General features: G+C 44.9%; 179 protein-coding genes, 2 riboswitches and 1 other annotated feature (2 of these 182 cut by a window edge). Of the genes, 26 read left to right on the top strand and 153 right to left on the bottom strand.

Annotated elements, in window-relative coordinates; genetic code table 11:
- The 4 genes from C161_RS14405 to C161_RS14390 form a co-directional block, all read right to left on the bottom strand.
- Positions 1-1,545: the 5' portion of a serine hydrolase domain-containing protein gene (locus C161_RS14405; RefSeq protein ID WP_036670840.1), read on the bottom strand. Its footprint begins 507 nt before the window's first position; only the first 1,545 of its 2,052 coding nucleotides appear in the window; its start codon is at positions 1,543-1,545; its stop codon lies off the left edge, out of view.
- A gap of 110 nt (positions 1,546-1,655) precedes the next feature.
- Positions 1,656-2,954 carry a GHKL domain-containing protein gene (locus C161_RS14400; protein WP_036670839.1) on the bottom strand — a complete coding sequence of 433 codons (1,299 nt, stop codon included), beginning with the start codon at positions 2,952-2,954 and terminating at the stop codon, positions 1,656-1,658.
- Position 2,955: 1 nt separating this feature from the next.
- Entirely contained in the window at positions 2,956-3,696 is a 741-nt protein-coding gene (locus C161_RS14395) for a LytR/AlgR family response regulator transcription factor (RefSeq protein WP_036670838.1), read from the bottom strand.
- A 197-nt stretch (positions 3,697-3,893) separates the two neighbouring features.
- The gene (locus C161_RS14390) at positions 3,894-4,658 is read right to left on the bottom strand and encodes a YheC/YheD family protein (RefSeq protein WP_036608114.1); all 765 of its coding nucleotides are present in this window, start codon (positions 4,656-4,658) and stop codon (positions 3,894-3,896) included.
- Between the two features lie 202 nt (positions 4,659-4,860).
- Between C161_RS14390 and C161_RS14385 the strand changes: the two genes are divergently transcribed.
- A complete protein-coding gene (locus C161_RS14385; RefSeq protein WP_036608117.1) occupies positions 4,861-5,670 on the top strand; it encodes a DUF6492 family protein in 810 nt (269 codons plus the stop codon).
- 17 nt (positions 5,671-5,687) lie between these two features.
- On the top strand, positions 5,688-7,061 hold the full coding sequence (locus tag C161_RS14380; protein WP_036608120.1) for a sugar phosphate nucleotidyltransferase: 1,374 nt from the start codon (positions 5,688-5,690) through the stop codon (positions 7,059-7,061).
- A gap of 106 nt (positions 7,062-7,167) precedes the next feature.
- Here C161_RS14380 and C161_RS14375 read toward each other — a convergent pair whose 3' ends face one another.
- The 5 genes from C161_RS14375 to C161_RS14355 form a co-directional block, all read right to left on the bottom strand.
- Complete coding sequence (locus C161_RS14375) at positions 7,168-9,978, bottom strand: glycoside hydrolase family 2 TIM barrel-domain containing protein (RefSeq protein WP_036670837.1); 2,811 nt, start codon at positions 9,976-9,978, stop codon at positions 7,168-7,170.
- A 190-nt stretch (positions 9,979-10,168) separates the two neighbouring features.
- Positions 10,169-10,963, bottom strand: coding sequence for an SDR family NAD(P)-dependent oxidoreductase (locus tag C161_RS14370; protein ID WP_036670836.1), 795 nt, complete (start codon positions 10,961-10,963; stop codon positions 10,169-10,171).
- Positions 10,964-11,092: 129 nt separating this feature from the next.
- Positions 11,093-12,091, bottom strand: coding sequence for a helix-turn-helix transcriptional regulator (locus C161_RS14365; protein ID WP_036670835.1), 999 nt, complete (start codon positions 12,089-12,091; stop codon positions 11,093-11,095).
- Positions 12,092-12,283: 192 nt separating this feature from the next.
- On the bottom strand, positions 12,284-12,856 hold the full coding sequence (locus C161_RS14360; RefSeq protein WP_051449755.1) for an esterase/lipase family protein: 573 nt from the start codon (positions 12,854-12,856) through the stop codon (positions 12,284-12,286).
- A 185-nt stretch (positions 12,857-13,041) separates the two neighbouring features.
- On the bottom strand, positions 13,042-13,350 hold the full coding sequence (locus tag C161_RS14355; RefSeq protein WP_036670832.1) for a hypothetical protein: 309 nt from the start codon (positions 13,348-13,350) through the stop codon (positions 13,042-13,044).
- Positions 13,351-13,513: 163 nt separating this feature from the next.
- Here C161_RS14355 and C161_RS14350 point away from each other — a divergent pair, with 163 nt between their 5' ends.
- Together C161_RS14350 and C161_RS14345 are read left to right on the top strand one after the other, a co-directional pair.
- Positions 13,514-14,746, top strand: a complete 1,233-nt coding sequence (locus tag C161_RS14350; RefSeq protein ID WP_036670831.1) for a GAF domain-containing sensor histidine kinase — start codon at positions 13,514-13,516, stop codon at positions 14,744-14,746.
- A 45-nt stretch (positions 14,747-14,791) separates the two neighbouring features.
- Positions 14,792-15,217, top strand: coding sequence for a hypothetical protein (locus C161_RS14345; RefSeq protein WP_036670830.1), 426 nt, complete (start codon positions 14,792-14,794; stop codon positions 15,215-15,217).
- 97 nt (positions 15,218-15,314) lie between these two features.
- Here C161_RS14345 and C161_RS14340 read toward each other — a convergent pair whose 3' ends face one another.
- The gene (locus C161_RS14340) at positions 15,315-15,737 is read right to left on the bottom strand and encodes a hypothetical protein (RefSeq protein WP_017688591.1); all 423 of its coding nucleotides are present in this window, start codon (positions 15,735-15,737) and stop codon (positions 15,315-15,317) included.
- A 266-nt stretch (positions 15,738-16,003) separates the two neighbouring features.
- On the opposite strand from C161_RS14340, the gene C161_RS14335 reads away from it, so the two are divergent.
- Complete coding sequence (locus C161_RS14335) at positions 16,004-17,278, top strand: stalk domain-containing protein (RefSeq protein ID WP_036670829.1); 1,275 nt, start codon at positions 16,004-16,006, stop codon at positions 17,276-17,278.
- Positions 17,279-17,361: 83 nt separating this feature from the next.
- Here C161_RS14335 and C161_RS14330 read toward each other — a convergent pair whose 3' ends face one another.
- The 9 genes from C161_RS14330 to C161_RS14290 form a co-directional block, all read right to left on the bottom strand.
- Entirely contained in the window at positions 17,362-17,580 is a 219-nt protein-coding gene (locus C161_RS14330; protein WP_036608149.1) for a hypothetical protein, read from the bottom strand.
- Positions 17,581-17,622: 42 nt separating this feature from the next.
- Positions 17,623-18,798 carry a Ger(x)C family spore germination protein gene (locus C161_RS14325; protein ID WP_036608152.1) on the bottom strand — a complete coding sequence of 392 codons (1,176 nt, stop codon included), beginning with the start codon at positions 18,796-18,798 and terminating at the stop codon, positions 17,623-17,625.
- 19 nt (positions 18,799-18,817) lie between these two features.
- Positions 18,818-19,936: a GerAB/ArcD/ProY family transporter gene (locus C161_RS14320; protein WP_036670828.1), complete on the bottom strand. Its 1,119-nt coding sequence runs from the start codon at positions 19,934-19,936 to the stop codon at positions 18,818-18,820.
- Between the two features lie 40 nt (positions 19,937-19,976).
- On the bottom strand, positions 19,977-21,386 hold the full coding sequence (locus C161_RS14315) for a spore germination protein (protein ID WP_036670826.1): 1,410 nt from the start codon (positions 21,384-21,386) through the stop codon (positions 19,977-19,979).
- 148 nt (positions 21,387-21,534) lie between these two features.
- On the bottom strand, positions 21,535-22,416 hold the full coding sequence (locus C161_RS14310; RefSeq protein WP_081745887.1) for a carbohydrate ABC transporter permease: 882 nt from the start codon (positions 22,414-22,416) through the stop codon (positions 21,535-21,537).
- Between the two features lie 14 nt (positions 22,417-22,430).
- Positions 22,431-23,321, bottom strand: coding sequence for a carbohydrate ABC transporter permease (locus C161_RS14305; protein ID WP_036608160.1), 891 nt, complete (start codon positions 23,319-23,321; stop codon positions 22,431-22,433).
- A gap of 216 nt (positions 23,322-23,537) precedes the next feature.
- The gene (locus C161_RS14300; RefSeq protein WP_036670825.1) at positions 23,538-24,803 is read right to left on the bottom strand and encodes an ABC transporter substrate-binding protein; all 1,266 of its coding nucleotides are present in this window, start codon (positions 24,801-24,803) and stop codon (positions 23,538-23,540) included.
- Between the two features lie 85 nt (positions 24,804-24,888).
- Positions 24,889-25,773: an AraC family transcriptional regulator gene (locus C161_RS14295; protein ID WP_017688600.1), complete on the bottom strand. Its 885-nt coding sequence runs from the start codon at positions 25,771-25,773 to the stop codon at positions 24,889-24,891.
- 118 nt (positions 25,774-25,891) lie between these two features.
- Positions 25,892-26,890 carry a LacI family DNA-binding transcriptional regulator gene (locus C161_RS14290; RefSeq protein WP_321163448.1) on the bottom strand — a complete coding sequence of 333 codons (999 nt, stop codon included), beginning with the start codon at positions 26,888-26,890 and terminating at the stop codon, positions 25,892-25,894.
- 160 nt (positions 26,891-27,050) lie between these two features.
- On the opposite strand from C161_RS14290, the gene C161_RS14285 reads away from it, so the two are divergent.
- Positions 27,051-27,476, top strand: a complete 426-nt coding sequence (locus C161_RS14285; RefSeq protein WP_036670824.1) for a MaoC family dehydratase — start codon at positions 27,051-27,053, stop codon at positions 27,474-27,476.
- Between the two features lie 68 nt (positions 27,477-27,544).
- On the opposite strand, the gene C161_RS14280 is transcribed toward C161_RS14285, so the two are convergent.
- The 12 genes from C161_RS14280 to C161_RS14225 all read right to left on the bottom strand — a co-directional run bounded on the left by C161_RS14280 (position 27,545) and on the right by C161_RS14225 (position 38,361).
- Complete coding sequence (locus C161_RS14280) at positions 27,545-28,735, bottom strand: aminotransferase-like domain-containing protein (RefSeq protein WP_036670823.1); 1,191 nt, start codon at positions 28,733-28,735, stop codon at positions 27,545-27,547.
- Between the two features lie 178 nt (positions 28,736-28,913).
- Complete coding sequence (locus C161_RS14275) at positions 28,914-30,062, bottom strand: NAD(P)/FAD-dependent oxidoreductase (RefSeq protein ID WP_036670822.1); 1,149 nt, start codon at positions 30,060-30,062, stop codon at positions 28,914-28,916.
- A 6-nt stretch (positions 30,063-30,068) separates the two neighbouring features.
- The gene (locus C161_RS14270; RefSeq protein WP_036670821.1) at positions 30,069-30,788 is read right to left on the bottom strand and encodes a methyltransferase domain-containing protein; all 720 of its coding nucleotides are present in this window, start codon (positions 30,786-30,788) and stop codon (positions 30,069-30,071) included.
- Positions 30,775-31,932 carry a type III polyketide synthase gene (locus C161_RS14265; RefSeq protein WP_036670820.1) on the bottom strand — a complete coding sequence of 386 codons (1,158 nt, stop codon included), beginning with the start codon at positions 31,930-31,932 and terminating at the stop codon, positions 30,775-30,777. Before C161_RS14265 ends, C161_RS14270 begins: the two co-directional genes overlap by 14 nt.
- Before the next feature lie 231 nt (positions 31,933-32,163).
- Positions 32,164-33,048 (bottom strand): alpha/beta hydrolase, encoded by an 885-nt coding sequence (locus C161_RS14260; RefSeq protein WP_036670819.1) that lies wholly within the window; start codon positions 33,046-33,048, stop codon positions 32,164-32,166.
- A 164-nt stretch (positions 33,049-33,212) separates the two neighbouring features.
- A complete protein-coding gene (locus C161_RS14255) occupies positions 33,213-33,905 on the bottom strand; it encodes a hypothetical protein (RefSeq protein WP_036670818.1) in 693 nt (230 codons plus the stop codon).
- Positions 33,906-34,010: 105 nt separating this feature from the next.
- On the bottom strand, positions 34,011-34,364 hold the full coding sequence (locus tag C161_RS14250; protein ID WP_036670816.1) for an MmcQ/YjbR family DNA-binding protein: 354 nt from the start codon (positions 34,362-34,364) through the stop codon (positions 34,011-34,013).
- Between the two features lie 142 nt (positions 34,365-34,506).
- The gene (locus tag C161_RS14245; RefSeq protein ID WP_036670815.1) at positions 34,507-35,913 is read right to left on the bottom strand and encodes a DEAD/DEAH box helicase; all 1,407 of its coding nucleotides are present in this window, start codon (positions 35,911-35,913) and stop codon (positions 34,507-34,509) included.
- Between the two features lie 117 nt (positions 35,914-36,030).
- On the bottom strand, positions 36,031-36,345 hold the full coding sequence (locus tag C161_RS14240; RefSeq protein ID WP_036670814.1) for a DMT family transporter: 315 nt from the start codon (positions 36,343-36,345) through the stop codon (positions 36,031-36,033).
- Positions 36,345-36,683: a DMT family transporter gene (locus C161_RS14235; RefSeq protein ID WP_036608190.1), complete on the bottom strand. Its 339-nt coding sequence runs from the start codon at positions 36,681-36,683 to the stop codon at positions 36,345-36,347. Before C161_RS14235 ends, C161_RS14240 begins: the two co-directional genes overlap by 1 nt.
- A 101-nt stretch (positions 36,684-36,784) precedes the next feature.
- A riboswitch (guanidine-I (ykkC/yxkD leader) is annotated at positions 36,785-36,885 on the bottom strand.
- A 70-nt stretch (positions 36,886-36,955) separates the two neighbouring features.
- Positions 36,956-37,585 (bottom strand): pentapeptide repeat-containing protein, encoded by a 630-nt coding sequence (locus tag C161_RS14230; protein WP_036670813.1) that lies wholly within the window; start codon positions 37,583-37,585, stop codon positions 36,956-36,958.
- Between the two features lie 11 nt (positions 37,586-37,596).
- Positions 37,597-38,361: a methyltransferase domain-containing protein gene (locus C161_RS14225; protein WP_036670812.1), complete on the bottom strand. Its 765-nt coding sequence runs from the start codon at positions 38,359-38,361 to the stop codon at positions 37,597-37,599.
- A gap of 453 nt (positions 38,362-38,814) precedes the next feature.
- Between C161_RS14225 and C161_RS14220 the strand changes: the two genes are divergently transcribed.
- Complete coding sequence (locus tag C161_RS14220; protein ID WP_405159272.1) at positions 38,815-39,534, top strand: AraC family transcriptional regulator; 720 nt, start codon at positions 38,815-38,817, stop codon at positions 39,532-39,534.
- 177 nt (positions 39,535-39,711) lie between these two features.
- On the opposite strand, the gene C161_RS14215 is transcribed toward C161_RS14220, so the two are convergent.
- The 16 genes from C161_RS14215 to C161_RS14140 form a co-directional block, all read right to left on the bottom strand.
- Positions 39,712-40,791, bottom strand: a complete 1,080-nt coding sequence (locus tag C161_RS14215) for a threonine aldolase family protein (RefSeq protein WP_036670810.1) — start codon at positions 40,789-40,791, stop codon at positions 39,712-39,714.
- On the bottom strand, positions 40,788-41,210 hold the full coding sequence (locus C161_RS14210; RefSeq protein ID WP_036670809.1) for a MarR family winged helix-turn-helix transcriptional regulator: 423 nt from the start codon (positions 41,208-41,210) through the stop codon (positions 40,788-40,790). Before C161_RS14210 ends, C161_RS14215 begins: the two co-directional genes overlap by 4 nt.
- Positions 41,211-41,448: 238 nt before the next feature.
- Complete coding sequence (locus C161_RS14205; RefSeq protein ID WP_036670808.1) at positions 41,449-43,167, bottom strand: ABC transporter ATP-binding protein; 1,719 nt, start codon at positions 43,165-43,167, stop codon at positions 41,449-41,451.
- 2 nt (positions 43,168-43,169) lie between these two features.
- Complete coding sequence (locus tag C161_RS14200) at positions 43,170-43,544, bottom strand: hypothetical protein (protein WP_051449727.1); 375 nt, start codon at positions 43,542-43,544, stop codon at positions 43,170-43,172.
- A gap of 176 nt (positions 43,545-43,720) precedes the next feature.
- On the bottom strand, positions 43,721-44,662 hold the full coding sequence (locus C161_RS14195; protein WP_051449726.1) for an alpha/beta hydrolase: 942 nt from the start codon (positions 44,660-44,662) through the stop codon (positions 43,721-43,723).
- 57 nt (positions 44,663-44,719) lie between these two features.
- Positions 44,720-46,846: a serine hydrolase domain-containing protein gene (locus C161_RS14190; protein ID WP_036671086.1), complete on the bottom strand. Its 2,127-nt coding sequence runs from the start codon at positions 46,844-46,846 to the stop codon at positions 44,720-44,722.
- Positions 46,847-47,040: 194 nt separating this feature from the next.
- Complete coding sequence (locus C161_RS14185) at positions 47,041-48,402, bottom strand: sensor histidine kinase (protein ID WP_036670806.1); 1,362 nt, start codon at positions 48,400-48,402, stop codon at positions 47,041-47,043.
- Entirely contained in the window at positions 48,399-49,073 is a 675-nt protein-coding gene (locus tag C161_RS14180; protein ID WP_036608200.1) for a response regulator transcription factor, read from the bottom strand. The genes C161_RS14185 and C161_RS14180 overlap by 4 nt, the downstream gene beginning before the upstream one ends.
- 162 nt (positions 49,074-49,235) lie before the next feature.
- On the bottom strand, positions 49,236-51,323 hold the full coding sequence (locus tag C161_RS14175; RefSeq protein ID WP_036608202.1) for a serine hydrolase domain-containing protein: 2,088 nt from the start codon (positions 51,321-51,323) through the stop codon (positions 49,236-49,238).
- 32 nt (positions 51,324-51,355) lie between these two features.
- Positions 51,356-52,813, bottom strand: a complete 1,458-nt coding sequence (locus tag C161_RS14170) for an alpha/beta hydrolase family protein (protein ID WP_036608204.1) — start codon at positions 52,811-52,813, stop codon at positions 51,356-51,358.
- A gap of 39 nt (positions 52,814-52,852) precedes the next feature.
- Entirely contained in the window at positions 52,853-53,773 is a 921-nt protein-coding gene (locus C161_RS14165; RefSeq protein ID WP_051447070.1) for an alpha/beta fold hydrolase, read from the bottom strand.
- Between the two features lie 232 nt (positions 53,774-54,005).
- On the bottom strand, positions 54,006-54,995 hold the full coding sequence (locus C161_RS14160; protein ID WP_051447071.1) for an alpha/beta hydrolase: 990 nt from the start codon (positions 54,993-54,995) through the stop codon (positions 54,006-54,008).
- A gap of 216 nt (positions 54,996-55,211) precedes the next feature.
- On the bottom strand, positions 55,212-56,582 hold the full coding sequence (locus C161_RS14155) for a sensor histidine kinase (RefSeq protein WP_036670805.1): 1,371 nt from the start codon (positions 56,580-56,582) through the stop codon (positions 55,212-55,214).
- On the bottom strand, positions 56,579-57,253 hold the full coding sequence (locus tag C161_RS14150) for a response regulator transcription factor (protein WP_017688634.1): 675 nt from the start codon (positions 57,251-57,253) through the stop codon (positions 56,579-56,581). Before C161_RS14150 ends, C161_RS14155 begins: the two co-directional genes overlap by 4 nt.
- Positions 57,254-57,326: 73 nt before the next feature.
- Complete coding sequence (locus C161_RS14145; protein ID WP_036608210.1) at positions 57,327-57,860, bottom strand: GNAT family N-acetyltransferase; 534 nt, start codon at positions 57,858-57,860, stop codon at positions 57,327-57,329.
- A 45-nt stretch (positions 57,861-57,905) separates the two neighbouring features.
- Positions 57,906-58,511, bottom strand: coding sequence for a TetR/AcrR family transcriptional regulator (locus tag C161_RS14140; RefSeq protein WP_017688636.1), 606 nt, complete (start codon positions 58,509-58,511; stop codon positions 57,906-57,908).
- A 282-nt stretch (positions 58,512-58,793) separates the two neighbouring features.
- Here C161_RS14140 and C161_RS14135 point away from each other — a divergent pair, with 282 nt between their 5' ends.
- Positions 58,794-60,233, top strand: a complete 1,440-nt coding sequence (locus C161_RS14135; protein ID WP_051449754.1) for a DHA2 family efflux MFS transporter permease subunit — start codon at positions 58,794-58,796, stop codon at positions 60,231-60,233.
- Positions 60,234-60,331: 98 nt separating this feature from the next.
- On the opposite strand, the gene C161_RS14130 is transcribed toward C161_RS14135, so the two are convergent.
- The 3 genes from C161_RS14130 to C161_RS14120 all read right to left on the bottom strand — a co-directional run bounded on the left by C161_RS14130 (position 60,332) and on the right by C161_RS14120 (position 63,208).
- Positions 60,332-61,567 (bottom strand): cytochrome P450, encoded by a 1,236-nt coding sequence (locus C161_RS14130; protein ID WP_036608214.1) that lies wholly within the window; start codon positions 61,565-61,567, stop codon positions 60,332-60,334.
- Between the two features lie 214 nt (positions 61,568-61,781).
- Entirely contained in the window at positions 61,782-62,069 is a 288-nt protein-coding gene (locus tag C161_RS14125; RefSeq protein WP_036608216.1) for a hypothetical protein, read from the bottom strand.
- The gene (locus tag C161_RS14120) at positions 62,066-63,208 is read right to left on the bottom strand and encodes an NAD(P)/FAD-dependent oxidoreductase (RefSeq protein WP_036608220.1); all 1,143 of its coding nucleotides are present in this window, start codon (positions 63,206-63,208) and stop codon (positions 62,066-62,068) included. Before C161_RS14120 ends, C161_RS14125 begins: the two co-directional genes overlap by 4 nt.
- A 295-nt stretch (positions 63,209-63,503) precedes the next feature.
- Between C161_RS14120 and C161_RS31550 the strand changes: the two genes are divergently transcribed.
- Entirely contained in the window at positions 63,504-64,319 is an 816-nt protein-coding gene (locus tag C161_RS31550; protein WP_051447072.1) for an AraC family transcriptional regulator, read from the top strand.
- Here the strand turns inward: C161_RS31550 and C161_RS14110 are convergent.
- The 35 genes from C161_RS14110 to C161_RS13940 all read right to left on the bottom strand — a co-directional run bounded on the left by C161_RS14110 (position 64,316) and on the right by C161_RS13940 (position 109,916).
- Positions 64,316-64,957, bottom strand: coding sequence for an HAD family hydrolase (locus C161_RS14110; protein ID WP_036670803.1), 642 nt, complete (start codon positions 64,955-64,957; stop codon positions 64,316-64,318). The genes C161_RS31550 and C161_RS14110 overlap by 4 nt on opposite strands.
- 39 nt (positions 64,958-64,996) lie before the next feature.
- Complete coding sequence (locus C161_RS14105; RefSeq protein WP_051449725.1) at positions 64,997-65,590, bottom strand: DUF1349 domain-containing protein; 594 nt, start codon at positions 65,588-65,590, stop codon at positions 64,997-64,999.
- Between the two features lie 267 nt (positions 65,591-65,857).
- Complete coding sequence (locus C161_RS14100) at positions 65,858-67,102, bottom strand: MFS transporter (protein ID WP_051449724.1); 1,245 nt, start codon at positions 67,100-67,102, stop codon at positions 65,858-65,860.
- Between the two features lie 92 nt (positions 67,103-67,194).
- Entirely contained in the window at positions 67,195-68,226 is a 1,032-nt protein-coding gene (locus C161_RS14095; RefSeq protein ID WP_036608226.1) for a zinc-dependent alcohol dehydrogenase, read from the bottom strand.
- Between the two features lie 42 nt (positions 68,227-68,268).
- Positions 68,269-69,576: an aminotransferase class III-fold pyridoxal phosphate-dependent enzyme gene (locus C161_RS14090; protein ID WP_036670800.1), complete on the bottom strand. Its 1,308-nt coding sequence runs from the start codon at positions 69,574-69,576 to the stop codon at positions 68,269-68,271.
- Between the two features lie 37 nt (positions 69,577-69,613).
- Complete coding sequence (locus C161_RS14085; protein WP_017688647.1) at positions 69,614-70,768, bottom strand: glycosyltransferase family 2 protein; 1,155 nt, start codon at positions 70,766-70,768, stop codon at positions 69,614-69,616.
- A gap of 345 nt (positions 70,769-71,113) precedes the next feature.
- On the bottom strand, positions 71,114-72,727 hold the full coding sequence (locus tag C161_RS14080) for a hypothetical protein (protein WP_036670799.1): 1,614 nt from the start codon (positions 72,725-72,727) through the stop codon (positions 71,114-71,116).
- Positions 72,711-73,229, bottom strand: a complete 519-nt coding sequence (locus C161_RS14075) for an RNA polymerase sigma factor (RefSeq protein ID WP_036670797.1) — start codon at positions 73,227-73,229, stop codon at positions 72,711-72,713. Before C161_RS14075 ends, C161_RS14080 begins: the two co-directional genes overlap by 17 nt.
- Positions 73,230-73,472: 243 nt before the next feature.
- Positions 73,473-74,039 carry a TetR/AcrR family transcriptional regulator gene (locus tag C161_RS14070; RefSeq protein ID WP_036608234.1) on the bottom strand — a complete coding sequence of 189 codons (567 nt, stop codon included), beginning with the start codon at positions 74,037-74,039 and terminating at the stop codon, positions 73,473-73,475.
- A 151-nt stretch (positions 74,040-74,190) separates the two neighbouring features.
- Complete coding sequence (abc-f, locus tag C161_RS14065; protein ID WP_036670796.1) at positions 74,191-75,669, bottom strand: ribosomal protection-like ABC-F family protein; 1,479 nt, start codon at positions 75,667-75,669, stop codon at positions 74,191-74,193.
- Positions 75,670-76,044: 375 nt separating this feature from the next.
- Positions 76,045-76,359 carry a GNAT family N-acetyltransferase gene (locus C161_RS32985; RefSeq protein ID WP_235193808.1) on the bottom strand — a complete coding sequence of 105 codons (315 nt, stop codon included), beginning with the start codon at positions 76,357-76,359 and terminating at the stop codon, positions 76,045-76,047.
- Positions 76,360-76,631: 272 nt separating this feature from the next.
- Positions 76,632-77,015 (bottom strand): hypothetical protein, encoded by a 384-nt coding sequence (locus C161_RS14055; RefSeq protein ID WP_036608246.1) that lies wholly within the window; start codon positions 77,013-77,015, stop codon positions 76,632-76,634.
- A 143-nt stretch (positions 77,016-77,158) separates the two neighbouring features.
- Positions 77,159-77,764, bottom strand: coding sequence for a pentapeptide repeat-containing protein (locus C161_RS14050; RefSeq protein ID WP_036670794.1), 606 nt, complete (start codon positions 77,762-77,764; stop codon positions 77,159-77,161).
- 248 nt (positions 77,765-78,012) lie between these two features.
- The gene (locus C161_RS14045; RefSeq protein WP_036670793.1) at positions 78,013-78,621 is read right to left on the bottom strand and encodes a GNAT family N-acetyltransferase; all 609 of its coding nucleotides are present in this window, start codon (positions 78,619-78,621) and stop codon (positions 78,013-78,015) included.
- 32 nt (positions 78,622-78,653) lie between these two features.
- Positions 78,654-79,016, bottom strand: a complete 363-nt coding sequence (locus tag C161_RS14040) for an Asp23/Gls24 family envelope stress response protein (protein WP_036670792.1) — start codon at positions 79,014-79,016, stop codon at positions 78,654-78,656.
- A 163-nt stretch (positions 79,017-79,179) separates the two neighbouring features.
- Positions 79,180-79,656 carry a hypothetical protein gene (locus C161_RS14035; protein WP_036670790.1) on the bottom strand — a complete coding sequence of 159 codons (477 nt, stop codon included), beginning with the start codon at positions 79,654-79,656 and terminating at the stop codon, positions 79,180-79,182.
- A complete protein-coding gene (locus C161_RS14030) occupies positions 79,653-81,671 on the bottom strand; it encodes a S9 family peptidase (RefSeq protein WP_036670789.1) in 2,019 nt (672 codons plus the stop codon). The genes C161_RS14035 and C161_RS14030 overlap by 4 nt, the downstream gene beginning before the upstream one ends.
- A gap of 21 nt (positions 81,672-81,692) precedes the next feature.
- The gene (locus C161_RS14025; RefSeq protein WP_036670788.1) at positions 81,693-82,622 is read right to left on the bottom strand and encodes an ABC transporter permease; all 930 of its coding nucleotides are present in this window, start codon (positions 82,620-82,622) and stop codon (positions 81,693-81,695) included.
- Between the two features lie 16 nt (positions 82,623-82,638).
- Positions 82,639-83,556: an ABC transporter permease gene (locus C161_RS14020; RefSeq protein ID WP_017688654.1), complete on the bottom strand. Its 918-nt coding sequence runs from the start codon at positions 83,554-83,556 to the stop codon at positions 82,639-82,641.
- Positions 83,557-83,658: 102 nt separating this feature from the next.
- The gene (locus C161_RS14015; protein WP_036670787.1) at positions 83,659-85,224 is read right to left on the bottom strand and encodes an ABC transporter substrate-binding protein; all 1,566 of its coding nucleotides are present in this window, start codon (positions 85,222-85,224) and stop codon (positions 83,659-83,661) included.
- Positions 85,221-86,432: a M20 metallopeptidase family protein gene (locus C161_RS14010; protein WP_036670785.1), complete on the bottom strand. Its 1,212-nt coding sequence runs from the start codon at positions 86,430-86,432 to the stop codon at positions 85,221-85,223. The genes C161_RS14015 and C161_RS14010 overlap by 4 nt, the downstream gene beginning before the upstream one ends.
- Positions 86,429-87,181 (bottom strand): FadR/GntR family transcriptional regulator, encoded by a 753-nt coding sequence (locus C161_RS14005; protein ID WP_036670784.1) that lies wholly within the window; start codon positions 87,179-87,181, stop codon positions 86,429-86,431. Before C161_RS14005 ends, C161_RS14010 begins: the two co-directional genes overlap by 4 nt.
- A gap of 214 nt (positions 87,182-87,395) precedes the next feature.
- Entirely contained in the window at positions 87,396-88,109 is a 714-nt protein-coding gene (locus tag C161_RS14000) for a glycosyltransferase (protein ID WP_036670783.1), read from the bottom strand.
- Positions 88,110-88,421: 312 nt separating this feature from the next.
- Positions 88,422-89,519 carry a Gfo/Idh/MocA family protein gene (locus C161_RS13995; RefSeq protein ID WP_036670781.1) on the bottom strand — a complete coding sequence of 366 codons (1,098 nt, stop codon included), beginning with the start codon at positions 89,517-89,519 and terminating at the stop codon, positions 88,422-88,424.
- Positions 89,520-89,533: 14 nt separating this feature from the next.
- Complete coding sequence (locus C161_RS13990; RefSeq protein ID WP_235193807.1) at positions 89,534-90,457, bottom strand: helix-turn-helix domain-containing protein; 924 nt, start codon at positions 90,455-90,457, stop codon at positions 89,534-89,536.
- Between the two features lie 24 nt (positions 90,458-90,481).
- A complete protein-coding gene (locus C161_RS13985; RefSeq protein WP_036670778.1) occupies positions 90,482-91,486 on the bottom strand; it encodes a Gfo/Idh/MocA family protein in 1,005 nt (334 codons plus the stop codon).
- Positions 91,487-91,729: 243 nt separating this feature from the next.
- Positions 91,730-94,531 (bottom strand): alpha-mannosidase, encoded by a 2,802-nt coding sequence (locus C161_RS13980; RefSeq protein WP_036670777.1) that lies wholly within the window; start codon positions 94,529-94,531, stop codon positions 91,730-91,732.
- An 18-nt stretch (positions 94,532-94,549) separates the two neighbouring features.
- Positions 94,550-95,374 (bottom strand): carbohydrate ABC transporter permease, encoded by an 825-nt coding sequence (locus C161_RS13975; protein ID WP_036608291.1) that lies wholly within the window; start codon positions 95,372-95,374, stop codon positions 94,550-94,552.
- Between the two features lie 22 nt (positions 95,375-95,396).
- Complete coding sequence (locus C161_RS13970) at positions 95,397-96,263, bottom strand: carbohydrate ABC transporter permease (RefSeq protein WP_036608294.1); 867 nt, start codon at positions 96,261-96,263, stop codon at positions 95,397-95,399.
- Positions 96,264-96,330: 67 nt separating this feature from the next.
- The gene (locus tag C161_RS13965; protein ID WP_036670776.1) at positions 96,331-97,710 is read right to left on the bottom strand and encodes an extracellular solute-binding protein; all 1,380 of its coding nucleotides are present in this window, start codon (positions 97,708-97,710) and stop codon (positions 96,331-96,333) included.
- Positions 97,711-97,788: 78 nt separating this feature from the next.
- Positions 97,789-99,090, bottom strand: a complete 1,302-nt coding sequence (locus C161_RS13960) for a glycoside hydrolase family 125 protein (protein ID WP_036670775.1) — start codon at positions 99,088-99,090, stop codon at positions 97,789-97,791.
- Positions 99,091-99,313: 223 nt separating this feature from the next.
- Positions 99,314-100,486 carry a GntR family transcriptional regulator gene (locus tag C161_RS13955; RefSeq protein WP_327196792.1) on the bottom strand — a complete coding sequence of 391 codons (1,173 nt, stop codon included), beginning with the start codon at positions 100,484-100,486 and terminating at the stop codon, positions 99,314-99,316.
- Positions 100,487-100,741: 255 nt separating this feature from the next.
- A complete protein-coding gene (locus tag C161_RS13950; protein WP_036670772.1) occupies positions 100,742-105,994 on the bottom strand; it encodes a S8 family peptidase in 5,253 nt (1,750 codons plus the stop codon).
- A 688-nt stretch (positions 105,995-106,682) separates the two neighbouring features.
- The gene (locus tag C161_RS13945; protein ID WP_036670771.1) at positions 106,683-108,173 is read right to left on the bottom strand and encodes an exosporium glycoprotein BclB-related protein; all 1,491 of its coding nucleotides are present in this window, start codon (positions 108,171-108,173) and stop codon (positions 106,683-106,685) included.
- A gap of 282 nt (positions 108,174-108,455) precedes the next feature.
- The gene (locus C161_RS13940) at positions 108,456-109,916 is read right to left on the bottom strand and encodes an alpha-L-fucosidase (protein WP_036670770.1); all 1,461 of its coding nucleotides are present in this window, start codon (positions 109,914-109,916) and stop codon (positions 108,456-108,458) included.
- Between the two features lie 122 nt (positions 109,917-110,038).
- On the opposite strand from C161_RS13940, the gene C161_RS13935 reads away from it, so the two are divergent.
- A complete protein-coding gene (locus C161_RS13935) occupies positions 110,039-110,884 on the top strand; it encodes an AraC family transcriptional regulator (protein WP_036670768.1) in 846 nt (281 codons plus the stop codon).
- Positions 110,885-110,911: 27 nt separating this feature from the next.
- On the opposite strand, the gene C161_RS13930 is transcribed toward C161_RS13935, so the two are convergent.
- Both C161_RS13930 and C161_RS13925 read right to left on the bottom strand, forming a co-directional pair.
- A complete protein-coding gene (locus tag C161_RS13930) occupies positions 110,912-111,997 on the bottom strand; it encodes a glycosyltransferase WbsX family protein (protein ID WP_051449723.1) in 1,086 nt (361 codons plus the stop codon).
- 61 nt (positions 111,998-112,058) lie between these two features.
- Positions 112,059-113,150, bottom strand: a complete 1,092-nt coding sequence (locus C161_RS13925) for a hypothetical protein (RefSeq protein ID WP_036670766.1) — start codon at positions 113,148-113,150, stop codon at positions 112,059-112,061.
- 188 nt (positions 113,151-113,338) lie between these two features.
- Here C161_RS13925 and C161_RS13920 point away from each other — a divergent pair, with 188 nt between their 5' ends.
- Positions 113,339-113,746, top strand: a complete 408-nt coding sequence (locus C161_RS13920) for a hypothetical protein (protein ID WP_235193806.1) — start codon at positions 113,339-113,341, stop codon at positions 113,744-113,746.
- Positions 113,747-113,863: 117 nt separating this feature from the next.
- Here C161_RS13920 and C161_RS13915 read toward each other — a convergent pair whose 3' ends face one another.
- The 6 genes from C161_RS13915 to C161_RS13890 all read right to left on the bottom strand — a co-directional run bounded on the left by C161_RS13915 (position 113,864) and on the right by C161_RS13890 (position 120,473).
- Entirely contained in the window at positions 113,864-115,210 is a 1,347-nt protein-coding gene (locus C161_RS13915) for a glycoside hydrolase family 30 protein (protein ID WP_036670764.1), read from the bottom strand.
- 22 nt (positions 115,211-115,232) lie between these two features.
- Entirely contained in the window at positions 115,233-116,876 is a 1,644-nt protein-coding gene (locus C161_RS13910) for a sugar ABC transporter substrate-binding protein (protein WP_036670763.1), read from the bottom strand.
- A gap of 37 nt (positions 116,877-116,913) precedes the next feature.
- Positions 116,914-117,801 (bottom strand): carbohydrate ABC transporter permease, encoded by an 888-nt coding sequence (locus tag C161_RS13905; RefSeq protein ID WP_017688674.1) that lies wholly within the window; start codon positions 117,799-117,801, stop codon positions 116,914-116,916.
- Positions 117,802-117,816: 15 nt separating this feature from the next.
- Positions 117,817-118,806: an ABC transporter permease gene (locus C161_RS13900; RefSeq protein ID WP_200868492.1), complete on the bottom strand. Its 990-nt coding sequence runs from the start codon at positions 118,804-118,806 to the stop codon at positions 117,817-117,819.
- A 119-nt stretch (positions 118,807-118,925) separates the two neighbouring features.
- Positions 118,926-119,948: a LacI family DNA-binding transcriptional regulator gene (locus C161_RS13895; protein ID WP_017688676.1), complete on the bottom strand. Its 1,023-nt coding sequence runs from the start codon at positions 119,946-119,948 to the stop codon at positions 118,926-118,928.
- 180 nt (positions 119,949-120,128) lie between these two features.
- Complete coding sequence (locus tag C161_RS13890; protein WP_036670761.1) at positions 120,129-120,473, bottom strand: thioredoxin family protein; 345 nt, start codon at positions 120,471-120,473, stop codon at positions 120,129-120,131.
- A 118-nt stretch (positions 120,474-120,591) separates the two neighbouring features.
- On the opposite strand from C161_RS13890, the gene C161_RS32355 reads away from it, so the two are divergent.
- Positions 120,592-120,729, top strand: coding sequence for a hypothetical protein (locus C161_RS32355; protein WP_017688678.1), 138 nt, complete (start codon positions 120,592-120,594; stop codon positions 120,727-120,729).
- Between the two features lie 79 nt (positions 120,730-120,808).
- Here the strand turns inward: C161_RS32355 and C161_RS13885 are convergent, their stop codons facing one another.
- Positions 120,809-121,111, bottom strand: coding sequence for a DUF3817 domain-containing protein (locus tag C161_RS13885; protein WP_306068467.1), 303 nt, complete (start codon positions 121,109-121,111; stop codon positions 120,809-120,811).
- A 195-nt stretch (positions 121,112-121,306) separates the two neighbouring features.
- Positions 121,307-122,275, bottom strand: coding sequence for a LacI family DNA-binding transcriptional regulator (locus C161_RS13880; RefSeq protein WP_036670760.1), 969 nt, complete (start codon positions 122,273-122,275; stop codon positions 121,307-121,309).
- A 381-nt stretch (positions 122,276-122,656) separates the two neighbouring features.
- On the opposite strand from C161_RS13880, the gene C161_RS13875 reads away from it, so the two are divergent.
- Positions 122,657-124,081, top strand: coding sequence for a glycoside hydrolase family 1 protein (locus tag C161_RS13875; RefSeq protein ID WP_036670759.1), 1,425 nt, complete (start codon positions 122,657-122,659; stop codon positions 124,079-124,081).
- A gap of 195 nt (positions 124,082-124,276) precedes the next feature.
- On the opposite strand, the gene C161_RS13870 is transcribed toward C161_RS13875, so the two are convergent.
- The 5 genes from C161_RS13870 to C161_RS13850 all read right to left on the bottom strand — a co-directional run bounded on the left by C161_RS13870 (position 124,277) and on the right by C161_RS13850 (position 129,870).
- Positions 124,277-124,879: a sugar O-acetyltransferase gene (locus C161_RS13870; RefSeq protein WP_143781417.1), complete on the bottom strand. Its 603-nt coding sequence runs from the start codon at positions 124,877-124,879 to the stop codon at positions 124,277-124,279.
- Between the two features lie 38 nt (positions 124,880-124,917).
- Positions 124,918-125,484, bottom strand: a complete 567-nt coding sequence (locus C161_RS13865) for a sugar O-acetyltransferase (RefSeq protein ID WP_036670756.1) — start codon at positions 125,482-125,484, stop codon at positions 124,918-124,920.
- 218 nt (positions 125,485-125,702) lie between these two features.
- A complete protein-coding gene (locus C161_RS13860; protein ID WP_036670755.1) occupies positions 125,703-126,866 on the bottom strand; it encodes an MFS transporter in 1,164 nt (387 codons plus the stop codon).
- Positions 126,867-126,993: 127 nt separating this feature from the next.
- On the bottom strand, positions 126,994-127,746 hold the full coding sequence (locus tag C161_RS13855) for a TrmB family transcriptional regulator (protein ID WP_036670754.1): 753 nt from the start codon (positions 127,744-127,746) through the stop codon (positions 126,994-126,996).
- Between the two features lie 87 nt (positions 127,747-127,833).
- Positions 127,834-129,870, bottom strand: a complete 2,037-nt coding sequence (locus C161_RS13850) for a catalase (protein WP_425435238.1) — start codon at positions 129,868-129,870, stop codon at positions 127,834-127,836.
- Positions 129,871-130,076: 206 nt separating this feature from the next.
- Here C161_RS13850 and C161_RS13845 point away from each other — a divergent pair, with 206 nt between their 5' ends.
- On the top strand, positions 130,077-130,337 hold the full coding sequence (locus tag C161_RS13845; protein ID WP_036608353.1) for a hypothetical protein: 261 nt from the start codon (positions 130,077-130,079) through the stop codon (positions 130,335-130,337).
- Between the two features lie 125 nt (positions 130,338-130,462).
- Here C161_RS13845 and C161_RS13840 read toward each other — a convergent pair whose 3' ends face one another.
- Positions 130,463-134,203: an alpha-L-arabinofuranosidase C-terminal domain-containing protein gene (locus C161_RS13840; protein WP_036608355.1), complete on the bottom strand. Its 3,741-nt coding sequence runs from the start codon at positions 134,201-134,203 to the stop codon at positions 130,463-130,465.
- A 385-nt stretch (positions 134,204-134,588) separates the two neighbouring features.
- Here C161_RS13840 and C161_RS13835 point away from each other — a divergent pair, with 385 nt between their 5' ends.
- Positions 134,589-137,006: a family 43 glycosylhydrolase gene (locus C161_RS13835; protein WP_036670753.1), complete on the top strand. Its 2,418-nt coding sequence runs from the start codon at positions 134,589-134,591 to the stop codon at positions 137,004-137,006.
- Between the two features lie 202 nt (positions 137,007-137,208).
- On the opposite strand, the gene C161_RS13830 is transcribed toward C161_RS13835, so the two are convergent.
- Complete coding sequence (locus C161_RS13830; RefSeq protein ID WP_036608360.1) at positions 137,209-137,763, bottom strand: helix-turn-helix domain-containing protein; 555 nt, start codon at positions 137,761-137,763, stop codon at positions 137,209-137,211.
- Positions 137,764-137,893: 130 nt separating this feature from the next.
- On the opposite strand from C161_RS13830, the gene C161_RS13825 reads away from it, so the two are divergent.
- The gene (locus C161_RS13825; protein WP_036670752.1) at positions 137,894-138,475 is read left to right on the top strand and encodes a LysE family transporter; all 582 of its coding nucleotides are present in this window, start codon (positions 137,894-137,896) and stop codon (positions 138,473-138,475) included.
- A gap of 54 nt (positions 138,476-138,529) precedes the next feature.
- Here C161_RS13825 and C161_RS13820 read toward each other — a convergent pair whose 3' ends face one another.
- Entirely contained in the window at positions 138,530-139,507 is a 978-nt protein-coding gene (locus C161_RS13820) for an MBL fold metallo-hydrolase (protein WP_036670751.1), read from the bottom strand.
- 426 nt (positions 139,508-139,933) lie between these two features.
- Between C161_RS13820 and C161_RS13815 the strand changes: the two genes are divergently transcribed.
- Complete coding sequence (locus C161_RS13815) at positions 139,934-140,911, top strand: alpha/beta fold hydrolase (protein WP_036670750.1); 978 nt, start codon at positions 139,934-139,936, stop codon at positions 140,909-140,911.
- An 87-nt stretch (positions 140,912-140,998) separates the two neighbouring features.
- Here C161_RS13815 and C161_RS13810 read toward each other — a convergent pair whose 3' ends face one another.
- From C161_RS13810 to C161_RS13790, 5 genes are all read right to left on the bottom strand, one after another.
- On the bottom strand, positions 140,999-141,646 hold the full coding sequence (locus tag C161_RS13810; RefSeq protein WP_036670749.1) for a hypothetical protein: 648 nt from the start codon (positions 141,644-141,646) through the stop codon (positions 140,999-141,001).
- A gap of 310 nt (positions 141,647-141,956) precedes the next feature.
- The gene (locus C161_RS13805) at positions 141,957-143,438 is read right to left on the bottom strand and encodes a DHA2 family efflux MFS transporter permease subunit (protein ID WP_047844296.1); all 1,482 of its coding nucleotides are present in this window, start codon (positions 143,436-143,438) and stop codon (positions 141,957-141,959) included.
- Between the two features lie 68 nt (positions 143,439-143,506).
- Entirely contained in the window at positions 143,507-144,094 is a 588-nt protein-coding gene (locus C161_RS13800) for a TetR/AcrR family transcriptional regulator (RefSeq protein WP_036670748.1), read from the bottom strand.
- A 262-nt stretch (positions 144,095-144,356) separates the two neighbouring features.
- Positions 144,357-147,611 carry a bifunctional cytochrome P450/NADPH--P450 reductase gene (locus tag C161_RS13795; RefSeq protein ID WP_051449722.1) on the bottom strand — a complete coding sequence of 1,085 codons (3,255 nt, stop codon included), beginning with the start codon at positions 147,609-147,611 and terminating at the stop codon, positions 144,357-144,359.
- Between the two features lie 297 nt (positions 147,612-147,908).
- Positions 147,909-148,829 (bottom strand): NAD(P)/FAD-dependent oxidoreductase, encoded by a 921-nt coding sequence (locus C161_RS13790; protein WP_036671076.1) that lies wholly within the window; start codon positions 148,827-148,829, stop codon positions 147,909-147,911.
- 462 nt (positions 148,830-149,291) lie between these two features.
- On the opposite strand from C161_RS13790, the gene cyoE reads away from it, so the two are divergent.
- Positions 149,292-150,221 carry a heme o synthase gene (gene cyoE / locus C161_RS13785; protein ID WP_036608378.1) on the top strand — a complete coding sequence of 310 codons (930 nt, stop codon included), beginning with the start codon at positions 149,292-149,294 and terminating at the stop codon, positions 150,219-150,221.
- Positions 150,222-150,336: 115 nt separating this feature from the next.
- Here cyoE and C161_RS13780 read toward each other — a convergent pair whose 3' ends face one another.
- From C161_RS13780 to C161_RS13770, 3 genes are all read right to left on the bottom strand, one after another.
- Entirely contained in the window at positions 150,337-152,106 is a 1,770-nt protein-coding gene (locus C161_RS13780) for an ABC transporter ATP-binding protein (protein ID WP_036670747.1), read from the bottom strand.
- Positions 152,103-153,848 carry an ABC transporter ATP-binding protein gene (locus tag C161_RS13775; protein ID WP_036670746.1) on the bottom strand — a complete coding sequence of 582 codons (1,746 nt, stop codon included), beginning with the start codon at positions 153,846-153,848 and terminating at the stop codon, positions 152,103-152,105. The genes C161_RS13780 and C161_RS13775 overlap by 4 nt, the downstream gene beginning before the upstream one ends.
- A 601-nt stretch (positions 153,849-154,449) precedes the next feature.
- Positions 154,450-155,685, bottom strand: coding sequence for an MDR family MFS transporter (locus C161_RS13770; protein ID WP_036670745.1), 1,236 nt, complete (start codon positions 155,683-155,685; stop codon positions 154,450-154,452).
- Positions 155,686-156,014: 329 nt separating this feature from the next.
- Between C161_RS13770 and C161_RS13765 the strand changes: the two genes are divergently transcribed.
- Entirely contained in the window at positions 156,015-157,781 is a 1,767-nt protein-coding gene (locus tag C161_RS13765; protein WP_036670744.1) for an ABC transporter substrate-binding protein, read from the top strand.
- 81 nt (positions 157,782-157,862) lie between these two features.
- Here C161_RS13765 and C161_RS13760 read toward each other — a convergent pair whose 3' ends face one another.
- From C161_RS13760 to C161_RS13740, 5 genes are all read right to left on the bottom strand, one after another.
- On the bottom strand, positions 157,863-160,490 hold the full coding sequence (locus C161_RS13760; protein WP_036670743.1) for a PAS domain S-box protein: 2,628 nt from the start codon (positions 160,488-160,490) through the stop codon (positions 157,863-157,865).
- A 268-nt stretch (positions 160,491-160,758) separates the two neighbouring features.
- A complete protein-coding gene (locus C161_RS13755; protein ID WP_036670742.1) occupies positions 160,759-163,140 on the bottom strand; it encodes a polyprenyl synthetase family protein in 2,382 nt (793 codons plus the stop codon).
- Between the two features lie 187 nt (positions 163,141-163,327).
- On the bottom strand, positions 163,328-164,125 hold the full coding sequence (locus C161_RS13750; RefSeq protein WP_036670741.1) for a sulfite exporter TauE/SafE family protein: 798 nt from the start codon (positions 164,123-164,125) through the stop codon (positions 163,328-163,330).
- A gap of 488 nt (positions 164,126-164,613) precedes the next feature.
- On the bottom strand, positions 164,614-165,369 hold the full coding sequence (locus C161_RS13745) for an SDR family NAD(P)-dependent oxidoreductase (protein ID WP_036670740.1): 756 nt from the start codon (positions 165,367-165,369) through the stop codon (positions 164,614-164,616).
- A gap of 324 nt (positions 165,370-165,693) precedes the next feature.
- Complete coding sequence (locus C161_RS13740) at positions 165,694-166,164, bottom strand: DUF6376 family protein (RefSeq protein WP_156946112.1); 471 nt, start codon at positions 166,162-166,164, stop codon at positions 165,694-165,696.
- Between the two features lie 141 nt (positions 166,165-166,305).
- On the opposite strand from C161_RS13740, the gene C161_RS13735 reads away from it, so the two are divergent.
- Positions 166,306-167,274, top strand: a complete 969-nt coding sequence (locus C161_RS13735; protein ID WP_036670738.1) for a bile acid:sodium symporter family protein — start codon at positions 166,306-166,308, stop codon at positions 167,272-167,274.
- A 120-nt stretch (positions 167,275-167,394) separates the two neighbouring features.
- Here C161_RS13735 and C161_RS13730 read toward each other — a convergent pair whose 3' ends face one another.
- Positions 167,395-168,246, bottom strand: coding sequence for an aldo/keto reductase (locus C161_RS13730; protein WP_017688714.1), 852 nt, complete (start codon positions 168,244-168,246; stop codon positions 167,395-167,397).
- Between the two features lie 172 nt (positions 168,247-168,418).
- On the opposite strand from C161_RS13730, the gene C161_RS13725 reads away from it, so the two are divergent.
- A complete protein-coding gene (locus tag C161_RS13725) occupies positions 168,419-168,916 on the top strand; it encodes a MerR family transcriptional regulator (RefSeq protein ID WP_036670737.1) in 498 nt (165 codons plus the stop codon).
- A gap of 278 nt (positions 168,917-169,194) precedes the next feature.
- Here the strand turns inward: C161_RS13725 and asd are convergent, their stop codons facing one another.
- The 6 genes from asd to C161_RS13695 all read right to left on the bottom strand — a co-directional run bounded on the left by asd (position 169,195) and on the right by C161_RS13695 (position 176,651).
- Positions 169,195-170,280 (bottom strand): aspartate-semialdehyde dehydrogenase, encoded by a 1,086-nt coding sequence (gene asd, locus C161_RS13720; protein WP_017688716.1) that lies wholly within the window; start codon positions 170,278-170,280, stop codon positions 169,195-169,197.
- Positions 170,281-170,452: 172 nt separating this feature from the next.
- Positions 170,453-170,730 (bottom strand) — a binding site (T-box leader).
- A 190-nt stretch (positions 170,731-170,920) separates the two neighbouring features.
- Positions 170,921-171,766, bottom strand: coding sequence for a class I SAM-dependent methyltransferase (locus C161_RS13715; protein WP_036670735.1), 846 nt, complete (start codon positions 171,764-171,766; stop codon positions 170,921-170,923).
- Positions 171,767-171,915: 149 nt separating this feature from the next.
- Complete coding sequence (galU, locus tag C161_RS13710) at positions 171,916-172,788, bottom strand: UTP--glucose-1-phosphate uridylyltransferase GalU (RefSeq protein ID WP_036670734.1); 873 nt, start codon at positions 172,786-172,788, stop codon at positions 171,916-171,918.
- Between the two features lie 57 nt (positions 172,789-172,845).
- Positions 172,846-173,238: a GtrA family protein gene (locus C161_RS13705; RefSeq protein WP_036670733.1), complete on the bottom strand. Its 393-nt coding sequence runs from the start codon at positions 173,236-173,238 to the stop codon at positions 172,846-172,848.
- Positions 173,231-174,217, bottom strand: coding sequence for a glycosyltransferase family 2 protein (locus C161_RS13700; RefSeq protein ID WP_036670731.1), 987 nt, complete (start codon positions 174,215-174,217; stop codon positions 173,231-173,233). Before C161_RS13700 ends, C161_RS13705 begins: the two co-directional genes overlap by 8 nt.
- 241 nt (positions 174,218-174,458) lie before the next feature.
- Complete coding sequence (locus C161_RS13695) at positions 174,459-176,651, bottom strand: ArnT family glycosyltransferase (protein ID WP_084650164.1); 2,193 nt, start codon at positions 176,649-176,651, stop codon at positions 174,459-174,461.
- A gap of 204 nt (positions 176,652-176,855) precedes the next feature.
- Between C161_RS13695 and C161_RS13690 the strand changes: the two genes are divergently transcribed.
- Positions 176,856-177,539 carry a response regulator transcription factor gene (locus tag C161_RS13690; protein WP_036670730.1) on the top strand — a complete coding sequence of 228 codons (684 nt, stop codon included), beginning with the start codon at positions 176,856-176,858 and terminating at the stop codon, positions 177,537-177,539.
- Complete coding sequence (locus C161_RS13685; protein ID WP_051449721.1) at positions 177,539-179,056, top strand: sensor histidine kinase; 1,518 nt, start codon at positions 177,539-177,541, stop codon at positions 179,054-179,056. The genes C161_RS13690 and C161_RS13685 overlap by 1 nt, the downstream gene beginning before the upstream one ends.
- A gap of 288 nt (positions 179,057-179,344) precedes the next feature.
- Here the strand turns inward: C161_RS13685 and C161_RS13680 are convergent, their stop codons facing one another.
- The gene (locus tag C161_RS13680) at positions 179,345-179,815 is read right to left on the bottom strand and encodes a GNAT family N-acetyltransferase (protein ID WP_036670729.1); all 471 of its coding nucleotides are present in this window, start codon (positions 179,813-179,815) and stop codon (positions 179,345-179,347) included.
- A 258-nt stretch (positions 179,816-180,073) separates the two neighbouring features.
- On the bottom strand, positions 180,074-180,784 hold the full coding sequence (locus C161_RS13675; RefSeq protein ID WP_036670728.1) for an SDR family NAD(P)-dependent oxidoreductase: 711 nt from the start codon (positions 180,782-180,784) through the stop codon (positions 180,074-180,076).
- Positions 180,785-180,886: 102 nt separating this feature from the next.
- Here C161_RS13675 and C161_RS13670 point away from each other — a divergent pair, with 102 nt between their 5' ends.
- Complete coding sequence (locus C161_RS13670; protein ID WP_036670727.1) at positions 180,887-181,246, top strand: MerR family transcriptional regulator; 360 nt, start codon at positions 180,887-180,889, stop codon at positions 181,244-181,246.
- Between the two features lie 117 nt (positions 181,247-181,363).
- On the opposite strand, the gene C161_RS13665 is transcribed toward C161_RS13670, so the two are convergent.
- From C161_RS13665 to C161_RS13645, 5 genes are all read right to left on the bottom strand, one after another.
- Complete coding sequence (locus tag C161_RS13665) at positions 181,364-181,945, bottom strand: GNAT family N-acetyltransferase (RefSeq protein ID WP_036670726.1); 582 nt, start codon at positions 181,943-181,945, stop codon at positions 181,364-181,366.
- 44 nt (positions 181,946-181,989) lie between these two features.
- Positions 181,990-182,565, bottom strand: coding sequence for a GNAT family N-acetyltransferase (locus tag C161_RS13660; protein ID WP_036670724.1), 576 nt, complete (start codon positions 182,563-182,565; stop codon positions 181,990-181,992).
- 166 nt (positions 182,566-182,731) lie between these two features.
- The gene (locus C161_RS13655) at positions 182,732-183,031 is read right to left on the bottom strand and encodes a hypothetical protein (RefSeq protein ID WP_036670723.1); all 300 of its coding nucleotides are present in this window, start codon (positions 183,029-183,031) and stop codon (positions 182,732-182,734) included.
- A gap of 159 nt (positions 183,032-183,190) precedes the next feature.
- Complete coding sequence (locus C161_RS31545; protein WP_051449720.1) at positions 183,191-184,954, bottom strand: ATP-binding cassette domain-containing protein; 1,764 nt, start codon at positions 184,952-184,954, stop codon at positions 183,191-183,193.
- Positions 184,939-185,793, bottom strand: a complete 855-nt coding sequence (locus tag C161_RS13645; RefSeq protein ID WP_036670722.1) for an energy-coupling factor ABC transporter ATP-binding protein — start codon at positions 185,791-185,793, stop codon at positions 184,939-184,941. The genes C161_RS31545 and C161_RS13645 overlap by 16 nt, the downstream gene beginning before the upstream one ends.
- 112 nt (positions 185,794-185,905) lie before the next feature.
- Here C161_RS13645 and C161_RS13640 point away from each other — a divergent pair, with 112 nt between their 5' ends.
- Positions 185,906-186,496 carry a biotin transporter BioY gene (locus C161_RS13640; protein ID WP_036670721.1) on the top strand — a complete coding sequence of 197 codons (591 nt, stop codon included), beginning with the start codon at positions 185,906-185,908 and terminating at the stop codon, positions 186,494-186,496.
- A 142-nt stretch (positions 186,497-186,638) separates the two neighbouring features.
- Here C161_RS13640 and C161_RS13635 read toward each other — a convergent pair whose 3' ends face one another.
- The 5 genes from C161_RS13635 to C161_RS13615 all read right to left on the bottom strand — a co-directional run bounded on the left by C161_RS13635 (position 186,639) and on the right by C161_RS13615 (position 194,463).
- Positions 186,639-188,108 (bottom strand): Msr family ABC-F type ribosomal protection protein, encoded by a 1,470-nt coding sequence (locus C161_RS13635; RefSeq protein ID WP_036670720.1) that lies wholly within the window; start codon positions 188,106-188,108, stop codon positions 186,639-186,641.
- A gap of 486 nt (positions 188,109-188,594) precedes the next feature.
- Positions 188,595-190,484 (bottom strand): beta-glucoside-specific PTS transporter subunit IIABC, encoded by a 1,890-nt coding sequence (locus tag C161_RS13630; protein WP_036670719.1) that lies wholly within the window; start codon positions 190,482-190,484, stop codon positions 188,595-188,597.
- A 211-nt stretch (positions 190,485-190,695) separates the two neighbouring features.
- Positions 190,696-191,526, bottom strand: a complete 831-nt coding sequence (gene licT, locus C161_RS13625; RefSeq protein WP_036670718.1) for a BglG family transcription antiterminator LicT — start codon at positions 191,524-191,526, stop codon at positions 190,696-190,698.
- Positions 191,527-191,950: 424 nt separating this feature from the next.
- Positions 191,951-193,393, bottom strand: coding sequence for a 6-phospho-beta-glucosidase (locus C161_RS13620; RefSeq protein ID WP_036670717.1), 1,443 nt, complete (start codon positions 193,391-193,393; stop codon positions 191,951-191,953).
- Positions 193,394-193,632: 239 nt separating this feature from the next.
- Positions 193,633-194,463 (bottom strand): amidohydrolase family protein, encoded by an 831-nt coding sequence (locus tag C161_RS13615; RefSeq protein WP_036670716.1) that lies wholly within the window; start codon positions 194,461-194,463, stop codon positions 193,633-193,635.
- Between the two features lie 322 nt (positions 194,464-194,785).
- Between C161_RS13615 and C161_RS13610 the strand changes: the two genes are divergently transcribed.
- A complete protein-coding gene (locus C161_RS13610) occupies positions 194,786-196,510 on the top strand; it encodes a cellulase family glycosylhydrolase (protein ID WP_036670714.1) in 1,725 nt (574 codons plus the stop codon).
- A gap of 131 nt (positions 196,511-196,641) precedes the next feature.
- Here C161_RS13610 and C161_RS13605 read toward each other — a convergent pair whose 3' ends face one another.
- The 18 genes from C161_RS13605 to C161_RS13520 form a co-directional block, all read right to left on the bottom strand.
- Positions 196,642-197,037 carry a hypothetical protein gene (locus C161_RS13605; protein WP_036608458.1) on the bottom strand — a complete coding sequence of 132 codons (396 nt, stop codon included), beginning with the start codon at positions 197,035-197,037 and terminating at the stop codon, positions 196,642-196,644.
- Between the two features lie 421 nt (positions 197,038-197,458).
- The gene (locus C161_RS13600) at positions 197,459-199,441 is read right to left on the bottom strand and encodes a sucrose-specific PTS transporter subunit IIBC (protein ID WP_036670713.1); all 1,983 of its coding nucleotides are present in this window, start codon (positions 199,439-199,441) and stop codon (positions 197,459-197,461) included.
- A gap of 26 nt (positions 199,442-199,467) precedes the next feature.
- The gene (locus C161_RS13595; RefSeq protein ID WP_036670712.1) at positions 199,468-200,943 is read right to left on the bottom strand and encodes a glycoside hydrolase family 32 protein; all 1,476 of its coding nucleotides are present in this window, start codon (positions 200,941-200,943) and stop codon (positions 199,468-199,470) included.
- A 345-nt stretch (positions 200,944-201,288) separates the two neighbouring features.
- Entirely contained in the window at positions 201,289-202,272 is a 984-nt protein-coding gene (locus C161_RS13590) for a LacI family DNA-binding transcriptional regulator (RefSeq protein WP_036670711.1), read from the bottom strand.
- Between the two features lie 241 nt (positions 202,273-202,513).
- On the bottom strand, positions 202,514-204,187 hold the full coding sequence (locus C161_RS13585; protein ID WP_036670710.1) for a ribonuclease J: 1,674 nt from the start codon (positions 204,185-204,187) through the stop codon (positions 202,514-202,516).
- Between the two features lie 158 nt (positions 204,188-204,345).
- On the bottom strand, positions 204,346-205,617 hold the full coding sequence (gene rhaA, locus C161_RS13580) for an L-rhamnose isomerase (RefSeq protein ID WP_036670709.1): 1,272 nt from the start codon (positions 205,615-205,617) through the stop codon (positions 204,346-204,348).
- A gap of 19 nt (positions 205,618-205,636) precedes the next feature.
- Positions 205,637-207,706 carry a bifunctional rhamnulose-1-phosphate aldolase/short-chain dehydrogenase gene (locus C161_RS13575; RefSeq protein ID WP_036670708.1) on the bottom strand — a complete coding sequence of 690 codons (2,070 nt, stop codon included), beginning with the start codon at positions 207,704-207,706 and terminating at the stop codon, positions 205,637-205,639.
- 179 nt (positions 207,707-207,885) lie between these two features.
- The gene (locus C161_RS13570) at positions 207,886-208,818 is read right to left on the bottom strand and encodes a glycoside hydrolase family 5 protein (RefSeq protein ID WP_370739085.1); all 933 of its coding nucleotides are present in this window, start codon (positions 208,816-208,818) and stop codon (positions 207,886-207,888) included.
- A gap of 410 nt (positions 208,819-209,228) precedes the next feature.
- Positions 209,229-211,568, bottom strand: a complete 2,340-nt coding sequence (locus tag C161_RS13565) for a beta-galactosidase (protein ID WP_036670706.1) — start codon at positions 211,566-211,568, stop codon at positions 209,229-209,231.
- Positions 211,569-211,619: 51 nt separating this feature from the next.
- Positions 211,620-214,958, bottom strand: a complete 3,339-nt coding sequence (locus C161_RS13560; protein WP_036670705.1) for a DUF5107 domain-containing protein — start codon at positions 214,956-214,958, stop codon at positions 211,620-211,622.
- 173 nt (positions 214,959-215,131) lie between these two features.
- Positions 215,132-215,842, bottom strand: coding sequence for a trehalose operon repressor (gene treR, locus C161_RS13555; protein WP_036670703.1), 711 nt, complete (start codon positions 215,840-215,842; stop codon positions 215,132-215,134).
- 127 nt (positions 215,843-215,969) lie between these two features.
- Complete coding sequence (locus C161_RS13550; protein WP_036670701.1) at positions 215,970-223,472, bottom strand: fibronectin type III domain-containing protein; 7,503 nt, start codon at positions 223,470-223,472, stop codon at positions 215,970-215,972.
- A 156-nt stretch (positions 223,473-223,628) separates the two neighbouring features.
- Positions 223,629-224,651 carry an SDR family oxidoreductase gene (locus C161_RS13545; RefSeq protein ID WP_036670700.1) on the bottom strand — a complete coding sequence of 341 codons (1,023 nt, stop codon included), beginning with the start codon at positions 224,649-224,651 and terminating at the stop codon, positions 223,629-223,631.
- A gap of 96 nt (positions 224,652-224,747) precedes the next feature.
- Complete coding sequence (locus tag C161_RS13540; RefSeq protein WP_017688751.1) at positions 224,748-225,173, bottom strand: cupredoxin domain-containing protein; 426 nt, start codon at positions 225,171-225,173, stop codon at positions 224,748-224,750.
- A 205-nt stretch (positions 225,174-225,378) separates the two neighbouring features.
- Entirely contained in the window at positions 225,379-226,332 is a 954-nt protein-coding gene (locus tag C161_RS13535; RefSeq protein ID WP_017688752.1) for an EamA family transporter, read from the bottom strand.
- Positions 226,333-226,438: 106 nt separating this feature from the next.
- Positions 226,439-226,549, bottom strand: a riboswitch (purine riboswitch).
- Between the two features lie 147 nt (positions 226,550-226,696).
- The gene (locus C161_RS13530; RefSeq protein WP_036670699.1) at positions 226,697-228,916 is read right to left on the bottom strand and encodes a DEAD/DEAH box helicase; all 2,220 of its coding nucleotides are present in this window, start codon (positions 228,914-228,916) and stop codon (positions 226,697-226,699) included.
- Positions 228,913-230,256: an ATP-binding protein gene (locus C161_RS13525; protein ID WP_036670698.1), complete on the bottom strand. Its 1,344-nt coding sequence runs from the start codon at positions 230,254-230,256 to the stop codon at positions 228,913-228,915. Before C161_RS13525 ends, C161_RS13530 begins: the two co-directional genes overlap by 4 nt.
- 6 nt (positions 230,257-230,262) lie before the next feature.
- On the bottom strand, positions 230,263-230,686 hold the 3' end of the coding sequence (locus C161_RS13520) for a TerB N-terminal domain-containing protein (protein ID WP_036670696.1). It continues 1,154 nt past the right edge of the window; the window shows 424 of its 1,578 coding nt (coding positions 1,155-1,578); its start codon lies off the right edge, out of view — the gene reads right to left on this strand; its stop codon occupies positions 230,263-230,265.

The following is a 230,686-nucleotide window of genomic DNA, read 5'->3' as shown; positions in this document are numbered from 1 at the left end:
CGCGTAATATTTCGAGCCGTCACGAGCTGTCCATTTCTCTTTCGTTGCTACGTCAAGCGCATTATGATCCAGTTTTTGATAATCATACGTGTTCATTACCGTTTGACCTATGCCGGGTAACGATATCATGCCTTGAACTTTAACATACACCTTGTCATTACGTTCCTTCACAAAACTAGCTTTTACACTGCCATCCGCACTTGTAAAATGTTCGTCGCCTGTGTACACATATTTCTGCTCTGGAATAATTCCACCCAGCAAAGCAGGCAGTTGCATCTCACCATCCTTAATCGTTATATCCAATGTCTCTCCTACCGTACCATAGAGACCGGAGTACGCGCTTAATTCTGTTGGCATCTTCACTTTGTCGGGTGACGAGAAGGTCTGATCGGGTTTAACCTTGTCAATGATGCCTTGATCCGCCAGAACTTCCAGCAGCACTTTGCTGGCAAACATCTGATTGTAGATGGAAGATCCGCCAGATGATAGAACCGCCATTGAAATATCATGTTCAGGTATAGTGATTAACACGGCATGGTACAACATGGTATCCCCGCCTTTGGCAAGCGCGGTAACCCCATAATCGCTGAAAGGTGCAAGGTCAACCGAATCCCATCCCAAGCCATAATTGATCGTATTTTGCTCATCAGATACCCATATGCCCTTACGATATTCATGAGATTGCATGGCCTTCACAGCAGAATCGGACAGAATATCCGGTCTGTTCCCCATTAAAACCTCTCCGAATTGACTCAATTCTTCTGCGGTAGAGTACACTCCGCCTGTGCCGATAATGTTTGCATTTTCGGTAGGCATCTTCATCTCAAGTGTAGGCCAATAGGTTTCGGATAATTGCGCTCTGTCAAAGGAATCTAGTGGTGTCTTCGTTGATTCCAACTTCAACGGCTCGCTGATGAACTTGGCGATATATTCGCTGTAGCTTAATCCACTCACCCGTTCAACCAGGATTTCAAGCAATTGAAAACCGTCATTGGCGTAGACGGAGTATGCGCCAGGTTTGGATTTCAGTTTTTCGGACTGAAGTTTGAGCAATAACTCATCATGATTGCGGGTGTCATTATCTTCAAACAACATGCTGTTTCCATAATGTGTACCGTAAAGACCGGATGAATGATTCATCAACATGCGCGGTGTGATTTGAGTATAGCGCGCATCTGCCATTTTAAAGTCTTTGATATACGAAGTAAGCGGCTCATCCAGATCTATTTTACCGGAATCAACCAGCTTCATGGCGGCTGCCGTAACAACCATTTTGCTAACCGAGCCTATGCCATACATGCTATCCTTGTCTATTGGCTTCTGTGATGCCTTATCGTGCAATCCGACACTATCTGATAAAATATATTCCCCTTCATCCATGATCGCATATTGCACACTGGTGACACCGTAGTTTTGCACCATCTCCTTGGCGATCTGCTCCGCCCGTGCCTCAATCGTACCGCTGTTATTCGCCTCTGCTCTGACATCTGCCAGCGGTGTAATTACAAGCACCGCTGTACATAAAAGACTAATTAGTTTCTTCATCCTATGTCCTCCCTCAAATGTTCTTATGAATGAATTCATCATATCCGGGAAGAGACTGATCAAACGCAAACGGACCCTGAATGGAAAAAAACAACCCCTGAACGGCAGGTTCAGGGGTTGTCGGTGTGGAACGGAAGCACGACCATGTTGTTAAATTTCCGATGCTGATGCTCAATACTCATATGTCCACCATATTTCTCGCACATTCGCGATATATTGGTTAGACCGATCCCATGGTACTCCGGATTGGGCTTGTCACTTTTCAAGTCAACGATCGGTTGCTCCACATGATTCATAATTTGGATGACCAGTGTAGATGATGTGGAGTGAATGGCAATGAGGATGTATCGATCCTCGGCCTGTCTAACTTTCTTGGAGGCCTCAATTGCGTTATCGAGCATGTTACCCAGCACCACACACAGATCGTACCGATCGATCTGGATATGTTGCGAGTGGAGCTGGATTTTGGTGTCGATTTTGATCCCGTTTGCCTGCCCCATAGCCAAGGTATTTGTAACGAGTGCATCAATGACCAGATTGCCAGAGTTCACCCGCTGATACGCACCTTCAATGGTATTTAATGTAGACTTAATATGGTCACCTGCCGCTGCCAGTTCGTTACGTTGGATACATTCATCAATATACAGAAACTGCTGATTGATATCATGGATGATGGATTTAATGTTTTTAAAACTGTGAACAGTCTTCTCATAGTTGGCATCCTGGTAGTCCATCTGACGCTGTAACTGGGTATTTTCATGCGCAAGCTGTACCTTTTCCACCATGTTATCGAATACATATACAATGAACACGTTGAGAAATAGCGAGCCTAGTACAGAAAAGACGTAGAATATGTTTTTTTCACTATATATGGAGGCCACATTGATCTGATAGATCGTAATAATGGGTACGATAAGAAACAGCAAATAATAACGATAATGCACGGCAAAACTTCTACGTTTAGCCACTAAACGTACAATTTGAATAACAATAAACATGATACTGCAACCAACCAGCATTACCTTGGAAAGAATCCAGTGGTTTTCTCCGTTGAACTGTTCCCATGAGATGAATTCTGTGGATTCCAAAACTCCGAGAATATATACAGCTATCGTATTTGCCATTGTAATCAGAACCGCATACAGGATGGTAAAAACAAGCTTGATTTTAAACTCCACTTCATAGGACTGTGCCAGACTGAAGATTAACAGCAGAGCAACAGCAGTAGAAATGATATCTGAGAAGGAAGAGACCAAATAAAAATAACCCAACATGAGAAATACCATGAAATAGATCGCTCTGCGCGGCTTTCGTCTGGACTTGCCCAACACAGAATCAAAATAAAAATTCGCCTGAAATGCCATAAGTAAGGTCACAAAGATGATGGAAAAGATCATATAGGTACCCATATCACTGGATCCTCATGATCATATATTTGGTGTAGGCATCCTTGATTTCTTTGACCTTGGATCGGCCTATGGGCAGTTCCGTTCCATTCAACATAACGACCTGGGTACCGGAAAACTTCTGAACATGCATCAGGTTGATGATAATCGAGCGATGAATCTGCAAGAAACCATGGTCTTTCAAACCGGTAGCATAACTGGATAAAATGCCTTTGGTCTCATGTACATTTTCCTGTGTCACAAAATTCAACTTGTTCTTGATCGTTAAACTTTTGACGACCTCAATCCAGAGAATATCATCATATTTCAGCAGCAGTTCATCATACTCTGATTTGATTAGTACATACTTTTTGTCCAATGCCTGAAAATATTGACACAGCTTAATCATCTTTTCCTCGAAAACTTGCGGCTGGATTGGCTTGATCAGATATTGAAAGGTGATGACATCAAAGCTCTCCACCATATATTCCGGGTAACTGGTCAGAAACATAATCTGTACATCCAGAAACTTCATGTTCCTGATCTCTTTAGCGGTCTGAATCCCGTTCATTCCGCCCATCTCCACATCCAAGATAAGAATATTGAATGTGTCCCCAACCTCTCTGTAGTGCGAGAGCAGTTGTTCACCAGATGTGAATAGGCTAATTTGAAAATCAAAATTGGTTTTTAGAGATAAGGAGACCAGCATCGTTTTCACACGTTCTCGTTGCTGCTCCTCATCATCACAGATTGCAATATTGAACATGGGGGAACATCCGCCTTTCATCGACATCGACTCTGAATTTCACTCTCGAATATACTATTTTAGCATAGGTTTCGGAGTCGAATGGGGATGAAATGCATTATTCCGACCCTAAAACGCAGATCAACAAAAAAAGTCGCCACATTGGCGACTCTTGAGCTTGTAACCTTCTCCAGCATTCCTATGAAAAGTCCAGTCTGTTATTTTGTTTTTTTGGGGAAAGCATGGCGGTAATATCGTATTACCTTGCGATACATCGTCTTGTCCTTTAATTGATTGAATATATATGGGTCAGGTTTGACATTTACTTCAATAATCCAGGGTTTCAGACTGTGGTCAAGGCCGATATCCACACCAATTTGCTTAAGATGCGGGTACTTTTTTTTCATATGACGAGCTATGCGCAGGCTAAGCTCATTCATCTCTTGAATCAGTTCATTTCTGCGTTTGGTGGATGCATGTGATTTTAGCAGCTTGTGAATATCCATCGGTGTACCACCACTATGATAATTGGTTACGATTTTCTTTGGATGACCCAGTCGCCCGATGATTCCGGTAGCTTCCCAATGTTTGGTCGGGCTTAGCTGTATCATGACACGGATGTCAAAACGTCTGTTATTGTGCTTAAGCAGATGGATTCCTCTCTGAATCAGATAACTTCTTTTATTCACCAGACGAGTCAGACTGTTATAAAACGATTCAAAACTGTCAAACGTCAGGCGTTTTTGCTCGATCTGATAGACAAAATGTTGCTGACTTTCCCTCTCTGCCTTAATAACACCCATCCCGAAAGTACCTCTCTCGGGTTTGACATAGACCATTCCATATTTGCTGATCATGGATTTCAGATTCGTCTTGTTATATTTCTGTGTGTCGGGGATGAACGGTTTAATTAATTCATTATTAATGATCAATTTTGTTTTTAACCACTTGCTTCTTAACGGCTGCAACTTATCAACTCCCATGTCGTAAACTCTCCCTTCAGCAACCGCATCAAAACCTGCTGTTTGATCAAGATCCTGCAAGCATTATATGTAATACCGATAAAGGAACCCTCAACAAAAGCCCCTATTCGTAAAAATGTATATTTGCACATGCCCTGACCAAAACACTTTTGCACACATACCATATAATGAGTCATCACGATTTGTGCAAGGAGTTGAGAAGATGTCTGTCCAGCCTGGAATCCGGTTGAACAATGCGCCTAAGATTGATGTTCTTATACCAGCGATCGAGAAAGATTTGGCTACCCTACCCCTCGTCATCGATAACATTCGCCGTTATGTAAAACATCCCATTGGAAGCATATATATTGTTTCTCCGGTCAGCACCAAGATCAGAAAACTCTGTTCCCTTAAAAACTGCATTTTTGTTAATGAGCGATCCGTCCTGCCTATAACCAAAAACGACATACACTACCAGTCCTCCCGATGGAATCGATCAGGCTGGTTATATCAGCAGCTGCTCAAAATGAACGGAGATTCCATTGTGAAGGCAAAGTACTTTCTAGTCATGGATGCAGATACCGTACTGATTAAACCTCATTCATTTCTTGTAGAAGGCAAAACAGTCTTTTACTGCCGTGACTGGAGCCAGCCGGAATATTTCAATACCTACCGCAAGTTGTTAGGCATGAAAGCTCCGCGTCCCCGCTCTTTTGTCACCCATTATATGCTGTTCGACAAATCAAAACTCGTTGCCTTAAAACAGAAAATTGAAGCGGTTCATAAACTGCCATGGTACAAAGCCATCATCTCCAATATCAATAAGAAAAAGCAGTTTGGTTTCTCCGAGTATGAAACATATGCCAATTTTATGTATACGAAAAACCCAGGCAGCATGGTCCTTAGAAGTTCCAAGAATAAAAGTCTGAATGTGAACGCTTCTTCGTTAAAAGAGCAACAAATCCGCAATCTGGCTCTTAAATATCGTTCTCTTTCCTTTCATAAACGGAAAATCTATAGTAAAGCTCCCTGAGCTTAAGGAGGAAGCCCATGCATATCGTAATGCTGTGCGGCGGCTCTGGCAAAAGGCTCTGGCCGTTATCCAATGAGCTTCGCTCCAAGCTGTTCATAGATATACTTCCATCACCCGCTGGAGGTAGGGAATCCATGATCAGCAGAGTATGCCGCCAGCTTGATAGTTCATCCCTAACGGATTCAACACTCATTATTTCACATCAAGATCAGGCTAATATTACGGCACGACATACTCAAGGCAAAATACCAGTCATTGGGGAACCTTATAAACGAGGCACTTTTACTGCGGCGGCCTTAGCGACGTTATATCTGCAATCCTTCCGAATGGCCAAAGATGACGATGTGATCTGTATCGCACCAGCTGATGTGTTCGCAGGTGAAGATTTTTTCAGCAACTTCCAATTACTGCCGGATATACTGAAACACTCTCAAGCCGATATCGCTTTAATTGGGACAAGGCCTACACATGCTTCAGAACAGTATGGATACATCCTGCCAGGTGGGGAAGAACGTAATGCTTATGCGCCCATAACACAATTTATAGAAAAACCCGAAGCCTCCATTGCTGAAACGCTGCTACAACGTGGGGCACTATGGAACTGCGGTGTGTACGCGTTCACCGTCGCGTTTATGATATCCCATATTAAAAAAATGGGGCTTCCGGTTCATTATGATCAATTGTCGTCCTTGTATGAAGCGTTGCCTGAACGCAGTTTTGACAAGCATGTTGCAGAAAAGGCACAGCGGGCCGTAGTCCTGCCTTATAAGGGAGTATGGCAGGATATCGGAAGCTGGGATACGCTGTGCGCACAGTTAGATACCCATGTAATCGGACACGGTGGAATCTCGGGTTCTTCCTCCGATTCCTATATTATTAACGAGCTTCCCTACCCCATCCAAGTCATTGGCGTGCCAGGTATTATCGCTGCCGCAAGTCCGGATGGCATTCTCATTGCCAACAAAAATAATTCAAATGAAATTAAAGCTCAATTGGGTAACTTGCCATTAAAACCGATGTATGGTGAAGCAACCTGGGGCAGTTATCGTGTCATTGAGAGTTCGTTAGACAATGAGAATACAACTGTAACCACATTAAACATAACGGTTCTACCGGGCAACCATATCGGGTTGAACTGGCATAGAACTGGGTGTAGAGCATGGACCGTGCTTGCAGGCAGTGGGCAAATACTTGTCAACGGAAAGGTCATGCAAGTGAGTATGGGCAATCAGTTTGCGATTACCAAGGAGAGTCTCTTTTCTATTCTGGCTGAAACCAGAATGGTGATCCTTGAGGTCCGAATCGGAGTAACAGAGGATAAAGACAACATACTTTTTGAAGAAGAAGATTGGAATGTAATCCTAAAAAGTGCAGGTTCATCTAACGCTTAATGGGAGAATGAACCGGTTCAATCTGCGTGTCTTATAGCCCCTTCCATTCGCGGAAGGGGCTCATTGGCATAATTAAGGGAAACCTGACACTTCTTCTCCCTATATCTTAGTTAAACAACTTGCGAAGTTCCTCTACTTCCAGACGTGCAACTGGCTGGTAAGCGGAACTTTGTACATAACGCTGGAAGCTGTATAACAACTGTCTGCCCTCCAATGTAGTCATCAGACGCTCCAGATTCAGCGCTCCCATCAGCACTCTCCCCTTCCGAACCCGACACTCCATCAACAGGCCGAGCTTGTGGTTTCGCTCAAAATTGTCAATGGTCTGCACGATCGGATTCAAGTCTTTATCCAACTCATCCAAGATGATCGATGACGACTCGGACACGATGCTCCACCACGGATAAGTTGAGTGCTCCTCTGTGACAAAATGTTCGAAGGCCGGATGATCCTGTTGAATTAACAAGCCCATTGTGCCCACAGGAACTTCTCTTTTCATATTCTCCGAGATGGATCGGAACATAGGGTAAGACCAGAAATCGGTGCTATAGAAACCTTGGATCGCGTGTTGAAGCTCATTGGGATTCGGGAAAAGTAAAATATCCTCGCCCTGCTCAAGCAGCGCCAACGCTTGTTCCGAGAGTTCGGTAAATAGATTCAAACCGCTCAGGTCCACTTCCTCCTGTCTCGGGTAGATCCACAGGTCGTAAGACTTACGGATATCCGTGCCCGGAATGGACAGTCTAAGCTCCACTTTGGTCATATTGGAGACTTCAGGAATGCGAATGCTGAGATCCGCGACATTCACATAATGTTCTCCATGGGTCGCTGGCAGGTCTGCTTTCCCTTCTGTAAGGGTGCAATCCTCACCATGTAGCTCCCACTTCAGATGACGTCCGTCCAATGCCTGTCTGCGGAAGTAACTTAGTTCAATGCGTGCTTCGAACAATTCACCCGCTTGATAATTATATTTGGGGAATCTCGCCAACAACACAGCGTCGGAACAAAACGTTCTCCACTCCTCAGGTGTAATCATGCCTTTGGAATCCATGAATGCGTCCAGTACACCCACCAGCGCCGTTCCCTGACCACTGAAATCCTGAAGATCCAGCAGCTGGAACCCGGCTAGTTGCTTCGAACGAAAAGCAGCTTCCAGTTCTTCCTTGTAACATGCGACCGCGAGTTTACCAGAGGCTCTGAAGTATGCTTCCGCCAGATGTCCCAGCCCGTTGGCATTCAGACGCTCTCGAAACACTTCGAAATTCTTGGCTTTGAGAGAACCCGTATACTTGTTGATCTCCTCGAAATTAGGAAACGTGGCGTACTGTCCAATTTCATGCGAGATGATTGGTACGTGTGAGACAAGTTGGTCACTTCCAGCTTCGGCCTGCACTGTTTTGGAACCTGTCCCATACTGAATCTGAATCTCTTTGTCCCCAGTCTGACCAGAAGGGTCAGCATCGCTGCCTTGCTCAGGTACAATGTTTGAATCGTAATCTTTCAATGTATTTGGCAGGTCGGTCTGCACGTGACCGAGCGGAGCATCACACATCGCATATGAACCTCTGAACAGGCGCTCTTTGGAGAAACGAACCCCGCAGAAGAATTCACTTTCCTCCAGAATGTCCGGCACAAACTGAAAGTTATTCGAACCTTCGGTGTATAGATGACGATGATCATATGCTTTGTATGCCTTCAGGATCGAATTCAATCTGTCCTTGCTTCCCCATAGTTCATTCCCCATGGACATCATGACAAACGAAGGATGATTACCAAAAGCACGCAGCATCGCAAATCCTTCGCTAATCAAGTAATCCTGCTCGGCTTGATTATGCCCATCCGAAGATTCATCCGTAATCGTTCCCCAGAACGGAAGCTCAGGCTCCATGTAGATGCCGAGCAGATCCGCTGCAATAAAAGCAGCCTCCGGAGGACAACAGGTATGGAAACGGTAGTGATTGATACCGTAGGACTTGGAGATAGCGAGAATACGAACCCATTCATCCACATCTGTTGGAGCGTATCCCGTGAGCGGAAAGATCAGCCCGTCATGTTTGCCTCGAAGAAACGTTTTGCGACCATTAATGGTGAATTTGTCTCCGGTAGCCCGGAATTCCCGTAATCCCGTCCATACTTCGGTGGAATCCAGCACTTCCCCGTCCTGATCTTGCAGATGAATATGAAGTTGGTACAGGTTAGGTTCATCATCACTCCATAACATCGCATCTTCACCAATCTTGTACGTCAGCTGGATTTCCTGCGAATCCGGGGCGAAAATCTGTTCCTCGGTCGTATACACCGGATCTGCACTGACTGCAACAGCTGAAACCACGATTCGTACTTCTTGCAGGTCACCAACAAGTGCTGCCTTGATCTCGAAAGATCGAGTCGCAAGATCGGGATAGACCTGAACATTATCCAGGAAAACACGCTCGAAAAATTGAAGTTCCAATTTCCCGGTGATGCCGTTCCAATTCGTCTGCGTGTCTTCGGATGTAAGGTGACCACCTTTGGTTGGATAATTGGTATTGTCCACTCGAATGGTAATTGTATGAGTCCCAGCGGTTAACCCTGCCTCAATCTCGTAAAGGTGAGGTGTGTTCAGACTGTTTTGCGTTCCCCATTCCACCCCATCAATCCAGACTGTGGTAACTCTTGTTCGTTCCAGATGCAAGAAGCAATGTTTTCCAGCCAAGTGTTCGGGAATTTCAATCTCTCGTGAAAACCAGGCATAACCCTCAAATAAGTACTCATCCGTCAGCGCACCGATTAACACATTCTCGTTTTTCTTGCCCTTGGCCGCATGAGATGTAGTATTTGGCAATGTAATAACGTCTGAGAAATTCAGACCACGTTCCACCTTATGTTCATCAAGTTGGATTTTCCATAGGCCTTCCAGATTTATTGCTTCTATCATGATATTGTCCCCTTTTAGATTCATATAATCGATACAAGTAATCGCTTCCAAGTAACAGAAAGCGTTTTCGGATAAAATCATACCTGTATTATAAACTTGATTGACGCCCCTCGCATAGATCATTTACAAATAAAAAAGTCGCCAATGCTGGCGACATCTTATGGATAGATATCCTGTATCCTGAACAATTTTAAAATATGGTGGGAACCATGCCCCCGTCCATCCGGATGGGAGAGCCTCTGAAGGCTGAAGCATATGGGCTGCATACAAATGCAGCGAGTCTGCCTATTTCACTTGGCTTGATGAATCGCTGTAATTCGGACTGTGGCAGATTACTCTTCATAAAGTCTTTCTCTTTTTCCTCAAAAGTCAGTGCCTCATCAGGGTATATGCCCTCAATGATTTCTTGTACGTTTTCGGACAGTGTTGGACCTGGCAGGATCGTATTGATCGTAACCTCGGTTCCTGCTGTCAGTTTGGACAAACTTTTGGATAATGACAGCAGCATTGACTTGGTCATGCAATACTGAGGCATCTGGCCTGAAGGCATAAGGGCTTCTTCACTTGCAATGAAAATAATACGTCCGTCATTGTTCTTCACCATTTTAGGTAAATAAAATTGGGACAAGCCATTGGCAGCAAGTACATTAGTACGGAAATATTTCTCCCACACTTCATCATTTATGTCTTCATAACTCATGATTTCATATATCCCCATGTTATTGATTAATATATCAACTTCAGGAAATTTCTCGAATAAAGCTTGGCGTTGCGCCAGATCCACAAGATCAGCCGTAGCCTTTTGCGGAGAGGTCTCCGGAAAAGTGGACTTGATTTCACGAACGGTTCGTTCCACCTCTTCATCATTACGTCCATTAATCAGAACATGAACACCTTCTCGAGCGAGCTCAAAAGCTATTGCTTTACCGATTCCTTTTGTTGATCCTGTAACTAAGGCTGTTTTCTCTTTTAGTCCCATATCCATCCTGCATTTCTCCTTCATGATTAAAACTATCCGGCAGCTGCTTCTGGACATTGCCAATAGCTTCATGCACCGGATAGGTATAATATTACGCAGTCTGAAGGGCCTAGTAACTAGCACTTTGCGCCAGAGTTATTGCCTTACACGCCAATTTGAAGGTGTATCCCCTTCCCAGGTCTTGAAAGCACGATAGAACGAATTCTGGTCTTCATATCCAACCAGAAATGCCACTTCTTTGATATCGAGCGAAGGATCTGCAAGGTACGCTCGGGCCTGCTCACGTCTGGCCTCGGTTAATAATTGCTTGAAGTTTGTGTTCTCCTCCGTCAGTCGCCGCTGCAAGGTACGATCACTCATGCGAAGCTCTTTGGCGACCGTCTGGATGTCAGGGCGCTTTCCTGTGAGGCTGCGTTTCATAATCCATTTGACCACTTCAGTAATGGAACGATTGCTCTCTTGTTCGTCCAGCGACCGATCCAGAGCCGGGGTCAGAATCTCCAGTAACTCCTCGTTATACGATAGAAATGGAAGGCTCAGATCTTTCCGTTCCAGCGTCAGCCGATTATGGTTAGAATTCGTATCAACTCGGCAGCCGAAGTAAGCCTCAAGGGTGGCTACGTCACCCATCGGTTGGGAGAACTCAGCCCGTTTTGCAATCAAAGGCTGTCCTGTGCCCCTCCGTCCAAGTTCGATCAGAAATGCCAGCGTAATACCGACCAGTAATGGCGGACCTGGTTGCTCCTTATGTAACCATCCTAGTTCAATGATACATTCCTCCCCTGCTTCGGTAATCTGCAAACTCTCGGGAGGACACATTTGCTTGTAACGCTCCATGCGATTCAACGCATCTCGATAATCACGAGCATGGTACATTGCCAGTACAGGCGGAGGATACTTCGATATTTCATATCCGGTTGCAAGTTTGATGATGCCCTCGGCGGTGTCCCCATTGAGATCAGAGTAGGCCTGCCAGATTGCGAAGTATTGAGATTGGGTCACTAGAGGTTTATTTATTGTCTCAAGAGATAGTTGTGCTGTGCGAGCGATGTCGTCAGTACCAATCCCTAATTGATGTAATCCAGCCCAAAAGCCTGGATGAACTTTAATCCGATCATTCGGTTGAGGTTGCATGTATACAGACTCCTTTAACTTGTTCCATTTTTATTCTGATTTCTAATTATAGAATGGATGTACCTATTTTTGAAACTTACCTTAGCGAGCCATTTCCGGGTAATACGAAAACACGACTGCCCATAAATGGCCAGTCGTGTTCAAGTCAATCATTCAGTATATTATGAAAGAATGCACATTTTGTATGTTCAGCTACTCATTCAACGCAGTTTTGATCAGGGCATTCACCCGCGAGTTAAACAGCAGACCGATATGGGATACGAGGGAAACCGAAACGTTGTTCGCCCCGTTCAACCGGGAAAGTACCGGGGACACAATCGTGTCACTGGTGGAATAGATCGAGGTCACCTTTATTCCACTCGGAGCTGTCGTTGTGGTCAATCGATTAGCCCCGCCAAGGGTAATCAACTTATCCACTTTCGAAGCGCCTCCACGGTTAAGTATGTAATAGAGACTATTAGCTCCACCCATGCTATGAGCTATAATATTGACTTTTGTATGACCCGTTTGGCGTAGAACATCATCTACGAATCGACTAATTGCTGCGGAGTTCAACAGCTGGTTTCCTTGTTTGCTAGGAAGGTCAATCGCGAATAATTCGTCTCTTGTCCACCCTTGACTACGTAAATAACTCTCAATTGCTGTAAAATTGCTATCTGAACCGGTCAATCCATGTACCAATACAATGGGTGTACGTGCCGTAGCTGCAGAAGCCTTTGAACTCGATCCTATTCCAGTTATTGATAAGGCAAGGATCATACTCATGAATACAACAAGTATTAATTTGGTCTTTTTCACTTCATTACCCTCCTGTAAAATGTTTTATATTCCATATATTACAATCTAACATATGGAATATAAATGAATCTTTAGTCTCATTTTTACAGGGATGTCTAAAGTATACTACAAATAACATCATTACATTTTATTAAACTCTAGTTCTCTACTTCTTATCCTTCAACGATATCTGCACGTAGATCTGTTGCAATCTCAATCATTTTGGGTACAATAGCTTCGTTAGAAATAGCTACATACAGATCCCCCATGTACAAACGAAAAGCAATCTGTGCACCCTCAAGGTCCCACATAAAAAAGTCCCCCTCGATGGTCATGGTGCTCTCAGCTCCTACAATGTTAAGAACCGCTGAATAGGTAAAATCGGGTTGGGATTCGAAGTAGAGTTTGCACTCTTCCAGCGAGATGGATTGTTCCGCATTGCTTTCCTGCATGGATCGGGTAATTCGAAAACGCTGATTCATTGATTTGCCTCCAAAACTTTATTAATATATACATGTTGCACAGCATTATATTTTCTCATTTCCGTCTTCCACTGTCAAAACCATACATGATCGATTCTTCAAATTCATATATACTGAATACAGTGCACAACGAATTTCTACAATCAGGAGGAGTCAAATCAATATGTTAAAAACAGAATTCATTGATGTACTATCCCTTGTCTCACATAAATTATATGATTCGGCTGCTAATGTCATGGACACGGCAAGCAGGTTAATTCCTGCAAACACGTTTTGTATTGCCCAGTTGGATCATCTATCCACCAAGGTTCTGAACGTATATAATCGTGAAAAACTTATTCTGGGTGAGGGGCTGGTCGTTGATAACGCCGAGTCATACTGTGCACTTGTGACTGAACATTCCCAAGGCCCGTTAGTAATCAATAATAATCTAACACATCCATTAACCAGACATATGGACGCAACCGAATTCGTAGGTGGGTGTTCATTTGTTGGTGTGCCTATACATAATGAGAACGGAGAAATCTACGGCTCCCTTTGCTCATTTGATCAGGATTTCTATTCCTATCAACAAAAGGACGTGGATCTGCTTCTCTCCTTGTCTTCCTTTTTCACGAGTCTTCTTGAGATGGAAACAACTCTGCAACAATTAAAACAGGCGGAAGAGACCGCTGCAAAAGTGCTTGAAGAAAAGAAAAATTTGCTGGCCGTTCTCAGCCATGAAATCCGGACGCCAATGAATGGTGTTCTTGCAATGGCCAATCTGTTGCAATCGACCAGGCTGAGTGAGGATCAATCGTTATATGTTAATGTCATTGAGTCAAGTGGCGCCAGCCTTCTGTCGATGATGGATCAGATTCTGGACTACTCCAAAGCAGAAGCTGGTGCGATCTCTCTGGAGATCAAGCCCTATAGTGTCTCTGACACAGTTGAACATGTATTACAATTATTCTCTTCTGAAGCACAGAAAAAAGGAATTAGGTTGTACGCAGAATATAATATTAATGATCATCTGATGCTTATGGGCGATCAGCACAAAGTTCGTCAGATTTTAATCAATCTCGTTGGGAATGCGCTAAAATTTACGGAGACAGGTGAAGTATGCATCTCTACTGAGGTATCTGCTGATACAAAAGGTACTCTCCATGCATCCTACGAAATAAAGGATACGGGCATCGGCATCCCACAGGATCGTCAGGATCTGTTGTTCAAATCCTATTCCCAGATTCATGGTAATTCAGGAAAGTATGTCGGTGCAGGGCTGGGCCTGTCCATCTGTAAACAACTCGCCGAATTAATGGGTGGCATTGTATGGCTCAAAGAGTCCAGTCCTATGGGCAGTCGGTTTGTCTTTAATATTTCCAGCGCTGCACCCTCCGTCCATGCGAAAATCTGAATGATGAATATATTATTCTATCTGAAAAGATAGGAGGTATATACATTGACACAATTTCTGGATGCAAGATCATCGCAAAATGCTGCGTTGTTTAATTCAATCTCCATACCGATTCCAGTGATTTTTACGCCACAATTATTCGGCCAGATTGGTCTCATCACCGCTGGAGCCGGAACCAATCTAAGAGTTTCATTAAAAGGAACCATCACGGTGCAATTGCCGCGTGCACTTTTTATAGTGAGGATTACTGTGGTAAGAGGAACAATCGCAACCGATCCAATTGTATACTCGGGAAACCACACATATGGTCTGAATGGTCTGCTTAACCCTGAAGTGATTGTCTTCACTTCCACTGACTATAACCCACCACTTATGCCTCAATTAACCTATACCGCATTTATCAGTACAAACCTGCTCGGTACTACTCGGGTGGGACCCGAGAGTTTCGACGGATTTGTCGTTTCAGATTGAACAAACATGTACAACCCCGTACCTCTAATCGGTTTCCCGTAGATTAGTGGTATGGGGTTGTTTTTACGATTAACATAACTTTTTTTAGAGAGAGCTATTAATCAGAGACCACAAATCCATCAAAATTCTCGGGACCAACACGGATTGTTCCCAGCAAGTTGGAGCTTACAAAAGCAGTGTAAGTTAATTGTGGTAAAATCGGTGGATTAAAATCATTTCCAGAGAATGTAATTACTTGTGGTGCCAATACGCTTAAACCAAATGTGGACGTTGCGGAATATATAACCGGGTCCGTTGACAAGGTACCTCTTACAACGGTAATCGTTATGCCCACAAGAGCTAAAGGTAATTGTACAGAAACCGTCCCTTTAAATTGAACTCTGGGATTGGCTCCTGCTCCGGCAGTTTGCAGACCAATTTGACCAAAGAGCTGTGGGGTGTTCAGGAATAATATTGGAATAGCTATTGAGTTGGCCAAACTGGCATTTTGTGATGTTCTTGCATCCAGAAATGTGCTCATCAATCTACCTCCTAATGTTGGGATAGGATAGTATATTCGTAGCGTACTATTGTGTTTGGACTTCTAGCCAACAACTCACCAAAGCTATCATTTAATTTCACTATGGTCGGAAGAATCTATTAAACAGCGATATGATATATACGACTAAATTCCGGACTCTTATATTGGAACGATATGAAAATTTTGTTATGCTACATATGTTAGATTACTAGATTCTGTTCAAAATACGATTCTACTATTATGTACGGAGTTGGAGGACACAAACGATGCTTATTAAACGTGTAGGGAAAATCGCCGCGGTTACTGTAATTGCTCTCTCTATTCTTGGAAGTACCCCCAATATCGGTGGAGCCTATGCTGCCCCGGCCATTTCAGTGCACTTGGATGATGTTCCCCTGAAATTTGATGCAGCTCCACGTATTGATAAAGGTGTCACTTATGTTCCGTTTCGGACAGTCGGTGAAGCCCTAGGTATCGATATTACCTGGAACAGCAAATCACAGACTGTAAAAGCGACAAACACTGTGAAAGGACAAACTACCGAGGTACTATTACAAGTTGGCAGCACCACAGCGACCGTAAATGGAAAAAAAGTTACACTCGCAGCTGCACCCGTTCAGCGGGAGGGCCGCGTACTTATTCCACTAAGTTCGTTCAGTAACCAATTCGGTGTACAAGTAAGCTGGAATCAAGCAACCAAGACGGTCTCCCTTGTCTCCCCACAACGCGAGATGCACCTGAGAGCCTTCTATGCATTGCAATCCTTTCAAGAAAAGGACCTTATTTCTTCCATGAATTCCGTAGCCTTTGGCTGGAGCCGCATTGATCGTGAAGGTCAGTTTACGCTCCAAGGAGAAGAGTACCGCCTCCCTGCTGCTGCGGGTGATATTACACCGCAGTCCATCGTTGCTGATGCAGCAGATCAACAGATCCAACCACAGCTCATGGTGTATGCCTTGGATGGAAACGGAGAACTGACCAAAGTTCTGAGCGACAAGAGCCTGCGGCAGAAATCGATTGAAGGTATAACTGCTGCTGTCACAGAGCATGGTTTTGACGGAGTTGTTCTGGATTTTGAAGGACTGGGCTTTAAACTGGATGTAGTAGAACAACAGAAGCTGCTCAATGCTTACGTGAAACAACTAAAGAGTTCCTTGCCCCAGGACACAGCTTTATCTCTGGCGGTACCACCGCTAAATAGTGCTTATAAAGGTTATGATTACAAAACACTTGCCTCTATTGCAGATGATCTTATTATTATGGCCTATCAGTATAATCCGGTTGGCACCAAATCTCAGGTACCTGAGCCAAATAGTCTTGTGGATCAAGCGATTCAATTAGCCATACAGGCTGGTGTACCAAAGAGCAAGCTTCTGCTTGGTATCAGTCTAAGCAGTGAAACGCCCTCCTCTGTTGATGATAAGCTGGGTCTCGCCAAACGTTATGACCTCAAAGGAGCCGCGTTCTGGCGTCTGGGTCTGTTCCGTTCTTACAATACGAAAATGGAAGATGCCGTAAATGCTTCTGTGATCAAAGAGTAAACTTTCTAACTGGCTACAACTTAAATAAAAGAAGGACCAAGCCTCTGGTACGCAGAGACTTGGTCCTTCTTTTTCCCATCATCTTATTTTATAAATTTATCCACACTTCCAAATATAAGCTTCACAAACTGGGTAGGACCAGGCAAACGGGGCTGAAAGAGAAGAATGATCCCAATTACTGCCGCCACAGCAGTAAATCCCGCGCTCACTATTCTGGCTCGCTTCTCTTTGCTGCTCTTCCACTCTCCATACACTATCGCAGTCGCCAGCATCAATATTCCAAGGATTGAGCCTAGTTTCATGCAATCACCTCTCTTCCAGGCTTGTACAGGAGCCGATTCTGTTCAACTTTCGTCCTCATTAGGTATCCCCTGTGGTCCTGTTGATTTTCCGGTGCGTACTACATGTGCATCTACGTTGACTTGCACGTCCATATCAGGATAGATGGTTTCCCAGTTCTTCTCCTGCGCCTTCCATTGATGCGGGTAATATCTGCGGAATTCAACTGCGAATTTGAAGAAATCGGAGCGCAGCTCTTTCTGGGACATGTCTAAAGCATCATGAGCCAAAGATGTGAGTTTAGCCGACCATTCCTTTTCCAGTTTAGTTAATACAGCGGGATCCGTCAGATTGGCATCCGTCGTATTTAACACCACTTCTCCCCTGGTTTGGATGTCGACCTTCATACTCCACTGTTTGTTTACAATTCGCGGCTTCAAGGAGGTTTTATTTTCAATGAGTCTTATCGAAAAAGAACCCTTTAACGGCTCAAACTCAACGGGCATGATAATGCTGTTCAGTTCTTTTGCAAGTAGTAATACACCTACGCTTAGTGGTTCTTTGACCGTCTTGACATAACGATCCTTCTTATACATACTCAGACCTTTCACATATGGCGTTGTCGTCAGTTTATCCTGATCGGGCTCCGGGGGTAAGATTAACATGCGAGACAAAATGGCTGAACTGCTCGGACCTTCAATAGATTTAGCCAATTCAAGCGCAGTAACACGTGTACCTAACTTCAAATTGGCCATCTCACGCAACGATTCAGCAGAACTTCGCTCCAGTGGATCAAGTAACGCAAGAATATCTTTCGCAGCCTTATCGCTGGAAAAGACATATGCATGCTCCCTGAACTGAGGGTAACGCAGGAAGAAATCGATATACTCGCGGATACCGCGTTTGCCGGCTTGCTCACTAATGATTATGACTTCGCAGTGGCCCCAGAACATATTCCGGGGAACTTTACGTTGTAACCGATTCAATGCCTCGGCAATTGTACGTCCTTCCGCTGTTCGAATCATTGTTACCCCGCTTGGACTGCCTCCACTCCCACTGCTATCTCCTGCACTCGCCTTTCGCGGAATGAAAATCTGTGAAGTCAATTGTACTTCACCATCCTCATAATCTATCCCTGTAGCCAGCACGATAGCCAAATCGTTAATCTCGATACGATCCCAACATCCACTTAAAAGCACACAACACAATATTGGCATTAGTAGTACTCTAAATATTCGCAAGTGCTCCTCCCCCCATCAATCAGGTGTTCGCTCGATTCTTCTTCCGAAAATGTGCCCACCCTTTCTTCAGCCATGCAACACCGTAGATCATAGCCGGAAGGATTAATAAAATGCTGATCGTATACAAGTTGGCTGAAGCACTAACCAAACTGGAAACACCAGATCCACCGGACACAACCCAGTAAGCAAATACCATGCACAGAAACGAAAGTGGACCAACCACAGGTTTGTAGTCCCGCAAACCAAACCATTCCGCGGTTGATGTAGCAAAGATATATAGAAAAACGGAAATTTTAACGAAAATACCGAAAATCCAGATGGCAATAATAAGGGATTCGATATGTTGCAGAAAGTCCGCAATGGTTATGTATCTTGCTGCGATCATGACTGGAAATACAAATGTATCCGTCAAATCACCAATTAAAAACAGGCAAAACAGATTGGTAACTGTCATCGCAGTTGTTGTAAATACAAGGGAACCCAGCATGACCCGGGTTATTCGTTTTTTTTCATTCACATAAGGTAGCAGAAAAGCCAACACGATATATTCACTAAACCATGCAGCAGGTGCAGCAGCCCCCGTAATAATGGGAATTGGACCCTTCTCCATAAAAGGAAACAGCTCGGCAGGATTCAGTTCACCAATCAACAATATAAAGATCAAAGCCAGCAGAACGATCAGCAGGGTAACAAACACCTGAGCGGTTCGTCCGACAACTTCAATCCCAAGTCTGACATTAATCGCACATACAACAACCATCGTACCCATCACAACAAACAAAGGTGTACGCGGAAGTGCATTATTGACAATGAATTCACCGTATTCCCGAATAATCAAGCCCGTCAGGTGGGGCAAAAAAGCGATATATATCAGACCGAATAACTTGCCTGGAATCCGACCAATAATCAATACACTGGATTGAATGAGCGTTTTTCCAGGGTACAGACGATCAAGTCCAACGGAAATACCAATAGCAGCCAATCCAACAATAGAACCTATAATTGGAGTCATCCACATGTCATGTCCTGCATAGTGCATTGTAATTCCCGGAACAGATAAGATAGCCGTCGCGAGAATGGCGGGAAAGACCATAAATGCCAATTGAGTCACCGATATTTTCCCTTTGTCCGTCAACATATGTAATCCCGCTCCCTTGTTTGCTCGAATGTAGATTGTTCTAGTGTGGTTTGTTCCTTGGGGATGGACGCCACCATACATCCTTAAGTTCCTTAGCCATCGTAGGTGCTACCGGTGAGAGATAAGGTGTTCCAAATGAACGAAGACTGCTTAGATGAATGACAACCAAGATGACTCCCAACATGACACCCGTGAGTCCCAGCGTTCCCGCCAGAAACATCATGGGAAACCGTAGTAGACGAGTCGCGATGCTGGCAGCATAGCGAGGGATCATGAAAGAAGCGATACCAGTAATCGCGACAATGATAATCATGGGGGCTGAGACAATTCCGGCACTCGTCGCCGCTTGCCCAATAATTAAGGCGCCCACGATACTGACCGCTGATCCGACCTGCTTGGGCAATCGGACGCCAGCCTCACGCAATGCTTCAAAGGCAATTTCCATAATGAGTGCTTCCACCAGGGCAGGAAAAGGGATCTCTTCTCTCGCCCGAGCAATACTGAGAAGTAATACGGTAGGAATCATCTCCTGATGAAACGTCGTAATCGCTACATAAGCCGATGGAAGCAGCATGGATAAAACAAAAAAAATGTATCGCAGCCAGCGTACAAAAACACTCATGAACACATTTTGATAATAATCTTCGGGAGATTGTAACATGGAAAAAATGGTTACTGGCGCGATAAGGGTAAACGGCGTTCCGTCAACGAGAATAGCAAACCGACCTTCCAGCAAGTTGGAAACAACAACATCCGGGCGCTCCGTCGCAATCATCTGTGGAAATGGTGAATAGCGCTGGTCAACAATGCCTTCTTCAATGTATTGACTCTCCAGTACGTCTTGGAGTTTTAAATCGGCAAGTCGTGTCTGCACTTCCTTAACAAGTTTGGGGTCAATAATCCCCTCCATGTATACAAGTGAAATACTGGTGTTTGTACGTTCTCCCATGTTACGTGTATGAATCTTCAATGCAGGTGTCTTGAGACGTTTGCGCAGTAAAGACATATTCATGGTCAACGACTCTGTGAACCCATCCCGTGCACCTCGCACGGTCGATTCAGCTAACGGTTCCTCCGTTGAACGATTTGCAGCTTGGTATAGTGGGTATGTTGTTCCGCCTATTGAACCATCCAGTAGTAACAGAGCTTCTCCTTCAAATATGGCCTGTACTGCCTGAGTAGTCGTTTCAACTTGCTTAACAGAAGCTAGCGGAACTTGCGCAGCTTCGATCCCCATTTCCTGAAGGGGGGTTAGTACCTGTCTCTCCAGCCGCTCCGTATCGCATACACCAACACAATATACGCATAATGCTGAAGTAAGACACGCGGTTTGGAATGTATGAAATACAACGTCCGAGCAACCCGCAAAAACGGAGCGTAACATTTCTTGATCAATAACAAGTTTTCCGGTTAATGGCAGGTCCTGTTGTGTTATCGCTGATGTGTCCATGACGCCTCCCCTTTCCGTAAACGCTCCGTCCAGATATTCTCAGTTAAAGGTATCCTTTACTTATCAGATGGGATATATACGCAAAATATAGAATGCCAAAAAAGCCGCCCTCATGAGCGACTCTGATGATATAGAACGCTATTTATCCCTATCCTTTCACAGCACCCAAAGCAACACTCCCAATAATCTGTTTGGAAAATATAGAGAATACAATGATAATAGGCAGGATTGAGATCGCTACACCCAAATACAAGAGTCCATAATCCATCCCATAGTACCCCTGCACTAGCGCAACCAATACCGGAAGTGGATATTTATCCAGGGAGAAAAATAGCACCAGCGGTGTTAGGAAATTATTCCATGATCCGATAAACGTGAATATGCCAAGGGCGGCGATTGCCGGCCCCAGAATAGGCAGTACAATCTGATTGAACGTCCGGAACTCACCGGCACTGTCCACCCGCGCAGATTCAATAATCTCATCCGGGATGCTGCTCTCCATGAACTGTTTGATAAAAAATACATTAAACGCGTTAGCCGCAGCAGGCAAAATAATTGCGGCATAACTATCCAGAAGTCCCATCATGCTGAATAGTCGATATACGCCAATCAGAGCCAGTTGACCCGGTACCATCATGGTTGCTAACAGAAACAGGAACAACCCGTTTCGTCCTTTGAATTTAAATTTGGCAAATCCATACGCAGTTAAGGCCCCAATATACAGAGATAATACGGTCGATGTTCCGGCAATAAATATGCTGTTGGCAAACCCACGCCATATGTTGATTTTGGATACCATGTTCAGATAGTTATCAATCAAGAATGATCCGGGAAGAAATGTGAACGTTGAAGCAATCGTTGCATTGTTATGTGTGGAATAGATAAGCATCAGATAAAATGGAATAATGCAGAGCACGGCAAGACCTGTCAGCAACAGATAGATGATGATTTTGCCTGCCGTCAGGCCCCTTGTATTGGCATATTGCTGAATCGCCGCATTTGGTTGTTCAACTGATTTTGCAGTTTGCATAAGAACTCCCCTCCCTATGAACGGCTCTTCCGCTTGGTCATGATGAAGGATGCAACGGACAACAATATGATGATAATAAACAGGCAAAATGCTATGGCAGCGCCGTAACCAAATCGTGTGCTCTGAAATGCTACATTATAGAGATACATAATGCTCGTCATGGCTGCTCGGTCAGGACCGCCATTGCCGTTGGTTAGTGTAAATGGCTGATCGAAAATCTGGATGCCACCAATAATGGATGTAATCATCTGAAACAGAATTATTGGACGGAGCATCGGCACGATAATATGGATGAAAATATGTTTCTTTTTCGCGCCATCCATCTGTGCAGCTTCCAGCAATGAAGGATCAATGCCCTGAAGACCTGCAAGGTAGATGACCATGGAATAGCCGAAGTATTGAAAAAACAAAATGGATGATACAATCAGACGCATAAACCAGGGGTCATTTTTCCAGTTAATTGGATCTTGTATTATGCCGGTCTGCACCAAAAAATGATTCAGTCCGCCAGACTGCCAGTCAAAAATCAAGCTGACAAGCAATCCAAGTGATGCCGCCGTAACGATGTTGGGAAAAAAGTATACGGCTCTGAAAAAGTCCCGTCCTTTGAGCAGCTTATCATTCAGGATAAAAGCCAACACAAGTGAGATTGTGAGCTGTGGAACTACAGATACGCCCCAGATGAATAACGTATTAAACAAGGTTTTGTAGAACAACGGGTCTTGTAATACGGCAACGTAGTTACCGATCCCTACAAAGTCTGGTGTCGTGATCCCATCAAAGTTGGTGAAACTGATGTAGAGGGAATATAAAATGGGATACAGCCCAAAAGTGGTGAAAATAATAAAAAACGGAGCAATGAAATAGTAGCCGTAATGGTCCTTGCGAATCGTTTTGGCAAACATGTTCTATCCCCCCAGTTATCATCGGATGTGTATATTCAATTCATTACTCCTAGTGCGTGTCTGAGAACTCCGAAGGAAGCAGATTTTGCCGAATTTTCGTTCCAAGCAAGAAAGTTTTCCGCAGGCGTGCCGGGGCACGTCAAGGGAAAGTGACGCAGCAGGGGGCGAAAAGGCGGTAAAAGATGCACTTCAGTGAGTTTTGAGACACGCCCTAAGCTAATCCACTTCCAGCTCCGGAAATCTCAAGGTGACATCACGTTTGATTCGCTTTACGACTTCTTCCTTGGTCTGTATGTCCTTATTGAGATATAACTGGAGTACAATCTTGTAGATATCATTGTTAATCGTGGCATCATATTTGGTGCGTTCATATACAGGTACTCGTTTTGCAGCCTCCGAGAAAAACTCGAAATGCTTTTGTCCTCCCAAATAAGATGATGAGAGAGACGGGGCAAGTTCATCATTCACAACCATGTTACTGGTGAAATAATCCTGTTCTTTCGCTAACTCGGATAGAAAATCGTGGTCAAAATTATAGAACTCAATAAACTTCCAGGCCAAATCCTTTTTCTCACTTTTACTGTACATCGCGATATAGGTTCCACCTGAACTAAAGGCTGACGGTCCCTGTGCCAAGCCCCACATGCCTTCGGTATCCGGCGCGTTGGCCTTGAACGTATATTGCAAACCCCAGGTTGCCCCGGGATAGAACATGACCTCTCCTTTTTGCATGGATGCAGCGTAACCGGCACTTCCATCTTCATACTCGGCAAGTACATTCCGCTCACGTGCTTCACGTACAAGATCGAGCACTTCCAAGTACGTTGGATCGATGACAAGTTTGCCGTCCTTCACCCAAGGTATGCCATCATATGAATTCGATATAGCATTCCAATTCGCCAATGCATGTACTTTATTCCCGCTAAGTTGCTGTACCTTCTCTCCAATCTCGAAGATCTTCTCCCATGTATCGATCTGTGAACCCACCTTCTCAGGATCATCGGTGCCCAGATATTTCTTCGCCAGATCCCGACGATAGTAGATGCCCCCTGGTGTTCCCTGATAACCTATCGCTCTGACATTTCCCTCACTGTCCTGTTCATTGGCCTGAACAAAAGCATATTGTTCCTGGATAAGTTCATTGGCGTTATACGGTGAAGCTGATAGATTCTCCAGATATGGAACGTCAATCAACTCTCGAATATTCGCATTTTCAATCATAAATACATCTGGAGCCTTCGAGGTTGTCTGTAGCGCAGATTTCAGCTTGGTGATATAGAAATTACCAGGGATGTTGACAAAGTTCACTTTGATGTCAGGATATTTCTGTTCGAATTTCTCGATGGCGTACCCTGCTTCATCCGTAAAACTCCACACGGTAATCTCCTGTTGCTTGGTTTGATTCGATGGACTGAACTGACAACCAGCTAACAACATCGCTGCACATACAAATACAATAGTTGGCTTAAACCACTTCTTCATAGGCCCCCTCCTTCAAAAAGGAAACGCTTACAATTTATTAGAGTATATTGATTTTGGAGAGGGCTTTCTCCACAAATATTGTGCATTACCCTCCATATTTTGTGATATTCGTACGATGTTTCTTACGAAATTCGGAGGGTGTACAGTCATTATATTTTTTGAAAAGACGATTATAGGAGTTAACATTGTTAAATCCATGTCCGATCGCAATCTCCAGAATCGTATCCTGACGGAACAATAAAGCCCACTCGGACTTGATAATTCGAAAATGATTCAAGTATTCCATCAGTGTTACTCCCTTGATCTCTTTGAACAGCTTGCAGACATGGAACTTGCTGAATTTAATATGTTCTGCCACCTGTTCCAGCTTAATGGGCTCAGCATAGTGCTCCTCCAGGTATTCACAGACCGATTCAAGGAATTCAAATTTTTTGGAGGAAGTACATGCCCATCCTGAAGATGAAGATTCGTCGGTGGTAACCGGTACTTTGGTACGTAATAAAAGTATGATGAGATCATACAACCTGGATACCATTAACCATCGGTATCCCGGCTTCTGATTTTTCTTCTCGGTAATGATGTCATCTATATATTGAGTCAGATTGCTCTGACTTCCCGTATTCGAGGGAATAACTGTTGTTTTGTTGAAAAGTTGTCCGAGATCCTGAATTTCGGCTTCGGTCGTGAAACTCCCGGTTAACAATTCGAGTCGGAACAAGATGATGGTCAAATGTTCGGTCCCCGGCAAAAAGCAGTGCACATCCCCTGGTTTGATCAGCAGCACATCCCCCTTTTCCAACTCACACACGTGGTCGTTCACGCCAATTCTGGCGCTCTTACCATTGACGAGAACCAGTTCAACCTCATCATGCCAGTGTGCAGCATAATTGAACTGATTTCCTGTATGAATTACCCGAATGGGAAAACCTTCTTGCATATGGCCTGTCTCCAAAAAAGTGGGTACGCCCATCGTATCAACCTCCATTTATTTCCAATGCAAAATACTCCTCATCTTTATATTATGCATTAATGGCTACTCTCCTTTCTTTTTAAGAATTTAAAATTCTATAGAATGCAAAAAAAACTCCTCAACTCAGGTTGAGGAGCCGAACAGAATCACGTTCCACGCATTGGATGTCCAGTGTATATAACGTCTCTACGATCTCTCCATTCAGCAGTTGGAAGAGAACATGACCTGCAAGCTGGCCTGCATCCCTCTTCGGCTGACGAAATGTGGTTAGAGGTGGATTCATGTACTGAGATGCAGGTATATTGTCAAAGCCAATTACGGATAACTGCTCAGGTATTGAGATATCATGCTCCCTGAAGGCTTCCAAGCCGCCGATCGCCATCTCATCATTTGCAAAAAATACAGCGGATGGCAGCTCTCCTTCAAGCAGTTTCTTGGCTGCATCGTACCCATCTTGCTTCATGTATTGTCCGCCAATTTTCCATTCGGGGTTCTCTTCGATGCCTGCCTCCTTCAAGGCTTTCAAATAACCTTGATAACGATGGAGATTACATTCCGATTGTGACGGGCCACTAATATAAGCTATAGTCCGATGCCCTTTATCTATCAGATAACGGGTAGCCAAGTAACCGCCTTGCGTATCACTCATCAAAACCTTTACAATATGTTGAGCATCCAGATCCCGATCCATGACAACAATCGGAAACCCTGCTTCAGATGCTTCAATCAGCAACTGATCTTGAATATTCTGAGCAATAACAATAGCTCCGTCAATTCTTCGTTCACGAATGTAACGATGGGCTGTCGACTTCTCTCCACCCAACGAACTACATACGATCATATCGTATCCATGACTCATGACGACGGTTTCTATTCCGTTCACCAAATCGGAAAAATACGGGCTGGACATGTCATGGACAATAATACCAATGGTTTGTGTACTATTTCGTTTTAATTCCGATGCAGGACCATGCCTAACGTAATTGAGTTGACTCGCTGCCTCAAGCACTCGAAGTCTTGTCGGCTCACTTACATTCCCTTTATCGTTGAGTACGCAAGATACGGTCGAACTGGCTACACCAGCCATCTTGGCTACATCTTTAATCGTTGTCATCATATATACTCCTCAAGACAGTTTCATCTGTTTAGTTCATTATGGCAGTAACACAGCAATACACACGGGATAGTTCACTAGCATTTTAACACGTCAGTCCAGTCATGTCTCTTAGCAAAACATCAACTACGAAAAAACATATTAAAGAAACCGAGGTGCCTTCATGAGATTTAGTGAATATGTAATAGGTCAGCGCTACGAAACCACATCCTTGGCATTATCCAAGAGTGATATTATTGAGTTTGCCACAATCTATGATCCACAGTACATGCATTTGGATGAGGAAAAGGCCATACAAGGCCGATTCGGCAGTTTAATTGCTTCTGGCATGCAAACGATGAATATCTCCTTTAAATTATGGATTGAGGTTGGGGTCTATGGAGAGCATGTCGTGGCGGGCACCGGAATGAATAACATTCAATTCCTGAAACCGGTCTTTCCGGATGATGAACTTCATGTCATTGCAGAAGTCATTGGACTGTCTCCCAGACGAAAAGGTAATGGGATTGTTACGGTGCTGCTGAGTACTTTCAATCAGAAGAATCAAAAGGTATTTCAGGCAGAATTAAGTGCTTTAATTGATAATTAAGGACGAGAAAAAGCCCAAAAAAGCCGCCAATTGGCGGCTTTTCGTAGATATATCACATTGAATCATTTTTAAGCGTTATACCCTTTCAATACCTGCCCTAAAATCTCTACGCCATTGACAATCTGTTCGTCTGACGGGGTTGAGAAATTAAGTCTGATGGCATTACAAGGGTCTTGCTCGTTCACCAGGAATGCATTTCCCGGTACAACCGCAACCCCTTGAGCTGCCGCTGTCTTGGCATAATCAAGCATTGGCACATGTGCTGGCAGATCACACCAGAGGAACAGTCCACCATCCGGTTGGGTATAGGTAATGGACTCACCCATATGCTCTTGCAGCTTGTCCATCATCAATGTTGCTTTTCTCCGATAGACCTCACGAATACTGTTAATGTGCCCCGCGTAATCATACTCTGTCATGAATTTATATGCCAGAATCTGTGGAAGCATGGCCGTATGTACGTCTTCTCCCTGTTTGGCAACAACCATCTTCTCCACGACTTCATGGGGCGCTTGTACAAAACCAACGCGCAGTCCCGCCGATAGAATTTTGGAGAATGATCCAACATAGATGACCAGACCCTCATCATCCATAGACTTGATGGTTGGCACATCATCTCCATTGAATCGAAGTTCTCCGTACGGGTTATCTTCCAAAATCATAACGCCATACTTCTTAGCCAGCTCGTATATGGCCTTACGTTTTGCAAGACTCGTTGTTACACCGGTAGGATTCTGGAAACTTGGGATCACGTAGATCAGTTTTACATTAGGCTCCGTTTGCAGCGCCTGTTCCAGCTTCTCAATATCCATACCGTCCATCTCCATCGGAACACCTGCAAGCTTTGCACCGGATGCCCGGAAGGAGTTCAGGGAACCGATAAAGCTCGGGCTCTCACAGATAATCGTGTCCCCTTCATTACAGAACACTTTACAGGCCAGTTCAATCCCCTGTTGTGCTCCAGATACGATGAACAATTGATCGGATGGTTTACCGGTATCAAAACCTGTCTTCAAATGTTGAGTCAATGCTTCCCTGAGGGGAACATATCCTTCCGTAATCCCATATTGCAGAGCTGTGACCGGGTCATGCTCCAGAATGGATTGAGTGAATGTACGAATCGCCTCAATAGGAAAGGTTTCCGGAGCAGGATTTCCCGCAGAGAATGGAATCACATTTTGCCCCGAAGAAGCCTTCAGAATCTCACGAATAATGGATGGTTGCAGTGCTGCGATACGATTGGAAAATGAATAGTTCATCTTAAATAGTGCCTCCCGACATTTCATCTGAATTAACTCTCTATCATTACATTAGATTCTATTATACGAGCATTTCCCGAATTTCCAAACTGTCTCCACAAAATTAATGCTTGTACGCCAAAAAAGAGGCCGCCGTCAGCAACCTCTTTGCATAAGTATTGATCAAACTTTCAGCCTGTTAGCGCGCTGCGTTCATCTCGGATAGCCGTGTGGCCTTCACAACATAAGCGGCTAGACCAGGGATCATCCGGGCCAGACCAGGATAGAATTTATTGGTCTTGGCAAAAGCCAGCTTTTGAATTCTTCTTGCGCGTCTGAGCAATTGGGTGAATTCACGACTTGCTTCCAGCGTGTAATTACTCTGCCAATCGGCATGTTCAATGTCGCCTTGCAGGTACTTATCAGTCCATCTTGCACACAGGAGTGAGGAGCGAAGGGCAATGGACATTCCGTCTCCACATAAGGGTGGTATCATCAGCATGGCATCCCCAATATGCGGATATTGAGACCACGGCTCAGGAACGTTGGACAGATGCAGCGGCGCAATTGACACTTGCGTTCCATCTACAGGTTTGCCTTCGGCTAAACGGGCTGCCAAGCTCACGTTTGTCAGGGATGCCGCCTGTAAAATATCGTTTACAGACTTGCCACTTCCCTGGACGGTATCCAGTGTCAACAATGCGGCGACATTCACAATACCATCCTCAATCGGAGAAATGCCCACGTAACCACCCTCGCAAAAATATAACTCTACCCGTGCGGGAATCTCTATCCCGCTGAAGTGGGACTTAACGCCAACGTATACGGTTTGGTCCCGCAGATCAGGTGCGGAAGCCATCCCGCGCGGCTTTTTGGTCCCATGTGCCCCGATAACGGCTTTGGCTCTGTAACTGATCCGCTCATCTCCCTGTTTCACCTGAACCTCATAACTGGCATCCTCAAGCTGCTCGATGCTCGTTATGGTCGCTTTGGTCACAATCTGGGCTCCGGCCTCCAGAGCCTTCTGATGCAAAATCTGGTCCAGCTCATATCGACTTATGCCATATGCGAATCCCGGCAGCGGTGCTTCGATCACTCCGCCTTGTGGCATAACGATTTTGGCATGATCCATCGTGCTAGGTTTCTTCGACTGGTCCAGAAGGTGAATGTCCAGAACTTCTAACATCTCCTTGGTTTCGGGTGACATGAACTCACCGCAGGTTTTGTGCCGCGGGAACTCCTGGCGATCCAGCAGAAGGGTCCTATGTCCTTTCCCTGCCAGTTGCATTGCACATGTACTGCCGGCAATTCCGGCTCCGATGACAATCACATCTATCGATTTCGACACGTAAGATCACCTGCCTTTCGTGGGAATTACAACAGAATAACGGAATAATGGCTTCCATTCATAGGTCATCGTATCATGATTGAGACGTTGTTTAAGTTCCTTCCAATCCCTTCCTGTAAAACCTTTGGCTACGGAAAGAGGCCCATCATGACGAATATAACGATTGCGCGATATCATACGTGTAGTAATCCAGACCGCCTTATAGGATACGGGGTGGCGGTGAATATCATTAATAACGACACCGTATCTGGATGCTCTCAGCATATGAGAAACCATATCAACCAGCTGATCTCCGTCAAAATGATGCACAAACTGGGAACCTGTCACAATATCTGCTGAAGCATTCGGCAGTTGTGTAAGATCGGCACGTTGTACCCGAACTCGGGGTTCGTCACGGAATAGTTGTCTCGCTTCCTCACACGCTTCTTCCGTCAGATCAACCAGGGTAATTTCCAGCTGAACACCCTGACGATCCGCCCATTGCAGTAGTTTCTGGTTCACATCCCCTGAACCTGCCCCCACATCCAGCAGAGTCAGCTTATTCGGCTTACCGACTGAATTCCATAACTTCTCTACACCAGCCAGAGTTGGGCCAGGTGCTGCAAATATTTTGTTAAGACGTCTCAGATGTCTAAGCGCTTCACGCAGCTCCTCCCCTCCCAGAGAGAAGTCATCCATCAGTTCATCTTCCTTGGCGCGAATGGACAATGTTCTAAAAAAGGACATGATCATGCTCCTCCATCACTGAAGATAATGAGGGGACATAAGTGAATTTCATCAACTCTGCGGTGAGTCCCGGTCCAAATGCCATGGCTACACCATCCGTAGAGGATTGACCCTGTGCCTTCATGTCCTCACGCATCGCGTTCAGTACAAACAGAATGGTATTGGAAGATAAGTTACCATACGTTCTGAGGACATCCCTGCTATACTTCGTTTGCTCGTCTCGCAGCTTCATTACATTCTGCACAGAGTCCACAATCCCACGTCCTCCCGGATGAATGGCCCATAGTTCAGGAAGCTGTTCACTTTGCAATAAGAGACGCAGTTCCTCTTCCAGATGAACACCTAACAGCTTCGGAATGCGTGGGGATAAATACAGGTCATACCCCAGATTCCCCACCTCCCAGGTCATATCTTCAGTCGAATCCGGAAGAAGCACAGAATAACCCGTTCCCAGACTCAAAACATTCTTGTGCTGAGATTCTGGTGTGCCCACTACACAAGAAGAAGCAGCGTCTCCGAAGAATGAAGCTGCAAACAGCGCTTCCCGATCTTGTACGGGCTGAAAATGAATGGTGCACAACTCTACACAGACCACAAGGACCTGTGATCCGGGAGCTCCCTGCACCACATCTCGTGCCATCTGAATGGCTTTCAGCCCTGCGGCACAACCCTGAAAGATTAGCGGCAGTCGATTAACTCGGGCAGACAAACCCAAATGACGGATGAGCATAACATCAAGACCCGGCAGATATTGACCTGTGCAGCTGACCGTGATGATATGTGTGATGCTCTTTGGAGATACGCCTGAATCCTCCAGGGCTTTCTCTGCAGCCTCACCCCCGAGCGGAAGCGCCTCTCGCTTGTATGTATTCATTCGTTCTTCGGTTGTCGGGATGTCTGATCGCTCACCAGAGGGCAGATAACGGCATTCTTCCAGTGAACCCAGATAGCTCGGTTCCACGGTATATCGTGTTTCAACACCACAGGACTTGAATATTCGTCTGGAAAAACGGGCCAAATCTGGCCGATCCTGAAGAGAAGAAGCGATTAGTTCTGCAATATCTGTCTGTGCTACAGGGTGAGCAGGTAGAGCCGTTCCCATGCCAAGAATCGCGATATCGGATGGACTGTTATATTGGTTCATAATAAACCTCCTGTATTGGTCATTATTTCCTCTAATTTAACAACTCTTACCCTTAACGATATCGTTATAATCTCAATAAGGCTCCTAATCTAGTTTATTAACACATTCGCAAGCTCAGAAGCTTGGTTTCAACAAGCGATTGAAGCAATTACACCAATGAACGAAAAAAAGCCGCCATTAGGCGACTTCAAGGTAACTATATTCCTTCTAAGTGTCATTTTTTTATACACGTTATTTGGAAAATGCTTCTCTGATCTTGTCACTCATCAGGTACCAGGCATCCTCAGCCATCTGGAGATCCCCAGAATGCGTAAATCCATGAGCGGCTCCCTCGTACTCCTTAAGTGTCACCTTCACACCGCTTGCTTCCAGCCTTGCTGCATATGTTCTTGCTTCTTGGGCCAGTGAATCTTTCTCCGCGGTAATAATCAATGCTTCCGGAAGTCCCTCTACTGATGTTGCGAGCACAGGTGAAGCCAACGGGTCTTGCGCATCTTCTGGCGTATCAAGGTACATGGCATTGAACGTTCTGGCGATATCGGCTGGAATGGCTTCTGCAAAACTCGGTTTCTCGGCCGGATCTGTAGCCACATCCAACACGGCATAATCCATAATTTGCAGAACAATTGGCATCTCGCTACCTCGTTGCTGATTCAGTAAACACACTGCTGCAGCAAGATTACCACCAGCGCTATGTCCCCCAATAGCGAATAGAGACGGGTTAACCGAGAAGGATTGCGGGTTGGCGTGGACCCACTGTACAACGTCGTAACATTCATGGACCGCCGTTGGGAACTTGTGCTCTGGTGCAAGACTGTAATCGATATTAACGACCACACAATCAGATCGATCAGCAATCAAGCGACACCATGGATCATCCATCTCTGCTTGTCCCAAGATGAAACCACCCCCATGCATATTAAAGAAGACCGGCAGAGGCGCGGAATGCTCCCTATCCGGTGTATACACAAGTACACGTGTATCCCCTTTAGTTGTAGGAATCATGACTTCTTTTACTGTGACCGCATACGTGGAACTGGGTTGAAGAGCTGCACCTGTACCGACGACATTTTGACGCATACGTTGTACCATTGCCAATTGTTGTTGTTGATCCATAGATATCACTCCTTTAGTGGATTGCCAATACGCCTTCTTCCGTTGTCACTTTAAGTATAGATGACACTCGTCTATTCCGTCATGTGCAATTCATTTGATATGTATTGATCAACATGCTGAAACATCGACCAAAATTACCCTCCCCTGCTCTTAATGCTTCAATGTTAACATTCAGTGCCAGGAGATTGATTTGGATCCGTGCTTGTTTCCTTTTTTTTGTGGAACATCATCCAGACCCCCATCAAACAAAATAAAACGCTGCACCCCATGCCAAACAAGCTACTGGTTTTTAAAGCAAGAGGTGAGCCTTGCATGGTAAGTAATGTCGCTTGGGTCACCACGATGGATACCATCGCATCGGTGAAGTTAATCATTTTCAATGTAGATATGATCGGGTTATGGAGATGGCGGTTAGCCCAGGTACCATACACGGCAAAAACCATCTTGGTAAAAGCGACTGTTGCTACGATATACACGATGTTACCCTCATATATGAAGGCATCGCCGATTAGATACATTCGCAGGCAGACCATTGAATAGGACACGCCCAGTAAACACAGGAACAGACCTCCGCGTTTATATACCGTAAGCTCTAATCTATATCTTTCTTCGGGAGAGTCCATTCTCTTGGTAACTGTATATTTATGGAGCACTTGTCCTTTTGCCACACACAGAATCAGATAATATACTGCATTTGTAATGAACCATCCCGAAAGCAGATATATGCCCAGGATTAACTTGCCTATCCCTGTTACCGCATTGATAACAAGGGAAGCCACATTAAACAAGGCCGTTCGATCTTGTTTATTTCCAAGGTAATGGAACCAAATGGACTTCAAATATGTCTTCATTTTCATAGGATATTCATTCTGTTAGAGAAGCAGACCATTAGCCTTTTCACCTACCTCTTAAATGTCAATAACATGATGAATGAGGTGTAGAGAAAGTGGTATACGTTCTCCTCATTCGGCCAAAGATTCCCGAACGCTTTTTGGAAGGGATTTGACAACCATATCATACGAGTGATCGATCATGACACAGACATCTTCATCGGACAATGAACCATCCAGCGTTATGGTATTCCAGTGTTTTTTGTTCATATGATATCCCGGTTGAACTGCTTCATGCTGCTCTCTCAGGTTCTCTGCAATAATGGGATCACATTTTAAGTTTAAACGACAGTTCTTTTCTTTGTTTTCAAAAATAAGCGCGAACATCTTACCCGCAACTTTAATCGCGACTGGATCAGGTCCAAATGGATAATCCTTGGTCGCACCTTTCTTCTTCAAACTGTATTCAATCATCGTATCCTTCAAGTCAGTACCTCCCTTTCACCAGTGGACGATATAATGATACCGAATGTAAGTTCGTATGTAAATAAGCTCGTTGCACATAAAAGCACATAATAAAACCTCCTCCAAATGAATGGAGAAGGTTTTATCTGGATTTATTTAGATCTTAATTGGCTCTATCATTCCTAGTTTTGCTGCTGCGGCTGAATGAGCCATGGTTAGATTTACTGCTACTGCTGTTTGATCTACTGCTATTGGGTCTACCGTCGTTTGAACGACTACTGTTTGATTTACCACTCTTGGCAAACCATTCGGATTTGGGCTTGCGTGCCGGGTTAGCTTTGGACTTCGCCGGTTTGCCTGCAGCCGATTTGTTGAACGAAGGTTTACTGCCTGATGCTTTGCTGGTTTTTTCAAACACAGGTACACCTGTCATTGGATACGGATGACCTTTCACTTCAGGAATCGTCTTTTTGATTACTTTCTCGATATCCTTCAGGAATGGAAGTTCATCCTTCTCGCAGAACGATATGGCCATCCCGCTTTTGCCAGCTCGCCCTGTACGTCCAATACGGTGAACATACGTTTCCGGAATGTTAGGCAGGTTGAAGTTAATGACATGTGAAAGTTCCTCTACGTCAATTCCTCTTGCCGCGATGTCCGTCGCAACTAATACACGTGTTGCACCACTCTTGAAGTTGTTCAGTGCCCGTTGTCTCTCGTTCTGAGACTTGTTGCCATGAATAGCCTGTGCCGTAACATTCGCTTTGGCCAAATCACGTGTAACCCGGTCAGCGCCGCGCTTCGTGCGTGTGAACACCAATGCCGTGACGATGGATTTATCCTCCAAAATTTGGTTCAACATATGTTGCTTCTTGCCGTTCTCCAACAAATAAATAGACTGCTCAATGCGGTCTACCGTTGAAGAAACCGGTGTGATTTCTACTTTGACTGGATCAACCAGCAGGGTTTTAACCATTTTGGTGATTTCAGGAGGCATCGTAGCTGAGAAGAACAGCGTCTGCTTTTTGTTAGGCATTTTGGCAATGATTCTTTTCACATCATGAATGAAGCCCATGTCCAACATCCGGTCTGCTTCATCCAGAACGAGAATCTCAACCATCTTCAGATCAATACGTTTCTGGTTAATCAGATCGTTCAATCTGCCAGGCGTTGCGATAATAATATCTGCACCTTGATTCAACGCACGCTCTTGTACTTTTTGCGAAACGCCGCCAACGATTGCCGTACAACGAATGTCCGTATACCGGCTATATACCTTGATGTTATCCGCGATCTGAATAGCCAGTTCTCGTGTTGGTGTCAAAATTAATGAGCGAATATGTCGTGCGGACTTCGATCCTTGCCCTTTGGATCTTTCGCTTAATAATTGAATGATCGGCACTGAAAATGCTGCCGTCTTGCCTGTTCCTGTCTGTGCACATCCCAGCAGATCTCTGCCAGCTAATACAGCTGGTATGGCCTGTTCCTGTATAGGGGTAGGATTAGTATAGTTTGCTTTGCTTAACCCTTCCATAATAGAGGGGATAATATTTAAGTCCTTAAATGTCATGTTGTCTCCTTCATTTACGCACATCTATCAATATGACGCATCTTTTATTTCACACGTAACGTATAAGGATACCATTAAAAACGTAATTTGTACATTATCTTTTTAAAATCACTTTGTTTAACTCACCAATTTAAGACCAACTGCCGATCCGAGCACCATAGCGATAAACAGAATTCGAAGGGCATTTCGAGGTTCTCCATAAAACACCATGCCCAGAATGGCACCACCGGAGGCCCCGATTCCCGTCCAAACGGCATATGCTGTCCCCATCGGAAGAGTTTCCATTGCAATGGACAGGAACAGGAAGCTTAAACCAAACCCGCCTACCAATAGAACCAGTGAAATGAGATTACGGTCTTTGTGCAACTTGTTTATCATCAGCACTCCGATCATCTCAAATATACCTGCCAAGATAAGAAATACCCAGTTCATTATAGCTGCACCTCCTTATTCTTCTCTTTGCTCAGCATTTTAAGACCAATCACGCCAAGTAAAAGTACACCAATGAGTACCATTTTTCCGGTTTGAACAGTCGCATTAAACAGAACAATCTCTGCAAGTACCGTGCCAGCGGTACCCAGGCCAACAAATACGGCATATACGGTTCCCACAGGCAGTGTACGCGAAGCTGCAATCATCAAGGAGAAACTAATGATAATTGCAACCAACGTAAACCCCCATTCCAGCAGACCACTGGCATGTTTCAATCCAATGACCCAACCTACTTCAAACAACGCAGCAATCACAACCGACATCCACGTTTTATTCATTCTTGTAACACTCCTTCTCTACTACATTTTTTGTACAACCCGTAAGGTTCATTAGCGTAAAAACAAAAAAAGCCCGGGAAACAAACTGCATGTAGCAGTTCATCTCCCAGGCTTTTATCCCTCCGTGGCACAACCAACAGGTTGCGGGTTTTCTCTCGGACCAGACCGACACATACATCGCGGAACCCTAGAAAACCTGTTTTTATTCTAATGTGACTCCAATTATACACACTTCCACTATCTTGGCAACCCCGTAAATGTGATCATGCCCTTTATTTGATAATCAAACCCATTAATCCTACAAATGTGGCGGCTTGATGTGGTGAAATCACACAACCGTTGAGATCTTCCATCGTCAGCACCAAGGAGTCAAATTCGCAATCGCTAAGATCCAAATCCTTCATTTTGGTCCCCGTTAAGGATGCTTGGTCGATGTTACATTGACGGAACTCCATTTTTTGCAGTGCCAGATAGGCAAAGTCCGCACCAATCAAGGTACATTCCGAGAAGGAGACCTGTTTCAGATGGGCAAAACGGAAATTGCTGTAGTCGCCTAGACCATGAAGGAAACTGACATTTTGCAATCGGCTATTGGAAAAATCAGTTCCGACAAACTTGCAGTTATGCCATTCGATTCGATGCATGAAGGCACTAGAGAGATTGACATTGGAGAAGTCACAGTGTTCGAACCGGACATCGGTGAATTCAAATTGTTCCAAGGTAGACTCCGAGATTGTCACATGTCTAAATACAACATTTTCAAAGGAAACCTTACTCGCTTCCTGTTGATCCAATGTAATGTTCTCGATCAGTTTGTGTTTGTACTCCACTTTGGATTCCAGGAATGCAATCGTTTCCGGTTCGAGCAACTGCTCCTGAATCTTGGGTTTGTCCATTTTCATCCCGTATTCCCCTATTCCTTAATAGCTACAACTCGCAGTCGGCTTCTGTCCAGATACCACTGTCCATCCCGCATCAGTTGTGGCTGTACTTTTTTCTCAACAGCTTCCATAATAACATCCTGTTCCGCAGGTGTGATACCACTGAATAAATACTCCGCGAAGCTGGTCAACCACTTTCTGGCACCTGGCTTGAACGGGGTAAATTGATCCACATGCTGAGCCAGACTAACTCGAAATCCGTGTTGCTCCAGAAGATTAGCATATTCGCCAATGGTCGGGTGATACCACGGATTCCGTCCTTCCCATTTGTATCCACGGGCATCCAGTTCTTCCTGTACCGCTGTAATTAATATAGCCGTGTTACCATTTGCAGCAAACTCAGCCACGAATCGCCCGCCCCTCTTGAGCGCTAACTGTATTGATTGTACTACAGCTGGAGCATCCTTTATCCAATGCAGAACGGCATGAGAGAAGACCGCATCAAACGGTTCTTCTGTCCGATAATGACAAGCATTTGCTACTTGAATATTCATATCAGGGTATTTCTGTTTAGCTTGCCTAATCGTCTCTTCTGAAAAATCTATACCTGTTGGCAGCGCTCCTGCGGCTGCAATTTTGGCTGTCAGTTCGCCATTACCGCAACCTACATCAAGAATACGTTCACCTTGGGATGGCTGGAGCAATGATAAGATAGGTGTGCCCTGTAACGTAGCAAAAGGAGCGGAATGACCACTCGATGATTCGTTCACTTGACCGGATGAATGTCCGTTATTCATAGATTATAATCTCCTTCTCAATTAAGGATCTAATGTATCTATAATAACTTTAATATGAAGGAACTGTCAATTCACTTATCAGATCACTGTAAAAAAAGCCGCCGAATGGCGACTTTAACATTAAGAATTCGGATCGACTGAGATTTTGTTAGCCCACATATTCCATATTTCAAACTCTCCTTGAATTTGTTCTGTAAACTGATGTTGTCTCGACCTCTTCGGTAACTAGCTCTAACCAGCATGTGAAGTATATCTCTCGATGTACGGAATTTTCTTCATACTTAATTTGCGATTCGAGCCTGTCAATTAATATTTGCCTCACATGGTTTGATAACCACTTCATCACCTTGTTCACCCAACTTTTCAAATAAACTTTAATCGCTTGGCTCTGTTAACATACTCTTAGTATGCCGAGTCATGGGCTGCAAGCGGTATATCAATCGTCTTAATTGATTGCCTGATCCTCTCAGGCCCTCTTCCAATTACCTGATTGCTTCCATGAATCTTCCGGTCATCGGGCAGATTATCAAGGCATCCGCCGATGCACCCTACTTAAGTCTCAAGCTCGAATTCACACCGAACCAAATTCTCGAAGTACTTAACGAATGCAATATCAAGGTAACATTCAACGAAAACGCCAGACGAGCCATGTTTGTAGGTCAGATGGAATCGTCCATTCAGGATGCTGTACTCCGACTTGTTCGATTGCTGGATACGCCAGGAGAGATTCCGTTTCTGGCTCCGTTGTACGTTAAAGAAATCCTGTTCCGTCTCCTTCAAGGGCCTTACGGAGGAGAACTGGCGCAGATTGCGGTTGAAGGTAGTAGCACTTATCGGATCAGAGAAGCGATTGAGTACATCGTTCATCATTGGGAACAGCCATTTCGCATTGAAGATCTGGCTGAGACCGCCAGCATGAGCGTCTCTTCATTCCATCGTCACTTCAAAGAGATCACAGCTATGAGCCCATTACAATTCCAGAAACAATTAAGATTACAGGAAGCCCGGCGACTTCTGATGGCCGAATCTGCTGACGCGGCAGATGTAGCGTTCCGGGTTGGTTACGAGAGTGCTTCTCAATTTAGCCGCGAATATGCACGCATGTTCGGTGCGCCGCCAAGAGCCGATATCCGACGGCTGAAAGAGAAATATGACATGGCCTTGAGTGAGTAACCGAGTATTCACTCTCTATCTCACAACTATCACACAAAAGGCAAACCAAAAAAGGACAACCACAATGAGTTGTCCTTTTTTCAGTATCAAAATTCTGCGTAATATCTTTTGGAATTTTCAAAATACTCGTATTCATGAAAGGAAATCGGAGCTGTTCTCCTTAATTAATGAACAAGATTAGACCAATGCTTCGACCCGTTCTGGCACGTGGATCTCTTCGTGCAATAATTGAGTGATGTCACGAGTCAGTGCATCCACATTTTCCTGCTGCGTTGCCCAGCTGGTACAGAAGCGCACCGCACTATGTGTATCGTCAACCTTTTCCCAGAAGGTGAACGTATAACCGTTGCGTAATTTCTCAAGCAAACGATCAGGCAGAATCGGAAACTGCTGGTTGGTTGGTGAATCGTACAGGAAGCGTACCCCCTGCTGTTCGAGTGAGTCATGAATTCTCAAGGCCATATCTACGGCATGGCGAGAAATATCGAGGTACAGACCATCTTCGAACAACGTTTCGAATTGGATACCTAGCAATCTGCCTTTGGCAAGCAGGCCACCTTTTTGTTTGATCATATAACGAAAATCAGGTTTCAGTGCATCATTCAGGATAACAACCGCCTCTCCCATCAATGCGCCAATCTTGGTTCCCCCGATGTAAAATACATCACACAAACGTGCAAGGTCAGCAAGTGTCATATCGCAATCTCGGGAGGCAAGTGCATATCCAAGGCGTGCTCCATCCACGAAAAATGGAAGACCACATGCTCTGCTCACTGTATGCAATGCTTGCAGTTCTGCCTTGCTGTACATCGTTCCATTCTCCGTTGGTTGGGATATGTAGACCATTCCTGGTTGAACACAGTGTTCCGGCGACGACTCATTCATGTGCGCATCGTAGACTGCTCTAACCTGCTCAGGCGTGATCTTTCCGTCCTCGCTTGGAACTGTGAGTACCTTATGTCCCGTAGCTTCAATAGCTCCGGTTTCATGAACCGCAATGTGTCCCGAGGACGCAGCAATCACACCTTGATATGGACGCAAAATAGAGGCAATCACCGTTGTATTTGTCTGTGTACCACCAACCAGGAAATGAACATCAGCTTGCTCATTGTCACAAGCCTGACGAATAAGCATTCTCGCCCGTTCGCAGTGTCCATCCGTGCCATACCCGCTCGTCTGTTCCATATTGGTTTCCATCAGTCTTTGTAAAATGCGTTCATGCGCACCTTCGTTATAATCACATTCAAATCGTATCATCGTGTTGTCTCTCCTGCCTTCTTGTTCAACTTCTCTTGTATGTTCATCATGGAGGTGTATACCTCTTGAATCTCTTCTTCATTCAATTCTTGCATCAGCTTCAGGATCTGTTGATCGGATCGGTCATTCAATTGGGCATACAGTTCCTCACCCTTGGCTGTCAGACGAATCAGACTGACCCGGCTGTCGGCCGCAGAATCCACTTTCACCAGCAGTCCTTCCTTGGACAGCTTGTTCACAATTCGGCTCATGTAACTGCGATCAATGGTCAGTGTATCTACCAGATTATTCGCAATGCTCTCTCCCCGAATTCCAATCTCAATAATGACTCGTACTTCTGCAAACGAATACCCTGTTCCGAGAATATGCTTATCGAGTACACCGAGTATGTTGGTATAAAAACGGTTAAAACGTCGCATGTCAGCGAGTATATCTGGATTTATGTACTGAGAGTCGATGTCAAACCCTCCTTTTTAGTGGACATTGTCAACATTATAATAATCACGTTAGTGGACGTTGTCAACATTATATTTTACATAGCATTTTATAACTTCATTTTTAATATTCAATCAAAAAAAAAAGCCGCGCATATGCGCGGCAAGGTTGTTCTGTCATCGGAGTGACGAGTGTAATTATTTTTTGTTCAATTTACATGGATTAAGAGTGACTATATTGCACCTGATGAAGACGGCTGTATATCCCTCCAGCGGCGACCAACTCCTCGTGGTTACCCTGCTCCGCGATACCATCTGTGTTTACTACGATAATTCGATCTGCATTCTTGATAGTTGTCAGTCTGTGTGCAATCACAAGTGTAGTTCTACCCACCGACAACTCTGCGAGTGATTGCTGGATCAGTGCTTCCGTTTCCGTATCCAGCGCTGAGGTTGCCTCATCCAGAATAAGAATGGGTGGATTTTTCAAGAACATACGAGCAATAGATAACCGTTGCTTCTGTCCTCCGGATAGCTTGACTCCACGCTCGCCAATGACCGTATCCATGCCATCAGGCAACGTGAGAATCAGTTCCTCCAATGAGGCACGACGGGCGGCATCCCAGATTTGTTCATCCGTTGCACTCAGATCACCATAAGCAATATTCTCCTTAATGGTACCCGAGAACAAAAATACATCCTGTTGAACGATTCCGATATGCTTGCGCAAGGATTGAAGCTTAACGTTACGAATGTCGACGCCATCCACAGTGATACGTCCCTCTTCTACCTCATAGAATCGGGGCAACAGGCTACAGATTGTCGTTTTGCCTGCACCCGAAGGTCCAACAAAAGCAACGGTTTCCCCTGGTCGAACAGACAGACTGATATCACTTAGAATACGCCGACTGGATTCATAACCAAACGAGACGTTCTCAAAGCGAATATCACCCTTCACACTTTCGAATTCAACGGCGTTTTTGCTATCCGCAATCTCAGGTTCTGTATCAATGATCTCCAGATAACGCTTGAAACCAGCAATGCCCTTTGGATAACTTTCAATGACGGCATTGATTTTCTCGATCGGGCGGAAGAAGATATTGGACAGAAGCAGGAAGGCCATAAAGTCACCCATATTGATTCTGCCATCGATATAAAACCAAGCCCCACTGATCATGACAAACACCGTAACCAGTCGCATCATCATATAACTGACCGAGATACTTTTTGCCATCGTTTTGTAGGCAAGCAGTTTGGTTTTACGGAAATTCTGATTGTCCACTGCAAAAAGTTCTTTCTCATGTTCTTCGTTGGCGAACGATTGCACAACACGCATACCGCCGACGTTGTCTTCAATACGCGCATTGAAATTGCCGACATCTCCGAAAAGTCGCCGATACGTCTTTGTCATCCGACCACCAAATACGATAATCACCCAAGCCATAATTGGGATAATGATAAAGGTAAGCAGCGCAAGCTCCAGATTAATGTTAGCCATCAGCCAGAACGATCCGATTAATGTCATCACTGCGATGAATACATCTTCAGGTCCATGGTGAGCAACCTCGCCGATATCATTCAGATCATTCGTAAGATGACCAATTAAGTGGCCTGTTTTACGATTATCAAAGAACCGGAAGGACAGCTTCTGCAAGTGAGCGAACATCTTCTCACGCATGTTGGTCTCAATGTTAATGCCCAGCATATGTCCCCAATATGTAACTACATAGTTCAATACGGTATTAAGTGCATAGATGGATAACAGCACGACGCAGGCAAGCATAATGAGAGGCCAATCCTGACCTGGCAACAATTCATTAATGAATTTGCTGACGGCAAGGGGGAAAGCCAACTCCAGAAGACCTGCGAGTACAGCGCATCCAAAATCAATCAAAAACAGTTTTTTATAGGGACGATAATACGAAAAAAAACGACGAATCATACTTATTCACTCTCACTCTCCAGATCCTTATTGGGGTTTACATCTTCATTTTGCAGCTCGAAAAGATGGATATACTCGTCGATGACCTGATCAATGGCTTTCAACTCCCCACTGATTATCGGGCGAATATGTTCATACTCCTCCTGACCAAGTTGTCTGGCGAGCGTTGTTCTTCGATTCTGCATTTGTTCCAGAAATACAAGAATTCGGCCGCGACGGAATGTCTGCGCACCACGGCCCCGTTTTCCCTCATGTTCACCATGACCTCTTCCACGTCTGGAACGTTCACCACGTTGCTCATTGTCACTCATATCACGTCTTGGACGCTCAACTTGACGTACACTTCCATCCATCTCTTCGATAGGACGATCTCTCATATTTGCCACCCCCATAACGTGTATACATATGTATACAGCATATTCATGTATACGATTGTATACGCGATAAAAAGAAGTGTCAACCTAAATTTTCCAATAAAGTAACTACGCTTGTATATTCACCATCTTCTTAACAGAAAAAAGCCGCGATTTCGCGACTTTTTTTGTTGGCGACACTATTTTATCTCACTCATAAACTTTCTATATTCTTGAACCATTTCTTTGGATCGGGTGTGATGCAAATAATGTTCTCCCTCAAATGTCATCACTTTTCCATGCACAGAATCTTTGACTTGCTCTTCATGCAAGGGTATCCAGCCTTCTGTTTCCGTATCATTCGCTTGTAAGAAGAAAATCACAGGAAGATCTTTGGGGAAGGACAGGTTCTCAGCTGCTTTGAAATTAGGACCAAAGTTTTCACCTTCATTCAGGTTGTTCGGATTAAACGTATTTTTGAGTGAAAGTATTCTAATTTGTTCTCTGGTCTCATCATCAACATCGGGTGCAATCAGTTGATCAGGGGCCAGTTTCATTAACAATCGGTAGAATCCTGATTTTTTAAGCAGTTTGTACGTTTCGGTTGGAAATGGATCATCATTACCTCCCTGCGTTGGGACACTGCTCTCAATTCCGACAAATGAACTTACTTCGTTTGGATATTTATTCACATAATCCAGGCCGTATATCCCTGAAATCGAGTGAGCCATAAGCGTGTAATTATGAATACCAAGTTGCTGTAACGCTTCATGAATTTCACTAACCATATTTTCAGTGGTACGCTCTTTTTCAGTAATGTCACTTAATCCATAACCGAAAGGCTCAATGACAACAACTTTGTAAAATGGAGATAACTCATCGATAAGCGGTTTGAAATCAAGGGCTGGGGCAGGTGTTCCGTATCCAGGAAGCAATACCACCGTTTCTTTGCCTGTTCCTTGTATCAACACATTCATGTTTTTCCCGTCAACTGCTACAAACTGACCATAGGGATTTATTTTCCCTTCTTCCGATTTGTTGCTAAATACATTAACAATAAAAACAGTGGCAATAAATAATGCAAAAGCGATAACGATGGCTCCGAATATTTTGAGCAAAATGATTAATATTTTTTTCATCATGATGGTTCTCTCCTGTTGAGTTCGTTTGGTGTTCAGCCGTTTGGAAATCCATTCATTTTATTTTTTTAATGAAATTTCGAATTTGGAACCAACCTCACCTGCAAATACAATACGGCCGTTTTCTGGTAAAACAACATTATTCTTACGGCTGACCACGCTGTGATTAATACAAATTCCGGTCTGGTCATAGACAGCAAAGGCTCCATTTTCAGGCAACTTCACTGTCATGACTTTTCCTTTCGCAGTAGCTGGTACCGAAAACCATTTGGCATATCCATCTGCTTGAATGGTTGTTGCGGATCGTTTACCCGAATAGATTGGTTTCACCATTTCCTCACTAGCGTATACATAACCTGAAAATGTAAGATACTCTCCTCCGTTCTTTTTGGAGAAATGAATGTCCATCGTATCACGTCCGGCAGTACCCGGAATCTGCAATTGATTGGCTGCTTCGTTGGCTCCAATAATCTTATTATTGGACATATACCCCGGATTCTCTTTATTCAACTGAATAGGCAGGATCGATGTAGCATTAAGATAGAGCATTGATGTGTATTTCTCATTCACCAGATAATATTTTTTACCATCGCGCTTTGCCCATGCAGCGTTAATCTCCTTGGATAATTTATTGGCTTCAAGCTTCTCCCCATTATATTCTGAGAAAGCCAGCTGTCCGAGTCCTGGAACGGATATATAAGATCGTGACCACAAGTAGGTTTTCCCATTTTTCTCCACAACGAATTTCAACTTGTCTGTACCTTCGTTATTAACAAAAGTACCATCTGCTGTATAGGTGTATTCTTGAGCCGGATTACTCGGAGCTGTAAGTGAAGATACAGTCATTTTTCCAGCCGTATTTATTTTGATCTTCATAACCGAATTATTGCCGCCATATATACCTGCATACTTGGATATTCCTTTAGGCATATTTGCCTTCACAGGTACGCCAAATGATTTTTCTGGCTTCCGCTCTGTAATGATGTCCTTTTCCTCAAGTGCACTGAGTAATAATTCATTCGCAATGAAATTATTGGTTAAGCTTGACCCGCCTGAAGAGATAACGGCTGCAGCCATATTGTATTCCGGAAGTACCACTAATGAGGACTGATAAGATAACGTATCTCCACCTTTCATAACGGCCTTAATGCCGTACTCGTTGAATGGGAACAAGTTCACACTATCCCACCCCAACCCATAAGACATCAGCGTATCGCTATCCTCTGGCCACATACCTCTTCTATACTCTTCTTGCGCCATAGCTTCTACAGACTTACTGGAAAGAATACCATCAACTTCTCCCGTGAAGATTCTTGAAAATTTGACCAGATCTTCAGCGGTGGAATACAGACCTCCAGTACCGATGATATTATAATTCTCTTTGGGAAGTGGTCCCTCATAAAAAGGGGAATAGATTGCCGCCATGTCTGACGGATTAACCACATCCTGTGGTGATTTGGTATGTTTCATATCCAAAGGCTCCGTGAAATACTTGTGTATAAATGCGGTATAACCGATGCCGCTCACTCTTTCGACCAGAATCTCGGCTAACGTAAAGCCATCGTTGCTGTAGACTGAGTATTCGCCGGGATCTGCTTTCAGGTTTTGATTCGCCAATTGCTCCAGAAACGTATCATGTGTATACGTGTCATTATCTCCGTACAATGTGGCATTGCTGGTTGAGGTGCCCAGAAGACCGGAGGAATGATTCAGCAACATACGGGGTGTGATCTGTTTGTATCGGGTATCTTTCATTTTAAAGTCAGGCATATAGTTCACAACAGGCGCATCCAAATCAATCTTGCCTTCGTCAACCTGCTTCATTACAGCGGCTGTAAGCATCATTTTACTGGTTGAACCAATGCCATAGACGGTGTTCGAAGTAAGAGGTACCTTGTCGTTTATATCGTTCTTGCCCGTTTGACCGGACACCACAATCTCTCCACCATCGATGAGCGCATATTGCAGACTCGTCGTACCATATGTCTCGGTCAGCAATTTGGCTTTTTCGATCACGGCTTTCTTTGTTGTCTCATACGTAAGGTTGCTGTTGTTCATGGGAGCCGGTGCGGCCATTGCAGACATTGGGGCAAGTATCGTCAGCATGAGAGTCACAGCAGCTATAGTATTTCTCTTTTTTGCTGCCCTCACACTTATCTTCAGTTTTGTTACCTCTCTTGGTTTCATTCTTGCATCTACTCCTGTCTTCATCATTGTGTTAAGCCACCTTAACGTGGGCGCTAAAGACAATATAACAAACCAAGATGTCCCCCTAATGACTGCAGCATGAACGGAGGATGAACAGGCAAAAAAAGTTTGCATCATCATACGCAAGGAGGTTTATACAGGGCGTCATAGCTTTGAGAAGGCATGAAATCCAATCACTCTGTGGGTGTTGTGATTGGCAAGATGACTATGAAGGTCGTTCCTCGTCCATATTCGCTCTCCACCCGGATGTCCCCTTGATGAAGCGAGACGATCTGCTTTACAATAGTTAGTCCCATACCGCTTCCTTCATATTTCTGACTGTGGGAACGATCAGCTTTAAAGAAGCGGTCAAATATACGCTTTTGGTCTTCCGGGAGAATACCAATACCCGAATCCGATATGCGGATCGTCACGTTCTTGATATTCTGTTTGATCGTGACGTTAATTCGGGCACCATCTTCGGAAAATTTGATGGCATTGCCGAAGATATTGATCCACACCTGATTTAACTGGTCATGATCGGCCGTGATTTTGGTGGGCTGCAAATCAAGATCAAACTGAATGTTACGGGCCGACCATTGGGGTTGAATAGCGACGATTACTTGTCTGATCTGTTCATCCAGACTGAGCGTGGCGAGCCGCATTTGCAATGATTGAGATTCAAGCAAACTCAGCTTTAGCAGACTATCACTTATTTTGGACATTCGTGCAGTTTCAGTGATGATAATATCGAGATAATCGCTTCTTTCGTCATCCGGGAGGTCTACCTGCTTGAGCGCTATAGCAAAACCGGAAATGGAAGTGAGCGGAGACTGAACTTCATGGGACACGTTTGCTACGAATTCCCTGCGCATCTGCTCAAGCTGCTTTAGATCGTGCATCATTTCTTCGAAACTACGAGCCAGAGTACCTATCTCACCCTTTTGTTTAATATTAAGCTTGACATTGAAATCTCCGGCAGCTATAAGCCGGGTCGCTTCTGTCAGCTTTTTGATCGGTCTCACCAGAAACATAGCCGCAATTAGTATCAATAGGCTTCCTGCTATTAACGAACAAATCATAAAAGTTAAAACAAACTTGAGGAGAAATGAGGTGGAAGAGGAAGTGAGGGGCTCTACAAACATTGCTTTGCTTCCCATTTCAGTTTTTATCGGCAATCCCAAGAAGATCGTATCGATTCCATTGACTTGGACCCTTTCCCCATCCAGCACTTTCTTCACTTGTTCTGTCGTCACTAGGAAAGGATGTTGTCCTTTAAGTTCTCCATAGGATTGGAATTGATCCGTTGCTTTATAGATTCGAATGTGATAGGAATTGAGTTGTTTCATTTCACTTATAAACATTTCTGCTTCATGTAACGGCAATGTCTCGTAGATGCGGACGATATCCTGGCCAAAGTCAAGCAAGGAGCCTTGTAAGTTTTCGTTTAATTTATCTTGAAATATCCAGGTTGTAGCAAGAAAAGAAAGGATTATGCCCCCGATCACGGAGACCAGAAAGGTCAGGACTACGCGTGTATACAAGGAACCGATCACTCTTGCACCTCAAGCCGGTAGCCAAGCCCGCGCACCGTTTCGATGCGAAAATCGGAGATAGCTGCGAAACGTTCGCGTAGACGTTTAATATGCACGTCTATCGTTCGATCATCGCCAGTATAATTAATTCCCCAAACTTGATCGATTAATTGCTCCCGCGTATAGACTTGTCCCGGTAATCCAGCAAGTTTATACAATAATTCGAACTCTTTAAGCGGCAAGGTGAACGACTCTGTACCCCTCAGGACCTTATAAGTCTGCCGGTTCAGAATAACGTTTCCTAATTGGATGGTCTGCGTTAATCCTATACGGTATCGTTTCAACAGTGCCTTGACGCGAGCCATCAACTCAAGCGGATCGAATGGCTTCGTCATATAGTCATCTGTCCCAAGCTGAAATGCTTGTACTTTCTCCCAGGTCTCGTTTCTTGCCGTCAACATTAGTAACGGAAGATCCGGATTGGCTCTTCGAAGTTCCTCGCATAATGCCCAACCGTCCATGACTGGCATCATAATATCAAGAATAACCAAATCGACTGGCGTGGAGGTATAGATAGCCAGGGCTTCCTTTCCGTCTACGGCGTTGATGGTTGTAAATCCGTCGTTGCGCAAAAATAAACAGACGAGTTTGCGAATGTTCGCATCGTCGTCAGCAACTAATATCGTAGGCACCGTTTCCACTCTCCTAAAAAAGAATAATTCTTCAGTTGAGCAAGAGCGAAGAATTCTAACTGAAGTGACAAACTAATTATAGTTAAATTGAACAAAAGCAGCCGATTACTTTGATCGGCTGCTTTCTTAGTTTCTTTCATAAAACTAACTACGGTACAACATCTATTTTAATGAAATTTCAAATGTGGAATCCACGTCACCTGCAAATACAATGCGGCCGTTTTCTGGTAAAACAACCTCGTTCTCACCGCTGACTACGGTGTGATTAATACAAATACCCTTCTGATCATATACGGCAAAGGCGCCATTTGCAGGCATTTTAACCGTCATGACTTTTCCTTTCACCGTTGATGGTAACGAAAACCATCTGGCATATCCGTCTGCTTGAATCGTTGCTAGAGATTGTTTACCCGAATAGAGCGGTTGTACCATTTCCTCACTGGCGTATATGCTACCAACGGCTGTAATGTACTCTACTCCGTTCTTTTTAGCAAAATAAATCTCCTTTGTATCACGTCCAGCCAGGCCAGGGATTTGCAGCTCCGTGACTGCTTCGTTTGCTCCAACAATCTTAGTATTGGATACATACCCAGGGGTCTCTTTGTCCAAATGAATAGGGAGAATTGGTGCCGAATTGAGATAAACCGTTGATGTATATTTCTCATTCAGCAGGTAATATTTTTTACCTTCACGCTGCTCCCATGAGGCCGTAATATCCTGGGATAATTCATTGGCTTCCAGCTTCTCCATTTTATATTCGGAGAAAGCCAATTGTCCAAGTCCTGGTAAGGATATATAAGATCGATACCACAGATAAGTCCTTCCATTCTTCTCCTTAACAAATTTCAACTTTTCCGTGCCTTCATCGTTAACAAAAGTACCATCTGCTGTATAGGTGTATTTTTGAACCGGATCACTTGGAGCTGCGGGTGTGGATACAGTCATTTGTCCAGCAGTATTCATTACGATCTTCTTAACTGAATTATTGCCGCCATATATACCTGCATTCGTGGCTATTTCTTTAGGTATATCTGCCTTCACTGGAACACCAAACGATTTTTCCGGCTTCCGTTCTGTAATAATGCCCTTTTCCTCAAGTGCGCTGAGTAATAATTCACTCGCAATGAACTGATCTTTGGCACTTGTCCCACCTGATGAGGTAACGGCTGCAGCCAGATTATATTCCGGCAGTACGACTAATGATGAGTGATACGATATGGTATCTCCACCTTTTGTTACTGCCTTGATACCATATTCACTGAATGGGTACAGATTTACACTATCCCACCCTAATCCGTAAGATATAGACGTATCGCCACCCTCTGGCCACATGCCTTTTTTGTATTCTTCTTGCGCCATGGCTTCTACAGACTTATCGGTAAGAATGCCTTGGACCTCTCCCGTGAAGATTTGTGAAAACTTCGCAAGATCTTCAGCGGTGGAATAAATGCCTCCAGTAGCGATAACATTATAATTCTCTTGTGGAAGCTGACCCTCATACATAGGAGAATAGATTCCCGCCATTGCTGCCGTGTCAACCACATCCTGTGGTGTTTTGGTATGTTTCATGTCCAAAGGTTCCGTAAAATATTGGTGTATAAAAGCTGTAAAACTCATGCCGCTAACACGTTCAACCATAATCTCGGATAACGTAAACCCATCGTTACTATACACCGAGAACTCGCCGGGATCTGCCTTCAGGTTTTGACTTGCCAATTGGTCCAGAAACGTATCATGTGAGTACGTATCATTATCCCCGTACAATGTGGCATTACTGCCCGTGCCTCCCAGCAGACCGGAAGAATGATTCAACAGCATGCGTGGTGTGATTTGTTTGTAGCGATGATCTTTCATCTGAAAATCAGGTATATAGTTCACAACAGGCAGATCCAAATCCACCTTGCCTTCGTCAACTAACTTCATAACAGAAGCTGTGAGGAACATTTTACTCGTTGATCCTATGCCATAGATCGTATCCGGCGTAAGAGGCACCTTGTTGTTTTTATCGTTTTTGCCCGTCTGACCGGACACCACAATCTCGCCACCATCGATAAGGGCATATTGCAGGCTTGTGATTCCATGTTTCTCAGTGAGTAACTTGGCTTTCTCCATCACCGTTTTCTTGGTTGGTTCATACGTATGATCACTGCTACTTGTAGTAGGCGCAGCCATTGCAGACATTGGAGCTAACATGGTTAATGCCAGCGTTAACACGGCGATTGAAGTGCGTTTTCCCTTTTGTCGTCCCATTCACATCATCTCCTGAATTTTAAGTGTTTTGGTTATTTGATTTCTTCTGGGTCTACAAATTTCACCTCCGGATACAAGTCGTTTGGTCCCTGAATGAGATCTCCACCCGTTCCTTTCAGTTGCTTGTTAAAGAAATCGAGTACATATTGATTTACGATGTTTGATCCTCTTTTACCATTGATATCTCCTGTGATACCGGACAGTTTAACCAGCTCTGAATAGAACTGAAGGTCCGTGAAATTGAAGTGCTGGGTTCCTTCTACATAGATCACTTTTCCCCCATGATTCATAACATTTTTCATAATGTGCAGCTCATCTGAAAGAGATTTAGTTACTTCATCATCCGAATTTCTATCTATTTCAAAGTTGGCGAACCAGTCTTCAAAACTTCCCGATCGGATGAACATAAACGGCTTGTTTATATCATCTCTATTTTCCACTTCATATAGTGACCCATCCATATTAACCCCGGCCTTGATTCTCTGATCTAAATACGTTGCATTAAACGCGGTTGCACCCCCAAAAGAATGCCCCATCGCGCCGATGTGATCTAGATCGATTTTCCCTTTAAACTGACTTTCGATTGCACCTGAATTCAGCTTTTCGATTTGATCGATTACAAACTCCACATCTTTCGTCCATATACTCCCTGTTTTTGTACGTTCATCTAGTGTAGTCGTGCTTTTTTTATAATCCGTTACACGGCCATCTGGAAAAAGAGTAGCAAAGGTGCTATACGTATGATCGATGGTGACCACGATATACCCATGACTGGCCAGATTCTCGGCCTGTGATACATGTAGAACTCTACTGGTTCCCATACCATGAGATAGTAGTACCACGGGATAAGGACTTGTAGAAGGTAATATTTCTACATTTTCATAAGAGTTGGTTTGACTATACTTCAAGTAGTCGAGCAAAAATTCGGGCAGTTTTAAAGAATTAGAGAAGCTCTGAATATACTTTTTGAACATTTCTTTATCTTTTGGAAACAGCGTGTCACGCTTGTTATTATTGCTGTTTTCAGTTGGGTACCAAACTTGAACCATTAGTTCTCTCTTATCGTTTTGATCTTCAGTGAAGATTTCGTCTCTGTTCTGGTCTGTTAAATGAAATGTTTGAGTACCCACCTTCTCTGGACCATCAAGCTTCGGCAGATTAAAAACAGGTAAGTATACAGACAAGACGGTAGAACCAACAAGCAAAATAACGATTAAGGAAGATAAACTATATTTCAAGAACTTCCCTATTTTAAGATTCGCCATCTTATCGGAATGTCTGAATAAAACGATGATTATGAATAGAGCCGTCATGATATATACCAAAAGCAACTGCCATCTGTATCCCTCAACAAACAATTGCACTAATAATATAACGCTACTTCCTATACCCAAACCCAAACCTATTTTCTTTGCACTTCTTTTAATAAATAGTAGGTCTATGAGTAACGCGAAACAGGATAGAACTAACAGTATCTCAAATAATCTCAATTGAATTCCTCTCTCTCATCACGGACTTTTACAGAATTATTATTTCGCTTCGTTCATGAATGCTCTAACATCTTCAGCTATTTCTTTGAATAACGTATGGTGCAAGTAATGTTCGCCATCCATGGTGATTACTTTCCCATGTACTGAATCTTTGATCTGCCCTTCATGCAGCGGTATCCATCCTTCTACACCTTCATTATTCGCTTGTACAAAGAGAAGAAGTGGCAGGTCTTTAGGAAAGGTTAAACCTTGGGCTCCTTTAAAATTGGAAGCAATATGGTCCATCTCATTCAAAGTCGTGGAACTGTTCGAGTTTTTATTCGACAGCATGTTCATCTGCTCTACGGTATGTTCATCAAATGCGAGTCCAGCATAGGGGTCACTACTAAATTTGACCACCAATCTTTGGAGACCTGATTTTTTAAGAAATGCGAACGTTTTAGTAGGTAATTTGGCATCCATACCCGGTTGTGTTGAAACACTGCTATCAATTCCGACAAATGCCGTGACCTCATCCGGATATTTGTTCACATAATCAATGCCATAAATGCCTGCAATGGAGTGACCCATGAGCATGTACTGATGAATATCGAGTTGCTGCAGAGCTTCATGAACTTCACTTACGATATTCTCTGTGGTTCGTTCTTTTTCAGTAGCATCACTTAATCCATAACCGAATGGCTCAACCGCCACAACTTTGTAATATGGTGATAGTTCGTCAATGAGCAGCTTAAAATCAAGCGCTGGTGCTGCTGTTCCAAAACCAGGCAGAAGCACAATCGTTTCCTTGCCTTCGCCTTGAATGAGCACATTCATATTTTTCCCGTCTACAGATACATGCTGACCATAGGAATCTATTTTCTTGGCCTCTGAATTACTACTGATCACATTGGTGATATAAACAATACCTAGAAATAGAATAATGGCGATTACGATTGCTCCTACTATTTTCAGTATCATGTTTCTCACTTTTTTGGCCTTTGATCTATTCTTTGTTTTCTTTTCCGCAGGCTGCGTCGTCAGTGTTATCTTCTCCTGTCTTGAACTGATAGTTCGATTGTCTTTTTTACTACTAATGAAATCTTATCCAATGAAAATGTACTGCCCGTGACGTCAATATGAACTGAATATGAACAAGTAAAGAAATGTTATGACGTGACGAAACAGGCGCTTATTCTAATGGATAGTGGAGTTATTGAATTCCTCCCATAAACCCCCTGAATTTTTCAGCGATTTCTTTGGCATGGGAACGGTATAAATAATGATTTGCTTCCAGCAGCACCATTTCACCATGTATAGAGTTCTCTATTAACTTCTCGTGTTCGGGAACCCAATTGTCCACTGCCGGATGATTCTTTTGAACAAAGAAAAGAACCGGGAGATCGACTGGGAACGTTAACTGTTCAGCTGCTTTAAAATTGGAATACATGCTTACAATCTCGTTTAATTGAGTTGAATTAAACATGTTCTTTTGTATCAAAATGTTCAATTGTTCTTTGGTTTGTTCATCATACGGTAGCCCAGCATATGGATCATCACTCATTTTCAATTGCAAACGTGGGAAACCCAAGTTACGGTACCATGTAATCGGTACGATTTCTGATGCTTCAACCTTCTGTTCACTAATCGCTGGAACACTGGTGTCCAGCCCGACATATGTACTTACTTCATCTGCATATTTGTTCACATAATCCAGACTATAGATCCCCGAAATGGAATGACCCATTAAGATATACCGATCAATATGTAGACGCTGTAACGCTTCATGAATTTCACTGACGATATTTGCTGTGCTGCGTTCCTTTTTGGTCTGATCACTCAATCCGTAACCAAAGGGCTCAACAACGACAACTTTATAATATGGAGATAACTCGGAGATGAGAGGCTTAAAATCAAGCGCTGGTGCCGCTGTTCCAAAACCAGGCAGAAGCACAATCGTTTCCTCGCCTTCGCCTTGAATGAACACATTCATATTTTTTCCGTCTACGGATACATGTTGACCATACGACTCCATTCTTTTTTGCTCCGAATAACTGCTGATTTTATTGACGGTATATACGATAGCTACAAAAAGTAAGATTGCTATAATGATTGCGCAAAGTACTTTAAACAAAATGTTTAACACTTTCTTGGTTTTGCTCTTACTCTGGACTTCTCTGTCTGCTTGTTGATTCACATTCATCTGCTCCTATCCTCATCTGTATATTGGCCTGGCAGGCTCTTAAGAAATCCTAATCAAGAAAGATGTACTCCCCATGACCGGAATATGAACGGAGTATGAACAAGCAAAAAAAAATGTCCTATGTAACATACAAGGAAGCTTGCATGTTACATAGGACATGAACATTCGGTTTAGATAATCCGATGGATATTCTATTCACTGGCCTAACCTGTGAGCCTAACTATCCGTTGGTGGATGGATGGGCAACGTAATCATAAAGGTCGTGCCTTGACCAGGTTCGCTTTCCACTTGGATGTCACCCTGATGAAGGGAGACGATCTGTTTAACGATAGCAAGTCCCATACCACTCCCGTCATATTTGCGGCTGTGGGAACGATCTGCCTTGAAAAAACGGTCGAATATACGCTTCTGATCTTCCAGGGGAATTCCAATGCCCGTGTCGGATATTCGAACAGTCACATTTTTGAAGTCCTCTTCGATACTGACTTTAATCATACCGCCATCCTTGGAAAACTTGATGCTATTTCCGATGATGTTTGTCCATACCTGATTTAACTGATCGTGATCAGCCGTTACCTTCACGTTCTCCAAATCAAGCTCGAAATGAATGTTGCGCCCAGACCATTGCGGCTGAAGCGCCACGATGACCCGCCTGATCTGTTCATCAAGGCTTAAGGTGGTGAGCCGTAGTTGCTGTGACTGCGATTCAAGCAAACTCAGCTTCAGCAGGCTATCGCTCATTTTGGACATTCTTTTTGCTTCTGAGATGATAATATCCAGGTAACGGTTTCGTTCTTGTTCTGAGAGATTTACTTGCTTCAGTGCCGAAGCGTAACCGGATATCGAGGTGAGCGGAGACTGAACCTCATGCGAAACATTGGTAACGAATTCCCTGCGCATCTGCTCCAACTGCTGAAGATCATGCATCATTTCTTCAAAGCTGCGGGCCAATGTACCAATCTCCGTCGTTTGTTTAATGTTCAGCTTGACGTTGAAGTCTCCAGCTGCAATCCGTTTGGTCGCTTTGGTCAGTTTTTTGATCGGTCTAACCAGATATACAGAAGCAACCACAATCAACAAACTTCCTACAATCAAGGAACAGCTTGCAAAAATCAACCCAAACTGGACCACAAAAGAGGCTGAGGGCGGTGAGAGTGTTTCTAGAAACATCGCTCTTGTACCCGTTTCCGTCTTGATCGGTAGCCCCAAAAGAACGGTAGCGATACCTTTAGGTGTGTCCTGCACAACCCCTCCGTTTAACACCTTCTTGAGTTGATCCGTCGATACGGGGGATGATTTATGTTCGTTAAGCTTCCCATAAGACTGGAACTTGCCCGTTGCATCATAAATTCGAATATGATACGAATCAAGTTGCTTCATTCTACTAACGAATGATTCTGCTTCATCAGCAGGCAGCGTCTTATAAATCTGCACAACGTCCTGGCCAAAATTGCGTATGTTAATTTGAGCATTTTCATTCAATTGATCTTCGAACATCCAGGTTGACATAAAAAATGAAATAATCGTGCCTGTGATGACTGACACCAGAAAGGTCAGAACAACACGAATATATAAAGAGCTGATCATTCATAGACCTCAAGTCTGTACCCTAGCCCACGCACCGTTTCAATCCGAAAATCAGGTGTTGTCGCGAATCGTTCGCGCAGGCGTTTAATATGTACGTCTATTGTTCGATCATCTCCCGCGTAATCAATACCCCATATCTGATCGATTAATTGCTCACGTGTATAGACTTGTCCTGGTGTTCCAGCAAGCTTATACAGCAATTCGAACTCCTTAAGTGGTAACGTAAGCGACTCCGTGCCTCTCATCACCTTATACGTCTGACGGTCCAGAATGACGTTGCCAAACTGGATTGTATGTGTGGAGCCGATTTTGTATCGTTTCAGTAATGCTCGGACACGAGCGGTCAGCTCTAATGGATCAAATGGTTTGGTCAAATAATCATCCGTACCCAGTTCGAATCCTTTCACCTTCTCCCAAGTCTCTCCTCTCGCCGTCAGCATGAGTAACGGGAGGTCGGGATTGGCTCTTCGAAGTTCTTTGCACAGTGCCCAACCGTCCATGACAGGCATCATAATATCAAGGACAACCAGATCCACTGGGGTTTCGCCATATATAGTGAGAGCTTCCTTACCGTCCGCAGCTTCCACTGTTGTGAATCCATCGTTTTTGAGAAATAGACAGACGAGTTCACGAATGTTCGCATCGTCGTCTGCAACGAGTATAGTAGCCATATGTTTTTTCTGTCCTCTCCGTTACGTTTAAATATATAGTCCAACTTGTATAGTAAATATTAAAACATCTTGCTTATAGTATATCCACAGCAAACATCGTATGTTCTTTCAACGTTCCCTGGATTGGCACAGGCTGTGACCCATTCTCCTTGAAACCTGCTTTTTGAAGGACACGGATGGAACCTGTATTATCGGGCACAGCGCCAGCTTCGATTCGAGTAATTTCAGTTTCGTGTTTGGCAAATTCCAGTACACATTGTAGGGCTTCGCTCATATATCCTTTTCCTTGATACAGAGTATCGGTCACATAACCAACGATCCATTTTGGGGTAGAATCCAGTATGATCTCGAACAAAGAAATTTCACCGACGAGTTCATCCGTTGTATGTAGAAAAATACCAAAAGAATAGCGATTTCCTTCTTCTCTCTTCTTGTTCCAGCTCTCAATGAGTGACCTTTGCCCTTCCAAGCTGTAGAAAGACTCGTCCCGATCACTTGCTGATATGTTCTCTATTTCCCCACGGTTGCGAACCTGTAGATCCAGAAGCAATGCGGCATCATCCACATTCCAAAATCTCACATAGATACGTTCTGCACTATATTTCATTACATTATTCCTCCTCTATTAACGTTAGGTGCAATTGTAGCATGATTATATCAAGTCATTATAAGAGTACGAGCGAATCAACGAGAATTGTTTCGCCAGGAAATGAGGTGAATATGGCATATCATTACGCAACCAGGCAACGATGGTTCCAATCAGAGCCGAAGAACCGTACCATATTGCGATTTCTTTGTGAATGCCGGATTCTTCGAGTTCATCTTCCATCTCTACCCGATCAATTTTGGCTTTGACCAGCGTACTTAACAATTTGAGCAGTCGTTCGGTAAAAATCGGTGTGCGCTTTGTAGCAAGAACCACCTGATAGAACGAGGCGTTCTCTGCAAAATGCTCCAGTAACTTGACTAGAACAGGCCAAGCCTCTTCCGTTCTTTGCTTCTCAAAATGAGGGGCATATTCATCCACGATCCGTTCAATATTCTCAATCATCTCATCCGCCATCTTCTCCATCATATCCGTAATATCACGATAGTGCAGGTAGAAGGTTACCCGATTGATCGTCGCTCGTTCGGCAATTTTGTTCACTGACAACTTTTCAATATCCATTTCCTGCAGTAACTCAACAAATGCACTTCGAATTAACTGACGTGTTCGCAATATTCTTGGGTCCACGGCTGATTTCTTCTCGTCTTTCACGTGTATCCCTCCTATCAAATTTTAAACATTACAATTTTAAACAATCAGTCGTTTATTTTTGGTTTACACAACAAATTCATTTTATTTGTAAAATAAACGACGAAAACACGTCATAACGTAAATTGTAATCTGTCCGAATATGTATATAATTCAATAAATACAATGTAAACTATACAACACGTTGTAAATTTAGTCACGTGTGGATTGAAAGGATGAAAAGGATTGAGTCAGGCTAGAGTACCAGAAGAATTATCCGTAAAGAAAGGCCCCATCCTGTTTATCATGATTTTGGGAGCCTTCCTTGCAACGTTGAATCAAACGATCATGAGTGTTGCTACACCGGAACTGATGGGTGATTTTAACATCTCCGCCGCAACAGCACAATGGTTAACGACAGGTTACATGCTGGTGAACGGGGTGCTTATCCCGATCACGGCCTACTTCATGCAACGCTTTTCAACCAAGCAATTATTCCAAGCTTCCATGTTTATTTTCCTGATTGGTACCATCGTATCTGCTCTTGCAGATAACTTTGGCACATTGCTGACAGGACGTATGATTCAAGCAGCGGGTGCCGGCATTATCATGCCGCTCTTGATGCACGTTATTTTGACCTTGTTTGCTCCTGAAAAACGAGGATCTGCAATGGGTATGGTTGGTTTTGCCATCATTTTTGCCCCTGCAATCGGGCCTACCCTTGCCGGTTATATCCTCGAGAACTACTCTTGGCAAACGATGTTCTATGGCATGATTCCATTAACTCTTATTGTCATTGCTTTTGCGTTTGTATACCTGAAGAATGTATCCGAACGGGTCAACACAAAGTTCGACACAATCAGTGTGGTGCTCTCCACGATCGGATTTGGCGCATTGCTCTATGGTTTCAGCAGAGCAGGAAGTCTGGGATGGTCAAGTGCAGAAGTTCTTATCTGCATTGCGGCTGGAATCGTTTCGCTTGCCCTGTTTACATGGCGTCAGCTCGTGTCTGAAACTCCGCTGCTTGATCTGCGGGCATTCAAATACAACATGTTCTCCTTGACCACGGTCATTAGTATCGCGATTACAATGATCATGTATGCTGACATGATGTTGCTTCCCTTGTATCTCCAGAACGCACGTGGTTACACTGCACTGGAGTCCGGATTATTACTCCTTCCGGGTGCTCTTGTCATGGGCTTCCTGATGCCAGTAGCCGGAAAATTGTTTGACCGATTTGGAGCGAAATGGCTCGCTGTTATCGGGATGGTGATCACCATCGTGACAACAATTGGTTTCATCGACTTAACGGATTCAACCAGTTATGGTTACCTGGTATTAATGTCTACCGGCCGCCGAATTGGTATGGCTCTGCTCATGATGCCGATTCAGACTGCGGGACTTAACCAACTGCCACCAAGACTTGGTGCACACGGTACAGCTATCTCCAACACCGTCAGACAAGTGGCTGGTGCTGTAGGTACTTCATTACTCGTAAGTGTCATGACCTCCCGTACAACAGCGCACGTACAGGATATGATGGCGACTGGTGCAGCCAATGGTCTCAGTCAAAAACAGCTTGCTACAGAATCCATGATCCAGGGTATCAATGATGCTTATGTTGTTATCATCGGTATCGCTGTTGTGGGATTGGTCCTTTCCTTCTTTATCAAACGCACCAAACAAGCCAAAGGGGAAGAAATCAAACAGGTGGTAAGACAAAAAGTTTCTATGAATTCAAATTAAGGTGTCCAGCCTCATACTTGCTTGCATAACAAAGCGGCAGATCAAGACGTTTACGTCTGATCTGCCGCTTTTTAGGTTGTGTCCCGTATGATTCCTTCTCACTCCGCAACGATCTTCACTGGCAGATGGGTCAACGACTGTCCCGGAGCTGAAGTGGCCAGATTATTCTCCAGATCAAAGGACTCCACCGGTTCAATCCGAGCAATCTTCTCCACAAATGCTGTCAAGGCAATGCTTAGTTCCATTCTTGCCAGCGGGGCCCCTAGACAAAAGTGTGGGCCATTACCAAAGGTAAGATGTCTTTTGTTATTACGACGATGAATATTCAGCTCAAAGGGGTCTTCAAACATCTGCTCATCCATATTGGCTGCACTCATCCAGGAGATGACAACATCTCCTTTTTTCAAATCCACTCCGAGCAGTTGATTATCCTGCTTTACTGTCCGATGCCGCTTGGCATTATGGAACCTATAACGAAGCATTTCTTCCACTGCGAGCGGAACCCATTCGGGGTTCTGCCTGAGTTGGCCATACAAGCTCGGGTCATCGTAGAGGAAGGAATAGAACGTATTTGAAACCATATGACTCGTTGTCTCTATACCGGCTCCAAGCAGAAGCATGGTCGTGCGAACAACCTCATCCTCCGTGAACTTCTCACCTTCAACATCAACATTTAACAGATCCGTAATGATATCCTCACCAGGATGAGTCCGTTTATGAACCACAATAGGATACAGGAATTGATAATACTCTTGCGCGGCAGTTTGTTTTTTCAGTTCACTCTCTTCAGTCGTCTTTGGATTGATGGGTTGAAACAAAATATCTACCCAGTTCTTGAAGCGATGGCTGTCTGTAAGAGGGATGCCGAGCAGATCGGCCATAACCATCGAAGGTAGTGGAGCGGCCAACGCTTGAACAATATCAATCGTCGTATTTGGCTCAATATCGGCTACCAGCTGCTCTGCAATGTTGCGAATTCGTGGCTCCCAGTTTTTCAGACTACGAGGTGTAAAAGCAGCCGATAACAACGAACGACTTTTTTGATGACGGGGAGGATCGATACTTGATATGTTTAATTTGTCTGGAGGTGTGCCTTCATTGTTCTTTGCTCCAACGGCAATCGTTGTCCGGGTTCCTTCGGCTGAAAAATACTCATGATTACTGAGGACCTGCTTCACATCATCGTATCTGAACACATTCCAGGTGTCTGTATCTTCGTGATAGTACACAGGATGCTCGGACAGCATTTTTCGAAACCAGTGAAGTGGGAAAAACTCTTCAGATCTCGACTGAAACCCCGTGATGTCCTCAACACGTATCACTTCTTTATACATTTGGAATCCACCTCTCAGCATAGTTTCGTGATTGGTTACATGGGTACCTGAATTGACAGTTCAGCACCTGATTCCATTTTATACCATACGTTCATTTATTGATATAAACCATTTGAACTAAATCAGAAAAACCCCTTAATATAAGGGGTTTTCGTTTTATACGTATCGTATATTATTTCTGTTGATGTCTCAAAGAGATAAGCCATAGAGCCGATCAATCGCCTAGTTTCGCTAATGCTTCCTGTAGTTGCTCCAGTTGTTCAGACAGGGTTTCAATCAAGTTCTTCGTTTGGCTTGCCTTCTCCATTAAGACTTGCTCTTCAGAATTGTCTTCGGATGCATTCCTGATTGGTGATGACTTCAATTCCGACAATTCGCTTTTGTATGTTTCTTGTTTCTCCAAAGCTATGCGCAGTTTTTCTTTTGTCGTACCGATCTGATGCTCCAGATATACGATATCGGACGAGTTCGCTCCATCGGATACACGTTGTGAATATGTCATGACTCACCTCTTTCAATTTCATCCATTGCTTTGCCAACAGTGTAGGGCTCAATATCGATATCCAGCTCCATGCCGAGAGCTAGTTTCGCCAGTTGACTCCCGATAAAAGGACCCATGGTCAATCCAGAGGCTCCAAGTCCATTCGCGGTAATCAGACCTTGCCAGCCTGGGACAGCCCCCATTACTGGCAGAAAGCCAGGTGTGAACGGACGGAACCCAACTCTTACCTCCTGGAATGTGCTATTGGCTAGCCCCGGCGCCAGTTCCAGACCTTTATTCAAAACTTCCTGCATGCCCCCTGCAGTGACTCTTTTATCATAACCCTCCACATCATTTTCATGAGTGGCACCAATCACGATCTTCTGTTGATCAAAGGCCAGCAGATATTGATCAGAAGGTGGCATGATCACAGGCCAGCGGCCTGTATCCTCCCCATCCGTGACATGTAGATGCATAATTTGTGCCTTTTGATAATGCACTTTAAAGTGTATGCCGAGTGGCTTCAGCAGTTCGTTGGCCCATGCACCTGCACAGACAACGACTTCATCTGCCAGGAAACTCTGATCATTAACACTCACACCAATGACCCGATCCGCTTCGAATTGAAGCGTGGCGTCTCCATGGATCACTTCCGCTCCATTTCGCTGTGCAGACCGGATCAATGCATCGCGCAGCGCTCTTCCATCTATACGTGCAGCACCACTGATATGTACCGATTGATAACGTTCATCCAGCAATGGAAAACGTTCACGGGTTTCTTTGTCGTCAAGAGGTGTAATGTCGCCAATCTCCGGCGCATCTGTTTTGCGAAGATGGGCCCGCTCTTCCATCTTATTGATTTTGTCCACATCCGTATGAATACTAAGCGCGCCCACTTGAGCATAACCCGTTTCCGTTTCTCCTTCGGCTTTAAGCTCCGCTATGATGCCCGGATAGAAGCGCGCACCAGCCTTGGCGAGCTGATACCAGTCCTGATTACGTCGCTGTGACAGCCATGGACAGATGATACCCGCAGCTGCATCCGTAGCCTGTCCTATATCTTTTCGATCTACGATGATGACCTCTGCGCCCCGCTTGGCTAATTGATAGGCTGTTGATGCCCCCAGAATACCCGATCCGACTACGATGACTTTCTTCATGTTTGCATCCCTTTCCTTAATCACTCATTCGTTATAGCGTATACCGTTTCGCATTCTGTTGGCAAGGCGGGCGTACTTTTAGATCCATAAATAGAGGCTAATCAGACTACAGTTCATACTCATTCATCCAATTAATAATCGTTGAAGCATTTATATGAAAACGTTTTATATATTGCCCGTCATTCAATTAAAATTATTCCATTTATGTAATATAATTCTTTCTAGGTTTCTTTTAACGCTGTAACCACGCCACTTACGCACATGATCCTTTAACGAAAAGAGGAATAACACGACGATGCCGAAACCTAGTATGGGGAATCCGCTGGATACCGATATGCCGCTCATGATTACAGGGCAAAACCAGTTGACCGTTGATGAATTGATGAATTGGAGCGACCATTCACGGGATTACAGCATTGTACAGTGCATCGGAGGAACAGGGCGAATCGCAGCAAAGAATCATGAATTTTCGATCAAAAAAGGGACCGCTCTCATTTTGTTCCCGGAGGTAACCTATCGTTACCACAATCTGAGTGATTCATTACGATTTGATTGTCTGTCTTTCAATGGCTATTTGTTGCCACGGTTCTTGCATACCTTGCAGATCGGGGAGCTGCGCGCCTTCAAGCCGGATGGAATGCTTCATATCCTGTTGCGTGAAATTACGTTGGCGCTGCAGTCCCGGCACAAGGATCAGATCTGGCACGTATCCGCATTACTGTACATGCTTTTGGTCAGATTAACCATTGAAGGTGAACGCTATAGTGCTTACGAACGTTCTGATGCCCGATTAAGATTGGATGAACTCATTACTTTTATCAAACAAAATTATCATCAGGATATTTCTCTCCCCTTGTTGGCTGAGCAGATGGACGTTACCGAGCAGCACCTCAATCGGATATTCAAAAAAGAATTTCAAATGACTCCATTGGAATATCTGATGCGATATCGGTTGTTGAAAGCCAAGGAAATGCTCATCGAAAATAACGCTACGACCGCTCATGAAATAGCCAAAGCCGTTGGTTTCAACAGTGCCAGTTACTTTGGATCAGTGTTCAAAAAATACGAAGGGATCTCCCCTATCGAGCTACGCAAGCAGTATCTGGATTAGAGCGCCTCCACATCAATCTCGGCCAGCGAGGATAACCGCAGTTCATGCATGGCGAATTCCAGACCACGCGTTACCTCGTTAGGTACGATGATACACCGAATACCTGCTGCATTGGCCGCCTTCAAGCCATTAGGTGAGTCTTCGAACACAATCGCTTCGGAAGCCTCGATCCCAAGACTCTGGAGAGCAAGAAGGTACAGTTCAGGGTCCGGTTTCACTCGCTTCACATCCTCGGATGTATGAACGACTGTGAAATAATCGAAAATGCCTAATTTCTGCAAGTAACCATGCACCCAGTCCCGTGTGGAGCTGGAAGCAACCGCAAGCTGAATCCCCTTTTCCCTCGCAGACCGAAGCAATTCATACACCCCTGGAAGAATGGCAGCCTGTCCCAAATAGACTTCGTATTTCTGTTCAGAGAGCAGTTTGATATGATCATGATCTATCTTTTTTTGGAGCGCTTGCTCCAGATACAGAAATGGATGAAATTCCTCAAAGGATGTCCCCACATTTTTCGACCATAGCTCCAGACCAAGTTCCACTCCGTGCTCTTCATAAATATCGCGAAACGCATAATACCAAGGTGTCTCTGTATCGACAATGAGTCCATCAAAATCAAATATAAATGCTTTTACCATGAGCCTGTTCTCCCTCCAATGATCGGCCAGGGGAGCGGATTAGAAACGTGCGGTCAAGTCCGGATGAGTAACGTTCACCGATAAAAAGTGACACGTACAGCCCGTTCCAGTTGGCGACTGAACAACTAATCCAGCTCGAAGTTCCCCTTGTATCGGCATGCCGAAATAACGAATTAGTTTCCACTCATCCCCATCAGGTGAATAAAAGAATGATATGCAGCCCTCTACTTTGCGTATACGCAGATAGGGATTAGGTACGGAGACTTCAAACGAATTGCAATCATCGGATGAACCATCACGTGTCACTACCGACACGATGGTAGGCACTTTGCCATCATACTCAAAACAAATTTTGCACCAGTTAAGATCATCCGCCATCACCATCAGACATCCGGAATCATATTGATTTTTCATATCAACGGTTAATTGGGTTGTGATTTCGAAATCGCCAGGCACAGGCATGGACAGAAATGGTGCGGTTGCACGAATGTGCTTGCCCGCTGGATCTTGGAAAAAGTCGGTGTCCGCCTTCGCTTCCACCAGCACACCTCCCTGATCCGTATAGGACCAGATATCGGGCTCGTTCATCCAGCTCCATTGCTTCCGCGCTTCTGTTGTCATTACGTTAGTCATTTTTAGCAGCCTCCCAAGTTAAAATATGTTCTAGAGGTAGTTCAAAAAGTCCGCTTTTGATTACGAAGGATGCCTAGTGGCATCATCAGCATCGAATATGGCATTCAGCCGAAATGTCCGTTGCTCACGTAGCTCTATCTACGCTCCGCTACTCCATTTCTAGCTTCATCCCATCTTCTCGGTACTGAAAACCGCTCTTTTTGAACATGCATTTACTAGTTTTTTTCTGTACTACATATTCGCTCCAGATACAGTAAACCCCTTTTTCTACATATTTTTGTATGGTTCCAGCACTTGGGAGTGCTTTTGCGGATCTGGCAGGAAAAACATGATGACCATGAGTACAACATATAGACCAAGAATGACGCTGAATAACAGTGTTGGATTGTGATGGTAGAGCAGGCCCGTCAGGTAACCGGATGGAATGGCTGTAAGCGTCATGACGGTCTGCACGGCCGAGAACATATCGGCTTTCTCATGCGTACCCAATCGGTTCATCAGCAGGGAATCCCGGTACGTCTGCAAAATGAAGTTACCCGCAGCGAGCACGATTAGCGTGAGAAACAACATCCCTATATTCCCCACAGGGATCAACAGAAACAGAATGGCTCCGGCCGTGCTAAGCACGATAGAAAAACCAACATACTTTTCCTCCGAACGCCGTTTCAATCGCGGAATGATGACCAAATAGAGCAGCATGACGGTCACCGCAGTCACTACTGGGATAAACGAAATGACACGGTCATCAAACTTCAACTGTTCCTTGAAGAAAATGACCTGGAAGAAATTCAGCTGCAAGATCAGATTGGACAACACCGTGATCAGAATAATCGGAAAAAGTCTCCGTTTGTAGAACGATTTTCCAAACAGGCGCAGACTGGAACCCAAGCTCTGAAGCACGCGGGTTTTACTATGCAATCCCATAAGTTCCTTGCCGACCTCGGTCTCATCCGTGTATCGGTTACGAATGAAAAACATGGCGGTCATGAGGATGCCTCCGACAAAGTAAATGCTGGCGAGTGTAGGTACAATACCATAATCAGCAATGACCACCCCGGCAATTGGCGTGAGTACACCAGCCCCTGTAATAATCATGTTGAGAATGGCAAACACCTTCGATCGTTTGTGTTCCTCCACATCCTCAATGATCAGACAGTTAAAGGCGACCGTTACAAACTTGGATGTTGCATTCAGTAAATAAGCGATCAGGAACAGCCAGAAGTTCTGGGAGAAGGCCCAGATGAACATGGGAACACTCCAGGCAAGCAGATCAAAGATCAGCGTTGTTCGTTTCCGACCCAGCTTATTCGTAATGGAACCTGCAAACAATTGAAAGATAAAGGCAAAATAAAGATTCACCGAATTGATTAAACCGATTTCTATGTCCGAAAGTCCGGCTTCCTTCATATATAAAGGAGCGTAAAAGAGAACGATCGTGCCCGGAATGGCCCATACCGGTTCGAGTAAAATGGAGTAGCGTGGATTCTTCGGCAAATCTTGAAGCAATTTCAATCGATATCCCTTCCTTCTGCGGTTTTCACCGCTGCGAATTCAAACTTCTCGCAGCGGCAAATCCGCTAATGTCTACATGCTTATCGTACCTCTTATAGGATAAGAGCTGTTTTGACCGAATTCATCGGCAACTTCTCTCCAGTATGCATGTCATAACCAATCGTTCCATTAAAGGCCTGTTCATAATCACTCAGCAGTTCCTTGGCTGTCACCATCTGTTCCAGTTCCGGGATGCTTTGGGCAAATTTCAGTGCCGTACTGATCATCGAGTGATTAGCCACTGCGCCAATGATACTAATGCCATCATTAATCACGGCTGTTGATTTGAACGTCACCTCATAGCTGTCGTCATATCCCATAGGAATAATTTTTCCGCCTTTGGCAATCAGCTCAAACCCTACATGAAGCTGGTTACCAACCGCGTCCACTACAATATCAAACTTTTTGTTATTATTGATCTCGTATACTTTATCCAGAGTCAGATCCTGAGGATAGAACACATGATCCGCGATCCCTGAAGCGAACTCTTTGCGGTATGGATCAACTTCCGTGCCTACGGTAAGCCTTGCCAATCGTTTGCTAACTAGCTGACACAGGGAACCGATTGCTCCAGAACCGAGGACCAGTACAGAGTCACTTGGCTTAGTCCCTGCTTTCATGAACGTCTGAAGTACACATCCCAGTGGTTCGATCATCATGGCCGTTTCCCAACTCATGGAATCCGGAATGGCATAGATATACTTTTCGTCCCCAACAAAATATTCAGCAAAGGTTCCGTGCGTCGTCATCCCTACTTGATAGTCATCAAAATTCTCGCAGTAGATGAACAGACCCTCACGGCAGTATGAGCAGGTACCGCAAGATTGCGTGGGATCAACCAATACTCGATCACCGATCTTGAAACCACGAACGTCGTCGCCCACCTCAACCACTGTGCCTACACCTTCATGACCAATGATCGTTCCTTTATTTGCTGGCACTTTGCCTTTGACAATATTCAGATCTGTCCCGCAGATGCCGGAACCATAGATTTTAATTTTTACCTGGTTTGGCTTTTGAATGGTTGGCTCCTCAATCTCCTGGTAAGTCACCTGTTTGAGATCCTGATATACGAGTGCTTTCATTGAATAATTCCTCCTAGTCGATTGTCGATTATGATCTATGGATTAAGCTTCAAACGTTTTCGAAAGTTGCATCGCATGAAGATGTTCCTGCTTCTGAATCTCTTTCCAGTCTGACAGGATCTGTAACAGCGCTTCCTCGACCCACAGCAATTCTTCCCGTGTATGGGCATCAGAGAAAATAAAGTAACCCTTGGTGAAAATGCCGAAGTGAGCCATTCTCTTCACCATGAACTCGCGGAAAGGGTCTGTCTGGAAGTTATCTTCAGCCAGGGATTGAATGCAGAAGCTTGCATACGTCCCTCTCACTTCCAATTGATCCGTCAATCCGAGTAATACAAGTTCAGATTCCAGACGATCCATGATCCGGGTTGCCGGATCACGCCAAGTCGGCCATACTTTCGCATTTTTCATTAATCGTTCACAGGCAATGGCTGCTGCGAGCGCTGTCGTTTCACTGGAATGGGCATTACTGAATCTGACCTGTCCTGACAAAGACATCAAGTGCTCAGGCCCCATAACCGCTGCGAGCGGTAAACCGTTGGCCATACCTTTAGAGATACAGAGCAGATCAGGCCAGATGTCATATTCTCCTGCTGTAGCCTGCTTGCCCATTCGAATACCGGAAGTTACCTCATCGAATATGATAATGATGTCCAGAGACCGACATAGGTTTACGGCTTGCTCCAGCGCGTCCTTTTTCCACTCGTTGGGGCATAGAACAATACATGCGATATCCTCGGGAGACGCGGTAATCTGAGCCTCAATTCGCTCCGTAGTAGGCTTGTTAACCCAGATCGTTGAACGCTCGATATCCACCGGGATGCCACGTTCTTTTGTCTGGCCACCATAATAACCGTAGGCAGACCAGTCGTGCCACCCATGATAAGCTGTTGCAATAACCTTGCTTTTGCCACTAGCGGCACGGGCCAGACGCACGGCCCCACTCACCGCATCAGCACCACTCTTGGTGAAGCGCAGCGATGGATAACGACCCTCGAACCGCTCCAGAATCAACTCGGCACATTCAAGCTCGATGTCGGCAGGTAAAGAAAAGCTTGTCCCTTTTTTCAACTGGTGAATGACGGTTAATTGGACTTCATGTCTGGCATGGCCCCATGGCGCCGTACCCATAGCCATTTCGCAATCCAGCCATTCATTCCCGTCGATATCTGTAAATCGGGAATTATAAGCCTCTGCACAACATACGGGTGTATGGCCCGGAAATAAACGTTCAGGTGCTTTGGCTAAAGTGCTGCATCCGCTCGGAATTACCTTCTCGACTTGTTCCAACCACTCCAGATTACGGGTAAATCGTACGGCACGATCGAGCGTGCTCTCTTTTTCTTTCACCTTAAGTACCTCCCTGTTTATTTTCGTTGTGAGTGAATTACCGAACTTTGGTTCCAGGCCAGCATCCATCGTATATGCGATCCATCGTGATCACATTGCCATACAGATCAATGATCAGATCCTTGGCTCGATGAGCATGTCTCATCTCAATCCAGTAGCGGTTCTCCAGCAAACGGGCGAAATTGTCCACCAAAAACAGTAACCGGTTCTCACTATGAATCAGTTCCTTGCCCAGTACCTGTGGCAGCCAGATGGCCCCATTGGAATTAAAGCGGTTTGAATAGTCCCGTACTTCGGCTACATTTGCAAATTCGGCTTCCTCTAGCTTGGTCCAGAATGTATCGGCATCACTTCGAACCTCGGCAAGGTCAATCCCGACAATCGGCAGATGCTGGTATTCCTCTTGGCTTTCCAGCTGTGCTTTCAGATGACTGAAAACGAATGGCCACACATCAGCCTCGATTTGACCGCCCCACTTTTTCCAGAATCGTGCCAGATTGTTCTTCCGGTTGAAGTTGCGGTGAATGCCGCTGCTGCGTTCCCAGTGATATGCTTGAATATTCGGATTAATGACCGTATCGTATCCGGCAGCTCGTGCCCGCATCTGATAATCAAAGTCCTCGTATCCGTTAAAGAATTTCTCATCGAGGTTGCCGATGGTCTCATACACCTCCCGCTTCATGCCAAACATGGCAAACACCACCAGTTGAACAGAGAAGGTTTCTTTTGGGATATCATCAGGTGATGCGTTCAGGAACAGGTGTCGGCCGATGGTGTCCGCAAAAGCAATGCCGCAATGCTGCACGCCTCCTGTTTGCGGATACAACAGAACGCCCCCAATCATGCCAATCGTAATATCGCTATCCAGTGTCTCTTTCATCATCGGTTGCCAGTTCGGTTGAAGAATGGTGTCAGAATCCAGGAAGAAAATGTACTCTCCCTTGGCTAGGCTCAGTGCGCTATTAATCGACACGGCGCAACCGAGTGGAAAATCATGCTGAAGAATCTCGATGGTCACACCTTCTCTTACTTCTTGCTTCAGTTTATCCAGATGTTGAAAGACTGCTGAGCCGGAACCATCGTTGATGAAAATAATCTGAGTGGATGGGCTTACCGTCCGGAGTAGCGAATCTGTGAACAGGTTCAAAATGTTATAGTCCTGGTTGACTGGCACAATAATGGTGTAAAGCATGGAATCCCTCCTGATTTGGGTTGATGGAATGAGTACATAAGCTGATTCGAACTGCACAATTGCTGGTGTTTCTGTCCGGCCCCCTCACTTGAATATTTTGTCTTTATTTGGTAATGATTTGAATCTACTAGAAATTTATATCATTTTTTGTAAACTGAAAATCTTAAATTCTGAACTCTGTTAATATTTGAATATGTGAGAAAATCAAGTTTTTGCAGCTTGCGCACTGAGAAACGCTTTTGTGAACGCAAAAAAACACCCTCAAAGAGTCTCCGTTCCTCATGTAACGGATTCTCTCTGAAGGTGTTATATTGTTCATCAAGCTCAAATTATGAATTACTTTATCTACAGTTGAATCTCTACATTTTTGTCCGGATCGCTGTATTTATAGATGCCCGGATTCAGTTCAATATGTCCATCAAATGGAATATCTTTGTAGGTATCTATATGAATTTTTGCAGGTGTCATCCCTTGGGGGTTAATTTCAGGAAAAACTTCTTTGCCATTGATCCGAAGCATTGTTTGGTTAATACCTCTGAAACTAGGCGTTTTGGAATATGACTCTACAATTAATTTCTCCCCATCCCTATAATAAGAAAATTGTATTTCAAGTCCATCGACAGTGAGTTTGGTGTATTGCTTTTGTTTCTTGGGTTCATTTAAATGAATCCAGTTTTTAGTTGTATCTCGTTTCTGAACAATGGCATCTTTTAAGATGAGTTTCATTGGAACATCAGACCAGTTTTGATACCACTCAGGAGATTCAAAATGAAACAATTGCTGATTATTTTCAGAACGCCCCCCTTTCGTGGCTTGCACCCCTGTGATTGTTTTATCATCTATAATCATCTGAATCGATTTATATTGAACAATACCTTCTGTATATGAACCTTCTTCATCAATTAAAATCTGAAGATTCAATGGAGTAATCACAAGTTGATCTAAAGTAACACCGGTTTTTGCTTGGAATTCAGGATTGGTATACAGTTTTTTCGTATATATCGCCTCACTTGCTTTTTTCCCATTGGCGACAAAATCGAATTTCCAAGTACCTGTCAATCGTTTTGCTGCTTCAACATAATTGAAATGAAGGTTCGCATTCGCCCAATCCGCTTCCGATATATCAAATACCTGTTCAATCAACAATCCTTTTTCTTCGTTAGGCAAGATGGTCGGAATAGCATCTACAACCTGGGACCCGGTATGAACTCTCAAGTGAGGTTTGACGCTTTCCAAATCTGATGCTGCTACCTCGACTTTATAACGGATGACCGTTTGATTATCTGCATGTCTAACCGATTCAATATGAATCGCCGGAAACTGTGAAACACCAGTAACCATTGATTCTCCAGTATGTTGATTAGATTTCAGGAAAATATCCCTATCCCGATAAAGGATAAGATTCTTTGCTTCGAATGTAAACTCTTTGGTACCACCTTTTAAAGTATCAGCTGTTTCATAGATCCCAATGAGTTTCTGACTATCAGGATCGTGCCCCAAATAACCATATACGTTCGCTCTCGCATCGGATTCTCCTATTATAGTATTTTCCTCAGTCGCAAATTCACTATATGGAGAAAGATCGATTGATGTGTCCAGGGATATGAGCATTTTCATTTTTTCTCCATCTGTTACAACACCGCTTAAATTCATTGTCACACCTGAACTAGCGGACTGAAGATCATATTGCTGACCGATACCATTATTTATTGCGCTTGCAACGCCCCGGCCTCCGATTCGATCCCAATCAATCGTCATACTGGCGAATACAGGAATAGCAACAAGTAAGAAAAAAGTAAAAATGATGCTTATAGGAATTGCTTTAGCTCGATATCCAGCAGGCTTTTGTGAAGAATTCAGATTGACTCGTCGTTTATGTGCTTCTTTTTCAATGGTTGTCCACATTAAGTCATAATCCGGATGAGATATATTTTTTTCCTTATTAGAATACTGATTCATTATTACTCAGCTCCTTTAGTTGAGGTTCAACCATTTTATTGAGAAGTTTTAATCCTTTGTTTAATCTGGATTTTGCAGTCCCTTCAGGTATGTTCATAACTTTAGAGATCTCAGGTACAGTCAAATCATTGATAAATCGAAGGACAACAACCATCCTAATCTTGTCAGGAAGCCCACTATATAATCCTCGTAGCTCTTCTTTTGTTTCCCTATGGTACACACCCTCTTCCACAGGGTTATAACTCTGGGATTTGGACAACAAATAATGCCGCATTTCTTTCAACCATCCAGATTTCCGTCTTCTCATAACGTTATGACACTCATTTGAAGCAATCCGCAATATCCATGATTTCATGTTCCTTACCTTAGTTCTGTCAGCCAAAATAACTTTGACAAATACTTCTTGGCAAATGTCCTCGGCATCTGCTTGATTCTTCATCAGATAATAACAGAAGTAATAAACTTGCTCTTTGTACAATTCAAAAATTTCTCTGTCAGTCATTCTATCCCCCCCTTTGCCGTGTTTTCATTAATAAGACAAATAATGTTATGTAATCGTTCATTTTGTTTATAGTTGGTTTTGCTAAGTTCTCGGATACCTAGAATAGATTAGTTCAATGTCTCTGCTTGAACAGGTCTATATACATGTAAACAAGCAAAAAAAGCCGCTAAATTAGCGACTTTATGAAATCATTTGGTCATCGAGTAACGAGCTGATGCTGTTGAGTTAATCTCACCCCTATTTTCATCTCTGCTTAAATCCATGATAAAACGTATCCACCACAAGCGCAGGGGCTGCTTTTCTCGCGATATGACCACTTACAACCTGCTGCCACGTCAGGAACATGATGGAATACAACACATCGACAATCCAGGTTTTATCGAGATCGGAGCGGAAATAACCTTTCTGTTGTAACAGACCGACCGCGTGTAGTACAGGTTCTCTCAGTTTCAGATCCGCTCCCTCAATCTCGGGATTATAGTTAATGGTGGTGTCATGAGCCAGAAAATAAATTTTGTCGCCTAATGGAATCAGCGCCTCGATCAGCTCAGGTATGTACTTTTCACAGTGCTCCTCATCCAGTTGGATTTCTTTCATGGTCTCACTGACCACCTCGATTGCGCGTAATCCGAGATATACCATGAGCTGTTCACGGCTTTCCACATATCGATGTAACGTAGCGATCCCGATTTTTGCAGATTCTGCAATCTCATTCATAGAAGCATTCGGTTTTTCAATCAGCAACTTGGTGGCCTCGTCCAAAATGGAATGGAGCCTGGTTTGTTTGATTGTTGTCATTTCCTTTTTCATTGGTATTACACCTCTTGGCGAATTAGTCTACAATTGATCTAGTCATCCATCAAATGATTGGATGAGATTATAAAATTATAGCATACTTCCTCACGAGTAATACTAAAAGCCGCCATTTGGCGGCTCTTAACATGGTTATCTTTCACGTTACTTACAGTTCGATGATTCTCGTTGCAATATTTGTACAAAATTCACGATCATGCTCTACAAAAAGCAGGGTTGGCGAGTATTCCAAGAGTAAATCTTCGATCTGCATACGTGAAATGACATCTACAAAGTTGAGTGGTTCATCCCAAATATGCAGATGAGCTTTCTCACTAAGACTTTTAGCGATGAGCACTTTCTTTTTTTGACCTGCGCTAAACGTTGAGATATCTTTCTCCAATTGCAGTCTGGAAAAATCCAACTTTCGAAGTATCGATTTAAACAGGCTTTCATCAATCCCCTGTGTGGCCGCATACTCAGATAAATGCCCTCCGAGATCGGACGTGTCCTGCGACACATACGAGATTTTAAGCTGATGATCCTTACGGAAAAGACCTGTATAAGGGATATCTTCACCAAAGATCAGTTTAAAAATGCTTGATTTGCCAGATCCATTTTTACCGTACAGGGCAATACGATCCCCTTTTTCAACCGTGATACTGACATTCTTACACACCGTATTGGAGCCGTATGATATCGACACATGTTCCAATTCAACAAGTTCCTGCTTGTGAAAATCCAGCTGATGAATCTGTAAACGTTCTGCACTCTCGATGTTTTTGAGAAGTTTGGATTTCTCTTGAATCGCAGATTGCTGCCTTTGTTCGATATTTTTGGAACGTTTCATCATTTTGGCAGCCTTGTGCCCAATATATCCTTTATCCACCTTGGAGCCGGAATTTCTCGTACCATTTTTGGTCTTTTCAACTTCATGCGACCATCCACCGGTCCGTTTGGCTGAATCGGATAAACGCTTGATATCCTTTATTAATTTCTCATTACTCGCAAGTTCAAACTGATCTTGCCTTCTTTTATTTTCCCACCAAGCGGAGAAATTGCCTTTCTGAATCTCGATGTTACTTTTATTGATGGAAAGGATATGGTCCACGCTGTGATCCAGAAACGCCCGATCGTGAGATACCAAAATAAATCCACTCTTGCTGCCAAGATAATTACTGACGATTTGTCTTGCATGAAGATCAAGATGATTGGTAGGTTCATCAATGAGCAGAAATCGATTATCCTTCAGGAACAAAGCAGCCAGCATCACCTTTGTTTGTTCTCCGTTGGATAACGTATCAAAAGGCCGATACAACACATCTTCTGACACTTTCAACAGGTTAAACTCGCGCACAACTTGCCAGTGTAGATATTCAGAATGAATCTCGCCGATGACATCAACGGTCATGGCTCCCTTATTTTCTACCTGGAAAGGAAAGTATTCAAAGCTAACATTCGCAGAGATATGTCCGCTGTATTCATATTTACCAAGCAACAGATTGAGGAAAGTCGTTTTGCCTCTGCCGTTCCTTCCGGTAAAACCCAATTTCCAATCGGAGTCCAACTGAAAACTAACATTTTCAAATATATTATCGTAACTGCCTTCATAAGCAAAGGTCAGGTTGGTAACGTTGATTAAAGACATGCATATCATCCTTTTTATGTGAAATATAAAAGTAAACTGACGGGATTTCACCATAGAACATGGCATGGATTCCCTCACTTTAATATTTGAACATAATCAGAATTTAGATTCGCTTATACAATAAAGAAACCTGGCGATAAACCACTCAGCGCCAAGTAGATCTATGCATAGGAGGACAAAGTGTCGGATTCTGATTAGTCATATTGTGAACCATGCCACTTTTCATGTTTGTTGACAGGTCCACATAAACATCCACAACCTCTAATTCCGTCATCACTCCATCACCCCTTTGAAAACTCACAATTTATTACAGAAAACTTAACATGGAATACGACATGGGTCAAGGCGCCCTTCTCCCATGTTAGCGCGTAAAGATTAATATAGATATCCTAAAAAATCGAGTTCTCCTTCTTCCCATGGAAGGGTTCCAACTTCTTTAATCATTAACCCCTCCACCTTTTGAGTCCCAACTCCAACTGTGGTTAAGGTTTCATGATCAATTTTCAACCATTTGCATGTGTTGCTTACCGTTTTGAATCCATTTTTGTTATACAATTCCTCATGATCCGCAAATAAAAGGACAAAATCAACACGCACTTTGGCCATCCTTTCTACTTCGGAAATTAACAATGAAGCGATTCCCTGAGAGCGAATAGCCGGAGAAACACACAAATCGATTATCCCCAACACTCTTATGGGTTTTCCATTTAAATTCTCATCCTGTAATCAAGTCCTACATGCCCAACTAATTGGTTATCAGGGGTAAATGCTAACACTCTGCCCTGTGGTATTTGCTTAAAAAACAATCTGTCTTTTGGATAAACTTCCGGAAAACTGGCAACAAGTAATTCTTGAAGTAGAGTTGACCATTCTTCACTTAGATCCACATCATATGTTTTAATTAATTTCAGAAAAAACCCTCCTAAACCAAGTGATTCTGTCCTTTACTTTCGTTATCTACCTTACGGAAGGTAGGCATCCTCTACCTCAACTTTTCGTTCATTCCCCATCGCAATGTATCTTACGTTAATGACATTTCCTTTCTGAAAATGGGGAATATGTGTGATTGGAATATAAGTCTCTACAATTGTTGGGAAGGTGCGGCCGTCAACTTGGGTAACAGTCAGATCCAATCGCACGCCAGGCCTTCCATCCCTACTGGATGATGTCTGTACAATATCATGAATTATTGCTTCTGTTGGAATTCCGTCCATCAGAATGCTCTTGCGAAGGTGATGTTTCTCTTTATTGTTACGTAACAGTTTAAATGCCATAATCGTAGTGATTGTGCCTGTTATAAGCCCAAAGACAATAATAGCAACAATAATAATTAATGTGACGGTCATGATAACCTCCTTTTAGTTGAAACTTATGTTAACTACTTCTTGTTTAGATCTCTTTTTCCTGCCTATTCTCTCTGAATCGGAAAACCTCAAAGTCAAAAAAGCCGCCTTAAGGGCGGCTTCATGCTGTGTATGTTCAACTCAACTTAGTCTACTTTCGCACCATACGAGCGTACAAACAGAACGGCTTGTTCGCGATCCAAACGTACACCTTTGATATCCAGTGATTTCAGATCGATGCCTTCCAGGTTAGCCCCTCTAAGATCGGCTCCTTGCAACTTGGCTCTGCTTAATACAACTCGGGTAAGATCACAGTCTCTCAAATCCGCTTTGGTGAAATCCGTGTCCGTAAAGTCAGCCTCAAAGAAACGAATTCCTCGCAGATCCTGTTTCCCCAAACGTGTATGTCTCAGATTGGTATAGGACCAATCGCCCTGACTCAGGGTAATGCCATCCATTTGCGCACCAGAGAAGTCTGAGCCTGTCATCTTGCAGGAGCTAAATTTGGAAGCAAAGAGATTTGCACCACCGAAGGTGCAGTTTTCAAAAGCCGATTCCGTATGAATCGAACCATTCATGGAAGCCCCTTTGAAGTCACACTCAATAAAACGACAGTTACTCGTTTCTATTTCTTCCATAGAAGCGTTCATAAATGTACACTGCTTGAAAACACAACTTATGAGTTCTCCATAGCGCAGGTCACGTCCCTCAAAATGTACTGCTTCATATTCCTGATCCTTATATTGATACACTGGTTACACCCCACATTGTATATTTCTCCGTCTTTCTTCATTAAAAGAACTTTTTATACTATACCACACCCCTGTCAAGTACCTGCTTAAACACCCACAAAAGTCAAGTTACTTTTTTTATAAGAAAAATTTGAAGAACTAAAAAAGGGACGCATAAAGCGCCCCTCCAGCTCACACTTTTAACTGTTCCAATGTGGGCTTATATATGTGAACCTTCCAGTTGCTTATTCTAATCTTCTTAGAAAGCACTACACCAGTATTTTGGACATCCTGTACAGGGATAACGAAGGTTTATTGATTTCTCCTACTCTCTGGTATCCCAAACGCTCGTAGAGTTTAATAGCTAGTAGGTTTTCCTTTTTAACCGTAAGTGAGGATTTGGACAGACCTTGTGTTATAGCTTGCTCCTCAGCAAAATAAATGAGCTGTGTCCCTACACCAAGTCCTCTGCTTTCAGGCAACGTAGCCAATGTTCCGATGTGGTACTCGTCGTTCTCCGCTTCTTTTAATGTCACCATGGAGTAGAACTCTTTCCAGTGTTGGAGATTATACTTAATCAAGCTCCATTTCCGAAGTTCAAACAGCTTGGAGAACGTTGGCAAAGCAAGTTTGTTCATTATAGTAGTCGGATAACACATGATCATGCCCAGCGTTTGGTTATCCTTTTTGGCTTCATAAGCGTACTGGTGACTGAATCGGTTCTGATTCGAACGCCATAACTTGTTAAAAGTTTTCTCTATAATGCCTTTATCCTTGGTACCTGCAAGCGAATAGGCCATATATTCAAGTGCCATCTGATTTAGTTGCCCGCCGACTAATGATTGTGGACTGGCTTTTGTTATGGAAATCTTATTCATCGCTGTCACTCCTCTAGGTAGCTGAAATTGGACTAAAACCTCGTAGCAGGTTGGTTGAATGATAACCCCTCAACGATCACATTCACCGTATCAATGGTTAATCCGGTCAGCTGTTCCACATGCAATCTCACATTGTTTTGCAATTCCCTGCAGACTTCATGCACTTTTGTTCCATAACAAACGACAACCTTTACGTTTATCTCCAGTCTTGATTCTACCTTGCGGATATCTATGCCATTTTGTAGACTTTTCCCGCTCCACTTTTTGGTGACCCCTTCTATAAGTCCTGTCGACATGGAGGAAATCTCACTGGTGGTATTCGCGATCTTGCCGACAATTTTGGAGATCACATCATCCGATATTTGAATTTTTCCCAAAACATTTTGAATGGACATCCCATGTCCTCCTTTTTATACCTGCATTTTTTGATAGATAATAATATCATTTAATATAAATATAAATCATCCAGAGTCCGATTTCAACTTTTGAATTTAGTCATCCTCATTTCTACCTGTACATAGCAAAAAACCGCGATCATCGCGGTTTCTTCTAGTCATACTATGGGAATTTCAATTGAATACGGACAGGAATGTGAGAGGATGACTCGCTCTCTGTTCTGCCTTCTGCTGCTGCCTCTGTTTCTTCTGCTTGCACGATCCACTGCCTGCCAATTAACGATTGTAGCAGTTCAATTTCTTGTGGGGTCAGACGAATATGCTTCAGTGACAGTTCATCTTGAACGTAATCCCGATCCACCTTACGGTCAAACCGGAAATCGAGCAATCGTTTCAACCCGTTAATATGCAAAAACTTGAACTCATAACCTTGACGTATCGCCTTTTCCCAATCGTCTCCGATATCAGCTGCTGTCTGTAGTCTTTCATCAAAATCCATCGCGGATTCCTTAACCAGAGGCAACAAACGGGAATAGTCTCGACGTTGTAAACATTCAATAATCACTTCTTTTGGTTCCCCACTTGTCAGAACATTCTCTACAAGAAGCCCTACAGGAATGGACAGCTGAGTTCGATTCATTGCTCGCCCTCCTCACTCCCGAGGTACTGATTGAACCAGGCATTCACCTGTTCGAAGCTATCGATACGTAATGAAGGTTTACCGCTTTTCAGCAAACTGTGGTTGGAGCCCGGATAACGAATCAGTTTGGTCTTTTTGCCGTAACGTTTTAGCGTAGTATATAATTCCTCCGCTTGCGCAATCGGTGTCCGATAGTCCTGCTCTCCGTGCATGATCAGAAGTGGCGTCTCAATGTGATGTGCATGGGCAAGAGGTGAGCGAGACCACAGGAATTCAGCGTTTTCCGCCGGATTACCACCGATGACTCCCTCAACATAGGAAATTCCGATATCACTCGTTCCATACATGGACAACCAGTTGGAGATGCATCGCTGGGTTACAGCCGCCTTGAAACGGTGGGTATGCGCTACAATCCAGTTGGTCATCACTCCGCCATAACTGCCACCCGCTACACCCAGACGTGATGCATCAAGGAAATCATATGTAGCCAGGGCATAATCAACAGCTTCCATCAGATCCCGGTAATCCCCTCCGGCAAAGTCACCACGGCAAGCTCTGGCAAACTCCTGACCGTATCCCATACTTCCGCGAGGATTGATCCACAGCACAGCGTAACCTTGCGCAACAAGTGTCTGCATCTCATGACTATATGTTCCCGTATACATTGCGTGGGGTCCACCATGAATCTGCAAAATCAGTGGCAGTTTCCCATTGGTGTGACGTATTGCCGGTGTGGCTAACCAACCTTGAAGCGGCCATCCATCGGAAGACTTAAACTCTACACGTAGAGGCACATTAACAGCTAATTCAGCCAAGAATTCATCATTTCTGCGGGTGAGTCTGAACATTTCACCACTGTCGATATCCACGCGATATAACTCTCCAGGGTGTTCATCTGTCAACGCAGCGATAACCAGCGATGTACCATCTGACGTTAAGGTATACTGATACACATCCTTTTCACCAGCGCCCGTAACGGATTGACACGCCCCATCTTCTTGAATACGGTACACGTCCACATTCCCGTTATGTGTTCCAAGTACGAATACACCGCGTTCCGGATGATGGGCATCCGAGATAGGAGAAGGTGACGCACCTGCGGACTTCATATCTCCAAGCGCCGCGTTACCAATCTGCATATCTAATTGAGGTGCGATTGGCCTGGGTATACCTCGACGAACGGGAACAGCGTATAAGCTGTTGTGGCTCCCGCTTCCATACTCACGATCACTGGCGATCAGGATCAGCTGCTGCCCGTCGGACGAATAGGAGAATTGGCTTATCGCCAGACTGGAATCCGTCACTTTGAACAGATCACTCTCTCCCAATCGAACGCTGTATATATCGGTAAAGTAAAGCAGATCCGCATCAAGCTCCTCGTCCTCTACTTGCTTCGAAATGAAAGAAAGCTGCTGGCTATCTGGCGACCATGCCGGGGCACTGATATTCCATAGCCCGAAAGTCACCTGTGTGATTTCCCCGCTTTTGATCTCATATACAAACAACTGGCTGTATTGACCGTCCCACCAGCCAGCCCCTTCCGCCTTCGGCGTTGTACGCTCGAAGACTTTACCTCGTAGCTCAGGTACAGACTCCTGTTGGACGTCTGCTTTCTTCTGTTGGTCCTCCGGTTGTACTTTGCTGGTAAACGCAATGTACTGCCCGTTCGGCGACCAGATATAACTCAATATTTTACGTGCGGGAGATATCAGCATAACAGGCTCTTTTTGATCTGAATGGAGCGTCCATAATCCTTTGCCCCCATCCACTGAGCGAATGAATGTGAGCTGTGTGCCATCCGGCGACCAAGCAGGTGAGGAATCCTTTGTTCCATCCGAAAGTGCAATATCTTCATCACCATCGAGGGAAATCCCTCGAATTTGCGTGTTATATTCGTTTTTATCCTGATCTATGGTCTGTTCCACATAAGCCACTTGTCCGTTAGGACTGATCACCGGCTGACTTATCCAACGATAATGACGCAGATCCTCCGGCATAATTGGTCTTTGATTCATAATGATGGCTCCCTTCTCCGTTTATTTATGGGTTGTCTCCGTACGTGGATCAAGCACATCACGCAGCCAATCTCCAAGGAAAATAACACCGAGTACGGTAAATGTAATGGCTAGTCCCGGGAATGTAGCGACCCACCAGCTTGTAGCAACGTATTGTCTGCCATCACTGAGCATCCCTCCCCAGGATACATCGGGTGGTTTGATACCTAGACCCAGGAAACTGAGTGAAGCTTCCATAATAATTGTCGTGCCGACATTCATACCGCAGATGACGATAAAGGATGAAAGGATATTCGGCAGAATGTGTTTCAGAATCAATCTTCCATTCTTCGCGCCAATCGATCTGGCCGCATGAACAAAATCACGCTCTTTGATACTAAGAACCTCACTTCTTACCACACGGGTGAATGGAACCCAGTTCGTCACCCCGATGACAAAGATCAACGTTGTAATACCCGGGCCAACAATTGCCATCACAACAAGCATGAACAGAATAGTTGGAATCGCCATGAATGCATCACCTACACGCATGATGACAGCATCCAGCCATTTCCCGTAGAATCCGGATACCAGCCCCAGAATCGCGCCAATAATTCCTGACACAATCACGGCACCCATCCCCACGATTAAGGAAACTCGGGCACCATATACAATTCGACTCCACATGTCTCTGCCGAGATTATCGGTACCCAGCCAGTATTCGGCCGTTCCACCCTCAAGCCATGCTGGTGGTTTAAGTCGGCCCAGCGGATTCACCGCTGCCGGATCATGACTCGTCAATAGAGGTGCACCTATGGCAATTAACACAACCAACAATACAAGCACAGCACCAAACATTCCGGTCTTGCTGATGATCAGTTGTTGCCAGATATAACGAAATCCCGTTGGTGCACGCCCATTGTCTTGTTCCTGTTCTGTACCCGGAATTGGCATTTCATTGCTGCCTGTCATATGATTGCACCTCCTTCTAGTCGTATTTGATGCGCGGATCGAGTAGCCTGTAAGCTACATCCGTCAAGATGTTGATTACTACAACGATAAAGGCAATGACAAACACCGCTGCCTGTACAATCGCCATATCATGTGTGTTGACTGCAACGACCAGCAACTGACCCAGTCCAGGCCAGGAGAATACCGTTTCCGTAATCAAAGTGCCCCCGATCAGACTTGTAAACTGTAAACTCATAATTGTCACGACCGGAATCAAACCGTTCCGAAATGCATGTTTTACAATGACAACCATCCGGCCAAGCCCCTTGCTGCGGGCTGTTCGAATATAGTCCTGGTTGAGAATCTCCAGCATGCTGGAGCGAATCAGTCGGGTCATCTGCGCAGCCAGTCCAACGCCAAGTGTAAAGGCCGGCAAGATCAGATGTGACAATCCTCCGCGACCAGATACCGGCAATACGCCCAGCATGACGGAGAACAAGAGGATAAGCATAATCCCCATCCAGAAGTTTGGCATCGCCTTACCAATGACGGATATTCCTGAAATAATGAGATCGGTAAACGTATTGCGTTTGACAGCTGAAATGACGCCAAGTGGCACAGCCATAAGTACAGCAAAAAACATGGCGGCTACAGCCAGTTCAAAGCTGGCAGGCAATCTCTCCAGCACAAGCTCTAGCGCAGGCTGATTGTAGCGAAAAGACTGACCAAAGTCTCCCTGTATCGCACTGCCCAGAAACTTCACGTATTGCGTATATAAAGGCTGGTCCAAACCAAGTGCCTGCGTCAAGACAGCACGATCTTCAGCGGTAGCCGTTTCAGGCAACATTAACGCAACTGGATCACCGGTGACTCGAACCAAAATGAACACAATTAATGAAACAATGAACAGCACCGGAATGATCTGCAGTAATGACTTAAGTACGTATTTGCCCATTCCTTGTTCACCTCCCTTTTAAAAAAGAACGGCAGGAACATGGTTATCCAGTCCCTGCCGTTCACGGCCTATCTTTTCAATGACCGGTTGTTATACCCGATGTTACTGTGCAACAGGTGTAATCTCGTCAGCATAGAACATCTCGTCACTGCGCGGCGCGAAGTTCACTTTAGCATTTGTTCCGTAGACACCTTCCATTTGGTACAGATATACGGCTGGGCGTTCTTCAGAGAAGATCTGTTGTACTTGCTGATACTCTTTCTCACGAGACGCAGGGTCCATGTTCACCAATGCCGATTGAAGCAGTTTCTCTACTTCAGGGTTGTTGTAATCCGACTCGCCTTTTGCTTCTTCCAACATATAACGATTGTAGTTATTCGAAGCATCGAACAAGGAGTTACCAATACCAATCATGAAGATTTCTTTGAATGATTTGGAGCTGTAACGTTCACTGAATGCACTTGCTTCCAGGACATCCAGATTGATTTTGAATCCGGCTTGTTCCAGCATTGCTGCAACAACTTCAGCCTGTTCTTTGTATTGTGCGGAAACGGAGATAGTCATCTCGGCTTCACCTTCCGCATAGCCAGCTTCTTGCAGCAACTGTTTAGCTTTTGCTTGATCATAAAGTGATGTTTTGTACAATGAAGGATCAGCACCGAAGTTGCCTGGTGTTACGGATGTGCGGGTTACGATACCTGCTCCGCCGGCAATGCTGTCCACGATCCCTTGTTTGTCGATAGCCAGGTCAATCGCTTCACGTACTTTCGGATCAGCTGTGATGCTGCCTTCTGTCTGACGGAAGATCAGTTGAAGTACACGCTGGATTGGCGCTTTGACAGTCTTCTTGTCTGCTTCGCCTTCGATTCGGGCAATGTCAGTGGACGGAATGGAAGACGCCACATCTACACCACCAGCAAGCAATTCGGATACACGTGTGGAGGCTTCAGGAATAACGCGGAATACCACCTCATTCCATTTTGGTTCACCGTCAAAGTAGTTCTCGTTTTTCACCAGTTCCACACGATCATCTTTGGTCCATTTACTGAACTTATAAGGGCCTGTGCCTACCGGTTGTTTCAGGAAAGCATCGAATCCTTTATCCGCAATATATTTTGCTGGCAGAATGCCTGCTCCCATTTTGGACAGACGATTCAGGAGCAATGGATCTGGACCATCCGTGATGATGTCTACGGTATAGTCATCCACCGCTTTAACTTCTACGATATTTTTGAAATAACTGTTTTGTTTCAGTGTCTCGTCCTTGGCTACGCGCTCCAGCGTGTATTTCACATCTGCTGAAGTGAATGGATCGCCATTGTGGAAGGTAACACCTTCACGCAGCTTGAATCTCCACGTTGTATCATCAACCTGATCCCATGATGTCGCAAGTCCAGCAACTTTTTTCTGTTCACTGTCATTTTTGATCAGATAATCAAAAACGTTGACCAGAACCGCCTCACTGGAAGTGTTGTTGTTGTTGTGCGGATCGAAACTCTCAATATCGGTTGCTGCAGCAACGGTCAGTGTTGTACTTGCGCTTCCACTGCCCGTTCCTTCTGTTGCGGAACCATCATTTGTGCTTGTCGATTTTCCTCCGCAAGCGCTGAGTACCATTACGACTGCCAGTAACGTGATCCACAAGCCTGTCCATTGTCTTTTTTTCATTGTGATTGCTCCCCCTCAGAAGATGTATTCCGTGCCAAAAATTCAAGTGCTACTGCAGACAACATGCCCACACCATAAGGCATGGCTGTCTCATCGAGATCAAACATGGGATGGTGGAGTGGATAACGAGTACGTTCCTCATCATTCCCAGATCCTAGTCTGAAAAACACACCCGGAATCTGTTCACAATAAAACGCGAAATCCTCGCCCCCTGTAGAAGGTTTGATATAAGTCCATCCCTTCTCCGCATTAACCTGATCACAAGTCTCTGTTAGCAGGTCAACCATGCCGAGATCATTCACGACAACAGGGTATCCATCGCCGTACACGACTTCGCATCCTGCTCCAAAAGAATCGCAGACCCCTTTAACAACCTGCTCGATCAAAGCTGGCATCCGTTCACGAATGGCAGGTGAGAGAGTACGAACCGTACCGATCATCTCCACTTCGGGGGCGATGGCTGTTCCCATATAACCTCCCGTGATTTTGCCAATCGTGACTACTGCCGGTTCAAGTGGATCAACCATCCGACTGACGATATTTTGCAAGGCGGTGATGACCTGAGCGGATACCGCGATCGCGTCAATGCCCTCATGCGGACGAGCTGCGTGGCCACCCTTGCCAAACACCTTGATAATCAAGGGATCAGCTGATGCAAAAGCAACGCCCTGACTTACACCCAAGGTTCCCGTGTCCTGTCCAGGTGTCATGTGTAATCCTGCGATGGCATCAACCTTCGGATTCTCCAGAACACCGTCCTGGATCATGGCTCTTGCACCTGCAAGTCCCTCTTCTGCTGGCTGGAAAATAAATTTGATGTTGCCTGATTTCGGTCTTCCAAGACCAGTAAGCAGTTGGGCGGCTCCCATCAGGATGGAGGTGTGAGCGTCATGTCCACACAGATGCGCTTTGCCATCCACTTGTGAGCGGTATTCCACCGCTTTTTGATCCTGGATTGGCAGAGCATCCATGTCTGCGCGCAAGGCAAAGGTTGGTCCATCGGTCTCTCCGCGAAGCAGGCCTGTAACCCCGGTCTGTCCGACATTGCGTGTAACTTCCAACCCCAGGCTTTCCAAATGCTCAGCTACGATAGCGGATGTGCGATGCTCCTCATAACCGATCTCCGGATGCTGATGTAAATCTCTGCGCCAAGCGCTTAACTGGGCTTGTAGTGGCTGAGCCAGCTGTATTAGTTCTGAACGATTCATTCGCTGTCATTCCCTTCATTTTTGTCCGATTCAGAAACCAAACGGGCATAGATTGCATCCGCCGAGAATTCGATATGCCTTTTCATCGTCTCCTTAGACTTGATGCTATCATGGGCTTTCAATGCTTCAAGAATCTCCATATGTACACCGTGGTTGACGGTACGTATCCGGTCATCATAAGGCATCAAGTCGAGCGCCGGATTAATTTTCGTCCGAATCTGTCTGACGGCTCTCTCGCAGTATGGATTCCCCGAAGCCTTGGCAATGGTCAGATGAAATTTCACATCCAGCGCCCTGAACCATTCTCTTGTGCAGTCTGGCTCTATACTTTGCTCCATGTAACCCTCAAGCAGCTCCAGTTCGCCTGCGGTGATCCGCTCAGCAGCGAGAAAAGCTCCCTCTGGCTCGATAATGGTTCGATATTCAAACACCTTCAGCATCTGTGACCAATCCCGTTTAATTTCTTCTCTGGTCCGTTTATGCGAATTGGCTGTCAGAGGCAGTACAAATGTTCCGCCTTTGGCACCCACCCTTTTCTCTATCAAGCCTTTCTCTTCCAGTGAAGAGAGTGCCTCGCGAACGGTAATCCGGCTTACGTTAAAAATCTCTGCCAGATCTCGCTCGGCTGGAAGCTGTTCTTCACTCATTAATTCTTTCAAAATAATGGCTTCTTCCAGTTGTTCCCTAATGAATTCACTAACCTTTTTGGTGGATACTTTCTCAAAACGAAATGAAAACGTACTGGACATCTAAACACTCCGATCTGTATATGGTCTAGACCTTATACCATTAATATAATTCCGACTAAACTTATATGCAATACTTTTTTTCAAGTAAATTCATATTTTTTTTCTAACCACCTCCAAATTGAAGCATTTTGGCATAAAAAAGACGCATCTACACGCAGCAGATGCATCTTCGCTTTCGTTATTTGACGACATCCATGGGCACTACGATTACAGACTATAACTTTTTATTAGCATAGGGTCTGAAATCCTCTGTAACCGCAAGTTTCTTGCTTCCCTCCAGGTAAAAGCTGTCATCCGCTCTCCAAGTATGACTCTTTTTGTTCTGTCTGCGGTGATAGACATAATTATAAGGAGAGGTCGCGTACGCTTTGAATCCTCTTTTCCTGCATTGTCTGAGAAAGGTTACATCTTCCCCTATGGAACGGTCCGTGAAGCGGACTTTTTTCAAGATCTCTCTCTTGAATAAAATAGTGCCCCCTTGTACAAATTCAACCGGTTTATTTTTTTCAGCAGGAGACCTGACCAACAATGTCTTGGACGCACCCAAGTAGACCAGGCACGAATGTTTACCCACAATATCACTTTTGGTCCGTCTAAGTTCTCTCACCTGCTCTGTTAAATAATACGGCGAATAGTAGTCATCATCATCAAATTTGGCAATCAACGAAAAGCGCGCCCTTGTCATGCCAGCGTTCAGGCTTTGTCCTAGGGAAATGCTCTCCGGAACTTGATATACATGAACATTGGCAAGATTCCGAACCCGGTTTTGGTATAATGCCAGATTCATACTGTCATGATTCAGGACAATGATCAGTTCTTTGCTTTGATAACGCTGGCGACTGTAATTTTGCAGAATGTTGTCAAAAAATTGCGGTCGATTGGTACACACAACAATGGAAACACCATGACCCGTTTTGTGTTTAGTCAAGACATACCCTCTTTTCAGCTCATTTTTCTCTCATCATATGTGCCGAAATAGAGTATGGTATGGACCAATAGTTAGGGCGTGTCTCAAAACTCGCTGAAGTGCATCTTTTACCGCCTTTTCGCCCCCTGCTGCGTCACTTCCCCTTGACGTGCCCCGGCACGCCTGCGGAAAACTTCCTGGCTTGGAACGAAAATTCGGCAAAATCTGCTTCCTTCGGAGTTTTCAGATACGCCCTAGTATCCAAAACACCAAAAACCCTCTGTCCTCAATAACGGGACAAAGGGTTTTGTAATCTATTATTTTATGTCTGTTCTATGCTTCGTTACCGTTATTCAAGTACACAGCCTTGCCTGTGCGAGCAGATTCATAGAGTGCTTCCAAGATCTGAGATACAACCAGCGCTTGTTTCGGTGTGACCACCGGCTCCTGATCGTTCTCAATCGCTTCAATCCACTTTCTCATCTCAACATCCGGTGCGCTCTCGCTCTTACCATCGTAGAAAGCTACCCCGCCTGCACTCAGTTCAATCTCATTGGTGTATAGACGGCTGAATTTCTCACCATTGATGCGCAGTCCGTTCTTCATATCCGCACCCGCTTCGCTACCGCTCAAGCTGCATTTCGCCTCATCCACATCCAGTGAGTTCAGTGCCCAACTGGATTCCAGCATGATCGTTGCCCCATTCTCCATCACAATCATGCCAAAGGCCGAGTCTTCTACGGAGAATTGTTTTGGGTCCCACGGGCCCCAGGCATTGGCCGCATTTTCACGTTGTGAAAGCTCATGATAGGTCGTACCCAGCACAACTTTTGGTTGATAGTTATCCATCATCCAGAGCGTCAGATCAAGTGCGTGCGTACCAATGTCAATCAATGGGCCGCCACCTTGTTTCTCCTCATCCAGGAAAACACCCCATGTTGGTACTGCTCTACGTCTAATCGCATGTGCTTTGGCAAAATAAATATTACCCAGGTCACCTGCTTCGCACACCTTCTTCAAATACTGACTGTCTTCTCTGAAACGGTTGTTGTATCCGATAGTCAGTTTTTTGCCGGTACGTTCTGCCGCTTCCAGCATGAGCTGTGCTTCAGCAGATGTCTTCGCCATTGGCTTTTCACACATGACATGTTTCCCCGCTTCCAGGGCAGCAATAGAAATCTCGGCATGAGAAATATTCGGGGTAAGTACATGCACAATGTCCAAAGACTCATCCTTAAGCAATTCCTGATAATCCGTGTAGACTTCGGCTTCAGTAGTGCCATATTTCTGTTTGGCTTCATCCGCACGTTCCTGAACGATATCACAGAAAGCCACCAGTTCAACATTATCCAGTTTACTCAGACTCGGCAGATGTTTACCATTCGCGATTCCACCACAGCCAATAATTCCGATACGATATACTTTACTCATATATATATTCACCCTCACTTAAGTATTGGTTGTTTCATTTTACGAAAAGCCGACGGGGTCATCCCCAGACGTTTGCGAAATACAGCATGCAAATAGTTGGCATTATTGAATCCTGAAGCAAGTGCGATCTGTTCAATGGATACGTTACTTTCCTCCAGATTGCGGCACACGGCGCGCAGACGAATATCCTCCAGTACACGGCTGAACGGCATCTCCGGCTGTACTTGGTAGAAGATTCGCTGCAATTGTCTGCTGCTAATATGAAGTTTCTCAGCTACATGCTCCAGCGTGACCACCGAAGGGTGATTCGCCTCCATATACTGTAGTGCATACTCATAGCGATATACCGACATATCCCGCACAGGGGCTTCCGGTCGATTCCCCCCGGTGTCGTATGCTCGCACGGTTTTGAGTAATATGCTGATAACCAGTTGCTTGATCGACGTATAATAACCTAACAATTTTAGATCACATGCCTCGTAGGCTTCCAAAAAACAATGCATTGCCCTATGATAATCATTCACCGGAGTAAGCGGAAGCGTTCTCAGCTTTTCAATCGTTTCCTCGGATTCTGCTGCTTCCCAGGGATCGACATGTTCCCTTGGCTTGTGAACGATATCTACATGAAGACATAGTTCATCCATGTCCTCTTTGGCATCAGCCTCCTGATAATGAACGACACCCGGTCCAGTCAAATACAGCATACCTTCCGAGAGTGCATGTGTCTGATCATCCAGAATAACTTTACCTTTACCTCTCGGGATAAAATGAAACTCAAACTCCGCATGATTATGGAAATCCACAACTCGGCCCGCTGGAAAAGAAGTCAGATGAAATCGCATCACGCGAATCTCATAATGTCCCCAAACCATTAGAATATCCAGTCTCTCCAAGAGATCCTGCCGTTCAAGCATTTTCTCATAAGGATACAGGCTCAAGATTGCACACCTCCTTAATAAAAACTAACCCTTCAACTCTTTCAGAGTAATTCTGCGCCCTTCTTTGGCAGAGAGATTCGCTGCTTCCATCAAACGGGTCAGCTCCATAGCGATCTGCACGTTTTCAGTTGCATCCGTATCATTCTGTATATGTGCAACCCATTGATTGAATGCGCTTTCTCTTTGGTCTGCCAAAGGAAGTTCAGTCCAGTCTTGATACTGTCCCTGTGCTGCTTTCGTGCAAATCAATAACTTTTCTTCGGGTGTTCCGTACAGAATTGTACCTTCCGTACCATGAACCTCAATCGTAAACGGAGAATGGCTGTTCACAAAACCGGCTTCAACAACGCCGACTGCTCCAGAATCCGTAAACAAGGTTGCAACTGCATTATCTTCCACTTCTTTGCCTGTAATATATCCAAAGTTCGCATTAACCGCTGTTACTTCCTGACCCAGAAACAGTTTGGCGAGATACATTGGATGGCAACCCAGATCAATCAGCGCACCGCCCTGACAGTCCTTCAGATCATAGAAGTGTTCAGGTAACCAGTTGGAAATCGCTCCATCATGCGATAAACGCGCTCTTACATAAGTTATTTTACCAAGTAATCCTTGGTTAAGCACATCCTGTATCGTTAGCGTATATCCTGCATTCAGACGCGGTAAGGAGACTGCCATCTTGACCTTGTTTGCCTTTACCTCATTGAGGATTCTGTTGGATTCCGCCTGTGTCGACGCAATAACCTTCTCCGTGAAGATGTGTTTACCTGCTTTTGCAGCAGCGGTGATCACCTCTTCATGGCTGCGGGTTGGCGCATCTATAATAACGGCATCGATATCGTCCTTGGCCAGCATATCTTCGATTGAAGCATAGAACGGTACGTTTAAGCGTTCAGCCGCTTCCTGTCCGCGCTTAGCATCTTCATCCCACACAGCGGCGATGACTGTATCCTCATGTTCCTGTGCCTGCTTGATGTAATCCCATGCGTGAACATGCCACAAGCTAATTTTTCCAATTCGAATGGTCAATGTGTCTTACCTCCATACTATATAATATTCTGACATTTATCTATAAGTTATCACAGACTTAATCTATTTTTAATAGAAACTCACGACAATAAATGTATAAAATCACGACATGAATGTTATTAGACATTTATACACTTGCCCAAATCCCTGATATATTTTACATAACGGAGCACACAACAAAAACCTCCTGTCCACGCTACCGTGACCAGGAGGTTTCTATAATTATGATATTCAATAATCAACTCAAAGTATCGAATAACCTTGTGTAACAATCTTGTACCCCGATACCGTCTGGCTATGCCCCTCCAACTTGCCCTTAACCCGTTCCAGCACATCGCTCTCATAAACGGAGGCAGTTTCGAATCCAGTTTGCACGTTCAACTCAACGGGTTCGGAGTTTAGATTATACCAGCGAGCAATCAAATCTCCGGTTTCCTCTGCGATCTTCAATGTGGAGAAGGCTAGTGACGAACTTTGTGCATTCCATACCAGCCATTGCTTCGACAGAGGCAGTTCAACCTTGTGCCCATCGGCACCGGCATGACCTTCTTGCTCAAATGTATACGCAAGCGTCCCTAGCTGCACAGTCGTCCAAGGAATCGGATACATATATGCGGATGCACATGCTCCTGACTGTGCGGCATCACCTGCAAATGGAATCATCGCATATTCCACACTCTGAGATCCCAGACATTGAGCTTCCGGTGTTTCAAACACACCCCAATCTCCCAGTTCCGAAGAGGCACGCAGCAGCGTAACTGCAATCGTACTGCCCTCTTCATGCTGTAAAATCTCGTACTCATTCAGCCCTTTGTTTGCAATCATCAAGCCATGATCACCATCGGTCACATGTACAAACGCTTGCTGATGCTGCGCATTACTCGGATTCACCCATTCTTTGGCCGGTGTATTGGAACGTTTGGCAATTTCAAAGATGGAATCTGCATAATGATCCTCTGTCACCAGTCCTGATGGAAATAATGCACGCAGTCGATGATCCTTGGCCTGATTGGTAAAGTCAGCCTTTACCTTGACCATATTACTGCCTGCTTCCAACGTATACGTTGTCGTAATCACCAACGGAACAGTGTTCTTAACTCGCTGTGCCTTCCGTTTTGTAAAAGGAACCATTTGGCGCTTCTCCAGCTCGAACAGTTCATCTGCTCCAGCAGGAATATCCCAGCGTAATACACTTTCCATAACTGCCCGGTACGGAGACTGCTCCACAATCCGCAGGTCTGCCTTCAGATGCTCCGTGGTCAGCGTTGTCTCTCCCTCAGGTTGACGGTAGACATATTCATTGCCGATATCACCGGTATTCTCATATGAATTCAATCCCCTGTATACAGCACCGGAGACCTTATCTTCAATTGTTGCCGTACCATTCTCTTCAACCGTCACCCGTAATTGACCGTTCTCCATCATCATTCCCTGCACCTGGATGAGTTCACTCGTATCGGGCACTTCAACAATCTCAACAATCTCTGCTTGTTTCTCTACTGGAATGAGAGCATACGTCTTATAACCTAGAGAAGGTACATCCACCGCTTGGAAAGTCACTCTTACTTTACGAGCCATATAAGGCTGTCGGAAGCGATCCTTCGGAAGTTCATAGCCAAAATGCGCACCCAGATCCTTGATTTCTGCCGAATACGTGCGTCCATCTGAATCGACCAGCTGATACACTGGCAGTGCATCCTCTTCCAACTTTTGCGCAAGGGCTTGAGGATGAGGACCTTCCGGGAAAAATGCTTTGTCCACAATCAGATCCATCTCAATGATTCCATTTCGATTCCATCCACTCGTGTTGAACACAGTGAACGGCACCGCTTCCTCTCCCCAAGCCTCAGCAGGATGCACATAAATGGACTCAGCAATCGCCTGCGCGCTCTGGGAAACCAGTTTCTCTGCAAGCTGTCTGCTCTTGGCGAAGCGGGTCACCATCTCACGGTGAACCTCATCGACACTGCATCCGCAGATGCTATCATGTGGGTGGTTCTGCATCAGCATCTTCCATGCATGCGTCAACAGATGGTGCGGATAATCTTTTACCCCGGCTATATGGGCCATCGCGGCGAGTGGTTCGGCTACTTTTTCAAGCAACGTCTGCCCCTGCTGGTTCATCTGTTTCAGATAGACCCGTGCGGATGCCGTATTCACCAGTGTTCCCCAACCATCCGTGTGCTGACTGCGAAGCTCGCCTTCGATAGTCGCCAGATGCTCAGGCACTTCCTTCGTAACCGCCTCAATGTAATCGTCAAAATTGGAGTGGATAAATTCTACATCAGGATACAACGCAGCCGCCGTACGTAAAGCCTCGGGCAGATCCGTCTGGATCGGCTGATGATCACAACCATTCATGAACAACAGATGTGGAGTCGAGGCAAACTTCTCGGCATCCGCCAGATTTTTATCCCAATAGGCTCGGGCTTTCTCCGAATCAACCGGAACCTCCATCCCATTGCAGTACCAATTCGCGAACAAAATGCCGAGCACTTCCGAACCATCCGGCGAACGCCAGATCATCTCGGAATAGGGAGATTCGTAACTATCCGCATCAACCACGGCATTATTGAATCCGGTAGGCTTTACCCCGCGTCCAAAGATCGCGTTATGAATATCCGCCTGTTGCAGAATCTGCGGTGCTTGTCCCATATTTCCAAACGAGTCTGGGAAGTATCCCGTCTTGGATATCACACCCAAAGGTCGAGCATCACGATGACCGATGAGCAGATTACGCAAGTTGGCCTCACTGCTGGTCAGAAACTCATCCTGTAACACATACCATGGGCCAAAATGAATGCGTCCTTCACGAATATAACGGTCGAGCCTCTCCTGTTGTTCGGGCCGAACCTGCAAATAATCTTCACGAATAATCGTCTGCCCATCCAGATGGAAATAGCGATATTCCGGGTCCTGATCGAGTGTGTCCAGCAGTTTATCCATCAGCTCAATGAGCAGTACATGATGGTGTTCATAAGGCATATACCATTCGCGGTCCCAATGGGTATGCGAGATGAGATGTGCCGTCTTTTTGGTTGTCATGTTACGTACCTCCTGTCATTAACCTTTGGTTGCCCCGCCCATGCTGAATCCTTTGGACATGTAACGCTGGGAGAAGATATATAGCACAACCGAAGGCATTGTATAAAGTAGTGAAAATGCAGCCAACCTGCCGTATTCAACCATACCGTGGCTGCCGAAAAATTGATAAATCGTGACCGATGCCGGAAGTTTCTCCGGTGTCTGGAGCAGGATGTATGGCACGAAGAAGTTGCCCCAACTTCCTGAAAAGGTAAATATCGCTATTGTTGCAATACCCGGCAACATCAATGGCGCCACGATTCGTCTCAAACTACTCCACACGGACGCTCCGTCAATCCATGCCGATTCTTCCAAATCGATTGGCACCGAATCCATAAAGTTTTTCATCATCCAGATGCCGTAAGGAAGTGAGGATGCAGTCAGGAACAGCATCGTGGCAATGATGCTATTTTGCATTTTGAAGAACAGAAACATTTGAAATACCGGAACCATCACGGCAGTAATCGGAAGAGCTGTCATGAACAAAATGGATAACAGGAAGCTTTTTTTGAATCTCATTTCATAACGGGATAATGGATAAGCAGCAAGAACCGATACCAGAACAACCAATATCGCTTGCCCTCCCGACAGAATCAGGCCTACACCGAATGAACGAAGATTGCTCGAATCCCCGAGTACATCCTTGAAATTTTGAATGGTCCAGGTACTGGGCATTTTGATACCCTGTTGCGCGTTCGGGTCAAATGAAGCCAGAATGATCCAGAGCAGCGGCAATAAAAAACAGAGCCCTAGAAAAACTAGAATCCCGTACTGGATTTTGCGTTGAAGCCCATGTTTGACCATAGGGATCGAACCTCCTTCATGGTTACACTTTCACTTTCATAGATCGCATGTAGAACAGGCTGGCGATAATACCGATGAACAACAGAACCAGAGATATGGCTGTGCCGTATCCAAATTGATAGTTCACAAAGGCCTGGTTGTACATGAAGATCGGCAAGGTTTGTGTTGAAGTACCCGGGCCACCACCGGTCATCGTATAGATCAGCGTGAACACACCCAGTGTCTGTAGAGTAACCAACATCATGTTGGTCACGATGGACCCTTTTACCATTGGAATCGTAATGTGTCTGACAATCTGGAACCCGGTGGCACTGTCAATAATCGCAGCTTCTTCAACTTCCTTCGGGATATCATCCAGTGCCGACTGATAGACCATCATCGAAAAGGCTGTGCCGTGCCAGATATTCGCGATAATGACACTCACCATAGGGAAACTGAACAACCAGGAGACTGGATTCGCTCCAAACCAGCCGAGGATCTGATTCAATGAACCATTGTCACTGAAAAAGGCCACCATACAAAATGCCACGACAATTTCGGGTGTCACCCAACCCGCAATAACGATGATGCCAATGACACGGCGGAACGTCACATTTTTCTCCTTCATTAGAAGCGCCAGAATGAAACCAAGCAATACCTGACCAATCACTGCGGAGAAGATGAGAAAGACTAACGTGCGCCAGACACTAATCCGGAAGTCCGGATCATGGAACATATTAATGAAATTCTGGAATCCAACAAACTCCAAACTCTTGGCTGCCGCCCCGGTCAGAGCCATGTTCGTAAAGGCAAAACAGATCGTCAGAATGATGGGAACAATGAAAAACACAAGTAATAACAGTACGGAAGGCATTAGAAACAGAAATGAACCTGGTGCTTTCCTTTTCATAAGTCACTCTCCATTCGAACCGGAAAAAGGGGAGATTATGCCTCCCCCTCCGAATATATCGATATCCTTATTTCTCTTCGATGCTGTCAGCGCCAAGGGAACGAGATACATTGTCCTTCAATTGTGTAACTCCCTCTTCCGGCGTCAGCTTGCCAGAGGCAATACTCTCAACAATGCTTTGCAATTGTGCGGATACCGCTGCATATTGATCGTTCGCTGGACGGAAGTGGGCCACATTCAAGAGTTCCTGTGCTTCTTTGGTATAAGGACGATCCGTATAACCTTCAACTTCTGTGGAATCATTACGTGGGCTGAGGCTGCCTTCCGCTACTACACGAGCAGTCGCATTTTCCTTATTCATCAGAAACTCGATAAATTTCCAAGCTTCTTCCTTGTTCTTCGCTTGTGCAGGAACAGACCAAGCCCATCCTCCAGACATCGTAGTTGCTCCAGGTTCTTCCCCATTTTGTGTTGGGAATGGTGCAAAACCTATTTTTTCTTCAACGTTGGCGATTGGAGCAGCACCGTTCTCGGCCCATGTCGAACCTGCCCAGCTACCATCTACAGCCATCGCCAGTTTGTCTTGCGGGAACTGTTGCTGGAATGCAATACTGCCAGCTTGTCCATTCAGGGCAACCTGCATGGTTGGACCTGTTTTATCCGTGTTAAACACTTGATCTATGAATTTGAAGGAATCCAGCAGCCCCGGGCTGTTCACGACCCATTTCTTGCTGGTGTCGTTATACAGCGTGTCCGCCGTACCATAGAGCAACATTTCCAGTGTTTGCATGGTGACACCTTCACCGTTTGCTTTGCCCACGATCATATTAAGTGGTGTCACACCCGGCAGTTTTTGCTTGATCGTACGTGCTGCTTCGAGTACTTCTGCCCAGCTTGCAGGTTTGAACGGAACTTCAAGTCCTGCCTGTTGAAACAGTTCCTTGTTGTACCAGATTCCGCGTGTATCCGAGGTAGCCGGAACGCCGTACACTTTGCCGTCTTCTCCGGTAACCCCTGCCTTCAGGTTGTCGATGATATGTTCTTTCCAATCGGACCATCCCTGAACCTGTGTATCCAGTGGCTCCAGATATCCCGCAGCAGCATCGGATTTGATGATGGATGTATCTTCGGCAATGACATCCGGTGCCGTATCCGGGGATTTCATTTGCAGAACCATTTTGGACGTATAATCGCCTTCACTTGCCAGTACAGGCGCAATGTTGATTTTGATATCCGGATTTTCTTTCTCAAATTGATCCACCAAACCTGATTGGAAGAATTTCGTAAGTGTATCTTCAGATCCTGAAGAACGGAACGATACAGTTACTTCCTTCTTGCCGTCACTGGTTGTGCCTGTGCTTGAGCTTCCGCCCGAACAGGCTGTAGTAAGAATGAGCAAGGATGTCATAACTGCTGCTACCGGCATTTTCAATGATATTTTTCTCATGATTCGCTCTCCTCTTGTCGGAATTCAACGAACTCCGAACGTTATGATGTACTCGCAGGTTATCTCTTGCTTCCCTATCTATTTCTGTACGCGGAATCCGCAATAATCCATAATCAGTTCACTAAAGAGCATGTTGGACCATGAAAACCATGGACGTGTATATTCATGTGGATTGTTAGCCGAAAAGCCTTCATGGGTCAGTCCGGTATCCGCATCCGTCTTATGGATGAGCTGAAGCAATCGTAGTTTTTCATTGCGATCCTCTGTAGTCAGCCCCTGCATCGATAACGCGATATGCCAGATGTACCCTTCCGGTGTATGCGGACTACCGATTCCCGCTGCAGCTGTTCCCTCATAAAAATACGGGTTGTTCGTGGATAAAATGAAACGGCGTGTATTCTGATACACCTCGTCGTTCTCCTCCACATATCCGAGATAAGGTAAAGACAGCAGACTCGGCACATTGGCATCATCCATCAGATTGTGATTGCCTTTCCCATCCGTTTCGTAGGCATATATGGTTCCATATTCCGGATGTTCAACGGTGCCATAATCCTGAATACCTTTGTTGATCTGTTCCTCCAACTGCTGAGCAGTCGCTGCCAGCGTTTCATCCTCGAACACGGCTTTAGCAATTTCCTGTAGATATCGAAGCGCCACAACAGCGAACATATTGGATGGAATCAGATAACCATATTCACAACGATCGTCGCTGGGACGGAATCCCGACCAAGTCATGCCTGTGTAAACTGTTTCAGTACCTCGTCCCTCTCGGGTGAGCGTATCGGTTTCGGGAGCATCCAGACGTTGGAACGTGTAGGGTGATTTCGTCTCATGATGCTGTTCCACTTGCCATAACTGCATGATGATCTGGGCTGCTTTACGGAACGTATCATTGAATTGAGTTGTTCTTCCTGTGTTCTTCCACAAGAGATAACTGAGCTGAATCGGATAAGCCAATGAGTCGATCTCATACTTCCGTTCCCAGATCCAATCATTCATTTGCGTCAGGTCTTCCTGATGTCCTTTCCCACTCTCCGTCTCATTAAAAGCGTTTGCATAAGGGTCCAGGAGAATATAATTCAGTTGACGTTCAACCAGTCCAGCGATCATGTCGGCGATATCTTCATCCTCTGAAGCGAGAACCAAATATGGTCTCACCTGAGCAGCAGAATCACGTAACCACATGGCAGGAATATCTCCCGTAATCACAAAAGTTGTTCCATCTTCTTTGCGCTGAATTGTAGTCGCCATCGTATTGGTAAAACAATTTTTGAACATTTGGTTGAGTTCCGGATGGTCCGGCATACGTTTGTTAACCTGATCAATCATGTCGTATATTGAGGGAGAAATTTCTTGATCATCTCTGGGTGTCAGCATGTTGTCCTCCTTATGTAATCCAGTTTGTTAACCGCTTTCATCATCCTAAAACGAATATAATGTTATGTCAATATATTTATTTGTATATTAGCATGTTATTTTAATTTAACGACACTAAATAATATACCATTTGAAGCAATTATCCCCATTTTATCCGCACCAAAAAGAGGCCTCGTTTATACGAAGCCCCTGATTGAACACAATGAATATTAAGTTGTTATAATTAACCCTTTTGTTTCACCATACTCGTTGACTTACCCTTCACCAATCGGGCAGGCAAAACAACCCTGTTCACTGCCATTTCGTTGTTCTGCATACTTTGAAGCACCATCTCGAATGCCTGTTTTCCCATATCAAACTGGCTTTGTCTCATATGGGTTACACGGCTTCCTTCGGCAGCGTTTGGACTGTCAAAGCAAATGATGGACATATCTTCCGGGATCCTCAGACCAAGCCGATCCGCTGCCTGTTCTGCAAGTAAAGCAATATGATACTCCGCAGCAAAGAGTGCAGTAATCTGGGGATATTTCTGTAAATGTTCCACCAATGTCTCCACATCACGGACCTCGACTTGAGGATCAAACACACTTGGCAGTGTCGAAAGAAAAGATTCTAACCACAGTTCCCTGTTCACCAGCACCCCTTGATCATGATGAGCCTCAATGATTCCTTCAATTCGTTCTTCAATCGGTGTAGTGTTCGCCGGAGGCTGCGTCAGAAAAGCGATGTGTCGGTGACCGAGGTTGAACAGATAATTCGTCCCTTCTCGCGCCGCGCCTACATTATCCGTACTGACAGATGAAGCCGGAATTCCTTTCAAGTACCGGTCAATCAGGACAAACGGGAATTTGTTAACGACCAGTTTAAGAATCTCATCGCTGAAATATTCACCCTGTGCCGGGAAAATAATCAATCCATCCACACCCAGTTCCAGCAGTTCCTGAATGCTCTGTTCCTCCTGCTCGGGAATCCCGAAGGAACGTCTAAGTACGAGAAAACAATCATGCTCTCGCGAAGCTTCTTCCATACCATATAACAGTTCTGTACCATACATATCACTGAAATTAGTAATGACCAGACCAATGAGCAGCTTCTTCTCTGGATCTTTAACCGAAGCACGCGGAGCAGGTCTGTTAGGTCTTTCCTGTAACATATCTGCTGTGTCGGCTACAAAGGAACCCCGTCCCGGCTGACGAACAATTAATTGTTCACTCGCCAGCATCTCAAGTGCTTTTTTAGTTGTAATCCGGCTCACTCCGAATTCATCACATAATTCCTTCTCCGAAGGAACACGCTCACCCACTTGATATTGATGAAGCTGTATCCGTTCGCGCAAGGATTCAAAGATCTGTTCATACATCGGCTTGGATGCCGAGTCTTTCCCCAATACAAGCACCTCCATAAATACCCATACTTCTCATGTTCTACATCCTAATATATCATGTTATATCATTAATGTGAAGAAAGGAGACAACTCACCTGCTGTCATATGAGAGCAAAAGAAAAAGCATCCCGATGGATGCTTCATTAATCTTAGGCGTCAGTTATGAATCGAGACAACAAAAAGCCGACAAGCCCTGATACCTCGGCTTATCGGCTTCTTGCTTAGATGGTCAAAACGCAGTTATCATCCAAGTCATACTTTGCATAATTAAGGTTGCAGACCCTCAGCGGACGGTGGACTCACTTCCGTTCCATTCTCTTCAGGGCTCGAATCTGGTTCTGGAACGGATTGTTCTTGTGCTGCGCTGACGAACAATCGTCCAGCTGCTTCCGCCTCTACTTTGTTGCCTGCTGCATCCTGAGCGCGAATCACAATGACTCCACCATCCAGAACAAGGGATGAAGGTGTTGTGTACGTACCCGTATAACGACCAGGTTCAGTCTCCACCAATGGAATCTCTCCTGCCCCTTGGGCATTCAGATTCAAAGGTAACTGAATACGGAAAGATGCTTGCAGACCAGGTTTACTATCAAATGAAACGGTAACACTCTCCCCTGATGTGATTCGAACATCTTCAGCCGGAGTAATATTCGTAAGTTCTGGCAACGCCGTTTCCACATAGACGGTGCGGGTTACGGTTGTTTTGTTACCAGCGATATCGGTTGCTGTAATGGTTATTGTGTTCTCGCCTTCATTGACCAATACACGGTGACTGAAACTTCTGTCTTTACCCACTTGTACGGTTTGTCCGTTAACGGTTACCTTATCGAGGAATTGTTCCACGACATTACCCGTTACGTGAACCACTTCTGCATTGATGCGATCCCCTTGAGCTGGCGTGAGAATCGTCAATTGTGGTTTGGTCTGATCCAGAATAATGACTACGGGGAGTGAACGGTCCGTTGTTTTACCGTCTACCACTGCCTCCGCAGTAATCGCATTAATGCCAGAACGGAGCTTCACACCGTATGAGAACTTCCCATTTGCCACCGTTGTGGTGCCAGCCAGATCCTTGCCGTTGTAGATCTTGATCTGAGCTCCAGATGCCGGAGACGTTCCCGACACAGTGAAGGTCGATTGATTCGTATACGTGTTTGCAGGTACTGTGAGCACAGGTGCATTTACCGGATATCTCACGACTGCACGAATCATGTAATTGCCTTCTTCTACCGGTGAAGTACTCCATGCTCCGCTTACACGCTGCCAGCTTCGACCTGCATTTGGACCATCCTCATCGGTAGCGAGTCCCGGAGCGCTAGTTCCAGCTAAACTCTGTACATACACGATATAGAAATCACCCGTTACAATGACCGGTTCTGGGAATTCAACGGTTGTCCATTGATCGTTACGAAGTGCAGTACCGTCAAATGGTCCAGCCAGTTGCCGTCCCGGAGCTCCGCCCGCACCCGATGCATCATATACGGCATATTGGAACGCTGTGCCTCCAGGTACAGGCCATTCGGTGTTCCAGAATCGGAACGATGCACCTGTCAGTTGAGCGGTCTCCAGCTCTGGTGTCATTCGAACTGCCCAAGCGTTATCCGCAGCATTAAAAGCTCGTGCGTTCTCTGCTGTTCCATCATCATAAGCAATTTCCCCAGGGAAACCGATGAATGGTTTTAAGGCAACATTTGCCTCAGCCGTACCATTACCAGGGACTGTCACAGTAACGGTTTTACTGTAATAATCTGCAGCCCGGATGGATAGGGTATAACTTCCTTCCAATACCTGAATATCGAAGCTGCCATCTGAACCTGTGCGAACTTCACCTACATTCGCATCTTCCACCACGAGAACGGAAGCATCAGCCAGTGGTTGTCCTGTCCGCTCATCCGTTACTACACCTTCAATCTGCCCATGCGGAATTGCTTCCAGATTAAAGTTGGCTTTGGCTCCATTGCCATCTGTAATCGTCACCTGCTGAGTTCGAGGATAATATCCATATGCTTCAGCTTTTAACGTGTAATCACCTGCTACGTGTGTGAAGTTATACTTGCCTGTAGCTGGATCTGTCTTCACCGAACGTCCGGTTTCCAGTACGGTAACCGTTGCACTTGCAGGCAGGCTTTGTGGATTAACCGAACCTGTTCCTGGTTTTTCAACTTCAGGTTGTTGCTGTTTCGTTTTGTTAAATTCCGCTTTGTCTGTCCGCGAAATTTTGTACCATGGATTATCATAGGACGGTTTTGGTTTGTCATTGTTAAGCACAACCGCACTGTCCTCCGTTACCGTCTCTGCAGCAACTCCCAGTACACGGAAATCATCAATGAACCAGCCTGTCTTCACAACACTGTTATCTGAGGTCAGGCGGAACCGGAATTGAACTTCATTACCGGTAAGTGCATCCAGATCATAAAATACAGGTGTCCATTGTTTACCGTTGGTACTATGTGAGAATTTGTCCAGTTCTGACCATGTGGTTCCACCATCCTTGGTGACTTCCACATACCCGTAATCGTATCCACTCTCAATCTCGTACCAATGATTAAACGTAAGTGTTCCTTCGGACACATCCGTCAAATCAATGACCGGAGATACGAGTGAATAGTTGGAGCCACTCTCGTACGTATTGTCGAGATCAGTCGCCCAGACATTCGGTGGAGAAACCGCGCTGGCAGGTCCCGTTACCGGAATACCGCGTTCCCACTCATCTTTGGTTCCTGAATGAGTCCAGCCATTATCATCACTGCCATCGAAATGATCGATGTAGATATCCTGAGGCACCTCTACTGTAATGGAGACCTCATTCGATTTGTCGCTTTCATTGCCACTATAATCAAGTGCGGCAACGGTATAATAATACGTCGAATCTGTCACCGTAGCCGTATCTGTAAACGTTGTTCCTGTTGCAGTTCCAATGGATTCATAACCTGCACCTGCGGTTGTGGAGCGATATACGATATAGGATTCGAGATCCTCATCGCTCGGACCCGTCCAGCTCAAGGCTACATTACCAAGAATATCGGCCGTCGCAGACAATCCGGCAGGAGCACCCGGAGCAATCTCATCCAGTTCTTCTACAGCGAAATCATCAATGTACCAGCCAGCCTTTTGCAATGAATTATCGCTCGTCAGATTGAATTTGATGAACACCTGCTGTCCCGCGTATTCGCGAAGATCCACATATTGTGTCTTCCAATTGCCACCTGTACCCGTGAAGGTTAACAGTTCTTGGAACACATAATCGCTATCCTCGGAAGCGATGTATACCTTGCCGAAGTCGATGTTATTCTCCAAGTCATACCAGTGCTTGAAGGATAACAATGCCCCTTCCGGACTCTCGGTGAGATCAATTGGCGGCGCAAGCAGATATGCATTGCTATTCGCCACATAAGTTCCTTGCAGATTGGTTGCAATCACCTTGTCACCGGAGTAGGCACTTCCAGGACCACTGCTTGGTGCTCCCCATACCCAGGTACTTCCGGTTCCGCCAGTCGTGAATCCAAGCTGATCTTCTTCAAAATCCTGAAGGTATCCTGGCTGAACACCATTGGACACAGCCACTTTGTATACCTGACTTTCGAATCCGTTGTTACCGTAGTCGTTCACACGGATATAATACTCCACACCTTGCGGTTCAATAAGAAAAGCAGGGATTGTCGCTGTATACGTCCCATCTTTGTTATCTCCAGCAATCCGGTTCATCGGTAGATAAACGTACTGGTTGGTGCCTGTCGTTTTGGCAAAAGCCTCGACGGAGACTACTGCGACGTTATCTGTCACATGAGCCGTTAGTGGTATATCAATGCCTGTAAAGGCAGAATTAACAGGGGTATGTGCCAGTACTGGCTCTTCCAGATCATCTCCGGCCGTAACCACTCTGCCGGATACCGTGCCAATTCCTTCGAGTACAGACCCCACAGCATCAAGGGCATTAATAATGCCGTGACCGTAGCCGTTATTAGGAGATGTCGGATACTGACTATCCGTTCTCGGCGTGGCTGTATCTGTAATGATCTGCTCCAGCTGATCCACCGTAAGGGAATGATTGGCCTGAAGCAGCAGTGCAGCAAGTGCAGTTGTATGTGGGCCTGCCATGGATGTTCCGTTCCAGCCTCCCTCATATACTCCGCCCGGAACTGATGAACGGATATTCACACCAGGTGCAGATACTTCCGGTTTGATCTCACCATACGGGGATGGGCCCAGCAGGGAGAACGAAGCCAGATTTCCGTTGATATCGGTTGCTCCTGTAGCAAAACTTTCAGGATAGTTGGCTGGGTTAGCAACAGAACCAGGTCCGCCCGGGTTACCCAGTCTCACATTTCCTGCGGAGAATTCCGGGAAAATCTGAGCATCACGCCAAGCTTGGACCATAGGACGGAACCATTCATCCAATCCTGCGCCTCCGCCCCACGAGTTGTTAACAACATCCGGTGCAAGTTCAGGATGCAGATTGCCTTCCGCATCCACCGGAGCGATCAACCATTGTCCGCCATCCAGAATAATGGCATCTGTTGTTTCCGGATTGAATATCCGTACACCAATCCACTTCGCACCGGGAGCAACCCCGATCTGGTTGGTACCATCTGCTTCGGAGCCAACCATCGTACCCATCGTGTGCGTACCATGCCCGTCTCCGTCCGCAGGGAGGGAAGCATTACTGTGCGGATCATACCAGCTCAGTTCGGGATCAACGATATTGCCCGAAGCATCCAGTCCCCGCCATTTGCTGCGAAGCGCCGGGTGGGTATAATCCACACCGCTGTCCAGATTGGCAACAACAATCCCTGTTCCATCGATGCCCCGATCCCACACGGCAGGCGCATTGATGTAATCCAGGTTCCATTCCACGTTCTCTGTCGCAAGCTTGTCCTTTGCAGCAGGCTCTTTGTCTTTGTCTTTGACACCGACTGAAGAGTCTTTAGCTGGCGTTTGGACAGCATCTTTGCCTGGTGCCGCATTCGCCGGTTCTTTACTCACTTCGGCTTTCTGTAAGTATCTCGTCTCATTCGGTAGAATCTTCTCCACCTCAGGCAGCAGCGCAATCTGTTCCATGACTTCTTTGGTACTCGTTACTGCCAGTGAATTTACGATAAAATAGCTTTTATATTCTTTGACCTTACCCAGGTCAACTTCCTTTTCCAGATAAGTTTCCAATGGATATTGTGTACGCGAGGCCGTTTCTCGCAGAGAGCTGACAACCGAATTACGAACGGACAGCTTTGTGGCTGAAGCCGTTTGTTTGGCGATGGTCGCCTTTTCAAGGGCCTGTTTGGAGACTGCTGCTGTATCCACCTGTTCCTTCATTTTCACCAGATAGGTCACATATTCACTACCATCAAATTCTTTGGTCAGCTTGGCGTTTACTTTGGACTCCGTAACTTTGGCAAGTCCAGATTTCATATCCAATTTGGATGATGTGGAGTTTTCAGCTGAAACCGGATGAATGATCGAAAATGCAAGGAGAAGCGAGAGCCCCATGGAGATGGGCTTGCGTAACCGATTAATCTTTATCAAACTTTTCCACTCCTTTTACCCGGTTTTTTAATTTAGTCTGGTACATATGCCCTTCTCTGCAGAATGAAACGGTAAATTACCTTTATTGCGTACGAAATAGATACCCTGGATTTCACATAAAGCCTCACCTCCTTTACAGGTCTGGTTAGGGAACAATATGAGTCAGAAGAGATAACAGATCAGTCTATGATTTTTTACTTGGAAGTTTAGGAGATTGAATGAATCAGATTAAACCATGTGAGTGAATAGTTTGGGTGTTTGAATAATGCAATGAGAGTGAATGTCTATAAGCATTCATGTGGAAGGGTAATCTGGAGCGTTAGCAGAACGCTTGCTAAGGAGTGGTGGATATGACTTTCGATCGTGATTCGAGTGAGTGCTTAAACATTTTAATTACATATAATAGTCGATTAGGAATTTAATTGGATTTTATTGGTATAGTATAAAGTCATTATTCGATATACACAAGCACTATATTGAAAAATATAGAAAATAAGTCTATTTAATGCTTTTATGTGTCTGATGTCGCTTACGTATTTCAGCTTATTTTTCGTATTCATGCATTTTTTTTGATGAATAATAGTTTGTAGTAGTTCTATACAACCAAGACCTCATAATCAAAATTTCAAATCAAGAAAAAGAACGACATGAGAACTCTCATGTCGTTCATCTCAAAATTTATATCTCATCATGTAATGTTCACGCCGCCACTTGCATAACCAACAACGGTATTCACAAGAGAAAGTCCGGCTGCCGTTGCCGAGAACACCAGTAGCAGACGTGTCTGTGCAGTCACAGGTATAGCCAATCCGGTTGTTATGCCATTGGAGATACTACCCAATGCAATAATACCGGTGAGTGGAGGTGCCAGTGTAACGACCGCCCCCGGAACCGCAGTAAATGCATTATTCGGAGTCGGTGAACTGAATAATTGCGCAGTGATGGTCACCGTTGAACCAACCAAGGCCAAGGCTGCTGTGGTACTGAAATAGGCAGCAATGGAAGTTATAACGCCATCCCGTGGGACAGAGAACGCAAAGTTAATGAGTGGTCCGACAATCGTTCCCGTTAAATCAATCGTGCCACCCAGAATGCTGACTCCTGTTGCCGAGCTGCCGAAACCGATAAGGCTTGTCGTTCCGACCAGTCCACCAAGAATCGTTGTTAATATGGCAGGTCCGCCAGAAGCAAATGGTATGATGGCGCCCGAACCCGTAGCTCCTGTAACACCAGTGCTGCCAGTTACTCCCGCAATCCCAGTTGCGCCAGTAGCCCCGGTTACCCCAGCAATTCCGGCTGCACCCGTTGCCCCGGTGACTCCCGCAAGTCCAGCTGCCCCGGTAGCCCCGGTGACTCCGGTGGCTCCTGCTACGCCAGGATCACCTGTTGCTCCTGTAACGCCCGCTGCTCCAACAGCTCCTGTACTCCCCGTTACACCTGTCGCTCCTGTTGCGCCACCTGCTGGGCCTGCCGCACCCGTTGCGCCAGTAACACCTGTCGCACCTGCGGGTCCCTGGGCACCAGCAGCTCCCGGTGTACCAGCTGGACCTACACCACCCTGAGCACCAGCAACGCCAGCCGGGCCTTGTGGACCAGGTACGCCCTGAGGACCCGCTGGTCCTGCAGGTCCTGCCGGACCTTGACTGCCTATGTTTCTAAGCCCTGTTGTGATTGCCAATTCGGTCGCCCGAATCAAAATGACCAGTTGATCTTTCTCAGCCGAATCGATATTCCCCTGTAAAATGACAGATAGGAGCACATCCAGCAATTGCTGCAAATTGGTTCCCACACTGATCGGAGAAAATGGAACGGCCTCTGCAGATACAATGGTAAGCTCCAAGATCGCTTCGAGATCTGCCTTGGTTCCCTTTTTCAAATCCGAGCAATGAACCAGAGCCAGTAATTTACGCAGTACCTCAATCAGAAGTGAAACATTGTGAGGCGAGGGATTCGCAAAAACCTGTACAATTGCTCCTTTCAACTCACCAATTAATTTGAGAAGGAATTCGGCTTCTTTGTCAAAACACTTATGATGGTGGTTATTGTGATGATGATTGTGGTGGTTATGATGGTGCTCGTGATGGTGTTCTTTGTGCTGCTCTTGGGGATGGTCACAGTCCTCAGCTTTTTTTTTCTTAAATCCGCTCCAACCATATCTGATGCGTTTCTTTGGTTTCATCTTTTTAGCAGATCCTCCTTAGTGAGTCTCAATCAATCCATTACAGGCGAACATCACTGGTTTGATGATATCAGTATATTAGCAAGCAAGAATTTCGTGATTATTATATAAGTGAATTTCCGAATTACAGTTTCATCTTGGAGAAACCTCCATTATCACGGAGAGGATTTTGCATGGAAGTCAGCCCTATATATAGCCCAACCAAAAGAGCGCTATCCGATGAGTACAATACTCCTGGATGCGCCCTTTTTATATTTACAGTATTTAATTTATCTTTGTTGATTAGTCCAATTTAATTTTGAAAACAATAGGCGCATTACTTTTCACAGTTGTCGTTGTGATTGTCAGTGCGTCCGCTGTTCTCTCCCATTTCGGTTGTTCCTCGTAACCAAGTACCTGAATATCTTGAATGACCCCTTGAAAATGATGAGAATTTTCCTTCAGGGATTTAATCTGCACCACCCCGTTATCTGGATAGGCAAGAACCGTGGCATACAGAGTACTTTCTTTTAACGTAAACCGTATATCTTCACTCGTAAATATCTTCGTATCCCCATCCGTGAATTGCCCTTCCTTCACCTCTGTCGGACCCTCACCAAACGTACGCCAGAATGACGTGTCATAGATCGCTTCCCCATTCACTTCCAGCCACTTGCCAATGCTCAGCAAAATCTCACGATCTTCTTCCGGTATGCTGCCGTCTGCTTTGGGCCCAATGTTCAGCAGTAAATTTCCGTTTTTGCTTACAATATCGACGAGATCCCGAATGATCTCTTCAGCCGTTTTATAGTTATTATTTTCCGTATAACACCATGAGTTTTTAGCAACAGCTGTATCCGTTTGCCAAAAATAGGGCTTAAGCTCAGCGAACTGTCCCCGCTCCACATCCGGAACGGCACTACCAAACATGTAGGCCTCATGTTTATAATTGATAGCAACAGGCACGCCCCATTCTTCGCCTTTGTTATAATAATAGGCAGCAAATTTTTTAAGATAGGGTTTGAAAGCAACCGTTTGAATCCACCAATCAAAATAAAAGACCTTTGGCTGATATTGATCGACCAGTTCACAGCAGCGAATCAACCAGTCCTCCAGATACTCCTCGGTTGGAGGTGAGTCATACAAGTCGAAGTGATCCTTGGGTTCAGGCATGGCAGGCCAATAGAAATCCCCACGCTCCAGGGGTTCCTTAATATCTGAATCAAACTCCTTCCCGTGAGACATGAAGAACCAGTGCTCGGCGCGGTGAGACGACACGCATAATGTCAGCCCCTGCTTCTCGTATGCAACCTTCATCTCACCCAGAAGATCCCGTTTGGGGCCCATTTCATATGTGTTATAGTGAGAGATAGAGCTTTTGTACATCTGAAAACCATCATGGTGCTCAGCCACAGGCATAACATATCTGGCTCCAGCCTGTTTGAATAACGTTGCCCATTCGTCTGCATCGAACTTCTCTGCACGAAACATCGGAATGAAGTCTTTATATCCAAAGCCCTTATGAGGTCCATACACCTCAAGGTGATGTTCATAAGCTTTGGTGCCTTGTATGTACATATTTCGCGAATACCATTCGCTATCATAGGCCGGTACAGAATATAGCCCCCAGTGAATGAATATGCCGAATTTCGCTTTTGGGTACCATTCGGGTACTTGGAAGGTGCTAAGCGAACTCCAGTTGTCCTTGAATTTACCGCTCTCAATCGTTGCTTCAATATGTTGCAAATATTCGTTTTTGTCCATGAGATGTTCTCATCCCTTCTGTTATTGTCTGTAGTTGTATTGTAGTGCTACGGCCGAAAGATAGACATGCAGAACACTAACTTTTAGATGGACAATAATAACCTTGTATGGAGATGAAAAGTATGAATCACCAAACTTTGCTTACGAACTACCTGTCCAATCTCCAAGTCGAATTATTCATGGTCAATTACAATCGGTGTGATACGGATTGGCGGGATCTGGATTACACGCCCGATTACAGCAAGTTTTATTTCATATGCGAAGGTGAAGGTTGGCTCAAAATTGGGGATGAGGAGTATTACCCTGCACCTAATCAACTTATTTTAATGCCAGAGGGGATCCAACAGTCTTACTCTGCCATTAATGAAAGTCCTTTTCTCAAATATTGGTGTCACTTTAGCGCGAAGGTTGGTGGAATCAATCTGTTCCAAATTCTGAAATTCCCACACATCTGTACGATAGATCAACCTGAGTTGATTCAAGCAATCTTCAGCAGTATCCTTACATATGCAAAATCCGATGAAGTCTATGGCCATATGATGGCCAAGAGCAAACTAACCGAGCTACTGTCTCACTATATAATGAATCTGGATCTGGATCAGATCTCTTTTATTAACGTGCCTGTCATGGAGAAACTGTCCACCATTCTGGCTTATATTGATTCCAACATCGAAGAGAATATTTCGGTTCAGGATCTGGCCCAGATCGCCTACATGCATCCGAATTATTTCATTCGATTCTTCAAGCAGCAGATCGGAGTTCCTCCGATCCTCTATATTACTGGCAAAAAAATCGATAAGGCCAAGGAGTTGCTGGCGTGCACCCCGAACACAATAACCACCATCGCCGAGCATCTCGGTTTCAGTGATTTGTATTATTTCTCCAGACAGTTCAAAAAGCATACAGGGTTAACTCCAACGGAATACCGCAAACAACAAACGGTACTTACAACGAAACATGGTCTATAAATAAGCCAAAGCAAAGAGAGAGTTCCCTCATTCGGAACTCCCTCCTATAGACTTGTTTCTGTTCGATTCATGCTGAGTTACTTTCTTGAGTTCGCTCAAATAAGCATAACCATAGTTTTGATCCGGCTCAAGATATGCCCCTTCCGCCCACTCATTCCAGGCATTAACAAAAAGATATTCACTTTTGTACAGCGTCCTCGCTCGTTCCATCTGTCTGGACAGATACAGCCCAAACTTCTCTGGGGTGGCCCCGAGCGTACTCTGTCCGTCAACACCTCTCCGCGGTGTATTATCCCAATTGACAAAAGCACCTGGATAGACAATTTCTCCGTTACGGTGTGGTGTTCGTTCGAGAATGGAGGACCATACCTTGTCGTAATTCACAGCAATATGCTGCTGTCCCTTGATGTTCATTTCGATCCAGATTCCATTCATATGTCCATGTGCAAACGTATAATGCGGTTCAAATTCCATACTCGCATCAAAGACCTGACGATTAAATGTAGGGAATCCACCAATGGTCTGCACAAAATGAATCCCTTTCAGGCCATGCTTCAAAGCCAATTCACGCCAAAACTGAATCATTTCCTCACATTGCGGAATACTGGCTGGTCGATAGATCACAAACAACGGCTTACCTTCCACTCGAATATATCGTTTGTCCTTAAATACTTTTACCAAATAATTGAAATGTTCTTCCCAATCCTCTCGATCCCCATAATTCTGGGCCATGAGAATATCGGATTCTTGCCCATCCCATTTTCTTGTCCATGTCTCATTGGCCCAAGACAAACAAAAAGGAAAATCAGGCTCCCCACTATCCAAAATTTCATTCACTGGTTTTTCCAGCAAACGCTTGCCTTTGAACCAATAATGATAATAACAAAATCCATAAATGCCATGCTGTTTAGCCGTTTCCGCTTGCCACTTTCGTACATCTGGATCGGAAAGGTCATAATATTTCCCCTGAAATGGCTGTTTAGGCTGATGATGACCCGAATATAAAGGCGCGGCTTTTTTTACATTCGTCCATTCGGTAAAACCGTCCCCCCACCATCGGTCGTTCTCCTCAATCCGGTGAAATTGGGGCAGATGCAGAGCAATTACCTTCAATCAGAACTCCTCCAATGCAGCAACATGATGCAGCCTACGCTCCTGTGATTTTTGGGATGATTTATATGAAAATGATATCCAGCAGTCGCAATGTTTTTTGTAGATGGGATTGATTATATTTCATGTATGCCAGAGCATGGCTAGCGGCCAGTCTCCTTGCATCAACACTATGCCAGTAAAGTTCAAACTTCTGAGTGAGCTCTTCACAAGAGTTGTATTGTTGAAAGTTACTAAGGTCAATCACGTTGCTCTGATTCACAGATGGTCCTATGAGTTGAAACGTCCCACATGCGGCAATTTCCATCACGTTTTTGATTGATTCGCCACGATGAATAACCAGTTTGCTTCCGTTATATAACATCTGACGAGCTTCATTCGTATGAACAGGCTTGAAATCCCCGATCTGTGCCCAACCCTTTCCATCTACCCGAACCTTTTTGTTATCCAAAAGACCCGATTTGGCAACAGCGTTGACGATGCCATCCGATTCTGCATCCCCGATGATATAAACATCCGATTCGTACTCCGAGGGAACAGCTTGCGGACAGAATATATGTGGATCAGGTGGCATGAACAGTTCATGACTACCAGTGCTTCCCATATGATGCTGATCATCGCTTATTTGGGTTGAATGTTGTGTAAACACGTGATCAAAAATCGGTAGAATAGTTTCGCTTTGATTCACTTGTTGATCGGCAGACAACCAGATGGCCTTTTTCACGGTGGATGTCCTTAATGCTGTAATATTCTCATCCGGCAAGTTTTCTCGGCTTCCGATAACCATAATCAGGTCAACATCATAGGAAGACAAACAGGCTGACACGGTTTCGATATATTTAATCTCATTCACATTTCTCACGAGATGTTTCAGACTCTGTTCAATCAGGACACAATGTGATGACATTTCTCGGTCATTACAAGGAGTGATAAGAAGCACATTTAACTCCTTATAGATCACTTTTGGTACTTCTCGGGTAGGTATGCTTCCCACCTGCATCATTTTCAGCCATTGCTGATTCAGTTCCAATTGCTGTACTTCCATATGTTTACGCATGGATTTGAGTTTCCTGTTCAGAACCACATTCATCTGTCTCAGGAATAACCGGTTCGCATCATGAACTGAACGTTTCTTTTTCGTGGACTTAACCTGCATTTTTGACTTCTTTTGGATAGCAAACCCTCCCGTTCCATACGAAAACATTCTCTGCCTACAATATGCATGACATAGTGTTTCGCTAACTCTTTTTTTGCAAAAGGGGCTTTATCCCAAGTATATAATGTGTGGCCACCCGGATCATTCCAGATCTTGTCCTCATAGAATATATGAATACTGTATAGGAGATGATATCTTTGCCAACTTTTGATAGCATCCTTGTCACCGGTAATCAGACCATTAACCAAGATCTGCAAGTTAATGGTAATCAAACCGTTGGTGTCGATCTAAACGTCAATGGCAGTCAGACCATAACAGGCAGCCTTCAAATCAACGCCAGCTCCTCGATTGTCAACCATTTGGGTGTAGGCGGAGTGATTGAAGCTGGAGATAGCGTTAAGGCCGCTACACAATTAATGGCACTTAATCAACCTACTCTTCCAGTCTCCCTCCCCGTTTTGCAACAATTCAGATATTACAATCCTGGTGTTGCAGGTCAACCCGGTCTGGTCTTAACAGGGACAGCTGGCAACCAATATATACTGTTCGTTGATGAGAGTAGTGGGACACCCCATCTCGCTATTCAGCCCGTATAATATAACCCTGAATAGATGAATTTCACCAAAAGAAGCGATATCCGAGTACATTCCGGATATCGCTTCTTTTGGTTTCATTTCTGATGAAGCCTACTTATAACTCCATCTATTTATTTATTAATCTGTGATCAATACGGACAAGACACTCTTGCTTTCCAGCTGAAACTGCATCAATACATCGTCGCGCAGCTTAACCTGTATGTTGCCCGTCTCCTCTCCATCATTGAAGAGGACTAAAGCTACGGAACCATCGGCATTTTTAAAAGCCACAGAACAAATTCCATCATCACTGGATATTGATTCGATCCGAACAGCCTTCGGACGGATCACAGCACTGAAATGTGCCAGAGCATAATAATCAAGCGTATACGTAAGTTCCTTTGTTTGCTGATTCACCTGTACGATCCCACGGCACGTACTGCGGCCAAATCCAGGAACGGTTGGCCCGTTGTTCTCATCAAGTGCCATATTCCAAAGTACAAAGGACTTGCTGTAATTGCGAAGAATCTGAATTCCCGTTCGCATCACATTTGAGAAAGCTTGCTCAAATGGCGGAATCCACTCTCCACCCGAACCTTCAGTGAAATGCACTTCTTTCCCTGCAAAAGCTTCATAAACCTTCGTTTGAGCAGAAGCATCGCCCCCGTACCAATGCCAGGCTACACCATCCACTTCCTCTCCCGCTTGTTCCAGCACGGTCAGTGGATAGTCCGGTTGATCCCAGTTGTGATCGTAACAGAGAATTTTGGTTTGAATATCGTTTTGCACAAAGGCTGGTTTGAGATGATTTTTGATAAAATCTGCTTGGGCCTCGGCTGGCATCAACATACCCGGATAGTGCCCGGGTTCATAAAGCGCCTCATTCTGTGGTGTAATGGCATGGATGGGTAATCCATGCTTGCCATATGCTTGAATGTATTTCACAAAATATTCAGCATAAACGGGATACCATTCAGCCTTCAGCTGTCCAGTGATCATGGATCCGCTCGTTTTCATCCAGCCGGGTGCACTCCATGGTGAAGCAAACAGCTTCAGTTCAGGGTTCAATGCCAACGCCTTTTGCGTTAAAGGAATAACGTCCCCTTCATCATGTATAATGCTGAATTGGGTTAATTCCGGGTCTGTCTGCTGTTCTGGCATATCGTTGTAACTGTATATCGTTCTCGCATAGTCCGAAGCGCCCATCGGATTACGGATGACCGACAGCCCAATCCCTTTCTCCGGATGGAAAAGCCTGGTCATGACCTCATCACGCTGCTCCTCACTCAAGATTTGGTTAATCAAATAGGCAGATGAATCGGTAAAAGAAGCACCAAATCCGTCCATCTCCTGATACGTTAGCTGATCATCCAGATGGATCGTCGTTGTCTCCTTATCAGTATCCAGTGGTTTCAATTGCTCCTGGGATAGAGATACGAATAACTCTTCTTCACCCGTGGATTTGTACATTTTGAATGTAGTCATAGGATTCTCCTTTGTATTTCTATTATTGAACGCCTAGTTTCTCTTTGTTCAGTTTCATCTTTTCACTGCGTACCTTCACAATCTCTTCCCAACGGTTCTCACCTAAAAATGACTTGTAAGAAGCCAGTGCATTGTTATACGAGGCATCATCCTTGGACCGTACCATACTGACCAGCGTTGTATTCCACTTCGTATTGATTGCTGACAACGCACGAGCTTCAGGTGTACCTTGATCCGGGCTAATATTCTCCAGAATGAAGTGTGGTTTCAGCTTGCCTTTGCCCCACTCTTGCATCTGTTTAATCGCTTCCGGAAAAGCATCTGCACTGAGTGCTTTGTGGCGGTCATGACCGAAGAACATAAATTCACCCATCCGATAATCCTTTTTGAATTGATCCGCGTTATTGAGTTGCAGGTCTTTCACTGCTGGCAGCAATTCTACACTACCGTCGGCTTTGGTTTGGTAGGTTTCCCCCTCGATCCCGTAATTCATAAGTGTCTGTCCTTCTTCACTCAGCAAGTATGTGAATATCTGAATGGCCTTGGCCGGATCTTTACAGTCCTTGGAAATGAAATTGATCATCCACCCGGTTATTCCGGATTGATTCAATGTTGGTGCATTACCTTTGGTGCTCTGCGGTCCATCGATAGCAACATATTCTTTGCCTGGATTCGCACTCATGTAGATTTGCAAGTTTCCTCCTTGTTGAGGTGTACCGTCAAGCAGCATCGTCGCATATTTACCGGACTTCACTTTTTCTTCAAAAGCGGTTCCATCATCGGCAAAACTGTCATCACTGATATTGCCGTCTCTATACACGGTGTTCAATGTTTTCAACCACGTGAGGTAATCTTCATCCAGATTGCGATCATAGAATTCTCCTGATTCGGTCTCCAACGGAACACCGATGAAATCTTGTAACGTATCCCCTAGTGAACCCGTTCCTTCTCCTACGGCATTAAAGCCGAATGGAATCAGCGCAGGGAACTCTTGCTTAATTCGTTTCATCACATTCTGGAATTCTTCTGGCGTTCCAATGACCGGACTACCCAAAGCTTCGTACACATCTTTACGAATGATAAATGCCGTTTTGGCAGGAATGTTACCGCTATCATAATCCTCTTGTGTATTGGAATAGTTCGGGTAACCATAGGTTTTACCATCCGCCAATTGGAACCAGTTCAATGTATCGGCAGCCGCAACTTTATTGAAGTAAGGATCATATTTTTCCGCCAGATCGTTCAGCGGCATCGCCCAAGTTGCAGCTTTTTGTACCACAGGAGAATTCGAGTCAAATACGGTCAGCAAGTCAGGCATATCTCCACCTGCGAAAAAGGTGTTTAACTTGGTATCATCACCTGTGATGAATTTAATATTGATGTTCAGATCCTCTTTGATTTTCTTGGTAACAATGTCCTTGCCAAAATCAGTGTTCCACCAGTCCGCATTGACGTACCATGTCAGGTCGGTAGCCTCTTCCTTTTTATCCAACTGCCAAGCTGGCTTTTCCGGGTCGACCGTATAACGATCTTCAATGGATACCCAGTTCCCTTCACTAGAGCCACCCGATCCACCACTGCAACCTGTAATCATAAGTACGGCTGTGAGCAGTGTTGCGAGCAATTTAATCCCTTTTTTGCCTGATGCCTTATTCAACTTCAACATATTTTTGTTCCTCCTCAAAATGGGGTATTTGTTGCTCCTATTCCTTGACTGCTCCGAGCATCATTCCCGAGATAAAGTATCTCTGAACGATGGGATAGATCAGCACGATAGGGAGTGTTGTAATGACAATGGTGGCCAACTGCACGCCTTTGGTCGTTGTTTCAATAACAGCTGAACCCCCGACATTTTGCATGGATTGTGTCTGTGACTGTACGATAATCTCGTACAACATCATCTGAAGTGGATACAGTGACTGATCGGTAATATATAACTTGGTTGTCATAAAGTCGTTCCATTGCCCCACCCCATTAAATAGCGCAATCGTAGCCATGGCAGGCATGGAGAGTGGAATGAAGATTTTCAGGAAAATATGCCAATCGCCTGCGCCGTCAATCTTGGCCGATTCTTCCAGAGAATCCGGGACATTCCGGAAGAAATTCATCAGAATCACGACATCATAGAAGCTGAATAACGCCGGGATAATGTACACCCAGAAGCTGTTAAGCAGGCCAAGTGATTTGATTAACAGATACGTCGGGATCATGCCACCGGAGAAGAACATTGTAATAACACCCATGGCAACGTATAATTTACGGCCTCTTATGTACTTTTTGCTCAGACCGTAACCAACCATGGCACAAAAGAACACATGTGTAACAACGCCAATCGTTGTTTTGGACACCGATATGAAGAAGGCCTGCCAGATGCCCTGATCATTGAATACCGCTCTGTAATTCTCCAGCGAGAATTCCGGTGACCAGAAGATGAACCCACCTTCCGCCAACGCTTTGCCTGAACTAAAGGAAGAGATGATGACATTCCAGAGCGGAACCAGAATAACGATCGTACAGATGATTAACAAAATCATATTTAAGGTATCAAAGATCCGACTATCAAGATCTTCTTTTGCCACCTTTCCATTCACGCGGGATGCCTCCTTCTACAACACAGATTGATTATCGTTTAATTTGCTTGTGATTTTGTTTGCCGTGACGAGCAGAATGACAGAGATGATGGAGACACCCAAGCCAACGGCCGTTGCATATGAAAAGTCACCCTGAGACATCCCCATACGGTAGACGTACGAATTGATGACTTCCGCTTTATCGCGGTTCTGGGAGTTCATGAGAACCAGGGTCTGATCCAGATTTGACCCTAATAAACCGCTTACAGTTAAAATCAGATTTAGGCTTATGATTGATTTCATATTGGGCAATGTGATATTCCAGATCTGTCTAAGACGGCTTGCACCATCAATTTTGGCAGCTTCATAATACGTTGGGTCAATCTTTGCCATGATCGCCAGATACAGAATCGTTCCCCAACCTGCTTCTTTCCAAATATCCGATAACGTAGCAATCCACCAATACTTGCCTGCATCCAGCAAGATGTTCTGCGGTTGCGAGATCACTCCCAGGCTAAGTAACAACTGATTAAATAAGCCCGTTGTCGAAAACCAGGTGATCAGCATTCCCCCAAGTACGATCCAAGACAAAAAGTGAGGTAAATATGAAACCGTTTGCACAAACTTCTTGAATCGTCCGCTGTTTAACTCGTAGATCATGATTGCGAGAATGATCGGAATGACAAACCCAATACCTAATTTCAAAAAACTGATCCCCAGCGTATTCACGACCGCATCCCAGAAATATTTGTCTGACAAAATGATTCTGAAATTATCCAGCCCTACCCAAGGAGCGGTAGCCAGCGTATCAATGACCGTGTAATTTTTGAAGGCAATTGTCAAACCGTAAATCGGGATATAACAGAAAATAATCATAAAGATAATGCCTGGGATAATCATCGATTGAATCTCCCATTGTCTCCGATAATCGACTATGAATTCTTTAATCCGTTGTCCGATGGGTTTCTTCCCATTGGGACTGATCGCATTTTTACCGGTTGATGTCTCTACGGCTAATTTATCCACGTTTTTTTACTCCCCTCCATCATACATACATTTATATAAAAACGTTTTTATTTTTCGACATAAAAAACCCCTTTGTTTTTATTTATGTAAAAAAAGACCGGAGAAGAAGCTGAGTCAACTTATGTACGGTAGTCTTTCCGGTCGATCTTCACATGGCTTGAACCTCTAACCACCAGCTCACCCGCCAATTTTTGCGCAGCCCCTTGTTCTTTCTCCTTAATCATACCCACCAGTTGATTGATTGCCAGGATACCCTGTCTTGCAATTTGATTTCTTACCGTTGTGAGTGGTGGAGAAAAATACTGTGCGATATCAATATCGTCAAAACCCACGACACTAACATCTTGAGGCACTTCAAAGCCCTCAGACTTCAACGCATGCATACAGCCAATTGCACTCAAGTCATTCCCTGCAAGAAATGCATCAGGTCGCTTGCCGGGGTGCAAATGAAGAAAAGATTTTATCGCACTATACGTGCTCTCCTCCTCAAAATACCCTTGTATAATGTAATCTTCATCGATTGGAAGCTGGTATTCATGCAAGGCAGCCAAATAGCCGTCTCTACGCTGCACACTGTCAAACATCGTATCCACACCCGAAATATAAGCAATTTTCTTGTGCCCCAGCCCAATTAAATACTTGGTAGCTTCATAAGCCGCCACGTACGAGTCAAAAATGACACTTCCCATCGTATCGCTCTGATAGACCCGATCCAGAAAAACCGCCTTGATCTTGTCTTTCTCCATTGCGATAATATCTTGCTCATCAATCCGAAGCTCTTCGTAGATAATGACACCATCCACCCGCCGACCCAGAATATTACTCATAATAACGTGTTTATCCTTGGTCACAAATACATTCAAACCATACCCAAGACGATCACATTCGCGAGACATTGACTCAACCAGCTTATAGAAATACGGACCCGATACACTTGTAGTGAAAAAACCAAGCATTTTGGTTTGACCGGACTTCAACAGCTTGCCATTCAGATTGGGCACATAATTTAAACGCTCTGCCACCTTAAGAACATGTGATTTTGTCTCCGGGTTCAAGACATCCACACCATTTAAGGCGTTGGAGACCGTAGATATGGATACGCCCGCTTCCCTTGCTACATCTTTAATCGTTATCTTTGCCATAAGTTTTGTTCCTTTACTATAAAAACGTTTTTATAATGTTTAAATTATCATAAAACCGTTTTCATGGCAACACTTTAATTTGCGAGTTCAAACATCATGTACTTTATTCATAGCTATATGCCACTGAGGGCGAAAAAAAACGGCTCATGTATGAGCCGCCGTTCATGAAGCTTTAGCTTTCTATTCCTCATCCTGGATATACATGGAGTGAATCTGTTGCAACTGCTCTTCCAGACGTTCCAAGCGAACAAAACGATCCGCTCGAATATATTCCTTCTGCTCCACAAGCATGATCATTGTTGGAACGGTAAAAATAAGAAACTTGGAAGCAACTTCTTCCACGTCGTTAGCATTAATGTGACCGAGGTATATTGATGGATAAGGTTCAAGCAACGCCCTGATCTTGGGGAGTAAAGCGTGACATACACTGCACTCTGGACGAGATACATACAAAAAAACCAATTCATGTTGTTGAATAACTTCTTCAACCATTTCTATGGATGTTAACTCATGAATATCTTTCATAGAAGCTCAACCCTTTCAATCATTCAATAGCTTGCTCATTTAAACTTTTTCTTTTCAAGTATAGCCTATATGCGTTAGAATCAAATGGAATATATCCCCATATGAAAGAGGTTATGGTATGAAAAAATCATTCTTATTTCTGTTCACTGCCCTGGTTGTTGTTACTTCCTTCTCGGCGTATACACCTGTGTCGAATGCCTCAGGCGATATTGGAGTCAGCTTATTGTCCGATCGTCAGCAAGGTACAGTAAAGTAGAACTTGTACAGAAAGTAACAGGCGACAATTCGGATAACATCTGAATTAGTCGCCTGCTTTCATTTATTCTTATTGATTTTTATTTCCAATCTCTCTTTCGAAGATAAGATTCGAATACAAAAGTACCAAACGGCAGTAGACCGGCGAGTCCACCCATCAGCCAACGTGTTATCTTCCACTTTTTGACCAGAGCCAAATGCACTAGTGCAATAAGATACAAAGGAAATAAAATACCATGAATCATGCCCATTACGGCTACAGCGGAAGAGATATCTGCAAAATATTTCAGAGGCATAGCAATAAAAATCAATAAAAGTAAGGATACGCCCTCCCATATGCCCGCAATTCTGAATCGGCCTGTCACTGTTTTCATAAAGTCCATTCTCACCTTTCCTGCTAATCGTTTGTGAAATATGTAACTTGTAACATGATACAAAAATCTCACGCCACATCTCCGTACAGATATGTCGTTCTGAAGCTCATATTCAGTATAACGTATGACTCCGATTTGAAGATGCTTCAAATTTGAATAATTATTGAATCCATAAAATCAGATTCCAACATCAGTCTTATGGATTCAAGTCGTCTCACGCTCAATCAGCTGGTATGTCAGCTGTTCGGTCTGCAACTCCATTTTACCCAATACGGCCCACAATTGATGGAAAGCCTGGGTAGCTTGCTCCGCAATCGGATTGTGTATGGTCGTGATTCCAAGAACACGGGAAAGCTCGATATCATCAAACCCCACAATGGCGAGTTGTTCCGGTACCTGAATTTTCCGTCTGCGTGCTTCACTAAGAATGCCGATGGCTGCATAATCATTGGAACATAATACGGCCTGTGGAAGTTCTGGCCCCTCAGCCATTCTTCGCATCGCTTCTTCGCCATCGGAGGAGCTAAATACGGAATATTGATATGCTTCAGTCCACACATGCAACCCTCTGCTCTTCATGAAAGATTCATAGGCTTCACGGCGGCTCTGGGTATTCAAACTTTCAGCCCTTCCAAATACATTTGCAATTCGGGTGTATCCTCTCGAAACCAGATGCTCCAGAGCTAACTTATACCCCTCTGCCTGATCCATAGCAACAGACGGAATCTCGTCATTCCCCATTCGCTGCCAGGAGACAATGGGCCCATACTCCATATAAGCCTTTAATTTCCGAGGATCATTAACACAAGCAATAATAACTAGCCCATCGACTCGTTTACTGCGCAGATCTTCGAACGCCTGCAATTCAATCTCCGGATCTCCACGGGATGTATAGATAATCGTCTGAAACCCAAAATCCATGGCTGTATCAATAAATTGATTCATGAATGTAAGAATGATCTCACCTGTGGTAGAGGTCACAATTCCAATCTGCTTTGTTTGCCCTGTAGATAACGATACCGCATTCCGGTTGGGAATATAATTCAACTGTTTCATAATATCCGTTATGATCTGTCTTGCTTCATCACTAACATGCGGAGAATGATTAATCACGCGTGACACTGTCGCTTTTGAGTAACCTGATCGCTTCATAATTTCATCAAACTTGGACATCGGAGACTCCCTTCTTGCTAACGAACTATATAAGTTCAACTAAGATTATTTACACTGGCACTTCGATGACAGAACAACCTTCCGATCGCTGTTATCCCCAGATTTTTTGATTCCCATATCTAAACGGGAAAATCCGGGGATAGCGTATGCTTCCGATGTAGCTTTCTTTCAGAAAGCTTTCAGGCGACCGCTTCGCTTCTTCTGGTTATTTCTGTCCTCTCCGTTTTCGTGTAAATTTTAGTTGAACTTATTTAGAACAATAGTATGCCTTAGATTGGGGTCAAAAGTAAAACTTGACGTGTAACCCGTTACAACGTTTAAGCTTTTTTTATGTCATACATGAATCATCTTAATATCAATTTAATGAATGGAGCGATACACATGAGTAATCAAACCTATCAATTCCCGGAAAATTTCCTGTGGGGTGGCGCAATTGCAGCCAACCAGGCTGAAGGTGCATACAATCAAGGCGGCAAAGGATTATCTACTCAGGATGTAGCTCCCAAAGGCATCATGGGTCCAATCACGGAAGAACCAACCGAAGATAACATGAAACTGATCGGTATAGATCTGTATCATCGCTACAAGGAAGATGTGAAACTGTTTGCCGAGATGGGCTTCAAGGTATTCCGTACTTCCATCGCCTGGTCCCGTATTTTCCCAAAAGGGGACGAGCTGGAACCAAATGAAGAAGGTCTGCAATTCTACGACGATCTGTTTGACGAGTGTCACAAATACGGGATCGAACCACTGGTTACGCTATCCCACTATGAGACACCTCTTCACTTGTCCAAAGAATACGACGGCTGGGTTAACCGAAAAATGGTTGGATTCTATGAGCGTTATGTAACTGCCGTATTTAAACGTTATAAGAATAAAGTGAAATACTGGCTTACCTTTAACGAAATCAATTCGATTCTTGAAGCACCCTTCATGAGCGGTGGTATCTACACGCCTAAGGAGAAGCTTAGCAAGCAAGATCTGTATCAAGCGATCCATCATGAGTTTGTAGCCAGTGCTTCCGCTGTGAAGCTCTGTCATGAGATCATTCCTACGGCACAGATTGGTTGTATGATGCTCAGTATGCCGACCTACCCGCTGACACCAAATCCAGACGATATGATTAAAGTCATGGAATTCGAACATAGCAACTATTTCTTCGGCGATGTACACGTAAGAGGTCGCTACCCTGGTTATATGAAACGTTACTTCCGTGAAAATGGAATCGAGATTCAGATGGAAGCTGGCGACGAAGAAATGTTACTGAATACAGTAGACTTTATCTCTTTCAGTTATTACATGAGTATCTGTCAGACAGCAGACCCGGAGAAACAAATCGCAGGTGAAGGTAACCTGCTTGGGGGTGTACCTAACCCTTATCTGCCAGCAAGTGAATGGGGATGGCAGATTGACCCGCAAGGATTGCGTTATGTGCTTAACATGTTCTATGACCGTTATCAAAAACCACTGTTTATTGTAGAAAATGGTCTTGGTGCTGTTGATGAATTGATCACGGGTGCGGACGGCGAGAAAACAGTTGAAGATGACTACCGCATCCAGTATCTGAATGATCATCTGGTTCAGGTTGGTGAAGCTATTGAAGATGGCGTTGAAATTATGGGTTATACATCATGGGGTTGCATTGATGTTGTAAGTGCGTCTTCTGCCCAGTTGAAAAAACGTTATGGCTATATCTATGTGGATCGTCATGACGATGGATCAGGAACACTCGAACGTTATCGCAAGAAATCCTTCCATTGGTACAAAGAAGTGATCAGCAGTAACGGGAAAAGTTTGCAACGTTAAGGTTCTTTAAGCAAATGTAACAGATACATTCTTCTATCCCCCAGACATATCACATAAAAAAGTGTCGGTTATACGATACCTTGGCATGTTTTCTGTCTGGGGGATTTTATTTTTATTTTCAAAAAGAAACACCCGATGATACACATCGGGCATTCTCCATTAGCGACTATCACGTTGTTCACTATTTATTCTTCACTAGATGTTCCTCACTACATCCCTGCTGTACTTTGTTTTGTCTTCTTCCGTTATCTTGCGAAGGACCCTGCAAGGATTACCCGCAGCGATCGCACCAGACGGTATACTCTTGGTCACTACGCTCCCTGCGCCGATGATCGTATTATCTCCGATCGTCACACCTGCAAGAACTGTCACACCGCCACCGATCCATACATTATTGCCCACCGTGATGGGTCCAACGATCTCCAGACCTTCATTGCGCTGCTCAACATCATAAGGGTGGCCTGCAGTATAAAATCCACAATTGGGCGCAACAAAAACGTTATCTCCAAAACTGATTTTTCCTCCATCCAGCATGACAATATTATGATTGCTGTAGAAGTTCTCACCAATTTCAATATTATAGCCGTAATCACATACAAATGGCTGTTCAATCAGGAAACGATCCGTCGTTTTCCCCAGCAGTTTCTTGATCAACGCTTCTCTTTCATTGATCTTGGCTGGATGGAGCTGGTTATAATCGTAACAAAGTCCTTTGGCATGTAAACGCTCTTCAATTAACTCTTGATCATAATTGGCGTTATACAAGAGCCCTAATTGAGATTTTTCTTTTTCAGTCATCATTTCGTAAGCACTTCCCATCTTCTATCTAAAATAAATTAAAGCTCAATCTCTCTAATAATTCTAGCAGGATTACCGCCCACAATCATATTATCCGGAACATCCTTTGTAACCACAGACCCGGAAGCAATGACCACGTTGTCTCCAATGGTAACCCCCGGATTAATAACGGCTCTACCACCAATCCATACATTATTGCCAATCGTGACTGGCTTGCCATATTCTGCACCCGTATTGCGCTCATGCGGATGGAGTGGATGAGTAGCCGTATAGATATGTACATCTGGTCCCATTAAGCAATGGTCTCCAATACGAACTTCACACACATCTAATATCGTACAGTTAAAATTGCTATAAAAATGATTGCCTACATGAATGTTATATCCATAATCCACATGAATATTAGGTTCCATGCCCAGGTGTTCACCTGTAGATCCCAGCAGTTCCTTCAATAACTTGGTGCGAAGCTCACCATCCGTTTCCGTCGTTTGATTGAACGTCCGCGTCATTTTCCTTGCATACTCTCTGTCCTCAGACAATTGAAGATCCGAAGCCATGTACAGCTCGCCATCCAGCATTTTTTGTTTTTCCGTCTTCGTAGTCATGATCACCGCTCCCTCATTACACATCATGTAATTCAACATTAAATAATACTTTTAAAAACTCTTTTAATTATATAGATTAGTATGAATAAAGCAAGTCTGCTCGATATGAAAATGGTTTATTCTACTGACGCGTACTCTAGCGAAACAGCAAAAAAACCTCTACACCCATTAGACTATGGGAATGCAGAGGTTCAAGCTTTTTGTCTAATTTCTTTATTCTAAGCAACCGCCTGAACGGTTTTTTCCTTAACGCTAATGGCATAGATGGCAGTCACCAAACCAAGCAGAATCAGAACAGAACCAACCCATCCGGTGTTCAGAATCGATGAATGATCGATCACCATGCCGCCGATATAGGTACCCAGTGCAATACCTGCATGTGCAATACCTGAGTTGGTGCTGATTAGCGTTTCGGCTGTTTCCGGCGAAGTTTTGATAATCAGACTATTCTGCACAGGCGTAACGGTCCAACTCAGTGCACTCCAGATGCTTAACAATAACAAGAAGGCGATCAAAGGCAATCCCACACTGAACGGAATGACAGCCATACTCACGATAAAGGGAATCAGCACAATGATAATGGCTTTAGCAGGATGCAGACGATCGGATAACATGCCCCCGATTCCTCCCCCTGCAACAGCGGCGATCCCAAACATCATATAGATAAAGGTGACCATCGTCGCACTGGCACCCAGCGTTTCTTGCAAGAATGGCGTGAAATACGCATATAAAGTCAAATGACCCGCAAGCACAAGCAAAGTTGTAGCATGGATTGCCAACATTTTTGGATTCCACAGTGCCGTAAGCTGTTTCTTCAGGGATACAGCAGGAATAGGCTGTACACGATCCATCGCAATCCAGATGGCCACCATAACCACTGCTGTGAGAATAGCGATCAACATAAACACCTCACGCCAGCCTGCCAAGTTACCTACAAAGATTCCAAGAGGTACACCTAGGATAAGTGATGCACTGCCTCCCATGGTAATAATCCCCACGGCGCGTCCTTTATATTGTGGTTCCACAATACGTGCTGCAAGGGTCAGGGAGAGCACAAAAATAAGTGAACCCGTGGCGGCTCCGAGTGCTCTGCCCGCCATCAGCATATAAAAGCTGGAACTAAATGCAGAGATCAGATTACTGATCAGAAAAACAAACAGCGTACACATATATACCTTTTTACGCTCGAATCTGGCCGTCAAATTTAATAAAATCGGCGCAGACAACGCATAGACAAGTGAGAAAATAGAGATTAAATACCCCGCTTTGGCTAGGGAAAGATGAAGATCCGTAGCAATCAGGTCCAGAATCCCGCCCAAGATCAGTTCAACGGTTCCGACCACAAATGCTGCGATAGCAAGCACATATACTTTCTTATTCATTTTTGAATCCTCCTATAAAAGTTACAACTACGATAGTAACCCATAAGAATGAAAGTTTCAATAGTTATTTTCATGATTGTTTTCAAACAGAGATATAACAAAAAAACTATCCTCCAAGAGAATAGTTTTAATAGATTAATCTGGTGAGCAGTTTCTCGATTTCAGCATCCTGTAACAGTTGGTCACCGTATTTTTTGGTAATCTGAGTAAGGGCAACATCATGGTAGAAATAATCAGTCATCGCTTTGACAATCGGTTTGGACATCGTCTTGATCGCTCGCCATGAATCGTGCTCCACACCGGCAAACAGCAAATACGCATGATCCACAATAAGCAGCTGTGAAGGTTCTGGCGCATCAAGCAATGGAATCAACGAGTATATCCGGTTTAAGGATGTCTCCATTCCCCCAACGGCAAGCACTTCAACGTACACGCCCTGCTTTTCCTTCTGCTCCAGCAGTTCACGATATTTCTCCATTCGCTCATTCCAGGCCAGAAAAAGAATCGATGAATCTGCTTCCTCGATAAGCTGTTCGATATTCGATGCGATGGAAGACTCATCTTTTAACGTCCAGATATGTTCATCGGTGAATGTACGTTTGATTTTGTAACTCTTCAATTCCTCAATATCTTTCTCAAAATCAGCTTTAATCTTATGAATAATGGACTGAAGATCCACAGCCATATATAGTTTTTTCTTCCCATCCATCGTTGTCAGCACCGTTCCCTTGTCGATCAGGCGATTGAGCACTTCATAGATTTTGGCTTTGGGAACGTTGGAGTAATTTACAATCGATGTGGCATCAAGCGGTTCATCCTGGGCAAATATAGCCTCGTATACCTGACTTTCATATTGTGTAAACCCGAATTTCTGCAACATGGTTTGGATCGGCGCATCCCTTCTTAGTGTGTCTGGTCTATCTAGTTTAGACGCATGAACTTCCCATGTCCAGTTTATCCCACGTGGCTATGTCCGATCCCAAAAGCGCTGCTGGGTCATCGCTTGAATGAATTGCTCTGCAAACGCCGCAGGCTGCTGTTCCACAATGACGCCAGGTTTGCCTATAATGCCGACCGGCTGGATCACCGCTGCACCCGTCGGTGTAGCACCGATCGGTTTGAAATGATTGTACGTTTCGATCGCATAGGATCGGGTGTATTTCTGAACATAATCGTTTTCCTGCTGTCCTCCAACAATGAACAGACCATCATATACCAAGGGTGAGCCGGTCAAAAAGCTGTCGTCCACCTTGAGCTCCACATTCCCTGTTCCACGTACCACACCCTGTCTTTCATGTACAATGACCGGTTGAAGTCCCGCTCCCTTAAACTCTTCCAAAATGTATTGTGTGCTCGGGCCATCGAACCCTTCCCCAACAATCACTCCGACACGCAATGTCTTGGGAGAAAACACCGTATTTTCCATGCTGAGCGCAGGTGACGACTTCGTCACTGGAGATTCAGGGACGTTAGGTACATTGACTCCGAGTTCCACGGCCAGAATAGTCGCCAGCTCCGTGCTGATATGACCTAACATATTGACAACCTGCTGACGAATGGAAACATCCTTTACCTTCCCAAGTTCAAACGTGAGTGCTTGAATAATATGGCTTCTCTCCAAGCCTGTCATGCTATTCCAGAATAGACGTGCTTGCGAGAAATGATCCAGGAAGCTGGGTGCCGTTTTCCGTTCTTTAAGACCTTGCACTGGGGAAGGATATGTCACAAATCCCCCTTTTGTTCCCGGCACAGTATAAGGTGAGTTATTGGCAAGCGAATTGTCATGATAGGCGACTCTCCCCTGATCAATGGTATAGCGAGAGGCTCCATCTCTCTGGTTGTTATGTACAGGGCATATCGGACGATTGATCGGCAGTTCCTGATAATTTGTGCCAACCCTCGCCAATTGAGTATCCGTATACGAGAACAGTCGGCCTTGAAGCAGTGGATCATTGCTGAAGTCAATGCCACGTACAATGTTGCCTGGATGGAAAGCCGACTGTTCCGTTTCTGCAAATACATTCTCGACATTTTGGTTAATCGTCATTTTGCCAATGATTTGTACCGGAATGTCTTCTTCAGGCCATAATTTCGTTGCATCCAAAATATCAAAATCAAACTTGAATTCATCCGCTTCCTCCAAAACTTGTATTCCGAGTTCAAACTCGGCAAAATTGCCCGCATTGATGTTCTCCCAAAGATCCCTGCGATGAAAGTCCGGATCAGCACCTCCTAGCTTTTGAGCTTCATCCCACACAAAAGAATGCATGCCAAGTACGGGCCTCCAATGGAATTTCACGAATCTGGATTTGCCTTCATTGTTCACCAGTCGGAAGGTATGTACTCCAAATCCCTGCATCATTCGAAAACTCCGTGGTATCGTGCGATCCGACATAATCCACATGACCATAGCAGCCGACTCCTGGTTATTCGCAATGAAATCCCAGAAGGTGTCGTGTGCAGTAGAGCCCTGTGGAATTTCATTGTTAGGTTCCGGCTTTACCGCATGAATCAAATCCGGGAACTTAACTCCGTCCTGAATGAAAAAAACAGGTATATTGTTGCCAACCAAGTCAAAATTGCCTTCCTCAGTATAAAACTTCACGGCGAACCCACGTACATCCCGATTCGTCTCGTTAACCCCTTTGGAACCAGCAACTTCGGAAAAACGCACAAACAGCGGTGTTTTCACTCCTGGATTCTGAAGAAAATGAGCCATCGTTAACTCTTCAAGTGATTCATATAACTCAAATTCACCGTAAGCTCCATATCCGCGAGCATGCACAACTCTCTCCGGAATGCGTTCCCGGTCAAAGTGAGACAATTTCTCACGCATCAGAAAATCTTCAAGCAGCGTGGGTCCGCGATCCCCCGCTTTTAGCGAGTTGCTGTCATCTGATATTTTAACCCCTTCGTTGGAAGACATCTCTTTCCCGTTATTGTCCCGAAGAAAGGTGTTTCTTTGCTCAATCTTTTTATTCTCATCCATAGGTTCCTTGCTCATCCCAATCACCTCCAGAATATATGTATGGGATTGAAAATGCATTTATGAGTATCTGTTATACCTATGAATTGTTGTGAATTCCACAGGCACTAGATATAAATGGAAGGTGTTAACCCCATTTATTGCTCATGACGTCTTTTGTCTAGCACCTTCTACATCACATTGTCATTTACTATAAAGAATCTAATAGAAAAGAGATGATTAGTATGGCTCGTGTCAATGCTGTTCCGCAACCGGATCTGGTATTAATCTATTGGTCAAGAAATCCCCTCGTCCCTGGTTCTGCGCGCAGAATCCAAAGTGTGCGCGTGATTGGTAATACGTCTCCATGTACATTCACACTGGTTCCCGGTGCACGGCTAATCAATGCACTGAACTGTTTGCTGGACAATGATATTGGATTCAAAGTGGTCTACCGCCATAAAACGTCGGCAATCAGTGGCGTTCTGTTATTAAAACGCAAATAATCAGACCCAAAGAAATGGTGCCTTCCTTTAGGAGAGCACCATTTCTTCGTTCTTTGATCATCAATGGACAGATTTCGAACGCCAAAAAACCGCGATAAACGCGGTCTCTTGTTCACGATATGAATTTAATTCAGAATATCCATCACCAATACATTCACTGAATGAGCTGTTAAGTTAACGACCACCGATGTATCCGACAGTGTAATCTCCTGTTCTTGGGGAACCACTTTCTCATCATTCTTCTGATTCACATTCGGAATATGCACCAAATGATCCTCTCCAGTAAGTGTGATCAGTCTGGCTGAAGCATCTACCTTCAGATCCTGAAGGCAAATCCGGGTTGATTTATCTACACCATCTGCATTCACCAGTTTCACATACACATGCCGTGCGTCCTTCGTAACAGAGTGGAATACTTCCCGGTTGTAAGCTTCCAGCTTGTAATCCAGAACCTTGCTGGTATTACGTCCGTCTGTATAGGAGCAAACCAAATTCTTTCCTGTATCTCCACCATAGTTAACCGTAATTGTATAATCGGTTCCATTCTCGAGTGGTTCATAGTTGGCCGCTCTCAGGTTACCTGCTGCCGAGCTGGATGAATAGTCTCCCAGTGTATAACCCTCAATCCCTTGTTTGTACACCTTCACGCCTGTTGCGTTCCCGCCGTAACTAATTGCGTACTCAATGACATCCTTGTTCTCAGGCGAGATATCCGTCAGTCCCACACCGATGTAAAAACCATCCTCACCTGAAATTCTTTCAGCCTCAACGTGAACTTTGTAATTGGTCCATTCGTCATTCAGCAGATACAATCCATTCAATCCACTTGATTGTGCCTTCAAAATGAGTCCTTTTCCTGCGGTTAACGCATATCCTTCCGATCCGGGAATCTGTCTCCATGCCTCACTAGGCTCTGTACGTTCCCTGAAATCTTCATCAAACATCAAACTGCCATCCACATTGGACGTCACTGTAACTCGTTTCACCACGATGTCTGCATGACCCGTTGCAATCTCGATACCTCCACGAGGAATGAGATTCAACGGTTTGCCTTTGCTATAGGTGGAGAATGAAGTCTCAAGCACCTGATCCCCTACATATTTTGCAAAAAGCTGCTGTACATAATAATTCGGTGTATACCACACGGTTTCATCATCAAACCAGATGCAGTCTGGCGTCCAGCGGTAAGTACCGTCCGTTAGTACTTTGTTGAACAATGGCGCATAGGCAGCCAAACGCACAACGTCCGCGTTATTTTCAAATCCAGTCATGATCGCAGCTTCTGCAACCGCTCCTGCCAGCGTGTTTTTGTCCGTGGAAGCATATTCTCCAACAAATACTTTGGATGTTTCTTTCCAATCGATACTTCCATCTTCAAGATAAGCCCGGTCATAGTAGTTGTAGCGATCTACGTTATTCAGCAAATATTCATTGGATCGGTAGTAGTGCTCATCTGCAATGGTGTCCATGTAATTGTCCTGATTCTCATACCAGGTTACCGTCTCCTCAATCACCTCAGCACCATCTGCAAAAGCAACCTGAGCTGACCCGGTGAGGTTCCCACTGAGGAATTTCCATCCTTCTTGGTACGCATCATCATCCGCCTGAGCTCCAACCGTCGAGATAATGTGCAGCTCATGATCAGGATAGTTCTGTTTCATGTACTCATCTATCGAACGTTTGAATACTTCGAAGTTGGCAAAAAATTCAGTGCCCCAGTTCTCATTGCCTACGCCCAGATAACGAAGATCAAACGGTTCAGGATGTCCCATCTCGCTTCGTACCGCTGCCCATTCGTTGTGTTCAAAGTCTGTACTGAGCGCAAAGTCAATCAGATCTGTAAAGTTGCGGATATAATAATCCCTTAAAGCGCCACCCGCAGGGTGAGCATAGTCCGAGCGCGCCTGACACAACACACCGCAAGCCATGACTGGAACCGGAGCGGCATTGAGATCTTCCGCCAGTTGGAAGTACTCCATATAACCAAGCCCCATCGTCATCATGTAACCCCAGACATTATAATTTTCTTTGCGGAGCTCAACCGGACCCACAGAATCCTTCCAGTCATATACGTTATCCCAGATAAAAGATCCCTCCGAGATACATCCTCCCGGAAAACGCAGGAACTTCGGATGCAGATCTGCGAGTGCCTGGATTAGATCTTTTCTCAATCGATAGTTCGGGTTACCTGTGTAGTTAGCATGTGCCGTAGCCGATATTCCCTCTTCTGTCGGATCAGCTCCCCATACATTCTGAGGGACTAGGGACACCATATCGATGGAGATGTCACCTGCAAACGTAAGTGCCAGTTGACCAAGTACAGTCTCCGTTCCGATCAGAGACAAACCGTATTTCTTCCATGTGTTCCCGCCTTCAACATGCAGCGTTACCGAATCACTGATGGAAGTGTCACTTCCATCCTGCAATTGAACAGTGATCGTTCCTGCCAATTCTGCTTTTGCCCATACGGTAAAGTCATATGATTCACCCTGCTTGATGGACATGGCACAATGCTGGTTGGAGTCTGAGAATCCACGATTCCGAATCGTAGCCCCATCCTGAACCGTTACATAATAAGCATTTACTTCAGGGTCTTCCACGTTAAAATGAACGTTTAGTCCATCCGTATGCTGTACGCGCATTTTCTCGGTGTCGCCTGACCAGGCAAACAAAGGTTCACGATTTCGACCTGTCGAACAACCACATTCTCCAGAGTCATGCGAGTACGTATCAAATGCAAAAGACTCAAATGATCGATTCTGAACAAGCTCTGCATAGATTCCGCCATCTGCCGCGTTGTTAATATCCTCGTAGAAAAGTCCATACATGACTTCACTGATATCCGCCACCTTCTGATCTCCATGGATAGTGACCGTGTAAGGCGGGAGATGCGCTGGCACAACAGACACGTCAAAGCTTTGGCTCAGCTTACGATCACCTCTGTTCAGAAGCGCACGGAGCGTAACCTCTTGTGCTGATGTGATCATCTGAACTTCCCCGCTCTCGGACAAGACTTCCGGCTTACTGGAGCTCCATTCAACAGACACTTTACCACCCAGCAAGTCTGCAGGTAATGATACATCCTTGGTGATGATTCGGTTGGGGAAGGACAAGTACTTGTCCGCCGCAAGCTTCACAATCGCTTCATCTGTCAGTGACTCACACATCACTTCAATGACTTCATCCATGGTGAGTGCTGCCCCATAGATCCGAAAGTCGGATAACGAACCTGCAAAATCCACATCCGGTGCATACTGGGAACGTCCAATATAATTCCGGCTATAATTCTCAGGATCGGTGAACGAATCAAACCATTCGCGCAATTTGGCATAATTGCCGCTCGACGTCTGACTGATCGAGCCGTCTGCGGCCTTCTCCCCGTTCACATACACAATTGGACCCGCACTGCTCAACGTTCCCCCTTGGCTACCTGCCACGGAGAGCGCAATATGCAGCCATTCTCCACTTGCAACTCCTCCACTTGGGTGGACAACCAGATTATCTCCGGCGTATAACGTACCCAGAAGCTGACGTGTCAAAAATAAATACGGCCCCTTCTCCCCTTTACCAAAGTCAAAAATGCGTTCCCACACATTAGACCCCTTGCCCAGAAACACCCAAGTGGCAATCGTGATTCCCGTGTTATCGCTTACATCACGAAGCAGATTCGAGGGTAATTGCAGATAAGAAGTTCCATTCGCTCCCCCGTTGAAAGTCACCGCCGTTCTGCCTTTCAACTCGGATATCACAGGCGGGATCTCGCCTTTGGTTATACCATCATGGCCCTTACCGGAGCTGTCCTTCCCGATCTGAACGGTATCTTCAAACGTGTATTGTGCAATTAATTGATTTTGATATGTGCTCATGTTCTTACCTCCTATGTAGTTGGGAATTGTCGGTTCACGCTTTTGATTCGCATTAATATAAAATGATTGATAAATAGTTAAACACATTTCTTAAACGTAATAATATCGCATCATCGATCCCCATTTCAATCCTAAATTTGAGAAAGACAACTGGTTTATTTGAATGTAATGACCTTTATCGGCTCTTCCCGTCTCTTATTTATTTTTCATTTTACTCTTATAAACATTAGATTTATGGTTTACAAACATATAAATCAATTGATAATATAACAAATGAAAGCGCTTGATATAATGAAATACTCAAAGGAGGTCTGCCGAACCTTTTATCGTGTGTTGCCAAGTATCGGTTGATTTTTCATTCCGGGGAATAGGAAAGGGGAAACGTATGAAACGTTATTGGGTTCGCGTACTTAACATTTCTGTACTAAGCACCACTTTACTTACTGCAACAACTTTGGCACCGGTCTCGGTGTTCGCAAATGGTTCAGGGGCAACCGTGGGTAACTCGCAGAGTTCCACCACACCTATCGCTAATTCTGCTCCAACATTTAAAAATGTTTCCGTTCATGACCCTTCTGTCATTAAGGTGGATGATACGTTTTATATTTTTGGTTCACATCTGCAAGTGGCTAAGTCCAAAGACTTTCTGAACTGGGATCTGGTCGCCTCCGGCGTTACAGATAACAACCCTGTTGTCCCCAATGTAACCAAGGAATTCGCTGAAGCGTTGGAGTGGGCGCAGACGGATACGTTATGGGCAGCAGATGTCATTCAATTGGCGGATGGCAAGTTTTATATGTACTACAATGCTTGTAAAGGGGACTCTCCGCGATCAGCGCTCGGCATTGCTGTCGCAGACAATATCGAAGGCCCTTATAAGGATCAAGGCATTCTGTTGAAATCCGGCATGTGGGATCAGATCAGTGAGGATGGTACCATTTACGATGCAACGATTCATCCCAATGTGGTCGATCCGGATGTCTTTTATGATAAAAACGGCAAGTTATGGATGGTGTATGGCTCGTATTCAGGAGGGATTTTCATTCTGGAGATGGATGCAACGACAGGTAAACCACTGCCAAATCAAGGTTATGGCAAAAAGCTGACCGGAGGCAATCATAGTCGTATTGAAGCCCCTTATATGCTCTACAGTCCCGAAACTGATTATTATTATCTGTACCTGTCTTACGGTGGGCTAGGTGCTGATGGAGGATACAACATTCGCGTAGCCCGCTCCCAAACACCGGATGGACCTTTCCTCGATGCGGAAGGAAACGATATGATCAACGTTAAAGCGGACAAGGATAAACCGTTGTTTGACGATCGTTCTATTGAGCCATTTGGAGTCAAATTGATGGGGAACTTCCTGTTCGAGAGACAGATCGGTGATCCGGGCACAGGCCTAGGTAGCGGTTATGTATCGCCAGGGCATAACTCTGCTTATGTTGATCCGGAGACTGGCAAACAATTTCTCATCTTCCATACCCGCTTTCCAGGGCGTGGCGAAGAGCATGAAGTTCGCGTGCATGAGATGCATATGAATGCAGATGGTTGGCCCGTTGTTTCTCCATATCGCTATGCGGCTTTGGGAGAAGTTACCACGCAGCTGACAACTCAGGAGATCGCTGGTCAGTACCAATGGGTGAATCATGGTAAGGACATCACGGCGGACATCAAGCCATCCCAGACCGTTCAGTTCACGGCAGATGGGCAGATTCATGGTACCGTGACAGGAACATGGAGTCTTGGCGCAGACAACAAGGTTCAGATCACATCGAATAACGTTGAGTACAAAGGCGTTTTCACACATGAATGGAATTCGGAATCTCAAAGTACGGTTCTGACCTTTAGCGCGCTCTCATCCTCCGGAATTGCCATCTGGGGAAGTCAAAGTGTTGAACGGAGTGATCAGGACATTGTAGATGCGGTGAAAAAGGACCTGAGCATTAGCAGTACGGATCATGTGTTCTTCAACCTATCTCTGCCTACCAAGGGAACAAGTGATGCAGAGATTACGTGGAAAAGCTCCAATGCTTCGGTTCTATCCACTACAGGTGTAGTACAGCGACCTCGCGCCGGTAAGGGAGATGCCAAAGTGAAATTAACCGCAACGATTCGTAAAGGAACTGCGGTAAGCTCCAAAACGTTTAACGTTATCATTCCACAGCAAGCGGTAAGCCCATTGCTCGGGGAGTATACTTTTGAACACAAGAAAATTGGCAAAGTCGCACAGGATTACAGTAAAAACGGATATCACGGACAAGCCTTTAACGTGATCAGTTCTGCTGCTAGTGGCAAAAATCAGGCTGCTACATTCAATGGGACAGACAGTTACATTCAGTTACCTGGACTCATTACAGATACAACGGATTTCACGTTTAGCGCCTGGGTCAATTGGGACGGTGGCGGATCCTGGCAGCGTATTTTCGACTTTGGAAATGGTTTGACAAGGCATATGTTCCTTACTCCCTCCCAACATAATGGGGCATTACAATTCACCATTCATAATGAGGGACGGGATCAGAGCCTGATTGCAGCAAATCCGCTGCCTTCCAAAGAGTGGGTTCATGTCGCTGTAACCCTTCAGGGTGATGTGGGCACTCTATATGTGAATGGTACATCGGTTGCAAGCAGCTCTGAGATTACTTTTAACCCGAAAGATCTGCAGGTAACGGAAGCTTATGTAGGCAAGAGTCGTTATACGTCTGATCCGTTCTACAAAGGCAGTCTGGATAACGTAAGAGTGTATGATAAAGCATTAACAGCCAAGGAAATACAGCGTCAGGCCAAAGAAAAACCATAAGTTAGAGTCCCCTTCGCTAGAGGTTGGGGGCTCCATAGTGCAGACATCAATAAAGCAGCCAATGTTTTGAACTGAACCCTTTGTGAGACACGACTAACGAGGGAGTTGCAGTTCATTACATCAGGTTGCTTTATTGTCATTCCTTTCATGTATGCATTTATTCGTTCATCGTTCGTTACATTCACAGATGGATCTTTGCATCTCACTTCGAATAATGAATGACCATGTTGAATTTGTTCGTCTTAGCACCGGAGTTAACGTAGGCGTGAGGCTTGTCCGCTCCAAAACGGATCGACTCCCCTGAACTCACCGTATAATCTTCCGCCCCTACTCTAATCGTAACTTCACCTTCAAAGACCGTAATAAACTCTTCCGTACCTTCGATATGCGGTTCAGCTTTCAACTCAGACTTGGGGTCCATCTCCATCATATATATTTCAAAGCGGCGTCCTTCTTCAAAAGGAAAATGCGGATAAATCCGAACCCTTCCCTCATCCTCCATCAATACTTGAATATCATCCCCCGTTACAACGGTTGTATCTGACTTCGGCTCGTGAATCAAAGCAGTAAAGGAAGTTTTCAGGCCATTAGCAATCTTCCATACGGTTGCAATGGATGGATTGGATTCACCACGTTCAATCTGACCAAGCATGGTCTTGCTAATACCAGACATTTCGGCGACCTTGTCCAGACTGAGTTTTCTTTGTTCCCTAAGCTGTTTCAGGTTCTGAGCAAGAATACTATTAATGTTTTTCAAAAATCCATCCTCCTCATTTCATAATTTTGTTGTGCTATATAACGTACATGTTGTACAATAATAAAGATCGTACGCTATAACGTACATTTTAGTTCATTATATCACACAACTAAGAAGACGTGGAGGAACCATGAACATTATACCTTTAGTGACCTATGCAATCATCGCTTCATTTACACCCGGACCCAACAACATCATTTCCATGACGCATGCCAGAAATCAGGGGTTCCTCAAGACCCTTCCGTTTATTAGTGGAGTTGCAGCCGGCTGCCTGCTAATTATGTTTCTGTCCAGTTATTTCAACCTTATTCTTCATCAATATATTCCTAGGATCAAACCCGTCTTAAACGTGTTAGGGTGTGTGTATATGCTCTATCTGGCGCTCAAAATCATGCGAAGTAAACCTGCAGATTCGGAAGAAAACAAGGTCAATCATTATTCATTTCTATTTGGGTTCACCCTGCAATTCATCAATCCCAAAGTCATTCTGTATGGGCTTACTGCCATATCCGTTTTTGTTCTGCCTCTTGGGCAGTCCCATGTTCATTTAATTGTATTTTCCTTGCTGCTCACCTTCATCGGTATTAGTGCCAATATGACCTGGGCGTTCGGTGGCATGTTATTCCAGAGCTTTTTATTAAGATACGAGCGTCCTGTTAATATCGTCATGGGTATGTTGTTAATTTACAGTTCACTATCAATCCTGATGTAAAATGTAATAGAAAAAGCGTCCACTCATTCAATGAGCTGAACGCTTTTATTTTTTTCATCCTAATTCCGGTCTCCACCATGGATGTGTAGGGTAATGCTCCGTATGAAGCACAACCTTCTCGCCGATTTTGGGAGTTGCAATCTTAACTTTCAAAGCATGTGCAGCCTTCGTAATCCGTTCGACTGGTTCATTCCAGGCATGATAGGCAAGCGTAAATGCGGCCCAATGAATCGGAATAAGCAACTTACCCCCTACATCCAAGTGTGCTTGCACTGTTTCTTCCGGCATCATGTGAATGTTGGACCAACGCTCGTCATATTGCCCACACTCCATCAAGGTCAGGTCAAATGGACCATATTTACTGCCAATTTCCTTGAAATGAGGACCGTATCCGCTGTCCCCACTAAAGAACACCTTCGTATGTTGTCCAGCGATAACCCACGAACACCATAAAGTAGAATTACGGTCGAATAATCCTCTGCCAGAGAAATGTCTTGCTGGCGTGCAAGCGAATGTTAAACCTTTGAACGATAACTCATCCCACCAGTTATGTTCGGTAATCTGTTCCGAAGGCACACCCAGTTGAATCAGACGACGACGTACCCCAAGCGGTACGATAAATCGCTTTGTTTTATCCTTCAATCTACGAATGGAGTCATAATCCAGATGATCATAATGGTCATGCGATATAATGATTGCATCCAGCGTTGGGAAATCCTCCGGTTGAATCGGTAGATTGGTGCTGTAACGTTTGGTACCCACCCAGGATACGGGTGATGGACGATTGCCCAGCATCGGATCAAAGAGCAACCTGTGCCCTTCAATTTCAAGCAAAAAGGCCGAATGACCGAACCATGTAACCTGTGGATTATCGGATGCACTGAAGGTTTCAGCAGGTTCACATATCTCCATAGGCATCGTACCAGATGGCCTCCGCTCTACATTGCCACGCATGGAATCTCTCAATATACTGATCAGGGACTTGAAGTTCATGCCTGCTGATGTCGGGAGCTGATTTTCGTATTTTGTCATTATACATACCTTCTGTTCTATATAATCAATCTAGGTTCAACTTTTGATTAAGATATATTCAACTATATCAGTTGAACTACACATTAACACTAGAACGTAGAGGACAGAAATAACCTGAAGAAGCGGAGCGTTCGCCTTTATCACCAGATTTTCACCTTTATAAAAGTGAATCAAAAAAATCTGGGGATAACAGCGATCGGAAGGTTATTCTGTCATCGGAGTGAGCAGTGTAAATATTCTTTAGTTCAACTTATATCGTAGCTATATATTAATTCATTGGCCGTTGATATACAATTTTCACTAGAACACGCCCATTCCCCATGATCGGAAATAAATTCAATTAAGATAGAATTAAGACTCTGTTTTCTCTCCTATAAGATTGGGCATATATAATAGAGAAAATACATGGAGAGTATGTGAGAGAACATGAAGAAATGGCGCAAAAGATTAGTTAAGTTTTTGATATTCGACCTGGCGATAGTTCTGTTGCTTCTGGGTACTGGCGTGATCTACCAACAAGTGGGTTTAAGGCAGGATGCCAAAACACTCGTCCCCCCTGGTAAGCTGTACGAAGTCCATGGAGACAATATGCATCTATATACTGGTGGAGAAGGCGATGTAACAGTCTTACTCGCCTCTGGCTGGGGGACCGCTAATCCCTATGTAGATTATTATCCATTATATGAAAAGCTTGCTCCAAACACAAAATTCGCTATATATGACCGATTTGGCTATGGGTATAGTGATCAGACCGATAAAAAACGTGATGTCGATACCGTAGCTGAAGAATTACATGAGTTGTTGCAGGTATCTGGACAGAAGCCACCTTATGTATTAGTTGGACATTCACTCGGCTCGCTGGAAACCATTCGTTTCGCACAAAAATACCCGGATCTCGTCAAGGGTATCGTCATGATTGATGGCGGAAGCCCCGAATATTATTCGAATGACGATGACTCTTTGGCAGACACAATTGGTGGTTTTGCGAATAAATTCCGTATCCAAACCGGACTATTCCGCCTCTCCATGCAATCTGATATGGTTGTCGAAACTTCTAATGCCAATCGTAATGAACTGAAACTTGTACCCGATGATCTGAAAAAATTGGATACAACTGCGCTGTTGCACAACTATGGTAATGTGAACACGTTGGATGAATTACGTGAGATAGCTGCCAATGCCAAAGTGGTTGTAAATCACAAGCAAACCTTACCGTTTCCACTCACCATACTGACGGCTGATTACCTTGGTGCAAGTGAACCCGAATGGGATAAATCCCAAGTAGAGTTCAAATCCTGGTCAGATGATTCTAAACAGGTAACCATTAAAGATACCGATCATTACATCCATCAATATCGCCCTGATATCGTTGCGGATGAGATATTGGCCCTGGTAAAGAAGTAACGTACACTCTGCAAAAGTAAGACTATGTTATATCATAAAAGAAACCCCAAAGATTCTCTAATATCTTTGGGGTTTCTTTTATGTGATTTATTGTGCTATCGCCAGTCTTGGCCGTTGGGACCTGAAATCGCTGAAAGCTTGTTCGATCTCTAATGAAGTCAACTGGTGACGATAAAAGTACTGTTTCATCGCCTCCATTTCGGTTCGATCGCCATTGTAGATGTTATCAATTCTTCGAATGACCTGGTTATATAAGTTCTCACGTCTGGAGTTTACAGGCTCACACAACCAAAAGTTCGTTCTTTTCACATCACCTGTCTTGGTCCAGAGCAGATTCTCATAACGGATGACATCCCAGTCCCAATATCCAGCATGAATCTGCTGAAGTTCCGTCGTAAACATATCGTATATCAAGTTGGGAGGAATGTGTCCATAGGTTACACGGTACTCTTTCAGTTTGAATGCTTCAATCCACTCTGTCAGGGTGTACTCCCCTGGTGAATACGCATACAATTTAGGTGCATAAGAATTACTCTGCAATGCCCTAAGTGCCTCACTTTCCATCTCCCCATCCAATCTTGCCCGTGAAGCATATACCTTGAGACAATAGTCTTGCAATCTATATACAACCGAGCTATTACTAATAAGCGATGCCTGTAGAGTGAGATGGCCGTTTTTTTCGTAGTGCAACAGCATCTGTTCAATGTTATTACCAATGGGATTGATGATGATCATAATGAAGTCTCCTTGATTAAAAATAAAATATAAACCGTTTTCGAATTGGTTAAAAATTGTACTATTACATTCTATATTACCCTTTTATATTAGTATGAACATATACAATTTTGCCGGAACATGAAGTATTTGCTCTGAAATTCATTCTTTAAACCGCTGTATTCCGGCTACATTTTTACTCTAAAGGCTGTAACCCGTTTCACGTCAACACCAAAAAAGATAGAATAAGTACGCAAAAAAGCGATGCGTCCCTAAAGTTAAGGATACATCGCTCTTATACAATATCTAATTATTATTGTTAGTTAATGGATTAATGCATAGGACCTTGTTGTCCTGGCGTTGATCCTACTTTGACCCGTTTCACGAAGAGTGAAGTAATCAGACCGATAATCGACAGAACTAATGCGAATACAAACGCATTCTGTACACCTGACGTGAAACCTGCCAGTTGATTTTCTGGACTTTCCGGGTTCGCCACTCCGCTCAAAAAGCGGGATTGTCCTGCGCTCAGTATACTTACCGCAACAGCCGTACCGATCGCTCCGGATACCTGTTGCAACGTATTCATGATGGCAGTACCGTGAGGATAATACTCACGTGGCAATTGGTTCAGACCATTCGTCTGTGCAGGCATCATAATCATCGAGATTCCGACCATCATGAACACATGCAGCGTAATAATTTTGGCCAGTGTTGTTGTAGGTGTAATTCCAGTGTACATGAAGAGTACAACCGTTACGACAGCCAGACCAATAATCACAAGCCACTTCGGACCAAACTTGTCAAACAGTCGGCCCATGACCGGAGACAGTAAACCATTCAGCAGACTACCCGGCAATAGAACCAGTCCGGCAGTTAACGCTGTAACGGCCATACCTTGTTGCAGATACATTGGCAGGATCAGCATGGATGACAGCATCATCATCATACAGATGAATATCAGGATCAAGCCAATCGTAAACATCGGATATTTGAACGCTCGCAAATCCATCATTGGCTGTTTCATTCTCAACTGACGGATACTGAATAACAGCAAGGACAACACACCAATAACGAGAGTGGCAACAACGACCGGACTCGTCCAGCCTCCACCAGTTTCTCCATGTCCCCCTGCACTACTGAAGCCGTATACGATACCACCAAAACCAAGGGTAGAAAGGATAATGGACAGTACGTCAATTTTGGGCTTGGTCAATTTCGAAATATTTGGCAAGAACAACAAGCCGCATACCAGTGAGATAATGAAGAACGGCAAGGAGATCCAGAAGATCCAATGCCAGCTCAGATTAGCCAGAATCAGACCGGAGATACTCGGACCGCTTGCTGGTGCAAACATAATAACCAAACCAATCAATCCCATGGCAGCACCACGTTTTTCAATCGGGAAAATAACCAATATGGTGTTAAACATCAGTGGCAACAATAGCGCTGTACCTATCGCCTGCAGTACCCGTGCCACCAACAGAATTTCGAAGCTAGGTGCAAGTGCAGCAACAAATGTTCCTGCAATCGAGAAAATCAAAGATGTTGTAAACAACTGTCTAGTGGTAAACCACTGCAACAGCATACCGGATACCGGTACCAGGATTCCCAACACAAGCAAGTAACCTGTAGTTAACCATTGAATCGTTGTAGGACCTACTTCCAGTAGAGCCATAAGTGGCGTCAATGCCACGTTTAATGCCGTTTCTCCAAACAGACCAATAAAGCCGCTCAGTAGCATCGCGAACAAAATCGGAAATACCTTGTATTGCTTTGTTTCTTGTTGATTCTGTGCAGAATCAGCCTTCATGGAAACCTCCACGATCCCATCCTCCTCAAACGTATCGAACTTTCTTTTTCTCTGTCTCTTGGTATAAATTATTGAATCTGTTTGGCGTTCTTCGTCACAACCGACAAATACTCAGCAGCCGTCAGCAGAGGCTGTTTATCCTGATTCGTCAGGCTGATAATCAGTGCTCCCTCCATCAAAGAAATGATCAGAAGTGCCGTCTCCCGCGCCTTCTCTTCACCAACGCCATCCAGAATCAGTTGTTTCTTAATGACATCCTGCCAATCTGCAAATACACCCTGACATGCAATACGCAACTGCTGACTAATACACGATGTCTCCACAGCTGCCCAGAAGCTGAATGGCAGAAATCCGGTAAACCCGGCTGCTTCTGTTTCATGAGCCAAATCATGAATAAATCTCTGAATGGCATCCCCCGTATTGTCGTGGGCTGCAAATGTTTTCTCAAATGTCTGCAAGATATGTTCATTGGCTTTTTGAATACACTCGTGCGCGAGCTCTTCCTTGCCTTGCGGGAAATAATGATACAACGACCCTTTCGGCGTACTACTCTCTTTGATGATCTGATTCAGACCAGTCGCATGATATCCTTGTGAAAAAAACAGTCTCGCTGCTGTGCTGACAATAGACTCTCTAGCATTAGACTTTTCACTCAACGAAAGCCACTTCCTTCAAATAATTATAACAATCGGTCTATATAATTAAACTCGTTCAGATAAGGACTGTCAATCATTTTTATTTCAAATTTTAATGTAAACGCTAACAGTTCAGGAGTGAGAAAATGAACCGAGCGACGGCTCATGGTCAGATCATGATAACAGCCGCTAATTTGGAGACAAAGCTCCAGATTAAGCGGCTGTTTGTTAGCTTGAGTATATTAAGGACTGTATATTAGTAGATATTGGAGTCATCTCCGTCTTAATGTACCTCCTCATTCACAGTTTTAGGAGTTTCACCTGTTCGTTTATTACCTGCCCATACGTCTTGCACATAGCGTCCTTCGGCCTGAAGCTGGATAAGCCACTCTTTCGCTTGCTGCACCGTTGCTCCCTGCACCTCCTGATACGCTTGCTGTAAAGTCTCTTCTACCGCAGGAGCCATCTGGCTTCCATCCCCGCATACGTAGAGTTTTCCTTTGTTTATCAGCATGTGAATTAACTGTTCGGAATTCTCTTTCATTAGATGCTGTACATACGTTTTGGGCTTGCCCTCCGCACGAGAAAAAGCAGTGTGTAGTTTAACGATCCCTTCTCGCTCGTATTGTTCAAGCTCTTGACGATATATGAAATCTGAATCATTCCTGCACCCAAAGAACAGATGCGCTTCACTTAGAGACAAACCTCTCTGTTTCATAACAGCTCTCGCCTGGAGGAAACCTCTGAATGGTGCTACCCCCGTCCCTGGTCCCACCATGATCATCGGAACATCAGCCTCTTCCGACAGATGAAATTCGGATTCAGATGTACGTACAAACATCAGAATTCGTTCGCCCGCTGGACAACCAGCGAGGTACGATGAAGCAACTCCCAGATATTCGCCCTTACCACTCCATGCAGGTTCTCTTACTACCGATACGGTTATGCTCGCTTGCTCGGAATTCAGGCTTGGCGAGCTGGATATTGAATAATATCTGGGCTTAAGCGGAGGTAATAATTCAAGGAACCTTTCGAATGGCAGTTCACACGCCTCATACTTTTCTAGCAGGTCCAGCATGGTGATACGATTGGCAAGAATATCATCCCTGTAGCTGTTTTCGTCCAACATGCCTTCCAGTTCACGCTTATGAGGTGGACATATCGTATGATTAGCTAACTCCTGCAACTGTGTTCTGGAGACTGGTGTCTGCAATTCCAAACAATAAGCGATCAACTCATGAATCTTGACGGGTCTGTTCAGTGGAAGGTGTGTAAGATGGCTGACGTCCGAAGTTAATTGGATCGAAGTATCCCCACGTAGTCCGAACCGACGGAGTATCCGATCCACATTCTGCTTCTGATTGTTAGGCAACACGCCGAGATGGTCGCCTTCTCTATAACTCATGCCTTCAGGCAGTAAAACTTCGATGTGACGCGTGCTTCTTCCACTTCCCAGCGCCTGAAGCTCTTTATTAACTACAACCGTGGCATAGCTGGCATCATAAGTTCGTGCAAGAGGCATATCCGTTTTCTCACGTACAAACTCCATTTGAAGTCTGCTGGCGCTTGGCTTGGAGGATTTGATTGCTTCCTCGCTAATCCCCAAGACACTCAACACCTGTGGCCACAACATCTGCTGCCACGCCTCGACTTGTTTCTCCATATCACCTCCGGCATCGACTTCTCCACGGGATAACAGTCTTTTACCTCCCAATTCTTCAAGCCTCTCATCTATTAATCGAGGAATGCTCTGGTACGTCCCGGACCAACTCCGATCTCCACAGCCCAGAACGGTATAATTTACATCCCTTGCTTCCTCTGACTCTGCTCCCTTTAACCAGTCTACAAATGCCGTAGCATTTTGCGGAGGTTTTCCGTTATACGAAGCAGTGACGATGAGAACGACACCTTGGCGGGGAATGCGGCCAACCCACTTATTCAGAGTGGCTGCTTCACTTGGGATTCCATAAGAATGGCCTTTCTCCGCAAGCTCTCGGGCAATGCCTTCTGCCGTTCCCAGATTGGAACCATATAACACCAGGAGCGATGGGTTACCGTCTGCTTCAACGGACAACATTTCTCTCGTCTGGCTATCACTTGCTACATTTTTATGAACAACAGGAGCAGGTTTCTCTTTCGCAGATACCGTCGACTTATTCCTTGTTTGCGAAGCCACGCGGGCTTTCACCTGGATCCGGAAGTCTCCCGGCTTCAATGTCAGCGTCTGTTTAACATCCAACTCATAGTTGCTATAATCGATCAGTTCAAAATGTTTAAGGACCATGCCAAGCACAAGTGTTGCTTCATATAAAGCAAACTGCATCCCGATACACGCTCTCTCCCCATTACCAAAAGGTTTATACGCATGATGAGGCACTTTCGCCGTATCTTCAAATCGCTCTGGACGGAAAAGCTCTGCATCCTCTCCCCATGCCTCTCTGTCACGGTGTAGCTGGGGCAGGAGAATACTGCAACTTTCGCCTTTCTTCAAGGGGTATTTGCCACCTATGACGGTGTCTTCTTTCGCATATACGTCAAATCCCGGAGCGGTTGGCCAGAGACGTAACGATTCACTGAGAATCATGCGAATGTATGGAAGCTGAAGAATTTCCTCGTACTGCGGTGAGTCACTGACCAATATCTGATCCACCTCGTCATACGCCTTTTGAAGCGATTCCGGATTTTTCAGTAGAAAGTAAAGAGCAAAAGATAATAGACCACTCGTGGTTTCATGTCCGGCAATGAGAAATGTAATAATCTGATACCGGATGTTCTCATCATCCAGCATTTCGCCAGTCTCCGGATCTTTGCCATTCAACATACGTGCGAGCAAGTCGACCTCTTCGGGTGCTGAACTCGCTTTACGTTCCTCTATAATCTGATCTACCAGAGAGAACATCGTCTGAATATCCGCTTGGAACTGTCGTTTGGTTTTCACCATAAGCAGATTCTGAATTTTCAAACGTGAGCTCTTTTGCATAGCTTCATTTAATGCCCGAACCATGCTTTCAATAAAAGGACTGTGATCCTGTCTGTAAAAACTGTTAAATCGATAATTGAATCCACATAGTCCAATGGTATCCAACGTAAGGCGTGTCATATCGTCCGCAACATCAATCGTATCGTTGGAATTGAGGCGTGCCCATTTGTTGATCAACTGTTCGGCAATATCAACCATCATGGGATGATAACCTTTCATGGCCTGTTTGCTAAAAGTGGGAAGCAGAATGTTATGGGCCTTTTTCCAGTTGGGCTCCGATGTTCTGCTTGTAAATAAACCATCGCCTCCAAAGGCACGTACGTTTTCGAGTTCATTGTATACAAATTTGTCAAAACGGGACACATCGCACAACTCAGCGACAAGATCTGGCCCAGATACGATTAAACCGGAATAACCGGGAACGGTAAGTCGATATATTGGTCCATGCTGTTCAGCCAGAACGCCTAGCGACAGCGTTGGTTTATCTTTATCAATTAAGGGCAGATTGCCAAGTGGTGCATACATTTTGGGTTGTGGAATGTAAGTTGCATCACTCATGATGATCACCTCTTAACTGTACGCCGTAGAGCAAGGTATTCGTTAGCCATATGATGGCTGTTCTGCTTTCATTCATAAGTGATCTCTCCTTTGATGATTTCATAAATGATAGTAATATATATCATTTGATAATACAATAAACCATAAATGATTTAATATCAAATTTTCTTCCGGCTGAATTACTTTCAATTGAACCGTTCAACGTTTAAGTTGATAACAACAAATAGAGGATTGCATATGCAATCCCCTACTGTATGAAGCAATGACGCTATGATTCTATGAAACTTTTAATTTATTCTAATGATGTCTTGACTCATCCCACTTCTCGAAATTCAATTCATTATTAATGCTTACCGCAGACAATGCCCCCAGAGACGCAGCCGTGATTGCCTGATATATCTCGGATGCTGCATCACCAGCACTGTATACACCCGCTACAGATGTTTTGCCTGAAGCATCAACGATAACCGTTCCTGATTCTGTAATTTCACAACCGATAGCCTTTGGCAGTTCTGATCCGGTAAACAGTTTCGGTTGGAAGAAAACTCCTGTGCAAGGAATCGCTGTACCGTCATTTAGTACAACTTGCTGTACCATCCCTTCTTCAGAATTAATGGATTGAATCGGTGCATCGAATACAGTAACATGATGCTGCTTCAGCTCTTCACGGTGCTCATCGGTTAAGGAATCTGATCCATTCGTACAGATCGTATAACGTTCTGTCCAGCCGGATATGACTTTTGCCATATGTAATGCGTTAACTCCATTAACGATGATGACCAGCGCTTGGTCTCTTAACTCCCATCCATCACAATATGGACACACAAACGCACTTTTACCGTAAACCTCTGTTAATCCGTTAATATCTAGAGGCAGATCTTTCTTACCTACTGCAAACAAAATCTTTTTCGTGCGATAACTTGCCCCCTGAGTAGTCTTAACTACAAAATCACCATCGCTACCTGTTATCGCAGTTGCCGTATCGGATGCAAATTGAACTGAGGGATACGCTGCAATCTGATCTTTGGCAGCTTTCCGGAATTCACGTGGACTTGCCCCATCTCTTGTCACAAACCCATGAGTCTCCCTTGTAACCCAGTTACGCGGTGTCTCATCATCAATGACCACAACGTTTTTGCGGGCCCTGCCAAGTACTAGAGCTGCATTAAGCCCCGCTGGTCCTCCACCAATAATAAGTACATCCAAGAGTTGATTCATATTACTCATATTATTCACCCTTTCCAGACATTTAATATCTCTAATTAAATTTTAAAAATAACCTCCGATTTCTCTTAAGAAAGTAATATCGGAGATTTACAAGAACACATCAAAATAAGACTATTAAAGATATCTTATGTCTACAATAAACAAAACCTAACCATTTTGCAACATATATCTTTAACTACCTTCTTCAATCCAGCCTGTGTGAGTTGAATAAAAGATTATTTACACTTACACTACAATGACAGAACAAACTTTGGATCACTGTTATACTCGGATTTTTGATTTCTCTCCTGTAACACAGAAATAATTATTTAACAATTAAAAACAACCTTGTTTTTAAATTGTTCACAATCAAATGACATTATTTTAAATACTAAAACGTTAATTAAATCACATAGTGTATTGAATGGTATAATAGCGACATAATATATAAGTATAGATATAGGAAGTGAGTTCTTGAAAACATTGAACAATGGTTCACAGACCAATATCAGCCTGGAGTATAGCTCGATTCCGAAAGTATTCTTCGATACGATCAAAATCGGAATCATCAAGTCCAACCTGATCGCCATGTTTGCGGGTTTAAGTTTGGCTTTATATGTATTTGATGCTTCAATCTTAGCTAATATTGTACCAATCATCCTTTCCTTTATTGGATCTTCTCTCATTATTGGAGCTGCAGGGGTGTTTAACAACTTGTATGATCGTGATATTGATGCGATCATGGAACGTACGAAGAAACGGCCTACCGTTACGGGACGCGTAGATACCAAGTCGGGTCTGATTCTCGGTATTGCAATCACCATCATCGGGGGCATCATGTTGTACATCGCTTCCCCATCCGCTGCTGTATTTGGTATTTTGGGTCTGTTGCTATACGTGTTCCCTTACACGATGTGGACCAAACGTACAACGATCTACAACACGGAAGTGGGAAGTCTTTCGGGTGCTGTGCCTCCACTCATCGGTTGGGCAGCCATTTCACCGGAACTGGGTCATTTCGAGATCTGGGCATTGGTCGTTACGATGCTCTTATGGCAAATGCCTCACTTCTACGGGATTGCGATTCGTCGTTTTGACGAATACAAAGCTGCTGGTGTTCCTATGCTACCCGTTGTTAAAGGCATCAGACGGACATACATTCAGACAAATGTGTATCTGGTACTGTTACTGATCTCCAGCTTTTTATTCTGGCCGATGAGTCCATTTGTCGCTATTGTGGCATTTCTGGTTAGCTTGGCTTGGCTCATTCTCAGTGTGGCTACCTTTGACAAGAAAGAAACAGAGAAATGGTCCAAACGGATGTTTATCTTCTCCATTAACCATATCACTATTATCTTCCTGGTCATCATTGCGTATTCCTTGATTGCTCAGATGATGAGATAATAATATTCCATCTTTCCACTCGTTATAACGATAAAAAGCCTTACAGACTGTCCTCTTTCAAGGAGTCGTCTGTAAGGCTTTTTGTTTTTTTATTATCTTTTCTAAATTTTCAAAGCTATCCAACTTTGGCGGGGGTTTGTTCCCCTTGCCACAGCAGCTGCATCTCTTCATTGGTGGCAAGCAGTTCGGCCAAACTTCCCTCGGCTTCAATGCGTCCATCTTTCATAACGATAATGTGATCTGCTTTGGAAAGTGCTGCCCTGCGGTGAGAAACTGCAATGCAGGTGACATCCGGCTCTTGGAACAGCCCTTCCCATACTTGTTGTTCTGTCTCCACATCCAGTGCACTCGACAGGTCATCAAAGATAAACAGGTCCGCCTCCGTCATTAACATGCGTCCTGTGGCCGCGCGCTGAATCTGCCCGCCTGAAAGCATCACCCCTCTGGGACCAACCGGGGTCTCAAGCCCCTGATCCAGATGTTTGATATCCTTCTCCATCACAGCCAGACGAATGGCTTTTTCAAGGGCTTGCTCGGTGTTCCCCTGTTTGCCCTGGACGATATTTTCTTTCAACGTATCACTGAACAATCTTGGCACTTGAGGGGTATACGCGGCTCTAGGCGGCATCAGGAATGTGGCTGGATCAACAGCCGCTCCATTCCAGTGAATGTCCCCTTTTTGTTTGGGTAACAGTCCAAGAAGTGTTCGTACAAGCGTTGATTTACCTGATCCGATCCGTCCCGTAATCACAAGAAATTGTCCGCGTTTCAGACGAAAACTGATCTCTTCTATGCCATTTTCAGAATTCGGATATTGATAAGTCAGCTTATTCACCTCAAGAGATTGCAACTTCTCCTTAGGGTCCCTCTGTTCACTTACAAGTTCCGGCGGATCTTCATACAGATAGATTTCCCTCGAATCCATGATCTGGTCTTCTTCCCCTGGGCGGAATAGCTTACGCATACGATCATAGGATACCTTGAGCCTTTTGTGCTGAAACACCATATAACCAAACAGTGAAATGCTAAATCCGATATTGGCCAGATAACTGGTGAATAAGGCAAAATCACCTACGGTAAAGTTACCTGCTTTCATCTCAGCTGCACACATCAGTAGAATCAATCCGGTACAGATACTTAGAACATGCTGATTCATCGATCTCATCCACTGCTTGAACAGATTGTCTCGAAGTGCAGCCTGGCGACGATCTTCATTCAACTGGTTAAAACGTGTAGAGACATTCTCTTCGGCCTGACCCAGTTTCAGGGCTTGCACTGCTCCAAACGTTTCCGCAATAAAACTGGTAATTCGCCCAGTCGATTCTCGATTAACCTGTGCATATTTCCGAGCCCGATTTCCGGACAGGTTGTTAAGTAAGGTAACGACCACCAACGGCAGCACGGCAACCAATGTGATCTGCCAATTAATGTTCGCCATAATGACGATAGACACAACAGCAAATACAAGACGTCCCCAGAAGTCTACCCATGATTCCACATACTCGACGACTTCATCCACATCATCCCGAAAGCGACTCATCGCTTCCCCTGGTGAAGCCGGAAGATTACGTCCCGGCCAGCGCATGATCGCTGCGAGCATGTTGGTTCGCAAAATCGCCTGAACATGATACAGATACGTAACCCATGCATAGAAGGCTACAAAAAATGTGCCCACTCTTGCCATTCGGACCAAAGCAATAAAGATAAGCGGCACAGCAAGCCACATGTAGTCATTGGAACCCGCTGTTGTCCGATCAAAAAACCATTGCATTCCAATACCAATGGCTAGCGGCAAGGAATGAAATATACACCATAACAATCCGTTGATTACAAATAACAAAGGCCTGAATCGAAACAAACGGCCTATAAATCCTGCTACAGTCATGCCAATTCCTCCTCTCGGCCTGTAATCAGCAGTCTGGCATAGTGAGATGCAGGGTTACTGGCAAGTTCTTCTCTCGCTCCAAATTCCAGTACCTTCCCATCACCTAGCACCATAATCCGGTCAACTTTCTCCAACGTAGCCAGTCGGTGAGCAATAATGACTCCAGTGGATCGTTTCATTAACTGGTCAATTGCAGATTGCAGCATACCTTCGGTCGCAGCATCCAGACGTGACGAAGGCTCATCCAGAATAACCAGACTTGGTTCGGTCAGGAATACGCGGGTTAAGGCAAATAACTGTGCTTCCCCTGCCGACAATGAAGCTCCACCTGCTGCCAGATACGTATCGAGTCCTTCTGGTTGTGAATTAATCCATTGGCTAAGTCCAAGGCGATCCGTCGTCTCCTTGATCATCTGATCCGATACATCCCCATTGAACAGGGTCAGATTGTCACGCAGCGTGCCATCAAACAGCTGTACATCCTGTGTCACCATACCCACCCGGCGATAGAGTGCTTGTAACGAAAGCTTTGTGATATCCGTTCCACCTACACGAATCGTACCCCGATCCAGATTATACAGCCGGAGAAGAACACGACTAAGACTCGATTTGCCGCTCCCTGTGCGACCGATGATTCCCAGACGTTCTCCAGGTTTAATGGCAAAAGTAATGTCGTGTAATACCGGTTTATCTTGGTTATAACTGAAATGTACCTGACTGAATTCCAGACCAAGAGGTCCTTTCGGCAATTGCTCCTCCGTACCCTCTTCAATCACACTTTGCATGGACAACAGCTCTCTGGAGCGCAGCATGCCGGATTTTGCTTTTTGAAACTCCTGCACCTGATCTCCAAGCATCTCAATCGGATCATTCAGCATCTGCGTATATTGGTAGATCAGAAATAATGTTCCGATACTAATTAGACCTTCCATATAATAATGTACACCCAGCAAAAGCACCGCAGTGACCGCCAGAGCGAATAGGACTACTGTGGTATTCCACGGAATAACCCGTAGCAGCCAGGCTTTTCTCCCCTTAAGGAATACCGTGCGCATCGTACGGTAAAAGCGGTTCATCACATAGGGCACATGACCATTTGCTTGGACATCTTCAATCCCGGCAATGCGTTCTTCAATTAATCCAAACAGAGAGGCACTTGCCGCCCGTTCATTTTTGGAAGAGTCCACGCCCAGATTTCGGATGAAGACCATGAACAGGATCGATAATAATGTGAAAACGGTCATAACCAAAGCAATAGGCACATTAACACTGAACATGAACCCGAGAATTCCGGCCAGCAGTACAAAACTCCCGATCACTTGCACAATGAACATCGCGAAAAAATTGGAGATACTCGTTACATCACCATCCACACGTTCAATCATCTCACCAGGTGTTTTCTCATTATGAAAACGCATATCGAGACGCAGACAGTGCTTCAGCAGATCTCCGCGCAGTTGATTCGTGGCCCGCCAGGCCACATCATTCCCCAAATAACTTACCGCTACCGTGATGAGTTGATTAAACACGGCAACAACCAGAAATATTCCTGCGAGTTGAACAAGATTGGTGAGGACTCCCCCACTTGCTGCTGTATCGATAAATCGTTTGATGATCTGTGGATTCAAGAGCTGAAGCCCCGTTGATGTGAGCAACATGATTAAAAGTAAGGCCAGCCGTCCTTTGACTGGTTTTAGATAGCGCAGCAGCCATGACATGGAGATTTTCTCTGTTTTGGGCACAGGTCCCACCTCTTTATCGGTTTATTTAATTGTTCTTGGCTATTCATATTTGTTGATGATCTTAACGACAGCAAATTTGCGATCACTAGGATGAGTCATACATAATGACATTAAAATCGGAATTTCCCGCCCATAATTGATATGTAGAACATATGTTGACCATTGTACATTCTCCTTTTTAACAAGTTAGTTTTTTATAAAATAACGCTCCAAACGCTCCTTTCCATGTGAACGGATTGGTGGAATGCATGCAAAAAAGCCATAGATGAACTAATGTTCATCTACAGCTTGTAGCCAAAAGAGATCGAATGAAATGCAAAGCATTTCCCGTATCTCCTCTGTATCGCAATAATGATGAGCGTCCACGACAGAGGTGCACAAACATGACTGTCCCAACGCGATCATTGCAAAAAATTGGATTAATGTCACTATGCTCATGCGTATTCAGTTATCGATTCGAAATCTGTATAGGCATAAACATAATCATCATCCCACCCGTTTCACATATTTGTTGTTTATTGTATTCGCTGGACTAACATCCGTCAAGATAATTTTAACTGAATTGTTATTTAATTCATGCCATTAAACTTTTCAATTCTTGTTACATACTTAATGATGTAGGCTCTGTTTGTTTTTCTCTAACAACAAGACGTCTATGTGCGATCAGAAGAAAAGGTACTCCCAGGGCAGTCGTCAGTGCAATCGGTAGAAAGACAGCGAGTCCATTCTCCGCTCCAAATTGACTTAATAACACACCTCCCATGACAGGAGCAATGACACTACCGATATTATTGAAGCCGATAGTCCCGAAATACGTCCCTTTCCATTCCGGCTTTGCAATCCGGTCAATGAGCATATCCATCATGGTGAACAACAACACTTCCCCAATGGTAAATAGTATGACACTCATCATCATCATGAGTACACCTTCAGCGATTCCAACCATCATCAGACTGGTTGCGACCAGCAGGTTACCCACAATCAGAGGAACAAGCGGTGGGAAGTTTCGGAAGGTTCTCACAAGAGGATACTGAATAATCAGTACCGTTACGGCATTCAGGGAAAGCATGTACGAGAACATCTGGCTTCCATTCTCAAAGATTGGGCTTCTCGCCAAGTACTGTGCCAACGTAGAACTAAAGTGCCCGTAACCCAGAACACAGAATGTGGTACCAATCAATACCGGCAGAAATACCCGGTCGCGACCAGTGGTCATAAGTGCTTCACGCAAACGTGGTGCGGTTGCCTGATGACGCTCTGGCAGATTGGCATGCTGTAGCTTGAATTGCAGAAATAATACAAGTCCATAGGCTATGTATACCAAGCCGGAAATCACAAACGGAAACGTCGATTCAGATGATCCCAGCTGAAATCCGATAATTGGCCCAAAGACTACACCGAGATTAATTGCAGCATATCTGAGGTTGAACACCAGCAATTTGTTCTCTGGAGAAGTAATATCCGATAACAGCGCTCTGGAGGTGGGCTCAAATACTGCGCGGCATAATCCGTTTAACGTATTGGCAACAAAAAACACCCATAGATGCTCTGCTGCTGAAAAAATAAAAAACACACCTGCCCAGCTAAATACCGAGATTAACATCACAATTTTGCGCCCGATCCGGTCAGAAATATAACCTCCATAAAAACTGACCATGACACCTGCCAGCGAGCTAACAGCCACAGTAACACCGGTCTGGGTCGGTGTAGCATCTAACACACGTGTCAGATAGATGGATAGAAACGGGATACTCATGGACGTCACAAGCCGTCCAAACATGGTTCCGATAATGATCGTCCATGCCAAGGGGTGAATTTGTCTTAAATATTGCTTCATGCGAACTTCTCCTATTCTTTCTAAGTGCTTCAAAAGCGAACTTTTTGAACAACCTCTACTAATTCGTGTTCAAAAAGTTCGGTTTTCAGTACCGAGAAGATGGGATTAAGCTAGAAATGGAGTCGCGGAGCGTAGGGAAAACTACGTGAGCAACGGACATTTCGGCTGAATTCCATATTCGATGCTGATGATGTCTTTAGGCATCTTTCGTAATCAAAAGCGGACTTTTTGAACTACATCTTCTAATGTATAATTGTAAGGATAAAAGGGGGAAATAAAAGTGTAAACATATGATCACACTTTTCACCTTTAATAGAGGAGTCATGACCATGGATACCCTGCATACACACTTTATAAGGCTCGCCGGGGCCGAACAACTTTCATTCAAACTTCATGAACCTGTAGCGGTAACGATCGATAACCTGTCCGCTGCCTTGTGCTGCACCCCCCGCAATGTGAAATTCATTCTCAGAAAATTGGAGGAGCAAGGCTTCATCCACTGGCAACCCGGTCGTGGACGGGGACATCATTCGGAGTTAACGATGCTGCGTAGTATGAATGAAGCGTTGGAAGCGAGTTTTACCGAGCTTTTGGGTAAAGGCAAAATGAAAGATGCCATTGAACTCATCGGAACCGTTCAGATGGATGATACATTGCGAGAACAGCTCATGCTCTCCCTTCATCAACAGATGGGATTTCACAGCCACGATGAAACTGCCTCAGGTCAGGATATCCTGCGCATCATGAGGTCACGCCAGTTAGGTGATTTGGACCCAGCCTTTGTTTATACTGCATTTGAAATCTACCTGCTAAGCCAGGTCTGTAATACATTGATCACCTATGATGTCAAGACGGAATCATTCCTGCCAGCACTGGCGCACATGTGGGAATGTAGCGAGGACCATCGTTTATGGACCTTCTATCTTCGCAAAGGTGTACGTTTCCACAACGGACGTATCATGACGTCCCGGGATGTGCAAGCGACGTTGCAACGATTGATTGATGTGCATAGTCCGTCCATCTGGTTGTATCGGGATATTGAACGAGCGGAAGTAGCTGGGCATTACTGCATCAAGTTTGTTCTACATCGTCCTAATCGGTTTTTCTTGCATCTGTTCAGTTGTATTCGGATGACAATCCTGCCCTACGATTACAATGTAGCCAATACATTGATAGGTACCGGTCCTTTTCAGATCTCTGAGCTGAATGCAGATGTGCTGGAGCTTACCGCTTTTGATGCGTACTACGGCATCCGGCCACATCTGGATCAAGTCCATTTCTGGTTTGTGCCTGACCTGAGTCCGAATGATCGCTATTATGAGCTACCGGGTACAGATCGATTGAGTCTCGCAACAGGCTGTGATCAGACCAACAGTATCAATTATCCGGCGCTGGGTTGTCAGTATATGCTGTTCAATTTTCACAAGGAAGGCATCCATCAACATCCCCTATTTCGCCAAGCCCTGCGTATCGTCTATGATTCGGTCGCGCTTGTCCGAGATCTCGGTGGGAATCGGATCACACCGGCCAGCAGCTTCCTTCCTTGGAGAAGTGCAGCCCAAGACTGGACCGTTGCCTCTCTTGAGCATGCTCGTGATTTACTGCATAACTGTGGGTACCAGGGTGAGACGGTAACATTATCGTATAAGCATAATAAGGATGCAGACGTTGCGGAGTGGTTCCAACGTCGTGCAGCGTACATTGGTCTGAACATCAGCATGCAGGCCGTTGTGGATTACTTCAACTCAGAGGAGACCATGAACGCGCAATTGATCCTCGCTGAAGAGATACTGGAGGAAGATTGGCAGTACGGCATGATTCATTTTTTCAAAAACCTGTCCAACCATTTTCATATGTGTATGTCTCCTGCATTCCAGTCTCAATTGGATGACAAACTGGATCATTTTGCAACGCTTCATCGGGCAGAACGTACTGCGCTCCTGGATGAAGCTGAAGCCTTGCTACGTGATCACTGCTGGATCTTGCATGGCTGTCACATGAACAAGCAGGCTGAACTGGATCAGAGCATCTTCGGCATGCAGATCGCAGAATTCGGTTATCTGGACATCTCCAAACTGTGGATCAAAAATCCTTAGAGATTTGTGCATAAAAAAGCTGCTAGCCTATTTAGATAAGCTAGCAGCTTTTTTTTGCTCATGAATCCATTTTTGGGACGCTCAGAGATTATTTTTGATGTAATAGCTCTCCAATGCTTGCATAATGGACTCAATTTTGATCGGTTTGCTGACATACGCATCCATGCCTGCCTTCAAGCAGTTTTCCATGTCTCCTCTTACGGCATTTGCAGTTACCGCAATAATGAATGGGTAACTCTCGGGGTGCAAAGCATTTTTAATCGCTTTTGTCGCTTCGAATCCATTAAGCCTTGGCATATGCACATCCATGAAGACAATATCATATGAAGTGTGTTTGACCGCCTCGACTGCCTCAACACCGTCCGCCACATGATCCACGAAGTGCCCTTTTTTCTCAACGATCCTGCTAAGGACGAGTTGATTCACCTCATTGTCTTCTGCAATTAAAATCCGCAAGGCTGATGTTCTGCTCTTCTTCTGCTGTTGATCCAACCTGTTGCTCTCTTCACCGTTATTTAATTTAAATTGGGCGGTGAATATAAATATTGTACCCGGTTCATCCGATTCCTCGATCCAGATCTCACCCTGCATAAGCTCCACCAGTTTCTTGCTAATGGCAAGGCCAAGACCGGTACCTTGAGGTTTGCGGGTCATAAAATTCTCCAGTTGGTAGAAAGGTTCAAATAACTGTTGTTTCCTCTCAGCCGGAATGCCAATGCCCGAATCTTTTACCTGAAAATAAAGCTGCACGTTATTGTCGCACTGCTCCTTAACTCCCACTTTAACTTCTACGCCGCCTTCTGAAGTGAATTTGACCGCGTTGCCGATGATATTGGTAAGTACCTGTTTAAGACGATAAGCATCACCATACACCGGAGTTGGAATAACATCTTCTACGCACATACGAACATCCAGCTTCTTTTCACGAGCCAGTGGTTTTACAATTTGCACCGTCTCGGTCACGATCTCTACGAGATCAAAAGGATCTTCTACCAGATCGGTTTTCCCTGATTCGATTTTGGAAAAATCCAGAATATCATTAATGATGGCCAGCAAGGAATCTCCACTCTTCTGGATGATTTCGATATATTCCTTTTGTTCCCCGCTAAGTCCAGGAGTATCCAAAAGCAAATCCGTCATCCCAATTACACCGTTCATAGGTGTGCGGATTTCATGACTCATCATCGCCAAAAATTCACTTTTGGCCTTATTCATTCTCTCCGCTGTCTCTTTGGCTACCAGCAGTTTTTTCTGCTCCGTAATATCCTTCGCAATCAGGTAAAACCCGACATTGGATGTATTAATAATGATTGGAGCAAGCGTAGCCAAGACTTCTGTCTCAGATCCATCCGTGTGCCGAACAGCGTTGATCTCCTTTTCAGCCATCTCATAATCACTGCCCAGAATCAGACCCAGATTACTGGCTCCGATAAATCTGCTTATACTTGTACCGATCATTTCAGCCACGGGACAACCCGTCATTTTCACCGCTACTGGATTTGCATTCATAATATTACCATCCATGTTAAACGAGATAATGGCGTCATGATTGTATTTCTTAAGCGAAGTGTATCGCTCCACAGATTCCTGCAATTTAAATTCGATGCGTTTGCGTTCAGTGATATCCTGTAGTGTTCCGTTCAGCTGAACTGGCTGACCATGCTCATCAAGCGTAATTAATCCACGCAAGTGAAGATACTTCTCATTTCCATCAGAGCTGATGTGTTTGTATTCAAAATCGAGCGGTTCACCCTGTTTTACCCCTGCAATATGTTTTTGTAAAGAGGTTATATCTTCGGCATCCATAACATCAAAAACATCACTTATCCGATATGGTTTGCAGGTGTGTTCAAGTTCAAAAATCTCAAAGATCTGATCTGAAAATGTAATATGGTCTAAGACCATATCCCATTCCCAACTACCAATCAAGGCGATACGTTCAGCCTCTGCACTGATATCCTTTTGTTTTTTTCGCTCTGATATATCTCGTCCAATTGTAAAAATCTGCTGTTCATGCTCTGCATCACCAAAGACCTTGTATGTGGTTTCAAACCAAAGATAATGCCCGTCTTTATGGCGGACTCTAATATTCAACAGATTACCTTTAGTCAAATCCATCTGTGAGATCCGTTCCAGATCTTGTGGGTGAAAGGAAGCATTATTGTTTTGGCCAATGACTTCTTCCGGGGAATAACCTAATATTTGTTGGACTGACGGTGAGCAGAACCGACAAACTCCTTCTCCATCGGCAATATAGATGATCTCCTGAGCATGATCCGTAATAAGTTTGAACATTTCTTCACGATGGAGAAGTTTTTGTTCAGACAGTTTACGATTGGAAATATCAACAATATGGCAAACGGAATAAAGAGGTTCATCCGTAATTTCGCTTCGAACCAAGGAAACATGTATTGAACACCATAAGATGTCACCATTTTTATTAATGTAACGTTTTTCGTATTGATTTTCTTTTGATTTACCTTCAAATAGCTCATAACTACAGATTATATCTTGTGAGAAATCATCCGGATGTGTAATATCCTGATACGTGAGATCCATTAATTCATCACTTGTATAACCTAGCATACAACAAAAAGCAGGGTTCACTTTCATCCATTGCCCTGTTGGAGCAACGAGTGCAATCCCAATAGGCGCTTGGTTATATATCTGCTCGAACAATTCGTGATGATCGACCTTTTGAACCTGCATTGTAAGTTCTCCTTTTGGCATAGACTCCATATAAAGTTTGTCGAAATCTAAAGTTTTTACTGATATAAGATGTTCTATAAAAATTAGTCAGTTTTAAAACAACAGTACCTGCTTAATACCCAGAATTTCAACCGTTGAAACAAATCTTTTTAAGAGATTTGTGTCTTTAAACCAAACAAGGCCCGGAATCCATCCACATGGAATCCCGAACTTTGTCATTATATATCATTATGAGTCATATGCAACACGGAATCATTAGAAAAATGGGTTAGCGCTCGCGACCAATAAGATAATCCAATAAATGTCTCAAAAATGGAATAGGTTTCGGCATCTCGTTCAATGCATCTGTAGCAAGACAATAATGCTCCCACATCGCTTTCTTCGCGCCTTCATCACTCAGAATAGACACAAAGGTTGAATTGTTGTTCCGCTCATCCTGACCTGCAGGTTTCCCAAGAATGAGGTGATTTCCCTCGAAATCCAGCAAGTCGTCCTTGATCTGGAAGGCGATCCCCGCATGATAAGCGAACTTTTTCAGCGCAGCCATCTCCGGTTCCTTCACTTGGGCAAGTATCGCTGGCATGACCAGGGCAGCTTCGAAGGCAATGCCAGTTTTGTAAAAACAGATCATGTTCAACTGTTCCAGCGTCAATGCCTTGCCTTTGGAATTCAGATCCATGGCCTGCCCCATACACATATCCTCTGCTTTTTCAGCCGAATACTGGATGAGTCTGAGCACGGTCGCCGCATCAAAACGATCCAATGAGGATTGCTCTCCAATCGCCTTCTGGATAAGAAATAGACCGGTTAGCTCTGCTGTGGCACTATTGTGCACATGGTGCAGCGTTGAACGTCCACGTCTTGTCGAAGCATTATCCTGCGTAGGCAGATCATCAAAGATCAGGGAAGCAGTATGCATGTACTCCAATGATCTTAGCAGCGGAACGATGGATGATTCATGAAGACCATACTCGCGCACGCCCATAACCCAAGTTAATATCGGACGTAGCCTTTTTCCGTCTCCCTGCAAACTGTAATTGGCCGCATCGATCAGTGTTTCTTTCATCTCATGAAGGCCACCGGGCTTCGCAATCTGCAACTCCACATTAATCTGTTCGCGAACCGTTCGAATGGTCTGTTTGAACTCCTCTTTTTCCTGCTTGTCATTTTTCAATTGAAGCACAACCTGATCCCGTAACAATTTATCAAGGAAATCAACGTCATCTGCTTTTCGCACCATCTGTTGAACCAGTTGATTGAATTCAGGCTGCCCAGAGGCAAAGATCGTCATCACTTCATCATATTTTTGCTGCCCCAACCGTTCTTTACAACGCTTCAGACCGTTAATGGCACGATCCAGTATGACCTCACGGGTCTTGGCGTCCGAGTTATATACATCATGGATTAGATGAGAGATGACTGCCCAATACAATTCATATGGATTGATCAAGTCGGGACGCAAATCTCGATACTTCAAATAGTAAGTATATGGAGTTACTGCCCCTTCTTCCATATCGTCAAACATATCGGCAAAATCATCAGCCAACTGATTATATATCCCGTAATAGAACGTTCGCAGATCAAATCCTTCATCCACCGGTGCACTTAGAACAGACCGGACGATTAATCGGGAAGAAGAAGATTTGATAATAATCGGAATATACAATTCTTCATTGCTATAATTCGCATTGGCTAATTTCTTGTTGCGATCGATCTCCTGAGACTGAAAGAACACATAGGATTGCTCTAAAAACGTGCGCTGTTTCTCTGGATGCTGGTAGTTCTTGATGTACTCAAATGCTTCCCGAAGCTCGGAATGTACATATTCAATTACTTCAAGATTGCTGCCTTTCCAATCTCCCAGATCAGGTACGACCCCGGTAAGAAGTGCATCGCGTATCATCAGGGAATATTGTTCTTTTTCTTGAACAGTCAAAGCTTGAGAATCCAGCAGATCATCCACAAATGGATACGTCAAACCGTACGAATAACCAAGTCGGATCGCCGCATCAAATCTCCGGGCACGTTCTTCAGGTGGTGTCTGCTCATTCATCTCATCGTCCACATGAAGGACCACGCCAAGAATGATCTTGATGAGCTTCCGTTGCGCCTGCTCTGCATCCAGCTCCTTCGGGATGTTGGATGCTACATTCTTTAATTTGTTCATCACCCAGATGACAGCCGTTTCAATGTGCTCCTTCTGTCCCCACCGGTACAACGCAGCCAGACTGATATAATCAGGCTGTCCTTTTCGCCCAGTAGCTGAGCCCATAAAATATTTTTTGGTATTCTGGACAACGTTCTGAATTCGGGCCTGCGTGCCCGGAGAATCAAGGGCTTGCCCCAGATCTCGCATATAAATATAGGAGATACTCCGATCCAGGTAATCATCCAGCTTTCCTGTCGTATTCAGCCAGTGGATATATCTATGAACATCCCGAGGATCCGGTTTTCTTTTGCTAGGTGATAAAAGAGAAAGCCAGGCAAAACGATGAATATGTTTCTTTTGCCACACATGAATATCTTGGGTAAGTGCTGTTGTATACGTATTATCCATAAGTTGCTGCCTAAGAGAAGTAAAATACTGAGATGCTTTCTGCTCAGCTAGCCGATATCCTGCATCAGCCTGTTCTGTAAGTACGTTATTCATAGGGTGGATACCTCAAATTCTATTAATGTTAAACATGTATCCATGAAAGGAGATGAGGTGCTCCATGGACGAAAACTGAACTCATTTGATCGTCTATCCAACGCTTCAGCTCATGTTCATAACCTTTATACGGCGATCCAACCGTTTGGTTACGAAATCGTCATTGTTCATTCCCATATACGTGATTTTACAGAATGGATGACCAGACTTTAACCGCTGTGATGGCGATAAGTACGATTAATGCATATCGAAGTACCCTCACATTAATCATCGAACTAACCCGTGAACCAAGGGATGCCCCGAGCAGACTGCCGATCACCGTATAGATGATGGGTTCCATTGGAATATCTCCGCCCGTAATTTTCCCAATAACACCGCCAATGGCGGAGATAAATACAATCGCCAGTGAAGAAGCAATCGTTGTTCGTACGGGGATGTTGAGAATCGTCAGCATGATGGGAATAAGGATAAAGGCACCCCCCGCACCAACAATTCCTGATACAATACCTACTGCAAAAGCAGTGCCTGCTGCAATCCATCGGTTAAACACCAATGGAGCTGAGGTATCAAGCTTTCCCTTTCCGGGAATCAGCATAAGCACAATCGCCATGATCGCCAGAATGCCATAGATCAGATTAATAACCCTTCCGTCCAGATGACCGGATATGAACCCGCCGATCAGACTGCCAGCAAGAATGCTGGAGCCCATGTATAGCACCAAACCTCGGTGAACGATTGCCCCACCACTTCTACCCGTTTTTACTTTTCTGCGGAATGCAATCACACCAGCAAGTGAAGCGAAAAACACCTGAAACATACTAATCGACGATACCTGATGTGATGAGAACGGCTCCAATCCCATCCAGGATGGAACATATAACAGTAGCGGATAATTGATAATGGCCCCACCAATACCCAACAAACCGGAGAAGAATGAACCGACCAGACCCAGTATAAACATGATGACAAAAAGCAGAAGATCCATCGGTTATGCGCTTCCTTTCGTGCTATATAAATATCATTTCGACACCACTCAAAAGTGCTATACACAGCGAATATTATCCGTTATAATAAAAACCAAGTAAATTAATCCGAAATGAGTGATTAAGCATGTTTAACGTGTTGAAGACTCTTTTTGAAAATAAATGTCCACAGTGCAATGAAAAATTACAAGTTCATAACGATGCGTTATGTTCAACCAAAACTTGTTCTCAATGTCATTACAAAGAAGAGAGTTATGGCTCTCTCGGAGTTCGAATTGTATATGACACACCACAAAATGATAAAAAGATACAACCTTGCTAATTGTATCACGATCTCTGAAATTTCGGGATGATTCGACAAACTTATTTCCATCTCATATGCCATGATTACTTTATAATGAAAATACAAAAACGGTGCAAAACGAATAAATCGTTCTGCACCGTTTTTTTCTGTTTTTTGATATAAGTTGCCTTAATTATAAAAGGGAACTTATTTGGTTTTGAAGCTGAGGAATCCATCATCTACGGCTACGGTTGTCCCGTTCACTGCGCTTGCTGCATCACTGAACAGGAATGTAACCACACTGGCTACTTTCTCTGGTTGAATGAGTTCTCCACGCATATGTTGAGTAGCAAGCGCATCCTTCATGGCTTGGTCATCACCCAGAATCGGTGTTTCGATAAAACCAGGTGCTACACCAACTACACGAATTCCATGCTCAGCTAGTTCCAATGCACCGGATTTGGACATCATAACAACAGCAGCCTTGGCTGCGTTGTAGTTGAAGCTACCTACTGCAGCAACGCTTCCATAGATCGAAGCTGTATTTACAATGGTACCCTGTACGTTCAATTCAACCATTTTTTTCGCACCATAATACATACCATAATATACACTATGCTGATCTACATCAATGACTCTGTGATAGGATTCCGGGTCCATCTCCAGAAATGGCTTCACAAGTCCAATGCCTGCGTTATTGAAAATACCGCTTAACGTACCATATTGCTCTACGGTCCAGTCGATCAGGGCTTTGATCTCGTCCCCTTTGGATACATCCACTTTGTACGAGCCCGCTGTTCCGCCTGCTGCTTCAATCTCTGCCGCAAGCTTCTTCGCTCCGTCTTCATTATAGTCAGCGACAACAATAGTCGCACCTTGATCCGAAAGTTGAAGTGCTGTTTCTTTACCAATACCACTGGCTCCGCCTGTAATAATGATTACTTTTCCATTGTGTTGAGTCATAACTCAGCTCTCCTTTGGCAAAATAGTTTTAGGTGCAGTTCAATACTTATAGTAAGTAACTATATTTTATTAACTTATATACTTATCATACGCCTCTGTCCCAACCTTGTCAAACCATAGATCATCTTCACATAAATAAGAGATAAATGTCATATACATCTCCTATTTACATGATATAGTCTAGCTCCTGTGATATTAAATATGCATGAGTTTTGGGAAAATAAAAAAGCGAGCATAACGGTAATTCAATCATTCCGATATCTCGCCCTTCTCAAGTATTCGATTCCAAACTGGATTGTCTTAATGTGGTAAGATCAATTCAATTTATTCACCCTGAAGTCCGCTAAGCGGATCTTTCAAATTATTGATGTTGGTGATCAGTTCAGGAATGCCTGTCTTCTCCCAATTCTCTGCCGTAAAACCTTGCTCTGCAATTGTATTCTCGAAATTGTCCACAACTTCTGTTAATTGAGTATTGTAACTAACCAGATTCTCATGAATGCTCTCTCCTATTGCAGGAGCAGTCAACTGAGAAAATTCGCTTGCCTCTGCTTGGATCAGATCGATTTTCTCCTGAATCTGCGTTGTAACCTCCGGATTATTCACCGCACCCGATGCAAGCTCTTGCAGATCAGCTCCGGCGTTTGATACCTGTTCTATATAATCAGTAGCCCCACTCACATAATTTAAACTTTGATTAGCTTGTTCCACGACAGAACAGGCCGAAATCAGCAGAATACTTGATGCAATAAGGCCTGTCATCATTAATGTGTGCTTTCTTTTTCTTATGAACATGATCATCTCCCCTTCTCCTAATCGGAATCCTTGTTCCAAGTCCATGATACCTGTTCAGACTGCTTCATTGCAAATGGGTCTGCAGCCAACGTTATTAAGATGTATAATAGTAAAATCACACGGTAAAGGGATGTCATGATTATGCTTCAGGCCTTGAACCAACGCTTGAACCGCATCATGCCACTGATTACCCCAATCAGCATTATTATTGGCGTGTTATGCGGGAGTTTTCTTTCTTCTTATACCTTTTTATCTCCTTGGCTTTTTGCGTTCATGACGTTCGCTGGAAGTATCAGTCTTGGGATACGGGATTTTGTGAACGTGCTGAAGAAGCCGTTCCCCCTGTTTGTATGTCTGTTTATTTTGCATTTGGCGATGCCTCTAATTGCTCTCGGTATGGGTCATCTGGTTTTCCCTACAGATGCGTACACCATAACGGGCCTTGTTCTGGCAGCCGTGATTCCGACAGGAATAAGCAGCTTCATCTGGGTCAGTATCTATCGGGGCAATATCGCACTTACGCTATCCATCATCCTGATTGATACCATGCTTGCTCCTTTTGTAGTCCCCGGGGTGTTATCCCTGTTAATCGGAACCAGTGTCACACTGGACACAGCAGCCATGATGAGCAGTCTGTTCTGGATGATTGTTGTACCATCCCTGCTCGGTATGTTGCTGAATGAGTGGACCAAAGGCGGTATTGTCCCGGTCTGGGGACCAAGGTTGAATCCGTTATCCAAATTGTTCATGGCATCTGTCGTTGCGATTAACGGATCTGTCGTTGCGCCCTACTTGGCTGATTTCAACTGGAAGTTGGCTGGTCTTGCGGTCATCATTATTTTCCTGGCATCATTCGGTTATGCGCTAAGTTACTTCATCGCCCGATTGCTAGGCTGGAACGAGGCCGATCAGGTCGCTCTGGTGTTCAATGGAGGTATGCGTAATATCAGCGCTGGCGCAGTACTGGCTGTTTCTTATTTTCCGCCGCCTGTTGCTGTCCCGGTTGTTCTAGGCATGGTATTCCAGCAGATGCTTGCTTCCCTGACAGGTTATCTGCTCGGTCGTCGATCGCAGCTTCTGCAAAAGTCGGATAAGACATCCGCTGCCTAACAAAATATTGGATGATTAAAAAACGCCGACATGATTGTCGGCGTTTTGCATTGGATTACTTTTATTACTACAAGTGCTACGATAATGCTACGTTTCGTAAACCTAGCAATCAGTTCTTGGCTACAAATCCACTTTCATATTGCCCAGCATCTTGGCAACTTCAGGATTATCAATCTTCATGAATAGACTTTCCTTGGTATCCAGTGTGGAAATGGTTGCAATCTCTTCCGGGCTTAGTACAAAGTCGAAAATATCGAAGTTCTCGATAAGCCGCTCTTTGCGTACTGATTTTGGAATAACAACAACATCCCGCTGCACAAGCCAGCGCAGTACAACCTGGGCGACGGATTTGTTATGTTTCTCGGCAATGGAAACCAAGACTTCGTTGCTGAATAAATTGTTGCGACCTTCGGCGAACGGGGACCATGACTGGTGCTGTATCCCCTGTTCTTTCATGAAAACAGCGCTGTCGACCTGCTGTTGAAACGGATGCGTTTCGATCTGATTAATGACAGGCACAACTTCGTTGTGGACGATGAGGTCCATCAGGCGGTCAGGTAGGAAGTTACTGACACCGATAGCCCTGATCTTGCCCTCACGGTATAATTCTTCCATCGCACGCCATGCGCCGTAGTAATCACCAAACGGCATGTGAATAAGGTACATATCCAGATAATCGAGTTGCAGCTTACTTAACGATTTGGCAAACGCCCGCTTGGCACTTTCGTATCCTGCATCCTGAATCCAAAGCTTTGTCGTGATGAAAAGTTCTTCCCGCGCTATGCCACTGCGTTTAATTGCACGTCCAACCGCTTCTTCGTTTAGGTAACCGGCAGCGGTATCAATTAGGCGGTAACCGGCCTTCAGCGCCTCATATACAGTGTTCTCACATTCATCAGCATCGGGAACCTGGTAGACACCAAAGCCAATAATCGGCATTTTCACTCCATTGTTCAAGGTTACAGTTTGCATATTCAATTCCTCCTATGGTCCAATTGTGAATCGCAAGTGGTCACGTATTCCTGAAATTCAGCAACAAAGCGAGGATTCCACTTCCGGCCGACTTGCGTTACAATAACCCTAGCTCCTTCGTCTTACACGAAGTCAAGCGGTCTCCAATATTTTTTTAGAAGGAGGAGTACATATGTATACTGTCCAGGATGCTGCCCAGCTTACGGGACTCACAGAGCACGCTGTTCGCTTTTACACGGATAAAGGCTTGGTTCCGAGCATTCAACGCAATAAAAATAATATTCGGGTGTTTGATGAAGAATCCATCAATTGGCTAAATGGCGTCAAATGCCTCAAGCAGACAGGTTTACCGATTGAAAATATTAAAACATACGTCGATCTCTGCCTCGAAGGTGATTCAACCGTTTCGCAGCGATTCGCACTTATGATGGAGTATAAGGAAGCGGCGCTGATTCAGCTTGAAGAGGCCAAGAGCCGCGTAGCCCATTTGGAAGAGAAAGCACGTCAATATCAGGCCATTTTGGAGCAGCGCATCCCGGATATGACCAACCCGGTCAATTGGGAAACCAAGCGTGACGAAGAAGGGAGTTGTCCTGCATCCCGTTTAAAAAGTCGCAGTCTTCCTGAAGCCGAGGTTTCGGCTCAGTGCCCAGCAGCTGCTATGAAGTAGCAAACTAGCATAGTATCTTAAACTTCACATGATATAGCTCACGTATGTTCTAAACATATAGGCTATTTCTTACATTATGTATATCTAAATGAGCCTGAGTAAAAAACGCCGACAACATTGTCGGCGTTTTTCGCCACTATAACCCTCTACTGGAATCTCTTTAATCTATTCCTGCCCATTTTCTGGTCCCTGTTCACAATACAAAAAAACCATCAACAAGTGATGGTTTTTCATGAAATATCCTGTTCAGAAATCTGTTGCTCATGATGCCTTTATGGTTATTTCGGTTGAATATATCCTTCAGCTTTAAGCAGTTCTGCGATCAGAACCGCGCCACCTGCCGCTCCGCGGAGCGTGTTGTGGGACAATCCAACGAATTTGTAATCATAGAGTGAATCTTCGCGCAGTCGGCCTGTGGAGACACCCATTCCGCGTTCGATGTCACGATCAAGTTTAGTCTGTGGTCTGTTTTCTTCTTCAAAATACGTAATGAATTGTTTCGGTGCGCTTGGCAGAGCCAGCTCTTGTGGACGGCCTTTGAACTGCAACCAACGCTCCAGAATTTCGTCTTTGCTTGGTTTTTTCTCGAAGTTTACAAACACGGTCGCCAGATGTCCATCCGTTACCGGTACACGAATACATTGGGTTGTAATTAATGGAGCCGATGCTTTGACGATCTCATTATTTTCGATGCTACCCCAGATTCGTAGTGGTTCCTGCTCACTCTTCTCTTCTTCGCCACCGATGTATGGAATGACATTATCAAGCATATCAGGCCAGTCCGTAAAGTTTTTACCTGCTCCGGAGATTGCTTGATACGTGGAAGCCACGACCTGAGTCGGGTTGAACTCACGCAAGGCGTGCAGTGCAGGCACATAGCTCTGAATCGAGCAGTTTGGCTTTACAGCAATGAATCCGGTTTTTGTGCCCAGACGTTTGCGTTGAGCTTCAATCACGTCCAGATGTCCCGGGTTAATCTCAGGGATTACCATTGGAACATCTGCTGTCCAGCGGTGAGCCGAGTTGTTGGACACGACAGGTGTGCCTGTTCTAGCATAAGCTTCTTCGAGTGCTTGAATTTCATTCTTTTTCATATCAACCGCGCAGAAAATAAAATCAACCTGGCTGGCAAAAGCCTCAACCTGGGAAGCATCCTGAACAACGATTTTCTTCACAGCTTCCGGAATAGGAACTGCGAGTTTCCATCTGCCTTGTACGGATTCTTCATATGTTTTACCTGCCGAATTGGCGCTTGCAGAAATAGCTGTTACTTCAAACCATGGATGTTGATCGAGCAGGTCCACAAAACGCTGACCCACCATTCCTGTTCCTCCGACGATACCAACTTTCAATTTTGCTGACATTCAATCATCATTTCCTTTCGGTTTAAGTGATTCTTCTCTTCAAATCAATTTCATAACTCACTAAAAACAACGTATTATGAAATTGACTTCCTAATTAACACTATTCAGGCAATTCCAAAGCGTGTAGTCACAGCCCGGAAAAACCAAAAAATCCCATCCCCAAGACAATAGTCTCAGGGACGAGATTGAACTCTCGTGGTACCACCCAGATTCGCCAATATGTCACCATATCCGCCTCTTCAAGTAAAGGTTTACAACCATGTTGAAAGCTGTAGACCGTTCATACTCTAGCTCTGTAACAGGAGCTCCTGTCACACCATCCCCTAAACATTAAGTTCCGATGTGCTGCTCTGAGTCTTTATTCAATAAAAAGTTCTTTACTCCTTTTCAGCTGCCGGAGCTCTCTTTGAAAGAATGATTTTTATCTACTCGTCTCTTCGTCGCATTTGATATTGCGATTATAATATCAAAATTACTGTGATGAAGTAAACACATTTTTTTAGATCATGGAATTTATATGTTTCCAGCGGAGCTGAACTATTCAATTATCGCAAGAAAAACTTCAGCTAAACGGTCTGTCTTCTGTGAAAAGTACGTCGATAGACATTTTTATTATAACATACTACAAATAGCTATTTCTTTACTGCTTTTTGGCAACCATCGCATACGTTCCCAGTGGGCTCCCAGGCCTTGTGGCATGATGTGTCCTAAGTAGTTTCAGTTCGGAAAGAAGAAGTGTCTTTACTTTGTCCGGGATCGGAAGCAGTTTCAGTTCCACAGGCGCTTCTGCCAGTGTCATTTCGGTTTCCCAACGACCGTCCTGCAGCTCGGGAGAATGGATCGAATTCTCTTCCTTAATCGTCCAGCCTGCCGCAGAGACAAGCTCTTGGATGTCCTCCGGTGTAAAGAGCGTGCGCACATTGGAGAAGCTGTTCTCCTTGTAACATTCGACCTGGGACTGAATCAGAACGGATAACCAATGTGAGAGCTGGCTCACATCTGTAACTCGGGCATCCCATTCTGCAAAACATAACTGATGTCCCCACGTCCTAACCTTGCTAAGAATCTCAGCGAGTTCGGCAAACGATTTCAAGTACCAAGAACAATGGGAAAGTACGATAACATCAAACTCATTCTCGGCGAATTGAGCCTGATCACTTAGAATGTCGAAATCATAATCCATTCGAATTCGATCACCCAGTGGAGATCTCCGCAGCTTGGCTGCCGCTTCGCCTACGGTCAGCGGTGCACCATAATCCTCTGGTGCAATATCTACACCATGAACGTACCCGTGCTCCCCCACCAGATGTGCAAGCACGGCCGTTGTATCTCCCTGACCACAACCGATTTCCAGAACCCGGCTGCCTTCCGGTATTCCCCAAAAGAGTCCCAGTTTCATCCGATGCTCGGTCTGAATGTACTGAATGGCGGCGTTGTCCTCCACGTCCATATACTTAATAAGGTCCCTGATGATAGATTCATTCATGATTCCTCACTCCTCAAAGAGCAACTTGAACTTCTTGCTAATTGTAGCTTTACTGGAATAATTGTACAACACTAGAGCCTATGACAGAACCACGGTACGGAGGAGAACCCGTCCTACAGCAGATCTAAACCTCTGCTGCATATCAATTCCTATGCCCACTGAGTTGCAAGCTTCTGAAGATAGGGTGTCAGCATGGGCTGTAATTCCTTGCGCATCAGTCCGATCTCCAAGATCGCCTGAATATATCCGAATTGATCGCCTATATCGTAGCGACGCCCCTCCAGTTCAAGGGCCAACAGTTCCTCCACCTGACTTACTTCTTTCAAAGCATCCGTTAACTGATATTCCCCTCCAGCACCTCTCTCGATCTGATCCAGAATAGGAAAGATGGAAGGTTTCAGAATGTATCGTCCCATTACGGCTGTTCGGGATGGCGCTTCTGCAAGAGAAGGTTTTTCGACCAGATTGGTGACCCGGTGAACCCGGTCCTCTGCACCATTCGAATCAATGATGCCATATTTGCTCACATTTGCCGCGTCTACCTGACGAACACCAATGATCTGGTTGCCTGTCTTTTCGTAGAGATGAACCATCTGTGCAAGTGCAGGCGGATCAGACACCATTATGTCATCTCCCAGCAGTACAGCGAAGGCATCATCCCCTACAAATTGCCGTGCACACCCAATGGCATGCCCCAGACCCAGTGGTTCCTTTTGACGAATAAAATGAATATTTGCCATCTCGCTGATGGCCTGCACCTCTTCCAGTAAAGACTGTTTGCCCTTGGCATATAAAGAGTGTTCAAGTTCAACCGATTTATCAAAATGGTCCTCTATGGATTTTTTGTTGCGTCCAGTCACAATGAGGATATTCTCAATTCCTGATTGCACTGCTTCTTCAACAATGTATTGGATAGCCGGTTTGTCTACAATCGGTAACATCTCTTTAGGCTGTGCTTTGGTCGCTGGCAGGAAACGGGTTCCGAGACCCGCTGCCGGAATAACTGCTTTTTTAATTCGCATATCATAATAGACTCCTTTCATTTGCTTCTTATAACCAATATTGCACGCTGTGGGCAGCTAAGTAGCGATACGAAACACCCAATATCTGCTGGCCATATAGTTCAGAACCATCCCCATCAAGGTCGCCAGGATTTTACTCATCACGAGACTCCAACCCAGCATATCTTGCAAAGTCATCAGTATGAGAGCGGATAACGCGAGAACGATAAGATTAGTGATTAGAAAACGAATAAGTTTCGCTCTATCGCCACCTCCTCGTGCCGTATCTCGAAAAGTCCACCTGCCGTTCAGCCAATAACTGTTCGCAACACCGCAGCTGTACGAGATTACTTGAGCCATCAGAACCGGTACACCGACCACCGCAAGTAAAGCAAACACCACCGCATCCACTGTCGTATTTGCAACACCCACAATACCGAACTTGAAGAGTGTCACCAGACGCTTAGTCATGATGAGCAACTCGGACTGTCAATTGGGATTTTGCTTGCTGGCCCTCGGCCTGCACCACATCTCTCACAATGTATAGCGGACGCGCCTTGGTCTCATCATAGATGCGGCCCACGTACTCGCCCAGAATGCCCAGCATGATCAGGATGAATCCGTTAAAGATCAGCATGATACTCACAATGGATGGCCATCCCTTAATCGTTGAATCCGTAAAGATGGCCGAAATAATAACCGTTAACATATAGATGAATCCACCAACCGACAGGATCGCACCTACATAACCTGCGAGCTTGAGCGGTTTATACGAAAATGAAGTAATGCCGTCCAGGCTTAGTTTCAACATGCGTTTCAGCGGATATTTTGTTTCACCTGCCAGACGTTCATCACGTTCATATTCAATCGCAGTCTGACGAAATCCGACCCAACTGACCAACCCCCGCACAAATCGGTTTTTCTCCGGAAGACGTTTCATCTCATCACATACTTTGCGGTCAATCAGGCGAAAATCTCCGGTGTCTACCGGGATATCCGTATCCGTTGAAGCACGAAGTACACGATAGAACAGACTCGCCGACCATTTCTTAAAGCGAGTTTCCCCACTTCGTCTGGTGCGACGGGCATATATGACTTCATAGCCCTCTTTCCATTTGGCGATCATATCCAGTATCAGTTCGGGAGGGTCCTGCAGATCCGCATCAATAATAACCACCGCATCCCCCACTGCATAATCCATACCAGCTGTTATCGCAATTTGATGTCCGAAGTTACGGGCAAAATCTATCAGCTTCACACTCTCGTCCCAACGGGCGTAATCACGGATCATCTGTGCACTTCGATCCACGCTGCCATCATTAACAAACAACAGTTCATAACTCTCTCCTGTGCTGCCCATGACCTTCTTCAGACGCCGATAAGTCTCCTCGATCACCGCTTCTTCGTTATACATGGGAATAATAATGCTGTATCGGTACGCGTGAGCCATGTTTGTCCCCTCCCTTTTCCAATGGACTTCGTTCGAGATTTTTATTCTATACAAATTGAACTAAAGAATATTTACACTGTACACTTCGATGACAGACCAACCTTCCAATCGCTGTTATCCCCAGATTTTTTTGATTCCCTTTTCCTAAGGGAAAATCCGGAGATAAAGGCGAACGCTTCGCTTTTTCAGGTTTTTTCTGTCCTCTCCGTTATCGTGTAAATGATAAGTTCAATTTATATAGCTACAATTTCACTTCGTACAAGGTGGTCTGTCCGCCAAATCCGAACCCGAATCCAAATCCAAGTCCAGCTTCATTCTCCGTGTCACCGTTATCCATGGATCCGCTGTCGGTACCTGTCTTCCATTCTGACGTTGGAATCTCGGTTCCGTGTTCCTTGATCCAATCGCTAATATCCGAGTTCCCTCCACGTCCACCCATGCCACCAACCATGAAGTATTTCACTTGCCCGCTCTTGACAAGTTGCTCAAGTTCCTCTGTTGTGTACACCGGGTCTGAGCCGGAGAAACCTCCAAGTGTAATGACCCCTGCTCTTTCATCGATGATATAAGGTGCTGCCTGATTATAGTCCGTAGTGGCGAAGAGATACGTTTCGCCTGTATTGTGCTCTTTCAGATAATTCAGTGTAGCTGTATCCACTTCTTCGTTACGATTACCCATTCCGCCACGGCCACCAATTGCAGGCATTTCTGTGTCTCCTGCACCCTTACCCATCGGCATGCTCATTCCTGCTCCACCAAACATACCATTGGAGCCAGTAGGTCCTGCTGCCGGAATCATGCTGTTGCCACCATAAGTAATTGGGGTGAATGCCCAGTAGATTGGACCGATCAGCATCGCCATGAATCCTGCGATAATAAAGCCCTGTTTCCATCGATGTGTGCGATGAAGCATACCGACAAGGATGACCGTGACCAGAATGCCTGCGATCAATTCACTAATGGACCAGCCTGCACCAATCGTATCGTTATACGCCTGCATGATATACCAGCCAAACAGGGTCGTCAGCAGCACGGACACCGGAAGCAACCATGCCTGCCAGCCATTGCGATCACGATATGATTTCCACATCGCTACAAATCCTGCGCCAGTCAGCGCCGCAATTGGAGGTGCAAGCATAATCAGATAATACTGATGGAAGAAACCTGCTACACTGAAAAAGGCAGCAACGGGAAGCAGCCAGGTCAGCCAGAACAAGGCTTCCTTGTGCTTGTTGGTTATATTTCTCCGTCTTAATCCTGCAAATATGGCAATGCATCCAAGCAGCACAACTGGCAGAAGCCAGCTAGCTTGGCCTGACAGTTCAGTCTGGAACAGACGCAGAGGACCTTTCTCCCCCGTACCAAACATTCCGCCCATGCCTCCGCCGAAATCTCTTCCGTTTGGCATTTCCATATCATTTGGCATCTGCCTGTTCGGGAAATTGCCATTCGAACCATTCATGCCACCCATGGCGTTCAAGCCGTTCGAACCATTCATATTATCGTTATCCGGTGCATTGACATCTTGCCCAGCGCCAGGAACACCACTGTCTGTCTGATTAGGACCTGAAGACAAGTCTCCTCGATTGCCACGATTATTTCCCTGTCCCATACCATTTGGCATACCTGCGTTACCTGCAGTATTCTGCTGACCCGTTAGGCGAGCCAGTCCATTGTATCCAAAGGCGAGTTCCATGACTGAGTTTGTCTCACTGCTGCCGATATAAGGCCGCTCGTCTTCGGGGATAGAATCCACTGTGACCGCCCAGGATAAAGAAACGACCGCCAGAACCGCCGTGCTGCCGATCAGCAGGATGATCTTCCTTCTCCATTTCGCCTGAAATGCGAGCAGATAGAACAAGTAAAAAGCCGGGAGAATCATGTAGGCTTGAAGCATTTTCATATTAAAGGCTACGCCTATTAACCCAAAAGCAACCAGAATGCGCCAAGTACTGCCTTGTTTGCTACCTTTGAACAAAAACCATGAACCCAGCAGTAGTGTAAACACCAACATGCTGTCAATATTGTTGGTCCGGCTGACTGCCGCCACGACAGGCACAGTCGCCAGCACAAGTGCCGAGATTCGTGCTGCTGCAAGACCATATGTAGGTTTCACCATGAAATAGATCAGGAGCACCGAACCGATTCCCGCTAATACCTGCGGCAAAATAACGCTCCATCCGTGCAATCCGAAGACATAGGCAAAGGCCGTCTGGATCCAGAAGACAACAGGTGGTTTATCTACAGTGACCGAGCCTGCCGAGTCGAGTGAAGCATAGAAAAAGTTATGGAAGTTGCTGAGCATACTCCCAACGGCAGTCGTATAATAGGAATTGGCATATTGATCGTTCCAGATGCCGTACCCATTCAGAAATGCCGCCAGTAATACAATCGGCAGAAGGACAAGATCCATCCTTCTTTTGATGTTATTCAATGTTAATCACTCCTTCAAAGTTCTTCATGTCTAGTATTGTGACATGCCAAAATAAAGCTGGGATGAGTGCCCGCTGAATGTTGTCTGAGGATAATTCACAATCCTTTCAGCTAAATTTCAGTTTGGCAAGCGATAATACTACATACAGTCCCTCCGAAGTGAGGGAGAAGTCTAGATGAAACGGGCAAGGAGAGAAAGCACATTATGAAGCTTAGCAGCGGAATTAAAATACTATTGGCTGATGATGAACCACATATTTTACAATTTCTAGAGCTTGGATTAAGCAATGAGGGCTTTGATGTGCGCACCGCACCCGATGGAGCCGCTGCGCTTGAGTTGGCGCTTGAATTCAAGCCACATATGGCTATTCTGGATGTCATGATGCCAGAGATGGATGGATTCGAAGTGGTCGAGCGTCTACGTAAGACCGGTGCCGAGGTTGGCGTAATTATGCTGACAGCGAAGGACGAAGTCGAGAATCGGGTTAAGGGCCTTTGGCTAGGTGCTGATGATTACATGATCAAACCCTTTGCCTTTGATGAGCTGCTCGCCCGGATTCAGGCCAGACTGCGGAATCAATTTCCTTTATTAATAGGAGCCGTCACACACGGTCCCTTCCGAATTGATGATCAGCGCAAAGAAATCACCTATCAGAATCAGGTCTTGGAGTTATCTCCTACCGAATACGAACTGTTAAAATTTATTGTGCTTAATCATGGAATTGTACTTAGCAAAGCGACCATTCTGAGCCGGGTTTGGGGGTATGATTTTGGCGGGGAAGAAAATATTGTGGAGGTTTACGTTCGTTCCTTGCGCGACAAACTCGGGGATAAAGAGCATAAACTCATTCGTACGCTTCGGGGTGTCGGGTACAGGGTGGATCTCTGATGAACTCGCTGCCTAAGAAAAATAAACTTCGTATAAGACGTCTCCACCACTGGATATGGCCTCGTTCATTACGTTCTCAATTGCTCTCACGTTCTCTGTTCGTGCTTGCTGGGCTGTTATTGTTAATCGGTATTCTGCAATTCTGGATCATGGAAAGCTTTCTCTACCGGAATCAGGCAAAAACCATGGAAGAACAGCTCATGTCCATGCCCCCGGTTTGGCTCGGTATCCAGTCACGTAACGGCTCTTCCAACAATCCTTTTGGTGGACAGGTAGGAAACGGGTCTGGTAATCGGGTGTTGTTTATTCCTGACCGTTCACTAGCCCTGTTTGATAACCAAGGTACGTTCGAGGATGTTTTTGGGGAAGACGGTCTGAAAGCCCCTCAACTATCAACCGTTGAATATCAGGACATTACAGATGAGTTGAAAGAACAAAAACACATTCCCTATCGGATCGTCACGGATAGCCAAGGGAATGAGCAATTGATTGTATTTGCTTCACCCGGTCCACGCAATCGTGGTTTACCAATGGTGCAGATGGGCACGGCTACAAAGCCACTGAGAGACTTGATTATTAAACAGCTCCTGATCTTCATCATGTTATCGCTGTTGGCCATGGTAGCCGGTCTGATTCTATACACCAAGGTATTACGCCGGACGCTGGTTCCCCTGTCCAACATGGTGAATAAAGTACAGCAGATCGACGCAGGCAGCCTCGCAGAACGGCTTCCCGTCGTTCAGGGACAAGAAGAAGTGGATCAGCTCGCAGTTTCATTTAATGGCATGCTTGAAAGACTGGAGAATTCGTTTGAAGCGGAGCGGGAATCGAAAGAGCAGATGCAGCGTTTCTTGTCTGATGCTTCTCATGAGCTTCGTACCCCGCTCACCTCCATTCACGGTTTCATTGAAGTTCTACAGCGGGGTGCAGCGACCAATCAAGATCAATTGTATAAAGCGCTGGACAGCATGCACGGTGAATCCGTACGAATTAACAAGCTGGTTGAAGATTTGCTGTTACTAACCAAGCTCGATCAGGCTCCAAAGCAGGAGCGGGAGGTCATTCAGCTGGACAGTCTGCTGCTTGAAATGCAGCCACAACTTGCCATGATGGCTCAGCAAAGATCCATTCATCTCGATTTGACGGCTGAAGTATATGTACTGGCTGACGCTTACAAGGTGAAACAGGTGGTGTTGAATCTGTTCCATAATGCGGTGCAGCACACCGATCCAGAGCATGGAGCCATCTCCATAACGTTGTATGCCACGCACCATAAGGCTGAATTGTCAGTAAAAGATAACGGCACAGGCATTGAACCTGAACATCTGCCCCATATCTTTGAGCGATTTTACCGCACAAGCAGTTCTCGTTCGCGCAAACAAGGTGGCGCAGGCCTCGGTCTAGCCATTACCCGCTCGATTGTGGAGTCGTATGGTGGGAAAATTACTGTACGAAGTCAGGTAGGCTCAGGAACTGAATTTATGATTTTGATCCCGCTGTATAAGGCAGATGTCTAAATAGAGCGTCGGCTGCAAGTAGGTATAATTTGGCTATAAGCAGCTCTACGTAAGATCTACTTGATCATTACTCATGCTCTAGTCAAACTCTCCAAACGATGCTTTTCTTCTATTTTAATTTCGGCTTTCTCATTGCATGACGAATCCCCCACTCATTTCGGTTGAGGAATGAAAGGGGGATTCTTTTTGTATCTGATTAATAGAGTATAGAGTAGTAACCCAGTTGGTTTCAGCCTTTCGCGCTTTCAGGCTAACGAATCTGAGACGTCTTATTCAAGGATTTGAAGCTTATATATGCTTTTCATAAAATACCATTGTCATTTTGTCGTTAATTGCTTTTGTTGCACCCGTTTTTTTGTAGCCTATCTTTTCATACAAATAACAGTTCCCTTTCTCTTGTAAGATGGTACCTAATTTCCATGACTTTGCATCATCATATATCTGCTCAACCATTGTAAAGACTTTTTGAGCAATTCCTTTTCCTTGATGTTCTGGCAGTATAAAAATTGGGCTAATACTATAGATATGATTATCTTTTTTCACTACTCTGATTCCACCAACAGCAACCTCAAAATGATGAATTATGAAATAATCTGTGAAAGATTGATTGATTTGAGTAATAATTCTTTCTACGGTTTCATTGGCGGGGCTTGTTGCAAAATCCTGATATTTTTCCAATAAGGGCATAAATGCTTTGACTTTCATTTCATGAATAGTCACTGCATCTTTTAAATCTGCTTTATATAGTGAAACCTCCATTAAATATATACCTCCGATTGATACGCTTGTTAGAGACAGGATTTATAGTACATGCTCTGTTAACTTAGTACAAAAAAGATGTTCGTCTACGTTTGGTGTTTGTTTCATTTACAGCATACAAACAAGATAAACTATCATTTTTTTATTCGACGTTGTATTCTCATATTCCTTGATATCTAAGTAACGGAACCACGCCAATACTTCATCTAACTTTCCGCTATCATCCGGGGAACAAGATCATCCAGTACGAACGTTGGATTACCAAGGGTATACGCCATTTTCATCTAGGAATTCTCCGTTATGGCGTTTACCATCCGTCGCATAACCCACGATAATCGCAGCGCCGGCTTCTTTTGATTTACCACCTTCGGCATTGCCATTAAGATCTGTTGATGTGAATCCGGGCGTTACTGCAAAGACTTGCGCCCTGCTGTTTTTCACTTCATAAGCCATCGAAAGTGTCATGGCACTGTTGGCCGTTTTGGATGAATTATAGTCGAAGGCATTTAAAGTAAATTCCGCATTTTGCATATGGTCCAGAGAAGCCATGTCAGTTGATACATTAATGATTGTGCCTTCATTATCTTTGATTAATGGGAACAACCGCTGATTCAAACGGAAGGTGCCGAAAAAGTTCACTTCAAAGGCGTTCCGTAGATCCTCCTCTTTTGTATCCGTAAAGGAATGAGAGAAAGCACCCGGCATACCCGCGTTATTGATCAGAAGATTTATTGCAGGATAACTCTTGTGAATCGTATCGGCTGCCTGCTCAATGCTCTTCAAGTCGCACATGTCGATCTGTACAAATTCTACATCTAACCCCTTGGAAGTTAATTCTGAAACAGCTCTTTCAACCCGTTCAACACTACGTGCGCCGAGGATAACTTTCCAACCTGCTTCACCCAACTGCTTTACGATTTCATATCCAATTCCTTTATTCGCTCCGGTTACAAAGACAGTCTTTTTCATGCGAATCCTTCTTTCCATAATTTGATTTATATTTAACAATGTATAAGTTACTATGCTACACTTAGTGTAGGTCAAATTATTTTTATAAAAAGGGGGATTAACATGTTAACGATTGGAGAAGTAGCAAAAAAAGTTGAAATCTCCATTGGAGCGATCCGCTTTTATGAAAGAAAGGGACTGCTGAAACCTGCTGCACGAAATGATCAGAATAACCGTCTTTATTTGGAGGATGATCTGAACTGGCTGGTTTTTATCAAATGCCTTCGCGAAACCGGGATGAGTGTGGAAGACATCAAAAAGTATTATGATCAGGTCAATGAAGGAACCTCCACTTTGAAGGAAAGAACCAAGCTGATTGAGGATCAAAAGCAAAAGTTGCTGAATGATATTGAGGAGAAAAAAGCGCAGCTTGTTCATTTGGATAACAAACTGGAGCGCTATTATCGAGGGGAAAATTATTAACAGAAACCTTGTCCTATAAACTAAATGACAGAAAAAATCAGGCAGCCAGCATTAACTGTCTAACCTGATCTGAAATGTTGAAACTTATAGCGAATTACAATGAGGTTAAAAGTTCAATCAAAAATGATCTTCGCCCTTACGCAGGCGGTAATGGTTATACTTTTCATCCTCGATCTCGATCGAGCTGACCCGTTCAAAATTACATTTCTGTATCACCTTATTAGATGCTGGATTGGTAGTCAAAGCGATGGCATTTAACACTTCCACGTTTGTATGTTCAAACAAATACTCCGTCATTCCTTTGAGCGCCTGCGTGGTGTAACCACGATTTCTGAAGTGTTTCGAAATACCGTACATAATCTCCCGATTGGGTGCTGGCAGTTCGTCCTTAATGCCTGAGCAGCACCATCCTATGAACTCATCATTTTCTTTGAGTACGATAGCCATACGTAAACATAACTCTCCAATATCCCCTCCCGCCATCACTGCTTGTTTAAAACGCTGATTCTCAGGGATTTCATATTCAGTCAGCCACAGGGTCCTCTCTTCAATTGTAGCGTTCCATCCCGGTAGGAATTCATACACCTCAGGTTGCCACGTAATTTCTTGCAGTTTTTCCAAATCCTCAGTTCTATACTCACGCAAATAAATATCCTTGCAATCGATGATTAATTCATCAGTTTGTATGAGTTGCTTCATAATTCCTCCTACTACACACTTAATTTCAGCTTATTAGCTTTACTTCAAACAAGGCCATCTTTTTCTATAAACTCATCTTTGGTTAATCCAAAGAGGATCAGATCCTGGTATTTTCCATCCGTATAGATCACTTGGCGACGCACACCTTCCTGAACACATCCAAGTTTTCTCATCATCGCTGCGGAAGGTTCATTTCCTTGGAGTACATAATCATTAAATTTGTTGAGCCTGCGCTCGAAGAAGGCATACTTCAACAAGATTCGAACGGCTCTGGTCCCGTATCCTTTTCCTCGATGATCCCTGTCAATTTGAATGCCAATGCTAAAGGTACCGTTCCTTTCATCAATGCTGTTCAGATTCACACCTCCGACATTTTCACCATCCATATTTACAATTGTAAACATGATCCTTCCTTTGGTTAAAGAAAAATCAGAGAAGTTTTCCGTGAAACTCTTCGCTTCAACATGGGTTGGCGGCAACTCTACTGCACACTCCAATAACCGACGGGCAGGTGTATCAAAGCGGTTATAATAATGATCCTCCCAATCTTCTTCACGCAAAGCACGTAGTCTGATCTTATCATCCTGCCAGAAATACTGACTATAATCGATCTCTCTCATTCCAAGTCCCCCCCGCATATTCAACCAAATTTTTACTTCGAGTTACAAATATAATAACCCATATTGTGGAATTGGAGGAGATTTGTTTTCATTAAACACAACGAAAATAACCCCCGAACAGGAAAAACCTGTTGGAGGCTACGCTCTATTTTATATCAAAATCTCATTACGATTCTTCCGTATATTGAGGCTTGGATAAGTTGTCCGGAACCGTTTCGTCAAAAACATCCTGACCTGGATAATCCCGTACGTCTCCCTCGTGAAGCTCATGATTTTCATAATCAAAACGATGTGCAGACCGCTGGTCCACCCGCCACGGAGAACTTTTCCCAAGAGACTCGGATAGTAAAGATGAACCGTAAGGGCCCTCCGGGAATTCTTCGAGTGTGATATCGTTTCGCTGCGACTCCACCGTAGACACATCGGTATATTCTTGCCGTTCTTCACGCAAAAACTTATCTTTCATCGTTTATCCCTCCTGATCAACTTCAGATGACCAACGTCCACTTATTGTGAGCGAGGACAAACGCATTTATGCATGATCTTTGGAAAACACTGCGTTTATGGTTCTAATCCATCGTCTTATTCATCACCGGATTAATCACGTTAATCATCGCCATCACCATTAGCGAATCCATATTAAAAGTACAAAAACAATGAGGCCAGCGAGGCTAATCCAGGTATCACGTTTGGACCATACCAATAATGATGAACGTCCTCCGAGCGTAGAGTGCTCTCTAACTTTACGCATTTCCATCGCAATGGTCATATCCTCCGCACGTTGGAACAGTGCCATTAACAAGGGAATCACCATCGGACCCAGGTCACGAATTCGAACGGTATTTGGTCTTAAAGCCGCCTTTCCACGTGCCCGCACGATCAGTGAGAATCGCTGCCACTCACTCCAGATCATCGGGATAAACCGAAAGATTAACGATACAGCAAGAGCAAACGAAGCTACGGGCAACCTGATCTTTTTACCGATACCGAGTACCCAGTTAAGCCCTTCTACCATTCGCCCATAAGGTGTCGTCAACGAAAACCAAAGGCTTGCCAATGTGACGATAAACAAACGATACACATTCAGCAAAGTACCCTCCGCCTGCATCAGGGAAAAGCCAAAGTGCAGACCTCCTCCCTCTGTTGAAAGAGTTGTCCCAGATAACGCCGTTGATATGATGAAAAAGAATAATAATGGCTTCATTAACTTCATACATCCAGCCAAAGTCTGACGCGGGAGCACGGCAAGTGCTGCTGCTACCGGCACCAGTGCTAACGTCAATCCCAGCCATCGCTGTTGAAGCATAGCTGCGGTGACCAGCAAAATATACAAAATCCATTTCAGACGCGGGTCCATAATGCCATATAATCCGCCTGAATGAGTCAAGGTGTTCGGAAGAAGCTTTGGATCATCTTCCGTTTTAATGGACGATAGCATCAGTACTTCTTTTTCATATTTCATTACATCGCTCTTGACTTCCATCGTTACCGTCGCTGATGCTTCTTTCAATTCGTTCTGAATCCCCACCTTAACTGACGTGGAATGAACAATACTTTCAGCCATCTCCTCTGGCGTCATCGCGGTCAAAGGCAGCTCAAGACCCGCTGCTCTAAACTGCTGTACCAGTCTCATCGATGGTGGCAGTCCAATCCCTGTCTGCTCCAGCAGTTCAGGCCTTTTGTGAAGTTCTCTCGGAGTAAGATCGGCGATTAGACGGCCTTCCTGCAACAATAATACTCGATCCGCACAAGGCAAAAATGTATCCAGATCATGGGTTGCTACCACGCCCCCACCACCTGCCAGACGATGTTGCTCCAGTACATCCAGCAAAAGCCCGACACTTTGCGCTTCCAACCCGGCGCTTGGCTCATCCAGCAGAAGCCAGTGTGGATTGGTCACACTTCCGAGAGCAAGACCTAGCCTGCGCTTCTCTCCCCCACTTAGAGCAAATGGCGACCTGTCCAGATGAAAACGTCGGTCCAACTCCGAGGATACTGGCGGGTCCCATTCGTTCAGTGCTTTTGTGATCTGCTCTTGTTGCTGTTTCTCTGAAAGTCGATAGGGACGCAGAGAATATGAGAATTCACGCTGAATACTTCGGGCAAACAGTTGTTGTTCCGGAAATTGAAACAATAGTCCCATTTGCAATAAAATCGACTGCGGCACTTTTCCTTCTTTCCAGAAAGGAGTGCCATCCAATGTGATACTTCCAGTATCGGGCGGTCTTAGACCAGCCAACGTCTGTAGTAAAGTCGTTTTTCCTGAACCCGTACAGCCCAGCAGCAAGGTGATTTCCCCACTGTTCAACTGTACACTTACATCTTCAAGCAGTGCACGTTTGCCCGATGCCGATGCTTCTATACGTATATTGGTTAGCTCGATCTCCAACGTGCGACCTCCTTGGCCAGTTGCTCAGGTCGCAGTGGCATGGCTTCTGGCATCATATCTTTTTGCTTGAGCAATAACGCAGTTTTTACAGTAAAAGGAGGGTCCAATCCTAACCGTTCACAGGGAGATAGCTGTACATTTTCCCGAGTAGCCTTCTCATTCAACTCTGTTTCATAGAAAAAGGACTCCGGCGTCCCGTTGTACACACAACGTCCCCTCTCCATAGCAATGATTCGATCACACAGGGTTGCTTCCTCCAGATGGTGTGTAATCCAGATCACCGTTGTCCCCCGCTGGGTAATCTTCTGAACGATGGCCTCGATACGGTCTCTTGCTCCCGGATCAAGCATGGCTGTTGGCTCATCCAGAATCAATATATCCGGTTTGGCTGCGAGCGCTACAGCAATATTAAGCAGTTGTTTCTGTCCCCCGGATAATTGTGAGACCGCCTTCTCCGGGGGATATTGAAGTCCTACGGTATGTAATGCATCTTGCCTGTGCTCCAATTGCTCTTCTACAGATTCCATCAATGGTGACAGCGCAAAATGAAACTCCTCTTCAATCGTATCGCCAAGTACCTGAGCATCCGGTTGCTGCAGTACGCCCCGAACGGTAATTTCATCCGAGATATTCCGTACCCCTCCCGATAGCGGAATGAAACCGATCAGTAGTCCAGCAAGTGTGCTTTTCCCACTGCCATTCGCTCCTACAATACTAATCCATTCTCCTTGGTGCAGCGTAAGTGAAACCCCGTCCAGTGCTTTCCTCACCTGACTACCTTCGGAAGCATAATGCACTCGAACATCTTCTAATGTAATTATAGGCAGGTTGCCTTGCATCGTAAATTAGTCCTTTCCCTTTCTATTGTTATGTGGTACGATCCTAATCGTTAACCACATTTATATAATTGGTTAACAATCATATTACCAAAATGGAGAGGATTGTTCAAACATGAAATTATCTTTGCGAGGCATTGTATTCAGCGCACTTATGGCCGCAATTTTAGTACTTTTTGGTTACATAAGCATTCCCATTGGCTTCTCCCCAGTACCGATAACATTACAAACTTTGGCTGTCATGCTGGCCGGAGGATTACTTGGTCCACTCTATGGTTTTCTAAGTGTCACGATGGTTGTTCTGCTCACCGCTCTTGGATTCCCCTTGCTACACGGGACCGGAGGACTTGCAGTACTGCTTGGACCTACCGGAGGATATGTGATGATGTGGCCGATCTCCGCATTATTAATTGGACTGTTACTTGCACGAATCAACATCAAAGGTGTCACAGGATTCATGCTCGCTTTTGTTGTATTTGAACTATTTGGTTCACTGCTCGTGTATGTATCGGGCGTCCCTTGGCTTGCTTATGCTTACAAAATGGACCTACCTGAGGCCATGATTCAAGGGTTTTATCCTTACATAATTGGGGATCTGATCAAGGCTGTATTTGCTGCCATCATCATTGCGCCAGTGCGCATGGTTTTCCCCCCTCAACGTCTCACAGGTAACATGCATTCCACGGTTATAAAGGCGAATTCTTAATAGAAGCTACATAAGGTAACTAATCTGCCTATCTTTGAAAACGACGAAACCGCCAAAATCACTTTGGCGGTTTTCGTTACTTCTCTTCCTCGAAGGTTATTCTATCATCGGAGTGATCCGTGTAAATCTTCTTAAGTTCAACTTATATATTCACCTGAATTAATTGACGCTCTGTAATCTGAAATTGTTGATCCGCTGTATTTTCAATAAACCTCTGATCATGAGATACATACAGAATCGTTCCTTCATACACCTTAATAAAACGCTCCAATGCTTCCAATGCATGCATATCAAGAAAGTTCGTCGGCTCATCCAACAATAGAATGTTATATTGTCCAAGAAATAAGTGACATAATTGAAGACGAATCGCTTCTCCTCCACTTAATGTCCCAACATTCTTCAGCAAGTCATTACCTGTAAACTGCATCGCATGCAACGCACTTCTCAGCTCAGATTCCTCATATTCCGAACGATTTTTCAGGAATTGTAATACGGTCTCTTTTGTCGTGAAACGATAGCTCATTTGCTGAAAATAACCGAGCTTTGCTTTTGGAGACATTGTGATCTGATCTCCCACATGGAAAACATGGTTAAGCAATGTGCTTTTCCCACTGCCATTGGCTCCGGTTATCGCTATTTTTTGTTTTAATGGAATTTGAAAACTTACATCCTCCAACAATATGTTTCCATCCACCTCAAGTGTAAGGCGATCTGCCATAATCGGAAATCGGTTGTGCAGCTCCAGTGTCTTTGGCTGACGGAAGATTATAGGACGATCCTCTTGCACCGCTTTTACCTCGTGAAGTTGTTGCATCCGCTGTTCAATCGCTTTGGCTGCGCGGTGCACCGCTTTTTGACTGGTGCCTTTGGATTTTGTTTCAACCATACGGTTTGTTTTTGCCTTGGATTCTTTTTTGGACATGCTTCCGGCCTGCGTTATTTTCTCGGCTTTCTTCATCTTTTCCCGCGCGGCCAGCTCCAATCGTCTTTTCTCTTTAGAAAACTGTTCATGGGCCTGGTTTTGTTGTTCACGCTCCAGCCTCTTCTGTGCCTGATAATCACTATAGTTGCCGGAATATACGCGAACCTCACCTTGATGAATTTCCCAGATCGTGGTCACCAGTTCATCCAGAACCGCACGATCATGACTGATCAGCACAAGCGCCCCATAATAATAACGCAATTCATCCAGTAAAAATGTAATGCCCGCTTGATCCAGGTGTGTCGTTGGTTCATCCAGTAACAGTACTTCATGATAATGAGTGAACATTTGAGCCAGTTTTAGACGGGTCTGTTCTCCGCCACTCCATGCTTTATCATGTTGAAGAATCGCTAATTTACTGAGTAAAGCCCCGTCAACTTCGATACTTTCGTTAGACTGGGGTGGTTCCACTTGTTCCAAATAACCAAACTCAGCATGACGTTTTATCTTTCCGGCTGTTGGTTGGATCTGCCCCGCAATGAGTTTCAACAATGTACTTTTACCCTGACCATTACCACCTACTACACCAATGCGATCCAGTTGATGCACAGCCAGTCGCTCAATGTTCAGTATTACTTTATCCATATAGGTCATCTCAACCTGTTCTAATTCAAAACATATCTTTTCCATATTCGCTACCTCCGAAATAAGATTTATTTCGTATCGATAGCGAAGCACACTTCTATCGATACGAGCTTATCGTGCCAGCTCGTATCAATAGAACAGTAACGTCATCATAGCGGTTACCTCCAGTAGTCTGTATTGAGCGCCTTTACCTAATTATTTAACTGATTAAGATAATCAGAAGAAAAACAAAGAATCACAGGCCACGGCCTGTGATTCAACGTAAACGGGAAAGCGAGTATAACACTTATTTTAAGGTCAGGATGATTGAAAATGACAGACTGATCCCGTTTACTCTGAACCAATAGTCAGAGCCTTTGAACGTATTCAATTACCGATTCAAAGGAAGGAAGCGCAGTCTCATCGCATGTGTCATGTTCAATAATCCACCTTTCATTATCATGTATAGATGTACAATTCCAATTATAATTTTCCAATTCCACCATGTCAACGGAATGATGAAAACACTAGCCATCAGATTAGTACATCAATCTACTTTTGTTCCTGAACATTACCGCTACTTAACTTTAATAGAAGCTCTTGGCTACTAACCCGACCTGTAGCCTGCGGAATCACTTCTTCGTAGTTGGCTGAGTTGGTTACAATAATAGGTGTCACCGTATGATAACCAGCAGCCTTAATCTGTGCAATATCGAACTCAAGCAACAGATCTCCCGCTTGGACCCGATCGCCTTCCTTGATATGGGAGACAAAATGCTGTCCGTCCAATTTAACGGTATCAACTCCCACGTGAACCAATATCTCAGCACCGGTGTCTGATACTACAGCCAAGGCATGTTTTTTCTTGAATGCAACGGTAACTGTGCCGTCAAAAGGCGCTACAACTCTGCCCACAGTTGGCTCAATCGCAATCCCTTTACCCATTGCTCCCGATGCAAAGGCCGGATCTGGAACTTCCGACAATTCAACAATCGTTCCTTCGATTGGGCTAAATACATTTTCGTCCGAAGCATTCGTTGCACGAACAGATTGCTGAGCGGATGTCGTAGATTCGGATTTTGTTTCTTCTTCAACCGGATCTTTGAAGCCCATGATGTACGTCAGTACAGCCGAAACAACAAACGATACTACGATACCCAGAATCAATCCTGGGAAACCTTGTCCGCCTGGTCCGTAGAAGATTGGCAAGGTCAGTAGTCCCGGTGCGCCAGATGCAAATGCCAATGTGCCCGCTTGACCAATGATAGCTCCACCAACTGCACCACCGATAACTCCTGCAATGAATGGACGTTTCAGTGGTAATGTTACCCCATAGATGGCCGGTTCCGTAATACCGAACAAAGCCGTCAACGTGGATGATCCCGCCAATGTTTTCAGTTTTTTATTCTTGGTTTTCAACATAACCCCAAAAGCAGCACCTGTTTGGGCAAAGATCGAAGCTGTCGCAGCCGGTTTAACCCCATCCTGTCCATACACTGCAACGTTGTTGATAAATACTGGGATCAGACCCCAGTGTATTCCGAATATAACGAGCAGCTGCCAGCTTGCACCCATAACAGCTCCAGCCAGCAATGGACTGAATCCAAAAGCGGCAACAAGCCCGGCTGCAATTCCATTACCTACATATACGCCAAATGGTCCGAATACCAACAGTGTCAGAGGTACCATAATCACTAGCAAAAATAATGGCGTAACAAAGTTTTTCACACTATCGTGAAGTGTTTTATTAAAGAATTTCTCCAACTTGCTCATGACAATGACAGCTAAAATGATAGGAATAACTGTAGATGAATAGTTCATCAAAATGACAGGGATACCGAAGAAATCCGTTGGTGTTCCCTCTGATTTCAACGCGACGATGGACGGATAGATTAGCGCTCCTGCAATCGTCATCGCGACAAACATATTTCCTTGGAATTTACGTGCTGTTGTAACCGCTAACAACAGAGGCAGGAAATAAAAGAGACTATCTGCTGCTGCATACAGGATTGTATATGTTGTTTCTGTCGTTTCCAGCCATCCAATATTGCTTGCAATCAACAATAACCCTTTTAGAATACCGGCTCCCGCCATAACACCCAGAAGTGGTGCAAAGATGCTGGATATGATATCGATAATCCCCCCGAGCCCTTTGGCTGCTTTGCGAGGTTTTTCTTTATCTGACGAATCGTCCAGAATGTTACTGATCTGTCCAATGGCACTATAGACTTCAGGCACCTTGTTACCAACAACCACCTGAAACTGTCCTCCGTTTTCTTTGACTGCGATGATGCCTTCTGTTTTCTCCAGTTTGGCTTTGTCTGCCTTGGCATCGTCCTTCAATACAAACCGTAATCGTGTTGCACAATGAACCAGCGATTCCACATTTTTCTCACCGCCAACCAATTCTACAATCTCTTTGGCCAGTTTCTCTTGACTCATGATCTGCACCCCCACTTTTTCTCAAACAGGCCTCTTACCGATTTTTTTGCACGCAAAAAACCTAAGCCTTGAGCAAGGGGACACAATGGTCCTGACCTTCTCATGACTTAGGTTTTGCCTGCATAACCAGTAACAATCCCAGTTAAATCGTATTCAATTCCTGTTAATCACATATTATTATAATAAAACCATTTTTGTCAACATTTAAATATTATCGATTAACCACTCGTTCGATATGAACCGTCAGATACAACTTTTCTTCATTGGTCAGCTCATGGTTGTACTCTTTTTTGACAAACAACTCAATTTTCTCCATGCACGCTGCGGCATCCGGATGTTTCTCCTTAATCATGTCATAGAAATGATCATAGTTGTTGTCGTAATGCGTACCACTGAGCACACGCTGGGAGAAGAACTTCAGATGTGTGATAAAGCGAAAATAACTGAGAGAGTCCTCATCAAATTCCATTTTGAAATGATATTTCGCTATATTAATAATCTGCTGGATAAACTTCGTAATATTCATCGTTGTAATAACTTCTTCGTTCATCTCTGCGTTAACAATATGAAGAGCAATAAAAGCGGCTTCATCGGGTGGAAGCTCAATATTCATTCGGGTGTTGATCTGTTCCAGCGTCCTCAGACCGAGTTCGAATTCGGACTTGTACAACTGTTTGATCTCCCACATTAATGCGTTCTTAATCTCCACGCCTTCCCGATAACGTTCGATGGCGAAGTTAATATGATCTGTAAGAGATACATAGATGTTCTCATTCAGCTTTCGGCCCAGATTCTCACGTGCATAAGTGATAATCTCTTCCACAATTTCAATCAGTTCCATCGGAACTTCCCGCAGCAACATTTTGAAATTATCGGAAGTTTGTTTGTTTTTCAATGCAAATACTTTCTGGATGCGGGTCTCTTCTACTTTATCCCCCGGCTTTTTCTTAAAGGCAATCCCACGTCCCATCACCACAAGCTCTGCTCCATCCGCCTGATAGATGCTAATGACGTTATTGTTGATAACCTTTGCTATTTTCACTTCAATCCCCCCGTCACGTTCCACTCTCTTGGCAGTTATACATCGTCTTTTGGGCATACAAAAAAAACCTGAAGCATCACAAAATAAACAAGACATGGTGGTCTGCTTTTTTTGGTGCTTAGGTTTTGCCTACTTCGAGTAGTAACAATCCCAGAAACGATATAATTGCGTCAAGTATAGCGCGAACCTGACTATATGTCAACGCTTTCAATGCGGGGACAAACGGAAGTCCCATGGTTATATAAATTGAATTAGAGAATATTTACACTAACTACTACGATGACAGAACAACCTTCCGATCGCTGTTATCCCCAGCTTTTTTCTGTCCTCTCCGTTTTGTGTAGAAGTTTAGTTCAATTTATATAGATGAAACTTCCGATGTTTTATTGCCGTACAAGACCATTTTAATTCAGAAAAATATAAATTACGCGTCACCCAAGTTTGTTCCGTTGGATTCGATCACATTTTTGTACCACTCAAAACTCTTCTTCTTCAGTCGTGTCAGCTCACCTTGACCTTCATTATTACGATCCACGTAAATGTAGCCATAACGTTTTCTCATCTCACCTGAGGAGGCACTTACAATATCAATAGGTCCCCAGCTGGTGTAACCGATGATGTTCACTCCATCCTGAATGGCCTCACCCATTTCAGCTACATGTCGTTTCAAGTAGTCAATCCGGTACGCATCATCCACTTCACCTTCCGGTGTAACCTCGTCATTGGCACCAAATCCATTCTCAACAACAAACAGCGGCTTCTGATAACGATCATGTAGTTGATTGGCGGTAATACGGAATCCTTTGGGATCAATCGTCCAGCCCCACTCGGACTTCGCCAGATATGGATTGGCTACCGAGCCAAATACATTACCACTGGTCATATTTTTGATAACTTCCGGATCGGTACTAGTTGTACGACTTGAATAATAACTGAATCCGATATAATCTACGGTATGATTCTTCAAGATTTCCGCATCACCCGGCTGCATAACAATGTTCAACTCGTGATCTTTGAAGAAACGTTTGGCATAACCCGGATATTCCCCACGTGACTGCACATCGATGAAGAAATAGGACTCTCTATCTTTTTCCATGCCCTGGAACACATCTTCCGGATTACAAGTATACGGATAGAAGCTTCCTGCGGCGAGCATACACCCAATCATGGCACCAGGAATAATCTCATGACATGCCTTGACTGCCAGTGCACTTGCAACCAGTTGGTGGTGAGCAGCCTGATATTGAATTTCCTTGATGTTATCCCCTTCATTAAACGCCAGCCCCGCCCCAAGGAACGGAAGATGTAACAGCATGTTGATCTCATTAAATGTCATCCAGTATTTCACCTTGTCTTTGTACCGAGTGAATACCGTTGTAGCGTAAGTCTCGAAAAGAGTTACCAGTTCACGACTTCTCCAGCTGCCATACTTCTCGATCAGATGCACAGGCACATCGAAGTGAGCTAATGTAACCACAGGTTCAATGCCGTTTTTCAACAATTCATCAAATAGGTTATCGTAAAATTGTAATCCGGCTTCATTTGGCTGTGCATCTTCTCCTGTCGGGAAAATTCGTGCCCAGGCAATGGAGACACGCAGTGCTTTGAATCCCATTTCGGCAAATAGAGCAATGTCTTCAGGGTAACGGTGATAAAAATCGATCGCTTCATGCGAAGGATAGAACTCGGTAGCAAGCGGCGTAAAAGCTGGAACATTGCCTTTCATAATGCTTCTGCGGTTCTCTCCTGTTGGCAGCAAGTCAACGATACTCAGCCCTTTGCCATCTTCCAGATACGCGCCCTCAGCCTGATTGGCAGCAATGGCTCCACCCCACAAAAAGTCTTTAGGAAACTTAAAATTCGTCATCATCATTCTCCTTCCAAATATGTAATTCAGCTACCCGCTCAAATCGTTAGAATATTAAAAAGACAAAATAGAAAAAACCCGAACCAGCCTGGGTACACGATTACGTGTAAACAAGCCAGCTCAGGTTATGCCCATATCGGTAACATTCCCAGATCATGATTATGCGGATTGGATAAAACTTTAGCAAGAATCAGAACAGTTGTCAACTTCTTGAAACCGGTTTAGCTTCGGATTGCCCACTACGATATTTGATAGAACGTAGCACATGTGCCGCCAAGAATCATCTGTTGATCTAGTATAGGTAGGGCATTAATGTGATTCATAATGAGACCATATACTTCAGAATACGTAGCTGAAACGTTGCTCACGGGCCAGTCGGACCCGAACATTAACCGTTCTGCACCAAAGGCTTCTATGGCGATATTCAGATAGGCTGTAAAGTCGCTCGGAGTCCAATTTGCCCAGTCTGCTTCCGTCACCATCCCTGAAAGTTTACAGTACGCATTGGGTTGTGCGGCCAATGACTCAAGCGCTTCTTTCCAGGGTGAGAGTATACCTGATTTTATGTCGGGTTTGGCTAGATGATCAAGTACAAATCGCTGTTCAGGAAACGCCTTAACCAGTTCAACGGCATAAGGCAGTTGCTCCTTGGACACCAACAGATCATAGGCCAAATCATACTCCTTAAGCAATGAAATTCCGCGCTGAAAGTCTTCTCTCAATACATACTTCAGATCAGGTTCATCCTGTATGACATGACGTACGCCCTTCAGATACGGATTGGACGCGAACAATTCAAGCTGATTCCGAACTTCATCCGAACAAAGGTCCACCCATCCGACAACACCTTTGATACATTCATGCTGATCTGCCAACTGCAGAAGCCACTCGGTTTCTGTCAGTGATTGTCTGGCTTGTACCGCAATACATCCATCCAGTCCTGATTGCACCAATAAAGGTTCAAGATCTTCCGGAAGAAAAGATTGACGAATGGCTTTCATCTCTTCGCCAATCCATCCGTACTCGGCGGCATTGTATTCCCAAAAATGTTGATGTGCATCCAGCTTCATATTAGATCCCTCCCAGGGTATTTAAATCTAATTATCATTCAAAAGCAACCATATGATTTTCATTTCCAATGAAATAAACGCTCACTACGCAATCTATTCATATGACAAAATCACTGATTTTCACATGATTTTTATTCCAATTGTGCAGGTATTGTCCAATATTAAATCATGATATAGTAAATTACGAAAACGCTTTCAGTACATAAATCGGTGGTGATTCCAGCATTAGACAAGTGAACTTTTGTTTGCGTTGAGCTCTATTTCCACCCTGCTTAACCGCTATTCATGTTCAACCATTCTCTATTCGAAGGAGACTATATTAATGAAAAAAAACCGCAAATCAGTCTTATCTCTTACGCTCTTGACTGCCCTGATTCTATCTCTATTCTCCTCTGCTATGGCTTCAGCTGCAACTGACAACAGCGAACAGGCCAATACCTCAGCCGCGCCAAGCAAAATGCAGACCTACGTGAACGCCATGGAGCCTGGCTGGAATCTGGGTAACTCTCTTGACGCCGTTGGTGAAGATGAGACAGCCTGGGGCAACCCGCGCATTACGAAGGAACTAATTCAGTCGATCGCTGCTGAGGGCTACAACAGTATCCGTATTCCTGTGACCTGGGAAGCCCACATCGGTGACGCACCCAACTACACAATTGATTCCGCTTACATGAATCGGGTTCAAGAAGTAGTAAACTGGGCCCTCGATGCGGATCTCTACGTCATGATCAATCTTCACCATGATTCCTGGCGCTGGATCAGTTACATGGAGAAAGACCATGACAACGTGCTTGCACGTTACAACGCCGCTTGGACTCAGATTGCGGACAAATTCAAAGATGCATCCGATAAACTTATGTTCGAAAGTGTTAACGAACCACGTTTCTCTGAAGGCGGCACAACAGATGCAGCGATTGGATATCGCATGCTGGACGAGTTGAATACTTCTTTTCACAAGATCGTAAGAACTTCGGGTGGAAACAACGAGACACGTCCACTTGTGCTTCCAACGATGCATACCTCTTCCGCTCAACCTGATCTGGATGAACTGAATAAGACCATTCAGAAATTGAATGACACCAATATTATTGCAACCGTTCACTACTACGGGTTCTGGCCATTCAGTGTGAACATAGCAGGTTACACCAAGTATAACGAGGAAGTACAGAAGGACGTTACCGACACTTTTGATCGGGTATACAATGCTTTTACAGCGAAAGGCATTCCAGTTATCGTTGGTGAGTATGGCTTGCTTGGGTTTGACCAGCACACAGGTGTCATTGAGCAAGGCGAAAAACTGAAATTCTTCGAATTTGTTGGACAATATCTGCGCCAAAAACAGATGACAACGATGTTGTGGGATAACGGACAACACTTCGATCGCACAAGTTTTACTTGGTCTGATCAGGAATTATTTGATACCATGAAAGCCAGCTGGACAGGTCGCTCATCCACAGCCGAAACGGATCTCGTATATCTTAAACAAAATGAAGCCATTCAAGATAAGAAGGTAAAACTCAATCTGAATGGGAACAAATTCAATTCGTTGAAAAATGGCACTACCCCTCTTGTAAGAGGTAAAGACTATACGATCAAAAAAGATGTACTTACGTTAAAATCCAATCTGTTGACCAAATTGACAGCCTCTGGTGATTTGGGCGTAAATGCCACACTCACAGCTGGATTCAACGAAGGTGCTGACTGGAACTTCAATATTATTAAATATGACACACCTAAGTTGAACGATGCAACTGGTACAACCAGTGCATTTGCCATTCCGACTACGTTTAATGGGAACCAACTGGCAACGATGGAAGCAACATATGCAAACGGAGAAAACGCCGGTCCACAGAACTGGACTTCGTTCAAAGAATTCTCCTACACATTTAGCCCAGATTACGAACGTAATGTGATTGAGCTGAAACCTAACTTCTTCAATGAAACCAATGATGGTGAAGTCACGCTTAAGTTCCATTTCTGGAACGGAGATGTGCTGACGTACAAAATCACGAAAAATGGAACAAGCGTTGTTGGCGTAACTTCATAATAGTTATAAGGATTCCCCACTTGATCTATACCTGTGGGAATCACGAAACGTTCTGTCCAGAGCCATCGGTTCGAACAGAACGTTTTTCCTTTTAATCAGATATTCCTTCCACTTCCATTATGAATGACCGTTCACAATAAAAACGAAACATTCCCACTCTGGCTATGAATGACATACGTCGCACCAAGCCCTTTATATACAAGACCAACTGGAGCCTTGTTACTGGAAACGACATAGAGATGTTGCGGATACCAGCTGTGACACAACTGGATATCCTGGCAACACTGAGGCAGATTATTCTCGAACACAAATGCATTTGTGATCATATATTCGGGTCGAGTCTGTTGCATCCCTTCCGTTTCTTGAATATAACGCACAGGAAATGCTCCAAGGGTTTGAAGTTGTTCCCGTTCCTCTTCACTGTGTACAAGCACAACGAAGGCTAATCCCTTTTTCAGTAATAAATCCACGAAATTCATCCCCGCTGCACTGTGTCCTGCTGATACAACAATCATTGCTTCATCCATTGCTGTCTACCTCGCCTTCACATCAGATCCTGCATATATCATCTCAAGTACGTTATGTGCGAATCATAGTCCTCTGTCTGCCTTTCCGCAATTGAACCGTATCCGATTCAGAACCTTCCTGATTGATTCCAGACCAAATTCCTCTTTATATCCTATGTAATCTGCCCTTTACGCTCTGAATCTCCTTATATCTCCGTTAATCATAAGCGATTAAAGAAATCTGATTAACCGAGCCTTAATCGAAGATATATCTCTTTTTAATCGCTTACATGCACAGATTCAAAGCAAAATGTCTTAATACTTTGGCTAAAAGTAATACAAAAAGACAAAGGAAACCTGATGATACATCAGTTCCTTTGCCTTGTATGATTTGTATTTCTCTACATCCATGTTCCAGTACATTTCTATTTCAAACGATCACTTATTGAGGTTCTTTGAATTTCACTACTAGCACCGCTTCCCCATTGGCTTGAACATGACCTGTTGAGGCTGCTGTAACAGTTGCTATGGTTTCGTTTCCACTAGGGATCAACACAGGTGTAATCAAAGGCAGACCCGCAGACTGAATGACATCCATGTCAAATTCAATCAACAATTGACCTGCAGTTACACGATCTCCGCTATTCACATGCGCGGTAAAACCGTTTCCTTTTAGTCCAACCGTATTAATTCCGATATGAACCAGCATCTGTACACCTGTTTCATGCTCCAGAATCACCGCATGTTTACTCTTGTTCATGACATGTGCGATGACACCATCAAACGGTGCGTACACTTTTCCTTCTGATGGTTCAATGGCAATGCCCTCACCCATGTGTTTTTCCGAGAACGCCGGGTCAGGAACCTGCTCCAGAGCAACGACGGTACCGTTCATTGGCGAAGCGATTTCGAGAAAATCTACCTTAGGACGATTGCTTGTAACGGCTTCGGTAACTGAATTAATACGCGGATTAGATTCCTCTGCTTTAACTTCAGTTGATGTTACTCCACTGTTCTCATGGCTCACCGATTCTTCTGCGACCGGTTGATCCTTATATCCGAAGAACCAGGTAAGTGCAAATGCAATCGCCATGGCAACTACGTTGGACAAGATATACAACGGCAGTTGGCTGTTCAGATAGAGCAGTGTACCGGGAATAACCGTTACAGCCATGCCCGTACCTTGCAGATGGAACAGAGAAGCGATGAAACCACCTACACCACCACCAACCAGCCCCATAATAAATGGTTTCATGTAACGCAAGTTAACTCCGAAGATAGCCGGCTCGGTAATGCCCAGAAATGCGGACAAGGAAGAAGGTAATGCGAGTGCTTTGAGTTTCATATTTTTGGTCTTCAGACCGACTGCGAGACAAGCCGCTCCTTGTGCTGCCATGGCACAGGTAATGATGGCGTTGAACGGATTGAATCCCGTTTTCTCCAGTAGCTGAATCTCCAGGAAATTAAAGATGTGATGTACACCGGTAACGACAATAATCTGATGGAAGAATCCAATGATAATACCTGCGATGCCAAACGGAAGATCCAATACGGCAGTTGTTCCATGCAGCACCCACTCTTCTAGGGAATGGAATACGGGACCAATCGCGAATAGTCCAAGTGTGATCATAACCGTTAACGTAATAAAAGGAGTCAGAATTAAATCCAGTGCCTCAGGCACCCGTCTTCTTAGTACCTTCTCAAACTTGGCTCCAATCAAACCTACAAAGAACGCTGGCAGAACCGATCCTTGATAACCCACGACAGGTATAAAACCGAACATATGCAGCGGCTGTGATGATCCATCTGCTACCGCGTAGGCATTGGGTAATGCCGGATTGACCAGCATTAGCCCCAGTACGATACCAAGTACCGGACTTCCGCCAAATACGCGGAACGCAGACCACGCTACAAGCGCAGGCAGAAATGCAAAGGCCGTATCCGTCAGGATCTGAGTGAACAATAGGAAATTGGCCGAGATATCATCCGGTGTTGCACCGAATAATGCCAGAATTTCATTCTGGGTAAGTAATCCACGCAATCCCATGAACAGTCCTGTAGCTACCAGAACGGGAATGATGGGTACAAATACGTCACCAAACGTGCGGACAGCCCGTTGAAAAGCATTTCCTTCTTTTTTCCCCTGACTCTTCACATCGTCCTTAGACGTTCCTTCGATGCCCAGCTTCTCAACCTCTTCAAAGATTCGATTCACTGTTCCCGTACCAAAGATAATCTGATATTGACCTGAGTTGAAAAAGGCGCCTTTCACCTTCTCGATGTTCTCGACCGTTTTCTGATCAATCTTTTCTTTATCTTTCACCATGATGCGAAGACGTGTTGCACAATGTGCAAATGATGCGATATTCTCTTTGCCCCCGATGGCATGAATGACTTCCTGGGCAATGCGTTGATTCTCCGACATGTTATCTCATTCCTCTCACGTAATACTTAATAATGCCATTGAGTTGCTTCAAAATCAGCTTTGCCTCCGCGTGTAAAGAAACGAATGTCTACGCTGTCCCGGCTGGGGAAAATCCGGCTGGTAAAGACCTCTTCCCCATCGTTCACAAAGATCTCGACCGAGGACGAATCTACGAACAGATGGAACTTAATCACGTCCGCAGTAAGTGTGCACTGTCGTACAATGCCATTCTGCTCTGCCAGCTCGGTACCAGACATCGTCCGATCCAAGACAACTTTCTGCTGAATCCGATCATACAGAAGAACCGTTTTTTCAGTTCCATTTGCCCGGAATTCGATGCCTACAACCTCTGCTTCTACATGGCTTATCTCACATATCAGCTCATAGGCAATCCCATTAATACCAGTGAAAGATCGACTCTCATTGTCAATTGTTGCGCGAATATGTGTGTCTTTATCCTGCTGACGTAATTGCACCATCTCTGCAACCGGTTGTTGAATTAACTTGCCGTCTCTCAGTGACAATTGCCGAGGAATGGTGAGGCAATGAGCCCAACCGTTATCGTCTGTCGGATATTCCAGATCGGGAAGTCCCATCCACCCAACCAGAATACGTCTTCCGTCCGGGCCCTGCATTGTCTGCGGCGCATAGAAGTCGAATCCACGATCCAACTCCTGAAATTCACCATGATTGAACTCTCTCGTCTGGAGATTGAGCGGCTCACCGATCAGATAACCGGATTGAAAAATATTCTGATAATGATCTCCCGCAGCGTCTAAGCCTTGTGGGGAAAAGACAAGTACACCTTTCCCGTCTATCTCCATATAATCCGGGCACTCCCACATGTAACCAAAGGAGGTTAACTGCGTGCGAATTTCACCAAGAAACTCCCAGTTGTTCAGATCAATGGAGCGATACAGCACTGTACATCCCGTCTCATCTGTTCTCTGCGCACCAATGACACCATAATACGTGTCTCCTTGTTGCCACACCTTGGGATCTCTGAAGTGTTCCGTGTATCCGGCTGGCACAGACGAGATCACGGGATCATTCAGTTTGGTTACTGAACCGCTTTCATCCATAACTGCCAGGCATTGATACGGATGTCTGACCCAATCCTCATCCCTTGTATTGCCTGTGTACAGCAAGTGCAGCTTGCCGTCTTTTTCAATTGCACTGCCGGAATAAGCTCCGTGTGAGTCATACCTGGCACCCGGTTCGATTCCAATTCCGACATTTTCCCAGTTCACCAGATTCTTCGAGCGGGTATGATACCAGTATTTCATGCCATGTTCTGTCCCAAGTGGAAACCACTGATAGAACAGATGATAATAGCCTTGATAATATGCAAAGCCGTTAGGATCATTAAGCAGACCTGTTATCGGCTGAATGTGATAACTTTGTCGCCAAGGACATACGGATATCTGTGCTTCAAGCTTCGCAATCTCTCCAGGCTCCGCTTGCTCAATTCGTCTGTAGCGTTGCTCTCTAGTCATTTTCATAGCTGTTCTCCATTCTTGCTTATATAAGTTAGACCAAGAAATTTTACACTGGGACTACGATGCCAGAACAACCCTCCGATCGCTGTTATCCCCAGATTTCCTGATCCCTTTTCTAAAGGGTGAAATCCGGTGCTAAAGGCGAACACTACGTTTCTTCAGATTTTTTCTGCCCTCTCCGTAAATGTTTATTTCTTATTTAACTTATACGAAAATCAAATATAGGAACCGGTTCCATTAGACACAAAAAAATAATTCCATATGGCATTAGTGCCTGCCCGTGTTCGCATATCCGCATTGGATATTCACAATGGAACCGGTTCGATGGAATTATCATAAAGGATGTTTTTATAATTTGTCAACGCTTTCTCGAGGAATTAGTTCTACGTCCAGTGTTGTTCGTTCCTCCACCGACTCGCCTTTGACCAGACGAATAATGTGATTCGCCGCTACTTTGCCCGCCTGCAAATAATGATATTTCACAGTCGTGAGCGTGGGGTGAATCATCTCTGTAATATCATATCCGCCAAATCCCGTAACAGACAAATCTTGCGGTATGCGGATTTTATTGGAGAATGCAATCTTCATCACACCCAGTGCGATATTATCCGTAGCCCCCACAATGATCGTTGGTGTGATTTCTTTCAGAATGGCTTCAGCGGTAACGATGGCTTCCGACATCTTAAAGCTTGTCTCATAATACTTCACTTCACATCCACCACACTCGGCGATTGCTCGCTGGAATCCTTGTTTACGATAGATCCCTACCGCCCGATCCTTCTCGCTAACCCCCATATACACGATCTTGCGATGACCCTGTTCGACGACATATCTGCCCATCTCATAACCTGCCTGATCATCATTGTGAACCAGACTGTGCAGTTGCTCATGCTGCTGCCCTACCAATAACACCGGAATCCGTATATCCTCAACGGCCTTCAGATGTGCTTCGGTCACTTCAGCAGCCAGTAGAATAATACCCGATACCTTCTGTCGTGCAAAATCATAGATGGCATCAATCTCCCGTTGCATGTCCTGACTTGTATTTGCGATAAGCATCTGGTACTGATTACTCCGCAGTTCTTCATCAATTCCGATCAATGTCTGGGATGTTGCAAAAGAATCAAGACGTGGCACAACCGTACCGATGATACTGGTCTTCTTAGCCTTCAGACTCTGTGCAAATGTATTGGGAACATAGTTGTATTGTTTGATAATGCGCTCAATCTTCTGGCGTGTATCCTCACTAACCGATCCGCCATTCAGGAAGCGAGAGACCGTGCTTTTTGCCACACCTGCCATCTGAGCGATATCAGAAATCGTTTTATTCATAAAGACTCCTCTTGTTTCTATTAACTAGTTTACCTTTTATTATACTTCGAATCGCGAACCTATGGCGAATTTGATTCAACTCCATTTATCGCACGTCTATGGTACATTCCCGATGTAATAGCAAAAGCCCGATATCAATGTGACGTTCATACAGAAGTATGATCCGACATTCATCAGGCTGTTAAACTTCCATATACACGTTTGCACAGACCACTAACATAAGAACGCTCGCCCTGCTGACTCAGACCTCAATAATAATAGGCAAGATCATAGGTCTTCTTTTTGTTTGAGCGTAAATATAGTGACCGATCTCGTCTTTCAGCTTCCTTTTGATCACATTCCACTGATTCACCCCAGCCCCGGTCAACTCACCCATCCGGTATAGAACAAGCTCATGGATCTCATGCATGAATTCTTCTGAATCCTTAACAAATACAAACCCTCTGGAGATAATTTCGGGTGACGTGACCATCTGTTTTTCCGTTTTGCTCAGTGTAGTCACAATCACCAGCATGCCATCGGAGGACAGTTGCCTGCGGTCACGCAGTACAATATTGCCGACATCACCCATGATCAGACCGTCTACGAGACTATTTCCCGAAGCAATTTTGGGACCCAGCGAAGCAATGCCGTCTTTGTACTGGACCATATCCCCATTATTCACGATAAACACATGATCACGCTCTATTCCTACGGATTCAGCAAGCAGTCTGTGTTGATACAACATGCGAAACTCACCGTGGATCGGAATCAGATAATCCGGTTTCATCAGAGTAAGCATCAATTTGAGTTCTTCCTGACTGCCGTGTCCGGAGACATGCATTCCTGCTGCACCACTTGAACCATATATCACACGTGCTCCGAGAACATACAGGTTATCAATTACATGTGCAAGATTTCGTTCATTGCCCGGAATGGCTCCGGCAGCAATAATGACCGTGTCCCCGGCGTTAATTCTTACGTGAGGATGTTTACCGGATGCCAAACGTGACAATGCTGCCATCGCTTCTCCCTGGCTACCGGTGCATAATACAACAACTTGTTCTGGTGGAAACTGATCCGAATCGATAGCTTCAATCAACAATCCATCAGGAACTTGCAAATACCCCAATTCACTGGCCACCGATACCACATTCACCATACTTCTGCCCAACAATGCAAGTTTGCGACCCGTCTCGAATGCTGCATTCACAATCTGCTGTACCCTGCTGACATTCGACGCAAAGGTCGAGATGAATACTTTTTGTTTTGCACGGATAAAGGCATCCAGAATGTGATCCCCCACAACACGCTCGGAAGGTGTAAATCCGGGTCTTTCTGCATTAGTACTCTCGGAGAGCAAAATATGGACACCCTGTTTGCCAATCTCGGCCATACGGTGTAGATCTGGGAAAGGTCCATGTACAGGCGACATATCAAACTTGAAATCTCCGGTATGCACAACATTGCCTGCTGGGGTCTGAAAAAAGATACCAAGACAATCCGGTATACTATGACTGGTTGCAAAAAAAGAAACCTCGATCCCTCCCAGCGTAATGCTGGAATGAGCATCGATCGTATGCAGGTCGGCCTTGCGCAGCAGCCCATGCTCCTTCAGTTTAAGTTCGATCAGCCCACGAGTGAGCCTGGATGCATACACCGGGATGTTCATTTGTTTTAACAAATAGGGAATGCCACCAATGTGATCCTCATGTCCATGGGTAACCACAAGACCCCTTACTTTATCCAGATTCTCCAGCAAATACGTTACATCCGGAATGATCAGATCAATACCAGGCAATGTCTCATCGGGAAACTTCGAACCACAGTCAATCACGATGATGTCCTGATGGTACTGGATAAAATACATATTCTTTCCTATTTCATTCACGCCGCCAAGTGCAGCGATATACAGTTTGTTGTTGGCTAGATTCAACTCTATTATTCCTCCTCTGCGTGGCAATCGTATACGATACGGATCTATATTCCTAGTATGGAAGCAATCGCCTCAGTTATTCATTTCAGCGGGATTATGCCAAAAAAACCACCACGGAATTTTCATTCCATAGTGGTTTATACGAAAAATAAATACGGTTACACCAATGATTTATCACGCTGTAGTAATACGTCTTGTTCATAGGTTTTGATATCGGTGATCCACTTTTCACGAACTGGAACGCCTTGTTGAGCACAATAGTAGTCCCAGATCGCGCCAAACGGATAGGATTTGAACTCTTCCGTTAAGGCAAGACGCAACGTGTAATCCCCTTCCAATTCGGCTTGTTTCAAGGCATCCACTGGTTCGAGCATCGCTCGGAGAAGGGCTTTGATCGTGTTGCGAGTCCCCACAACCCATGCAGCTACACGGTTAATGCTTGCATCAAAGAAATCCAATCCAATATGTGTGGTCGCAAGCAGATCATGTCGAACCAGTTCACGGGCAATTTCCAGCAACTCATCGTCCATAATTACCACATGGTCACTATCCCAACGCATCGGGCGGCTTACGTGAAGCAGAATGCCACTTGTAAACAAAGACAAGGACGACAGTTTATTGGAAATAACCTCTGTTGGATGGAAATGACCCGCATCCAGGCAGATTAACGTATCATTTTGCAAACCGTAACCCATATAGAATTCATGAGAACCCACCACATATGCTTCCGAACCGAGACCAAACAGCTTACTCTCTACCGCGTCCAGGTTGTGCTCCGGGTTAAGTGGTTCGCCGAATACTTCATCCAGCGATTCTTTGAGACGTTTGCGTGGTGTCAACCGGTCAACCGGATTATCTTTGAATCCGTCCGGTACCCATACATTGGTTACACAAGTCTGACCAAGCTGTTCCCCGAAATAAGCACCAATCCGGCGGGATGCCTTGCAGTGATCAATCCAGAACTTGCGAATTTCAGGGTCTGGATGACTGAGCGTGAACCCGTCACTTGATTTTTCATGGGAAAAACATGTTGGGTTGAAGTCCAGACCGAGTCCTTGTTCTTTTGCCCATTTCACCCAGTTCTCATAATGCTTTGGCTCAATCTGATCCAGTTCAACCTGCTCGTCTGTATCCGTGTAGATCGCGTGCAGATTGACCTTATGTTTGCCGGGAATCAGAGCAAAAGCTTGCTCCAGATCTTTACGAAGTTCTGCTGGTGTGGTCGCAGCGCCCGGATATTGACCTGTAACGGAAATACCACCTGTTAACTCCCCATCTTTATTCAGAAATCCTTTGACGTCGTCGCCTTGCCAGCAGTGTACGGATACTTTGATCTCCGCGAGTTTGTTCAGTACCTCGTCCGTATCAATTCCGTGCTGGGCATACAATGCCTTGGCCGCTACATACGCTTGCTTGACTTGGTTATCCATCCGCAAGAACCCTCCTAATTTAACGTGTAAATGCTGCCGGTACACCGCCATCAATGGTCATCATGCAACCGGTTGTTTTTTCGGATTTCGAAGAAGCAAAGAATGCAATACCTTCCGCAATATCTCTTGGATAGATATTCACGAGCAATGTCGTCCGTTTGCGATAATACTCTTCCAATTGATCCGGTTCAATTCCATATGCCGCTGCTCGTTCGTTTCTCCAGGAACCGTTCCAGATCGCTGAACCCTGTAGAATGGCATCTGGAAGAATCGTGTTGACACGAATGCCATACTCTCCACCTTCTGCTGCAATACAACGTGCCAGATGTGCTTCCAGCGCTTTTGCTGAGCTGTAAGCCGAGGCACTTTTACCTGCATACACCGAGTTCTTGGACCCGATAAATACCATGCTTCCACCAATACCCTGCTGTTTCATCAGCTTGAATGCTTCGCGAGCCACGAGGAAATACCCTGTACCCAGAACATTCATATTCAGGTTCCATTCTTTCAGGGACGTTTCGTCAAATGGGCTGGATGTGGCCAATCCTGCATTGTTTACGATGATATCCACTCCGCCATATTGCACAGCAACATCTGCATAAGCAGATTGAACGGCTTCCTCATCGGTGACGTCCATTTTCAGCGCATAAGCACGATTCTCACCGTACTGATCATTGATTTCCTGTGCTACCTTCTGTGCGCCCTCTAGGTTGAGATCAGCAAGCACCACATGTGCGCCTTCAGATACCAATCTGCGTGCTGTTTCACTTCCGATACCACCTGCGCCGCCTGTAATAAACGCCACTTTACGGGAGAATTCGGTTTCTGCTGGAGCCAGGGACAATTTGTACAATTCCAGCGGCCAGTACTCCACATTGTAAGACTCGTTTGCACTAAGTGATACGAATTGGCCCAAGCTAGTAGCCCCACGCATAACGGCAATCGCTCTGTGATACAACGCTCCGCTTACTTGGGAAAGCGCCCAGCTCTTGCCTGTGTTGATCATGCCCACACCTGGAATGAGGATAACGCGTGGTGCCGCTTCGAACATGACATCACCTTCGTTTTTGTTGCTCTCAAAATACTGTTGATACTGCTCTTTGTAGGCAACCACACCTTCTACCAGCTTGGCTTTTAAACCTTCAATATCTTCCGCATCCGGTGTCCAATCGATGAACAAAGGTACCACTTTGGTATGTACCAGATGATCCGGGCAAGCTGCACCCACCTGTGACAATTCCGGTGAATCTGCTCCGCCCACAAAAGCAAGTACGTCCTCTTGATCGTCAAAGGACAAAATCATTTTTTTGCTATCCGATACCGCTCCACGAATTGTTGGCATTACACGAGATACGATCTGACGACGAACATCAGCGGCAAGTGCCGGGTGTTTCACACCACCAAACAAACTTCCTTCGTTCACCCGAGCTTCGATGAATGCTTCGGCTTCGTTGATGATCTTGATGGTCTGAGCGTAACATTCCTCGGATGTTTCTCCCCAAGTCACAAGTCCGTGTTTTTCCATCAGTACGAGTTCGGCATTGGGATTCGAGAATACGCTTTCAGCAATCATTTTAGATAAGGTGAATCCTGGACGTACGTAAGGCACCCATACAAATCGATCACCGTAGATCTCTCTCGCCAATTCCTTGCCGTTATGCGCACAACACAGGCTGATAATCGCATCCGGGTGCGTATGATCCACATGTTTATATGGAAGGAATGCATGCAGCAGAGTCTCGATAGAGGCACGTGGGTGCTTGGCATCAATCATGCAATGTCCCAGATATTCAACCATCTCTTCATCCGACATGGATTCACGTTCAATTAATGGTCGAATGTCTTCGAGCCCAAGTCCGGTAAAATGTTTCGCTTCCATGGAACCCAGATCAGAGCCGCTTCCCTTCACATACATTACTTCTACATCACGACCACGAAAATCCTTCACTGTCGTTTTGGTAGACGTATTACCACCGTAGATGTTACATACACTGCGATCAGTTCCGATCAGATTGGATCGGTAAACCAACTGCTCAAGTCCTGTTGTTTTCTCAGATGCCTGCGATGCATTCCATAAACTCTGTACCATTTGTTTCCCTCCGATAATGTTTGTTTTATTCCTAATCCGAGTTTAACATCTTTGTTTTATTTTGAAAACAAAATATTTTAAAACCAAACGGAAATATTCAAAAGTCATAATAGATTGAACTATTTTATTAAAAAAACACCCTGACGTGAACGTCAGAGTGTTCCTGTTTCATCGGCGGATTAGAAAATCCCCGCTTTTTGGGAAGTGTTTTTAATACCATAGGTATCATTAACTACGGTGTTGCCAAAACTCGTTAAGCTTCCGTTCGGACCAGTAGCCATGTCCAGATAGTTCAGACCGGAGCTGTTTCCGTACCAAGACCAGGCAAGCCAGCCTACCCCTTTTTCCTGACCATATCTCATGATGGCATACTCGTCCACATCACCGTTTGTGTGATATCCCCCGAATTCACCAATGATCAGAGCCAATCCTTTGTTCAGCACATTCTCCATATTGGCTTTGACCGTTGCAGCATCTTTGCCAGCATACTCATACATATGAATGGAGAAGACCGTATTTTTTTGAGAATCGGCTGCAAATACACTTTGTCCATAATCCACGATGGATTGAGGGAACTGCCCCCATCCGGCTGCATCCACAATGAGCGTATTTTTAATTCCCGCATTTCGGAGTTTCGGAATGGCTTTTTTGTAACCATCAGCCCACGCACTTCCATTCCACGTTCCATACCATTCATTGGCGATATTAACGATGACCCGATCTTCTTTGCCAATCAAAGCTTCCTTAATACTAATCCAGTAGTTCACCGCCGCATCCAACGAATTATAGTCATCTTTCCCTGTAGCGTCATGCACCTCGAGTACAGCTATCATTTTATTTTGGTTAACCACATTAATAATATTTTTAACAGCGTTCAGATCATCTTTGGTGTACAGGCTACCATTCGAAAGAACAATGCGTACCGTATTGGCACCTGTTTTGGCGATGGCAGGGATAGCGGTATTCAAATCATTTTTGAACCAGGAATGTCCGTGATTAACACCTCTCATGACAAAAGCCTTGCCTGTGGAATCGTATAACTTGTTACCGCTTACATAAAATCCTGTAGCAGCAGATGCTTTGGGTGCTGCACTCCCTAATACCATGAACATGAGAGCAGCAATAACCGTAAAGATTGTACACTTTTTCAGATTAACCATTCGTTTGGAACCTCCTGTATTTGTTTTTTTTATTTCAATTAACCCTGCTCTAGGCAAGAAGTTAACTAAAATCGTTGGTAATAGAAGTTTTTTTGTTATTAAATAAATAAAAATTAACTTTATCTAATTTACGTTAATTAGTTTAAATAAACTTTATCGTTAAGGTTATGAAGTTATAATAAATTGAAAACGCTTACCAGTCAAGATCTTTTTACCATGATTAGGAATCATTTGTTTTTACATAACACAGCAAAAAAGGCTCTCTCCCCTCACAATCGTTCGGAGAAAGAACCCTCTGTATTATTAACGAAAGTTAACTCTGGTTTAAGTCTTGTTTATCTGTTGTTTAACTCCTGATTTGACTAAGCATCTTCCCTAACACCCGTCAGTACCAACCCAACCCGATACGCTGGTCTCACACGAATCTCATTAAACTTTCCAATCTCCACGCCCTCAAACCGCTCCACATAAGCCTGATTCACATAACTCTCAGTCGTCCCTTTTCGAATTGGGGTTATAGACAGACGAAGCGTCTGATCAGCCAACAAATGACGGGATTGCTTCAAACCAAGCATCCAGCTGTGTCCATAGTGAATATGATCCGTTAACATCTGATGATGAATATGTGCTGCTGCAACGTCTCCTTCATAATCAATCTCAATCCACACGTCATCTACTTGTTCCGGCCACGCTGTGTCCAATCTCAGTGTTGCTGCATACTCTTTCGGGTAATCAACCTCTACAGCAGGCTCGTAAGGCGAAACTTGGAATGTATACGTACCGAATATTCCCTGCTTCGACTGGGATGACGCAGCATATTTAGAAGCTGAAACATGCTCTGGAGCCGGATAGAAGGATACCTCCATCTCTGGTTGCTCCACAGATGTACATAGGAGCATCTCATTCTGTACATACAGATGACTGCTGCTAATTACAAGCCTTTCTTCTCCGCCCACACGGAAACGGTAGGCATGTAATGCCTCTTCACGGGTCAATGTAATGATTCGTATGATTATACCGTCCGATGTTGTGATTCGCAGATGATGGTCCTTGCCGGCAATCGGATGTATCACAACTTCATTCCCCTGCTCCGATACTGTACCTTCAGGCATATCCACATTTGTAACAGATGTTGCATCAACAACATACTCAGGCGCCATACCTTCATGGGCATAAAAGACAGCCGTAAGCTCCTGATTTACCATAAATCGGGTCAGTGGCTGAACGGTAGCACTAATGATCTTCATTCCATTCAGATTCATATGGAAAGGCAGTATGGCTGCCATGCCGGATTTCAGCTGCATCGTTCCTTCTCTTGGATAAAAAGCAGTCCCTTTGCTGGTATGCAGTTCCAATTGTATGTCTCGATCAGGCATCGCCACATGATCCTGATAATTATTCATGAACAGGAATCCCGAGCCATCTTGTTGGCGAACAGACCAACGCATATCCATCGTGTTCTCCGGTGTTATCGCATGTTGACCATCCGGTACAACACAGCCCATTGGTGCAAGTAACTCACCGTATCCTTCCAGGAACATGGACAAGGTACGAATGCGGTCATACGATTCACCAACACGCCCAAATTCCCCGAGTGGCGATTGGTAATCATACGTCATTTTCGGCAATGCCTGCTCATTCATATATGAATTTTTGCCTATCGGATTGGTCCCCCCGTGATACATATAATACCCAACCAGATTGCTGCCGTTCGCAAGTTTCACAATGGTCATCGCCTCGACGCTGTCCGCATCAACGACCGGACGAGCGTGATAACTGACCTGCATGCCTCCAGCAAGCTCGCAGTACGCAGCGGGGTACTCCAGACTGTCATAATCCACTTCTTCCACAGGATTCATATGCAGATCCCGGAATAAATACTCCCGGCTTGGAGGCTGATTAGGAATCCATGGTGTGTACGCATAACCCGCTAGCATAGGCAATGTTCCTTCTTCAGGCACCGCAGCATTGCCCCAGGCCGTGGCAGTATAGAACATCGGCTTCATACCGACTTCTTCGGCAATATCGCGAAGCATCTTCAGATGTTCTCGTCCATCCCGACCGGAGGTAATGTATTTTTCGCGGGTATATCCCCAGGCATCCATGGGTGCGCCAGCGTGCATATACTCATTTTCCAACTGTACCCCGATAACAGGGCCACCCTCCTGATAAAAACAGCCGTTGAGCTGACGGGCAATCTCCCGATATAATCGCTTAGCGTAATACAGATATCCTTCATCGTTCGACCTGACTTCGAATGGATAACTGAATAACCAATCCGGCATTCCACCATTACGCACTTCCCCATGACAGAATGGACCAATTCGCACGATCAGAGGCAGCTCATGTTTGCCACACAGATCCACAAAGTGCCGTAAATTCAGATTTCCTGACCAATTGAATTCGCCTTCCTGCTCCTCGTGAAAATTCCAGAAAACATAGGAAGCGACAATGCTCACCCCGCCTGCCTTCATCTTCAGTAATTCTTCTTCCCACTGCAAGTAAGCGAATCTGGAGAAATGAAACTCACCTACCACGGGAATATGGGGTTTAGCATTACGAGTCATATAATAGTTTGTAAAATCATACGATTCCCCTCGTAGGCTTTTGCCGCCACTGCCAGTCATGCGACCCACACGAATCTCTTTATCTTCCGCATCCAATATAAAGCGAATATGGCTACCTGCTATATTATCATTCATGGATTATATAACTCCTTCGATATAAATGGGATGTGTTGAAACGATTATCAATTATCGATGGATGATTGCCCCTTGATGATTCGGGTTTTTCTCCAGTACCCGCTCCAACTCAAGTTTGGCTTCACTTGTCCGCCCCAACCCCAGAAGACCCAATGCCCGCATATACCGGCAATGTTCTTCATTTCGCTGATCTAAATCGTCGTCGAATACCAGAAAATCGGGCAGAGATACCGCAAAATAATCCATTCGGATATGATCATGCATATGTCTTTCCGCATAGTCAATGAGTTTGTTAAACCGTCGGTTTGCTTCCTTCACATTGCCAAGTTTCTGCCAAGCCAGACCCTGATAATAGATGGATTCCGGCGGTTGATCATTATAAAACATCGCGCTTGCCGGTTCATTCAAACCGATGGATGCTTTGTGGAAACTTTCCTCTGCCGACTGATTACTCTTCAGTTGCTGGTAGGCACAGCCAAGATAAAAGTAAACTGGGTTGTCTCCGGCTCCCTCCAATTTACCTTCACCTAAGTTCTCCGGGTAAACCAAAGCCTTCTTCAACAATTCCATTGCTAGTTCAGGTTGTTGTTTCTCCAGATTTCGCTTTGCCAGTTCCGTCAGTGCCGTAACATATTGTCCTGTTACCTTGCCTTCTCCACCCTCCCATGGATGAAACCGCCGGGTCTGAAGGGCATTCCATGCTTCTTGATGACTACCTTGCATATTCAGTAAAGTCACCCACTCGATATACAGATCATCACGGTGGTGAACCAACTCCATATGTTGTTCCAGCAATTTGATTCGATGCTCGCAGGAATACCCTATCTTCTTGTGCAATTGATCCAACTCGTAGAAAATTCGGGCATCCTGTGAATCCAACCGGAAAGCTTCCTCTAATGATTCCAGTGCAAGATCGGGGCGATTCAGCTTGTTATAATAAGCCAGTCCCAGATTCCGATGTACAGTCGAATATTCAGCATCCACCTCGCGTGAAGTTTCCCAATGGGTGATTGCTTCCTCGTAGCGTTTATGATCATATAACCAATTTCCCAGGTAATATTGAGCACGCGCATCATTCGAATCCACTGCCATTGCATCCTGAAGCACCATGAATTCAAATAACGTATTAGGAAAACAATAATCCGTTGGAGCAGCTTTCCCCTGCTTTTGACATTCCCGGGCCTGCTCCACATCCCCCAGCTGACGATACAAGTAAGCCTGAGCATAACCAACCATAGGATACGGCTGTGCAATTTCGGATTCAACATAAGAGAGTACCGTCAGTGCTTCTTCCCACAATCCACAATCCGCGTAGTCTGCGGCTAGATTCAGATAATTATAAACGTCTCCTCGCATCAGACGATGGAAATGCTCACGTGTTTGCCCCGCTTGTTCTCTCTCTGAAGGTGTAGTCGCTCCGCTATAGATCAGGACTAATTCATGTGCAGCTCCAAATTCAACCGGGTCCAGTTCCAATGTCTCACGCGCATATTGAATGGCCTGTTTATCTTGACCCAATCTACGTAACAGAGCCACCTTCAGATGCCGAGCCTTATAATTTCTGGTATTACGAATCAGCGAACGTTCGATGTGATCCAACGCTTCGATGTCCCGTTGTAACGCCGTATCGATCTGAGCAAGCATGTAATAACCCGTATCCTGATACTGTGCAGACCATACGGCTTTATACAGGGCTGCGTAGGCTTCTTCCTGTTTCCCCTGTAGTTTCAAACTCAGACCGAGTTGGTAAAATGCTTCACTATCATACGGATTTGTATTTTTCCATGTCAGTGATTGCACGGCCTGTCTGAAATGCTTCTCTGCATCTTGAAACAACCCTCTACGCAGCAACAATGTGCCATACGCTATGTTTAGACGAATATCCGTTGCATCACGCTTCAAACCTTCCAGATAATAAGGTTCCGGTTCATACGTGGCATGCCGATATTGTTCCAAATGAAGACCCGCCAGATATAGTTGTTCATTCGTACGAATCTCGGATGGTAGCGGAAGTGGTGTGGCCGGATCTGGAACTTCCTGAATCTCAGAACGTACAGGTTGATAGGCTACAAGTACTTTTCCTTCCGCAGTTCGAACACTTAACTTCACCTGATGCCATTCATCTTGTCCGCTCCACGGGAATGAAGATTTATATAGTTCCGTAGGTGAGATATTACATCTCTCGTGGAGATATACCATGGTTGGTCCTATCACTTCAACGGTCACTTGTTCAAAAACCGACGTCGCATATACCATCACGGTTACCATTCCGGTCGTTTCGTCCATTTCCAGATTAACCGCTGCATCAATCGTTGCATTTTTGACCATACCAATTCCTTTATACGGCATAAAATACTGCGAGAATGATTTCGCTTCATAGGGCTGTAACCACGTAAAATCAGGTTGATTATCGGTATAGATCCCGGTCATTAATTCAATATAAGGTCCATCCTCGTCCGTTAACTGACGATCCCAGGCTTGCCCGAATTCCCCGTTCCCCCAGGTCCATTGCTTCTTGCCCGGAGAAATATGATGATTGGCTACATGCAACAAACCTGCCTGAATCCCATGGTCATAACCCCCTACAAAATTATAATCCGACTTATACGCCATATAGGATGTTGGAACCGGTATGTTTTTGTATCGCGAGATATCCACACCTTCGGAATAGTCCATCTTGTAATAGGTGCCGGTTGCGATGGGAAAGCGGGATACGTCCCGTTTTCCATGGTCCAGCACAGCCGTTACATCAGGTGGAAACACGGATTGCGTATGATCGTTGACAGCTACAGCCGGGTTGGCCCACCATAGAAAAGTTTGAGGTGCGCTGGTGCGATTGTATACCTCGGCATGGATTTCAAGATAGGCTTTGCCGGGATGTAATGTGAAGCCAGCGGTCATTTTGGTACCATACATGCGGTCAATCTCACCCACCCACACGGTAGCGCTCCCATCTTCATTACTGCCAAATGTATAATCGACTGGACCAAACGTGTTGGGCCGATGATGCTGTGGCCAGTTGAATTCAATTCCTCCGGAAATCCATGGCCCTGCCAGACCCACGAGCGCAGGTTTAATCACCCGGTTATAATATACAAAATCGTAGTTGTTGGTCCGATCCAGCGCACGATAGATCCGTCCACCCAGTTCGGGCATCATCTCGATACGTACATATTCATTTTCGAGAATAACTAATCGATACGACTTCATTTTGGCCTCATCTTCAATGCTGTCGATCACGGGATGCGGGTACACCTTACCCGAACTCCCCTGGTAGATTCTCTTTTCAAGAAACATCGGATTTTTGTCCGCTTTACCTGTACCATAGGTTGGAATATCTCTGGTTTCTTCCCATATGCGAACATTTGATTTCGCTGTCACGTGATTCAATTCCCTCACTCCTCGGCCTCGTATATATTGTGATCATACGCTCCGACATGCAGGAAGAACATTGACATTAAGCGGTTCTTGATGGACGATCTTCGGATTCCCCCATAACCAAAGAGAGCACCTATCCACTCAATAAAGCAGTGAAAGGTACTCTCTAATCGATCTTGATTAACTTATCTGCGACGTGCAAAATCCACAAATCTGAACTTGTCCGGTCTGTGCCTCGACTCCGTATACTGAAATTGACTGGCATCCTCCAGGTACACCTGGCTCCTCACCACAACTACATTGTGGAAACCTTCAAGGTCAAGTAATTTCCTGTCCTCTGCGGTGGGTTCTTCCACCAAAATCTCTTTTTTGGCAAACGAAATGGAAAGTCCCAGCTCTTGCTCAATGTACTGATAGATGGAATCATTACAGATCTCTTTGCTGAGCCCAGGAACAAGCCGCTGGCTAATATAATCTTTGTCCAGTATGACATGCTCTCCATCCACTTTGCGCACACGTCTGATCTCCCAGACCTGTTCATTCAGACCAAAGTTAATCTTCTTGTGCAACGCCTGATCCACCTGCTGCTCCTCGAAAACCTTCACATACGTTTGAGCACGATGTCCCATTTTTTTGGCCAATTCCTTGAAGCTAACCAGACCTGAGATGGGAAAATCGATCTTGCGTATATCCAGTACAATCGAGCCCTTGCCTTGAATCTTCTGAATATAACCTTCTTCATACAACATTTTCAATGCTTTGCGAATAGTCTCTCGAGACGTTTGATAACTTTCCGATAGATCCAGTTCCGATTGAAGTAACGTCCCTGCCTCAATCTCTCCGGTCCGAATACGATCTGCAATATCTTCATATATCCGGATAAATTTATTATTCATTATTCATCACCATTGTTCATTACCCTTTTTTTATCATATTGGCAACCATTATAGCATTAAAAACCAATCAAGCGGTAATGTCGTTACTGCCGATGATTGCAGTATCACATGTAAGAATCAATTCAATCTAGATATGACGATCAAACGCTGACGCTTTCTCCACTTGATCTGTACGGTTCTCATCCATAACTTGAATCAGCTTATTTAAACGGAAGATCAGCGCTGCAGCTTCGGATCTGCTTAAGTGCTGCATGGGACGGAAGCTACCGTCTTCATATCCGGTAATCATGTACAAACCTGCAAGTTCCTGCACTTCTTCTTTGGCCCAATCGGATACATCAGTCTGGTCGGTAAACGCTCTTGGGGAAGTCAGCGGTTCCGGTCTGATTTTACGAACAACATTTGCTATAATCTTGGATGCCTGTTCCCGTGTCACCAGCGCATGTGGAGCGAATTTGCCGTTCCCCATGCCTTGAACCATCTCATGATGAACGGCTGCCTTAATCTCAGGAGCAAACCAATCCTCATCGTTCACATCCTGAAATCCATGTTGTTCATTAACCGTTGTGTCCACACCCATCAGACGCACGATTAATGCAGTGAACTCCGCACGGGTGATCGGACGGCGTGGCTCGAAGCGAGTTTCACTTACACCTTGAATGATATTTTGTTCCGCCAGCCAGGTGATCTGATCTTTATTGAATGTTTGGCTGATATCAATAAATTTGATATTTTTTTTCACAGGTACATCAGGCTGCTCAGACGGTTCTGGTTGTGAACTCACCTCATCGGCTTGTTCCGATGTACCGTTTGGACTCGGGGTTGCACCGCCACCGCTCCAGGCGGATGGTGGATACGGAAAAGTCATGGCTGCGGCCCGTTTTCTTTCACTTTTTTCACCTGCTGAATTCTCCGTCCATACTTCCACCTCATAATGCTGCTCGGCATTCAGTCCTGTCCATACATGACTGCGCTGCGTGCCACGGTAGATCTCACGATCTTTATGGGTGATCACAATCACCTCATTTATTGAATCCAGTTCCCAAGTTAGCTTAATCGTGTTAGTACCTTGCGCTATGGCTGCTACTGTCAGTTCCTCGGAAGGCAACGTCTCGAATTCCGGAACCTGGAGCGCCTCACCCTCACCTGCCTCATTAAATGGAACGATTGCAAAGTCAGTATAACGCTCGGCACTGTTTAATTCAGACACATGTATGGATGTCTCCGTTGTTGTTCCCACAAGCTCTTCGTTTCGATAAACTCGATAACCCCCAGCACCAGGAATCAGTTCCCATACAATGTCTGCACCATACATGGAACGCCCCTCTACTACAGGAGATGAAGTAGCACTACCGGGCAAAGTCATTGCATGAAGGTAATAACCACCATCACTACTGCCGGAGGCATTCATGGCCTTCACTGTATAGATATAGTTCACGCCCGGTTCGAGTTCCTTGTCGTCATAGAACATTTCGTCTGCAGGAACACGAGCAATCTCTACACCGTCACGCTCAATGATAAACTGCTCGGCACCTTCGACCCGGCTCTGTTCCAATAGAAGACGAATGTGATCCTTTGCTGAATTAAACTCTACTTTGACCGGAGCTGCTGGCTTGGTCAGAACGGAATACGCCAGCTTCTCCGATGCATCTCCCTGATCATTCTCTGTGTAGATTTCAATCGAGTACTGTTTGCCTGCATCCAGTTGATCAACAATAAACTCTTTTGTTTTGCCTCGGTATACTTCTGTACCATCCAGTAATATAACGAAAGTTTCGTTCCCATAAGGGAAGTCCCATTCCAATTTGGCGTGATCTGTCTCCGGATATATCTTCATTTCCAGTGAATCCACATGAGGTAAGGTGTAAAAAGGAGTCACGGTCATTGGGCTTCCTGAACCAGCCGTATTATAAGGAATAATCTGTACCTGATCATATCGGGTTGCACTCTCCAGATGAGTTAATCTCACATCTGTGACATCCCCTTCTTCAATCGTGGTGAACATCTGATCTCCGATACTTATGGTATATCCCTCCGCACCTTGTACCTTTGGCCAAGAGATCAATCCCTCCTTTTCCCCAATCATGCTTGCATGTAAAGGTTCATGAATGGTCGCAGGCAACGTTCGCAAGTGAACTTCGAAACCGGAATCACTCTCTCCCGTTGCATTGGATGTTTTGATGATATATGTGTAATGCTCTCCTGGTGTCAGTCCATCATCTTCAAATGAAGCTTGATCTGCTGGAACCTTAGCGACTTCAACACCATCCCGCATAATAATGAATTGCTCTGCTCCCCGTGTAGAGCTTCCAGTCAGGTCCAATACCGCAGTCTGATCTGTGATGTGTGTTATGCCTGCCGTCTGAGGTGATATGGGTTTCGTTAAAACCTGAATCTGAATAGGCTCTGACCGATGACCATCTTCATTAATCGCAACAAGTTCGAATTCATATGCTGTGCCATCCAGCATGCTATTGAGATGTACAGACGGTTCAGACACGCTTTGTACATCTCCCGTTACCTGATTACGAATTTCATATGCAGCCGCTCCCTTAACAACATCCCAAGCCAGATCCACCACATGTGTTCCAGCTTTCACTGTTATACTTTCTGCAACCAATGGCAGCGTTTGAGTCATTATACCCAAAGTAAGCGGTGCACTCGTTCCACTCGCATTGACTGCCCGAATCACATAAGTGTATTTCGTTCCTGGCAACAGATCCTTGTCTACAAATTGGGTTTCACTTGAATCCATCTGAGTGATCTCTCTTCCATCCCGTTCAATGACATAATGATCTGCCCCTTGGACACCTGTGTTACTGAAATCCAGACCAAGGCTGTTTTTTGCCACATCATATACTGCAACCTTAGCGGGTTTCTCAGGCAAAGTCAGTAGAGATACATCCGTCGCTTCAGAACGAGTTCCCTGTCTGTTGACCGCCCATAGTTGATAGCGATGCCACGTTCCATCCTTGAGTCCTGTAATCGTTGCTTCATTCTCCATTCCTCTATAGATCTCCTTACCATTCTGCTCAATCACGTATTCAGCGGCACCTTCCACGACAGACCAGGAAACTTTTGCATGATGTACTCCTGAATCAACAAGTACTTCGGCAGGCGACACAGGTTTGGACAATCGGATGAGCTGCGCTGTTTCACCTGATCCAGAAGCATTCACAGCCTGAACTTGCAAAGCGTACTCTGTACCTGGCAACAATCCCTCAAGCATGTAGGCCAGTTCTGATGTTCTGCCCATTTCTGTTCCATTGATTTTCACAATATAGAGATTTGCTGTATCTACAGCTTGCCATGCAAGTCCCATACTTGTCTCACCAGTCGATGTGACATTAAGTCCTTCCGGCCTGCTAGGTAGCGTAAGAATTGTACTACTGGTAGATACACCGTACCCGGCAGCATTGCCCGCCTGTACTTCATAGGTATACTCATGACTGCTTGACAGGTGGTGAACTGCGAGTTGTGTATCTGATATCTCATGGCTCTGTCCATCGATGACAACCCGATATTTCGTTGCCCCAGCTACAGGTTCCCAGCTCAAGATTGCTCCCTGTTCAGTTACTTGAACAACGTGAATTCCCGACGGGCTTTCTGGTAACGTTGTTCCTGATACCGAACTGCGCATCCCCTGACCACTTCCGTTCACTGCTTGTACATCCAGTTGATAAGATGTTCCTGAACTCAGTCCCGCAAAGACCCATTCTTGGGTTCCAGCAGGAACCGTTCCAGACTTCTCTCCATTCAACCATAACTCATAACGATCGGCTCCTCGTACTGCTTCCCAATTCAGACGAAGGCTCCCTGTGGAAGCATCGGATACCTGTAAGCCGGACACCTGCCCAGGTAAAGTCTTGAGCAAAGGTAATCCTGCCAACGGTCCTGTTCCTGTCTCATTTCCGGCTATTAACGTATAGCTGTACTCCGTTCCGCTATCCAGACCCGAGTCCAGATACTCCGTCTGCTCTCCTTCATATATGGCTGTTCCATCGCGTGAAAGCCCATAATACGTTGCAGAAGTCACTGTCTCCCACGTTAATGAAATATCATTCTCCTGAATTTGAACGGCCATAAACTCACCGGGCATTGCCGGCAGTGTGAGAAATCCGGTCCTACTGCTACCTCCTGCGCCACTTTCATTCATTGCGGTTACCGAGATGTTATGAATGGTTCCTGGAACGAGGTTGCTGACATAGGGAAGGCTGCCAGGATCAGATACCGTCTGATCAAATACGATTGCACCGTCTGAAGTAGTCGCAATAATGCGGTAAGCATCTGCTCCTCGTACTGGATCAAATTGAATTTCGGCCAAATTGGGCTGTGAATCTACTTTTCTAACGTGCAACGTTCCGGGAGCTGCCGGGGTAGTTAATACTTGAACACTTAGTGCATCACTTACTCCGGTATGGTTTCTCACTCTAACTTCATATTCATAGACCTGACCACCGCTTAGGGAGTTATCGATTATACTGTGGTTAGGATAATCCAGTGTCCATGACTGTCCTGTCGTTTTATTCGTTATCTCATACTGATATCCATTGGTATACCTTTCCCCTGTTGGCAAATCCACTGTAAGTTCAGCTGATGTCTCAGCGATCTGTGTCATTCTCACATGACTCGGTTGCTCGGGCTTGCGTTGAATATGGTAAGGTGATGATGTTGTCTCATATGTATTCCCTGCTCTGTCCATGGTTTTCGCATGGATGTACCATATACCTTCCGATTCGATGGATATTTTATGCTGGTCAGAGCGAGCTTCAAGCCAATGCTCCGGTGATTCTGCACTGTTCGTAACTTGATAGAATCGTTCCAGTTCCTGAATGCCTGAGTGGGCATCGGCATACTGAATGGTAGTGGATATATCCATGTCCGTCCAGCCATGTCCGTTCGGTGCAAATGTAATCGTTGGAGCCATCTGATCCACATAGGCGATTCGACTCACTTCCTTGCTTACATTGCCAACAGTATCCCTTGCTCGGGCCCGAATAGTGGTAGCGCCGTTTGTACTAACTGTACCGCTATTTCCTGTCATATACGGGGCATCATTCATGCTGTATTCATAGGATATCGCTTGTTCATCCATACTTCCAGCGATCGTGAATTGCACATGTTCTTTACTCCATCCAGAATGACTTATACTAATCACCGGCTCGGTTGGAGCTGTCGTGTCGATTCGAACCGTAGCCTGAGCGGACGTGCTTATATTGCCTACACGGTCAAGTGAGCGTGCATATACGATCGTTTCTCCCTCATCGGTAACCGTCACTTCACCCGTATAATCGATCCAGGGACCTTCTTTGTTAAGTCGATATTGGCTCTTGGCAAGCCCACTGCCCGCATCTTCACCACTGTTTATTGCAAGAGTTACATCCTGATTCGTCCAATCCTCTTCACTTAACGTAATCGTTGGTTGCTCAGGCCCAGTCTTGTCGATTCTGGCTGTTGCCGAAGTGGAAGCACTGACATTGGCGGCCCGATCAAAACTTCGTGCGTAAATCTCGGTTATCCCTTCTTCACTTAGTGTAAGAGGAGCCTTGTAGTCGATCCATTCTCCCTCACTTCCCAGCTTATACTGTGTCAGACTAATGCCACTTGCTTCGTCCGTACCCTGCGTTAATGTCACGATTACCACCGCTTTTGTCCATTTTGGCGGATTCAACGATATGACGGGAGGCGTTGGTGCCGTCCGATCTACTCTGGCTGTCACAGCTGTTTCCTGTCCCGTATTACCAAACGCATCAATACTGCGTGCCATAACAGTTGTGTTGCCTTCACTGTTTACGGTAAACGGAGCGCTATATTCACGCCATTCTCCTGCCGGACCGACTTTAACTTCAGTCTTCTGAGTTCCGCTTAAAGCATCCTTTCCTTCTTCAACCGTGACCAGAACATCTTCCTTGGTCCATGTGGATGGAGTGACTGTAACGGAAGGAGCAGTTGGACCCGTCGTGTCTTTAATCATCTCTCCAGCGGATATAAACGGGGTCTGTATCCCTTCACCATTCAGTGCCGCCACAAATACTTCATATTTTCCGTCCGCGAGTCCGGTCAGGGCAAACGCTGTACGTGTGGAAGTTGTTGTTCCCGTTGCGAGGACTTGCCCACCTGGACTGCGTATTTCCGTTTTGTAATGAGTGCCCGCAGGGTTACTATTATTATTCCAACTCGCTGTAACAGAGTTCCCTGATTGTGTCACAGCCGCAACAGCGGGTGGATTCGCCAATGTATATTTGGTGGATGGACTGGAGTACCCCGTGAAGGAACCACTTGAATTTTTTGCTCGTACAGCAAAAGAATAACTCGTATTCGGAGTGAGCCCAGTCACCTGCCGACTGTTTGATGTACCTGTATCCACGATCTGATTCGTCGTCATATTTTTCAGTTCATACGTTACGGATGCATCATTCGCCTTCTTATCCCAATTCACCGTCAAGTTATTAGAATTAACCAATGTATATGTCGGCGTTCCCGGCACAACAAAACTCCTTACCGTAAAGTTAATGGTTCCTGCTGAGGACACCCCACCTTTGTCATCCATGACCCATACTTGCAACGTGTGCGTACCATCTGGCAGGGTGTCAGGCAATGTGTAATTGGTGTTAAAAGACTGATTTGAACCCGTCGCGGTCATCTGGGTCAAAATGTTCTCAGACCCACCATCAATGGACCATTTCACGGTCAATAGGTCGCCTACATCCGTATCTCGCGTTGTACCAGAGATCTGAAGTTGCTCGCCTTTGTAATACGTTTGCCCCGAAGAAGGAGCCGTTAGTGTAAATGAAGGCGGAACGTTCTGAGGGCCGATTCCCACGATCGTTGAAAATTTGCGTGAAGCCTGATTCGCTGTTGCTTTGGCATTCCACCAGAATTGTGCAGCTGTATCACTAGCCGTAACGGTCTGGCCTGGAGTGAATGACGAAGGTAAAGAACCCCCTGTTAGCTGCGCATTGTCCGGACCGCTGTACTGTCCCATGTATATGCGATCTGCATTCACAACATTGTACGTATTCGCATAAAAAGCCGTGACCTGAACGCCGCCGCTGTAATTGCGCCATCCATTCTCGATGACTTCAAACGGAGATGCATCATTGCCATTCACCATCGTATCCCAATAAAATGTTCCACCCAAATTCAGTGCCGATCCACTGCGGTTGATGGCTTCCAGTTCAACCTTCATGTATCCACCTTGTGAGGTAGCATTAACGATAGATACACGCAAAATATATTCGACATTGTCCTTTTGCCGGGACATTTCAATCACATTATTGTTAATTCGGTAATAATTAAGCGGCAATGTTTTGAAGTTCACGGGTGATCCATTATGGTCGATAATCGTGGATACATTCCCTGTATCACCACCGTAAAATACATTTGTGTTTGGTAGTAATACAATTCTGTATTTGCCATCACTGTTCATCTCTACTTTCACTTTGGATGATTGTACAGCCTTCATGCTGACCGTATCGGATACAATCCCGATCGTTTCAACCGTTTCAGCCATTACCGTGGCTGCACCCCATTCAAGCAACAGGGCTTGAGGTGATAATAACGCAAATGCCAGCACCACTTTGGTTAACTGTTCCGCTTGTTTCTTCACACGTTTTCCTGATTTCTTCAACGTCTACTCTCCTTTTTGGCACACAAAAAAAAGGAGGCACCCCAACAAAGGAACGATGTCCTAAGTTGGGGTGCCTCCCCTAACAAGTGTCATTTTTTCTTGATTATAACGATTAAGCACATGAATGTAAACACTTGATCATGAACGCCTTACTTCTCATTTCTCATCTCTGATCTTTAATAACGCTTCGTCCAATGCGCCAACGACCTTGTCACACCATACATCAAATTCCGGATCTTCGGTCTGTAACTCAGGATGCTCCAGAATGTGTTCAATCGTACTTCGAATGCCCTGATCGGCTCTTGTCGTTGCTACAAATTCCGGAACAAGCCGCTTCAGCTTACTGTTATCAAACACAACGGTATTGGCTTTGTCACCCAGCAATCCGCCGCGAAGATCCTGATCACTGCATGCTGCCAAGAACTCAGAGGGTACATGTACCGCATGAAGCTTAACACCCAACACGCCAGCTATAATTTCATGAATCTGATTCCAGGTGACGGATTCATCTGAGGTGATATGTACCGATTCACCAATGGCATGGATATTTCCCATCAGCCCGATAAACCCTTTGGCAAAATCAGTATTGTGCGTGATGGTCCACAGTGAGGTGCCATCTCCATGGATGATAACGGGTTTGCCTTCACGGATACGCTTGAGAACCTGCCAACTGCCTTGAGCACCATGAACACCGAGAGGTACCGATTTGTCGCTATACGTATGGCTCGGACGCACGATGGTCACAGGGAATCCATGCTCGCGGTATTGTTTCATCAGATAGTCTTCACAGGCAATCTTGTTGCGTGAATACTCCCAATATGGATTCGATAAGGGCGTCCCTTCCGTGATCCGGTAATCAGCCAAAGGTGTCTGATACGCCGATGCTGAACTTATAAAAATAAACTGCTTGGTTTTATCCTTGAACAAACGGTAATCTCGCTCCAATTGAGACGGTACAAAAGCGATAAAATCCGCCACAACATCAAATTCCAGATCAGCTATCAGTTCCGCTACACGTGCCTCGTCATTAATATCCGCTTGAAGTACCTTGACTTCTGCTGGCAACTCATCGTTCCGATTGCCGCGATTAATTAAATAAAGTTCACAGCCTTGCTGTGCAAGCATCTCCGTAATGGCCGTACTGATGGTGCCAGTCCCTCCAATAAATAGCGCTTTCATTTCGCCACCTCCTGATCGATTTTACCCACTTTTCCATGATATCACGCACCAAAAAAAGGAGCAAAGCTCGGTGACCCGAAACCTTGCTCCTTCAGCTTATACGACCTTAATCGTTGCATATATCATGTACATGCCGCAATGGATCTCATATTCTCCCTTAGGCAGATCTTTGTCGACCGTATAATAATTGGGTCCCTTTTGCATGTATAGATCCATGCCAAGCTTTTGTGATCCCACTGATTTCACATGTGTCACCGACCGGGTCAGAATAAAGTTGATTTTGGTCGGTACGCCAGCCTTCACCTCGATAACGTCTGGTCCAAAACCATCGTTGCTCACGTCCACATCAATGACTTCATATCCCTTCAAATCCTCCGGAGTCTCAGCTTGTGCAGTTACCGCACTTCCCGATCCGGGGGATACGTCTTTGCCCATAAAATAAACCAAAAATGATCCAAGCAGTACAACAACGGTCAGACCCAGCGTTAACCAAGGCCATGTTTTTCCAAACCAGCTTTTCATATAAACACTCCTCATTCGATGTCCCATCAATATTCAATCCACAGACGGATGTATTCATTAAGCATACCTGATTCGCATGACAATGAAAATGACCCCTCTGGGCTATTGCGATTGAGCAAAAATATTTCAATAGAAAAAGCCTGATTTCTCAGGCTTATCTACGGGTATTCCCGTTCATGCTTCGCAATATCCCTTTTTGTATAACTCAGGAATAGATCGGTGTATTCCGACTTCGTCTCATGCGTAATTTATACAACTCTGGCAGGGCTACACCAATGAGCACAATAATAACTCCGAACCATTGCAATCCGCTGACATGCTCATGGAGCACGATTGAGGATAACAAAACTGCAATTGGAAGCTCCACTGCACCCAGGATTCCGGCCATGTCACCACCAATATGCGGAACGCCGATAGCGAACAGTACTGGTGGAATGAATGCCCCGAAGAATCCAAGCAGCAATCCAAATACAAGCAACTGGCTCCAGATCAATCCGTTAAAGAGGAATGTCGGCGGGAACAAAATGCACAGCAGGATCAATCCGCCTGTAACCATCCACGCACTGCGGAAGGCTGGATGTGCTGAAGGAACCGCTTTGCCGCTGAACAATACAAACAGGGAATAACTTACGGCTGCCATTAATCCAAGTGCAATACCCAGACCGTTGAACTCACCCAGTCCCTGTTCCAGGAAACCGGCTGCCAGCAAAGTTCCGCCGAACAGAATGATCAACGTCAGGAATGTGACTTTGTCTGGACGTTGACGTTTGCTTATCGCCTGAATCAATACACTAATCCAAGTGAACTGGAACAACAGGATAATGGCAAGTGAAGCCGGAATGTAACGCAAAGACTGATAATACACGAGACCTGTTATTACCGTTGGTGTTCCAGCAGCCATCAATATCAGACGTTGTTTCCACGTCAACCGCTTGAATACCTGTGCCACGGCTCCTGATGCTTTGCCATTTGCCTGTGACTTACGTTTTGTTCTAAATTTTGTGTATAGCGCAAGCATCCAGGATAGAAGAAAACCCGTGATCAGCTGTGCTCCCACAACCTCTCCAAGTTTATATCCTTCGCCGTACGCCAGAACCACAATCGTGGATAATATGCCATAGCTCATCGCTCCCGCGAGAACGGACAGATAATATTTCATTGTGAATAAACCTCCTGATGATAAGAAAAATACGCCTGCATGTTGGTTCATGCCAAGGTCACAGACACCATCTAAATGCAAAAAATCCTAACTACGAGCAAGGAATACATTGATTCCTTGGCATCGTAGTTAGGAAGTATAGGCTTCCCGTAGAGACCCTCGCCCTGTGTACACTTTCGGCCTGCGAGGTTATACGAAATGATATATGCAATTTGATGTAATTCGTGTGTGACGACTTTTCATATATTACATGGGAGGTGAGATGGTGTCAACCCTATTCCGTATAAAAAGTTGAACTAAATTATTACACCGAGTCGCTTCGATCGCTGTACCATTCTTCGAGTACTCTGATTACGTAAAAACGTCATGTCCGATTGAAGCCTGAGGAGTCCCACTCCAATGTTTGCTGTAAACCTGCCTTCAATCCTTCCAGATCCAGCCCATCTACGGCAAAAGCCTCACGGATCAAAGGCGGCGCGACAAATTCATCATACTTGCCCAGATAAGGCGCTTCATCTTCAGCCAGTAACGCAGATGCGTCTTCAGCCGTTCGGCATTCACTCATGATCTCGGCTAACAATGTTCGTTCGTCGACCTTGCCGGATACTACAAAATAATATGGCTCCATGGGCACAACCGAACGCAAGGCAAGTTTCTTGGACAGATTATGCTTCATCAGGCGCTCCAATGTACGGAATGATTTACTTCCCACCCAAGGAAGAACGTACATCGAATCTCCCCCTGCCGGAATCACGACCTGCTTCAACAGTCCGCTTTCACGAGCTAGGCGGCGCGCCCGTTCAAGTCGATTGACGGCTTGTGGTGACAGATAGGGATAGATGGTCGAGTCGGACAACACTTCACGCATTTTCTGTACGACCGACGTATGAATATCTCCTCCCGCGCCAAGCCATAATGTATCTACTTTACCTTTTGCAGACTTCACATACACAGCCTTGTGCTTGTGATCAACCTCTTCCACTTTCCACAGTTTGCCTGCGAGCGAGAAGCAATAGCCAGGTGGGGGCACGGTTGTAATCGAACCAATCTCTTCCGAGCCGTTTAGTACTTTATGTTCCTCATCGTCTTTAAACACGGCGTAGAAGCGATAATTATTCACAATTTTCTCACCTGTCAGACCGATGATCAATGTTCGATCCTCTGTCCATTGCAGATGATCTGTATCGATGAGGTAATTCAGGAATACCTGATATTGATCAGGTCTAATCAACGCAAATGGAGCCAGCGAAAGGATGGCTTCCGCAAGATCTCTCGGCTCCGCCTCCCCCATACTTTTCAACATGCTCATCGTCTGATGGTAGAGCACACCTATGGGCATTTTGCGGGCTTCAAGCGGCTCGACCCACTTCGTTTTTACATACAGTTCGATAACAGCAATCGCACGCATCAACGTCCACGGCATACGCGCTGGCAATTGCGCTTCCTCGTCCTCGTCCTCCGGACATACAAAAAGCATCTCCGATGCCATGTCCTCTCGTCTCCCTGAACGTCCCAGACGCTGTACAAAGCTGGACGCACTATACGGTGCCCCCAGCTGAACCACACGTTCCAGCTCGCCCAGATCAATTCCCAGTTCAAGCGTGACGGTTGCCGCAGCAACAGCTGGCCCCGATCCTGTGCGTAGGGCAGCTTCCGTCTCTTCCCTCAGCATGGCCGAGATACTTCCATGATGCACATGGAACACATCACGCTCTTGCCTGCGAGCCGCGACTCGCCGCATCTCAAGAATGGTGACTTCAGCATCCGTTCGGCTGTTGGTGAAGATCAACGCTTTTTTACGATGTGTACTCTCATAGATGAAGTCGTAGTAGGCTTTGCGTGCGTTATGAAGTTGCTCCGCCTGCTCCTCGTCCTGCGCATCTGGAAAAGAGAAATGTTCCACCCGCAGTCGCAGCTTGCGACCCCCCGATGAAGAGACCACATCCACCCCCTGCTGCGTTCCGGCAGCAAGCCAAGATGTAGCCGCATCATAGTCACTAAGTGTAGCGGACAAGCCCACTCTTCGCGGTGCGCAGCCAGCCATACGCTCGATTCTGGCAAGTTCACTGAGTACTTGAATGCCCCGATCCGCTCCCATGAAAGCATGCACCTCATCGATGATGACATATCGCAAGTCATGAAACAGCGCCGGGATTGCATTCGGTCGATTCATGAGCAGACCTTCCAGCGATTCTGGCGTTATCTGGAGCACACCGGACGGATTTTTCATCAGTTTTGTTTTCTCCGCCTGAGGTACGTCCCCGTGCCAATGCCAAACCGGAATATTTCCTTCGGATAACAGATCCTTAAGACGTTCGAATTGATCGTTAATCAGGGCTTTCAGAGGTCCAATGTACAAAATGCCAACCGATTTGGAAGGCCGTTCATACAGCTCGGTCAATGCAGGAAAAAAAGCCGCCTCCGTCTTGCCGGAGGCTGTTCCCGCCGCAATCAGCATATGATGCGGGGTATGAAAACAGATATTACAGGCCTCAATCTGGGCAGGACGAAGCGATTCCCATCTTTTTTTATATATAAATTCCTGAACAAACGGCGCCAGCCGATAGAACGGATTATCACTCATAATTCAAACTCCGCCAGAAAGTCGTCCAGATCATCTGTATTTGCGGAAGCATCTGCCCCTTTACCCGTTTCCTGAGGTTTGGCAACCCGCTCGCCAAGTAATTGAGTATAAGTCACTTCAGGATTCTGGTGTAACGTATGCAGAACATCCATAAAGTCTCGTACCACTTCACGCGTGGTCAGCAATTCATCCGCACCCAGCCGGTTCACCGCCGTTTGCATAAAATCAACCAATTGTTCATCCGTCAGACTTGCGCTGTATCCAAAATGCAGGGCATGAATCTGCCGCAGCTTCTGGAGCAAAATCAGAATCTCTTCATGCGATAACATCGCCAGCTTCAAGATCGGACCTGTGTAATTCGCATACGCTTTGGCTGCATAACGACCATCAATAAGCCTGGAGCGAAGCGCTTCATAGCTGTATAATCCGCGCCGTTCATCCTCCACAAATTGCGGCGTACCACCTACAAATATGCCCAGGTGCTCTGCCTTACCCTGCATCGTATCATTGAACATGGTCAGCAATTTCTCATAGTTGCTTTGACGGGAGACACTGTTTGTAATTTTGTACAGATTCACCGCTTCATCAATGAACAACAACAATCCTTTGTAACCAATGCGCGCTGTGAATTCAGACCATAATTTGAAGTAGTCGTACCAGTTGTCATCGTCAATGATAACGCCAACAGCCAGTTCTTTTTTCGCTTCCGTTTTGGTTGCAAATTCCCCTCGAAGCCAGCGAAGGGCCGCCTGTTTGCGATCATCATCAGCCAGCTTGTACCCGTTCCAGTATGACGCCAGTACTTTGGCAAAATCAAAGCCGTGAACCAGATTCTGCATCTCCCCCGTCACCGCATAGATCTGCTTCTCTACTTCCAGCGGCAGAGCGGGATCATCCGGGCGCAAGTTCTGACTCTGCATCGTGGATTGTTGCAGCCCTGCGATCCATTTTTGCAAAATCGGCTCCAACGCTCCCCCATCCGGGCGTGTGCGTGTAGACAAACGAGTCATCAGTTCGCGATATGTCGCAAGTCCCTGGCCTTTAGTTCCCACCAGTCGTCGCTCAGGTGACAGATCCGCATCTGCCACAACGAAATCCCTATCCATCGCATAGTTACGAATCATTTGCAAAAGAAAGCTTTTACCGCTGCCGTAACGACCCGTAATGAGTTTAAACGCTGCGCCTCCCTCGGCGATATTGTCCATATCCCGCAAAATGGCTTCCACTTCCGGTTTCCGACCAACAGCAATCTGCTCCAGTCCTATGCGCGGGACAACACCCGCCGTCAATGAATTTACAAGTGCGGTGGTCAGCCGCTTTGGTATTTTAAGTTCTGTCACTGCGTATCACCTCTTCACATGTTCGAACACATCTATATAATCAGGAACAATCCGATCACCATCAATCAGAAGATCACCGATCGTTTCCATAGCCACATCATTAATTTCATCCAGCAGAAGCGTAGGCATCGTTCCATATTGCTCAGCCAGACGCATCAGCTCCGTATCTGGACTTGCGCCAAGTAGGACATGAATCGTTTGCACCTGCTGAGGGGAGAGTTCCTTGGCAAAGAGCAGCCATTCTTCATCAAGATCAGCCTCAGCAGACTCGTCCCACTGCAACCTAATCGATTCTACTTCCGCTCCTGTTGCAATCTCTACTGCAGATGGCTCCGACTCCATGGAACCTTCAGTTGGAGTGATCTCATTCCTTGCTTCCAGTACATCGAATGGATTACTTGTAACATTTGCGCTATTAACCTCTTCATCC

The sequence above is a fragment of the Paenibacillus sp. FSL R5-192 genome (assembly GCF_000517845.1).
Lineage (GTDB): Bacteria > Bacillota > Bacilli > Paenibacillales > Paenibacillaceae > Paenibacillus > Paenibacillus amylolyticus.
This window is presented reverse-complemented; position numbering and strand designations above follow the sequence as displayed.

Coding starts and splice junctions, on each gene's coding strand:
- C161_RS14400 (WP_036670839.1), bottom strand. CDS start 2,954: ATGGGTACCTATATGATCTTTTCCATCATCTTTGTGACCTTACTTATG.
- C161_RS14395 (WP_036670838.1), bottom strand. CDS start 3,696: ATGTTCAATATTGCAATCTGTGATGATGAGGAGCAGCAACGAGAACGT.
- C161_RS14390 (WP_036608114.1), bottom strand. CDS start 4,658: ATGGGAGTTGATAAGTTGCAGCCGTTAAGAAGCAAGTGGTTAAAAACA.
- C161_RS14385 (WP_036608117.1), top strand. CDS start 4,861: ATGTCTGTCCAGCCTGGAATCCGGTTGAACAATGCGCCTAAGATTGAT.
- C161_RS14380 (WP_036608120.1), top strand. CDS start 5,688: ATGCATATCGTAATGCTGTGCGGCGGCTCTGGCAAAAGGCTCTGGCCG.
- C161_RS14375 (WP_036670837.1), bottom strand. CDS start 9,978: ATGATAGAAGCAATAAATCTGGAAGGCCTATGGAAAATCCAACTTGAT.
- C161_RS14370 (WP_036670836.1), bottom strand. CDS start 10,963: ATGGATATGGGACTAAAAGAGAAAACAGCCTTAGTTACAGGATCAACA.
- C161_RS14365 (WP_036670835.1), bottom strand. CDS start 12,091: ATGCAACCTCAACCGAATGATCGGATTAAAGTTCATCCAGGCTTTTGG.
- C161_RS14360 (WP_051449755.1), bottom strand. CDS start 12,856: ATGAGTATGATCCTTGCCTTATCAATAACTGGAATAGGATCGAGTTCA.
- C161_RS14355 (WP_036670832.1), bottom strand. CDS start 13,350: ATGAATCAGCGTTTTCGAATTACCCGATCCATGCAGGAAAGCAATGCG.
- C161_RS14350 (WP_036670831.1), top strand. CDS start 13,514: ATGTTAAAAACAGAATTCATTGATGTACTATCCCTTGTCTCACATAAA.
- C161_RS14340 (WP_017688591.1), bottom strand. CDS start 15,737: ATGAGCACATTTCTGGATGCAAGAACATCACAAAATGCCAGTTTGGCC.
- C161_RS14335 (WP_036670829.1), top strand. CDS start 16,004: ATGCTTATTAAACGTGTAGGGAAAATCGCCGCGGTTACTGTAATTGCT.
- C161_RS14330 (WP_036608149.1), bottom strand. CDS start 17,580: ATGAAACTAGGCTCAATCCTTGGAATATTGATGCTGGCGACTGCGATA.
- C161_RS14320 (WP_036670828.1), bottom strand. CDS start 19,936: ATGTTGACGGACAAAGGGAAAATATCGGTGACTCAATTGGCATTTATG.
- C161_RS14315 (WP_036670826.1), bottom strand. CDS start 21,386: ATGGACACATCAGCGATAACACAACAGGACCTGCCATTAACCGGAAAA.
- C161_RS14310 (WP_081745887.1), bottom strand. CDS start 22,416: ATGCAAACTGCAAAATCAGTTGAACAACCAAATGCGGCGATTCAGCAA.
- C161_RS14305 (WP_036608160.1), bottom strand. CDS start 23,321: ATGTTTGCCAAAACGATTCGCAAGGACCATTACGGCTACTATTTCATT.
- C161_RS14300 (WP_036670825.1), bottom strand. CDS start 24,803: ATGAAGAAGTGGTTTAAGCCAACTATTGTATTTGTATGTGCAGCGATG.
- C161_RS14295 (WP_017688600.1), bottom strand. CDS start 25,773: ATGGGCGTACCCACTTTTTTGGAGACAGGCCATATGCAAGAAGGTTTT.
- C161_RS14290 (WP_321163448.1), bottom strand. CDS start 26,890: ATGATGACAACGATTAAAGATGTAGCCAAGATGGCTGGTGTAGCCAGT.
- C161_RS14285 (WP_036670824.1), top strand. CDS start 27,051: ATGAGATTTAGTGAATATGTAATAGGTCAGCGCTACGAAACCACATCC.
- C161_RS14280 (WP_036670823.1), bottom strand. CDS start 28,735: ATGAACTATTCATTTTCCAATCGTATCGCAGCACTGCAACCATCCATT.
- C161_RS14270 (WP_036670821.1), bottom strand. CDS start 30,788: ATGTCCTTTTTTAGAACATTGTCCATTCGCGCCAAGGAAGATGAACTG.
- C161_RS14265 (WP_036670820.1), bottom strand. CDS start 31,932: ATGAACCAATATAACAGTCCATCCGATATCGCGATTCTTGGCATGGGA.
- C161_RS14260 (WP_036670819.1), bottom strand. CDS start 33,048: ATGGATCAACAACAACAATTGGCAATGGTACAACGTATGCGTCAAAAT.
- C161_RS14255 (WP_036670818.1), bottom strand. CDS start 33,905: ATGAAAATGAAGACATATTTGAAGTCCATTTGGTTCCATTACCTTGGA.
- C161_RS14245 (WP_036670815.1), bottom strand. CDS start 35,913: ATGACATTTAAGGACTTAAATATTATCCCCTCTATTATGGAAGGGTTA.
- C161_RS14240 (WP_036670814.1), bottom strand. CDS start 36,345: ATGAACTGGGTATTTCTTATCTTGGCAGGTATATTTGAGATGATCGGA.
- C161_RS14235 (WP_036608190.1), bottom strand. CDS start 36,683: ATGAATAAAACGTGGATGTCGGTTGTGATTGCTGCGTTGTTTGAAGTA.
- C161_RS14230 (WP_036670813.1), bottom strand. CDS start 37,585: ATGAAAATGGACAAACCCAAGATTCAGGAGCAGTTGCTCGAACCGGAA.
- C161_RS14225 (WP_036670812.1), bottom strand. CDS start 38,361: ATGAATAACGGACATTCATCCGGTCAAGTGAACGAATCATCGAGTGGT.
- C161_RS14215 (WP_036670810.1), bottom strand. CDS start 40,791: ATGATACGATTTGAATGTGATTATAACGAAGGTGCGCATGAACGCATT.
- C161_RS14210 (WP_036670809.1), bottom strand. CDS start 41,210: ATGCGACGTTTTAACCGTTTTTATACCAACATACTCGGTGTACTCGAT.
- C161_RS14205 (WP_036670808.1), bottom strand. CDS start 43,167: ATGATTCGTCGTTTTTTTTCGTATTATCGTCCCTATAAAAAACTGTTT.
- C161_RS14200 (WP_051449727.1), bottom strand. CDS start 43,544: ATGAGAGATCGTCCTATCGAAGAGATGGATGGAAGTGTACGTCAAGTT.
- C161_RS14195 (WP_051449726.1), bottom strand. CDS start 44,662: ATGATGAAAAAAATATTAATCATTTTGCTCAAAATATTCGGAGCCATC.
- C161_RS14190 (WP_036671086.1), bottom strand. CDS start 46,846: ATGAAACCAAGAGAGGTAACAAAACTGAAGATAAGTGTGAGGGCAGCA.
- C161_RS14175 (WP_036608202.1), bottom strand. CDS start 51,323: ATGGGACGACAAAAGGGAAAACGCACTTCAATCGCCGTGTTAACGCTG.
- C161_RS14165 (WP_051447070.1), bottom strand. CDS start 53,773: ATGATACTGAAAATAGTAGGAGCAATCGTAATCGCCATTATTCTATTT.
- C161_RS14160 (WP_051447071.1), bottom strand. CDS start 54,995: ATGAATGTGAATCAACAAGCAGACAGAGAAGTCCAGAGTAAGAGCAAA.
- C161_RS14155 (WP_036670805.1), bottom strand. CDS start 56,582: ATGATCAGCTCTTTATATATTCGTGTTGTTCTGACCTTTCTGGTGTCA.
- C161_RS14150 (WP_017688634.1), bottom strand. CDS start 57,253: ATGGCTACTATACTCGTTGCAGACGACGATGCGAACATTCGTGAACTC.
- C161_RS14145 (WP_036608210.1), bottom strand. CDS start 57,860: ATGAAATATAGTGCAGAACGTATCTATGTGAGATTTTGGAATGTGGAT.
- C161_RS14135 (WP_051449754.1), top strand. CDS start 58,794: ATGATTTTGGGAGCCTTCCTTGCAACGTTGAATCAAACGATCATGAGT.
- C161_RS14130 (WP_036608214.1), bottom strand. CDS start 61,567: ATGTATAAAGAAGTGATACGTGTTGAGGACATCACGGGGTTTCAGTCG.
- C161_RS14125 (WP_036608216.1), bottom strand. CDS start 62,069: ATGACATATTCACAACGTGTATCCGATGGAGCGAACTCGTCCGATATC.
- C161_RS14120 (WP_036608220.1), bottom strand. CDS start 63,208: ATGAAGAAAGTCATCGTAGTCGGATCGGGTATTCTGGGGGCATCAACA.
- C161_RS31550 (WP_051447072.1), top strand. CDS start 63,504: ATGCCGAAACCTAGTATGGGGAATCCGCTGGATACCGATATGCCGCTC.
- C161_RS14110 (WP_036670803.1), bottom strand. CDS start 64,957: ATGGTAAAAGCATTTATATTTGATTTTGATGGACTCATTGTCGATACA.
- C161_RS14105 (WP_051449725.1), bottom strand. CDS start 65,590: ATGACTAACGTAATGACAACAGAAGCGCGGAAGCAATGGAGCTGGATG.
- C161_RS14095 (WP_036608226.1), bottom strand. CDS start 68,226: ATGAAAGCACTCGTATATCAGGATCTCAAACAGGTGACTTACCAGGAG.
- C161_RS14085 (WP_017688647.1), bottom strand. CDS start 70,768: ATGCTTTACACCATTATTGTGCCAGTCAACCAGGACTATAACATTTTG.
- C161_RS14080 (WP_036670799.1), bottom strand. CDS start 72,727: ATGAATCAGTATTCTAATAAGGAAAAAAATATATCTCATCCGGATTAT.
- C161_RS14075 (WP_036670797.1), bottom strand. CDS start 73,229: ATGACTGACAGAGAAATTTTTGAATTGTACAAAGAGCAAGTTTATTAC.
- C161_RS14070 (WP_036608234.1), bottom strand. CDS start 74,039: ATGAAAAAGGAAATGACAACAATCAAACAAACCAGGCTCCATTCCATT.
- abc-f (WP_036670796.1), bottom strand. CDS start 75,669: ATGTCTTTAATCAACGTTACCAACCTGACCTTTGCTTATGAAGGCAGT.
- C161_RS14055 (WP_036608246.1), bottom strand. CDS start 77,015: ATGACCGTCACATTAATTATTATTGTTGCTATTATTGTCTTTGGGCTT.
- C161_RS14045 (WP_036670793.1), bottom strand. CDS start 78,621: ATGAATAAGATTTCCATAACAAAAGCCAGTCCACAATCATTAGTCGGC.
- C161_RS14040 (WP_036670792.1), bottom strand. CDS start 79,016: ATGTCCATTCAAAATGTTTTGGGAAAAATTCAAATATCGGATGATGTG.
- C161_RS14035 (WP_036670790.1), bottom strand. CDS start 79,656: ATGAATCGAACTCAGCTGTCCATTCCTGTAGGGCTTCTTGTAGAGAAT.
- C161_RS14030 (WP_036670789.1), bottom strand. CDS start 81,671: ATGAATCAAAGACCAATTATGCCGGAGGATCTGCGTCATTATCGTTGG.
- C161_RS14025 (WP_036670788.1), bottom strand. CDS start 82,622: ATGACAGGCAGCAATGAAATGCCAATTCCGGGTACAGAACAGGAACAA.
- C161_RS14020 (WP_017688654.1), bottom strand. CDS start 83,556: ATGGGCAAATACGTACTTAAGTCATTACTGCAGATCATTCCGGTGCTG.
- C161_RS14015 (WP_036670787.1), bottom strand. CDS start 85,224: ATGAAAAAAAGACAATGGACAGGCTTGTGGATCACGTTACTGGCAGTC.
- C161_RS14010 (WP_036670785.1), bottom strand. CDS start 86,432: ATGAATCGTTCAGAACTAATACAGCTGGCTCAGCCACTACAAGCCCAG.
- C161_RS14005 (WP_036670784.1), bottom strand. CDS start 87,181: ATGTCCAGTACGTTTTCATTTCGTTTTGAGAAAGTATCCACCAAAAAG.
- C161_RS13995 (WP_036670781.1), bottom strand. CDS start 89,519: ATGAGTAAAGTATATCGTATCGGAATTATTGGCTGTGGTGGAATCGCG.
- C161_RS13980 (WP_036670777.1), bottom strand. CDS start 94,531: ATGACAACCAAAAAGACGGCACATCTCATCTCGCATACCCATTGGGAC.
- C161_RS13975 (WP_036608291.1), bottom strand. CDS start 95,374: ATGGTCAAACATGGGCTTCAACGCAAAATCCAGTACGGGATTCTAGTT.
- C161_RS13970 (WP_036608294.1), bottom strand. CDS start 96,263: ATGAAAAGGAAAGCACCAGGTTCATTTCTGTTTCTAATGCCTTCCGTA.
- C161_RS13965 (WP_036670776.1), bottom strand. CDS start 97,710: ATGAGAAAAATATCATTGAAAATGCCGGTAGCAGCAGTTATGACATCC.
- C161_RS13960 (WP_036670775.1), bottom strand. CDS start 99,090: ATGCTGACACCCAGAGATGATCAAGAAATTTCTCCCTCAATATACGAC.
- C161_RS13945 (WP_036670771.1), bottom strand. CDS start 108,173: ATGAAACCAAAGAAACGCATCAGATATGGTTGGAGCGGATTTAAGAAA.
- C161_RS13940 (WP_036670770.1), bottom strand. CDS start 109,916: ATGGACAAAAACGAATATTTGCAACATATTGAAGCAACGATTGAGAGC.
- C161_RS13935 (WP_036670768.1), top strand. CDS start 110,039: ATGAATCACCAAACTTTGCTTACGAACTACCTGTCCAATCTCCAAGTC.
- C161_RS13925 (WP_036670766.1), bottom strand. CDS start 113,150: ATGCAGGTTAAGTCCACGAAAAAGAAACGTTCAGTTCATGATGCGAAC.
- C161_RS13920 (WP_235193806.1), top strand. CDS start 113,339: ATGATATCTTTGCCAACTTTTGATAGCATCCTTGTCACCGGTAATCAG.
- C161_RS13915 (WP_036670764.1), bottom strand. CDS start 115,210: ATGACTACATTCAAAATGTACAAATCCACGGGTGAAGAAGAGTTATTC.
- C161_RS13910 (WP_036670763.1), bottom strand. CDS start 116,876: ATGTTGAAGTTGAATAAGGCATCAGGCAAAAAAGGGATTAAATTGCTC.
- C161_RS13895 (WP_017688676.1), bottom strand. CDS start 119,948: ATGGCAAAGATAACGATTAAAGATGTAGCAAGGGAAGCGGGCGTATCC.
- C161_RS13890 (WP_036670761.1), bottom strand. CDS start 120,473: ATGAAAGATATTCATGAGTTAACATCCATAGAAATGGTTGAAGAAGTT.
- C161_RS32355 (WP_017688678.1), top strand. CDS start 120,592: ATGAAAAAATCATTCTTATTTCTGTTCACTGCCCTGGTTGTTGTTACT.
- C161_RS13885 (WP_306068467.1), bottom strand. CDS start 121,111: ATGGACTTTATGAAAACAGTGACAGGCCGATTCAGAATTGCGGGCATA.
- C161_RS13880 (WP_036670760.1), bottom strand. CDS start 122,275: ATGTCCAAGTTTGATGAAATTATGAAGCGATCAGGTTACTCAAAAGCG.
- C161_RS13875 (WP_036670759.1), top strand. CDS start 122,657: ATGAGTAATCAAACCTATCAATTCCCGGAAAATTTCCTGTGGGGTGGC.
- C161_RS13870 (WP_143781417.1), bottom strand. CDS start 124,879: ATGACTGAAAAAGAAAAATCTCAATTAGGGCTCTTGTATAACGCCAAT.
- C161_RS13865 (WP_036670756.1), bottom strand. CDS start 125,484: ATGACTACGAAGACGGAAAAACAAAAAATGCTGGATGGCGAGCTGTAC.
- C161_RS13860 (WP_036670755.1), bottom strand. CDS start 126,866: ATGAATAAGAAAGTATATGTGCTTGCTATCGCAGCATTTGTGGTCGGA.
- C161_RS13855 (WP_036670754.1), bottom strand. CDS start 127,746: ATGTTGCAGAAATTCGGGTTTACACAATATGAAAGTCAGGTATACGAG.
- C161_RS13850 (WP_425435238.1), bottom strand. CDS start 129,870: ATGAGCAAGGAACCTATGGATGAGAATAAAAAGATTGAGCAAAGAAAC.
- C161_RS13845 (WP_036608353.1), top strand. CDS start 130,077: ATGGCTCGTGTCAATGCTGTTCCGCAACCGGATCTGGTATTAATCTAT.
- C161_RS13840 (WP_036608355.1), bottom strand. CDS start 134,203: ATGAGCACATATCAAAATCAATTAATTGCACAATACACGTTTGAAGAT.
- C161_RS13835 (WP_036670753.1), top strand. CDS start 134,589: ATGAAACGTTATTGGGTTCGCGTACTTAACATTTCTGTACTAAGCACC.
- C161_RS13825 (WP_036670752.1), top strand. CDS start 137,894: ATGAACATTATACCTTTAGTGACCTATGCAATCATCGCTTCATTTACA.
- C161_RS13820 (WP_036670751.1), bottom strand. CDS start 139,507: ATGACAAAATACGAAAATCAGCTCCCGACATCAGCAGGCATGAACTTC.
- C161_RS13815 (WP_036670750.1), top strand. CDS start 139,934: ATGAAGAAATGGCGCAAAAGATTAGTTAAGTTTTTGATATTCGACCTG.
- C161_RS13810 (WP_036670749.1), bottom strand. CDS start 141,646: ATGATCATCATCAATCCCATTGGTAATAACATTGAACAGATGCTGTTG.
- C161_RS13805 (WP_047844296.1), bottom strand. CDS start 143,438: ATGAAGGCTGATTCTGCACAGAATCAACAAGAAACAAAGCAATACAAG.
- C161_RS13795 (WP_051449722.1), bottom strand. CDS start 147,611: ATGAGTGATGCAACTTACATTCCACAACCCAAAATGTATGCACCACTT.
- C161_RS13790 (WP_036671076.1), bottom strand. CDS start 148,829: ATGAATCAACTCTTGGATGTACTTATTATTGGTGGAGGACCAGCGGGG.
- C161_RS13780 (WP_036670747.1), bottom strand. CDS start 152,106: ATGACTGTAGCAGGATTTATAGGCCGTTTGTTTCGATTCAGGCCTTTG.
- C161_RS13770 (WP_036670745.1), bottom strand. CDS start 155,685: ATGAAGCAATATTTAAGACAAATTCACCCCTTGGCATGGACGATCATT.
- C161_RS13765 (WP_036670744.1), top strand. CDS start 156,015: ATGGATACCCTGCATACACACTTTATAAGGCTCGCCGGGGCCGAACAA.
- C161_RS13760 (WP_036670743.1), bottom strand. CDS start 160,490: ATGCAGGTTCAAAAGGTCGATCATCACGAATTGTTCGAGCAGATATAT.
- C161_RS13755 (WP_036670742.1), bottom strand. CDS start 163,140: ATGAATAACGTACTTACAGAACAGGCTGATGCAGGATATCGGCTAGCT.
- C161_RS13750 (WP_036670741.1), bottom strand. CDS start 164,125: ATGGATCTTCTGCTTTTTGTCATCATGTTTATACTGGGTCTGGTCGGT.
- C161_RS13745 (WP_036670740.1), bottom strand. CDS start 165,369: ATGACTCAACACAATGGAAAAGTAATCATTATTACAGGCGGAGCCAGT.
- C161_RS13740 (WP_156946112.1), bottom strand. CDS start 166,164: ATGTTCATAAGAAAAAGAAAGCACACATTAATGATGACAGGCCTTATT.
- C161_RS13735 (WP_036670738.1), top strand. CDS start 166,306: ATGCTTCAGGCCTTGAACCAACGCTTGAACCGCATCATGCCACTGATT.
- C161_RS13730 (WP_017688714.1), bottom strand. CDS start 168,246: ATGCAAACTGTAACCTTGAACAATGGAGTGAAAATGCCGATTATTGGC.
- C161_RS13725 (WP_036670737.1), top strand. CDS start 168,419: ATGTATACTGTCCAGGATGCTGCCCAGCTTACGGGACTCACAGAGCAC.
- asd (WP_017688716.1), bottom strand. CDS start 170,280: ATGTCAGCAAAATTGAAAGTTGGTATCGTCGGAGGAACAGGAATGGTG.
- C161_RS13715 (WP_036670735.1), bottom strand. CDS start 171,766: ATGAATGAATCTATCATCAGGGACCTTATTAAGTATATGGACGTGGAG.
- galU (WP_036670734.1), bottom strand. CDS start 172,788: ATGCGAATTAAAAAAGCAGTTATTCCGGCAGCGGGTCTCGGAACCCGT.
- C161_RS13705 (WP_036670733.1), bottom strand. CDS start 173,238: ATGACTAAGCGTCTGGTGACACTCTTCAAGTTCGGTATTGTGGGTGTT.
- C161_RS13700 (WP_036670731.1), bottom strand. CDS start 174,217: ATGGCTCACGCGTACCGATACAGCATTATTATTCCCATGTATAACGAA.
- C161_RS13690 (WP_036670730.1), top strand. CDS start 176,856: ATGAAGCTTAGCAGCGGAATTAAAATACTATTGGCTGATGATGAACCA.
- C161_RS13685 (WP_051449721.1), top strand. CDS start 177,539: ATGAACTCGCTGCCTAAGAAAAATAAACTTCGTATAAGACGTCTCCAC.
- C161_RS13680 (WP_036670729.1), bottom strand. CDS start 179,815: ATGGAGGTTTCACTATATAAAGCAGATTTAAAAGATGCAGTGACTATT.
- C161_RS13675 (WP_036670728.1), bottom strand. CDS start 180,784: ATGAAAAAGACTGTCTTTGTAACCGGAGCGAATAAAGGAATTGGATAT.
- C161_RS13670 (WP_036670727.1), top strand. CDS start 180,887: ATGTTAACGATTGGAGAAGTAGCAAAAAAAGTTGAAATCTCCATTGGA.
- C161_RS13665 (WP_036670726.1), bottom strand. CDS start 181,945: ATGAAGCAACTCATACAAACTGATGAATTAATCATCGATTGCAAGGAT.
- C161_RS13660 (WP_036670724.1), bottom strand. CDS start 182,565: ATGAGAGAGATCGATTATAGTCAGTATTTCTGGCAGGATGATAAGATC.
- C161_RS13655 (WP_036670723.1), bottom strand. CDS start 183,031: ATGAAAGATAAGTTTTTGCGTGAAGAACGGCAAGAATATACCGATGTG.
- C161_RS13645 (WP_036670722.1), bottom strand. CDS start 185,793: ATGCAAGGCAACCTGCCTATAATTACATTAGAAGATGTTCGAGTGCAT.
- C161_RS13640 (WP_036670721.1), top strand. CDS start 185,906: ATGAAATTATCTTTGCGAGGCATTGTATTCAGCGCACTTATGGCCGCA.
- C161_RS13635 (WP_036670720.1), bottom strand. CDS start 188,108: ATGGAAAAGATATGTTTTGAATTAGAACAGGTTGAGATGACCTATATG.
- C161_RS13630 (WP_036670719.1), bottom strand. CDS start 190,484: ATGAGTCAAGAGAAACTGGCCAAAGAGATTGTAGAATTGGTTGGCGGT.
- C161_RS13620 (WP_036670717.1), bottom strand. CDS start 193,393: ATGACGAATTTTAAGTTTCCTAAAGACTTTTTGTGGGGTGGAGCCATT.
- C161_RS13615 (WP_036670716.1), bottom strand. CDS start 194,463: ATGAAGCTGGATGCACATCAACATTTTTGGGAATACAATGCCGCCGAG.
- C161_RS13610 (WP_036670714.1), top strand. CDS start 194,786: ATGAAAAAAAACCGCAAATCAGTCTTATCTCTTACGCTCTTGACTGCC.
- C161_RS13605 (WP_036608458.1), bottom strand. CDS start 197,037: ATGGATGAAGCAATGATTGTTGTATCAGCAGGACACAGTGCAGCGGGG.
- C161_RS13600 (WP_036670713.1), bottom strand. CDS start 199,441: ATGTCGGAGAATCAACGCATTGCCCAGGAAGTCATTCATGCCATCGGG.
- C161_RS13595 (WP_036670712.1), bottom strand. CDS start 200,943: ATGAAAATGACTAGAGAGCAACGCTACAGACGAATTGAGCAAGCGGAG.
- C161_RS13590 (WP_036670711.1), bottom strand. CDS start 202,272: ATGAATAAAACGATTTCTGATATCGCTCAGATGGCAGGTGTGGCAAAA.
- rhaA (WP_036670709.1), bottom strand. CDS start 205,617: ATGGATAACCAAGTCAAGCAAGCGTATGTAGCGGCCAAGGCATTGTAT.
- C161_RS13575 (WP_036670708.1), bottom strand. CDS start 207,706: ATGGTACAGAGTTTATGGAATGCATCGCAGGCATCTGAGAAAACAACA.
- C161_RS13570 (WP_370739085.1), bottom strand. CDS start 208,818: ATGTTCATGGTATTAGGGAGTGCAGCACCCAAAGCATCTGCTGCTACA.
- C161_RS13565 (WP_036670706.1), bottom strand. CDS start 211,568: ATGAATGATAATATAGCAGGTAGCCATATTCGCTTTATATTGGATGCG.
- treR (WP_036670703.1), bottom strand. CDS start 215,842: ATGAATAATAAATTTATCCGGATATATGAAGATATTGCAGATCGTATT.
- C161_RS13545 (WP_036670700.1), bottom strand. CDS start 224,651: ATGAAAGCGCTATTTATTGGAGGGACTGGCACCATCAGTACGGCCATT.
- C161_RS13540 (WP_017688751.1), bottom strand. CDS start 225,173: ATGAAAAGCTGGTTTGGAAAAACATGGCCTTGGTTAACGCTGGGTCTG.
- C161_RS13535 (WP_017688752.1), bottom strand. CDS start 226,332: ATGAAATATTATCTGTCCGTTCTCGCGGGAGCGATGAGCTATGGCATA.
- C161_RS13530 (WP_036670699.1), bottom strand. CDS start 228,916: ATGAGTGATAATCCGTTCTATCGGCTGGCGCCGTTTGTTCAGGAATTT.